Origin of the sequence: Flavobacterium sp. GSB-24 (assembly GCF_027924665.1) — a bacterium.
Taxonomy (GTDB): Bacteria; Bacteroidota; Bacteroidia; order Flavobacteriales; family Flavobacteriaceae; genus Flavobacterium.
This window is the reverse complement of sequence record NZ_AP027043.1, coordinates 4,959,123-5,189,808: the sequence shown is the minus strand read 5'-3', so window position 1 is coordinate 5,189,808 and position 230,686 is coordinate 4,959,123. Positions and strand designations below refer to the sequence as shown.

Here is a 230,686-nt window from a genome sequence, read left to right as displayed (position 1 = left end):
CGCTTGGAGCTAATTCTTTAATGAATTTTCCATATCTGTCAAAAATTTTAATTCCTGTATTTGGTGCTAAATAATCTGGATCAATTGTCCAAAGGTCATTAAAGCCATCACCATTTGGAGTGAAAAATTTCGGAAAAGGAAGTTGCTCAACTAAATTGATACAATCACCAGTTGTTGCTTCTAAAATATTTATTGTAATTGGAATTCTATTACTTTCGCAATTGCTTATGGTTTGAGAAGCATAATAGGTAATTCCATTTTCTAGGAATATTTCTTCAGATAAAGTATTATTTGAGGAAGTACTTTCATACCATTTTATATTTTGTCCAATAATTTCAATATCATTAATGGTAGCATTTTTTTGAATGCAAAATTGCTGTGGAGAATTAGCAATTGGATTTGGTGTATCTTGAATTTTTACAGTAATTGCTAATCTTTCGCTTTCGCAGTTGTTTAGAGTTTGCGAAACATAATAAGTTCTATCGTTTTCCAGTACAGTTGTACTTGGTAAAGAATATGCGGAAAAGCCGGTGTCGTACCATTTTATATTTTGTCCAATAATTTGAACATCACTTAAAGTTGCATTTTGTTGTGTGCAGAAAGATTGTGAGAGATCGGCAATTGGTTCTGCGGTATTGCAAACATTAAATTTAAGAATCCAAAAATCTTGCAGACCACTTTTGTTTTCAGTTTTGTCTCCAGAAATATCAGATTGTGACCAGCCGGCAATAACATAAGAACCATCATTAGATTGAACTATAGACTGGGTCTGATCAACACTAGAACCTCCAAAAGCCTTATCCCATTCCAATATATTATTTGAATCTAGTTTTATAATCCAATAATCGCGGTTACCTTGAGAAGCTTCTGTTTTCATTCCAGAAATTCCTGAGTAAGACATTATTCCTAGAACCAAACCATTATCAGATGTTAATCTCATATTAGAAAAAATTTCAGTATCATCGCCTCCAAAATTCTTCTGCCAAATTAATTGTCCATTGTTATTTAATTTTACAAGCCAGACATCATTAGAGTTATTTATAGTGTTTTCTGTTTTATCACCTGATATTCTAGAAGAAGAATCTCCACCAATAAAATAGTTTCCATCAGCTGTTGCTATTATTGATTTTGCATAATCTCCATTATTTCCGCCAATAGTATTTTGCCAAATGATGGATCCGTCAAGATCAAGTTTTAAAATCCAGTAATCAAAAATTCCTTTGGAATTTTGAGTTTTGTCACCAGATATATTAGAACTTGAAGATGAGACTACAACATACTTATGATCATTTGTTTTACTGATAGATGAAATTAAATCGGCAGCATTTCCTCCAATTGTTTTTTGCCAGACTATTGTCCCTAGATTATCTATCTTGATAACCCAGATGTCAATACTGCCTTTCGAGTTTTCATTTTTATCGCCAGAAATATTAGAATCAGATTCTCCACCAATTAAATAACCTCCGTCTTCAGTTTCAATTATACATGTTAATCTATCTGTACCAGTTCCTCCATATGTTTTGTCCCAAACGATATTTCTATTAGAATCAAGCTTTACAACCCAATAGTCGTCACCTCCTTTAGTATTTTGAGTTTTTTCGCCAGAAATTCCAGACGAGCTATATCCGCCTAATATGTAACCTCCATCTGTGGTTTCTTTCGCAGAAACTAAGTGGTCGTTGCTAGTACCGCCAATAGTTTTTTGCCATAACAAATTACCAGTTAAATCATCAAGTTTAAAAAACCAAAAATCATTTTGTCCTCTTGAGTTTTCATTTTTATCTCCAGAAATATTTGAGTATGAATATCCTCCAGAAATGTAATTTCCGTCACTTGTTTTTTCTATGAAGTCACACCAATCATAATCATTACCACCAATAGTATTTTGCCATTGAATATTTTGTGCTGTAATTGATGCTGTGAAGAATATGAAATATAAAAGTAAAGTTTGTTTCATTTGACTATTTTGGATGTCGACAAATGTAGTTAAATATCCTACAATACAAAATCAGAAACTTAAAACAGAGCGGCTAAAAATCTTTAACTTAAAAGTCTCCAAATATCTCGTATTTTTGCAAAAAAATAATTCCTCTTGAAAACGAAACTTTTTGTAATTACGCCTCCTTTTACCCAACTGAATACTCCGTATCCGGCAACGGCATATATAAAAGGTTTTCTGAATACCAAAAATATCGAATCGGCTCAGGCTGATTTGGGGATTGATGTGATTTTAGAATTGTTTTCGAAAAAAGGATTAATTGATTTGTTTCAAGTTTCAAGTTTCAGATTTGAAGTTGCAAACATTGAAGTTTCAGATAATTCCAAGAGAATTTTTGCTTTACAAGACGAATACATCAAGACGATTGATTCTGTAATTCAGTTTTTGCAGGGGAAAAATCCAACTTTGGCATTGCAGATTTGTCAGGAAGATTTTCTGCCGGAAGCTTCTCGTTTTGCACAGTTAGAAGAACTCGATTGGGCTTTTGGAACAATGGGAACACAGGATAAAGCCAAACACTTAGCAACTTTATACCTCGAAGACATTTCCGATTTTATTGTTGAATGTGTCGACGATAATTTTGGTTTCAGCAGATATGCCGAACGTTTAGGCCGAAGTGCAAATTCTTTTGATGAATTGTACGAAGCACTTCAACAGAAACCAACTTATATTGATTCGATTTTGATTTCGCTTTTGAAAGCAAAAATTGAAGCTATAAAACCAACTTTGTTTTTAATTTCAGTTCCTTTTCCTGGAAATTTATACAGTGCTTTTCGTTGCGCACAATGGGTAAAACAGAATCATCCCGAAATTAAAATTTCGATGGGAGGCGGTTTCCCAAATACAGAATTGCGTTCAATTTCTGACAAACGTGTTTTTGAATTTTTCGATTTTATCACTTTAGACGACGGAGAAGTTCCAATTGAAGAATTAATTTTTAACTTAGAAAATCCAGATTACAATTCTTATAAAAGAACTTTTTTATTGGAAAATGGAGAAGTAGTTTATAAAAATAATTCCTTAAAACACGACTACAAACAAGCTTATGTAGGAACTCCAGATTATTCAGATCTGCCGTTGGATAAATATATTTCAGTAATTGAAATTGTAAATCCGATGCATAGAATGTGGAGTGACGGACGTTGGAATAAGCTTACAATGGCGCACGGCTGTTATTGGGGAAAATGTACTTTCTGCGATATTTCATTAGATTATATAAAAGTCTACGAACCCGTTGCAGCAAGTCTGCTTTGTGATCGAATGGAAGAATTGATCGAACAAACTGGACAAAACGGATTCCATTTTGTTGATGAAGCTGCACCGCCGGCTTTAATGCGTGCTTTGGCGCTTGAAATTCTAAAAAGAAAACTGGCCGTAACCTGGTGGACGAATATTCGCTTTGAAAAAAGTTTTTCAAAAGATTTATGTTTACTGCTAAAAGCTTCTGGTTGTATTGCTGTTTCTGGTGGTTTGGAAGTAGCCTCAGATCGATTATTAAAATTAATTGATAAAGGTGTAACTGTAGAACAGGTCGCGAAAGTGACTCGAAATTTTACTGAAGCCGGAATTATGGTTCATGCGTATTTAATGTACGGATATCCAACGCAGACCATTCAGGAAACAGTTGACAGTCTCGAAATGGTGCGTCAATTGTTTGAAGCAGGAGTTTTACAATCTGGATTTTGGCATCAATTTGCTTTAACAGCACATAGTCCTGTCGGATTATATCCTGCAAAATTTGGCGTAACCAAAAAAACAGAAGCAATTGGAACTTTTGCCAATAATGATATTGATTACACAGATTCTACAGGAATTAATCATGATAAATTCAGTTTCGGATTAAAGAAATCACTTTTTAATTTCATGCACGGAATCTGTTTTGATTATGAATTGCAAGACTGGTTTGATTTTAAAATTCCGAAAACCAAAATTCATCCCGATTTTATTTTTGATGCACTTCAGGAACAAAATGATTTCAATACAAAACCAAATGCAAAAGTGGTTTGGCTTGGCGGAAAACCATCTGCTGAAATTTTTATAAAATCGAAAAAAGGAAGAAGCTGGGAAATGATGTCTTTAACCTTTCACGATAAAAAAGAAAGTTTCAATATTCAAACCAGCAAAGAAGAAGGGGAGTGGCTGATTTCAATCTTGTCTAAAATTTCAATTTCAAGTGCTAAAAATTATACCTTTCAAGAAGTGAAAAATGATTTCGAAACTTCATTAGAAGATTTCGAATTATTTTGGTATTCTAAACCTATAAATACGCTTCGTGAATTTGGATTATTAGTGCTTTAATACTCCAAACATTCACCATCTTTAGGAATAGACGTTTTTATTAAAAGCCCATGATCTGAAAGAGCAGATCGTAATTGCAATCTAGTTGTTGGGCAATGATTTAAAGCTTCTAAATGATTGGCAAGAACTTTTCCTGGAGCAAGGGTTGCAAATTTCAAAATGTCATCCATTCGCATTAATAATGGCTGTCCGATATCTAATCGCGCAGTACCGCAGGCGACAATCGAAATATCTGGTTTTAGCTGTGTTAGAACTTTTTCGACATGTTCGGTAAAAATAGTGTCAGAGCTTATATAAATTGATTTTTGATCTGCCAATTCGATAAGAAATCCCATGACATTTCCCATAAGTTTAGAGATAAAACCGTAACCATGAATGGCAGGAATTCCAGTTATTTTTCCGTCTAAAAATTTTTGAGGTTCCCAATATTCTAAAGTTTGAATAACAGTCAGTCCTCTTTGAAGAAGTGCTTTTTCGTCCTTTGAACTGCAGATTACAGGAACACTTTTTCTTCGTAAAAATACTTCGCCGGCTTTATCAATATGATCTGGATGCAAATGAGTAATTAAGCAATGTGTAACCCGGCTTAATATTTCTCGGCTGTTTTTTGGCAGTGCCACCAGCGGATTTCTTTTGGGCTTGTATCTAAAAATAGTAAAAGGCGGAATTGTTTTTCTTTTGCCTAACATTGGGTCCACTAAAATGACATGCTTTTCTGTTTCAATCACCAAAGTAGCATTTCGCAAATGATGTAATTTCATATCAAGGAAATTTAGATATTAAAAATACAAAGTTTTTCGAAAATTTATTTACAGATTTTTCTTTATTTTTAGCAGAATTGTGATTTTATCCAATAGAAAATCGAAACCCAATGCCATGAAGGTTTTCAATTGAGATGCCTTGTTCATTTGCTAATATTTTGCGAAGACGCGAAATAAAAACATCAAGACTTCTACCCATAAAATAATCGTCTGTTCCCCACAAAGAGGTTAAGATTTGTTCGCGCTTTAAAACCGAATTTTTATGATCTAGAAAGAGTTTCAATAATTCGGCTTCACGCTGGGTAAGACCTACTTTTTCTTCTTCATTAAAAAGAATAAAATTTTTAGTGTCAAACTGATATTTTCCTACTTCATAAATAGTTTTTACAGGCGCAATATTTTTTTGAGAACGTTTTAAGAAAATTTCAATTTTCAAAAGTAATTCCTCAATACTAAAAGGTTTTACCAAATAATCATCGGCTCCCAGACGTAATCCTTTAATTCTGTCTTCTTTTAAAGTTTTTGCCGAAAGAAAAATGATAGGAATATCAAGATCGATTTTTCTAATAGCTTCTGCCAAATCAAAACCATCCATTTTTGGCATCATAATATCAAAAATGCAGATATCAAAATCTTCTTCTTCAAAAGTTTGCAACGCCGCTTTTCCGTCAGAACAATGAATTACTTCATAATTATTCTGCTCCAAATTATCTTTGGTTAAAAATGCAAGAGTTTCGTCGTCTTCGGCATAAAGTATTTTGAAATTTCTCATTTTTTATAAGGAATTGATAAGGTTATTGTTACGCCTTTTTCAACATTGTTTTCAGCTTTTATTTTCCAGTTCTGTAGTGTACAGATTTCTTTCACATAATATAAACCGAGACCAAATCCGTTGACTTCATTACTTTTCTCGTTCTGAACACGGTAAAATTTATCAAAGATAAAAGATATTTTTTTAGGAGTAATCCCGATTCCATTATCAATAAACTCAAGTTTTAAACAATTTTTATCTTCGGTAATTTTGATTATTACTTCTGGCTTTACGCTGCAGTATTTTACAGCATTATCCAATAAATTATAAACTAAATTAGCAAAATGAAAAGTATCAGTTTCTATTGAATAATCATTCGATGAAGTTTCAATTGTAAAAACAGCATCTGGATATTTTAAATTGATATTTGAAATTGCTTCTTCAATTATAGGAACAATTAGGATATTCTCTTTTTTAAGTTCTAAAGGAGCATAATCTGCTTTTGCAACATTTAGAATTTTTTCAATATGGCTATTTAACTTATTTCCTTGACTAATAATAATATCGGTATAAGTATATAACTTTTTATCTTCTTTAATTGGCTTTTGCTCAATTAGATATTTAGAAGCGATAAGAATAGATGCCAGAGGCGTTTTAAACTCATGCGTCATGTTATTGATGAAATCACGCTGTAATTCAGAATATTTTTTTTGCTGTAAAAGTTTAAAAATAGAATAAACATAAATCAGTAAAATTAAAATTAACGCCGTTGAAAGGATAAACCAAAAACGCATAGAACTAAATAAATACGTAGTTTCATTAGGAAAACGTACAGCGAAATAATAAACCAGATTTTTATGCTTAGGGAAATAAACAGTTTTTTTGCATTCTGCTTTTTTCTTTGAAAGCGAAATATAATCACCATAAATCATTTCATCACTCTGGCAGTTGTACATCGCGTATTCAAAATCTGTAGTGATATTCATTTTTTTGAATTCCGTTTTTAGATAAAACTCTAAAATTTCAGGTTCAAATTCATTATCGACATTTACAATATAATAATCGTTGGATATTTTCTGTACGGGATTCTGTACCGGCAGTTCATGATTTGTTCCTTCATAGAGCTTTTTTGCCACTTCCAGTAAAGCAATATGTGCTTTCTGGCTTAGCTTTTTTTGTTCAATTGTAAAAGCCTCTTTTGTCCATAACAATTGTGCCACCAAAATACTAATGATGGCTACCAATCCTAAGAGAATGATGCTGTTGAGTTTATTAATTTTCAAGAATAAGGAATTTTAAAAGTGTAATATTAATCAATTTTACCCTGAAAATAAGCGATTAACAAGTCATTAACAAACATTTGAAAGCGGTTAACAGCGATTTGGTTTTGTCTGAAATACCTTTGTAATATCAAATTAGAACTATAAACCATTTTAAATATATCCGTTATGAAAATGATTAAAATTTCGATGTTAGCTTTGGCTTTAGGGCTAATGTCTTTTTCGGCGATTGCTCCAGTAAAATCTTTAGTTTCAGAGACTAAAATTTCAGAAACTTCGGCTTCTACAATTACTTGGAAAGCAGAAACAATAGATGTTGGACAAATTCCACAAGGAACTCCAAAGGCAATTGTTTACGAATTTAAAAATACTGGAAAAACAGCTGTTGTGATTACAAACGTTAAAGGATCTTGCGGTTGTACGGCTACAGATTACACCAAAGAACCAATTCAGGCTGGAAAATCTGGAAAAGTTACTGCAACTTACAATGCTGCAAACAAAGGTGCATTTACAAAAACAGTTACTGTAACAACGAGTGCAGAAACAGCACCAAAAATCCTTACTTTAAAAGGTACGGTTATCTAAGAATTTTAATAGGTTGGTTATATGGCAAGCTCCAGACAAGTAATTGTTTGGGGCTTTTTTTATGCAGTTTAATTACTTTTAAAATCAGAAAAAAAGATAAATAAGATTTATTTGCGAAGACTTTGATTTAATAGAATTTTTTCTACTTTTAATAAAAAATTCTGGTATGAAAATTTGGTATTCGCTTATTATTACGGTTGTACTTTTTACTGTTTTTTCGTGTAACTCTAAAGCAGATAAAAAAGAGGAAAATTCGATAAAAACAGTTGAGAAAATTCCAGAATTAAAACTTACAATTGACAGTACTCGCGTTGCTGCATTTTATGAAAGTTATCCGAAACTTTCAAAATTTAAAAGTGATGTGACTTCTTTATATCAAAAAAATAAATCAACTCAATTATGGCAGGACAATAAAGGCGTTGTAGAATTTGGTAATACTTTATTCAACCAATACAAAAATCTGGATCAAGAAGGATTAAAAGCAAATTTTCCATACAGCGAACAATTGAATTTGGTTTTTGATAATAATGCTGCCAAGAAATTATCAAAGGAAGATACTGATTTACTTCTTTCTAATCTCTATTACTATTATGCCGAAAAAGTATATGGAGGATTTGATGAAAAAACGGTTATTTCTTTAGAATGGCTTTTACCTCGTAAAAAGTTCAATTATCAAGTACTTTCAGATTCTATCTTTAAAAAATCGACCATTTTAGACGATAAGAAAAGAAAGATGTTCAGCCAATATTATAAACTTCGTGATGCTCTAAAAGAATACAGAGAAATTGAGAAAAAAGGAGGCTGGAAAACCATTGAAACGGGAGATGATTTTAAAAGTTTAAAATTAGGCGATTCTTCAAATGTTATAGCTCAAATTAGAGAAAGACTTTTTATTACCAAAGATCTTAAAGAAGATAATAAGAGCGCAGTTTGTGATACGGTTTTAATAAAAGCCATGAAAAACTACGAACTGCGTCATGGTTATGCGCCAAAAAATATCATTTTAGCAGAACATATAAACGATTTGAATATTCCAGTTTCTGACAGAATAAAAACCATAATCGCCAATATGGAACGCTGCAGATGGATTGATCCTGAATTGGAAAAAGGGAAAAAGTACATCGAAGTAAACATTCCTGAATTTAAATTGTATTTAATTGAGGATGGAAAAATTGCTTTTACTTCGCCTGTTGTTGTGGGAAAAGCAATGACAAAAACCGTAATTTTCAGCGGAATGATGAACAATATTGTTTTTAGTCCGTATTGGAATGTGCCGCCGAGTATTATTTCAAAAGAGATAAAACCAGGAATGGCGAAAGATAAAAACTATCTTCAAAAGAAAAATTTAGAGTGGAATAACGGGGCAGTTCGCCAGCTTCCAGGAAAAAATAATTCTTTAGGATTAGTGAAGTTTTTGTTTCCAAATTCAAGCAATATTTATCTGCATGATACGCCTTCTAAGAGTTTGTTCGAAAGAGAAAGCAGAGCTTTTAGCCACGGCTGTGTGCGTGTTGCAAAACCTCGTGAATTGGCAATTGAATTATTAAAGAAAGATCCATCGTGGAATCCTGCCAGAATCGATAAAGCCATGCACGCCGGAAAAGAAAGCTGGTATACACTTAAGAAAAAAGTTCCCGTTTATATCGGATATTTTACAGCGTGGGTAGACCGCGAAGGGCAGTTGAATTTCTATAAAGACATTTATCAAAGAGATGAAAGTCTGTTGAAACTATTGACGGAAGAATAAAATTTTAAATTCCAATTCCAATAATAAGCTGGATAAATTCCAAATTCCAAAAATGGTTTTTTAAATTTTGTTTTATTCAGAAGGGAAAAAACGAACCCAGAGATTAATGGATTAAAAAGAATTATATAAAATGGGTGCTAATCTTTTAATCTGTGGCAAAAACTATTTAGATAACACATCAATACATTTATAAAAACGTTTGGTGTAATGTTCTGTATCAAGAGCTGTAATCGTAACTTGCTGTGCTTTTCCAGATGAGGCGTGAATAAATTTAGAATGCATTCCGTTGGCTTCGCATATAATTCCAAGATGACCAACTATAGTTTTGTCTTTGTAACCGTAAAAAACTAAAATATCTCCAACCTTAAAATCTTCAGGTTTTAGAGCTTTTCCCAAATTCTTATAACCGCTAGAACTTCTAGGCAATGTCAATCCAAAATTGCTATACACATAACTTACAAAACCAGAGCAGTCAAAACCTTTTTTCGGATTACTGCCTGCGTACAAGTAAGGTGTTCCTAAATATTGTTTGGCATATGCAATAATAGAATCCCGATCAATTTCGGCTTCAATTTTAGGATATTGAGTTATTTTTTGTTTCTCTTCCCTTTTTACAGTGAAAGAAGAAAGCAAAAAAAGAGCAAGTAAAAAAATATAAAGGATTGATCTCATTTTTTTAGTCTAATATAAGTTGAAACGTTAAAGATAAACCGTTATTTTATTCTAAAAGAACAAAAACACCCTTTAATAGTACAAATAGCATTCGTTATCCTTCAAATGATGTGTTTATGTGGTGTTTTTTTATTGCATTTTGACATTTTAGTATCTTTCTGTCTAGTTCATTTCAAATATATTTGTGAATCGTATTTATATTTTAACAAATAAATTATGTTTCCCAAAAAAATAGCTCTTTTAATTTCGTTTTTGCTGATTTCGATCGTTTCGACTTCGCAAACTCAAAATTCAAGTAAAACTTTTTTATACCAAGGCCGAATTGATAAACTTCAAAACGATAATGTCATTTTGATAGGGACCGCTTCTTCGGTTTCGTTTAATTTTATTGGAAATGAATGTTCAATTGCACTTCAGAGTGTAGATTCTTACGAACATTATAATTATGTTCAGTTGGTTTTGGATGGAAAATATATTGGGAAAATCAGGATTGAAAAAGGTGATGTTCAAACATTTCCAATAAAAGTGACTTCAAACAAAAAAGAACATCGTTTAGAAATCTATAAAAATACAGAAGCACAAAGCGGTAATATTTTATTTGCTGGAACAACAGCAAAACTGACTACAATTTCTTTTAAAAAGAAAAAGAAAATCGAATTTATCGGAGATTCTATAACTTGTGGTGCGGCAAGTGATCCGTCTGATATTCCTTGTGATAAGGGAGAATATATGGATCATCATAACAGTTATTATGCATACGGACCAAGACTTTCGAGAACGATTGGTGCCGATTATTTAATGAGCTGTGTTTCTGGAATCGGAATGTATCGCAACTGGAATGACGAAAACAAAGACGAAGCGATAATGCCGGATATTTATCAGAATTTATATTTAACGAAGGATCCTTCGAAACCTAAATATGATTTTGCCTTTCAGCCTGATATTATCAGTATAGCTTTGGGAACGAATGATTTTTCTGGTGGAGACGGTAAAAAAGAACGTCTGCCTTTTAATCCAGAAAAGTATGTTTCGAACTACATAAACTTCATCAAAATGTTGTACAACCATAATCCGAATGTGCAGATTGTAATTACAAACAGTCCAATGGTTGGCGGAGAAAAAGCAGTTGTTTTTGAAGATTGTCTGAATAAAGTAAAAGCGACATTCGATTCTGATAAGACACACAAACCTATTCAGATTTTCAAATTTAAGCCGATGACGCCTAGAGGTTGTTCGGGACATCCAGATGTGGCAGATCATAAAGTTTTGGCTGATGAATATGCTCCATTTTTAAAAAGCTTATTACATGAAAAATAATATTTATAAGTTTGTTTTCTTTCTATTGATTTCCAGTACTATGATGGCAAACGTTTCGCTTCCGAATATTTTTAGTGATAATATGGTTTTACAGCGCAATTCTGAAGTGAAAATTTGGGGTTGGGCAAATCCAAAAGAAGAAATTAAACTGGTTTCTGGCTGGAATAATCAGGAATATAAAACTGTTGCCAGTAATCAGGCAAAATGGGAAATCACTATTAAAACTCCAGAGGCAGGCGGACCTTTTTCTATTTCGATAAAAGGATACAATGAAGTCATTTTAAAAAATATTTTGATTGGTGAAGTCTGGCTTTGTTCAGGACAATCGAATATGGAAATGTCGGCAAGCTGGGGAATTGACGATGGCGAAGAAGAAATGAAAAATGCCACAAATCCAAATATTCGATTTTTTACCGTTCCGAAATTGACTGCAGAAAGTCCGCAGAATAATTTGCTTGGAAACTGGACAGAATCTACTCCAGAAACCATGAAATATTTTAGTTCGATAGGTTACTTTTTTGCAAAACACCTTCGCGAAGAGTTAAAAAATGTTCCAATCGGATTAATTTCTTCGAATTGGGGAGGAACTCCAGCTGAAATATGGATGCCAGAAGATGTGGTTAATAATGATCCACTTTTACTGGAAAATGCCAAAAAACTAAACGAACAAGAATACGGACCAAGACAGCCTGGACGTGCGTATAATGCGATGATTTATCCAATAATCGGATTTAAAATTGCTGGAACGCTTTGGTATCAGGGAGAATCAAACGTGGGTTCTTTGGTTTATGATAAAACTTTGGGCGCCTTAATTACCTCATGGAGAAAAGAATGGAAAGATGATTTCTCGTTTTATTATGTTCAAATCGCGCCTTTTAAAACTGGAAGTAATAATTTCTCAAATGTTACGGTTAGAGATTCTCAAAGAAAATTATTGAAAGAAGTGTCAAAAACTGGAATGGTCGTTATCAGCGATATTTCAGACACAATTGATATTCATCCAAAAAATAAAAAAGATGTTGGAATTCGTCTGGCCAATTTAGCTCTGGCTGAAACCTACAAAGTCAATTCCAATTTGGTTAATGGGCCACTTTTTAAAGACATTAAAATTGAGAAAAATAAAGTGGTAGTTTCTTTTGATTATGCTGATGGATTATATTTTAAAGATAAAAAATCGAATCAATTTGAAGTCGCTGGAACAGATGGAGTTTTCTATCCAGCCGAAGCTTCGATTAAAAATAATGAAGTGATTTTGACAAGTAAAAAAGTTGTAAATCCTGCAAAAGTGAGGTTTGCATGGGGAAATACAATACAGTCAGATTTGTTTAATAAAGCGAATTTGCCGGCTTCTTGTTTTACGTCAGAATTTTAGATTTTAGTCCCGAAGCCTCGGGATAGATTTTAGATTTTTTGCGCAATTTTTGTCATGTTGAGTGATCGCGAGGCTTCGGCAGAAGCCAATAAAATTAAGACCCAAAGTTTGTCATTGCGAGGAACGAAGCAACCACATTTGCAAAATCCAGTTTGTGGCTAATTGTTATTGAGGTTGCTTCGTTCCTCACAATGACAAGATTGTGTCTTTTGAAAATGCTTGCGTGAGGGATAGTAGTGGAAAGCCCACAGCCTGACGAAGGAAGAGCGAGGACTTGAAACGGATAGCCCGACCCGCCTTTTTCGGCGGGACACGCCCAAAAAACTTAGTAGCTCAGAACCTAGAATCTCAGAATCTCAGTATCTTAAAAAAAAACTAACTAAACCACACATATGAAAAATAAAAAAATAATAACTATTGGGGTTTTTGCCCTTTTTACGATTGGAAATATGAATGCACAAAAAAAGCCGTATCTGGATAAAAACAAAACTGTTGAACAGCGAATAGATTTGCTTTTGCCGTTAATGACGCTGGAGGAAAAAGTAGGGCAGATGAACCAATACAATGGTTTTTGGGATGTTACAGGTCCAGCGCCAAAAGGTGGGACTGCCGAATTAAAATATGAGCATTTAAGAAAAGGATTAGTGGGTTCAATGCTGACGGTTCGCGGCGTGAAAGAAGTTCGTGCCGTACAGAAAATTGCAGTTGAAGAAACGCGATTAGGAATTCCGTTAATAATTGGTTTTGACGTTATACATGGTTATAAAACGTTAAGTCCGATTCCGTTGGCAGAAGCTGCGAGTTGGGATTTGGAAGCGATAAAAAAATCGGCAGCGATTGCGGCAGATGAAGCTTCGGCATCTGGAATTAACTGGACTTTTGGACCAAATGTAGATGTCGCAAATGATGCACGCTGGGGACGCGTGATGGAAGGTGCGGGAGAAGATCCGTATTTGGGAAGTAAAGTGGGTTATGCAAGAGTAAAAGGTTTTCAAGGAGAAACTATTGCAGATCTTCAAAAAGTAAATACAATTGCGGCCTGTGCAAAACACTTTGCAGCTTACGGTTATGTCGAAGCTGGTTTAGAATACAATATTGTGGATATCAGCAATTCTAAATTGTACAACTCCGTTTTGCCTCCTTTTGAAGCTACGGTTCAAGCGGGAGTTCGTACGTTTATGAACTCGTTTAATACCTTAAATGGCGTTCCGGCAACGGGAAATGCTTTTCTGCAAAGAGATATTTTAAAAGGAAAATGGAAGTTTGACGGATTTGTAATTTCTGATTATGCTTCGATTCGTGAAATGATCGCGCACGGATACGCAAAAGACGAAGCAGATGCAACAGCAAAAGCCGTAATCGCAGGTTCTGATATGGATATGGAATCGTATTTATATGTGGCAAAATTGGTTGACTTGGTAAAATCTGGAAAAGTAAAAGAAGCTTTGGTTGATGATGCCGTTCGCAGAATTTTGCGTGTGAAGTTTGAATTAGGATTATTTGATGATCCGTACAGATATTGTGATGAAAAACGCGAAAAAGAAGTTGTGGGAAGTAAAGCCAACAACGAAGGAGTTTTGGATATGGCGAAAAAATCTATCGTTTTGTTGAAGAATGATAAGAACCTGCTTCCGCTAAAAAAATCTGGACAGAAAATCGCTTTGATCGGAGCTTTAGCAAATGATAAAAACAGTCCGCTAGGAAGCTGGAGAATTGCAGCTTCTGATGATAGTGCGGTTTCAGTTTTAGAAGGTATGCAGCAATATAAAGACAATCAACTAGTTTTTGAAAAAGGAGTAGATTTATTAAAACAAAAAGCGACTTTCTTGACAGAAACGGTTTTCAACACCACAGATAAAAGCGGATTTGAAGCAGCAAAAAAAGCGGCAAAAAATGCCGATGTTGTCGTAATGGTTTTAGGCGAATATGGTTTCCAAAGCGGTGAGGGAAGAAGTAGAACCGATTTGAATCTTCCAGGTTTACAGCAGGAATTATTGGAGGAAATTTATAAAGTGAATCCGAATGTAGTTTTGGTTTTAAATAATGGTCGTCCGTTGAGTATTCCGTGGGCAGCGGAAAATGTTCCGGCAATTGTAGAAGCCTGGCATTTAGGAACACAGACAGGAAATGCAGTTGCGCAGGTTTTATACGGAGATTATAATCCGAGCGGGAAATTGCCAATGTCTTTCCCTAGAAATGTAGGGCAAGTGCCAATTTATTATAACAAATACAGTACAGGAAGACCAATCGACAGTGATAAAAATGTTTTCTGGTCGCATTATATGGATGTGGAGAAAACGCCTCAATTTCCGTTTGGTTTTGGATTAAGCTATACCAAATTTGATTATAAAGACTTGAAGATAAATAAAACTGCTTTTGCAAAAGGAGAAAAAGTTCAGGTGAGTGTAGCCGTCACCAACTCAGGAAATTATGATGGAAAAGAAGTAGTGCAATTGTATATTCATGATGAATTTGCAAGTATCGTTCGCCCAATAAAAGAATTAAAAGGCTTTGAATTGGTGAATCTTAAAAAGGGTGAAACTAAAACGGTAAATTTTACTTTAACGGATAAAGAACTTGGTTTTTATGATAACGAAGGAAATTATTTAGTTGAGCCAGGAACTTTTAAAATTATGGTTGGAGGAAGCTCTGATAAAGGTTTACTTGGTGGTTTTCAGATAAAAGAATAGAAGTTTGCCGCATAATGCTCTAGGATGCTAAGTTTTAATCTCGCAAAGGCGCAGAGTCGCAAAGTTTTTTGAATAGCCTCCAGTTTTAACTGGAGGTTTAATATTAAAGTTTAAAGGGCTTTAGCCAAACCTGTTAAGTTTGGCTAAAGCCCTTTCGTTTACGTTTATATATCCATCCAGCTAAAGCTGGAAGCTATTCAAAGCTGCAAGAATATGTTCTTTATTTAATTCAGGATAGTCTTCAATAATTTCTTCAACAGACATTCCTGTTAATAGCCATGAAAGGATATCTGAAACACAAATTCTGGTTCCAGTAATTACAGGTTTACCAAACCTAATATCAGGATTTATCGAAATTAAATTTTGCCAATTATTATTCATAATATTATAATTTAAACAAATTTGCAAAATTAAAAATGAATTAGTTTTTTTAATTATTGAGGTTTGTTTTCTACCTTTAAAACCTATAAAAACTCCAACCCTTAAATTAAAATAATGAAATATAACAGATGCGGAAAAAGCGGGTTATTATTACCTGAAATTTCTTTAGGATTATGGCATAACTTCGGTTCAGTAGATAATTTTGATAATGCTGAAAGTATTGCTGTAGAAGCTTTTGACAAAGGTATTACTCATTATGATTTAGCCAATAACTACGGACCAGTTCCTGGTTCTGCAGAAACTAATTTTGGTAAAATTCTATGGCATAATTTTCAAGGAAACCTGCGTGATGAAATCATTATTTCGACAAAAGCCGGTTACACCATGTGGGATGGACCGTATGGCGATTGGGGCTCTCGAAAATATTTATTGTCAAGCTTAGATCAGAGTTTGAAAAGAATGAAAGTTGATTATGTTGATATTTTTTATTCGCATCGCCCAGATCCGGAAACGCCGATTGAAGAAACCATGATGGCACTTGATTATGCCGTTAGAAGCGGAAAAGCTTTGTATGTCGGAATCAGTAATTATTCGGCAGAGCAAACTCGAGTTGCGGTTGATGTTTTAAAACAATTGGGAACGCCATGTTTGATTCATCAGGCAAAATATTCAATGCTGGAACGCTGGGTTGAAAATGGTTTATTAGATGTTTTAGAAGAAAAAGGAGTAGGATGTATTGCATTTTCGCCTTTGGCACAAGGACTTTTAACAGACAAATATTTAAAAGGAATTCCTGAGAATTCTAGAGCGCATAATCCGAACGGACATCTCAAAGAAGATGAGGTTACACAAGAAAGAATTCAGAAATTAATTCAGCTGAATGAAATTGCTCAGAATAGAAACCAGTCTTTGGCTCAAATGGCTTTGGCTTGGCTGCAAAAAGACAAACGAATTACATCTGTTTTAATTGGAGCTAGTTCTGTAAAGCAATTGTGTAATAATATTGATTGTCTGCAAAATACGGAGTTTTCGAATGATGAGTTAAATGCGATTGAGAAGATTTTATCTTGACTGTATCAAACCTAACAGGTTTTTAAAACCTGTTAGGTTTCTATATTTTTTTATTGAATAATCATCGCCAATCCACCACCGCTTGCTAATCGATACGTTAATTTCGTTGTCGAATCAATTGTAATGATTTCTCTTTTATAATCAGTTGCAGCTTTATCTGCATTTAAACCATCAGAGAAAATTTCAGCTTGGAATTTTTTGCCTTTTTCAAGGAAAGAAAAATCGATTGTAATATCTCTGGAATTCCAGTTTGTAATGGCGCCTAAATACCAATTATTGCCTTTTCTTCTGGCAATTGTTACAAACTTTCCAACTTCACCATTTAAAGAAACCGTTTCATCAAAAGTTGTTGGAACTTTAGCAATAAAATCGGTACTTTCCTGCTCTTTCATAAAAGCTGTTGGACTGTCTGCCATCATTTGCAAAGGCGCTTCAAAAATGGTGTAAAGTGCCAGTTGATGACATCTTGTTCCCTGACTCATTGGGTTGGAATTACTTGGCTTGAATTCGCTTTTTGTGGCATTTCTCATTGCGCCAGGCGTATAATCCATTGGGCCGGCCATCATTCTGATAAACGGAATCGTTGTGTCGTAAAGCGGAACATCGTCATTTGGTGTCCATTTATTATTTTCTAAACCTTTTACACCTTCAAAATTTAGAATGTTTGGATAAGTTCGCTGAATCCCGGTTGGTTTGTACATTCCATGAAAATCAATAATTAATTTATGATTCGATGCTCTTTGAGCAATATCGTAAACGGAACTGACCATTTTAGCATCGTCGCGGTCTATAAAATCAACTTTAAAACCTTTTACGCCCAGCTTTGCATAATTGTCGAAAACGGCTTGTGTTTTATCATGTATAGCCATCCACGAAGCCCACAAAATAATTCCGACGTTTCGTTCTTTCGCGTAAGCAATCAAATCTTCCAAATCTACATTTGGATTATGTTTCATAATATCGGTTTCTACACTCCAGCCTTCGTCTAAAACCACATATTCCACTTTATTTTTAGAAGCGAAATCAATATAATATTTATAAGTCTGTGTGTTAATTCCGGCTTTAAAATCAACATTATAAATGTTCCAGTCGTTCCACCAGTCCCACGCTACTTTTCCGGGTTTTATCCACGAAACATCTTTTATTTTGGATGGTTCAGCCAATTTCTGAACCATATCATTATTCGCTAAATCCGCATCATTTTCGGAAATGACAATCGCTCTCCACGGAAAACTTCTTGTTCCTTTGGTTTTTACCAAATAATCGGCTCTTTCTGTAATTAATTTGTTGAGGTAATTAAATCCGCCGTTGGTTTCTTTTAACGGATATTTAGAAAATCGAGATTCAAAACCAGAATTGTTTTTGTTATTGGTTACAAACAGTCCCGCGTAATCTTCCAGATTTGCTTCTAGAAAAACGGCTTTTTTATGGTTTTTATAATCAATTAAAAAAGGTAAAAAAGCTAAAGTATCTTTTTTGAACTCGCTGATTTTTTTGTTTTCATAATGCGATTCAAACGATGAAATAAATGGATCTTTCGGATTTCGTAAATCGCGGACGTAAGGCATTAAAGTATTGTAATCCTGATCAAAGTTTAAAACCACTTCTTCACATTTAACGGTAATATCTTTTTTCTTTTTAGTTATAAAACGATACGCAGCGCCGTCATCAAAAACGCGATACTCAATGCTGAAATCATTTTTGAAGCTTAAAGTCAATTGATTGTAATTATTCTGAACTGATTTCTTTTTGTACAAAGGTGTTTCAAAAGATGTATTTACAGTTTCCTTTTTTGAATTTAAAACAACAGCATTTTTTCCTAAAACAATATTTTCGTCCAAAGTCATAGACATTTCTGATGGAGCTAGAATCACATCTTTTTCATGCAAAATTGTCCAGCTGATTTTATCATCAACATTAATTTTAACTTCAATTTTTCCGTTTGGAGATTTTACAGTAAAATCCTGTTTCTTCTGCGAAAAAGATAGGTTTAAGAAAAATAAAAGCAGCAATATTGTTATAGCGTTTTTCATCAATTTTTGATTTGTTTTTTCTGTAGAGAAGCACCGCAGTGGGTCTACGCCCAGTTTACATTCCATATATTCGTTTCACATAAGACGCACTGCGGTGCGTCTCTACAGAAAATAGGGTTGAATAATTTTTTAATTCTTCAATTCTAGGTTGTATTTCTTAACGATTTCAAGAGTAGATTTGTCGCCGTTAAAAACAGAATTCAAACCTTGTGGTTCTTGCGGAGGATCTGTTGTAAGTGGTTCGCCCGGATTCCATTTTCCCGTTTCATTAACGGCTTTTCCTTCACCGCCGTATCCCCAGAAATTCGCAGCCTGCAACGGACCTCCATTTTTATGACTTTCTAGAACTCTTCCAAAAATATAACTGTAAAATTTATCTCTGTAGATCGACGAAGCTCCAGCATTTAAGTTTTCATTTTCCCTCGAAAGACCGAATTCTTCTATAATAATTGGTCTCTTTAAATTATTTGCCACTTTAATATGATCGTCAATATATTTCCCAGCGTTTTCGATTGTTTTTGGCATTGTAGCTTCGGCATTATCGGCTTTAAACCAGTTCCAGTTTTTTGGCCAGATGTGCATGGTCAAATAATCAATATTTGGGTTTTGATGTGTTCTTTCGAAAATCTCCATGCTGTCGTTCGAACTGTTTTTTCCTTCAGAACCTGTAGAAACCAAGTGATTTTTATCTAAACTATCAATTAAATCCACAATGTTGTTCAGCCATTTTGTAAATTTAGCTTCATTTTCTACTGTAAAAAGTCTTGGTTCATTTCCAACCTGCCATGCCATAATGGTGTTGTCTTCGTTGTATTTCTTTTTAGAATAAGCATTTGTTCTTCCAATAATAAACTTTACATGATTATTTAAAGCTTCCATGCAAGGTTCGCAGCTGTGAAACTGTTCTGTATACGACATAAATTGAGGCCAAGTGTTTGGCGGAATATTCGGAACCGGAATTGCTCCTTTGCCATTCCATTCTAAATATTGTGACATTCCGCCCGACCATTCCCAGTTGTTTGTCAAGTACAAAACGGCATACATATTACGTTTGCTCATTTCATTGATCAAAAAATCTAAACCGTCCAAAAGATCTTCATCATATTTTCCCTGCTCATATTGCAAAGCCGGACGAACCGTAAAATCGTATTTGCCACCATCCGCGCCAACCAAAACACGAAGATTATCAATTCCGTTTTTCTTCATTAAATCCAGTTCGCGTAAAAGTCTTTTTCTGTCCCCAATTTTTTTAGAAGCAAGCATACTGCCGTACCAATAATTGGTTCCGATGTAGGCATAAGGTTTATCACCTTTATAAAATTGCTTGCCTTTTACGGTTATTTTTTCCTGCGCCTGACAAGCAATTGTCGACAAAAGCAGTGTTAGAGAAAGTGTTTTGAGAAATCTGTTTTTCATGATTTATATTTTAAGGAGCTGTTTCCCGCTATCCGCTGTATCTTTTATGGTGAACCCCACCATAAAAGGATGCCGCTTCTATCAGGGCTAGGACTTTACGTTACTTTAGACTTTTTTATTTATCTCGTTTAAGGATTTCGTTTTAAAAATTCTTCTTCAGAAAGCGTTGTTATTTTAATATCATCAAAAAATACAGTACCGTTAGTTTGGGCAAGAGCGAGCATTATCCTAATCTTTTTAGCATCTGCAGGAACCTTTATGGCTTTTTTGTAATTGATCCAGCTTGTGGTACCTTTTGCATTGCCAATTAATTCAGAACTGATTTTCTTTTCAGCATCAGTTGTAAATTCAATAATTACAGCGGCAGCTTTGTAATCTTCTTTTTGGATTTCTACACCGTCGGTTTTCATCCATGCACTGCATTCGATTGCAAAAGTATTTCGCGGAATTGAAACAATTTGATCAAAAGCCCTCCATTCTGCACCAGTATATTGATTAATAAGCGCACCATTTTTTCCAGATTTTTTATCATACGTAGAAAGCGCACCATTTTCTTCGCCTCTCCAATTTACAAACTCGTATTCGAAACCTGCATTTTTTATAAGATTTGTTTGCGCAACTATTATCGTGGTCATGAATAATAAAATAAAAAGAAAAAAATGTTTCATAAGCGACTGTAAATTAGAGTTAAATCAATAAAGTTATTCTTTAATACGCTGTATAAGTTCCAGACAGGCTCGGCCATTATGATAAGGACATTTCCAGAATCCGGCTTTGTCTTTTTGCATTAAAGAATAATCATCAAAAATTCCCCAAACCCATTCTCCGTTTTTCTGATCGAGAATATGTTTTTTTATGAATTTCCAATTTTTGTAAACAATGTCCAGATATTCTTCTTTTCCAGTTAATTGGTAAGCGTTGTAAAAACCAATTAAAGCCTCCGCTTGCGGCCACCAATGTTTTTCGGCAATTAATTTATTTTTCTCTGGATCAAATTCGTACCAGAGACCGCCGTCAGAATCAAGTCCTTCTTTTGTAACTTCAGCAATTTGAACGGCGTATTTTTTATAATTTTCGATCAGTTTTTCATTGCCCGAAATTTCTGCACACTGCTGTAAAAGCCAAGCCGCTTCAATGTCATGGCCGTAAGAAACAACATCTGGTTTTTCAATCCAATTTTCGTTGAAAAATAAACGTAAATGACCAGTTTCAGTGTTAATGAAATATTTCTCGATTGTTTCTAATAATTCAATAATATCTTCAAGCAGTTTTTCATCTTTCCAGACTTTGTATAAATTTACATAACCTTCAATAATATGAAGATGCGTATTCATAGTTTTCTTTTCATTCGCATCTTTTGCACTCAAACGTAAATCTTCAATTGGCTGCCAATCTCTTGTAAAAGCTTCAAAATAACCTTTGTTTACAGGATCGTAACTGTGTTCTTGAATTTTTAGATATAAATTTTTAGCAATTTCTAGAACTTTTTCGTTTTTTGAAATCACATAATATTCTGACAATCCGTAGATTGCAAATGCTAAAGCATAAATTTGATTTTTGGTGTCTTTTGGAGTTTTATCCTCATTAATGCTCCAAAAAAGACCGCCAAATTTTGTGTCATAAAAATAAGCACTGAGAAATTCAAATGCTCTTTCTGCCAATTTTTTGTGGTTTTCGTTTTTTGTGGTTTGATAACTGGCAGAGAAAGTCCAAAGAATTCGGGCGTTTAAAACCGAACCTTTTTCTGCATTTTCAATTCTTTGATCATTAAAATCGATCTGACCTGCAAAACCGCCATTTTGCTCATCAACAGTATGTTCTGACCAATATTTTAAAATGGAATCAAGTTCTGAGGTGAGTTCAGATTTTAAAAGCTTTCTTTGTAATGACACGATATATTAAATTGCGTTGTTTCTTTCGATTTGATCAATAATAGTCTGTACAGAACCTGCGGAAATAAAGGTGTCTGCTGGTGCATTGGTAACATAATCAACTAATTTATCTACAGTTGAAACCGCTACGTGCATTCTGGTATCTGAAGAGGCATAATATACGTAAACAGTTCCGTCATTATCTTCAATCCATCCGTTAGAAAATAAAACATTCGAAACGTCGCCGACTCTTTCAATTCCTTCTGGTCCCATAAAATGTCCGGCAGGAACGTGTGTAACTTTTGTGATATCATTCAAATCTGTCATGAACATATACAAAGTGTAGCGTAAACCTGCAGCAGTATTACGAACGCCGTGTGCCAAATGCAGCCAGCCTTTTGAGGTTTTGATAGGAGCAGGGCCAAGACCATTTTTCAATTCATAAATAGTATGATATTGTTTTCCAAAGATGATTTTTTCTTCTTTAACAACAGGGTTTGTCATGTCTTCCACATAACCTAAACCAATTCCACCGCCACTTCCAACATCAATGAAACCATCTTGAGGGCGTGTGTATAAAGCGTATTTTCCGTTTACAAATTCTGGATGTAAAACAACATTTCGCTGTTGTCCTGTATTAGAAATTAAATCCGGAAGCCTTTCCCAGTTTACTAAATCTTTTGTACGGACTATTCCAGCATTGGCTACAGCCGAACTTGTATCGCCTTTTGGTGCTTTTGGATCTTTTCTTTCAGTACAAAAAATACCGTACACATAACCATCTTCATGATGAATCAAACGCATATCGTATATATTTGTGTCTGGTTCTTCTGTTTGCGGAATTACGCAGGGTTTGTCCCAAAACTTGAAATTATCAATTCCGTTTGGACTTTCGGCAATCGCAAAAAAAGATTTTCTGTCAATTCCTTCTACACGAACTGCTAATAAATATTTGCCGTTCCATTTCATTGCACCAGCATTAAAAGCAGCATTTATTCCGATTCTTTCTTGCAGGAAAGGATTTGTTTTTTCGTTAAAATCAAAACGCCAGTTCAACGGAATGTGCGCAGCAGTTACTACAGGGTTTTTGTAACGGTCATAAATTCCGTTTCCAGCAGCTTCCTGAGGTGCATTTTTTTGTTCAAGAAGTGTTTTATGTTCTTTTTCTAATGCCGATTTTCTTTCTTGAAAAATGGCTGAAGATGTTATCGTTGTCATATTAATTGATTTCGGTATCTGTACTAATTTATTTTTGGTCTCGTTTTTGGTTTAAATCTTGTTCAATTGTTTGAAGTTTTTCTTCAGATAATGGGTAAAATGCTATAAAAGCTACTGATATTCCCGCGGCAATTGCCGGAAGTATACTCAGCATTAATTGAATTCCGTTTTGAGCGGTTGCAGTTTGTTCTACATTTGCTTGAAAACCATAATATCCTAAAAGCCATCCAGCTCCTGCGCCTCCAATTGTCCATCCAAATTTTTGCGACATTGAAGATGCAGAAAATACCAGTCCTGTAGCTCTTCGTCCTTGTTTCCATTCAGAATAATCGGCACTGTCTGCGTACATTGACCAGATTAATGGAAAAATACAGCCTGCACAAATACTTATTAAAACTTGGAAAATCATGATTAAGAAAATGTCTTCTTTTCCGAATAAATAGAAAATCAAACTAAGAATTGCTGCCAGTGCCATTGCACCAAAAAAGGTTTTCTTTTTACCAATTCTATTTGCAATTGGCGTCGCTGCGATCACTCCGATGATGTTCGCTGCTTGTCCTAAAACCAAATATATTGAGGTTGGAGTCATATGAAAATCGGTTCCGAAAAGCGAAAAATCGAAGTTTATACTGCTGCTTACATAATATTTGAAATAATAAACCGCAGCACCATCTCGAATTGAATTGAAAACTAATGCGCCAATTCCAGCTCCCAGTAAAATCCACCAAGGTCTATTTTTTAGGAGGTCTTTTAAATCCTCTTTTAGATTGTTTTGTTCGTCTCCAATTGGTTGTACTCTTTCTTTTGTAAATGCAAAACAGGCCCAGAAGAATATAGTTGTAATTAATCCGAAAACGGCAATTGTTGTCAGCCAGCCTGTTTTTGAATTTAAGTTTCCGCCGAAGTAATTTACCAAAGGTTCAATCAGCCAAAGTGCCAAAAGACTTCCTCCAAAAGCAAAAACCATTCGATAAGATGAAAGCGTGTTTCTTTCTTTTCGATCAGAAGACATTACGCCTAGAAGGGATGCATAAGGAACATTGATTAAAGAATAAATCATCATCATTAAAGAATAAGTCACATAAGCGTAAATGATTTTTCCTTTTTCGTCAAAATCTGGGGTATAAAAAGTCAAAACTCCAATCACGGCAAATGGTATGGCGACCCAAAGTAAATAGGGTCTGAATTTTCCCCACTTACTTTTGGTTCTATCAGCTAAAATTCCAACGATTGGATCAAAGCAAGAATCCCAGATTCGGGTAATTAAAAACATGGTTCCGACTATAGCAGGCGCTAATCCGAAAACATCGGTGTAGAAAAACAACAGATACATGCTGAAAATTTTCCAGAACATAGATGAAGCAGCGTCTCCAAGACCGTAACCTATTTTTTCTTTTAAACTAATTTTGTCGTGCATTAGATTTTTTTTAAAGGTTGTAATTTAAATTTGGGCAGTTATTTTAATTTTTTTTGAATATCTTTTTCAAATATAGTTTGATCTAGATTATAAAAATCGACAAAATCTTTTTCACTTACTTGTCCTGAGAAAGGTGCGTAATAATGCATTTTTTGCTCTTTTTCCTGCCAGCCGTGATTTCTCCAAAGTAACACATAAGAAATTTTATAATCTCCAATTGCTTTTAGTAAAGTTCCTGTCCACCATTTTGGGTCTGGAACAGCTTCATAACCAGCTTCGGCCAAAGCTATTATTTTATGTTTTTTAATGTTGATTTCATTTAAGATTTTAAACTGATTTTGAACTTCGGCAATAAATTTTTCTCCATTTGGATCGTTGCTATTTTGGTAAGAGTCAAAACTTAAAATATCGGCGTAATTATCTCCAGGATAGTTAGCTAAAAAATCTGCTTCACTTCCAAAACCACCTGTGTTGTAAACGTAAATTAAATTGTGAACACCTTTCTTTTGTAGATAATCAAAGGTAAATTTCCAAGCCGTTTTAAATTCTTCTGGAGTACAGTTTCCTTTTCCCCACCAAAACCATCCGCCGGTAAGTTCATGAAAAGGTCTGAAAAGTATTGCAATATTTTTGCCGTTTTTATCTTTTAAAGACAAGAAAAATGTGGCTGCTTTATCTAACCAAGAAGTATATTTTTTATGGTTTTCGGCTCCTGGCAAAATGGTTTTTAAAGAGTTTGGAGTATGATCCCAAGCATCTTTTCCTGTTGCGGGATTATCAAAATGCCAGCTTATGGTTGAAATTCCGCCTCTTGCATTGGCTTCAATAATGTATTGTTTCATTTTGGCAAAAGGAACGCCGTCAATATTGTTTGGTTTGTCATTTTCCAAACCTGCAATATCCCAGCCATATACAGCTGGATAATCGCCCGCTACATCTTTTACATCACTTCGACCGTCTTCATATTTCCATTTTACGCCGTAAGCCAAATCATCTTGATGACCAAAAAGAAAACCTTTTTGAGATAATGTATTTAGGTTTTTATAAAGTGTCTTAGTTTCTGTAGTTGCTTTTTTATCTGAAAGTGACAAATTAGTATTATCTATACTTTTTTGCGCTATGCATGAACTGGTAAGTACTGTTACTGTCAAAAGTGTCAAAAAGTGTTTTTTCATTGCAGATTAGTTAGTTTGTTTTTTCGGCTAAAAGCAAAATAAACAAGTGGTTATGGTTTGGAAATAGTATTGATTTTTCTATCAAAAAATCATTATGTTTTTATTGTTAAAATTATTAAAACTATAAAAACATATTCAATTAAAAATGATTAATGTTTATTATTAATGTTCTTTTTAAAGAAATGATAATTTATTTTTTCAAAGATAATTGGATGATTATAGTAGAATTAATATTATTTTATCAATTATATATCATATTATTGCAGTCAAAAAACAAAATATTACGTTACTAATAATAATTCTGAGATGGGGACTACGAAAAATTTTTATAGAGAAATTGCGCCGCTTGCTGCTAGCGACAGCTTTTTAGTTTTTGACCGAGTTAAAGACAGCTTTGATTTTCCTGTTCATTATCATCCGGAATTTGAAATTAATTTTATTTTAAACGGAAAAGGTGTCAAGAGAGTTGTGGGAGATAATATTGAAGAAATTGATAATATCGAACTCGTTTTAATTGGTCCAAATTTATATCACGGCTGGGAGTTGAGTAAATGTACCAGTAAAAAAATCCATGAAATAACGATTCAGTTTCATAATGATTTATTTCATGAATCTTTATTGTCTAGAAGAATTATGAATCCGATTCGTGATATGTTTAACAGATCTATTCATGGAATTCTTTTTTCGAAAAAAACTGCAGAAGAATTAACGCCAAGACTTGTAAGGCTTTCGAAACTAGACGGAATGGATTATTTTTTAGAAATTACCTCTTTATTATATGATCTGGCAAATTCTAGAAATCAGCGTCTGCTTTCGACTTATACAGTTGACTATGATACTTTTGATGACTACGATAAAATGAAATTGGTCTACGAATATGTGCAGAAACATTTTGCTGAAAAAATTACTTTAGAAGACGTGGCAAATGTGGCGAGTATGTCTATTATTTCTTTTAATAGATTCATTAAAAAACGTACAGGTAAAACTTTTGTCAATTATATAAATGATATTAGAATTGGTTACGCTGCTCGCTGGCTGGTAGAAAAAGATATGAGCGTTTCTGAAGTTGCGTTTAAATCTGGGTTTAATAATATTGCCAATTTTAACCGCAGTTTTAAAGCGACGAAAAATTGTACTCCGAGTCAATACAGAGAAGATTTTTCTGGATTGAAACGTATTTTATAGTGATACTTTTTTGTCACTAGTAAATATTATTTTTAACGAAATCGTTTGATTTTACGCTTTTTGTTGATTTTTATATAGGTATTAGGTTCTTTTTGAGGATTGTTGTTGCGAATAATTTAATTTTTATATGGTTTTATTTTCATATGTGTTTTTTTAATCGCTTAAAGTAAAAATATTATCATTAAATGATATAATATTATCGATTTGATAATTCTCTCTGTTATAGATTTGTTAAATAATTTAAGAGTTTGATATACCAGGCTTTTTGATCTCTTAGATTGGCAATAAAACAAATTTAAACTAACCAAACACTTATTATGAAAAAACTAATGACTAGCTTCATTCATTGGAAGGCTGACCACAGAGCTGTTCCTTTGATATTATTTTTGTTACTGACCAGTAATTTTATTACTGCGCAGGTAAAGGTTTCGGGGACGGTATCTGATGAAAAGGGATTATCTATCCCAGGGGCAAACGTATCAGTTGCAGGTTCTAAAGCAACGGTTTCTACTGATTTTGACGGTAAATATTCTATCGATGTTCCTGCAAATTCAACTTTATTGTTTTCTTTTATCGGATTTGCTACGCAGAAGGTTGCTGTAGATGGTAAATCGACTATAAATGTAATTTTAAAATCAAATGCTGAAGATTTAAAAGATGTAGTTGTAATTGGTTACGGTACTCAAAGGAGAAAAGATGTAAATAGTGCTATTTCTAGTGTTGCGGCAAAAGATATTGAGAACCTAAAAGTAGCCTCATTTGACCAAATGCTTCAGGGTAAAGCTGCCGGGGTAGTTGTAAATAGTAACTCTGGAGAGCCGGGAAGTAATGTTTCTGTAAGGATTCGTGGGGTTTCTTCTTTAACTGGTACTAATGAACCTTTGTATGTAATTGATGGTGTGCCTATTTCTGGTGATGCGAGAAACTCTTCTACTTCTGGAAGAAATGCAGCCGGAGATTCTAACTTTTCAAACAACGGAAATATTACTGTAAGTCCATTAGCGCTTATTAACCCAAGCGATATTGAGTCTATTGATATCTTGAAAGATGCTTCTGCTACTGCAATTTATGGTTCACGCGGAGCAAATGGAGTTATCATTGTAACTACTAAATCAGGGAAAAAAGGTACTGGGAAATTGTCTTTTGAAAATTCATATTCAATCAGTAATCTTCCTAAGAAACTGCATTCTATGAATTTGCAGCAATATGCTACTCATCAAAATGCTTTGGCAGATGTCTACGATCCGTCATCAAAACGTCCAGAATTTGCTCATCCTGAACTATTAGGAAAAGGTACAGACTGGCAGGATGCTATTTATGAAACAGGATTAATGAGTTCTAATCAGTTGTCTTTTTCAGGCGGAAAAGAAGGGATTAACTATTATATCTCTGGAGGTGTTTTAAATCAAGAAGGTATCGTAATCGAATCTGGATTTAAAAGATACAATGTTAGAGCTAATATCGATGCTAAGGTAAACAGCTTTATTAAAGTTGGTATCAATGTAAGTGGTGCAATTACAGATGAAAAACTTACACTGAACGGACAGTTTAATGGAGTTGTAGCTACTTCTCTTTTGGCGACTCCAGATGTGGCAGTAAGAGAATTGGATGGTGCATTTGCTGGACCAACAAGTGGTATTTCATTTGTTAATCCTGTTGCAACCTCTTTATTAGGTTCAAATACATTAGTAAGAAAAAATTATTCTGGAAATTTTTATACTCAAGTTGATATTCTTAAAGGTTTAGAATATCGTTTTGAAGCGGGAGGGTATATCTACGATAATTTAGGACAACGATTTGATCCTATGTATTCTTTGGGTAATGCGGTGAAAAATTACGCTAATCTATATTATAATCCATCTTCTGGTAATTCATGGAACTTAAAAAACATGCTTACTTACAGAAAGACAATTGATAAACACAATTTTACAATTTTAGCTGTTCAAGAGTCAAACAGAGCACATTGGGAAGGATATTCTATGGAAGGAAATGGTTATAAAGACAATAGTAACCAGACACTTGCTGGAGGTGATTTAGCGAAAGCAGTCCTTAAAAGTACTTATTCTGGAACTCAAACTTTATCATCTTATTTAGGAAGGGTGGTTTATGATTACGCAGATAAATATGGTATTTCTGCTGCGATTAGAACAGATGGATCTTCTAAGTTTTTCGTAGGAAATAAATGGGGTGTTTTTAGTTCTGCCAGCGGTTCTTGGAAAATTTCGAATGAATCTTTCATGGAAAGCACTAGAAAATATGTTGATAATATCAAGTTAAGATTTGGATGGGGACAAACTGGAAACAATCAAATCGGAAATAACTTGTACGATTCTAACCTTCACGTAGTGGTAAGTTCTATGGGTACTTCTTATCTTCCTTCAAATACTCCAAATAAAGATTTGAAATGGGAGACTCAGGATCAAACGAACTTAGGTTTAGATTTTACTTTGTTTCAATCCAAATTTACAGCATCGGTTGATGTTTATAAAAAAGTGTCTAAAAACTTCTTGTATCAGGTTCCGTTGCCAAATTATCTTTCTGGAGGCGGTGATTATGAAGGTGGTGTAAATCCTCCATATTTTAACCTTGGAAGTATGCAGAATAAAGGTATCGAGGTAACTCTTGGCTATCATAATAAATTCTCAGAAAACTTCTCTTGGGATTCTAGTTTGAACTTTACCAAGTATGAAAATAAAGTTACAGACATGGCAGGTTTAAATATTATAAAAACAACTAATACACTTGCTTATAGTACTGTAAGTGTTTCAAGAACGCAGGAAGGTCTGCCGATTGGTTCGTTTTTAGGATACGAAGCTGTAGGGATTTACAGAACTGATGAAGATTTATTAAAATACGGACATGTTGACGGTTCAGGAAATAGAGTAGTCTTAAAAAACGGAACAAACTCTTTATTGCCGGACTTTGTAAAAGGTGATGTTATTTATAAAGATTTAAATAATGATGGTAAAATCGATCAAAACGATTTAACGAATATTGGAAATCCAAATCCAAAATTTACTTACGGTTTTACAAATAACTTTAAATATAAAAATGTCGATTTATCGATTTTCCTTCAAGGAACTGCAGGAAATAAATTGCTGAATTTAACTCGTGCATCGGGAACGATGAATAGTAACTTGGGAACTAATTATTTAACAGAAGCTGCCGATTTCTATTCTGCGAATAACTTAGATGCTTCGCTTCCGAAACCTTCTAGTTACGATCATATCAATAATGCCGTTTCTACCCGTATGATAGAAAATGGTTCTTATTTAAGAATTCAGAACGTAACTTTAGGATATTCGTTGCCATCGGATATAATTTCAAAAATCAAACTAACAAGATTGAGAATTTATGCTTCTGGACAAAACTTATTCACTTTTACAAAATACAAAGGTTATGATCCTGAGGTTGGTGCTTATAACCAGGATGCATTAATGTCTGGAATTGATAACGGACGTTATCCTGTGCCGAGACTAATTTCTTTTGGTTTTAATGTTGAATTTTAATAAAAAATAATATGAAAAATATATATAAAAGAGGCAGCGTAGGTTTTATGGCGTTATTGATGTTGTTCTCATCCTCTTGCTCTCAAGATTTTATAGATGTTCCTGCAGAAGGAAATCCTACAATAGGAAGTTACTATGATTCTGACGAAAAACTAGACAATGCGACCAACGGACTTTATGGTTTAGTTTGGTTTAATATGAATAAAGAGGGTTTTTACGGTATTACAGATGTAATCTCTGGTAATATGTATGCCGATATTTATAATGACTTTGGAAAATTTACAGATTTGAGTTTTACCAATACATCAAGATATATTTCAGATTCTTGGAGATCTTGTTTTGGAGCTATTGCAAATTCTAATGCTTATATCAGTAATTTACCGCAGAGTGTTGGTCCGAATGTTAGTAAGGAAGCTTTGAATAATACATTAGGAGAATGCCATTTTATTAGAGCATTTTCTTATTTCTTCTTGGTAAGATTATGGGGAAATGTGCCTATTATCGAAAATAATGCAGACTATTCTAAAAACTACGTTATTCCGAGTAATCCAACTGAAGATGTTTACAAATTCATCGAAAATGATTTAAAATTTGCGATTGCTAATTTGAGAACAAAAAACAGAGGTTCAGATTATGCTGCGAATGCGCATGTATCAAGCGGTTCTGCAAAAGCAATGCTTGCAAAAGTTTATTTATATCAAAAGAAATATGACTTGGCAAGACAAATGGCTCAGGAAGTAATTAACAGCGGTGAGTTTAAATTGTTAGGAGGTGATGAATTACCGACTAAGTCTTTTGCCGACTTGTTTTTGCAAAAAAACAATAATAACGAAGAATCTATTTTTGCTTGGCAATGGACAGGAACTGGAGGGTATTTTGATGGTAATTTCACCAATACATTATTTGCTCCAGAAAACAGATTGGTAGAAACAACGTATTCTGGACAAATTGCACCATCTCAAGATTTAATTAAAAATGTTTTTGAAAATGGAGACAGAAGAAGAATTGAGACTTTTATGCTTCCTGGGGATTTCTATCCAAATTTAACTTACGCCAAAACACTTGATCTAGGTGCTCCAAAAATTCTGGGTTATACTTTTGAACTTCAGTACGAAGCTCAAAAATCTGGTGCAGGATTGAAAAAATATGTTATCGGGAAAGAAAATCTCCCAATAACAGGAGCGTTTAATCCTGTAAATAATGGAGAAAGTAGCATGAACAGCTACATGATGCGTTATGCAGAATTACTATTAATTCATGCTGAAGCAATTTTGGGCGGACAAACAGGCAGTACATCAGATGCACAAGCGCTTCAATCTTATAATGCAGTTCGTAAAAGAGCAGGGCTTGCACCAAAATCAGTTATAACATTCGATGATATTTTTAAAGAAAGACGTGCTGAGCTGGCGTGCGAAGGAGATTATTATTTTGATTTAGGTCGTTTACCTTTTGAAAAAGCAAAAGCGATTCTAGAAGCACAAAATAGAGGAAACAGAGAAGCTGAAAAACATATTACAATCTCGGCAACAAATCTTTTATTACCTTATCCAGCTGACGACTTGACTAAAAATCCAAAATTGACAGAAGTAGTACCATATACTTTTAAATAATTTTAAAAATATAAAACATGAAAAATTTAAAAATTGTTTCATTAGCAGCATGCCTTGCATTAATAGTATCATTATTGCTTTTTACTTCATGCTCTAACGATGATAATGCAGATGCTTCCAGCGGAGGACCTGTAATAGAATCAGTAATGCCTTCGGGATATAATCTTGACGGAACTCTTAAGCCGCTAGAGCCAGTAACATTAGTAGATCCGAAAAACTATTATGTTATTCACGGAAAAGGACTTTTGGGTACTACAAAAGTGTATTTTAATGATTTTGATACTTATTTTAGACCAACTTTTGTAACCGATACTGATATAATTGTTTTGGTAGATGAAGCGACTCCTTTTGCGAATGCTTCGAATAAACTAAAAGTTGTTACAAAAAATGGAACAGCAGAGTTTGATTTAATGGTTGCGCCTCCAGTGCCAACATTTAGCGGTTTTAATTATATAAATTGTGCAGAAGGTGACGAAGTAATTATAAAAGGTAAGTATTTTCTAGATCCTATTGTTACGCTTTCAGCAACTCCAACACAGCCTGCTGTTCCAGTTGAAGTAATATCATCAACTTTAGAGCAGGTAGTGGTTAAAATTCCTGCCAATGCAGATCATAGATATTTGGCTGTAACCAATATTTCAGGAACAGCAGTTTCAAAAGAAGCAATTGGCACAGCGCTGTATGATGATAAACTATATGGAATGCAATGGGGTGGACCTTGGGCAGGCAAAGGAGTTAATTTTGATTTTGGAGGAGATTCCTATCAAGGAGAAAAATCTTGGCAGTGGGAATTTGCTGGCTGGGACGGTGGAAACTGGGGCTTTAATTTTGATATGACGCCATATAAAGCCTTTAGAATTGCTGTAAAAGGAGCTAAAAATGGACAAGTGAACTTTAATTTAAATGGAGGGCCAAACTATGTAATTCCAGTTACAACAAGTTGGGTTTATATGGAAATTCCGCTGGATAAATTAGGAAATCCATCAAGTATTACAATGATTACATTCCAAGAGTCTAATAATGACGGCGGTAATACTGTTTTGTTTGACGATTTAGGATTTGTATTAAAATAAACATTTCTGTTTTTTGAGTTAGTTTTGTGATATTCCCTAATTTTCAATTAGGGAATATCTTTTTTGTATATCTTTTAAATTCATTGAGAATGAAGAAAATAATTTTAATGCTGACTTTGAGTGTTTCCAGTTTTGCTTTAGCTCAAGGCAATACACATAAACAACAAGCCGGAAAATTTGAAGGCCTTGCAATGACTCCGCCAATGGGCTGGAATTCGTGGAATACGTTTGCAACGAATATTGACGAAAAATTAGTAAAAGAAACTGCTGATATAATGGTTTCTTCTGGTTTAGCGGCTGCCGGTTACAATTACATTGTCTTAGACGATGGCTGGATGACACACGAACGTGATGTAAATGGTGATTTAGTTCCTGATCCACAAAAATTTCCAAACGGAATGAAATCACTAATTGATTATGTACATGGTAAAGGATTAAAATTCGGATTGTATAATTGTGCAGGAACAAAAACCTGTGCAGGATATCCAGGAACAAGAGGTTATGAATATCAAGATGCTCGATTTTATGCCAAGCTTGGAATCGATTTCTTAAAATACGATTGGTGTAATACCGAAGGAATTACCGCTAAAGAAGCCTATACAACAATGAGCAATGCGTTAAAAACAGCTGGAAGACCAATTGTTTTTAGTCTTTGCGAATGGGGCGATAATCAGCCTTGGGAATGGGGAAAACCAGTTGGAAACCTGTGGAGAATTTCGGGAGATATCTATCCTTGTTTCGACTGCGAATTCAAGCATCCAGAAAATTGGTCGTCTTGGGGATTTATGAAAATTGCCGATATGCGAAAAAACATTCGTAAATATTCTGGCCCAGATCATTGGAATGATTTTGATATGATGGAAGTTGGAAACGAAATGAATGATACAGAAGATAAATCGCATTTTGCAATGTGGTGTATGTTGTCGTCTCCATTATTTACAGGAAATGATTATCGAAAAATGTCTAAAGAAACACTGGCAATTTTGACCAATAGGGAGTTACTGTCTGTTAATCAAGATAAGCTTGGAATTCAAGGATTCAAATACACTGTTTTAGATGGAGTAGAAGTGTGGGTAAAACCGCTTTCTGATGGAGCTTGGGCAGTTAGTTTTATCAATAGAACTGAAACTTCAAAGAAAGTTAATTTTGATTGGGATAAAAACAATTTCAAAGATGCCGATTTCGGATATGAAGCGGATTTTAATAAGACGACATTCAAAATAAAAGATCTTTGGAAAAATAAAGAAGCAGGAAATACTAAAAAAGCATTTAGTGCAGCAATTGCTTCGCATGATGTTATAACTTTAAAACTAATTCCTTAAAACTTAATATTATGAAGTTGAAGCTTTGGTATGTCACTTTTTTTCTTGTAATGTTTGGCAGTATTTCGAATGCACAATTTGTAAAAAAGCATGGTCAGTTAAGTGTTCAGGGAACCCAGCTTGTAGATAAGAACAACAATCCTGTTGTTCTTCGCGGACTAAGTTTTGGCTGGCATAGTTTATGGCCTCGATTTTATAATGAAAAAGCAGTAGCCTGGTTAAAAAAAGATTTTAATTGTAATGTGGTTCGCGCTGCAATGGGTGTAGAACTCGGAGATCATTCTTATATTAATAATCCGCAGTTTTCTAAAGAAAAAGTAGAAGCAGTTGTAAATGGCGCCATAAAATCGGATATCTATGTAATAATAGATTGGCACAGTCACAATATCAACTTAAAAGAGGCGAAAGTATTTTTTGAAGAGATGTCAAAAAAATATGCTAAGTATCCTAATATTATATATGAAGTATTTAATGAGCCAGATCATGAAACTTGGTGGGAAGTAAAAAATTATGCAGAAGAGGTAATTAAAGTCATCAGAGAGAACGATCCTAATAATATTATACTCGTTGGCTGTCCGCATTGGGATCAAGATATTGATCTTCCTGCCGAAGACCCAATTACAGGTTATACTAATATAATGTATACCATGCATTTTTATGCTGCCACACACGGAAAAGAATTAAGAGACAGAACAGACGCGGCAATCAAAAGCGGACTCCCCGTTTTTGTTTCAGAATCAGCAGGAATGGAAGCATCAGGAGATGGACCTTTAAACTATCAAGCTTGGCAGGAATATATAGATTGGATGGAATCTAGAAAGATAAGCTGGATTACTTGGTCGGTATCTGATAAAGATGAAACTTGTTCAATCCTAAAGAAATCAGCTAAATCTGAAGGGAAATGGCAAGACGAAGATTTAAAAGAATCTGGACTTAAAGTTCGAGAATATTTAAGAAAGTATAATAAGGTAGACTAGAAAATAATTGTCTGTTTAAAAAGAGCCTGTTCAAACTTGAGCAGGCTTTTTTGTTTTTATGAACTTTTTATTTAAGCATTTGAGCTTGTAAAAGTGATGATAAAGGTGGTTTTCCTGATTTTATTTTTTGTAAGAATTAGTTTCGCTGGTTTTCAACTGTTTTTTAATTGATACGAGAATATGACTTTTGTTCTTTTTTGTGTTGTTTTTGATTAACACCCCCTTTTATTTTGGGGTTGTTTTTTTTTTAAGGTTACTTTATAATCGTTTTATGTCAGTTTTTAGCTTTGTTTTTTAATCAAACCCTGTTTTTTTAATTGTTTTACTTGAAATTCTGTTGTTGAATTTTCAAAAAAAAATATCGATAAATGTCAAATAACGATTATTGTTAATTTAATTTTTGTAATCCGTAATTCTTCGTCTAAAACGTCAAAAAAGTACTTTTGAATTATTCTACTCATACAAAAGTTAATAAATTCGCTAATGAAAATGATGATGTTTTAGAGGGCGGAAATAGGTTTTAGAAATGACTTATACTATTAAATAGATATATAAAAGATTAACTAACCAGAATCAATTAATAACTAAAAACCAATTTAAAACATGAAAAAAGTATTTCACATTTTAGCCGCGATGTTAACAAGTTCTTTTGCTTTTGCCCAAGAAGATGAAGCAGCCGCTCCACCAGCAACCACCTGGGGAGGCTCTGCAGATGCGTACTATAAATATGATTTTTCAAAACAGATGAATGGATTAACGAGCTTCACCAACTCACAAAATTCATTCGAACTAGGAATGGCGTCGATCGAGGCAGGTCATACTTTTGGAAAAGCTTCTGTTTTTGTAGACTTAGGTTTCGGAAAAAGAGCAGCAGAGTTTTCATATAATGAAACACCAGATAAAGATGTAAGTGCAAAATTTTTAATTAAACAATTATTCTTTACATACAATTTGACTGATGAATTTAAAGTAGTGGCAGGTAGTTTTGGAACTCATATTGGATATGAAGTTTTGGATGCCGTAGATAACAAAAACTACAGTATGTCTTATGCTTTTTCTTATGGTCCATTTTTTAACACGGGTGTTAAAGCACAATATACTGCTGGTAAATTTACAGCTATGTTAGGAGTAACAAATCCAACAGATTTTAAATCAGCGATGGATGCGGGTTCTTATCAAAAAACGTTCATAGGGCAGGTAGGATATATAGGAGATACAGGAAGTGCTTATTTGAATTTTACAACAGGAAGTACTAATCCAATACCAGGAAGTGTAATTCCAGTATCAGACGAAAATAAAACTCAGTTTGACTTGACTGCTTCTAAAACAATTAGTGATAGTTTTGGTCTTGGGTTAAATGCAACTTACGCTAAAACTACAAACGATTTTGATAGTGCTTTAGATGGTGAGTGGTTTTCAATAGTTGGATATGCTAATTATTCATTCAGCCCATCATTGCTTTTAGCTTACAGAATGGAATATTTTGATGCTAAAGATGCAGCGCCAAGTATGGGGACATTAACAGGATCTAGTGTTTTTGCAAACACGGTTTCATTAAATTACAAAGTTGGAAAGCTTACAATTATTCCTGAGCTTAGATACGATGCAGCGTCTGAAGATATATTCTTAGATAAAGATGCATTGCCAACAGGAGGAAGCTTCTACGCTTTAATTGCTACAACATACTCTTTCTAGAGATAAAGATTGATATTTTTTTTTTTTTTTGGAGCTGTCGAAACATACTAATGTTTTGGCAGCTTTTTTATTGGAAGAGGTTTGTGAATTGTGAATTGTGAATTGTGAATGGTGAATGGTGAATTGTGAATGGTAAACTTTGAATTTTGAGTTGTTAGTTGTTAGTTGTTAGTTGTTAGTTGTTAGTTGTTAGTTGTTAGTTGTTAGTTGTGTCACTTAAAGCTCTTAGTGGGTCTATTCTAACAATATTTTGTAGAGACGCGCTGCAGTGTGTCTTCTTTTTATAAATCAATTTCTTGTATATTCTTTCGCTATTTAAATAAAAAAACGCATTTCTAAAACTTAGAAATGCGTTGCTTATTTTAAAATTGAATCTTATTTATTGAACTTGTTTTTTGTAAATCGAATAAATAGTATCAATTGTCTTTCTGTCTAAGGTTGAGGTTGCGTCGGTTTGAATATAATGTAATTTAAATGCCTGAATTGCTGCAGTTAAATTTTTAGTATTATATCCAATTATTCGTAGCGCAGGTTCGATTTTAAAATCGAATGGTGCAGGTTCTAGAATTTCATCCGGCCAGATTCCGAAACCTTTTTCGGCAAGTGTTTTCCAAGGAAATAAAGCACTTGGGTCTTGTTTTCTCCCTGGAGCAATATCGGCGTGACCTAAAAAGTTTTGAGTCGGAATGTTATAGTCTTTTTTCAGCTTAGTCAGCAAAGCAACAAGACTGTTGATTTGTGCCTCTGTAAAAGGTTTGAAACCATTATTGTCTAATTCAATTCCGATAGAACAGGAATTTAAATCTGTTGTTTTTCCCCAAGTAGAATTTCCGGCATGCCAAGCTCTTAGGTAATCGTTAAGCATTTGTACTACTTTTCCATTTTCAGAAATCACATAATGTGCGCTAACCTGAGTTTTTGTTTTTGTAAAAGTATTAATAGTCTGCTGAAGCGAATCTTGAGCAGTATGATGAATAATAACGAAACTTGGTTTTCTTAAATTAAAGTTTACGGTACCAATCCACTCTGTATTAATTCCATTTACTAAATAGGTAGAACCAGTTTTAGATAAAGTATCTTTTATAATTCCTAATTGTTGTGCATAAGAAGTATCAATTACAACAGGAGTTGCAGGAATTGGTTTTGCTTCTTTGTTGGTAATCTGGTTTTCTAAAGTTTTTAACTGCTGGTCATATGCTTTTTCCGTATTCTTATACGGATTTGTAGAGCAAGAACTGATTATAACAGCTAAAATAAGATAACAAAAATGTTTTTTTGTCATAATTCGTTGTTTATGGTTTTAAACGATTATTCTTCGATTTTCGTATCTGTGTTTTCTTTTACTTCTGTATTTTCTTTAGATTTTTTTGAGTCTTTGTCTTTTTTCTTTTTAGATTTTCCTGTTTTGCCTTCTTTTAGTTTCTCCATGAAAGTCTTGTACTTCTCTATTTGATCTGGATTTAAAAAAGAGCCAATTTTTTTATCAGTACTTTCTCTTAAAGCTTTTATCTGCTCAATTTTTTGCTCTTGACTACTGCTTTCATTTTTCAATAAAATACCTTGTTCTCTTAAACTGTCTGTCAAAACATTTGTAATAGCAATCGCTTGTAAGTCATCAAGATTTACATCAGGTTTCATTTGTTCGACAATTTTACCAGCCGTTTCTTCAACAGGAATTTCTTTAGGCTTACTTTGTGAACCTTGCTGCTGTCCTGCCATCATACTTCTGTCCATTCCGCCGCCTCTTCCGTAACCGTTGCCATAGCCATTACCATAACCATTGTTGTATCCGTTTCCATATTGTGCAGAGGCACTATCGAAAAAGAATAGGCTTAAAACTAAAATTAATAAAGTTTGAATTGGTTTCATAAAAGTATCTTTTATCTAATGTTAACTATTGTTCAGCGTAAATTTAAGCAGGTTCTCCGTATAAATCAAATTCTGTAGCTTCAATTATTTTTATATTAACAAATTCACCTGTTTTTACGTAATGTTTAGAAGCATCAATTAATACTTCATTGTCAACATCAGGGCTGTCAAACTCTGTACGTCCAACAAAATGTGCTCCTTCTTTTCTGTCGATAATACATTTGAAAGTCTTGCCTACTTTTTCTTGGTTTAAATCCCAAGAAATTTGAGACTGTAATTCCATAATCTCATTTGCTCTAGCCTGTTTGATATCATCTGGAACATTGTCTTCCAATAAATAAGCATGAGTATTTTCTTCGTGAGAATAAGCAAAACACCCCATTCTGTCAAATTTCATTTCTTGAACAAAATCTTTCAAAATTTCAAAATCCTCTTGAGTTTCACCTGGATAACCAACAATTAAAGTAGTTCTAATTGCCATTCCTGGAACTGCAGCACGGAAATCTTTTAATAACTGAGTTGTTTTAGCTTGAGTAGTACCACGACGCATCGATTTCAAAATCGAATCTGAAATATGCTGTAACGGAATATCAATATAATTACAGATTTTTGGCTCTCGTTTCATTAATTCCAAAACATCCATTGGGAAACCAGTTGGATAAGCATAATGAAGACGAATCCATTCTATGCCTTCAACTTTTGCTAATTCTTCTAAAAGTTCCGCAAGATTTCTTTTTTTATAAAGATCAAGTCCGTAATAAGTTAAATCTTGAGCAATCAAGATTAACTCTTTAACGCCATTTTTAGCTAAACCTTGAGCTTCTTTAACTAATTTTTCAATTGGCTGAGAAACGTGCGAACCTCTCATTAACGGAATTGCACAAAAACTACACGGTCTGTCGCAGCCCTCTGCAATTTTTAGGTAAGCATAATTTTTTGGAGTCGTAGTTAAACGTTCTCCAAGTAATTCATGTTTATAATCGGCTCCTAGAGCTTTTAATAATTGAGGTAATTCTGTAGTTCCAAAATATTGATCCACATTTGGAATTTCTTTTTCTAAATCTGGTCTGTAACGTTCAGATAAACATCCTGTAACGAAAACTTTATCTACAAGTCCTCTGTCTTTTTTATCGGCATATTCCAAAATCATGTTTACCGATTCTGCTTTTGCATTATCAATAAAACCACAAGTGTTGATTACAATAATGTTTCCTTCTTTTTCTGCTGGAGCTTCATGTTCAACTTCTTTTCCATTGGCACGCAGCTGACCCATAAGGACTTCACTGTCATAAACATTTTTTGAACACCCAAGAGTGATTACGTTAATTTTGTTCTTTTTTAAAGACTTGGTTCTCATACTTTTATAAATTGGAGTGCAAAATTACACTTTTTTTATTCAAACACACTAGTTTCAACATGTTTTAGGTGTTTTTTATGAAGCGGATTTTGCTTTTAGGATGTTATTTTGAGATTAAAAATAAAAATGATCTTAAATTAGGAGTAAAAAAAAATCCGTTCAGTAAATACCAAACGGAAATTTTCATTCATCTATTTATTCTTAATTACAATTCAAATAATAAAGTAAGTGTTACATTGTTTAGTTTTGAAGACAGGTTAGCCCCATCTGTAAAACCTGTAGCAAAAAATCTTTGATTCGATTTTCTTTCTAAATAAGAGTAAGCTAAATCTAATTTAGTGCCTCCAAAATTGTAACCCAAACCACCAGAATAGCTGGTTAAATCTCCCACAGTAGTTCCATTTTTGTACGGACTTCCTTCAAAACGATATCCAGCTCGTAAACTTAGTTGATTAATTTTATATTCACCACCAATACGAAGCTCTCCTGTGCTAGTTAGATTATTATTGATATCGCTGTTGATTCCTCTGAAACCAGCATCATTTGTAGGTTTGAATTTTGCATTTCCGTAATTTTTTACAGCATAATCAACACTTAATAAACCTGATTTTCCAAAAACATACGCAGCGCTAAAAGTCCATTTGTCTGGAGTTTGTAAAGTGTATGATTCGTATACATTTACAATATTAGGATTCACATTCGCATTTAAAGGTTGTCCGCCATCTGCTTGTCTTGTCGTGTAAATGCTTTGTGAAGTTTCATCATATAGCTCGTACCAAGTATTCGATTCGTAAGCAACACCTAGTCTAAAAGCATCAGTTACTTTTCCTATAGCTCCAAGCTGGAAAGAAAAACCATTTCCGTAAGTATACAATTCATTATTGAAACGTAAATTTGAAATAGTTTCATAAGGCTGTAATGGATTGCTGTTGTCTTCGTAAAAACTTGTCGATCTTCTATAGTCAGTTACGTGAACATTTAAGTTGGCTCCTAAATAAAGTCTATCTCTGTATGAAGTTGCAATATTAAAACCTACTTTACTGTTGTATCCTCTAGTGTGTATTTCATTTTCTTGATAATAATTTCCTCCGGCAGGAACATTACTAATATATTGAGTATTTCCTGGTGTATTAGATGCAGGGTCTATAACATGTCCCCAGTATCCCATATAAGCCTGTTGTTCTTTGTAGTTTAAATCTCTATAATCTAATCCATCAATATCTTGTAAAGGAATTCCATTCGCAAAGGATAAGAAATAGTCATCAACAGAATTGATTGGATTTGTTCCAGCAGAGAAAATATCATTATTAAAATTATTTGTATTCTCGTATGTCGCGCCAATAGCAATTTTATTCCAACCGTTGTTAGGATTACGATCTTTAAAAACAAAAACACCTCCCGCTTGATTCAAAATAAAAGAGTTTTCTTTATCTGAAGTTTGAGTTCCAAAGTACTCAGAATTATTTTTAATGTTTTGATTACTAAAAGATATTCCAACTTGATTGGTATTAAAAACTGCAGAACCAGCTGGGTTGACGCTTAAAGATGATAAATCCCCTCCAACAGCACCGAAAGCACCGCTCATAGCTCTAAATCTTGCAGTTCCTGTTAGATTGTCTTGAGAATAACGCAAAGCATCTGAAACTTCTTGAGAATATGACGCGCTGGCAGTTAGTCCTGTTATAAGTAGGAAAAGTATTTTTTTCATTTGGATAAGTTTTAGTTTGAATTTAGTTTAGTGAGAAAAAATTATCTTCTTCCTCCGCCACCGCCAGATCTCATACCGCCGCCACCGCCGCCGCCAGAAGATCTCATGCTTCCACCGCCACCGCTGTTCATTGAACGTGATGGACTGCTAGGAGTGTAGCTTCTTGATGAACTGCTGTTGTTGCTATTATTGTAATTATAGCTTCTGTTTGTCGTAGTGTTACTATTGTTGTAAGATCTTCTAGAGTTACTGTAATCTACACTATTGGTATTAGCTCTTCTATTTGTAAATGACGGACTAGTTCCTCCATTCATATTAGATCTTCTAAAGTCAGTATAACCATTAGATCTGTTTGTTGTGTAGTTTCTATTGGTTGTGTAACTTCCTCTGTTAGTAGTGTAATTTCTATTTGTTGTAAAACCTCTGTTAGAAGTGTAGCTTCGGTTGTATGCATAATTTCTGTTTCCATAATATGCGGCAGAACCTCTTCTTCCGTAAGTGTAGTTATAGTTGTTGTAGCCGTAGTAACCGCCTCCCCAATATCCTGGATAGCCCCAGCCTGGTCCCCAGTATCCTGGATAACCCCAGCCTCCCCAGTAACCTGGGTATCCCCAGCCCCAGTATCCGCCATAGCCCCATCCGTAATAAGGATAGCCCATTCCAAAGCCAAATGACCATGATGGGTTTGAGTATACGTTTACAGAAACGTCAGAGCTACTGCTTCCCCATGCAGGATAAGCTACAGAAGCTGTTTGAGTACTGTCATTTTCTGAATAATTGGTATAATTGTCAACGTCAGTAAAAATTTCTGTCGGTTGGTTATCATCTTGCAGTGATCTGAAATAATCTTTGTATTGATTGTTTGTGCCATTAGACTGCTGCACATATCTGTTTGATGAAGAATTACCGTATACACCATCATTGTCATGATAAGATGAATTTTGGTAAGAACCACACGACGCAAGTAATAAACTCAATAATCCAATTAAGTAAAAATGATTAGAGTTTTGGCGAAGAGAAATGTTAGTTTTCATATCTGTGGTGTTTTTTATTGTTGCACATTACAAAAATAGTTAGTTTTGTCAAACTATTTAGTTAAAATTATTAAAACAAAATTTGTGCCAAACTATATAATATGAGTAAGAACCTCACTACAAGATCAGAAGATTATTCGAAATGGTATAACGAGCTGGTTGTAAAAGCAGATCTAGCTGAAAATTCAGGAGTTAGAGGCTGTATGGTAATTAAACCATACGGATATGCTATTTGGGAAAAAATGCAGGCTGAATTAGATCGTATGTTCAAAGAAACTGGACATCAAAATGCGTATTTTCCTTTGTTCGTGCCGAAAAGCATGTTTGAGGCTGAGGAGAAGAATGCTGAAGGATTTGCAAAAGAATGTGCTGTTGTAACACATTATAGATTGAAAAACGATCCAGAAAAACCTGGAAAATTAATGGTTGATCCAAATGCAAAGTTAGAAGAGGAGCTTATTGTTCGTCCAACTAGTGAGGCAATTATTTGGTCTACATATAAAGGATGGGTACAATCATATAGAGATTTGCCTTTATTGATTAACCAATGGGCTAATGTGGTTCGATGGGAAATGCGTACGCGTTTGTTTTTGAGAACAGCTGAGTTTTTATGGCAGGAAGGGCATACTGCTCATGCTACTAAAGCAGAAGCTATTGAGGAGTCTGAAAAAATGATGAATGTTTATGCTGATTTTGCAGAAAGTTTTATGGCAATTCCGGTAGTAAAAGGTTTTAAAACTGAAACAGAACGTTTTGCAGGTGCAGATGAAACTTATTGTATTGAAGCTTTAATGCAGGATGGAAAAGCATTACAGGCTGGTACATCTCACTTTTTAGGACAAAACTTTGCAAAAGCTTTTGATGTTAAGTTTGCTAATGCAGAAGGAAAACAAGAACATGTTTGGGGAACGTCATGGGGAGTTTCTACTCGTTTGATGGGAGCTTTGATTATGACGCATTCTGACGATCAAGGATTAGTGCTGCCTCCAAATTTAGCGCCAATACAAGTGGTTATTGTTCCAATTCATAAAACAGACGAACAATTAGCGCAGATTACTGCAGCGGTTAATGAATTGACTGCAAAATTGAAAAAGCTTAAGATTTCGGTTAAATACGATGACAGAACAACTCAAAAACCAGGATTTAAATTTGCTGAATGGGAATTGAAAGGTGTTCCTGTTAGAATTGCTGTTGGTCCAAAAGATCTAGAAAACGGAACTTTTGAGGTTGCAAGACGTGATAATTTGACTAAAGAAGTTGTTGAAGGTGAAAAAATTGTTGAATACATTAATGACTTGTTAGAACAAATTCAAAAAGATTTATTTGACAGAGCATTAAACTACCGCAATACCCATATTACAGAAGTAAATAATTTTGAGGAGTTTAAAGAAGTTCTTGAAGGTAAAGGAGGCTTTTTATCTGCTCACTGGGACGGAACTGCTGCAACAGAAGAGAAGATAAAAGAATTGACAAAAGCAACAATTAGATGTATCCCTTTAGATGCTGTTGAAGAGGCGGGAACCTGTGTGTTTACTGGGAATCCTTCTTCTAAAAGAGTGCTTTTTGCTAAGGCATATTAAAAAAATATATTTTTTTTTGTGTTAACTATTGTGCAACTAAAAAATAGATGTATCTTTGCATCCGCAATACAGAAGCACGGTCCGTTCGTCTATCGGTTAGGACGCCAGGTTTTCATCCTGGTAAGGGGGGTTCGATTCCCCCACGGACTACAAGTTATATTACATATTGAAAAGTTTCCAAACTTAGGAGAATTATGGTCCGTTCGTCTAGGGGTTAGGACGCCAGGTTTTCATCCTGGTAACAGGGGTTCGATTCCCCTACGGACTACAAATTAGTTGTAAATAAGTTTTGTAAAATAAAAATTGGTGTCTCGGTTTTTATTTTATTAGTTAAAACCAAAGTGATTGTTTTACAATTGTGGGAGGTTTTTCTTTTTTAACTAGTATTTATAATAAATTATTACATCTAAAATTAAAGAAAATGGCAAATCATAAGTCAGCATTAAAAAGAATCAGAAGTAACGAAAAAAGAAGAGTTCTTAACAGATATCAACATAAAACTACTCGTAATGCAATTAAAGCATTAAGATTAGCTACTGATAAGTCTGATGCTGCTGCAAAATTATCAACTGTAATCTCTATGATTGATAAATTAGCTAAAAAGAACATCATTCATGATAATAAAGCTTCTAACTTGAAGTCTAAATTAACTAAACATGTTGCTAAATTGTAATTAAATACAATTTGAAAGATATATAAAAGTCCTCATTCGAGGACTTTTTTGTTTCTGCTAAAAATGAAAGTTTAAGTAAACGCTTTGTTTATTAGATCAAAATCAAAAAATCCAAATTCTAACTTTAAAAGATTGAAATTTGGATTTTTTGATTTGAAATTTTTTAAGTTTAAAGATCTATTTTCTTTTTAAGATATTCCAGCATTGGCTGTGTAATGGGTTTAGAAAGAAAATCGATTATAATAGGATATTGTTTTGCTTTAGCTAAATCTTCTGGGTCAATTGTAGAGGACAATACAATTACAGGAGCAGAGTTGAATTCGTCATAATCTGAAGAAGTAAAATGATCTAAAAACTCCCATCCGCCCATTATTGGCATGTTTAAATCTAAGAAAATCAATTCTGGTTTTCTTTTGTTTTTGTCGTTTGTGTATTTTAAGGTGTTGAAATGATGGAGGGCTTCTTCACCGTTTTGAGCTGTAATAACTTCATGTGAAAATGAAGATTTCGAAATTACCTTTTTGCATAGCATCAATGTGATTGGATCATCGTCAACGCATAAGATCTGCTCAAGCATAATATTAATTTTTAAATGTTATTGTAAATGTGGTTCCTTTGTTAACTTCGCTGTCTATAGAAATAGTTCCTCCCATTGTTTCTACCTGCGATTTCACGAGATAAAGACCTAATCCTTTGCTATCTGGATAATTGTGAAATCTTTGATAAAGACCAAATACTTTGTCTCGGTTTCTTTCTAAATCAATTCCAATTCCGTTGTCCTTGAAAGTTAGTATCGTTTTGTTATCAATTTTTTCTGCAGTTATAGATATCTTTAGTTTTCTATTTTCCGATTTATATTTTATGGAATTGGTTAGTAAGTTTAATAAAATGCTTTCAATATATGCTTTATTGGTAATGAGCTCTGGTACTTTGTCGAACTTAAGTTTGATTATAGGTTTGTGTAATTCTATTTGGAATGACAGCTGACTAAATACATTTTCAAATACTTCTTCTAAAGATGCTTCTTCTTTTTGCATCGAAGGATTGTCTTTAATAATTATAACTTTTACTAAATCATTAATTGTTTCGTTTAATAAATGTGTTGATTTTGTAAAACCAGTAAGAATTTCCTGGAGTTCTTCATTTTCTACAGGAATGTCTTCAATTAAATTTAAAAGTCCGATTAAATTAGATAATGGGGCTCTAAGGTTATGAGATGTAATGTAAGAGAATTGTTTTAAATCTTTATTGTTTTGGGTTAATTCTCGAATAAGATGTTCTTTTTCTGTTTCCAGTTTTTTCTCGTCGGTAATATCTCTTTGTATGGAAATCCAGTGTGAAATAGCTCCTTCGTTGCTGAAAATTGGAATCATGGAAAAACGTACCCAAAATTCTTCTTTATTTTTGGTATAGCTGATAGTTTCAATTAGACATTCTTCTTCGTTTTTTATAGCACGTAAAAGTTTCTTTAATTCTTCAGAATCAGAATTCGGCCCCTTAAAGATGTTAGGTGACTTTCCAATTATTTCATTGGATTGGTATCCGGACATTTGCGAAAATGCTGGATTAACATAAACAATTTTAGGGATTTTTCCGTCAGGCGAATTGGCTTCTGTGATCAAAATAGAATCTCTAGATTGAGTAATTACAGTTTCTAAAAGCTTTAAACGTTGTTCTTCTTCTTTTTGTTTAGTAATATCTTGAATAGCACCAATCATTCTAATGGCTCTTCCGCTTTCATCTTTCAATAAAAAACCTCTGTCCAAAACATATTTATAAGTCCCGTCCGCGCATCTAAAACGGTATTGATCCTGCCATTTTTCTGTTTTTTGTTCAATAAAAGAATATAATTTTATTGACATTCGGATACTGTCTTCTGGGTGAATTTTGTCAAACCACCATTTAGAAGTTTTTCCAACTTCTTCAGGGTTGTAACCAAAAACACTTTCAATTCCTTTGTTCCAATTAATACTATCCTCTTGAATTTTCCAATCCCAGATAGTATCGCTTGTTGCTTTTGCTACGATGTCATATTTCTCATTAGATTCCTTTATTTCTTCATTGGTTTTGTTTAGCTTTTCAAAAATGGTAATACTCCTTTTTTCATTTTTTGCCAGTATAAACTTGAAAACCAATCCTGTAATTAGAATAAAGATAATGTCTTTTATAAGTGATAAATATTGATATTCAGATGAAGAAAAGTAACTTATGAGTAATATATGACACAAAACTGCCATAATTATCGAGATGATTGAATAAATAAGAGTAATTTGGAGAGTTTTACTTTTCATTACCTCAAATATAGTTAAATTAACTATAACTAAACATATGTTAATATTATTTTGAAGGCGATATTTTGGTGTTTTATATTAACTAATTGATTGTATATACGCAAACTATGTCAGAAACGTTTTTTATTAAAAAATAAAGTGTACCTTTGCGCCCATTAAAAATCACAGATGGAATCTATTAGAAACATTGCAATTATTGCCCACGTCGATCACGGTAAAACCACTTTGGTTGATAAAATTATGTATCACTGTCAATTATTTCGTGAAAACGAAAACACAGGTGATTTAATCCTAGATAATAACGATTTAGAGCGTGAGAGAGGTATTACAATTACTTCTAAGAACGTATCGGTTCAATATAAAGGAACAAAAATCAATATTATTGACACCCCAGGCCACGCCGATTTTGGTGGTGAAGTAGAACGTGTATTGAACATGGCCGATGGTGTATGTTTGCTAGTTGATGCTTTTGAAGGACCAATGCCTCAAACTCGTTTTGTTTTGCAAAAAGCGATCGATTTAGGATTGAAACCTTGCGTAGTTATCAATAAAGTTGATAAAGAAAACTGTACTCCAGAAGAAGTTCACGAGAAAGTTTTTGATCTAATGTTTGAATTAGGTGCAACTGAAGAGCAATTAGATTTCCCAGCGGTTTATGGTTCTGCTAAGAACAACTGGATGTCTGATGATTGGAGAAATCAAACAGAAAACATTGAACCATTATTAGACATGGTTATCGCTAATGTTCCTGCTCCAAAAGTATCTGAAGGTACTCCTCAAATGTTGATTACATCTTTAGATTTCTCTTCTTTTACAGGTCGTATAGCAATTGGTCGTCTTGAAAGAGGTGTATTGAAAGAAGGAATGCCAATCTCTTTAGTAAAAAGAGACGGTAAAGTAATCAAATCTAGAATTAAAGAATTACACACTTTTGAAGGTTTAGGCCGTAGAAAAGTAGATCAAGTTATTGCTGGAGATATTTGTGCTGTTGTAGGTATTGAAGGATTTGAAATTGGTGATACTATCGCTGACTTCGAAAACCCAGAAGCTTTACAAACTATCGCTATCGATGAGCCAACAATGAGTATGTTGTTTACAATTAACGATTCTCCTTTCTTTGGTAAAGAAGGTAAATTTGTTACTTCTAGACATATTCGTGAAAGATTGACAAAAGAGCTTGAGAAAAACTTAGCAATGAAAGTTGGAGAAACTGATTCTGCTGATAAATTCATGGTTTTTGGTCGTGGTGTATTACACTTATCTGTTCTTATTGAAACAATGAGAAGAGAAGGGTATGAGCTTCAAATTGGTCAGCCGCAAGTTATCATCAAAGAAGTTGATGGTGTTAAATGTGAGCCAATTGAGGAATTAACTATTGACTTGCCAGAAAACCTTTCAGGTAGAGCTGTTGAATTCGTTACTATCCGTAAAGGTGAAATGCTTTCTATGGAAGGTAAAGGAGAGCGTATGATTATTAAATTTAATATTCCATCTCGTGGAATCATTGGTTTAAGAAATCAATTGCTTACTGCTACTGCGGGTGAAGCTATCATGGCACACCGTTTCATTGGATATGAGCCTTACAAAGGAGAAATTCCTGGACGTAACAACGGTTCATTAATCTCTATGGAAAACGGAAAAGCTATTCCTTACTCTATCGATAAATTACAAGATCGTGGTAAATTCTTTGTTGATCCTAACGAAGATATTTATGAAGGTCAGGTTATTGGAGAAAACACTCGTAGCGACGATATGACTGTTAACGTTACTAAAACGAAAAAACTTTCTAACGTACGTTCTTCTGGAGCTGATGATAAAGCTAGAATTATTCCAGCTGTCAAATTCTCATTAGAAGAAGCTTTAGAGTATATTCAAAAAGATGAGTATGTTGAAGTTACTCCAAAATCTCTTCGTTTAAGAAAGATTTATTTAAGTGAAACTGATAGAAAAAGATATAAAATCTAATTAGTTTTCAATTTCAATATAAAAATCCCAAATTCCGTATGGAGTTTGGGATTCTTTTTTTATTATAAAATTGAGTTACTTAGGATTACCTTTTCAGCGAAAAATGACCTTTACTTTCTCGCTGGTCGCTTAATTTTAAAGTATACCAATAATCATCTGATGGTAATGGAATTCCTTGAAAAGTTCCATCCCAGCCGTTGTCAAATGTGGTTAATTGTTTTAGTAATTTTCCATATCTGTCATAAATATAAATTTTGGAATTTTTATATTCATTGCCATTCAATCCAATGATATTCCAATAATCATTAAAACCATCATTATTGGGTGTGAAAAATTGTGGAACACCAATTACGGCTACTGTTTTACTGACCAGTCCACAATTCTTTTTATCATTAATATAGACTTCATAAATTCCAGATTTTATATTTTCAAATACATTTGAATCTTGAAAAGGACCGTTTGGAGTATTTAAACTAAATTCATAATCTCCGCTTCCAGAAACATTTATCTTAATTTTATTAGAATTATCAATTTGTAAATCGACAACTTCAACGCTTTCTATAGTTGCAATGTTTGAAGATACAACCTGAATTGTTCTCGTTTTAGAACAATTATTTTTGTTGAAAACTGTTACAGTGTAAATTCCGCTGGTATTGACTTCGATATTTGATATTGTTTTGTCCAATATTTCTACACCGTCTTTTTTCCAGACGTATACAAAGTCACTTAATGTATTAATGTCTTTTATTCCAGCATCTAATTGGGCAAAATAAGAAGAATCATTATCGCAGACATTTGTTGTTGCACCATTAATTTCTATATCGGGTAATCGGATGACTTCTAATTTAATTTTACTGATTCCAAAGCATTCATTTCCTTCTTCGATTCTTGCATAGGCAAAATCATTATAAGGGACTTTGTTATTGTATTGTAAAGGTGTCTCAATCTGATTTTGTTCTAATAAAGCATCATTTTCTGTAGCGTAATATTTTAATTCTTGAGTGTTTGTGAAAGGAATATTTGCGTTGGTTAAATTAAAGGTATTAATACCATCTTCATTTTCATCATCATCACAAGCAATATCTAATAGATAAGTTTGTACCGAAATTACATTGGTTTTTAAATTTACGGTAGAGATGCTGCTACATTTAGTTTGTAAATTAGTGATCCTGGCAAACACAGTTTGAGGATTGCTACTATTGGTATACTCTGTAGACAATTGATTTATATTGCTTTCAGCATCGGTCTTACTTATAAAAAAAGAAGTTTCAAGATCAGGATTATTATTGGTCAGAGCTGCATTTGCCTCTTTTAAATTGAACAACACAAAGCCATTAGCATTTTCACCAGAATCACATTGTACAAGAGTGACATTGTTTACTGGCGGTAAAGGATTTATAGTAATTTTTACTTCTGCTACAGATGCGCTGAGCTGGCTATTAAAGGCTTTTATAAATACCGATTGCTCAAATGGTGTAATGCTGTTAAAAATATTTGGCAATTGATCGCTGTTATTATCAGCATCGCTTTGAGTTAAATAATAATTGATAGTTAAACCAGAAACATCAGCATTATCAAAAACTACTTTTGTTACTTGCTCAAAATCAATTTTCGTTTTTCCATCGAATGGATTTGCATCATTTTCATCACAAACTTCAACCTTGTTATTCGGAAAAACAACTTTGTCATTTATTTTAATTGTAAAAGAAGCAGTATTATAACATTGCGTAATCGTGTTTGTTGCTCTCACAAAAATAGTTTCGGGACTTGTACTATTTCTATAAGCAGTTGGATCTGTTATTGGATTGCTATTAATAATAGCATCATTTTCAGAAGTATGATAAGTAATTTTTACTCCTGTTTGAGATCCTGTTATTTTTGGAGAATTTGCTGTCAAATCAAAAATTAATGAAGAATTTGCCTGCCCAGAAAAGTCAGATTTTGTAATATTCAAATCACTTAATACAGGAACACTGATACTTGGTGCATCATCAAATGTTGCTGTGCCCAGCCATTCTAAAGAAAAATTACTAATTCCGACAGGCCTGTCAATTACAATAAAATAAGATTCTCCAGCATGTGCGTTAATCCATTTGATATACCCGTCTCCAAGTTCAGCAGGACCTTCAGAGGTGTCAAAATAATCACCTGTCATTCCCGTATGGTTGTAGGTGAGTTTTGCCATATTAGGATTTGTGGTAGAACAGCGAATGGGAGATGTTAATGAAGTACATTTTGCATCTGGACCAAATACAAAAAAATCAAAATCTTCGTTAAGATCAGAACTTTCAGGTTTTATAATAAAACCAAACGTTCCAGAAGTTTTAATTGAAATTTTTAACCATACGCTATTATTTTCTCTAGAACCACAGCTGTTTTCTCCTGTAATTTCTTGAACGTTTCCGGCGCCTTGTATACTTAAACCTTTAAAACCAGAATTGCCGCAAACTACAATTGCATCGATGCAATCATTTTGCGAATAAATATTTGTAGAAAGTAAAAAAAGAAAGAGTAAAGTTTTACATAAATTCATCTTATAAGAATTTAAAGTAAATATAAGATAAATTTGATGTTTTGTATTTTTTTATGCTTTACTTTTTAAATTGTTTTAAGCTTTTAGTAAAGAATTAGTTAAAATTCTACTTTACCTTTTCAAGCTGAAATGACCTTTAACATTTTTTCCATTAATGAATTGAAGTGTAAACCAATAATCATCTGACGGCAATTGTTGTCCATTGAAGATTCCGTTCCAGCCCAAACTGTTTTGAGTCATTTGTTTTAACAATTTACCATAACGGTCAAAAATTGAAATGCTATAATCAGGCATTTCTTCAATATTTTTGATTGCCCATAAGTCGTTATATCCGTCGCCATTGGGAGTAAAAAATCTAGGATAATCTAACACATAGACTACAAACGAATTAGATATTCCGCAGCCATTTTTGTCTCGGGCAATTGCATTATAAATACCTGGATTTACTTGTGTAAATGTTGGATCATCTTGAAAAACAGAGCCTTCTAGAGAGAATTCATAATTTCCAACTCCAGTATATTGAATTCGTACCGCATTTTCTATACCTGAAAAATCTTTTACTTCGGCTCCAGTAATTACTGCCGGTTCAGATAGAATGACTTTGAATTTTTTAGTTTTTTGACAATTATTAATATCAGTTACTGTAACAGAATAATCTCCAGCAGTGTCAATTAGTATTGAATTTGTAGTGTTACCATTTGACCAAGTATAACTTTGAAAACCCGCCTCAACCGTTAATGTTATCTGATAACCTTTGCATAAATACAGTGTTTCATCTTCAAAATTAGGAGGATCAAAAGTGTGGACAATTAATTCTATTGGAGCTATATCATAACAATCAGGACCATTTGCTGCTCGAGCATAAATAGTCTGACTATTTGGCGTTGTATTTTTAAAAATATTAGGAAGTATGTTTGTTTCTGTTATCGCCTCATTTGCTGTCAAATAATAATTGATAATCAATCCTGCTGGTAATCCTGTCAAAACTTGGGGTGTTACTTCAGAATTTAAATCAAATTGGTACAAACCGTCTTGAGTATCGTCACCATCACAAGTTGCAATTGGAGATTGATCGGGAATAATTGAATTTGAAATGTTTAAAGCAATTTGTGGAGTAGTATAACAACCAAAGGAATTCTCTATTCTTGCATAAACAATTTGATTTGGAGCTTTATTGGTGTAACTCTCTGGATTTACAATTGGATTTGTTTTGGTTTGTGCATCTGCTAAATTCTCGTAGTATCCTTGATTGATAATTTGCGTATTATTGTTTTTCACAATATTAGCGGCCTTCGTCAAATTAAAAATTGAAATTCCATCTGTATTATCATCACATTGCAATAAAGAAGTATTTGTTGAGGCAATTTCTGGCGTAAATTCGATTGTTATCTCTCCAACTGAAACGCAAGTTGTGCCGTTTAAGGTAGCTTCTACTTTATAAGTTCCCGATGTAATTACAGCGTATGTAGAGGTTATTGCACCAGAAAGTTGTATGTAATTATTAGAATCGTCTTTTTTAAACCATTTAAAATTGTAATCAGAAGTGTTTAATTTGGTGTCTAAAACGAAATTTTCTCCAAAACATACAGGGTTATTATTGGCTGCCGTTCTATCTTGTCCAAAATTTATTCTGGTTATAAAACTTCCGGCTTGTATAAAAACAGCCGAGTTATATTGTCTGGTTTCATCATCTGCAATAACCAATTTTAGATGATATTTTTTATTAGGAACTACATCTGTATAAGCATTCATTACAACGGTTTGCCCCGCATAATTTATTGGACTTACTGCAGAATTATAACCATTAAAATAAGTTTCATTTTCAGCATCACATCCTTTTACTATTCCATCTGGAGTAGTAATAGGATTTATTTTAGGATGTACAGTTGTCGCAGAAACTGCAGTAGTTAAATTTGGCAGAACTGCTAAATTTTTATAATCTTCGGAACTTCCAACTTCTTTAATTAAAAAGGCAAAACCATCTGAATAAATGCATGGATAATTGAACTGATACTCGTTTGAAGCAAACAAATAATTAAAGCTGATAGAATTCGTCAAAGCAGTAAAGTCAAATTCTAATACTGTTGCTTGTCTGCTGTTGTTAATGCCCAATGCTCTATTTAAGTCATTATCACCGTTCCACGATTGTACTTGTACACCTTTAGAATCTGCTTGGTTGTAAGGACCTTCTGCATTTTGACTTGGCGAAGTACTTAGAACAAGTCCGCCCGAAAAAGGAAAATTAGTTCCTGCGGTGAAGGAAGCATAACTTTGACCATTTGCAGACGGATTTCCTGAAGCGCTTACATTTTCAATAGCAATACAAGAACTATTGATTAAAATATTTTGAACTAAATCTGCAGGCGTGATATTTGGATTAACAGTAATATTTTGAGCACTGGTCCTATGCGTGACACAGGACAGCAGAAATAAAACAATTAAGATTTTAAAATGCTTCATAGTATAACAAATATACTATAAATCTCTATTTTTTAATAGTTTGTAAGAAAAATATACAAATAGGAAAGTCCATGTTAAAACGATTAAAACTGTAAAGTAATTTACGCTGTAATCCATATCTGTATCGATTCCCATTTGTGAACCGATATTCTTAATAACAGATAATCTAGGTCCTGGATTAACAATTAAATTTGACATAGATTCTAACGGAAAAAACAGCATAACTTTTTCGCCAGTATTACTGTCTGGGAAAATTTTAAAAGCCAATACACCTTTTGCAATTCCTTCAATTATACTCCAGACCAAAAGAAATCCTAATGCAAATGCGGAGCGTTTTACCAGAATTCCAAGAAATAAACAGAAAGAAAAGAATCCTGTTAATTTTACAAAAAAGGCTAAAAGGTAATCTAAATCACTAAAAATTATATCAAATTCAGTATAAGAAGAAAAAAACAATCCCAGAATTAAACTCATGATAAAAACGAAAACTGTCGAGCCGAAAGCAAATAAAACCACGGTTAAAAATTTAGAAAGAATAAATTCTTTTTTGCTTAAACCGTCAATCAAATTTTGTTTTAAAGTTCCGTAACTGTATTCATTAGCCATCATAGAAACAATTACAATAGCCAGAAAAAATTTAAGAATAGCTGCAACATAGGTATTAAAATGCCAGATAAAAGGGAAGTTGAAAATTCCCATTTCTGCTAAATGAAATTTAAAAACGCCAATGTCAAATTTTATGGCTGCAATTAGTGCTATAAAAGAAAGTAAGATAAAATAAGTTAGTGTTAATATACGGCTGGCTTTATTCATCCAGATTTTTTGTAATTCTATAGAGATAAGTCTTTTCATGGCTTGGTTAGTTTTTTGGATGAGTGTTTTTGGTTAATTCTAAAAATTGCGCTTCCAAACTATTTTTACGTTTGACCAAGTGACTTAAAATTATATTTTTGGAAAATAAAAATTGATTCAATTCTGAAGCTGACAAATCTGATTTTAAATACACTAAAACTTTTCCATCTTCATCCTTAATTTGACTTACGGCATTGTGATCTTTTAAAGCGGATTTTAATAGCTCATTATCATTCGAAGAAATTTCAAAGAAACCTTCATTAGATGACATTCCATCGACGGAACCTGAGTATAAAACTTCGCCTTTTCTTAAAACAATTACCTGCGAACAAACTTTTTCGACTTCATCTAATAAATGTGATGCCAGTAAAATAGTAGTTCCCTGAGAAGCAATTTTTTTAATAATATCTCGAATCTGATGAATTCCCTGCGGATCTAATCCGTTAGTTGGTTCATCTAAAATTAAAATTTCTGGATCATTTAAAAGTGCAGATGCAATGGCCAGACGCTGCTTCATTCCCAACGAAAAAGTACTGAATTTGCTATCCTTTCTTTCATCCAAACCAACCAATTCCAGCTTTTCATTAACTTTAGAATAATTGATATTTTTGATTTTGCAGACCAATTTCAGGTTTTGCTCAGCAGTCATATAAGGATAAAAATTTGGTCGTTCTATAATTGCGCCAACTTTTTTTAAAGCTTCATGCGTTTCTACATTGCCGTCAAACCAGCGGTAATTACCAGAAGATTTATTAACAACATTCAATACAATTCCTAATGTAGTTGATTTTCCGCTTCCGTTTGGGCCAAGAATGCCATAAACACGGCCTTTTTGTATAGTAAAAGATACATTTTTTAAAGCCTGAATTCGGCCGTATCTTTTGTTCAGATTCTCAATGGTTAATATGGTTTCCAAATTTTTCTGGTTTTAGTTTTTAGTATGACGAGCCAAATTGATTTTTGTTACTTTAAATTCGAACTTTAATCGTATTGACGTAAATTTGTAATAAAGATATTCAAAATGAGCGAGCCATTAATGGTTTTAAAAAAACCGTCCTATCCTTTAACACTGCAACTTTTAAACTATTTAGAGCGATACGAACGTATTTCTAAAGTTTCTGTGTTTTATGATGACTTGCTTCGTTTTTCGGGCTCGATAAATGTTTACGATAAAAATGATAATGATACTCTTTGGATTCGTGTATATTACAGCGAATTTGAGCGCAATGAAATTGATTTAAACCTAAAAAGAATTTATTCTCTTCTTCATTCTGATGGTAACAGCGAAATTATCCAGTTCCTGAATATTGATGCGATTGATTATTGTACATTCGGAAATTCGAAACCTTTTAGAATTAAAGTTCGAAATATCCTCAACGATAATTACGTTCATTTCTACATTAAAAAAGCCGATGCTTCTCGAATTTATGGTTTAGAATTGGAAGATATTCTTTCGCCGGATAAAATCAATTTTTTGGTTTATAAAGATACTTTGATAGAAGAACATATTATCGGAATTCCAGGTGATGTTTTTATGGATACTTTGTTGGATAGTTGTTCTGAAACTGAAAAAGCGCAGATTGCAAAAGAATTTGTGAAGTTTAACGAACGTTGTATGATTCGTCTTTTGGGTGATATGCGTGCGTACAATTATGTAATTGTCCCAATTCACGATTTTGATCAAGTAGTATATAAAATTCGTCCAATTGATTTTGACCAGCAATGTTATGAGGGAAATTTCAAAGTATATCGCCCTCAGTTTTTCAAAGAAAATTATCCAATGATTCAGCTCATCAAAGAAAAATTGGAAGAACGTTCGATAATTCAGTATAAAGATGAAGAAAGAGCGATTTTGGCCAAACGTATTCATTCGGCAGAAAATCGAATTAAAAAACTCCTGAATATAATGTGTCACGATACCATTTCGACAGAAGAACATCTGAATCAATTAAAAATGGAATTGTACCGATATACTAACGATATGAAATTTAAAAATGCCAAATCGATGGGCCATATCATGCACGCGGCATTTGAGTTTATTATCCGTAATTTTAAAAACACAAACTTAGTTTAGAATTTAACATCCAATTATGTAAGTTCATTAATCAACTCTTAAATTGCCTGATATAACTTATATGGTTTAAGAAGAAAATATAATCTTATGAAAAAATCTTTTTTAGTATTCGCGTCTTTAGTTTTATTGGCTTGTCAGCAACAGTCAGGGAATGATTTGAAGACACTTTATTCGCTTCCGAAAAAATTAAAAGAAGTTTCAGGAATAACTTATTTCCCCGAAACAAGTACAATTTATACCTTAGAAGACAGCGGTAATAAAAATGCAATTTATGCGATTGATTCTAAAGGAAAATTAGAAAAAACAATTACAATCTCTAATGCAGAAAATATCGATTGGGAAGATATCACAAGAGATAAAACTGGAAATATTTACATTGGTGATTTTGGAAATAATGATAATGAACGTAAAGATTTATGTATTTATAAAGTTGCTAAAAGCGAATTAAACAAAGATTTGGCTAAAGCCGAATATAAAATCTCATTTTCGTATCCAGAACAAACCGAATTTCCTCCAAAGAAAAAGGAAATGTTTTTTGATGTTGAAGGCTTTTTTGAACAGGGCGGTTACTTTTATCTTTTTACAAAAAACAGAAGCAAAGGTTTCGATGGAACTGCTTTTATTTACAAAATCAAAAATGCATCTGGAACTCAAAAAGCAGTAAAAATTGGCGAATTTAAAACTTGCAATAATTACAATCATTGTGTTTTAACGAGTGCCACAATTAGCCCTGACGGAAAAAAAGTAGCGTTGTTGAGCCATGATAAAGTTCTTTTATTTAAAGGTTTCAAAGGAGATTTATTCCACAAAGGAACTCATACAGAAATAAACCTAAACCATTTTTCTCAAAAAGAAGCCATCGTTTTTAAAGACAACAACACCTTACTTATTGCCGACGAAAAAACGAATAAAGTAGGAGGGAATGTTTATGAGTTTAAATTAAAATGAAAGGTTCTGAGAGGCTAAGATTCTAAGGTTCTGAGTTTTTCTTAGAAATCAAAAATGATAATAAAAAGTTAGCCACGAATTACACCAATTTCCACGAATAATATTAAAAAAAATCAGTGAAAATGAATGTAATTCGTGGCTAAAAAAATCTTAGAACCTCAGTATCTCAGAAACTTAGAACCTATCTTAAAAGCTATATGCCGCGCCAAAAATAACTCTTCCTATTTCATCTGGAGATTTAAAATAAGAGATTCTGGCAGTTAAAACATTAATGGCATTTAACCAAAGTCCGCCGCCGTAATCGTGATGCCATTTTTTAGAATCTTCTCCGTCCAGCCAAACTCTTCCGTAGTCGAAACCGCCTAAAATTCCGTAGGTAAATGGAGCAATTGTTTTTCTAATTCTGCCCAAACTTAAACGTAAATCAGAACTTTGCGAGAAATAAGAACTTCCTAAAAAGCGTTCATTTCTAAAACCACGTAAATCAGTGTCACCGCCTAAAGCAGCACCTTGATAAAATTCGAAATTATTATTCAAAATTGCTTTTCCTTTGAAATAAGTTGCTAAAACCAATTTTCCGTTGTGATCAATTTTATGCGTGAATCCTAAGAAACTTTCAAGAGTTGGAAAATTTTGTTTTGTTTCAGATAAATTTGTGGTCCAAGTCGCAGCGACCATAAAAGCCATCCCTAAAGTTGGTTTCGCTGCAAAATCAGAATTTTTGAAAAGATATTTTACCTTCAGTCCACCATAATTCTGAGTGTCAAAAACATTTGGATTCACAATATTGGGAATGTCAATGTATCTATCTTCAGTTTGCTCAACCGTCATTCTTTGAAACATTGGCTGTATGCTAAATTCGCTTCCATATCTTCCAACATGTCTTATGGCTCCCGAAGCATTAAATTTTCTGATTCTAACACGGTTATAATCTAAGCTAACGTCATCATCATATTGCGATTCATTTCCGTATCCAAAATAATTCATCGCAAAATTTGGAGTTGTATACAACGATTCAACATCAATCACCCATTTTCCTAATAAACCTGGAAAATGTGCAGCATAATTAAATTCTAAACCGCCTGTCGCAAAGTAGTAAAAAGCATTTAAAACATGTCTTTGTGTATAAGGATTCTGTTTGAAATTGTTAACAGTATAATTTAAATTGATACCCACTTTTACACCGTCATCTGGATTAAAACCAATGTTAGGAAGACCAGAAACGACATTATATTTCGGTTTTTCATAATTATATAAGTTAACATCATAATCGTCAGTTAACTGCGTTTGAGTTTTTGAATCTAAATTATAAGTATTTTCTTTTGATTTAAAATCGTAAACAATAACCTTTCTTCCGTTTTCGATATTATAAGTATCATTGTTTTGGCCGCCTATTAAGCGAACTTTAATTTTCGATTTCTGATCTCCTTTTACTTCAAAAATATCATTATCATCTAAACCATAAATCCATAAATTTTTGGTTTTAGCATCAGTTACTGTTTTTGAATATTGTAATTCGTCACCTTCTTTTTTAACCCTGAAAACCTGAATTTCAATACTTTTTTTAGCATTGTGGTTCAATACAAATTTGTCTTTCTTATCAGTTCCAGCAATCATAACCGTTTTGCTTAGAACATCAGAATAACGTGATGCATATTTTTGAAGTTCTCTTTTTCTGTTTTTCAGTTTGGCTATAATTTCATTAACAGTTCCATCCTGAACTTCTTTTGGCATTTTTTTGAAAGCATTTTCAATTTCGGTGTCAGATAAATTTTCCTGAATAAATTTTGCCTGCTCAATCCATTCTTTTTCTCCAGAAGTTCTTAAAAAAGCCAGATCCATTGGATAAGGTTCCCTGCTTAACCATTTTACATTGTCAATTTTATACTTAAAAGTTCGCATATGACGAAGCGCAGGAATGTTCATTAATAAGGAAAGCAAAGTTCCATCATATTTCGCAAAAGCTTGATCACGATCTCTAGGAATCGGTTTGTAGATTACTTTACCATCTTTTTTATATTCTGCCCAGCGCCATTGATCGCTATGTCTGTCCCAATCGCCAATAAGCATATCAAACAAACGGGCTTTTATATATTCTTTTTCATCAACCGAATATTTTTCATCCTTATGAAGATTGGTCATCAGATCATCTGTACCAATTATATTACTTGGATTTCCGAAATTTTTTCCATCCAGATGATTATCAGCAGGTCTTTCTTCAACCATATACAATTGATCTCCAAAACCAGAATTAAATTCACCTAAACCTTTCTGTCTCGGAATATAATATAAAACTGGATTAGTGTGCAAAAGACCAATTTGATCAGACATGCTTCCAATTACAAACGGAGCGTAAGGATGAGAAGTGGTGTAAAAATCAAACAAGAAATTTTCTGCGTATGTGTCTTCAAAATCATTTACTACATATTGATCTTTAAAAGCAACAGATTGTAAAAATACAGTTGCACTTTTTTTCATGCCTCGCATGACATATTCACGGCCTTTAGGATCAGACATTCTTAAAGAAACAGATTGATGTCCGCCGCCTTCGCGAATAGGTTTCAGGCCGCCCATTAAAGTGTCTACAGTTGCAACTTTTGCCTCAATTGGCATGCTGTAATATTTTCTGTAATGCTGCCCAAATAAAAATTTATGAAACAAACTTTTATTGGTCATCTTCTCTGAGTAAATAGAAGTTGTAATTTTTGCAGGGTAACTATTTGGAATATCTGAAGCCCAATTAATTTCTTTTGCCTTTATAATTTCACGTTCAAACAGCAGTTTTTCTTTATTGTTGTCATTTCCGTAGAAAGAGACTTTGGCATCGCCGCTTTTAAATAAAGTTAAGGTTGCATAACCATTTCCTCCATAAGAAAAATCATTTTCGTTTATCGCTCGTGCTGCTTCAGATTTTGAGCCAGCACCACTAATAATCTGCTGAATATTTTCTTTGCTGATGAATTGAAGGTTATGATCATGCCCAGAAACTACAATTACATTTTTCTGCTTTTGCAAGAGCGTCTTTATTCTTTTGGCATAAATTGTATATTGTTTATTTTGAATATCCTGCGGACTTACACCAGATGTCTTTCGGAGTAAATTAATAAAAGATCCAATTATAGGAAGCGGAATTTTTTTCTCCAGCGGAAATAATTGTTTTTCTAGTGAAAATTGTCCGCCATGAGTTCCATTGCTTAACAATGGGTGGTGAATTGCCAGAACAACTGTTTTTTCTTGATTTTTATTTAAAATATTTTCCAGTTCATCAAAAAATGCTTCTCTGGTTTTAATATCACAATTATCATTTATTGTCGGGTGATTATCCCAATCTTCTAGAAACCATTCGCTGTCAATAGTTACTAACGTTGTAGTACTGTCAATTTTTACATCTTCGATTGGACATGACTTTCTGGGCATAAATGCTTTTTTGTCATTGAGATGCTTCGTTACAAAATCAGCCTGAAGTTCCAGCCCTTTTATACCGCTGTACCAATCATGATTTCCAGGAATAAAAATAGTTTTTCCCTTAAAACCATCTGCTAATTTTAACTGATTTGTAAGTTTTGTTTCTGCTAAAGCTTTGTCTCCCGATTTATTATCGCTGGGAAAACCTTTCGGATAAATGTTATCGCCTAAAAAGAGTAAGGTCGATTTCTTGTTAGCTTTCTTCAGTCTTTTGTGTAAAAGTTCAAGCGTTTGCTGCGCTTGTGCTTCATCGGCATTTCCAGCATCGCCGACAAGATAAAATGTTTGCGCAATTTTTATGGTATCTGTTGCGTTTTCATTTTCGTTTGCGCTTACATTTTTGCCATATTGCGGCTTATGTGTAGCACAAGAATTGATCAATGATATAGTAATAATTGCTAATGAATAGTTTTTAATCTTAGCAATAAAATGATTATCCAAAAACAATTTCATAATTTAGTGGTATAAAAATATTCTTTATGAATCTAATAGAACAATCCGAAGATTTCGTCAGTAATTTACTCAAAGATAAACTTTCTAATTTATATTCTTATCATAATTTTAACCATACTTTCACCGTAGTTTCTGCGGTAAAAGAACTGTGTAAAAAAGAAGATGTGGAAGGTGATGATAAAGAAGCACTTCTGGTTGCAGCATGGTTTCACGATGCTGGATATGTTGAAGGATATGACAATCATGAAAAAACGAGTGCTAAAATAGCGGCCGACTTTTTACGCGAAAAAGGAAAATCAGAGGATTTTATTGCGCTTGTTTCGAGTTTGATTTTGGCAACAGTTAAAGAGTACGTACCCAAAACTCATTTAGAAAAGATCATTAGAGACGCAGATTATGCTCATTTAATGGGAGAAGAATACGCTACAACTTGTGAATTATTGCGTTTGGAGCTAAAAAATACTGGAATAGTAAATTTTTCTAATGCCGAATGGACCAGAGAAAATTTGAATTTTTTATTGAATAAGCACCGCTTTTATACTGATTATGCATTGAAAAAATGGCAGCCTTTAAAAGAAAAAAACCTGCTTCTTATTCAGAAAAAAATAAATAAACAGGAGTTGAAGGCGGCAGCGGCGATTGAAGAAGAAAATAAAAAGAAAGAAAAATTAGAAAAACCAGATCGTGGTATTGATACTTTATTTCGTGTTACACTTGGGAATCATACCCGTTTGAGCGGAATCGCCGATAGTAAAGCTAATATTTTATTGTCTGTAAATGCGATTATAATTTCAATTGCATTATCCTCTATAATTCCAAAATTAGATAGTCCGAAAAATGCCCATTTGGTTATTCCGACATTTATAATGCTGATGTCTAGTGTTATTACAATTATTTTTGCGATTCTATCCACACGTCCAAAAGTAACTTCTGGATTTTTTACACGTAATGACGTAGAAGCAAAAAAAGTGAATTTAATGTTCTTTGGAAATTTCTATAAAATGCCTCTTGAAGATTACGATTGGGCAATGAACGAAATGATGAAGGATAGAGATTACTTATATTCTACAATGATCAAAGATTTGTATTACCTCGGATTGGTTTTACAGCGAAAATATAATTTACTTCGAATTGCCTACAATTTTTTCATGTTCGGATTAATTATCACGGTAATCGCGTTTGTGATCGCTTTTAAATCTATTTAAAATTCAAAAATATTTAGACACTGATTTTACGGATTTGCTATCGCGAAAACGCTGATAAAACGGATTTTTAATTTAACCTAAAAAATCAATCTGCGTCCATAAGCGTTTTCGCCATAGCGAATCAGTTTCATCTGTATTGCAAAAAAAAAAGCTCAACTTTTAGTTGAGCTCATCTAATAAATCTTGATAAGTAATCTTTTTTACTCCTGGATTTGAATTGTTATTGATCACTTTGACACGAATAGCTCTCAAACCAGAAACACCTTGAAGATCTTCAACTTCAAATTGTTCTATCGAAGGTTCAAGAATTTTCTTGTGCTGTAAGTATTTAATATATTTTAAATATTCTGCTTCTTCGCTGTTTTGAGAATAAACAATTGTGATTTTTTCTTTTTCAGTAATTCTTTCGTTTGTTCCTTTAATGTTCGATTTGTCAATTCGTTTTTTAACGACTTCATATCTTGCATTATAAGTTCCGTCCACATCAAAGCGTTTTTCATCCATTCTAAAACGAATTGAAAGCGGAGAACTGAAAACCAGAATCAATGACGTCACATCTAATTCATAAGGAAGTGATTCCTTAAGTTCATGATGCTCCAATTCCATTTCGCATAAAGTCTGCAACTGCCACAAACGAAGATTATGCAGGTACATAATATCAAATGGTTTGGTTGGTGAAATTGAAGCTCCGATATACAAATTGTGTTCCACACCATCCGTTTTAAAACGCTCGTAATAATGCGGATAAATTTGCTGCGCTTCAACTTGTTTTTTATCTAAAACCGTTGCCAGTCTTTTATTAATGATTGACATTGCATTGTCAAATTTCTTTCTTTCCTGATAAAACATTCCTGTTTTTTCGTCCAGACTTTCAAAGTAAAGTTTTTCTAATTTTTCGTTTTTAGCGTTGCTTTTTGTGTTTTTAAGGATCGGGTGAATTTCTTCTTCGATATAACGTTGGATATGCTGTTCCGTATCAGCTTTTAGAGGGAAATCTAATTCACTTCGAAGGGATTCTAATTCAAATTTTCTTTGTTCCAAAAGAACCAAATTAGAATTCGGATCCTGATTTTCGAAAATTTCTAAAAGAGCTGTAAGCTGGCTTTTTAAATCAGTTTTTACCGTTTCATTTCGGTGTTCTGAAGAACTTTTAATATCAATTTGTCCATAAAGCGGAAACACATTTTTAAATACAATCTCTTTAAAAATATAATCTTTTGTATGATTTAAATTTTGAAAATAGTTCTGCGATTCTTTTTTGAATTTCCAGTAAACACTTGGGTGAATTGTCGTGTACTCACGTTGAATAATTGCTTCAACCTGATGCTGCATGTCTGTATTGTAGCGATCAATTGTATCAGTTAAATACGGAAGTACTAATTCTAGTTTTGTAGCATTCACACTATTTAAATCTCTTGGATTTTCAGAAACCAATTCGACAACACCCAGTAAATGTCCGTTTCTAATAACGGGAGCAAAAATACAGCTGTTAATGTTTTGCGATAAAAGATGCTCTCCCAGTCTTTTATTGGTCGATTCTTCTGTAAATTTAGTAACATTAGAAATCACAAAAGGTTCTTTATTATCTAATAAATTTTCAAATGAACATCCAAAAAAAGCATTTTTACAATCGACTTCCTGATCGGCAGAAAGTAAAAAACTTTTAAGCTGGTTTTCGTATTTTGCCGGTCTAATAAATTTTTCTTCTTCAGGATTGTAAATAATAAACCCAACTTTTAATTTTGGAAGATTAAAAATAGACTGGAAAATATTAGAAACTTCCTGATCTGTAGTAACTGTTTTAGCTCCAGGTTTCAACAAATTACTTTTCAATGTAGAAATGGCACTTTCTGTTGTAGCATCAAATAAAGAAACAATTCCGAAACCTCTTAAGATCCAGCTTCCTTTTGGGAATTTAGATTTCCACAGATTAATATCGCCGTAATTATCAATCAGCTGATCGATATCTTCCTGAGTTAACGCAATAGCATTTTCAGTCGGAATAATTTCCATGAAATCTGCATTGTACAAAATACGATAATGTTTTTCGACACCGCTTTCGTCTGGAATATCATAGAAAAATGGTTTGTTGAAATCGATATGTTGTTTATAGTAACTGCTCAAAATCAAACAGCAGTTATTAATGTAAAATTGATGCTCGTCGAAATCACGAATTTCCATATAAAATTCGTCTCCAGCGTTTTTTAGAATTTTTTTGAAACGTTCTGTATAATTGAAGGAGATGTTTTGAAATGGAATTGTAACCGCTTTTATTTCGTTTTGCGTTAAAGCTGTTGGGAATAAATCGGCTAAAATATTTTTAATTAAAGCTTCATTATCTTTAATAACCGAATAATCTTGAATCCCAGTTCTTAATTCCGGGATAGATTCAATTTGTTTTAAAATAGCTTTTGCGTAATTCGATCTGTAATCAACGTCTGATAAAGCAATTTCTTCAAAAGATTCAATCAGCTTATGAAATGATATAATGGTGGTGAAGGGACTTTCTTTAAAAAATTGAATATCCATCTTAGTTTATTTTTAATGCAAAATTAATGATAAATTAAGAATGATCGACATTTTATGATTTCTTTCGTCTATGAAAGTATAAAATTTATCTTTAAGCAAAAAACCTCAAAGCCAAAGCTTTGAGGTTTTTTATCAGTAAGTAATAGAAAATGAAAACTTCTTAGCTTTTTTCTTCTTTGTTGAAGTAAACTAAGTAGTAATACATTTGTTTTTCTTCATCCCATCCTTTTTCAACAAATTTTTCTGCGCTTTCAGGATTAATAAAATCCATTTTAATCTGAATATGTGTATCCAAATTAATAACGTTTTTAATCGATTTTCTTGCGTCAGAAACTGCTGCGTTGGCAATTGGGAATGAGGTTACATCTTCGATGCTGTATTTTTCTCCTTTATCAACTTTATAATTTTTGAATTCAGGAATTAAGTCTGGATTATCTAATACTTCATTCAAGAAATTCTGCTCTTCAAACTGATCATTTTTAGCGAAATAATTCACAGATCGGTTCATAAACATTACTTCCTCTTTCTTATCTTCTGCTGGCAAAACCACATCTTTTGCGAAGTTTTGACAGAATTTTAAATATTTTTTAGTGATGAAATTTTCATCTTCAAAAGCATCAACCGATAAAAAGTGCTCTAACCAGTAACGAGCATCATAACGGTTACTGTCGACAGTTAGAATTTTATAACCTTCTTCTTTTTTATAATTGAAAATCAAACAGCCTTTATCCAATTTATTTAAGTTGATACCCTGCTGTAAAATCATTTCAAGATTGCTGTTTTTTTCTTCAAACTGTAAAAAGTCTGCCTGCAATTCGCTTTTAAAAATCCCGATTGCATCTACAACATTATTATCGATACTAAGATTCGTCAAATACGTCACATAAACCTCTCCGTTTTTAATATGCGGATGATTTGACTGCTCGTATAAATGCTTCGTAATGTTTTTAGAAACCTCATGCACATTTGCCGGATTAGCAAAAATCTCAGTTGCATATTTAAACATGTCGTTGTAGTCCAAGTCCACTTCGTGTGCAAACTGATAATAGTTTTCTTCTTTTTCTCTAAAAGGCTTAAAAAAGAATTCTTTTATAAGAGGCACAATTTCATCATTTAAATTAAATGGCTGCTCTGATAAAAAAATCGCTTCGTTACGGCTTTTGTTTCCTACACGGTGTATAGAAAGCGTCTCGATGTGGGTGTTGAATAGGTTGATCATTTTTTTTGAGTTGCTGAGGTTCTAAGATGCTAAGTTACTAAGGTTTAGTTTCTGTCTTTTATTTTTTTAATAAAAGAAACTAACATTCTTTCTACTTCGCGGCTGTCCTCATATAAGTTGTTAAAATCTTGTTCTTTTAGATAAGATATATTTTTTGCAATTTCTAACTGCGTCTGCATTTCGAATAATGATCCGACTGAAATGTTTAAAAAACGTAAAAGATCTTTATCGCTTTCTCTTCCAAATCCTTCTGCAATATTGCTTGGGATAGAAATTGAACAGCGTCTAATTTGTGAAGTTAATCCGAAAATTTCTTCTTTTGGAAAATTGTTTGTTGAAAAATAAATTTTGGTTGTCAAGGCCATTGATTTCTGCCATATAAGCAGACTTCTAAAATTACTCATATTAAATGTTTTTAATTTGAAGAATTAAAAATAAGAAAAAACTTTCAAAATAAAAACTTAGAACCTTAGCCTCTCAGAACCTTAGAACCTCAAAAATTAATTCCAATTCTCCTCAAATCCGTAATCTTCGAAGCTATCGTCGCCTTCGAACATATTAAGATCGTCTTCGTCTAGGTCGTCTTCAAATTCTCCGTAGATATCGTCGTGCATATCAGCTTCAAAGTTTTTTTCGACAGCCTCGTCTGGCATTTCACCATGAGAGAACAAAGTTTCAGGATAAACAGCTCCAACGGCTTCCTCTTCGATAGCTGCTAATTCAACTAAGAAAGTCCACATACTGATGAAATCATAAACGTAGATAATTTTAGTGTTTTCACGATCTAAGATACTAGACAAAGGATAATCATTCATGGTTCTTATTTCGCCAGGAACATCTCCAGTATCAAAAAGCGGAATTTCATCTTCTTGATTCCAAGTTTCATCACAAGTATAAAATGAAGCGACTTCTGATCCGTCAAAGCCAAAAGCGTTGAAAATTGCATTATGTAAATCCTCAAGAGTATCATCTTCAAGAATTGCAATGTCTCTAAAAATATCTTCTTCGGCGTCTAGAATTACTCTAAATTTATAAACCATAACATTTGTTTTTATTGAGAGGTCAAAGGTAAAATATAAAAAACGAAATACGAATTGTGAATTGAGATTTGTTGAAAAGATTTTAATGTTTTGATTTACGGTAGTTTATTTAGTTGGCGCTCCTGCAAGGTTTTCAAAACCTTATAGGTTTGTAATCGTATTAAAGCTATACCTACAAGGTTTTGAAAACCTTGCAGGAATAGGAATGAGAATTACCTTCCAGTCAATCTTTTTCTAATTTTATGATAATGTTTATGATAAGTACTATGACTAGGGTAACTTCTGCTAGAAGTCAGATTATTAAAAACTAAAGCCGTTAAAAGTAAAATAAGCACACCAACTAAAACTGGAGAAATCACATACATATATCCTAAAGCTTTTATTTGTGTTGAACCTGTAACTGCAATCAAAGCAGTAGCACCTCCCGGCGGATGAAGGGTTTTTGTAATCTGCATGAAAATAATAGAGAGTGAAACTGCCAGAGGAGCAGAGATCCAAACAATATCGGGTACAAGCTTATTTATAGTGACACCTATAAAAGCCGAAATAACATGACCGCCAACTAAATTTCTCGGCTGCGAAAATGGACTTTGAATAATTCCGTAAATCAAAACACTCGAGGCACCAAAAGAACCAATTAAATACACAACATCACTCCCCGAAAAATGAGAAGATTCAAGATAAGCTAGAATTCCGATACCAACAAATGAACCTAAAAAGGACCAAAAATGTTCTTTATAATCAATTAAAGTTTCTTTATAAAGAATGTAACGTGTTTTTCTGTAGCTTCTTCTAATTTTTTGAGTGGGCATTTATGTGGTATTTATTGTAAAACTTTGATATTTTTTGCAATAGATTTCAACGATACATAAAGATTTTTTAATCGTTTTAATCTGTGAAATCTGTGGCTAAATTATTTATTTAGTCAAGCTTGGCGCGTAACTATATACAGTGTATGGATATATTGTTTTCGCAGTGTATTTTGAAATTAAGCAGACTACAAGAATTGGTAAAAAGAGAGTATAATCGTTTGTTAATCCGCAGACTAAAAATATTGCTGTAAACGGAGCATGAATACTGGCGCTTAAAACAGCTGCCATTCCGATGATCATGAAATTTACTGGAATTACATTTACATGAAAAAGACTGTTTAATATTGATGCTAATAACAATCCTAAAAATGCACCAATAAATAAACTTGGGGCAAATACACCGCCGTCACCTCCAGAGGCAAGAGTCACAGAAGTTACAATTGGTTTTAAAATCAAGATTCCTATAAATGTCAGCGCTAAAGTTATGGTTAGCGGAAGCTGGCTGGTGCTAAAAATCCCTTTTATAGCATGATATCCTTCTCCGTATAATTGAGGGAAAATAAAAAGTGAGATACTCAAAACAGCAGATCCGATAATAATTTTATAATAATGAGTATTTATTTTTCCGAATTGAGATTTGAAGAATAAAACGCATTTGGTCAAATAAACCGAATTCATTCCAGCTAAAATTCCTAAAAGAATAAAATACGGAATCGCTTTTAAATGCCAAGTTGTAATAGATACAGCAAATAGAGGTTCTTCTTTTAAAATACTGAGTAAACCGAAAGCAATCGAAACAGCAATTACATTTGAAATTATAAAAGCACTTGTTACTTTTCTGGAAATAACTTCAAAGGCAAACAATATTCCCGCAATCGGACTGCTGAAAAGTGCTGTAACTCCCGCCGCGACTCCTGCGCAGATTAACTCCGTTTTGTATTGGCGGAAAACATTTTCTTTTTCGTGTGCAACAGAACCAATTGTTGCTGTTGCTACAACTGTAGAAACTTCGATTCCTGTTGAACCTCCAAAAATTACAGTTAATAATCCGTTTATAAAATGAGATGGAATTTTATATGAAGGAAGATTTTTTTCGGTTTTTGTGCTTTCAAAAACCTCTTTGATTCCTTTGTTTTCTTTTTTCTTAAAAAGATATTGTCTCAGGAAATAAATTACAGATAATCCGAAAACTGGAAATAAAATGTAAAACAGTGGATGAACCGATACTTGGTGAAAGAAGATTTCTTCGTAATATTCGGTTATTTTTTTTAGAGAAATTCCAAGAAAGGCAGAAAGGAAGCCAATTAAAATAGAAACAATAACTAATTTTCGGAATTTTATAAATTGATGATTTTTTTTGATTTGCGCCGTTTTGTTCATCAGAAGTAAATTTGAAATCGCATTTTTTTTATGCGGATCACAAAATTAAGCATCAAAATTGGGTTTTTATAAGAAATAATCAATTTAGTGTGTTAAAACCGATATAAACAAGAAAATTCGTTCGGTTAAACATGTTGCCACAAAGTCGACAAGGCGCAAAGTTTTTGTTTGCTTTATTTGCAAAGTTCTCGCATTTATGTCATTTCGAAGCCTCGGGATCGAAATGACAAATTGAAGGTGTATTCGTTAAAAGAAAAACCTCTGAAGCTTTGCAACTTTGAGCCTTTGCACCCTCTCATTATCTATCTCTCATAAAACTCGATCGGCAATAAATCAGGATCTGCAATAAAAGTAAAACGTTTATCGGTGGTTTCATCGATTCTGATTGGTTCTGATTCTATATTTTTTGAAGTTAAAAAGGCAATAGTTTCTTCTAAATTAATTACTTCAAAAGCCAAATGTCTTAAACCAACAGCTTCAGGCCTTGAAGGTCTTTGCGGCGGATTCGGGAATGAAAACAATTCAACAACATAGGAACCATTTAAAGCCAAATCTAATTTATAAGATTGACGCTCGTCGCGATAAATTTCTCTAATAATTGTTAACCCTAAAATCTGGGTGTAGAAGTATTTAGATTTTTCGTAATCTGAGCACAAAATGGCAATATGATGAACTTTATTAAGGGTAAGCATTATTTTTTTGATTCAGGTTCTTGATTTAATTTTCTAATTACTTTTGCTGGGTTTCCAACCGCTAATGAATTGTCTGGAATATCTTTTGTCACAACCGATCCGGCGCCAATAACACAGCCTTTTCCAATTGTAACACCTGGACAAATAACTGAATTTCCGCCAATCCAGCAATCGTCTCCAATGGTAACTGGGTAAGCATTTTCAAGCGTTTTTCTTAATTCAGCGTCAAGCGGATGTGAAGCTGTGTAGATTTGAACATTTGGTGCAATAAATACATTTGATCCGATATTTACTGGAGCACAATCCAGAACCACGCAATTTACGTTAAAATAAACATTGTCACCACAAAAAATATTATAACCGTAATCACAGTGAAAGGGAGGCTCTATGTAAAAACCATCTCCAGTATTTGGAATAAGTTCTTTTAGAATTTCTTTTGCTTTTTTGGTTACTCTATATTCTTTTACATTAAGAGTATGCAAAAGATTTTTGGCTGTTCTACGTCCTTTGACAAGTTCTTGATCAAACGCATTATAGTATTCGCCAGAGATCATTTTTTCTTTTTCTGTTTTCATTTATTACATTTTCGTCTTGGCGATTTTTTCATGTATTTTTAAAGTTTCCAATAAGGCGGCAGTGGCATACCAAGGTGTTAATTCAGCTTCGAGTAAATTGGCTTTTATGGCAGGATCTGTTGCAACAAGTGCCTTTGCTTCTTCTATAGTTTCTACATTAAAAATATAAATGCCCCTATAATTTCTGTCGTTTTTCATAAAAGGGCCAGCAACAACCAGTTTTCCTTCTTTTGCTAATTTATTGATGTTGGCCATATGTCCCTCAAAAAGTTTTTTGGTTTCTTCTTTTGAAGCTGTTGTATTGGTTCCAGATTTTAAAAGACAAAAAACATATTTCTTCATTCCGTATTCGTCGGCATGAAGAGATTTTGCAAGATTTTCATCGTATTTGGCTTCAGTTTCCTGCGAAAAACCGATTACATTCATAAATAAAAAAAATAATAATAGTGTTGATTTTTTCATATGAACATATTTTAGATTTCGTTTTTTATTTTTCGTTAATTCTTTATGAATTAAATTAAACCAATTTCTTCAAAATAACGATCTGACCTAAATGATACACATCATGCTGAATAATTCCGTGAATGTGTTCGTAATAGGTATGGCCATTATTTACGTAAATTTTAGCCAAATCTTCGTCATTAAAATCTTCGAAAAAAGTATTCCATGATTCTTGAGATTTTGCCAATGTTTGAAGCGATTGTTCCCAAGCAGCTTCTGAAGGGTCTAGAACAGGTACAAAATAATTATGGTCAGGAGTTATAATTACTTCTCCCTGCATGCGTTCTAAAATGTTTCTTCTCCATTGTATCAAATGATTTACAATTTCCCAAATCGTGTTAAGATTTGGATTTGCTTTTTTGTAAGCCTGCTCTGCTGTTACATTTTGTAAAGTATCGGCAAGATTTACTTCCAGCCAAGGATTACCATTATAAATGGATTGATATAGATTTGAAATTCGTTTACTTTCTGACATAAAATGATGATTTTGGATTTCATAGCTAAGATACAAATTAGTAATTTACAACTCATCCTCGAAATTCTACAATTGGGTTATTATATATTTTTTAACAGAAAATGTTAAAATACATTTGCTTCATCAAAACCAAAGATGATATGAAAACCAAATTATTTTTTACCATTAGCTTTTTATTTTTTACAGCTTTAATTTTTGCGCAAAATACTATTTCTGGAAGAGTTGTAGATCAAAAAGGAAAACCAGTTGCCGGTGCTAATATTTATATTGACGGCACTTATGATGGAGCAACAAGTTCTGAAACGGGAGATTTTTCTTTTGAAACAACTGCTGAAGGAAATCAATTTATAGTAGTTAGTTTTTTACTTTTCGAAACTTTTAAAACCGAAATTGATGTTACCAATTATAAAAATCAAACGGTAAAATTAAGAGAAAACGTTAATGCTCTTGATGCCGTTGTAATCACAGCTGGAACCTTAGAGTCTGGAGACAAAGCACGGGTTTCTGTTTTAAAACCATTAGATATTGTAACAACTGCGGGTTCTGCAGGAAATATTGTAGCAGCTTTACAAACTTTGCCGGGTACACAAACTGTTGGTGAAGACGGACGTTTGTTTGTGCGTGGAGGTGAGGCCAATGAAACACAGACTTTTATTGACGGAATTAGAGTTGCGCAGCCTTACGGAGCGACAACCAATAACTTACCAACTCGAAGCAGATTTTCTCCTTTCTTGTTTAGCGGAATTGCATTTTCTACTGGAGGTTATTCTGCTGAATATGGCGAAGCTCTATCTAGTGTTTTGCTTTTAAATACACAAGACGAAGAAGATCACGAAAAAACAGATATCGGATTAATGACAGTGGGTTTGAGTTTAGGAAATACTCAAAAATGGGAAAAAAGTTCTTTAAGTGTCAATATGGCTTATATAAATTTGGCGCCTTATCAAGCAGTAATTCCACAAAATGTAGATTGGAATAATCCCTATCAATCTCTTGGAGGTGAAACGGTTTACCGATATAAATTCACAAATGGAATCTTTAAATTATACGCTTCTTTCGACTCGGAGAAATTCGATTTGAATCAGAAAAATATCAATTTCGAAAATCCGATCAGAACCGATATGAACAATAATAACTTTTATTTGAATTCTTCATACAAAGGAAGTTTTGGAACAGGATGGCAGTTAACTTCAGGAATTAGTTACGGTTACAGTAAAAATAAATTGAAATATAATATCACAGATGTTGACAGCAACGAAAATGCAGCACAGTTGAAATTGAAACTTGCCAAAAAGGTTTCCAACCATTTTAGATTGTCTTTCGGTACAGATTATTTCATTACCAAATACAACGAAAATTTCGATGATAATGTTTCTATTAACGGTTCAAATGGCTACGATTCTAATATTTTTGCAGCTTACACAGAAGCAGATCTTTCGATCTCTAAAAATCTAGCTTTAAAAGTTGGTTTGAGATATTCAAATAACAGTTTGTTAAACGAAAATAATTTTGCTCCAAGAGCTTCATTAGGTTATAAAGTTTCAAAAAGTAGCCAGTTCTCGTTTGCTTACGGAGATTTTTCTCAAACGCCTGTTGTAGATTATATTAAATATTCAAAATACCATCAGTTTGAGAGTGAAAAAGCCAGACATTATATCTTAAATTATACGTTTACAAAACCTGGACAACTGCTTAGAACAGAATTATATTATAAAGATTACAGCAATTTAGTTCAATACGATACAAGAGATATTCAGTACAATTCGGTTTTCAATAATAACGGATCGGGTTATGCAAAAGGATTGGATGTACTTTGGAGAGACAGCAATTTGTACAAAAACTTAGAATATTGGATTTCATATTCATACATCGATTCAGAAAGACAATATAAAAACTTTCCAAACATGGCTACTCCAAGTTTTATTGCTAATCATAGTTTGTCTGTTGTAACCAAATATTTTATTACAGACTGGAAATCGCAAGTAGGTTTTACAAATAGCTACAGCTCAGGACGTCCTTACAATGATCCGAACCAAACGCAATTTATGAGCGGAAAAACAAAATCTTACAATAGTTTAAGTTTCAACTGGGCCTATTTATTAACCACACAAAAAATTCTTTACTTCTCTGTTTCGAATATTTTAGGAACACAAAATGTTTTTGGATATGATTATGCCAAAACAGCAGATCCAAGCGGAGTTTATCAAAGACAAGCTGTAACACCAACCGCAGATAGATTTTTCTTCGTTGGTTTCTTCTGGACAATCAGCCAGAATAAAAATGAGAATCAGTTGAAGAATCTTTAAAAGATGCTAAGGTTCTGAGATTCTAAGTTGCTAAGAAAAACTTAGAATCTTAGTCACTTAGAACCTCAGAATCTCCAAAAAAACAATTCATCATCAAAAATCAACAACTCAGTATCATTTAATTTTTAAAGAGTAAAATCCGTAATACTTTTGAAGTATAAATTAGAAAGGAACAAAGAAGCAAAGTGACAAAGGTTCAAAGTTTTAAAAATAGTAACAATATAAAAAAACAAACCTTTGTCCCTTTGCAGCTCAAAACCTTTGAACCTTAAAAAAAAGAGTTTTAATCATCAATAAAAAAACTTAGAATACCAGAATCTTAATAACTTATAAACTTTAAAAAAAAGAAATCATGACCAAAATTATCACCGTTATTGCATTATTTATCTGCAGTTTATTATCTGCACAAACACAATTTGAACAAGGAATGACTAAAGCTTTCGGGCTTTGGAAAGAAGGCAAAAATGCAGATGCTTCTGCAATGTTTGAAAGAATCGCAGCGGCTGAAAAAACAAGCTGGCTTCCTAATTACTATGTAGGTTTGGTAAACACATTATCTGTTTTTACAGAAAAAGATAAAACAAAAATCGATTTGTTATTAACCAAAGCTCAGGATGCATTAGATATTGAATTGATAAAAGATCAAAGTAACTCAGAATTATATGTATTGCAAGCGCTAATTTATACAGGATATGTTGTAGCAGACCCAATGACAAACGGAATGAAATATTCTGGAAAAGTTATGGAAGCTTACGCGAAAGCTAAAGCACTTAACCCAAACAATCCAAGAGCAGTTTTTGGAGAAGCTGACTATCAATTAGGAGGCGCAAAATGGACAGGAGTTGACACAAAACCTTTATGTGTACAAGTTGATAAAGCTATTGAACTTTTTGGTACTTTTAAACCAGAAACTCCTTTTTCTCCAAAATGGGGGTTAGAAAGAGCTCTTGAAGTTCAAAAAACTTGTAAATAATAAAAATATTAAACTAAGCTGATTATATGAAAGATGATGGAACTGTTTTTTCTGATTTAAAAGGTGGAACTATAGCATGTTTCAAGATTGCAATGGTATTTGCGATAATATTTTCAGCTTGTTTAGGAGATGATCTAAATATTAGAAACGTTCTTTTAACCTTTTTTATAAGCTGTCTTTATTCTTTTGGATTGGGTTTCGGTAACGGATTTATCAATGTTTTTCTAGATAAAAAATGGGATTGGCTGGAACAAACCAATCTGAGAGTTTATTACGGAATCTTAATAACCGTTTTATATACGGTTCCAGTTGTTTTAGGAATAAACTATTTTATTTTCGTTGTCGTGCAACATGTAACTTTAGATGTGTTTTTTGGTGCAAGAATGTTATGGGTGCATCTTTTCTACATCATTTTATCATTAGGAGTTTCGACTTTTATGCAGGCCAGAAGTTTTATGGTAAAATGGAAAAGGGCTTCAAAATTTGAAATAACACAACAGAAAATCATTGCAGGAACAGCAAATGCTAAATTCGAAAGCTTAAAAAATCAAATTGATCCGCATTTTCTTTTTAACAGCTTGAATGTTTTAAGTTCATTGATCGAAGAAAATCCAGATAATGCGCAGCGTTTTACCACTTCTTTATCTAAAATTTACAGATATGTTTTAGAACAAAAAGATAAAGAATTGGTTTCGGTTGAAGACGAATTATCATTTGCGAAAACCTATATGAATTTGTTGAAAATGCGTTTCGAAAACAGCTTGTTTTACGAATTGCCAACAGAAGACATAAATCCAGATGCTAAAGTGGTGCCGCTTTCCTTACAGCTTTTGCTTGAAAATACAGTTAAGCATAATGTGGTAAGCGAACAGAAACCGCTTCATATTAGAATATTTATTGATAAAGATTATTTGGCTATTCAAAATGATCTTCAGAAGAAAGAAGTGCTGCAGGACAGACAAGGTGTTGGACTGCAGAATATTGTAAACCGTTACGGGATTATAACCGATAGGAAAGTGAAGGTGGAGCAGGACGAGAAAAATTTTACGGTTAAGATTCCAATTTTAACAAAACAAGTTAGTGTTATGGAAACAAATGCAGATTATAATGATGAAGCGAAAGCTTATTATAGAGCCAAAAAAAGAGTTGAGGAATTAAAGGGATTTTATGCAAATATAATTTCATACTGTTGTGTGATTCCGCTTTTAGTTTTTATCAATCTTAGATTTTCACCTGGATTTCAATGGTTTTGGTTTTCTGCTTTAGGCTGGGGATTTGGAATTACGATGCACGCTTTTAAGGTATTCGGTTATAGTTCAGATTGGGAGGAAAGAAAAATTAGAGAGATTCTAGAAAGAGAAAACAAACAAAAAACCTGGAAATAATCATGGAAAAAGATTTTACAGAAGCAGAACGTTATTATGATGCTCAGAAAAGAGTAAAAGAAATAAAAGAGTTTTACGAGCATTTGACAGTTTATCTTCTAACTAATCCAATTGTGATTGTGGTAAATCTGATGACTTCTCCAGGATATTTGTGGTTTTTATGGTGCTTGATGGGATGGGGAATGGCTCTTATTATGCACGGATTAAAAGTTTTCAGCCTGCCGCCTTTTTTCAATAAAAAATGGGAAGAAAGAAAAATTAGAGAAATTCTAGAGAAAGAAAAAATTAGAAAAACTTGGGAGTAATATGGAAACAAAATTTGATTTTGATAAAGAACAATCTGAATTACAGAAATTAGCAAGTCGGAAAGTTATTAAACTTAAATCCTTTTACAAACAGTTATTTATTTACACCATCATTCTAATACTTTACCTTTTAAAAGAATACACCAAACTGCCGCTAAATGTATTCCCGATTAATTTGTTAAATGGTGTAATTATGATTTTGTGGGCTGCGGTCGTCATTGGTTCAGCAATAGATGTATTTGCTTCTTTTAAGATTTTTGATGAAGATTGGGAAGCACGTAAAGTAAAAAGTATTTTAGAGAGAAGAAATAAAAAACAAAAATGGGAGTAGTCATGGAAATGAATTATAACGAAGAAGAAAGATACATTCAAGCAAGAAAAAAAGTTGAAAATATCAAAGGATTTTATGGAAATCTTGTTGCCTATGTATTGGTAAATGCGATTCTGATTTTCATCAATTTATATACATCACCCCAGTATTTATGGTTTTTCTGGCCTTTATTATGGTGGGGAGTAGGGGTTGTTTTTCACGGATTGAAAGTTTTTGAAGTTTTCCCAACTTTAGGAAAAGAATGGGAAGAAAGAAAAATCAAAGAATTTATGGAGAAGGAAAAACAGAACAAAAATAAGTGGAAATAATATTAAAAGATAAAAAAATGGGACGATTAAGAAGACATATGTACGAAGAATACGGGCAGGATTTTAACACTGATGAACGTTATAATAAGGCGTATAGGAAAGTAAAGAAAATTAAAGGCTTTTACTCACATTTAAAAGTTTACATTATTGTTAATGTAATTATTATATTTTTAAGTTTGAATAAAAATTTTATAGGCAGCGAATTTAGACAAAGTGGTCTATTTGAGTGGCATACTTACTCAACAGCATTTTCATGGGGAATAGCACTTTTAATTCACGCTTTCCTTGTTTTTAGCGGCGATTATTTTTTTAGTGATAACTGGGAGGAAAAGAAAATTCGAAAATACATGGAAGAAGACGCTGCGAATAAAAAAAAATGGGAGTAACTTTGAATTAATTTTTTTTCAAATTTTACATTATAGTAAATGATCACATTAATTATAGAAGACGAAAAACCAGCGGCAAGATTACTGCAAAGAAAACTTGAAAAGTTAGATGTAAAAGTAGAAACGATGCTTCATTCGGTTGAAGAATCAGTTGAATGGTTTGAAAATAACCCTCATCCAGATTTAATTTTTCTGGATATCCAATTATCAGATGGTTTGTCTTTTGAAATTTTTGAAAAAATTGACATCAAAAGTGCTATTATTTTTACTACTGCATATGATGAATATGCTTTAAAGGCTTTTAAATTAAACAGCATTGATTATCTTTTAAAACCAATTGATGAAGATGATCTTGAAGTGGCCGTTTCGAAGTTTAAAACCCGTATGCCAAAAGCAGCAGAAAGTTCAAATCTGCAATTAGATTTTGAGCAGATTCGCCAAATGCTTTCCAATCCTTTTGAGAAAACGTACAAAAAGAGGTTTACAGTTAAAATTGGACAGCATTTAAAAGTCATTACTACAGAAGAAATAGAATGCTTTTTTAGTGAAAATAAAGGAACATACATTCATACTTACGAAAATCGTGATTATTTAATCGATTCGACTTTAGAAATCCTGGAGCAGGAATTAGACAAGAAAGATTTCTTTCGCGTAAGCAGAAAATTTATTGTGCCGTTAAAAGCTATTAAAGAAATTCAGGTGTATACCAATTCTCGTCTAAAAGTTATTTTACCAACTTACAGAGAAGATGAGGTTATTGTAAGCCGAGAAAAAGTGCAGGATTTTAAATCTTGGCTGGCATAAAACTTTTACTTTAAAATAGATTTCAACAGATTATAATTCATTCGAATTAAATCTATTCCATAAAAATGCCCCCAAATAGTGTCTAACTTTTTGGGGGCAGTTCAATTCGGCTCTTTTTAGTTTACATAAAATGAGTTATTTGCTCAGTCGGTGCAGCGTAAAAGTCATAGCGCTTAAAAGGAAAAATGCCATAATCTGGTGAATTAATCCTAAAGCCAATGGAACGCTGTATAATAATGTGAAAACTCCAAGTAAAAATTGGATGAAAACAAAAACTACAAGAGTTTTGATTCCATTAGATTGTGTGTTTGTCAGCGAAATTTTTGTACTTCTGTAATATAAGAACAAAATAAAAGCTACAACAACATAAGCAAAAGTTCTATGCACAAACTGAACACCGCTTTTTCCTTCAATAAGATTTTTAATTAATGTTGGCTGTTCGATGTAAACTGAATCATGAATAAATTGCCCGTCGCTCATTAAGGGCCAGTGATTGTGAATTAATCCGGCATTTAATCCTGCAACAAATCCGCCATAAATAATTTGGATTAGTAAAGCCACTAAAGCAAATCGTCCAATGTTTCTTAGCGGAATATTGATTCTGCTGTTTTTTTCAGGATAGATTAAATCTAAAGCGACCCAAAGTGTATAAGCAAAAGTGATGAAAGCAAAAGTTAAGTGTAATGAAAGTCTAAAGTGACTTACATCTGGATTATCAATCAAGCCGCTTCTCACCATAAACCATCCTAAAAATCCTTGGAAACCTCCCATCGCCAAAAGAATGACACATTTTTTGATGGTTGCGCGATCCAGTTTTTTTCTAATTAAGAAATAAACAAATGGGACAAAGAAAACCAATCCAATAATACGACCGATGAAACGGTGAAACCACTCCCAGAAATAAATGAATTTATAATCTGCTAATTGAAAATCGTTATGAATATTGATTTTTTGATACTCAGGAAACTTTTTATATTCATCAAATGCGGCCTGCCATTTGGCTTCAGTTAAAGGTGGAAATGTATCGGTTACCAAATGCCAGTCAGTCATTGATAAACCTGAATTGGTCAAACGTGTGATTCCGCCCACGACAACCATTAAAAACAATAAAACACAGCCTGATAGTAACCAAATGATTACTGATTTATTCTCTTTTTTCATTTTATAAATAGTACTTATTTCTCTACTTTTTTTAAGCCCAATTTAGCTGCCCTTTTAATTACAAAATCATAAGCTGCCTGATATTCATTCGGAATATCTCCTTCTAAAATGGCTTCTTTCACTGCTTCTTTTAAAATTCCGATTTCTCTTGAAGGTTTTAAATCAAATATTTCCATAATTTCTTCACCAGAAATTGGCGGTTGAAAATTACGAACATGATCGCGTTCTTCAACTTCAACAATTTTCTTACGGACGATTTCAAAGTTCTTGTGATATTTTTTGAATTTCGATGGATTTTTGGTTGTAATATCTGCCTCACACAAAGTCATTAAATTTTCGACATCTTCACCAGCATCAAACACCAAACGACGAACTGCGCTATCGGTCACAATATCCTGCGCCAAAACAATCGGACGCGAACTCATAATAACCATTTTCTGCACAAATTTCATTTTGTGGTTCAAAGGCATGTGTAAACGTTCAAAAATTTTCTTAGCCATCTTTCCGCCTAGAAATTCATGTCCATGAAAAGTCCATCCTTGTTTTTTAGTGAAACGTTTTGTTGGCGCTTTTCCAATATCATGCAGTAAAGCCGACCATCTTAACCAAACATCATCTGTATTTGGGCAAATATTATCGACAACTTCAAGCGTGTGGTAAAAGTTATTTTTATGTGTATGGCCTTCAATTTCCTCTACCTGATTCAACGCTGTTAATTCAGGTAAAATAATATCCAAAAGTCCAGTTTTATATAAAAGTAAAAATCCGACTGAAGGTTTATCTGTAGAAAGAATTTTATTTAATTCGTCTACGATTCTTTCGCCAGAAATAATTTTAATGCGTTCAGCATTTTTGGTGATGGCATTTAATGAATTTTCTTCAATCTCAAAATTCAATTGTGTGGCAAAACGAATCGCGCGCAGCATTCGCAAAGGATCATCAGAATAGGTAATATCTGGATCCAAAGGCGTTTTAATTGTTTTATTTTCTAAATCGGACAAACCATTAAACGGATCTAAAAGATCACCAAAATTATTTTCGTTTAAAGATAAAGCCAAAGCATTAATGGTAAAATCACGACGGTTTTGATCGTCTTGAAGTGTTCCGTTTTCTACAATCGGATTTCGGCTGTCAAAATTATAAGATTCTTTTCGGGCTCCAACAAATTCGATATCCGTATCTTCAAAACGCAGCATTGCTGTTCCGTAAGTTTTAAAAACCTGAACCTTTGGGTTTTTCGGAAGTAGTTCAGACACTTTCAAAGCCAGTTCAATACCGCTTCCAACTGCTACAACATCGATATCCTTTTTAGAACCTCGGTCTAAAAGTAAATCGCGAACAAATCCGCCAATAACGTAACTATCAACATTAAGTTCTTTTGATGCTTTCGAAATGATATCGAAAATTTTGTTTTGTAAAGCAGTTTTATAATTTGTTTGTGTAGCCACGAATTCAGTGATTTTTGAGTAAAATGCATTTTCTATTTTAATAGAAATAGTTTCTATTAAAATAGAATAAAAATGCATGCAAATTTACAACATAGAAAATGCCTATTATAATCTACAGCTCACTTTTTTGAAGAAATTAATAGTTTTTGATATCAATTTTTATGAATTGAGAAAAAGGTTTGCCACGAATTATACAAATTACCACGAATTTATTTTTTTCTGCCACAGATTACAGGATTAAAAGGATTAAAAAATCTGTGTAAATCTTTTTAATCTGTGGCAAAAAATCTTAATAACCTGCATGAAAGAAAAATTCGTGCTAATTTGTGTAATTTGTGGCGGAAGAAAAAACTATAGAGCAATAAAACAAATCAATTAGGATAATCTGTTTTTAGAAATGCAATTTGTATTTTTGAGTCATAGAAAAAAGCACAAATGAAAATAGTTATATCGCCAGCAAAGTCTTTAAATTTCGAAAAAGAATTACCAACTACAAAACATACAGAGCCTTCATTTTTAAAAGAAGCAAGAGTAGTTCATAAAGTGGTGAAACAAAAAAAGCCATCTGAATTATCTGAATTAATGTCAATCTCAGATAAATTGGCAGATTTAAACTGGAAAAGAAATCAAGATTGGAAAACGCCTTTTACGCCTGAAAACGCGCGTCCTGCGGTTTATACTTTTGATGGAGATGTTTATACAGGCTTGGATGCTTATACTATTCCGTTAGAGAAATTAGAAGCGCTTCAAGATAAATTAAGAATTTTATCTGGTCTTTATGGTCTTTTAAAACCGCTTGATTTAATGCAGGCATATCGTTTAGAAATGGGTACCAAAATGCCAGTTGGTGAATACAAAAACCTCCACGAATTTTGGAAACCAACAGTTACAAAAGCGTTGAACAAAGAATTGAAAAAGGGTGAGTTATTCGTGAATTTAGCGAGTAACGAATATTTTTCTGCTGTTGATGTAAAAGCTTTAAAAGTTCCTGTCATTACTCCAGACTTTAAAGATTATAAAGACGGAAAATTAAAAATGATCAGTTTCTTTGCCAAAAAGGCGAGAGGTATGATGGTTCGTTATATCATCGATACCAATGCTGAAACAATTGACGATTTAAAAGGATTTAATTACGATGGATATCAGTTTGATGCCAATCTTTCGAAAGGAAATCATTTGGTTTTTACAAGATAATTTTTAAGGTGCTAAGGTTCTAAGTAGCTGAGGTTCTAGGTTTTTAAAAGAATTATTTAAAAAATTTAATAAAATTATCCTCTTAGAAAAGAAATAATAGTAAAATAAAAAGCCGAGTTACAGGAAAGTGAACTCGGCTTTTTCGTATTATAAATAATTATTAACATTAATGCATCGCATCTGCGGGATTAATTTTATTCTTCCCTTTTTTGATAAAGAGAATAATCGGTATACAACATAAAAACATAATTCCTAAGTACATGAAAATATCCATGTAAGCCATTACTGTACTTTGTTTCATGACTGAACCTTCTATTGCCTGATATGCTTTTTTCAAAGCAACATCTGCACTATATCCTTTTGACATAAAGGCGTGCTGCATTCCTGCAATTCGTTGCTGCACTTCAAATTTGGCAGGATCAAGATTGTTTATTAAATCTACTCGGTGTGACTGGCTGAAACGTGTGATGAAAGTGGTAATAATTGCAATACCAAATGATCCTCCTAACTGACGCATCATTCCTGTAAAAGCTGCACCTTCACCAATTTGTTTTCCTTTTAGTGTAGAAAGCGAAAGGGTGGTAATAGGTACGAAAAGTAATCCAAGACCAATTCCTCTTAAAATTAAAGGCCAGTACATATGTTCAACTCCAGTATCTGGCGTCATACGGCTGTACATCATGAATGTGAAGAAGAAGAAAACTAAAAATCCTACTCCAACCATATATCCTTGAGGCACGCCTTTCTGAATCATATTTCCAACAAATGGCATCATAATCGCCGTTGTAATAGATCCTGGAATTAATAATAATCCGGCATCAGTTGCGGTCCACCCTAAAATGGATTGCGTATAAATTGGTATAATTAACGTCGAGCCATATAAACCGAAACCAAGTATGAAACACATAATAGTTCCGATTCGTAAATTTCCATCTTTTAAAACACTCAAGTTTACAATTGGATATTTGTAGGTCAGCTCTCTCCAAATAAAAAGAACTAATCCTAAAACAGTTATGACACTTAGAGTTACAATAAGTGAGTCGTTAAACCAATCGTCTTGCTGACCGTGTTCTAGTACGAATTGTAAAGAACCAATAAAGGTGCTCAACAAAACAATTCCCCACCAGTCAACCTGATTTGCTTTTAATTTTTCTCCATATTTTGGACTTCTAACAAAAGTTAAAGCCAAGATAGTTGCAATAATCCCTAATGGAATATTGATGTAGAAAATGTACGGCCAAGAATAATTATCTACTAAATATCCTCCTAAAGGCGGACCTAAAGTTGGACCAACAATTACACCCATTCCGTAAATTGCCTGCGCCATTCCACGTTTTGCAACTGGGTAACTTTCTGTAATAATCGTTTGGGCTGTTACCAGCAGCGCTCCACCACCCATACCTTGTACGAATCGAAAGGCTACAAGTTCCCAAATATTTGTGGCATTACCACACAAAAAAGAACAGACCGTAAATATTATGATGGAAGCCACAAAATAATTACGTCTTCCAAATTGCTGTGATAGCCAGCTCGTCATCGGAATTACAATAACATTCGCAATTGCGTATGCTGTAATTACCCACGCCACATCGGTCAAGGTAGCACCAAGACTTCCGCGCATGTCTGTTAGAGCTACGTTTACGATCGTGGTATCAACAATTTCCAGCAATGCACAAAGTACAGCTGTAATTGTAATTACAACACGTCTGAAGCCGTATTCTACTAAATCGTCGTCTGCTTGTATTGCTGTTGCCATTTATTTATTTTAAATGTACGTCTACATCAACATTCATTCCTGGTCTTAAAAGTTTTACTTTCTCAGGATCGTTTGATTGGTCTAAACTAATTTTTACTGGTAATCTTTGAATTGTTTTTACGAAGTTTCCTGTTGCATTATCAGGAGGTAACAATGAAAAACGAGATCCTGTAGCAGGAGAGAATGAAGTTACAGTTCCTTTAAACTCATAATTTGGATACGCATCAACTTTTAAGCTTACTTTTTGTCCCACAACCATTTTGTTTAATTGTGTTTCTTTAAAATTAGCTACAACCCAAGCTTCATTATTATTGATAATGTAGAATAAAGATTGTCCTGGCTGAACCAATTGTCCTGGCTGGATATCAACTTTAGAAACCTGACCATCAATAGCTGCAGTTACAACTGTATAAGAAAGATTTAAGTGAGCAACATCTAACATTGTTTTAGCTTTTTTGATGTTTGCTGCCGCAACTTCTGTTTGTTTGTCAGAAACTTTAGATTTTGACTGAATAACAGATTTTTGGTAAGAACTTGCTCTTTGTTGTTGTTCTAAAACACGTACTTGGTTTTCAGCCTCTTCTTTTGCAGTTAAAGCCTGCTCATATTGTTGTTTTGTAATAGTATGAGTTTTGTACAAGTTATTGTAGCGGTTGTAATCGTTTGTAAGTTGTCTCAATCTAATTTTTGCACTTTCGATAGAACCACCTGCAGATCTCATTTGAGCATCAGAAACTGAAATACTTGCGTATGCACTTCCGATATCAGCTTTTGCAGCTTCGTATTGACCTTCAGCACCTAATAAAGCAGCATTAGCTTCATCAATTTTTAACTGATAATCTCTCTTGTCGATAGTAAATAAAGTATCTCCTTTTTTTACATAATCATTATCTTTCACATATACTTTGCTGATATACCCAGAAACTCTTGGGATAATCGGGTTCATTTTTTTCTCAATTTGAGCATCATCTGTTTCTTCGTGAGCCAATGAGTGCATGTATTTTGATATTCCGTAAGTTCCTCCCACTAAAACCAAAACGGTTAGTATGATGATGAATTTTTTATTTGTCTTTTTCTTTTCCATGAGAGATATCGATTATATTTTAGAAAGATTGAATGATTGTGATAATTGTCCTGATACTGAAAGTAGTTCGTAATATTTTTGAATAATTGTCGCTTTTGATACAGCTGTATTTATTTTTGCGCTTAATTGCTCAACATCAGCTTCTACCAAGTCATTGGTATCTGCCAACCCATTATCGAATTTATCTTTTACAAGTCTGTAATTTTCAGCTGCTTGTTGAAGTGCTTCGTCATAAACTACACTTTGATTGATTGCCAAGTCATAGTCTTCAAGAGATTTTTGAACTTCAACTTTAATGCGATCCGTCATAATAGCTTCGGTATTTTTAACTTCTAAAGCTCTGCTTTCTGCTTCTTTAACATGTGCGCTGTTTTTTAGAATTCCAGATAAATCATAAGATAAACCTAAACCAAAATTCATAGCATATTTTACAGTGATAATATCTTTAAGATCTAAAGCGGTATAACCTCCCAACAATGAAAGAGTCGGGTAATAAGCTGCTTTTGCAATCTTGATATTAGCTTCTGAAGCTTTTTGCTGTAAACGAATTGCTTCAAGATCTTTTCTGTTTTCAAGAGCCATAGCATCAGATGTAGGTGCGTTGGTTGTTTTCAAGTTGAAGAAATCTTCTTCATTTACCTCAATCTTTACAGATGGATCTAATTTAAGTATTGTCGTTAAATAATAATTAATGTTAGTGATATTATTATTAGCTTCATCGATTGATAATTGTGTCTTTGAAACTAATAATTGCGCTTTCAATAAATCATTTCTCGGAATAATTCCGTTTTTTTCCAATTCAATGAAATCAGTAACACGTTGTTTAGCGCTTTTTTGATTCTCATTTAGAGCATCTAAAGTTTTTTGTGCTTTGTATAGAGCAGTATAATAGGTAATAACCCTTAAAGCAACATCTTCTTTTGTTTTCTCAGCGTTAGCACTTTCAGCTTCGTACAATTTATCGTAAGCTTCAATGCTGTTTTGAATTTTAAATCCAGCAAAAAGAGGTAAGCTTAAATTCGCCATTCCTATCATTGCGCGGTCTGGAGAAGCCAAAGAAGCACCTTCACCTTGATTTGGCAAATCAATCGAAGCTTTTGTAAGACGTTGATATTGCCCAGAAATTTTTAAATCTGGATATTGGTTATTCTTAACCGTTTGTAATTCATACTTTTTTGTGTTTACCTTAGTATTGGCAAGCGTAACTTCGTTACTCTTTTCCCAGGCCATTTTCACGGCTTCGTCTAAGGTTAAACTTGTTTTTTCTTGTGCTTCAATTGAAGATATTCCTATAAAGAAAACTCCAAAGAGCATTAATTGACTAATTTTCATAAACAAGTAGCGCTTTTATAGTTTGTTGAATGTGCTTTGTGAGATCGTTTTTAATGTAATTGTTAAACATTTCTTCTGTTTTTAAATCCAATAATTCTTCGAAGAAAGATCGGTTCATATGGAAGTGAAAGAAGGTTCCAATAATAGTTGGTGTAATTAGTTGAATATTAATATCTTTTCTAAAAACACCCTGAGTCTGACCCTGTTTGATAATACTTTCAACAGATTTTAAATTTCCTTTTTTAAGTTCTGTAAATGCATTTAGGCTCTTCTCTCTTTTTTTATTGTTAAGTTCAAAATGTAAAACTCTGTAAATCCCTTTGTTAAGGCAAATTCTGTTAATGTAAATTTCGATTAATTTATTGACTTTTTCAAGAGGTTCAAGGTTTTCCTGTAATAAATTTTCGAGTTGTAATTTTAAATCAACAGTTTTGTAAAAAATCAAAGCTTCTAGAAGTCTTTCTTTTGAACCAAAATAATACGAAACCATGGCAATATTAATTTTTGCCTCTTTGGAAATATCCCGTATTGATGTCCCCTCAAATCCTTTCTCAGAAAATAGCTTTTCAGCAACATTAAGAATCTGAATTTTTTTATCGTTTAATTCGATCTGTGACATGATATTGTTTCTAATCGGATGCAAAATTAAACAGTTGTTTAATTTAAACGCTTGTTTAATTTTATTTTAACAAAATATTAACATAAAACGGTTTCGATAATTTTGAGCAAAAAAAAGCTGAAACACTTAGTATTTCAGCTGTATTAGTTTTATTTTTCATTCTGACGATGGAGGAATCTTACTCATAATGTGACAAAAATTGGCGACTTTAGAACTGGAATTTCTAATGAAATTACTCCTTCATCGAAATGACAAACAGAATTTTTAGTTTAGATAATTATCGAATCGCTCCAACAAAATCTTCAATTTTCCCACTACCTTTTTCACTCAGATGTTTAATAAAAGCACTTCCAATAATAGCGCCTTTTGCATATTTTGTGGCCTGATTAAAAGTTTCTTTATTTGAAATTCCGAAACCTACAATTTGAGGGTTTTTCAAATTTAGATTTGCGATTCTTTCGAAATAATCTTCCTGAACATTTCCAAAACCAGATTGTGATCCTGTAACGCTTGCAGAACTTACCATATAAATAAATCCGTTTGAGACGCTGTCAATAAAACGAATACGTTCGTCTGAAGTTTGCGGCGTAATTAAAAACACATTAATTAATCCGTATTTTTCAAAAATAGCTTTGTATTCATCTGCATAAACATCTACTGGAAGATCTGGAATAATTAAACCATCTATTCCAATTTCAGCACATTTTTTACAAAAAGCTTCAACACCATATTGTAACATAGGATTAAAATATCCCATAATAATCAATGGAATTTTTACGCTTTCGCGGATGTTTTTCAGCTGATCGAATAGAATTTGAGTCGTCATTCCGTTATGAAGCGCCTGTGTAGAACTTGCCTGAATAGTTGGTCCATCTGCCAAAGGATCACTGAAGGGAAGCCCAATTTCGATTAAGTCAACTCCATTTTTTTCTAAATCTTCAATAATCTGCACGGTATCATTTAAGTTCGGATATCCTGCAGAAAAATAGATCGAGAGTATTTTTTTATCTTCTTGTATTTTCTGAGTTATTCTGTTCATTAGTGTGTGTTTTTGTCCTAACAGGTTTGCAAAAAACCGGTTACGTATTTTTTATCGTAATATTTATCGATTATTTATTTTCTGTATAAACCCATGCCATTCTTCCTGACTTTAGTTTGACTTGGACTCTTTTATATGAATTAGATTCGAATTGATCAACTTTTAATAATTCTGTATTAGTAACCTCAAAGACAGCACCATGGATAATGTCTTCCAGATTTTCACTTGGCACTGCAACGACATAATCTGCCATTCCAAATTCTTCTTCTATCTGCAAACTTTTTAATTTGAAACCCAGTATTTGATCTTGAGTTCCGTTTAAAACTTTATTGAAAATCTGCATTTGAATTTGTTTCGATCTTAATGTTCCGTATGAGAATAATAGTTCCATAATTATGATTTTTCTCTTTATTTGTTTGAGTTTGGATATCGGATTGGAACGTCCAAATTACAATTTTTATTACAATTTAAAGTAATCTATATAATTATCTAAATCTTTGTCACCACGTCCAGAAAGGCTGATAACCACAATATCAGTAGGTTTAAATTTCTTCTGATCTAAAACTGCAAATGCATGTGCGCTTTCGATTGCTGGAATAATTCCTTCTAATTTTGTCAGTTGTAAACCTGCATTCATAGCATCATCATCCGTTACAGAGAAAAATTCTCCGCGTCCACTTTGTGCTAAATGTGCGTGTAAAGGTCCAACTCCAGGATAATCTAATCCTGCTGAAATAGAATAAGGTTCAGTAATTTGTCCGTCTGCAGTCTGCATTAGCAAAGTTTTGCAGCCGTGAATAACGCCTACTTTTCCTAGTTTACTGGTTGCTGCGCTATGTCCGCTGTCAACACCTTTTCCTGCTGCTTCAACAGCTATAATTCCGACTTCTGGTTCGTGTAAAAAATGGTAATATGTTCCCGCAGCGTTACTTCCGCCGCCAATACAAGCCACTACATAATCAGGATTTTCACGTCCTTCTTTTTCTTTCAACTGCCATTTAATTTCTTCTGAAATAATACTCTGAAAACGCGTTACCATATCTGGATAAGGATGAGGTCCAATCGCAGATCCGATAATATAATGTGTATCTACAGGATTATTGATCCAGTCGCGAATCGCCTCGTTTGTGGCATCTTTAAGTGTTCTTGAACCCGAAAGTGCTGGACGAACTTCAGCGCCTAACATTTTCATACGTGCAACGTTTGGTGCCTGGCGCGCAATGTCAATTTCACCCATATAAACGATACATTCAATTCCCATTAAGGCACAAACAGTTGCTGTTGCTACACCGTGCTGGCCAGCACCAGTTTCGGCAATAATTCTTTTTTTGCCCAAACGTTTTGCCAGTAAAATCTGCCCGATTGTATTGTTTACTTTGTGTGCTCCGGTATGATTTAAGTCTTCTCTTTTTAAGTAGACTTTGGTGTTGTATTTTTCAGATAAACGTTTTGCAAAATACAACGGACTTGGTCGCCCAACATAATCTTTTAGCAGTTGGTTGAATTCGGCTTTAAAATCCGGTTCGTCCATTATACTAAGGTATTTTTGACGTAATTCTTCTACATTTGGATATAACATTTCTGGAATATAAGCTCCTCCAAATTCTCCGTAATATCCTTTTTCGTTGACGTTAAAACTCATTTTATTTAAAGTTTAAAAGTTGGCAACATCAAATTTTCGTTTGAAGTTGCTAAATAGATTTCTGTTTTTCAGCCCTGGTTCGATTTCAAATTTACTATTTACATCGACAGCATAAATAGGTAATTTACTTTTTGAAATTTCTTCAATGGCTTTTAATTCGTTAATTCCAATTCCGCCGCTCAAAAAGAAAGGTTTATCAGAATTGTATTTTTTTAATATAGTCCAGTCGAAAGTGGTTCCGTTGCCGCCTGGTAATTTGCCTTTGGTATCAAAAAGAAAATAATCGCAGACACTTTCAAAAGGTTTAATAATTTCAAAATCAAAGTTTTCATCAGCCGAAAACACTTTTATAATTTCAGTTTTTTTCGGCAGTTGTTTTTTTAATTCCGATAAAAATTCGACGGATTCATTTCCATGTAACTGAACGGCTTGTAAATTGTATTTTGTTACTTTTTCCAGAATTTCTTCTTGGCTTTGATTGACAAAAACACCTACTTTTTTAATTGTTTTTATCAGTTCCGGAATTTCTCCGTTAAAGTATCTTGCGGATTTTTCCCAGAAAATAAATCCCATATAGTCGGGTAGGAGTGCGCCTACTTCGAGGATGTTTTCGGGGTATTTCATGCCGCATATTTTGAGTTTCATTACAGTTGTGTGTTTTTTACCGCAAAGTGCGCTAAGGTTTTTTAATTTTGATTATGCTTAAAGCGATAAGTCCGCAAAGGCTTTTTATTATTTTTTGCCACGAATTACACGAATTTTCACTAATAAAATTCGTGCTAATTAGTGTAATTTGTGGCAAACCTTCATATATTTAATTGTTTAATAAATTCTGTTGCAGCCACTCCAGCGTTGTCTGTTTTCATGAAGTTTTCTCCAATTAAGAAACCTTTATATCCATAAGGTTTTAGTTCCTGAATAGCTTCGACTGATGAAATACCGCTTTCTGAAACTTTTACAAAATCGTCTGGAATTTGCGACGCCAATTCTTTACTGAAATCTAAACTTACTTCGAATGTTTTTAAGTTTCGGTTATTTACACCAATCATGTCTAAAGTTGGCATAATCGATTTTTCCAGCTCTTCTTGATTGTGAACTTCTAGTAAAACCTCTAAACCTAATTTTTTGGCAAATTCAGATAATGATTTGATTTCTTCACGGGTTAAAACAGCAGCGATCAAAAGAATTAAATCTGCCCCGTGAGCTTTTGCTTCTAAAATCTGATATTCGTCTACAATAAATTCTTTTCGCAAAAGCGGAATATTTACCGATGCTCTAGCCAAAAGCAAATCGTCTAGAGAACCGCCAAAGTATTTTCCATCTGTTAAAACTGAAATTCCGCAAGCGCCTGCGTCTTCGTAGCCTTTTACTACTTCTTCAACAGTAAAATTATTGTTAATGATTGATTTTGAAGGAGAACGGCGTTTGTGTTCGGCAATAATTCCAGAATTGCTTTCTCTTAAATTTTGACTCAGAGAAATAGTTTGTTTTCCAAAAAATACAGAAGCTTCCAATTGAGAAACTGGTATGATTGATTTTTTTAGAATGACTTCTCTTTTTTTGTCTACTATTATTTTATCTAAAATGTTCATTTTTAAAGATGCTAAGTTTTTTAAAGAGATAGTTGTTGTAATTTTTTAAGAGCTTGATGTCCTTTTCCGGATAACAAACTTTCTTTTGCCAGTTCAAAACCTTCTTTTGGAGAGCATTTTGTAACCGTTGCGATTGCCATTGCAGCATTCGCTAAAACTACATTGTTTTGTGCTTCAGTTCCTTTTCCTGAAATGATATTGATAAAGATATCAGCTGATTCCTCGATGGTTTTTCCGCCTTCAATTTCACTTTGTGATAAAAGGTGAACACCAAAATCTTCTGGTTTCAGCATTCCTTCCATGTGGTTAGAAATGGTTTTGGTAGGGCCAGTTAAGGAGATTTCATCATATCCGTCAAGGGAATGCAGAATCGTAAAATTCACATCGGTGTTTTGATATAAATATGCATACATTCTTGCCAGCTCTAAATTGAAAACCCCAACCAATTGATTTTTTGGAAATGAAGGATTTACCATTGGCCCCAGCATATTAAAAAATGTTTTTACGGCCAGTTCTTTTCTAATTGGTCCAACATTTTTCATCGCTGGGTGAAATAGGGGAGCGTGCAAAACACAAATTCCGGCTTGATCGATACATTTCTCTAAAAACGAAGGATCGTTGCTGAATTTAATTCCCATTTTTTCCATCACATTGCTTGATCCTGAGATCGATGAAACTCCGTAATTTCCGTGTTTGGCAATTTTAATTCCCGCTCCAGCTGCTACAAAAGAGGCTAGAGTTGAAATGTTGAAAGTGTCTTTTCCGTCACCGCCCGTTCCGCATAAATCTATTGTATTATAGGCTGATAAATCGACACGAATACATAATTCTAATAAAGCTTCGCGAAAGCCTGAAAGCTCATCGATTGTTATGCTTCGCATCATAAAAACTGTCAAAAATGCCGAAATCTGGCTTGGATTGTATTGACCGCTTGAAATATTAATCAATACATTTTTTGCTTCTTCTTTAGAAAGCACTTCATGATTGATTAATTTGTTTAATATAGTTTTCATTTTTTTTAAGATTCTAAGTTGCTAAGGGATTAAGGTTCTAAGTTTGAACTGAGACTGAATACTGAGGCTGAAAAACTAACTCTTAATCCAATTCTCTAAAATCCTTTTTCCGTTTGGTGTTAAAACACTCTCTGGATGAAACTGAACACCTCTTACATCATAGTTTTTGTGTCTAAGAGACATAATTTGTCCATTTTCGTCTACGGAAGTTGCTTCTAGATCATCTGGTAAATTGCTGTCTACAACCCAAGAATGGTACCTTCCTACTTCAAATTCGTTACCTAAACCTTCAAATAAAATTTCGTCTGAAACGACTGTTTTTACATTTGTTGCAACGCCGTGATATACTTTATCAAGATTTGAAAGTGTTCCGCCAAATACTTCTCCAATTGCCTGTTGTCCTAAACAAACGCCAAGAATACTTTTCGTTGGACTATATTTTTCAATTACAGCTTTTAATAAACCCGCTTCATCTGGAATTCCAGGTCCTGGAGAAAGTAAAATTTTATCAAAAGATGCGATTTCATCAATATCAAATTCGTCGTTTCTATAAACGGTTACTTCGCAGTTTAAATCTTCTAAATAGTGCACTAAATTGTAAGTGAAACTATCGTAATTGTCTATAACTAGTATTTTTTTCATTTTTTTTAAGGTTCTAAGTTGCTGAGGATCTGAGCTGCTAAGTTTTTAAACTGTGACTGAAAACTGAGACTGGCAGCTTAATTTTATTTATTTTTCTCGAACGTATTTTTCTGTAATAATTCGATTGATTCCTAATTTTTCTACTTTCTCAACACCTTTTTGTATTAAAGTGTCGTTTTGAATTTTTACTACAAATTCAAATTTGCCATTTTCCCAATCACGGTTATTAAAATATTCTAGGTTTTCGGTATAAATACTGTCTTTCAAAGTATATTTTCCTCCTCCTGCAAAATATACTGCTGTTGTAGAATCTTTTCCGTTTTTCAAATCATGATTCAAAAAAGCAAAATGGCTGTCATTTATAATTTTAATCATTTTTGTGTTTGCATTGAAAGTCGAAAAAGTAGAATCTTTCTCTGTCGTTTCAGCAGAAATAAGACGCCAGGTTCCTTCAATAGAATTTTGCTTTTTTTCGGAATTACAAGCTGTGATCGTAATGATTAAAACTAAAATTGAAATTACTTTTTTCATGGATTATTGATAGTTTATGGTTTGTGGTTTGTTGTTAATTGTTTAAAGTTTCAGGTTTCAAGTTTTGAGATTGAAAACTGAACACTGATGACTAAATTTTCTCTGCCATTTCCAGCGCCGTATTTAAAGCTCTTAATTTATTATAAACTTCCTGCATTTCACTTTCTTCGTCTGAACTTGCCACAATTCCAGCACCAGCTTGACAATGCAGTTGGTGATTTTTAGAAAGGAAAGTTCGAATCATAATGGCGTGGTTAAAATTTCCGTCAAAATCCATAACACCTATTGCGCCTCCGTAAAAATTACGATTGGTTTTTTCGCAGTCTTCAATTAACTGCATAGCTCTGTGTTTTGGAGCACCGCTTAATGTTCCTGCTGGAAACGTGTCTGCAACTACCTGCATTGTTGTAGCTTTCTCGTGTAAATGTCCAGTAACTTTTGATACTAAGTGAATTACATGCGAAAAGAACTGAACTTCTCTATATTTTTCAACATTTACGTCATGTCCGTTTCGGCTTAAATCATTTCTAGCCAAATCGACTAACATTACGTGTTCGCTGTTTTCTTTTTTATCTTCAGAAAGTTCTTTGGCCAAAAGAGCATCACGTTCGTCATCTCCCGTTCTTTTGAAAGTTCCAGCGATTGGATGAATCTCAGCTTTTCTGTCTTTTACGATAATCTGTGCTTCTGGCGAAGAACCGAATATTTTGAAATCTCCATAGTCAAAGAAAAATAAATATGGAGAAGGGTTAATGCTTCTTAAAGCTCTGTAAACATTAAATTCATCTCCTTTGAAACCTTGAGTAAATCGGCGGGATAAAACCAATTGAAATACATCTCCACGATAACAATGTTTTTTAGCTAAAGCCACATTTTCTTTAAATTCTTCATCGGTTAAATTTGAAAATCCTTCGCCTTCTTTTGCAAATTTGTATGAAGCAATATTTCTAGATTGTAATAATTGTTCGATCTCAGCAATGTTATTTTTCCCGTCTAAACTGTGGCAGAAAATATATGCTTCATTTTTAAAGTGGTTGATCGCAATGATGTTTTGGTAAACGGCATAAAAAACATCTGGAATTGCAGTTGCATTGTCTTTTTTCGCAATAGAAACCTTTTCAAAATAACGAACAGCATCATAAGAAATGTATCCGAATAAACCATTGTTGATGAATTTAAAATCGTTTTTTTCAGATTTAAACTGACTTGAAAATTCCTGAATGACCTGTGGAATATTTGTAGAAGCATCAATATTGATTTTTTCTGAAGTTCCGTCAGGAAAAGTTTTAGAGATAACTTCGTTTTCAATTTTTATAGTAGCAATCGGATTACAGCAGATGTAAGAGAAACTGTTGTCATTTCCGTGATAATCACTACTTTCCAATAATAAACTGTTCGGGAATTTATCTCTAATTTTAAAATAAATACTTACTGGAGTAACCGTATCTGCCAGAATTTGTTTGTAATGTGTATTAAGAATAAAAGGTTTCAAAATGTATAGTTTTATTTAGTTCGTTGTTTTTTTATTTTAAATTTTGACCAAAAAAAAAGGCTTGTCGTGATGACAAGCCTTTTATATTTTATAGTTTTACAATACCATAGGAAGCTTTGTTCACGACGTCTGACGTAAATTGTTCCACCACCAAGTATTGTTTAATATTGTTCTCATTTCTGTTTTTGTTGTGACAAAGATATAAATGTAATTTGAATTGAAGTACATAAAATTTGAAAAAAATCTTTTCGAAAATGCAAATTTTGTTAAATTTTGATCAAATATACTATGGTAACTCTTTAATTCCCAATTGCTATTGTGTTGTTTACATTTAACCTGAAATCTGGATTTCCTTTGATATTAGGAAGCGCAAATAAGTCATTAAGCTTAATTTTAGTAAATTCAATTCCGTTTGCAGGATTGCTGTAATAGCTTTTTATGCCAGAATTGTTACTTGTAGATTCGCTTTCAATTTCACCAGTACAATTATTAGCAACAACATTTTTAAAAGTAATTTTAGCTAAATTAGCTTCCCCATTTCCGATATTTCCTTCCAATAAAACAAAAGGGGAAAATCCAGAAATGACACTGTTGGTTAAATTGAAAAATGTATTTTCTTTAATGTACGCAGATTCTCTTACCAAGCCTTGATTGTTTTCTTCTAAATTAACCAATGTAATGTTGGTTGCATTAATTTTGGTCATTTTTTTGGTCATATCAGTATTAGCGACCTTCTCATAAGAATCTACCTCAAAACATCTTGAACCTGAAATATCCGAAGAAAACGGATGACGAATTGCAATACTATTGCTGATATTTATTTGAGCACCTTGTGTAAAATCAAAATCATCATCAGTCGTTCTGTACGAAATTAAATTACTCATATTCAAATCACCGCCATAACATTCGAATGAATCATCATTAGAATAACTAATTTGTACATTACTGATAGTTGTTTTTCGTCCGACACCTGCAAGAGAAAGTCCGTTTAATTCTTTTGAAGCACTCAGTTTTCTTCCCGCATATTCGATTCTCACATATTTTAAAATTCCAGAATTATCTTCAGCATCGTTACCTCCATAATGATTCAAATTTGCTTCTAGATCAAAAGGCAGAGTATGCATGCCTCCTAAAGAATTTATTGGAGCTTTTCCTAATACAATGATTCCGCCCCAATCTCCTGGTTTTCTATTGTTTATTTCTTTTTCTGATGTAAAAATAATGGGATCTGTTTCCAGACCTTCTGCGATAATTTTTGAACCAGTTGTAATAACAAGAGTCCCGCAGGTTTTGTCGTCGCCTCGAATTACCGTTCCTGGTTCAATTGTCAAAGTTGCATTATTTGTAACGTAAACCACACCTACTAAATGATAAGTATTACGCTTTAATAATTTGGTGTCTTTATCAATGTTTCCAGCGATTATATTAGTAGCTTCATTGTAGTCGTTAGCAGCAGGTTTAAAGTTCGTCCAATTGTTCATCCAGTTTGTATTTCCGATAATTCCTTTTGGCTGTTGCTGCGGTTGTGCGAAAAAGCTGATAGTGAATAGAATACAGGCAATACGTAATTTTGTTTTCATAACTATGATTTAAATTTCTAGTTGTTGATTTTTTTAATTTCCCCAAAATTAGAAGCCAAATGTTAATCAAAGTCCTGATACTTATTACGAAAGCGTTATTATACCATTAAGAACGTTAAGATTTTGAAAAGAAAAAATAAACCCCAGCAGTATCAAACTGCTGGGGTTTATTACAATTTTTGAATTAGTAAGTTTTAAAATATTAGAATTTTAAAGCTACAGTCAATTCAAATTCGTCATTTATAGTTTTGTCTCCTAAACCTTCGAAGAAGCTACCTGATCCGTATTTAATATCGTATTTAGTTCTGTCAACTTTGAAAGCAGTTGTAGCAGTGTTTCCTTTTACAGTAATATCAAAAGTTACTGGTTTAGTAATTCCTTTGATAGTTAAATCTGCAGTTACAGTGTAAACGTCAGTAGATTTAGCACCAATAGTTTTGAAAACTAATTTTGAAGTTGGGAATTTTTCAGTTCCGAAGAAATCATCAGCTTTTAAGTGGCCGTTTAATTTTCCTTGGTATTCTCCAGTTAAATCTGTTGAAGTTAATGAAGTCATGTCAACAGTAAAACTACCACCAACTAATTTTTTTCCTTTGAAAACTACAGCTCCATCTTTGAAGTTTACAGTTCCAGAGTGCTCTCCAGTTACTTTTTTACCTACCCATTTAATAGTAGACGCTTTTACGTCGATTTTTTTAGTTTGAGCGTTTACTGAAATACCAGCTGCTGCTACGAATAATGCTATTGCAATAGTTTTTAAATTTTTCATGTTTTTTAAAATTAAAATTTGAATTTGATTAATAAATAATTATAGTGTGATAAATAATTCTTCGTGAGATTTTCTAACTTTTTTAAAGTGCTGTGTATTGTCTTCTTCATGTCTGTAACCTACAGTTGCAATTACAGAAGCGTTTAAACCTAATTTATCGAAACCTAAAATTTCGTTGAATTTAGCAGCATTGAAACCTTCCATTGGAGTAGCATCAATTTTTAATTCAGCAGCAGCATTTAATAAGTTTCCTAAAGCTAAATACGTTTGTTTTGCCGTCCAAATATGTTTTGCTTCTACAGGTAAATTTGAGATTACACCTTTCATCATATCGCTGAATCCTCCTAATGCATCTGCAGGAACACCTCTTGTTTCGCTGATAGTGTTGATGTATTTGTCAACAGAAGCTGCATCAAGGTTTAAATCGTTAGCAAAAATAAATAGGTGAGAAGCATCAGTAATTTGTGCCTGCCCGTAAGCTGCGCCTTTTAATTGCTCTCTTAATTCTGGATTTTCAACGATAATTACTTTGTAAGGTTGTAATCCGTAAGAAGAAGCGCTTAATCTAACTGCTTCTTTCAGGGTGTTTAAATCATCAGATGATATTTTTTTTGAAGCATCAAATTGTTTTGTTGCATAACGCCAATTTTGATTTTCTAAGAAATTGCTCATAGTATTAATTTATTTATTGGTTCTGTATTTTTCTAATAATTGATTTAAGAAAGTTAATTCTTCTGGCTTTAAATTGTCAGCAAACGTTTTCTCATGTTCGTCTACCTTCGGATCTAATTCTTTTAAAACATCTAATCCTTTTTGAGTAATCAAAACTTCAATTTTTCTTCGATTATCTGGACAAACATTTCTAGTTACAAACTCTTTCAATAATAATTTGTCTACCAGCCGTGTTGTGTTGCTTGTTTTAGCAAGCATTCGCTCTTGTATTACGCACATATTGGCAGGTTTTCCTTTTTGCCCTCTTAATATACGTAACACATTATATTGTTCTCCAGATAAATCATACGGTTTAATTAACTCGTTGAAATGATCCTGAATCACATTCTGCGTGTACATGATATTCAGAATAACTTTTTTCGCATTATCCATCTTAACCGTACTCTTAATAACCTCTTCAATTGTCATAGTCGTAAGTGTATAATTTGTATATACAAATGTAGAAATTTTAATAGTTGTATATACAAATGTTGTGTTAATTTTTTGTTAATGTGTTTAAATGCGGTTTTCGAAGAACGTATTGTATAATTTTCAGAGAATAAAAGTATTATAATTTTTTAGTGTAAACTATTGATATGATGTTGTTTAATGATTTTTTAAAATCAAAAAGTAATTATGGCTCGAAAAAACATCAAATAATCTTTTGTAAGATAGTTTTTAAGCAAGCAGATTTTCAAATTCATCAGAGTTTACGATTTATTGGAATTCAGACAAAAGAAAACCTTTTGCAATTTGTTTGAAATTGACAATTTCTGTACTTATCCAAGCTTCATCATGACCAAGTTCTTTGGCAATTATTCTTGCCGTTTTTTCTGCAACTTCAATTGCAGCTCTGGCATCTAAGAATAATAATCGTACTCGTCTTGCCAATATATCATCAGTAGTTCTTGCCATTTCATAGCGAATCGCCCAAACGACTTCTGCCATTGTAAATTCGTAATCAGGATGCAGTTTTTCTTTTAACTCCAGCTCGTTTTCTTGTAATTCGAGTATTTTTGGAATATCAGAACCATATATATAAAGGTGATTTTCTCTATCGAGAGACGTTGTAGGTTTATTTCCGTGAATAGAAAGATGCTCAGTAACGCATTCCTTTTTTGTTAATTTTCCCGTTTTAATAGCTTTGTCTATTAGGTCTTCGGCAATTTTTCTGTAAGTTGTCCATTTTCCTCCAGTAATGGTAATAAGCCCAGTTTCAGAAACAATTATTTTATGGCTTCTAGAAACTTCTTTGGTACTTTTTCCTTCTTCTTTTGGGGCGGCCAACGGGCGCAAACCTGCAAAAACCGATAATACATCTGTTCGTGTTGGTTTTTTGGCTAAGAATCGTTGTGCTGTTTCTAAAACAAATTGAATTTCAGTTTCTAAAGCAATTGGTTCTAAACTTTGTTTTTTTATTAAAGTATCCGTCGTTCCCACCACAACATGATTGTGCCACGGAACAGCAAACAAAACTCGTCCATCTTTTGTTTTCGGAATCATTAAGGCATTTTCACCTGGCAAGAAAGATTTATCAAATACTAAATGGATTCCCTGACTTGGAACAATATATTTTTTGTAAACTGTATCATTGAGTTTCATGATAGCGTTTGTAAAAACTCCAGTTGCGTTTATAATGGCAGCACCTTTTAGACTATATTTAATTCCGGTTTCTAGATCTTGAGCCTGAACACCAATTATTTGATTTTTATCGTCCTTTAGTAAATTGAAAACTTTTACATAATTTAAAACGCAGGCTCCATTCTCCACAGCAGTCTGAGCCATGTTAACTGCTAGACGAGAATCATCAAATTGACCATCGTGATAAATAACACCATTTTTCAATCCGATTTCTTCGACGTTTGGAAGCAATTCAATTGTTTTCTTTTTCGAAAGATATTTAGAACCTCCTAAACTCAGGCGCCCCGATAATAAATCGTAAATTTTTAATCCGAAAGTGTAAAAATATCCGCCAAACCAATGGTAATTTGGAATAACAAAAGATTGATTTTTAACCAAATGATTGGCATTTTGAAGCATTAAACCTCTTTCCTTTAAAGCTTCTCTTACCAAATGAATATTTCCCTGTTCCAAATAACGCACGCCGCCATGAACCAGTTTTGTACTTCTGCTTGAAGTTCCTTTTGCAAAATCTACAGCTTCTAATAAAATTGTTTTATAACCTCGGCTGGCAGCATCAATAGCAGTTCCTAAACCGCTAGCTCCACCGCCAATTATGATTACGTCCCATTTTTGTGTATTTTGTAATTGAGATAACTGTTCGGAACGATTCATGTTTTTATTTTCTAGGAAATGTTGTTCGAAAGCAAACTTAACGAAATGAAATTAATAATCGATGAAGAAAAGTTTTTTGGTTTTTATTTGTTTCGGGTTTCAAGTTTCAAGTTTTAAATTTCAGGTTTCAGGTTTTCAAGTTTCAAGTTTCAAGTTTCGTGTGATAGTGAAAGCTATAACGAAATGTGAAGTTCTATGAAGAAACGAATCTTTTTATTCCGTAGGAATATTTCGTCGGTAACAAATGATAATATGGTTTGCATTGTGTCCTGTAGGGACACATGATTTATGAAAATAATGCATTTGAAATAATGTATCAAACGTTCCTATGGAACGTGTAATGGCAATCACATTTAATTTTCTGCCAACGAGACATTCCTACGGAATGAATCTTTTCTTAAAGAATAAACCCGACAGGTTTTTAAAACCTGTCGGGTTTGTGTTATGTTAAGTTAACTTGAAATTTGAAATCTGAAACAAGAAAAAACAAAATCTTAATGTGGAAGTTTATCTTTAATCAAACCATAAAACCAAGTTCCTGCAATAGCACTTAATAAAGTAACGATGATTACAGTTGCGCCAGTTCCAATCTGCGCGAAAAGCGGACCTGGGCAAGCGCCAGTAATCGCCCATCCAAAACCGAACATAAGTCCGCCGTAGATTTGTCCTTTGTTGAAAGTTTTAGGCTGAATCTCGATTTTTTCGCCTTGAAGCGTTTTGATATTGAATTTTTTAATGATGAAAACAGAAACAACGCCTACTGCAACCGCGCTTCCAATTACGCCATACATAAAGAAAGACTGCAGATGAAACATTTCCTGAATACGAAACCAGCTGATAATCTCTGCTTTTACAAATACAATCCCGAAAAAGATTCCGACGATTAAATATTTAAGGTTTGATAGACTGCTTTCTTTTTTCTGACTTGCGTTGATTCCTTCGCTATCCATATTTTTATTTTCTAAATTATTCATTTTTGAAATTTTAAAGTGAAAGAATATAAGGTAAAATCAAAAGGGACATTACAAAACCGCCAATCATAAAACAGATTGTGGCTACCAGTGAAGGCCATTGTAAGTTTGATAATCCCATAATTGCGTGTCCACTCGTACATCCGCCAGCATAACGAGTTCCGAAACCAACTAAAAATCCGCCCACGACAATCATAATAAATCCGCGAAGCGTTAATAAACTCTCCCAAGAAAATAATTGTGAAGGAACTAGACCAGTGTGATCTGTAATTCCGTAACCTGCTAATTGTTCAGAAAGTTCTGGAGTAATCTGCACCGGATTCGGATTCGATAAAAAGTAAGCTGCAATTACACCGCCAAGAAATATTCCGAAAACAAAAAATAAATTCCAGCTTTCTTTTTTCCAGTCATACTTAAAAAATGAAATATTTGACGGAATACAAGCCGCGCAAATATGACGAAGAGAAGAACTAATCCCGAAAGATTTATTTCCGATAATTAATAAAATTGGAACAGTCAATCCAATCAACGGACCTGCAACATACCAAGGCCATGGTTCTTTGATGATTTCTAGCATATTTTTTAGGTTCTAAGTTGCTAAGATTCTAAGGTACTAAGTTAAAGGTTGAAAATCTTAGAACCTTAGAATCTTAGTAGCTCAGCATCTTTAAATTATTTTAATACTTTACTCTGACAAACAAAATCTGATTTTGGAAGATTTGTTTTTGAAATGGCTCCAAAACCGCCTTCAACTTCAGAAAAATTTCTAAATCCGCGTGCCTGTAAAATAGAAGCAGCAATCATACTGCGGTAACCGCCGGCGCAATGCAGATAAAAATGCTCATTGGGATTAATGTCTTTTACCCAGTCATTAATATAAGCCAAAGGTTTGCTGTAAGCATCTTCAATATGTTCGGCTGCGTATTCTGTTTCTTTACGAATATCGATTATTTTATCTGTCTCGATATTTACTTCGTTTGCAAACTGTTCAGCTGTAATTCGGTTTACGGTATCTGTTTCAAAACCTGCATTTTGCCAAGCTTCAAATCCACCTTCTAAATGTCCAATAATCGTGTCAAAACCTACACGGCTTAAACGTGTTACGGTTTCTTCTTCCATTCCATCAGCTGTAACTAATATAATAGGTTGCTTTACATTTGCAATTAAAGTTCCAACCCACGGCGCAAAATCACCATTAATTCCGATATTAATAGACTGCGGAATAAATCCTTTGCTAAAATCGGCTGCACTTCTGGTATCCAAAATTAAAGCGCCCGTTTCTTCTGCAACAGCTTCAAATTCTTCAACTTTTATAGCTTTCATTCCGTTATTTAAAACAGATTCAAAACTTTCGTAACCTTGCTTATTCATGGCAACGTTCATGCTGAAATAGGCAGGAGGAGGTAATAATCCATCCGTTACTTCTTCAATAAATTCAGCTTCGGTCATATTGGCGCGCAAAGCATAATTTGTTGCTTTTTGGTTCCCGATTGTCGAAACAGTTTCTTTACTCATGTTTTTTCCGCAGGCACTTCCAGCGCCATGCGCAGGATAAACAATTACATCATCAGCCAGAGTCATAATTTTATCTCTTAAAGAATGAAATAAAATTCCAGCCAATTGATCTTGTGTCATTCCAGCAGCTTTCTGTGCTAAATCTGGACGGCCGACATCTCCAATAAATAAAGTATCTCCAGAGAAAATAGCGTGATCTTTTCCGTTTTCATCAATCAATAAAAAAGTAGTGCTTTCCATAGTATGCCCAGGAGTGTGCAATACCTTAATAGTCACTTTTCCGATTTTAAATTCTTGTCCGTCTTTTGCAGAAATGCAGTCAAATTCGCAAGCCGCGTTTGGTCCGTAAACGATTGGAGCTCCAGTTTCTTTACTTAAATCGACGTGGCCCGAAACGAAATCGGCGTGAAAATGTGTTTCAAAAATGTATTTCAATTTTACGGCATCACGTTCTAAACGATCTAAGTAAGGCTGTATTTCTCTAAGCGGATCGATAATGGCCGCTTCGCCATCTGAAGTAATATAATAAGCACCTTGTGCTAGACATCCGGTGTAAATTTGTTCTATTTTCATGATATGAAATCTAAAATATGTGGGATACAAATGTACTGCTGTTTTCTCAGAAAATAGGTGACTAATGTTACAGAAATTTGATTTCTGTTAAAAAATAATATTGATTTTATCATACAGGTTATATAAAGTGATTTAAAGTTGAGCAATTAAGCTTTTACTTCTAATTTTGCATATGACGAATGTCATTTTAAGAAAAAAAATATTCAGTTACTATGAACACAAAAGACTTATTAGATCAAATTGCTTTTATAAAAGAAATTGATAAAGTAAAATACATTCAGCGTAAAACAAAGTTATTTAACAGCGACCGATGCGAAAATGATGCTGAACACAGCTGGCATTTGGCATTGATGGCAATTGTTTTGGCAGAACATTCAGATGAGCCGATTGATATTATGAAGGTCGTTAAAATGGTTCTCATTCATGACATTGTCGAAATTGATGCTGGAGACGTTTTTATGTACGACACCGTAAAAAATCATTTAAATACAGATGAAGAACGATTAGCTGCTAATCGAATCTTTGGTTTACTGCCTAAAAACCAAGCTGAAGAATTTATTGCTATTTGGGAAGAATTTGAAGCTGGTGAAACCAATGAAGCTAAATTTGCAAAATCGATGGATCGTCTAGAACCTTTATTGCAAAACACCTCTAACAATGGTGGAACTTGGAAAGAATTTGACGTGAAGTATGACAAGGTTTATGAGAAGAAAAGCGTAATTAAAAATGGTTCAAAATCATTGTGGAATTATGCTGAAGGTTTGATTAACGATAGTGTAGAAAAAGGGATTTTGAAGAAATGATTTTTTTAAAACCATATAAGTGATATAAGTAAATATAAATTGGAGGTAACTTTGACAAAGATGCAGCGTTTACTTATGAATTTAAAAAAATTACCGCAAAAACTAAATCAAACTTATATCACTTATATGGTTCAAAAATTTAGAAATAAACTCTTGTTTTAGGGGGTAATTCGGGTTTTAATGGGTAAATTTGTGGAACTTCATAAACAAATTACCTATTATGGAAGAAATGCTCTTTTATGATCGAATGCAATTTGCCTTCACCATTACTTTTCATTATCTTTTTCCTCAGCTTACAATGGGCCTTTCGCTCATCATTGTTTACTTCAAATGGAAATACTTAAAAACCAATAACGAACAATACAATCATGCCACCCATTTCTGGATGAAAATCTTTGCCCTGAATTTTGCAATGGGCGTTGTTACCGGAATTCCGATGGAGTTTCAATTTGGAACCAACTGGGCAAAATTCTCTGAGTTAACAGGTGGAATTATTGGGCAGACGCTCGCGATGGAAGGAATGTTTTCTTTCTTTCTCGAATCTTCGTTTCTCGGAATATTTTTATTTGGAGAAAAACTCCTCGGGCATAAATGGCATTTTGTAACTGGAGTATTAATCATGATTGGTTCTTGGGCAAGTGGTTATCTTATTATTGCCACACATTCTTGGATGCAGAATCCTGTGGGTTATGAAATTCTAGAAAACGGAAAGTTTGTATTAACCAATTTCAAAGCTTTATTTTTAAATCCTTGGCTTTGGCCTTCTTATCTTCATAATCAAGCCGCTTCTTTGGTTACAAGTTCTTTTGTTGTGGCTGGAATCGGGGCTTTTTATATTTTGAGTAAAAAGAATGTTTCTTTTGGGAAATTGTTCTTGAAAACAGGAGTAATTTTCGGATTGATTTCGAGTATTATTGTGGCTGTGCCAACTGGAGATTTACTGGCAAAAAATGTGGTAAAATACCAGCCGGTGACTTTTGCAGGAATGGAAGGAATTTTTCATACCGAGAAAAGAGGTTCTGAAATTGTCTTAATTGGTCAGCCCGATGTAAAAGATAAAAAACTAGATAATAAAATTGCGGTTCCTAATATTTTGAGTTTCCTGACTTACGGAAATTGGGATCAGGAAATTAAAGGTTTAGATCAATTTGAAGAAGATCTGCATCCGACCAATATTTCTGGATTGTATTATGCTTATCATATTATGGTTGGACTTGGAACGGTTTTTATCGGTTTAATGGTAATTTCTCTTTTTCAATTGGTTAGAGGAAAATTATTTCAAACAAAATGGATTTTATGGTCGCTAATGTTCATGATGCCATTTCCCTATATCGCAAACACAACAGGCTGGTACACGGCCGAATTAGGAAGACAGCCTTGGCTGGTTTATAATTTACTGAGAACATCTGCAGGGGCTTCGCCAACGGTTTCTTCTGGAAATACTTTGTTTACATTGCTTGGATTCATAGGATTGTATTTGCTGCTCGGAATGTTGTTTTTACTTTTAATTGGAAAAATTATCAATAAAGGACCGCATCATGTGGAACTTTCAACAGAAAAAATATAAGTATGGAATTTTTTTGGTACGTAGTTTTAATGGGAATCCTGGCAGTTTATCTGGTTTTAGACGGCTACGATTTTGGTGCAGGAATTATTCATTTGTTTTTTGCAGATACAGAGCGAGATAAAAAAGTAATTACAAACTCAATTGGACCTTTTTGGGATGCTAATGAGGTTTGGCTGATTGCAGCCGGAGGTGTTTTGTTCTTTGCATTTCCGACTTTATATGCTTCTTCTTTCAGCGGATTTTATCTGCCGTTGATTATGATTTTATGGCTTTTGATTTTTCGTGCAATTGGGTTAGAAATGCGCGGACAGGTGCATCATCCCATGTGGGAAAGTATTTGGGATAAAGCGTTCGGAATTGCCAGTTTGCTTTTGGCTTTGTTTTTTGGAATTGCATTAGGAAATATTGTTCGCGGCGTCAATCTGGGAATGGTGCAGAATGGTGTTTCTACGCAGGAAGCACATTACTTCTTTCTGCCTTTGTGGAATCCAACTTTTAGTCCGCAGGCCAATGAGCTGGGAATTATCGATTGGTTTACGCTTTTCTTAGGAATTGTAAGCACTGTAGCTTTAACGATTCACGGGGCAAACTGGATTATTTATAAAACAAATTCATCTCTGAATCCGAAATTGAAAAAAGTTGTTTTTGCCTTGAATATTGTTTTGCTGGTTTTAGTTTGTATTTCATTGCAGATTTGGCATTTTATCGAACCTAAACCATTTCATAATTTTGTTGAAAATCCGATTTTATGGTTTTTTCCTTTAATGACTTTTGTTGGAATTTTAGGATTATTCAAAGTTCGTTCGTTTAAAAAAGATGGTCACGGATTTCTGTTTTCGACTTTGTTTTTAGTCGGGGGATTTGCTTCAACAGCGGTTTCTATTTTCCCAAATGTGCTGCCTTCAACCAACAAAGTAAATCCGTCCTTAACGATTTATAACACTGCCGCTCACGAATACGGATTAAATGCTGGTTTGAGCTGGTTTTTTATCGCTCTATTTTTAGTGATTGTTTATTTTGTTATTCAATATCGTGTTTTCAGCGGAAAAATGGATGATATTGGGTATGGGGAGCATTGATTTTTATAAATGCTGATTCACGAATTTTAATGATTTGATTATATGAATTGCCTCCAGTTTTAACTGGAGGTTTTTTTATTGAAAGGTGAGAATGCTTTAGCCAAATAAAAAGTTTGGCTAAAGCCTAGACTCAAATTTCTTTATCTCCAGATGGAGACAATTGTTAAAAATCTTCAAAAACTAAAAACATCATTTTACCTGAGTCTGCGTTAGGGATAGGAGCGGTATCCTTTTTCTTGTTTCTTTAACAAGGAAAAGATACAAGCGGATAGCCCGGCCGGAGGAAACGCCCAAAATATAAATCTCCTAAATCAGGACATTTTATAAGTAATAAAAGGGGTAAATTATTATTAAAGATTTAATTACAACTTATAGTTATATTCTATAATTTTCTATTGTAGGAAAAAAAAGAAGTTAATGCTTAATATTGCGTATCTAAGAATTATTCCCCTAATATTCTTTAAAAATGATTTCTACTATAACTTTTAAATCTATTTTTACCTACTAATTAATTATGTCTTTAACAATTTTTCGCGACAAGATTAGATTTCATTACAAATCTAAAAATTGGCAGTATCAATTTGATGAAATAAAAGAGATTGGACTGCTGAAAAAAAAGAAAAAATACTTTTTAGAAAATAGTGTTTTTATTGCCGTTACAGCTGTTACTTATTATTGCATGATTTTCTCTGATATAATAGATGTGTATTACATTATTCCCGCAGTTTTGTGTTACAGTCTTGTTATAATCGCTTGGTTTAGAGAAAAAACGGAGTTTAACTATTTTGTGTTTGTAAAGGATGTTTACAAAAATAAAATAAGAACCAAAATCAAGGCAGAGGATCGGGTTTTGATAAGTAGACAAATAGATCATTTTTTAGATCTTCAGTTTGAGCGAAGTATTGGAAGAACCGCTTAAATTTAAAATTCAAGGATGTTTGTAATTGATATTTTCCATTATGATTTTGTTTTCATAATGGGAGCTTTGATGTGTAGTTATTTATTGCAAAAAAGAAAATTAACGAAAAAACAATGCTTCATAAATTAGTAGTATGAAGCAATACTAGAATACCCAAAAATAAGTATAGTTACGCTGTTTAACCAACGGCTGGCTGTTTTAACTATACATGACCCCAAATCAGAAAAATTATGGCCGCAACAATTAAAAACAAAATTAAAAACATTAGAGAGTTAAAGAATTATACTCAGGAATATATGGCAGAAAGATTAGGTGTAACACAAGCAGGTTACAGTAAAATTGAAAAAGGGAAGACTTCTTTGAGTTACGAGAAATTGGTTGAAATTGGAAGAATTTTAGATGTCAGTGTAGAGGATATAATTAGTTTTGATTACGATAAATACTTTAACAATTTTAATAAAATAACAGGAAACAACAACGGAAGCATTTTGATAAATGCTGATAATTCTTCGGTTTTAAAAGAGCTTTACGAAGACAAAATCAAACTTCTGGAAAAACTTCTCAACCGAACAGAACATGAGCTTGAGCGCTATAAAGAGAGGTTTGGAGAGATTTAAGAAATACACTTTTTAGTTTCATCTTTGTCAAAGTGTATAACTTTGACAAAGATTACTCTACAAGTAAAACTAAATTCAAAATATTTAAATAAAAATCTAAACAGATTGGCAATCCGTTTTAAATTTTAAAAGTTAAAACAAACTTCTTTTGCAATAATGTAAATTCCCATTACAAGTACAAACCATCCAAAAAGAGGTTTGAGTTTTGCACCATCGATTTTTTTAGAAAGCTGGCTTCCAATAATCATTCCGATTAAAGCCATTGCCGAAACGCTTAATAGAAAAGTATAATTGATTGGTGTTCCGATATATAAATCGCCTGCGAAACCTATTGACGAATTAATTGTGATAATTAATAATGAAGTGCCGACTGCCTGCTTCATTGGTAAGTTGGCAAAGAAAAGAAGCGCAGGAATAATTAAAAATCCACCGCCAGCGCCAAGAAATCCCGTGACGATTCCCACTAAAAAGCCAATTAAACTAAGCTGCAAATAATTGGTTTCTGTTGTTTTTATTTCAGGCTGATTTTTTTTAATCATCGAAATTGCTGCCGTAATCATTAATATGGAAAAGATTATCATGATCAGAAAATCTTTTGAAACCGTATAAGAGGCAACTGAAAATAAAGTCGCGGCAATTTGAGGAAAAATTACTTCGCGGATAATTAAAATGGAAATTACAGAGGGAATTGCAAAATACAACGCCGATTTCAGTTTGAGATTTCCCATTTTGTAATGGCTGTAACTTCCTGATAAAGCCGTTAATCCCACAATAAATAGGGAATATGAAGTTGCCTGATCTGGATTTACTTGAAATAAATAAACGAGAATAGGAATAGTCAAAATAGAACCGCCGCCGCCAATTAAGCCAAGCGAAATTCCGATTATGATTGAAGCAAAATAGCCTAAATATTCCATTGCATTTCTTTTAATGCAAAGTTGCTTCGGAAATTAGAATCCTACAGTAACATTTATCACAGAAGGAATTTTAAAGACGAATTTCACAAATTTTCACGGATTATTCTGTCTGCATAAATTTTAAATCCTATGTGCAGTAATGAAAGTGAAAAACCTTTTTTAAAATTACTAAAGCTATGTTTCTATGTGTTTAATACTAATAAAATATTTGGTCACATTGAGTGAAGTCGAAATGCTATGTGCATTCTCTCCCGAAGCCTCGGGACGCTCGAACTGACAATCGTTTTAAGAAATAAATTATTGGAATTAGTGTTAATTCGTGAAATTAGGGTTTAATAACTCAATCTGGTTTCGGTTTAGTTTCACCAGACCGCGTTGTTCCATTTTTTTTAATAATCGAGAAATCACTTCGCGCGACGTATTTAATTCGGTTGCGATTTCTTGGTGTGAAAGATTGACTTCAGAACAGCCGCAGGCATCAGAATGTCTTTTTAGGTAAAATTCCAAACGTTCGTCCATAGAACGGAAAGCGATATTATCAACCACTTCCAGCACTTCTTCAAAACGGCTTCTATAGGTTTCAATTACAAATTCGTACCAGCTTCTGTGTTCCATCATCCATTTGTCCATTAACTGCAGCGGAATCATCATTACAGAAACGTCTTCTACAACTTTCGCCATAATCTGGCTTTTCTCACTTTTTGCGGTGCAGATCATAGAAATGGCGCAGGCTTGGCCAGGTTGTAAATAATACATTAGGAATTCGCCGCCATCTTCGCCTTGACGATAAATCTTTATTTTTCCTTTGGTTATTAAAGCGGTATTTTTGATATACTGCCCCATACGCATTAGTATTGTTCCAGCTTCAAAATCCTGCAGGCTTCCGTTTTCTTCTATAGTAGCGATAAGTTCGTTGGAGAAACTGGGAAATATGGTTTTTAAGGAATTTTGCATTGCTATAATAATTTTAGCACCTCGATCGGAGTCGAGATGTTTGCGGTTTTCGACTCTGCTCAAACTGACAGATGATACTTTTGGTTTCTAAATTTTTATCAAAAAGAGATTAAAAATTGTAATTGTTTGCAAAGATAATAGTTTGATTTGGGATTCATTGTCATAAAATTAGATTTAAGATGTATTTAGCGGAAATGAAAAAATCCTATTTTCTACCGATTTTGTAGACTGAATTTTTAAAAATAGTAAGTAAATTTGTAAATCACTGATTATAATACTTTCTCTAAAACGTTTTCTGAGAATAATAATCGAAATCGCATTTGGTACGTTTTTTATAAATAGAAACGTCGTAATTTTACAAAAACACATTTTATTATGAATTTATCACAAGAAGATTGGGTTGCTCAGTTAGAAGCTGACGAAAATGCAGTTATACTTGACGTAAGAACTGAAGACGAATTTAATGACGGCTATATTGAAAATGCTTTAAACATTGACATCAATAAGGGTCAGGGGTTCATTTACGAAATCGAAGAATTAGACAAAAATAAAAATTACTATGTATACTGCCGTTCTGGAGCTAGAAGTGCAAAAGCATGTCAGATCATGAACGAACTAGGTATCGAAAATGCCTACAATCTGCTTGGCGGAATCCTGGATTGGGAAGGCGAAACAGTACAACCATAAAAGAAGAAGAGGCATATAAAGGCCTCTTTTTTCTTTTGAAAATAGAATTACCAGACCATTAAACAAACCAAATTATGAGTTTTATACCAGAAGAATATCAGATTAATACGCTGATAAATCAAGATACTTATCTTGTAAACGGAGAATTGAAACAATGGACAGGGCAAACCACACCTGTGTTTTCTACTATTTCTTCAACAGAAAAATATTCGCCGACTTTATTAGGATCTATTCCTTTTATGGGAGAAAAAGAAGCGGCGGAAGTTGTCGAAGCTGCAACCAATGCATACGATATGGGTCAGGGCTTATGGCCGACTATGAAAGTAGCAGATCGCATTAAGTGCATGGAAAATTTTGTGAAACAAATGAAGGAAACCCGCGAAGAAGTGGTTAAACTTTTGATGTGGGAAATTGGAAAAAATCTTGGAGATTCACAAAAAGAATTCGACAGAACGGTAGAATATATTTACGATACTATTGCCAGTTATAAAGAATTAAATGGACGCAGTTCGCACTTCGAAAAAGTACAGGGTGTAAACGCGATGATTCGCCGCGGACCTCTTGGAGTTGTATTGTGTCTTGGACCTTACAATTATCCACTGAATGAAACTTTTTCATTGTTGATCCCAGCTTTAATTATGGGTAATACAGTGATTTTTAAACCTGCTAAACATGGTGTTTTATGTATTACACCATTATTAGAAGCGTTTAGAAGCAGTTTCCCAAAAGGGGTAATTAATATTGTTTATGGCAGAGGACGTGAAGTGGCTTCTCCAATTATGAAATCTGGAAAAATTGATGTTTTGGCATTAATTGGAAATAGTAAATCGGCGATTGCATTACAAGATCAGCATCCAAACAAAAATAGACTGCGTTTGATTTTAGGTTTAGAAGCTAAAAATCCAGCGATTATTTTACCAGATGCCGACTTAGATTTGGCAATTCAAGAATGTATTGCGGGAACTTTATCTTTTAACGGACAACGCTGTACGGCTTTAAAAGTATTATATGTTCACGAATCTGTTAGAGAAGAATTCAATAAACGCTTTTCTGAAAAAGTAGATAGTTTAATTTTTGGAAATCCTTGGGAAAAAGGAGTTTCTTTAACACCGCTTCCAGAAACCGAAAAACCAAGTTACATTCAGGGATTAATAGATGATGCAACTAGTAAAGGAGCGAAAATCATTAATGAAAAAGGAGGAAAGCATACTGATAATTATATTTTTCCAGCGGTTTTATATCCAGTTAACAAGGAAATGCGCGTTTATCACGAAGAACAATTTGGACCAGTTGTTCCTGTACTTTCATTCAAAGATATTAAAGAACCTTTAAATGATATGGCAGAATCTAACTACGGACAACAGGTGAGTTTGTTTGGTAAAGATATAAAAACGCTTGCCCCGCTTATTGATTCCTTGGTAAACTTAGTTTGTAGAGTAAACCTCAACAGTTCTTGCCAAAGAGGACCAGATGCGTTTCCGTTTACAGGCCGCAAAGATTCGGCTGTAGGAACATTAAGTATTCCAGATGCTTTGCGTTCTTTCTCAATTCGTACGTTTGTAGCTTCAAAAGATATCGATTATAATAATGAAATTCTGCAGGAATTGCTAAACAGCAAAGAATCAAATTTTATTAACACCGACTATATTTTGTAGTAATAAAGGTTATATATTAATTGTAGATACCGTCTGTTTCTTTTAGGGATAGACGGTTTTTTTTTAAATGTAAAATGTAAAATGTAAAATGTAAAATGTAAAATGTAAAATGTGAGATGTGAGATTTGAGATGTTAGAGCAGTCTTTTCACATCTAACATCTAACATCTCACATCTCACATCTCACATCTCACATCTCACATTTCACCATTAACAATTAATAGTTAAATTTGTAACATTCGCAGAAAAGACACCACTAATCTGTTATCAAAAATTAATTTAAAAGACCTAAGAATAACTTATGGAAAAGAAAATATTGCAATTTGCAGTAATAGCATTTATCTTTTTTGCCCAAAACAGCTTTGCCCAAGAGCTTTATATGCCAAGAAACATAAAAAAAGCTTATGCAGAAGGAACACGTTCTAAAGACGGAAAACCAGGAAAAAACTATTGGCAGAATCACGGAAAATACAATATGGAGATTTCGGTTGATCCGAAAACTAAAATTGTAAGCGGAACAGAAACAATTATTTACGAGAACAATAGTAAAGACACTTTAAAAAACTTGGCTATTCGTTTTGTAAACAACCTTCATAAGCCATCTGCACCTCGCGGAAGCTCTGTAAGCGACGATTTTTTAAGCGACGGCTTGACTATCACTTCATTAAAAATAGAAAATGAAGTTTACAAAGAAGATGCAAGAAACTGGGGAACAGTTGGAAATGTAAAATTGAAAAAGGCAATTTTGCCACATTCAAAAACCATCCTAAATATTCAATGGAATTATCCTTTGTCTAAAGAAAGCGGAAGAGAAGGACAGATTGACGAAACTACATTTTTTGTAGCCTACAGCTATCCACGTGTTTCGGTTTATGACGATTATAATGGCTGGGATAGGTTACCACATACAGACCGCCAAGAATTTTACAACGATTTTAATGATTACGTTTTCTCTGTAAAAGCTCCAAAAAACTATGTAGTCTACGCAACTGGAGATTTACTAAATCCAGATGAGGTTTTACAGCCAGAATTTGCCGCTCGATTAAAAAAATCCTACACGACAGATCAAATTCTGCATATTGCCAATGAACAAGAAATGAAAAGCGGTATTGTAACCAAGCAGTACGATTGGAATGTTTGGAAGTTTGAAGCCAAAAATATTTCAGATGTAACTTTTGGATTAAGCGATCATTACTTATGGGATGCCAGCAGTGTTGTAGTGGATAAAAAAACCAATCGCCGCGCAAGTGTTCAGGCAGCTTATGATATTAAAGGAACAGATTTTGTAAATTCAGTAAAAAACAATCAATATGCTTTAGATTGGTTTTCAAATAACTGGCCTGGAGTTCCATATCCGTTTTCTAAAATGACAGCCTTTCAAGGTTTCGCAGATATGGAATACCCAATGATGTGTAACGATTCGCAAATGGGAGATCCTGTTTTTGCACAATTGGTACAGGACCATGAAGTTGCACATACTTATTTTCCATTTTATATGGGAATCAACGAAACACGCTATGCTTTTATGGACGAAGGCTGGGCAACAACTTTTGAATATTTAATTGGAATTGCAGAACATGGTAAAGAAGCAGCAGACAAATTTTATCAGGACTTTAGAGTAAAAGGATACATAAATGATCGATCTACGGAAGAAGATCAGCCGATAATTTCAATGTCTACACAAGTTTCTGGAGCAGGTTACGGAAATAACTCTTATGGAAAAGCATCACTTTCATATTTAGCTTTAAAAGATATGCTGGGCGATGAATTGTTCAAAAAGGCGTTGCACGCTTATATGGATACTTGGAATGGAAAACACCCTATTCCGTGGGATTATTTTAATTCATTTAATACTGCAACAGGGAAAAATCTAAACTGGTTCTTCAACAATTGGTTCTTCACTAATAATTATCTTGATATTGCAGTAAAGAATATTTCTTCGGATAATAAAATAATTACAGTAGAAAACATTGGAGGTTTTGCTATTCCTTTTGATGCAATTATTACTTATGCGGATAATTCAAAAGCAGTATTGCATCAGACTCCTTCAGTTTGGGAAAAGAATCAAAAAACAGCTAAAATTATTTTAAAAAGCACAAAAAAAATTAAGCAGGTACAACTTGACGGAGGTATTTTTATGGATGCCACTCCAGAAAATAACATTTTGCAGATCAAATAATTAAACGTTTTTTAAATATACCACAACGCCTCTCTTCAATAGAAAAGAGGCGTTTTTTATTATTGAATTATTTAAGACAATGAAAAAAAAATAGAAAGTGTAAGAAAGTTTCTTTAAAATAAATTAGGTTTGCAAAAAAATAAACCTACTAATTTAATGAAAAAGACCTTTATTCTAATTGTTTTGTTGAAGACTTGTCAGTTTTTCGGGCAGAATGATCAAAAAACCACATTTCAAAAGAATAAATACGAATTAGCCCTTTCGTATTATAAAAAAGCTGATTTTGCAAAAGCTATTGATTTATTTTCTTTAGCCGCAAAAATTAAACCTGACAATGAAATAGCGGAAGAAGCTATTAAAAAAGTGGACACCTTACGTGATGTTTTAAGAAAAAATATCTTAGACCATGCAATAGGAACTTGGAAGAAAACTGGAAGTCATCCAGTTTGGGCAACTACATCTGCTGGTGCCGATAATCAGACTGATTTTGATGAATTTCTTGAAATTAATGAAAATGAAATTTTGTTTTTCGAAATTGATAGAAAAACCAAACAAAAGAAAATTCTAAAAACTGAGAATTTAGTTTATAATGATCAGAAGAATACCGTATCATTATATTCAGAAATCATACTTTCAGACGGAACGATTTGGAATTGCAGTATTAACGAAAAATCAAATGTATTGCATGTAATCAACGTAGCTGTTAAAACAGAAGAAGGTATCGAAAAAATAGATGAGGATAACTTGGAAAGTTACTACGTTAAGATATAATAGAAAGGGAATCAATTGATTCCCTTTTATTTTTTACAAGAATTTAAAGCCAAGCGAAAAATTTGTAATTCCTGTTTTAATTTCACCATCAGAAGAATCGATATCGGTTAAACCAGCAAGATATCTTACGTCAAAAGTCAATTTCCATACATCAACTCCAACTCCGCCAATTATACTATGATTGTTCTTTTCTAATGCTATAGAATTGAGGTTATTATTTTTACTAATATCCGAATAATTTTTCCAGTTATACCCAACAAAAAGCCTCACATTTCCAACTTTACCCAGTGGTACAAGCTTGTACCCGGCAATTAACGAAGCGTCTGTCCCAGCTAGTTTAAATTCGGTTTCACCAATGCCATCTTGATAAACACTGAAATTTGATTTCGAATAACCAAATTCGCCCTGACCATAAAAAAGTAAAAGATTTACTCGGGCAAATGCCGCAAAACCAATTCCTGTGTTGGTGTGATCTGAACTAAAATTTTTTGCATTTACAGAAGTTATATTAGTTGAAATCTGAGGTCCGATTTGTATTAATTGCGCAAATCCGTTGACACAGATACATAAAAAAGCTGCTAAAAAGAAATTTTTCATAACGGAAGATATTTGATGTTGGTACTATAAAAATAATGATAATTGGTTTAAATTGAACGATTTGTCTGATTTATTTTCGTTTAATTTTTGAAAGAATACTAGCATTCAGCTCTTTTTTGATTTTTCAAATTCATGATAAAATGCATTACTTTTGGTCAACTTCTAATGGATTAAAATGGAAATTAAAACAATAAATGCATCCGATACGTGGCAGATCAGACATGAGGTGATGTGGCCAGACCAGCCTTTTGAATTTGTGCAGCTCGAAGAAGATAATTTAGGATTGCATTATGGTGCTTATGAGAATGATAAATTACTTTCAATAGTGTCTTGTTTTATTACGGGAGAAGAGATGCAGTTTCGAAAATTAGCCACTTTAGCCGAATATCAAGGCAGAGGAATTGCATCGGCATTATTGAACCACATTTTTACGGCAGCGAGAGAAAAGGAAATAAAAAAAGTTTGGTGCAATGCAAGGGCAGAAAAAAAACAATTTTATGAAAAATTCGGTATGGTTGATACTGGAGAGCTTTTCACAAAGGCAGGACAGGAATTTGTAATTATGCAGATCGTCTTTTAAGTGATTGGTTTGTAGTGTTTTGACTGTGTTTTTGTTGTCTAAATATATTCATTTTGATTTTATTTTAAAGTGAAAACGTTTTCGTTTACGATTACATGTTAAGACTTTCTTATTTTATTTTTTTTATTCCAATCTTTTATTACTTTCGCACCCAAATGAGAAAGTTAATAGTATTTTTAGTATTCATGAATATGCTTCTGTTCGGCGGAGGCCAATATCTTAATGCTAATACTTTTGGCTTACCTCAGCACCATAATCTTGAAAAGAAACACCGAGTTAAATTCACTAATCAAGATCGTGGATCTTCAACTATTGAAGATGCCGCAGATATTGATATTGAAGAGGAATTTCTAGGAAATGATGATGTTGATGGACTTACGAATAAATTTTTTGCATCGTCTTACAGTTTAGTAGACGACTTGTATCTGGCTTTGTCAGATCAATCTGCTGCAAATGATTCCAATCGTTTAAAAATTTCTACGCCTAACTTAGGGCATTCAAATCCTATATATATTACTCAGAGAGTATTAAGAATTTGATTTTAAAATATACATTGGTTGCCTAAGTTGCGATCCTGCATATCTTGCTGCTGTATATTTTTCTCTTACTTCCGCTTATATGACAATTAAGGTCAGACCAAGGCTTACTGATGTTTTATCCATCTTTAAGGAATCTTTGTATTCCAAGCATTCAATCGCTTAATTTCCATTTAAAAATCATGAAAAGAATCATCTTGTTCGCGGGCTTTATGGCCGCGGTGTGCTTAACCAGTTGTACAGCAAAAAAAGAAGAAAAAGAAGAAGCGGAAAAGTTTACAGTAACTAATCCCGTAAAACTTGACACTTCATTTACAAAAGAATATGTTTCGCAGATTAAATCTGTACGAAACATTGAAATCCGCGCCCAGGAAAAAGGGTTTTTACAAAACATTTATGTTGATGAAGGACAGTTTGTAAAAAAAGGACAGCTGTTGTTTAAAATTATGCCAAACATGTATCAGTCTGAATTGCTTAAAGCTCAGGCAGAACAAAAATCAGTAGAAATTGAATTACAAAATTCAAAACTATTGGCAGATAAAAATATCGTTTCTAAAAACGAATTAAGTGTAGCTCAGGCAAAATTGCAGTCTGCAAAAGCTGAAGTTGCTCTTGCAAAACTTCACTTATCATTTACAGAAATCAGAGCTCCATTTGATGGAACAATCGATAGAATTCCATTAAAATTAGGAAGTTTAATTGATGAAGGCGAATTACTGACAAGTCTTTCAGACAACAGTCAGATGTTTGCCTATTTCAATGTTTCGGAGCCAGAATATATCAGCTATGAAACAAATGTAAAAGATCGTGCAGATAATAAAGTGAATTTAGTTTTGGCTAACGGAGACATTTTTAAAGAAAAAGGAAATGTTGAAGTTATCGAAAGTGAGTTTAACAACGAAACAGGAAATATTGCTTTTAGAGCAAGATTCCCAAATTCTGGTAAATTACTTAGAAACGGTGAAACAGGACAAGTACAAATGCTGGTTCCTCTTAAGAATGCAATTGTAATTCCGCAAAAAGCGACTTACGAAATTCAGGATAAAAAATATGTTTTTGTTGTGGATAAAAATGATAAGGTAAGCTCTAGAGAAATCACTATTACAGGTGAAATCCCTGATTTATATGTGATCAAAAGCGGACTTAATGAAAATGATAAAATTTTACTTGAAGGTGTTCAGAAAGTAAAAGAGAATGATAAAATTAAATACGAATTTGAATCTCCTAAAAAGGTTATCAATAACCTGCGCTTAAAAGCAGAGTAAATTAGTGTTCAGTCGCAGTTTTAAGTATTCAGTTTATTTTGAAAGTACTAATATTTGCAAGTAACTTATTGATTTCCTTTTAGTTTAATCATTAAAAAAAATAAAAATGTTTAATAAATTTATTCAAAGACCAGTATTGTCGATAGTGATATCGTTGATAATTGTCTTTTTAGGGATTTTGTCTGTATTGAATTTACCAATTACACAATTCCCTACCATTTCACCGCCAATGGTGAACGTTACCGCAGATTACCCGGGATCTAACGGTGAATTGATGGTAAAAGCTGTTGTTATCCCTTTAGAAAGAGCCTTAAATGGAGTTCCAGGAATGAAATATATGGCTTCTGACGCAGGAAATGATGGTGAAGCTACAATTAAAGTGGTGTTTAACTTAGGAACAGATCCGAATCAGGCAGCTATTAACGTTCAGAACCGTGTGGCTTCGGTTACTAATAAATTACCTCCATTAGTAATTAGAGAAGGTATCAAAATTACACGAGAAGTACCAAGTATGTTGATGTACGTGAACCTTTACAGTACAGACAAAAATACCGACATGAAGTTCTTGTATAACTATGCCGATATCAACGTTCTTTCAGAATTGAAAAGGGTAAATGGTATTGGTTCTGGAGATATCTTAGGAACTCGTGAATATGCAATGCGTATCTGGCTGAAACCAGACCGTATGCTGGCTTATAAAATTTCTGCTGATGAGGTAATGGAAGCATTATCCAGTCAGAGTTTGGAGGCTTCCCCAGGTAAAACAGGAGAAAGCTCTGGTAAACGTTCTCAGGCATTTGAATATGTATTGAAATATTCTGGACGTTTTACAACAAAAGAGCAATACGAGAATATTGTAGTAAAAGCAAATCCAAACGGAGAGCTTTTGAGATTAAAAGATGTTGCTAAAGTAGAATTTGGAAGCTCGATGTACGATATCTATTCTAATTTGAATGGAAGACCATCTGCAGCTATTGTATTGAAACAATCTTTTGGAAGTAATGCGAATCAGGTTATTGAAGAAGTTAAAGCTAAACTTGAAAAAATCAAGCAAAGATTTCCTAAAGGAATGGATTATGAAATTTCGTATGACGTTTCTAAATTCCTTGATGCTTCTATCGAAAAAGTAATCCATACTTTGGTTGAAGCATTTATTCTGGTAGGTTTGGTAGTTTTCCTTTTCTTAGGAGACTGGCGTTCGACAGTTATTCCTGCAATTGCGGTACCAGTATCGTTGGTAGGAACTTTTGTGTTCATGACATTCTTCGATATTTCGTTGAACTTGATTACATTATTTGCTTTGGTATTGGCAATTGGAGTCGTCGTCGATGATGCGATTGTAGTTATCGAGGCCGTTCACGCCAAAATGGAAGAAGAACATCTTTCTCCATTTAAAGCAACCAAAAAAGCCATGCACGAGATTGCAGGAGCAATTATAGCAATTACATTCTTAATGGCCGCGGTATTCATTCCTGTTGCTTTTATGTCTGGTCCTGTTGGAGTATTTTACAGACAGTTCTCTGTAACTATGGCAACTGCGATTATCCTTTCTGGTATTGTGGCTTTGACATTGACACCGGCACTTTGTGCGATGATGTTAAAAAACAATCATGGTCAGCCTAAAAAGAAAACCCCTGCAAATAGATTTATAGATGCATTTAACGATAAATTCAATTTAGCGCAAGGTAAATATCAAAATCTATTAGGTAAAATTGTTGACAGAAGAGTGGTTACTATTGTGGCACTTTTAGGTTTCTGTGCTGGAACATGGTTGATAAGCAGTTCTGTTCCTTCAGGATTTATTCCGAATGAGGACCAGGGAATGTTTTATGCCGTAATTCAGACTCCTCCAGGTTCGTCTTTAGAAAGAACTAATAATATTGCAGAGAGAGTTCAAAAAATTGCCGAAGATATTGATGGAGTAAAATCTGTTTCTTCTTTAGCAGGTTATGAGATTTTGTCTGAAGGTACAGGAGCCAACTCTGGTACTTGTTTGGTGAACTTGAAAGATTGGAGTGACAGAAAAGAATCTGTTGTGGAGATTATGCATGAAATGGAGGAAAAATGTAAAGATATTACAGGAGCGAATATCGAATTTTTCCAACCGCCTGCTGTACCAGGATATGGTGCTGCCGGAGGATTTGAGCTTCGTTTGTTAGATAAAACAGGTTCTGTTGATTATAAGAGAATGGAACAAGTAAATAACGATTTTGTTGCTGAATTGAATAAACAACCGGAATTATCAAACGTATTTAGTTTTTACAGTTCTAGTTTCCCTCAATACATGATGAAAGTCGACAATGATTTGGCACAGCAAAAAGGTGTTTCTATCGAAAATGCCATGAATACTTTGTCAACTCTTGTGGGAAGTAACTACGAAATCAGTTTTATCAAATTTGGTATCAACTATAAAGTAATCGTTCAGGCTTCGCCAGAATATCGTGCACAGCCAGATGATATCTTAAAATTGTATGTAAAAAATGATCGTGATGAAATGGTACCTTTTTCTGCTTTTATGAAACTAGAAAAAGTGTATGGTCTTTCTGAAATTACACGTCATAATATGTATACCTCAACACAAATCAGTGGTTCACCAGCTGCGGGTTATAGTTCTGGTACAGCGATTAAAGTTATTCAGAAAATTGCGGCCGAAAAATTACCAAGAGGATATGACATTGACTGGGCAGGTATTTCTGCCGATGAGGTAGCTCAGGGAAATCAGGCAATTTGGGTATTCTTGATCTGTTTAGGATTCGTTTACTTAGTATTAGCTGCTCAATACGAAAGTTTTATCCTTCCATTATCGGTAATTCTTTCTTTGCCAGCGGGTATTTTTGGAGCTTTCCTTCTGTTAAAATTAACAGGATTAGAAAACAACATTTATGCTCAGGTTGCAATGGTAATGCTTATTGGTTTATTGGGTAAAAATGCGGTATTAATTGTAGAGTTTGCGATTCAGCGACACGCAGCAGGATTATCAGTTTTACAAGCATCAATGGAAGGAGCTAAAGCAAGGTTCCGTCCAATCTTGATGACTTCGTTTGCCTTTATTGCAGGTTTATTACCGCTTGCTTTTGCAACTGGTCCAGGTAAAATTGGTAACAGAACTATTGGTACAGCAGCTGCAGGAGGTATGCTTATAGGAACTATTTGTGGTGTATTCGTGATTCCTGGATTGTATTTCATATTCGCTAAGATTGCTGAGAAACACAAACTAGTAAAACATGAAGAAGAAAATCCATTAACAGAAGAAATTGATAACAATCATGTATAAATTCAAATCATATCAATATGGTATTGCATTAGGAATATGTCTTACGGTTGCAGGGTGTAAAGCCCCTGCACCTGAGGCAGCAATTACCACAAGCACACCAGTTCCTGAGTCATTTGGTACAACGGCTCAAGCTCAGGATGCAAACAATAATACGGCAGCTTTAAATTGGAAAGATTACTTTAAAGATCAAAATCTTATTGATTTAATTGATATTGCCCTGAAAAATAATCAGGAGCTGAATATCACTTTACAAGAAATTGAAATCGCTAAGAATGACATTCGAGTAAGAAAAGGACTTTTATTACCAACAGTTGGTGTTCGCGCCGGCGCTGGAATAGAAAAAGTAGGTAGATATACCAGCCAGGGTGCCGGTGATGCTACAACAGAAATTAAACCAGGTGTAGAAACACCAGATCCGCTGGGAGATTTTACGATTTCTGCTTATGCAAATTGGGAAGTAGATATCTGGAAAAAACTTCGTAATTCTAAAAAAGCAGCTTTAAACAGATATTTAGCTACTGTTGAAGGTAGAAACTTTGTTATTACAAACCTTATTGCAGAAGTTGCAGATTCTTATTATGAATTAATAGCTTTAGACAATCAGTTGGATATTGTAAAACAAACGATCAAATTGCAGACTAACGCTTTAGAAATTGTAAAAGTTCAGAAGCAGGCTGCAAGAGCAACAGAACTAGGAGTTAAGAAGTTTGAAGCAGAGGTTTTAACTTCACAGAGTATGGAGTTTGATATTTTGCAGCAGATAAAAGAAGCTGAAAACAAAATCAACTTTTTATTGGGAAGATATCCACAGGAGATTAAAAGAACAAGCAATACTAATTTCTTAAGTTTGCTTCCAGCTGCTGTAAGTTCTGGAATTCCATCTCAATTATTAGCTAATCGCCCAGATGTGAAACAAGCAGAATTGGAGTTAGTAGCTGCAAAATTAGATGTAAAAGTAGCGCGTGCTGAGTTTTATCCATCTTTGGATATTTCTGCTGCAATAGGTGTACAAGCTTTTAAACCATCTTATTTGCTTACAATGCCCGAATCTCTTTTATATTCTTTAGCGGGAGATCTTGTTGCACCATTGATTAATAGAAATGCAATTAAAGCGGAGTTTGCAAGTGCAAATGCAAGACAACTTCAAGCATTATATAATTACGATCGTACTGTTTTAAACGCTTATTTAGAAGTTTCAAATCAATTGTCTAAAATTGATAATCTTCAAAAAGGATATGATCTTAAATCGAAACAAGTAGAAGCTTTAAATACTTCTATTGACGTTTCTAACGATTTATTTAAATCTGCAAGAGTTGATTATTTCGAAGTTTTGATGACACAAAGAGATGCATTAGAAGCAAAACTAGAATTGGTTGATACTAAAAAAGAACAATTGAATGCTGCTGTCCATGTTTATAGAGACTTAGGCGGCGGTTGGAAATAATATTGCCAATTAATTTGTAGAAAAAAGGCCTTTTGGAAGTAAAATTCTGAAAGGCCTTTTTCTTTAAAGTAAATTTGAATCTATTTACATTTCTAATTTTAATTTATTTTGGCATTGAAATCTTTGCTTTAAAACCTTTACCCGGTTCTGTATCAAAATCTATAGTTCCTTTAACAGCCTGAATGCGGCTTTCCATGTTTTGGAGACCATTTTTTATCATCTTAGTTTTTTCACAGCCTTTACCATTATCGGTATAGTTTATTAAGACTGATTTTGGGTCACTGTCAAATTTTATTACCACAAGGTTTGCCTCACTGTGTTTTTTCATATTGACCATCAATTCCTGTAAAATTCGGCTGATAGCGATCTTTTTTACATCATCTATAGTTTCCCAGTTTACACTTTCTAAATTAGTAACCATGATATTCCTTTCTCTGGTATTATAAGTAGAAAGCATTTCTTTTATACTTCTGGTAAAATCTACCCCGGTATCAATTTTATTGTTTTCTTTTGAAATTCCTCTCACGCGCCCGTAGATATCATCTAGTTTTTGTAATAGATTTTCTTTAGTATTTTCTTGAGATAAGGGTTGAGATTCGGCAAAAGCAATTACATGAAATACATCATTTGCCAATTCGTCGTGGATTTTTTTAGCAATTCTAGTTTCGGTATTGTACGAAGTTTTAAATTCTATAGCCTTGTTTTTATTTTTATAATAACGAATTAAAATTGCTATTAGAATCACTAAAAAAACAAAAACAATAACAAATACAATTCGCATGTATTTAGCTCTTTGAAGAAATAATAAGTTTTCTGCTTTTTCTAGACGAAGTTTTTCGTTTTCATCTTTTTCTTTTTTAGAATCGTATTTAATTTTAGCAAACTTATTTTTGAAGTTATTTCTAATCTTAATAATACTGTCGTTTAGTGTAAAATATTTTTGCACATATTTGGTGTCTTGAGCACTGTGATTATTAGAAATTAGAATTTGAAGCGCTTCGAGTCTTTCGTCAACGCTGTTTAGTTTTGTGGCAATATTGTAAGCAGCAAGAGCATTTTCATCTGATTTTTGAAGGTTTTTTTTAGAATAGTAATCCGCAAGATGTAGATAACTTTCGATGCTTCCGTAAGTTTCTTTAATTTGTATTCTTAAATCTAGTGCTTCATTCATTAGATGGAATCCTTTAATATCAAGTCCATTTTTAAAATAAGCATAACCTAAGTTATCTAAAATTAAAGATTTTTTATAAGCTTGAGCACTTTCATGTAATAATTTTTTGCTTAAAAGAGATTCTAAAAGGGTAATCGCGTCATGATATCTTTTTTGTTGGATGTAGACTGCTGCAATATTGTTTAGTGGAGTTTGTTTTTCAATAATATCTGTATAGTCATCTGCTGATTTTTTATAATAAAGTATAGCATCATTATAAAGAGAAAGTTCTTTATCAGCAATGCCTAGTATGTTATTGATAGCAGCTATATATGGTTTGTTTTTTTCAACATATGGTAATGCTTCGGTTACAGTCTCTTTACTTCCGTAGTAATCCCCGTTTACTTGCTGGATAGATGCCATTTGAATAAGTACGTATCCGATATTTATACTATCTTTTAATGTCTCAAAAATCACTTTTGATTTATTAAACTCGTAAAAAGCAGTATTGAAGTTTTGTTTTTCGTAATTTTTATCCGCTTTATCTCGTAAGTTTAGAGCCTCTTTTTCAATAAATTCAATGTTAGAATGAATGCTTTTTTTTTCTTGACAGGAAAAAATAAAAAGAAAGAGAATAAAATAAAAAAACGGGGACCGTAACATATAAATTTACTTTCCCCGAAAATAGTAATTAATTAGATACTAAAAATATATTTTTAGTTATGGTTTGATTGGTGGATTATTTTTTCCATCACCAGGACCATCAGGATCTGCATCACCAGCTTGTAAAGGTTTAGTAACCTTTTCAATTTTCTTTTCTGTTTGAGTCTCGTATTCATCAGGAGTACAAGAAAATATCGTGAATATTAACGCAAAAGCGATAAACAGTATTAGTTTTTTCATTTTAATTTAATTTAGAAATTAGACATAGGTATTGCTGTCCAGAATTATCCAGAGTCTATTTATGACAATACCAAATTGATTTTGGGAAGTAGAGCGTGTAGGACTGTAAGATGTTATTTATACTTCCCGAATAGACTCGATCTTACGGTTTTTCCACACTGCTAATTAGAACTAGTTTATACATTTGTTTTAGTCTGCAGACAAAACTTGAACTAATTTCTATGGCAAAGTAAAGGCGTTTGTAGGCCACTGTAGATAAGGTATTCCCAGAATTCCCGCATTTCCCAGAGATTCCCGAGAATTCCTTAAATCAAAATACAAGGCATAGTAATTTAGGTCCGTTAGAACATGTTATTTCAATATAAAACCAATCTGACCTATATTATAATAGATGCAAAAAGTCCTGAAAAAGTTGCCTTGAATGATTAAAAAAAGATAGAAAATAGAGTATTGAAGAAATCAATAAATTGAGATTGATAGTTGAACAAGTAAAATCGTTGCAAAACAAGAAATAAATCATAGAATTACGTTTGGTTTTTGGGAAATGAAAATGAGGAGTCGAAAGAATATCCTAAAGAGGAAATCTTTTAAATTGTCAATTCTAAAATAATTAAGAAAGAAAGTGAAGCGGTCGCTTCGGTATATTCTGCACTTTTATGCTTGGTGCAGAAAAAAGATTAGAAAACAAAATTTCTAAATGAAGTTGGAAAGCATTTTTAAAAATAAAATGCGAAAAGAGATAAAAAAAATAATTTTTAAGGGAATAATTAAGGCGTTGAAAGAGTTTGTTTTTTGGCATATATTATCTGTTATTTATACCTTAAAGATAAGAAAAAAATACCGATAAACCTAATGATTATCAATAAAATACCGATTTTTTTTACTCAAAATCATGTTTTTTTCTTGACTTTTTTCGTCGTCAATTATGAATTTTTGAGACACTTAAACTTGCCTTTTTCTTATAACTGAATTGTGATAAAATTATTTATATTTATAAAACATTACAATAGATTTAATTCTAGTAATTATCATTTAAAAAATATCTTTTATGAAAAAGCTTCTTATACTATTAATTGTTTTTTGCACATTCGGTTGTAAAAAATATGTTGTCTCGTTTGAACAGCCCACAAATATGAAACTTGATAACTTAAAGCTGGAAGTGCTTCTTGATAAGCAGAAAGTTAAAGACATCAATTTAAAAGCATCAGATGCAATGCCTACTTATGAGACAGCGTCATTAGCAGTATCTGATGATGGAAAACACCTGCTTCAAATAAAAGTAAAAGACACAACCTTTAGCTATGATATAAATTACCCTGAGGAAAAATATATTCTTGTAACGGCTCACTTAAAACAGAATGGTAAGATTCATATCGGAATTTTAAAACAAAATTATAAATATAGATTGCGTTGATCAATTCGATCATATTTAAATCAAAAAAAGCCTTTCACAGTTTAATTGCGAAAGGCTTTTGTGTTTTTTAAGATAGGGGTTAAGATAAAAAATCTTTAAACCATAAACCTGAGTTTTTAATAGTTCGTTTTTGTGTTTCGAAATCAACGTGAATTAATCCGAATCTGGCATTGTAACCTTCAGCCCATTCAAAGTTATCCGTTAAACTCCACACAAAGTAACCTTCAACATTCAAACCTTCACTTTTAGCTTTTAAAATCTGTTCTAAATGATCTTGAATGTAATGTGTTCGTTTGATATCAAATACTTTTCCGTTTGTAACTGTATCTGGAAAAGCGGCGCCGTTTTCAGTAATAATAATTTTTCTAATTCCTTCGTACTCGTTGAATTTCTTCAAGATATGATACAAAGCGGGTGGATAAACTTCCCAGCCCATTTCGGTCGAAATCACATTTCTTTTCTCGGCGCTGACCAATTCGGCACCAATATACGGAATCAACATGGCTGATTTTACGACTTCTCGAGTATAACATTGTAGCCCGATGAAATCAAAATCGAAATCGAGATTGTTTAAATCGTCTTCAAGAATATAATTGTTGAGTTTTTTTAGCACAGGAAGATCTTTCTGCGGATATCCTAATCCTAAGATAGGTTCTATAAAAGTTCTGTTTAGTAAAGTATCGACACGTTTTGCGGCTTCGATATCTTTAGAACTTTCCGTTGCAGGTTCAATATGGGTGCATGAAAATGTAGTTCCGATGTTCGCATCAGGAACTCTATTTCGTAAGGTCTTCGCTCCTGCAGCCGTTGCCAAAGTAACGTGATGCATCGCTTTTAGGTAATTGGTAATTCCTTTTTTTCCTGGTGCGTGAATTCCTAAAAAATAACCCGCTCCGGTAAAAACCGAAGGCTCGTTAATTACCATCCAGTTTTTAACGCGATCGCCAAAATACTGCGCGCACACTTCAACATATTCTGAAAACCAAGAAACCGATTCGCGGTTTGTCCAGCCTCCTTTTACTTCGAGAGCGTGCGGTAAATCCCAGTGGTAAAGTGTAATCCACGGTTCGATTCCAGATGCAAGTAACGAATCGATAATTTTATTGTAGTAATCTATTCCAGCTTGATTTACAGGATGAATTCCAGTTGGCATAATTCGCGGCCAGCTGATCGAAAACCTAAAATTCGGAATATTTAATTCCTTAATCAGATTAATATCATCTTGATAAGAGTTATAAAAATCGCAGGCGGTTAGGGCATGATGTCCGTTTTTTATTTTCCCTTTTTGAGAAGTAAAAACGTCCCAGATAGAAGAACCTTTTCCGTCAGAATCATGTGCTCCTTCAATTTGGAAAGCGGCGGTAGAAACACCCCACAAGAAATCTTCACCAAATTGGTTTTTGTTCAAAAATGAGTTTTCAACTTTATTCATTCAATGGTACTTTCCTTTATTTTTAAATGATTTATTAATGAAGGAAAGAAGATTGCATAGCTCTTAAAAAAAGCCATTCTTTGAATGATACCAGGAATTTTAGGTTAAAGAATTTCATAACGATTAGTTTTATATCAAATTAATAAAACTAATGTGAATTTATTGTAAAGTGATTATTATCAAATAATTAAATAAAAAAATGGAAAGATAATTAATCTTCCCATCCACAAAGTGTCAATCCAAGACCTTGTGCCTGTTTAAGCGTTTTTTTGACCACTCCATGACTGCAGGAACTTAAACCTCGACAATTTTCATTGAAATGATATTTTTTTGCACCAGTCGGCCCGCAGATAAAGACATTAGTTTCTGGCGGATGAAAAGAGGTTAAAAAAATAAAAAGTAAGAGTAAGGTATATTTCATTTGTTTGTTTTTATTTGACAATTAAATCGTACTGATTTCCTTTTTTATCAATAGCTTTTAATTTTCCGTATGATATCCATTCGGTATTAATTTCAGTTTCTGTAACAGTGTCGCTTATTAAAATTCCAGCGCCGTATTTTCCCTGAACATTTATATTTCCAAAAACGGAATCACCGTTGACATTAATTCCTTTTACATCATAATTGTATTTATAATTTCCAGGATTACCCGTTCGGTATTCGTATTTATAAATTGTATTGACATGATACGTTTTGGCTTCGTCTGGCGTAATTGTTTTACGATCATCTGCTGTAATTACCGTTTTATAAAATGAATTTATTTGCGGTGGAGGGGGAGCAGAGGCTTTTTTGCAGGAATAAAATGTAAATAATAAAAGTAAGATGAGGTAGTTTTTCAGCATAGGCTTTGTGGTATTTGGTTAGGGTTTAAATCTAACTAGAATTACCTTCTAGTAAATAAGTACTTTCACCTGATTTATTCAGTTTCATAAATATTTACAGTTTCAAGAAGTTCTTTTTCAAATTGATAAATATCATCAATGGTTGTAATAGAAACTTTAGATTCTGTTTTATTATCGTTGAATAAGCTTAAATACTTTTTCCCTCCATTTAGGTGTAACCTGCACAAAGGTTTACGATTATTATCGTCTAATAAAATTCCAAAATACGATTGAGTGTCACGATAAACAATTCTTCTAATTGGTAATTTTCTGCGTAAAATTGCAACTACTATGCGATAGCCATCCAGTTCTTCTTCGGTGGTGACAATTTTACTATCATCTTCAACAATAATAATTTCTTCATCTTGCTGTTTTATAGTTTCTTTAGTTAAAGCTGCATTAAGGCGGTCATTAATTTTATCATTAATAAATTGACTAACCGATTTTTGAACTAAATCTTTAAATTCATCAACAACTTTCTCAGTTAATCTTCCTGTATATATTTTACTGGCAAAAACTTTTGTAAAATCGTTGGACGGACTTTCTAATTCTGCATTTATCAGTTTCTTAATTTCTTTAATGTATTTTAATGAACTGGCATTGCTTACAATATTATTGACATCAAAATTGGCTTTATGAAATTTAGCAATTTCGTTTATTGTGTTTTCTTTTAAATTGCAGATGTCAAATTCTAAAAATGGTTTTTCATCCATTTTGTTTTGATCATCTAAATCAGTAAAAAACTGATAATTGATTCCGTTTGTTAAAAGCGCAAATCGGGTTTTTGTAACATGGAAGTATCGAAATAACTGCGAATTATGAACCGTAAGTTTTTCTTTCCAGCTTTTACACTCGACGATTATAATAGGTTCTCCATTTTGGAAAATAGCATAATCGACTTTCTCTCCTTTTTTTAAGCCAAGATCTGCTGTAAATTCAGGAACCACTTCAAGCGGATTAAAAGCATCATAACCCAAAATATGGATAAATGGCAGTACAAAAGCATGTTTGGTTGATTCTTCAGTTTCGATTTTACTTTTCAGCTGATTTATTTTATCGGCTAAAGATTTTAGTTGAATATTCATTTCCATCGGTTTGTAGTTTAAATTATTATTCAAATGTAAAACCAATAAAAACCAGTATTTTATGGAAATCCGTAATGGTGTAGATTTTTAAAAAGAAGTTTTTTTTCTGAAAAGTATTTAAATGGAAAAAAGAGGACAGTAAAGTTCCTCTTTATTTAATAATTTTTTTAGACTTTAGTTTCTACAATCAATCATAATAGTACCTGCCTGGCAAATGTACACGCTATTAACCCTTGAATCATCTTGGTAATGATCCTCAAGATCTTTCTTTAAATCTTCATATTCTTCAGAACTTGCAATCTTTTGTATTTTTACATTTATTAAGCGACCGATTGGTGAAATAGTATATAATCCATCACTAGTAGTTTTAGAATATTTTTCACCACCAAAAATTCCATAGCTATCATATTGAGTTTGTAAAGACTCTACAAATGAATCTGTTTGCTTAAATAATTCACTATTATTTGCACAACCAAATATTATAATTGTAATAAAAAAAAGGATGATTTTTTTCATGAGTGATTCGTTTATAATTTATTATTTATAAAAATTACCATTTTAAATCCATTGTATTAAATTCAAGTATTTGATTTCCTTCATGATACAAAGGCAATGAAATAAGTGTTTTCTTAGATTTTTTTAATTTTGACAGAAATTTTACTTCATTATCAATAAAAATAAAATTACTGCTGCCATCTTGAGGTTCACTATAGCTAAATTTTATAGGTTTTTCTTCGTCAAAACGAACAGTAATAAAATTGTTCTCATATCCTCCACTTATTTGTCCTTTATCAATACCTAAGTATATATTTAAACCATCTTTATTTCTTAATGTTAGTTGGCCATAATTTGCTCCTTCATATGGAAAATTTAAATCTAAGCTCTCATTGGATTTTATCTGTGCGAATTTGGTTGGCCTTGAAGTCATTTTATCAATTGATTGTCTATATTCCCAATTGTTACTTACTGTTTGTGTAATTGTGTCAATTTTCACTGCTGCCGTATCTATTGTTACTAGTGTATTTGTATCTGTATTTTTTTTACAAGAAAATAGCACTAGAATAATAAATAATGTAATAATGTGTAAAATAGTTTTTTTCATAATTTTAATTTTTATTGATTTAACAATTCAAAAGTATACCCAATCAAAACCAGTATATTACGGAAAACCATAATCCATAATTTTTAAATTACGGCAATAAAAAAAGCTCCCGAAGGAGCTTTAGAATTATAATGAAACAGGATTTAAATAATCCCCATATCTTTTGTAATAGAAACCAAATGAATTGTGTTATTTGCGTTGAAAATATTTTTTAGATTATTTATTCTTTTTTCAATTTGTGATAAGGATAGGTGCTTAATTGCTAGAATCTTATTCATTTCAAATATTCCATATCCTTGAGATAAATAATTTATAATTTTTAAATCAATATCGTCGATATTTTCAATATGTGATTCAGATAACGAAATACGATCTAAATCATTTTTACTAGGAATTGATGTAATCAATTCTTTATTGTTGAAATCTCTTAATGCTTCGGATAGTTTATTAAAAACTTTTATGTTGATATTAGGGTTTAAACGAATAAGATCATTTTTTAAAACAGGGTTTAAGTATAATACATCCTTATTTTCAGTGTAGTAATCCTGATCTTTAGAAATAATCCATAAATTAGTAATTTTTGGTATAATGTCTAAAAGCATTTCCCATGATAATTGGTCGCCAAGAGGATCATTCCTTTTTCCAGGAGGATTGCCAATTTCTTTTCGATATCTTGCTTTAATTAAATTATCTTCTGAAGGCTTTACACTTCTCTCATATAATGAGAATAATAATTTAGACACATTATCTTGTGATGATGAAATATTTAATAGTGTTTCATTAAGAATTTTCATGAGTTCATTATTAGAATGTTTGAGTTGTTTTTCTAATTTTTTTCTTGAAATATTCCAAAATTTTAATGGAGATGAGTCATCTTCATCTAGATGTTCTGGTAAAGATATATCTGTAATTGATATTTGTCTTATATAATTGTCTATTGAGTGCTTAAAAATATTTAGTTTATTTCTATCAATTTCATTTTTAAATTGCTCAGTAAAAAATATCTTCTGTTTAACTTCTATTACAGAGTTTAGTAGTTTTTTAAATTCTGGTTTATTTGAATTGTAGAATCCTAGAAAAATATTTGCATCAATATATAAAATGTTCATTTACTAATTATTTTAAATTTTCATTAAAAGTAATGAAAACAACAAGATACATTCATTATCATAATGAAAATCTAAATTGCCTTCCAAATAGATTCAAAGCTTTTTGCTTCTCCTTCTAATAATGGTAGATATGTATAGTCTCCTTTTATATTTTCGTATAGTTTTGAGTTTTTTACATCTAAAACTGCAAAAATTACTTCATCTCCAGCTTCTTTTCGCAATTGACTTTCCATCAAAGATAAAATCTGAGATAATTTGTCTTTCGAAATTTTATCTGCTTTTAGGAATAGTTTAATTATATAAGATTTATTATCAAAAGATAGACCAAGTTCAGGATTTATCTTTATATCAAGATCTCCAGTCAGCCAATGATAAAATGGGGGATCAAACCATGCAATTTTTTTCTTCCCCCAGAATTTTTTGTATCCATCTATTGATGTAGGATAATTAACTTTCTTTTTTAAATCGGTTAATTTGTGAAGTAAATTATCTAATGATTTTTTATCACCATTATTTCTATGTGTTTCAATAACTTCTTCTCGAAATGCTTTGTAAAAATCTGATGCCGGATGATAGGTATTTCGATATTTTACTTGCTTAACTTTTGTCATTTTTGAGTTTCCTGATTTATTTACAAAATCTATAAAGTCGGTTAGAGATACGCTGATTGCATTTTTCTTTTTAATATGCTTTCCCATTCTTGAATTATTTAAAGTTATTAATAATCCAAAAGTATAACCAATCAAAACCAGTATATTACGGAAAACCATAATCCATAATTTTTAAATTACGGCAATAAAAAAAGCTCCCGAAGGAGCTTTAGAATTATAATGAAGCAGGATTTAAATAATCCCCATATCTTTTGTAATTGAAACCAAATGAACGGTGTTATTTGCTTTGAAAAAGTCTTTTAGTTTTGCTAATCTTTTTTCCATTGCACTTTTGCTATTCGGTTTTATATCACTGTTTTTAAAAATCTCGATGATTTCATCTTGAGAAGTTCCGTCGGATAAATATTTTAGAATTTTAATGTCGACATCGTCTATTTCGTAGTTCCCTTTTTCCTGAAGCGCAGAAGCAACTTCGGGTGAAATGAATTTTTGATCGGAGGCCGAAATTATGGTAAGCGCTTTTTTGAGCTCCTCGATACTATTTCTGCCTTTTAGCACAAAAGCATTAATTTCAGAATCTTCAAAAAGTGATTTTATGCGAGCATTTTTATCTTCAATCGAATACGCAATGATTTTAATATCAGGCTGTAATTCGCGAACTTTTTGAATTAGCTCGTCGCCATTCCCGATTTTTACTTCGCGATGATCTTTTTTAAACGAAAGATCACTAATTAATAAATCGTATGGTTCATTATCCTGAATGGCTCTTCTTATCTTTAGAAAAGCGTCATCACAATATTTTGCGTGTTGAAAATTGACAATGTTGAAATCACTCAAAGTTTGTTTTACAGCTAAATTGAATTCTTCAAAATCCTCAGCTATTATTACTTTTTTAAACATAGGCTTTTATTTAGGCAGTGTTATTTTTACTTTAAAACCTTTATCCGGCTCAGTTTCAAAAGTAATAGTTCCTTTTATGGCTAAAATACGGTTTTCCATATTTTGCAAACCATTTTTTATAATTTGCGATTTTTCACAGCCTTTTCCGTTATCAGTGTATTGGATTAATAATTTATTTTCGGTGTTGTCAAATTTCAAAACTACTAATGTAGCTTCACTGTGCTTTTTCATATTGACCATGAGCTCATGTAATACACGTTGAATGGCAATCTTTTTTAAATCTTCTAGCGAATCCCAATTTACTTTTTCGATATTATTAATAATAACATTTGTATTACTGCTATTATAGGTAGAAAGCATTTCTTTTAAATTATTCGGGTAATTGGGTCCCGTATCAATATCATTGTTTTCTCTGGAAATACCTCGTACACGTGTATAAATATGATCAAGTTTTTGCAGTAGGTTTTCTTTGCTGTTTTCGCTGGCTAAAGGCTGAGTTTGTGTGTAAGTAATAGCGTGAAAAACATCATTGGCTAGTCCGTCGTGAATATCTTTTGCAATTCTGGTTTCGGTATCATAAGCCGTTTTAATGTTTTTTATTCGATTTTGGGTGTCATACTGTTTTTTGAAATAAGCAAGTAAGAATATAAAAACGACAAAACAAGCAATAAATATGTTTCTCTCGTTTTCAGCATCTTTAAGAGCTACTAAATTCTCTGCTTTTTCTAAACGAAGCTTTTGGTTTTCTTCTTTTTCTTTTTTAGAATCGTATTTAATTTTGGCAAATTTGTTCTTAAAATTATTTCGAATTTTGATGATGCTGTCATTTAAAAAAATGAATTTTTTGGCATAATCGTTTTGATTATCGGAGTCATTCGAAATCAAAAAGGATAATGCTTTTAAACGTTCGTCAATACTATGAAGTTTTGTCGCTATTTCATAAGCTTTTGCAGCATATTCGTTTGATTTGGAAATGTTGGTTTTGGAATAAAAATCTGCCAGATGAAGATTACTTCCAATAATTGCATATAAATCTTGAGATTGATTTCTAATTTTCAGTCCCTCATTCATTAAAGCAAGACCTTTGTCGGGATTGCCAATTTTAAAATAGGCAAAACCAAGATTGTCTAAAACCCGAGCTTTACTTTCTTTTGAAATTTGTTTTTCTTCTAAAATCGATTCTAAAATTTCGATTGCATTTTGATATTTTTTCTGCTCAATATAAACAACGGCTATATTATTTAAAGGAGAAAATTTCGAAATGTTATTGTCAGCATCTTTAATAGCTTCCTTGTAATAGTAAACGGCATCATTGTAAATAGCAAGTTCTTTATCTGCAATTCCAAAAAAGTTATTAATAGAAACGGTGTAAATGTCTTTCTTTTTAACGTAGGGTAGTGCTTCTGTTAATGTCTCTTTACTTCCATAATAGTCCCCATTTATTTGTTGGATAGAAGCCATTTGAATTAAATTGTAAACAATATTGGCACTATCCTTTAAAACTTCAAATTCTATTTTTGATTTATTAAAGTTGTAAAAAGCACTATTATAGTTTTTGTTTTTAAAATTTTCAATACCTAGATCTCGTAGTTTGTAAGCATTGTCCCGATTAGGATCAATTTTATCGGGCACTATTGTTTTTTCCTTACAAGAAAGGAAGCAGAGAAGAATTATTAAATAAAAAAACGGGGATCGTAACATAAATATTACTTTCCCCGAAAATAGTAATTTATTATAAATTACCAGTTTTTAAATTATGGTTTTTTTGGCGGTGGCGGCACAACAACCGGATCGTCGTCTGGCCCAGTTGCCTGCGCACCTTTTACTGGAATTGAATCATTTTTTATCTCAGTTTTATTTGCAGCTGTTTCAAATTCATCAGCAGTGCAAGAAAATAATGTAGTTGACAATAGCGCGCACGCTCCCAATAAATATAAAGTTTTCATCTTTTTTATGATTTAAAAATTAAACATGGGTATTGCTGTCTGGATTTTTTCCAGGTTGGTTTTTAAATGGCAATACCAAATTTGTTTGGGAAGTGAAGTGCGTAGAACTATAAAATTTTATTTATACTTCCCGGATAAACTCCGTTTTACGGTTTTCCGCACTTGTAGACTTAACTAGTTTTGTACATTTGTTTTTGACCTGCAGATCAAAACGTTAACTAATTTTGTTGAGGCAAAGTTATGTGGGGTTTAGAGCTGTATTGATGCGGAATTCCGGGAATTCCGATTTAATTTTTTATAATCCGTAGTATTCCGCAGTATTCCTTGAAGTTCCAAAAAAACATGATGCTTATGAATAAAAATACTTTAGAAAATTATTATAAAACTGCCGTTAAAAATAAATATGAAGAAATAAAGGACGGTGAAGATTTTATCTATTTAAATCCTCCTACAAGAGCGAGACTTAATAAATTTTGTTGGGAAATATTCGAAAGAAACAAAATGCATTCAGACGATTTAGTCGCTTTAAACTCTTTACTGGGGCTTCCTTTTGATCTAAATACAAAAAACAAGTTTAGACAACAAACCAATCAGTTTAGACCAATTGAAACTTTTTTTAAAGGAGAAACTGATCCTGAAAAAATGGATGTTGTAGATCTTGCCGCTATTTTGGTAGATTTTCAACCCAGACCTTTTGCTAAGTTTAGAAAACAAATTGACGAAGAAGATTTGAAATTAATAAACGAACTAAGAAATACTAATAATACTAAAGAAGTATCAGAGGAAACAAAAACTGAAGATGTAAAACCAAAAGTACAAGAAGTAAGGGTAGAAGAGGAAGTAAATGTAGATGCTCCAAAAGAAGAAAACATAATAAGTGAAACAATCGAAGTTTTTCAACCTGAATCGAAACCAATAAAAATTAATCTATTTGTAAATGTAAAAGAGAAGCTTATACATAACTTTAAGAATAGGCTAAAGAAAATAGCTGTTGCAACAATACTTATTTTCTGTTTGATAGGAGCGGTAATTTATTTCGCTTTTTTCAAGAAACATTGTATGCAGTGGTCGGAAGATCATTATGAAGTTGTTGATTGTTCTTCAAAAGATAAGGTAGTTTTAAATGAAATAATTCCACTTGATGAAAATCTTTTAGATTTTAGAAAATTAAAAGCCTGTGACACCACTAGATGTTTTATGGAAAACGGAGATGCATTTGTATGGTATTCAAAAACACCAAATGGAATTGATTTTTTTAATGATAACGGAAATGGTAAACATCCTGTAACTAATAGAGCATTAAGACCTGTTACACAATATATTGTTGGAAAATACTTAAAAGGGAAGCCTTGCGAATAATTATTTTTTAAGCCTAATTTTTAATTAAAAATGCGATTTATGTAAATTTTTCGTAAAATCATGGAATTTTCTGTAGGATTATACATTTAATTTAGCAGTATAATTTTAAACAAAAAATCTACCATGAAAATTAGATCAATATTATTAGGGATGCTATGCATCGGTTTTTTCGCAACGTCTTGTAGCAGCGATGATAACGAAGGAGAAACAATTGTTCCATTACAAGGAAAATACAACCTTAGTCAAACAGGAACAATTATTAACGGACAGGAGGTCTTAGTTGACGCTCCACAAAACGCAAGTGGATGTAATAGAGATTATTTAGATCTTAGATTGAGTAATGCAGCAGTTTACGGTGACTATGATGGAAGTAACTGTGCCCTAGTAGAAACTACAGGAACTTATGTAAGATCTCATAATGATTTAACTCTTACTATTGGTGGTGTTACTACGACTAGTGATATTATGAACCTTACAAACAAAGAATTGAAAATTAAAGACAAAACAACTGGTATTATTACAGTTTACACTAGATAATTGATTTTCTTTTAAAACTAAAAAACGGAAATAACTTTTAAAGTTATTTCCGTTTTTTTTATGAATTGAAATTAAAAGTTTTAGCTTACCGGAATATAAATATCGAAAGAAGCTCCTTCGTTTTGTACGCCCGAAGCACTTATAAATCCGTTATGGTTTTCTACGATTTTCTTCACAATTGCTAAGCCAATTCCAGTTCCGTTATAATGGTCTCGGCCATGTAGTCGCTGGAAAACTTCAAATATTTTTTTATTGTATTGAGAGTCAAAACCAATTCCGTTGTCTGACACTTTAATATGGCAATAGTTTTTAGCTGGAATGAGTTTCTCATTTTTAAATTCTTTTCCAGTTTTAATTTCGCTGTTAATTTTAATGACAGTTGGAATTTCTGGATTTGAAAACTTTAATGAATTACTTATCAAATTGTACAACAATTGTTTGAATTGAAACGGAATAATATCAACTTCTGATGTTTGTCCCATTTCGATAATGGCACTTTTTTGTTCCAATTCTTCTTTTAAATCCTCTTTTACTTCGTTGATTATCTTAGAAAGTTCTGTTTTTTCAAATACACGTTCTTGAACATTAGTTCTAGAATAAGCTAGTAAATCATTAATTAGAGTCTGCATTCGCTGCGCGGCATTTTGCATTCTTCTAAATTTATCTTTTCCGCTTTCAGATAAATTTTCAGATTCTTTTTCCATAATCTGAGAAGCAAAAGTCTGGATTTTACGAAGCGGTTCCTGCAAATCATGACTTGAAATATATGCAAATGACTGAAGTTCTTTATTCATTTCTTCCAGTTCATTGTTTTTTTGCTCCAATTCCAAAGCATTCATTTTTAATGTATCATCAGCTCTTTTTTTCTCTGTTAAATCATGCGTCACTTTCGAAAAACCAATAACCTCACCTTGTTTATTATGAACCGCTGTGATCACAACGCTTGCCCAAAATAAATTTCCATTTTTTCGTGCACGCCAGCCTTCATGAATTGCTTTTCCTTTTTCTCTCGCGATTTGTAAAAGTTTTTCTGGAAGGTGATTTTCTTGATCTTCTTTGGTATAAAAAATGGCAAAATATTTACCAACAATTTCTTCTGCTTTGTAACCTTTTATCTTTTCAGCCCCAACATTCCAATTTTCAACAATTCCTTCTGGATTTAAATATAAAATAGAATATTCCTGAACTTCTTCAACCATTAAATGATAACGTTCTTCACTTTTTTGAAGCGATTCGTTGATCTGAATTAATTCTCTTGTTCTCGCTGTAACTTGCTGCTCAAGTTCATGTGTAAATGCTTTTTCAGTATGAATATCTGTAAAGGCTCCCACCCATTTTATAATTTTATTATTTAAATCGTAAATTGGTTCTCCAATAGCTGTATGCCATCTATAACTTCCATCTTTTCTTCGCATTCTAACATCGCATCGATATAATTCTCCTGTTGCAAGCGAATGTTTCCAGATTTTGATATTTTCTTCAAAATCATCTGGATGTACCATAGACTGCCACGAGTCGTCGAGATCTGGGTGAATACCAGTATATTCCTGCCATCTTCCAGAAGTAAACAAAGAATTACCTTCTGCATCTGTTTCCCATATTAGCTGCGGAATACTTTCGGTTAGAGAACGGAATCTTTTCTCGCTTTCTTCGATTTTTTTTCGGGCTTCTACTTTTTCTGTAACATCAATAAGTGTCATTCTAATTCCAGAAATAGAATTATCGCTTTCGCGGAGCGGTGCAAATTCAAAATCAACATAAAATTGATTAACAGAATTTAGATCATTAATAAAAAGCAGCGATTCGTATTCAGAATAAGTTTCTCCAGATTCGTAAACTTTCTTTAGTAATTCGGCGTATTTCTGTTCTTTAAGTTCTGGAAATAATTCTAAAATATTTTTTCCTTGAACATCAGCTTCTCCTTTTTTCCAAATATTATTCAGAAGAGCAAAATTGGCCATTTCGATTACAAAATTATTTCCTCTTAAAATGGCCTTAGGAACTGGAGACTGCATAATAAGATTGCGTAATTTTTTTTCGCTATCTTCAATTTTCTGCTGGTATTTTTTCTCTTCTGTTATATCCCTGACCGTTCCAATTAGTTTTTCGGGTTCATTATTTTCATCATAAAAAAGTTTGCCTTTTCCTTCTACCCAATGTATAGATTGATCGATCCAGATTACGCGAGCTTCATAATGCAGCAAACCATTAGTTAAAGCATCTTTAAATGCTTTGTTTCGAATATGCATATCATCTGGATGAAGATGTGCCAATAATTCTTCATGTGTTAAAGAAACATCTTCTTTGTAACCGCCAATAACTTCAAGATAACGTTGAGAATAAGCAGGAACTCTAGTTTTGACATTTAATTCCCAAGTTCCAAGTTCACTGGCTTCAACAACAATTTTAAGCCGATCTTCGTTATGTTCAATTTTTTTACGGGTTTCTACTTTTTCACTAACTTCAGTTACGGTTACGATAATACCCGTAATTTCTCCATTTTCTTCTCTTAGCGGATGATAAAGAAAATCAAAATAGCAAATTTCTTGTTTTCCATATCGGTTTAATGGAATAGGCATTTCGTTTCCATAATAAGGAATTCCAGTAGTAAAAACATTATCTAAAAGAGAGCCAACAGTATCTTTTACTTCAGGTAACGAATCAAACAGAGGTCTGCCCACAAAAGTACTTTCTTCGCGTGCAACCAATTTTAGATAAGACTCATTCGCCATTTCTACCACATGCTGAGGTCCGCGTAAAATTGTAATTCCTACAGGAGCTTGTTTAACGGTGTTTCTAAAGCGTTTATCTGCTTCTTCAATTTCTTGTCTGGCAGTGACTTGCGCTGTGTTGTCTAGAACCCAAATTGCGATTTTAGTTACTTTGCCTTCTATGTTTTTTAGTGGAGAGTAAACAAAAGTTACGTATATTTTTTCTTTTTTGCCATGCCTGATTAATACCATTTCCACTTCATTGGCATGAAAAGGAATTCCTTCTATAATTACTTTCTGCAGTTCTTTTTCATAAAAAGGTTTAACTTCTGCAAAAGCATCCCAGTAATATTTTCCAGCAATTTCATCGTAAGTTTTTCCAGCGACTTCTACAAAACTGTCATTTACAATTTCGCTTATCAAAGTATCAGTATCAAGTAAACAAATGCCAATTGGTGCTTGATGCACCATGCTGCTTAAATTTTGTTCGTTTTCTTCAATTATTTGTTTGGCCAAATACAAATCTGTCAATTCTGCAGCAGTATTCATTACCGCATAAATTTTACCATTTGTATCGTACAGTGGTGTAAAACTATAATTGAAGTAGAATGGCTGCAATACATTATCTATTACAATATCGATTCGTGTATTTTTAGAATGGAAAGATTGTCCGGTTTCATAAACCATTGCCACTTGTTCAAATACAGATTGATTATGCAGCTCCGGAAGAATTTCTTTGTACGTTTTACCGATTACGTCGTTACCTTTTCCCCAAATTTTTATAATTGATTCATTGGCAAGTTCAATGCGCATTTCTTTACCAACATATACTGCGATAGGAAAAGGAGCATTTTCGACCAATTGTCTTATCTTTTGTTCACTTTCTTCGACTTTTGAACGAGCCAAAACCTGAGCCGTTACTTCGGTAGCAATTGCCACAACACCAGAAATAGTGCCGTCACTTTCCCTAAGCGCTTCATATACAAAATTGATATAAGTGTTTTCGGTTTGACCATTTCTATTTAATTGAACAGAACGTTCATTAGTCGTGATTTTTTTTCCGTTTTGATAAACGTTTTGAAGAATTTCATCGAGACCTTGTTCTTTAAATTCGGGAAAAGTTTCAAAAATAGGTCGATTGATTATTTTTTCTGCATTTGCTCCCCAGAGTTCGATCATTTGCTCATTGGCAATTTCAACCACATAATTATCGCCTCTAAAAATGCACATTGCAATTGGAGCCTGCATAATATTGTTTACAAATCGAGCATTGCTTTGCTGTAAAGCATCTGCAACAATTTTCTTGTCTGTAGTTTCGACTACGGTAACTAAAATACCGCCAATAGATCCGTCTTCTATTTTTATTGGACTGTATGAAAAATCAAAGAAGCATTCTTCTGTATACCCATTTCTAGATAGAAATACTTTAAAATCGGGATAGCTTACTGCTTTTCCTTTCATTACATCGGCGAGCATCGGACCGGTTGTATCCCAGATTTCGGCAAAAGTAATTTCAGGACTTCCACCTAATGCTTCTGGATGTTTGGTTGCGCCCAAAATTGGCAGAAAAGCATCATTGTATAATTGAGTATAATTTTTTCCCCAAGCAATGTACATCCCAAAAGGATTATTAAGCATCATTGCCGTCATAGTTTTTAAACTTTGCGGCCATTTTTCAGGATCGCCCAAAGGCGTTTTGCTCCAATCCTTAGAACGTATCAAACTGCCCATTTCTCCTCCTTCGGACAGAAAATAATGTTCCTTTTTTTTTCGGTTCATTTCCAAAGAAGATTTAGGGTTGCAATATAAAATTTGCTCTTTCGGGCTGTTTAAAATTGTTCTCTGATGCGTTCGTCAGTGCGTTTTCGATAACTTTTTTTAATTTAGAAAAATCACCTGGTTTCCTAATATAAAATGATGCTCCTTTTTTATACAAGTTGTTTACAATTTCAGTATCCAAGGAGGTTGAGAAAATTATTATGGGCAGATCTTTCAGTTTTTCGTCTCCTTTTATTTCTGCTAAACATTCCAAACCGTTTTTTCGAGGCATATTCAAATCAAGAAAAAGAACATCTGGAAGGTTTAAAGCGTTAGTTTTTAAATAATCCATCAGCTGCACACCGTCATTAACTGTGGAAAGAGCGGTCTCAATGGGAATCTCATCGAGGGCTTCCTTAAAAAAATCGCAGTCATCTTCATCATCATCAGCTAATAAAAGATTGTAATGCTTTATATTCATTGCTTTTAGTCTCCTAAAATTTATTATTAATTTTTTATTTGGCTAAATTTAACTTTTTTAAGTAAGAATTCCTGTTTTTTTGTGAAGAATGTTTTTTGAAAAGAGAAAAAAAATAGCTCCTGCAATTTTATTTTAAATTTTACGTTATTAATTATTGTTAGATGTTTTTCACTCTACATTATTTTGAGTTTTGATTTCTTAATTAATCCTAAAAAGAAATCCTGTTAAAAGGGAGCAATAATACTCTTCAAGACCCTTTTTAAATCTGACTTTAAACTCTGAAATTTTCCGTTTTTCTGTATACTATATGCACAAAGTGTAAAATAATTATACACTCTTTTTTGGCCTGATTTCGCTAAAAGCCTCTACATCAGTTTTAAACCTTATTGGCACGACGCTTGCAAATTGTGTTTATGTCAAAATCTTTGATGCGTTTGTTTTTTATTATTTCTCCCCATACGAGAAACAAATAAAAGGAGAAGAAAAGATTTTACTAAAAGCCATATTAAAGAAATCAAACAGGAGTATAAGCATGGAAAGCGAAACAATTATCTCAGAACAATTTTACTCGAACAGCAGTTCGGTTATCAGCGAAAAAGCATTAAACAGTTCTTTTTTTGGAACTAAAGAAAAATCACAAAAAATACACGTAGAAAGACCAACAAGTCCTTTTGGATTAGCAGTTCTTATTGCAACATTTTTATTAATGATTGCAGGTGTGTATTTGGTAGTTCAATTACAAGACGATTTTGAACAATTCCACTTTGAAAGAATTGCTTCAACTTGGGGACTGCCATTTTTAATCATAACTACAATTTTATTCTTATACCAAACAGGAGTTTTCTTGTACAGTTCTTATTTATATTTAAGATATAAAGCAATTCCATCTGTATCAGACGATTTACTGCCTACTTGTACGATTATCGTTCCAGCTTATAATGAAGGAAAATTAGTTTGGGATACTTTAATGAGTCTTGCAGAAAGCGATTATCCAGCAGAAAAATTACAGCTTTTAGCAATTGACGATGGAAGTAAAGATGATACTTGGTATTGGATGCAGGAAGCAAAAGCAAAATTAGGAGATCGTGTAACTATTTTTCAACAACCTAAAAATGCAGGTAAACGCCATGCTTTATACAGAGGATTTAAATTAGGAACAGGTGAAATTTTTGTAACAGTAGATAGTGATTCTATCGTTAAAAAAGATACTTTAAGAAATTTAGTAAGTCCGTTTGTAGTAAACAAAAAATGCGGTGCTGTTGCAGGAAACGTTCAGGTTTTGAATAATAAAAAAGCTATTTTACCAAAAATGCTGAATGTAAGCTTCGTAATGAGTTTTGAATTTCAACGTTCTGCAGAAAGTGAAGCAGGTGCAGTATTATGTACTCCTGGAGCTTTAGCAGCCTATAGAAGAGATGCAGTATTTAATTGTCTGCCAGAATGGATCAACCAAACTTTTATGGGACAGCCTTCAGATATTGGAGAAGATCGTGCTATGACAAATATGATCTTGAAACAAGGTTTTCATGTATTGTTTCAAAGAAATGCAGTTGTGTTGACTAATGTTCCAGAAGACTATAAAGGATTATACAAAATGTTTATCAGATGGAGCAGAAGCAATGTTCGTGAAAATCTTATGATGGCTAAATATGCTTTTAAAGATTTTAGAAAAGAATCAAAATTTGGAGCAAGACTTTTCTTTTTAAATCAGTCTTTCAAAATTTTAATGACATATCCGTTCCTATTATTTATGTTCTTCTTTATTGCGGTACACCCAGTATTATTTTTAAGCTCGACCTTAATGGCAATTTTGATTTTCTCTAGTTTCACAATGCTATTTTATGCAAAAAGATATACGCTTGCAGAATCTTTCTGGGCATATTCATACAGCCTTTTTTACACTTTCAGTTTGTTCTGGATTGCGCCTTATGCGATAGCAACTGCCAGCAAAAGAGGATGGTTAACAAGAGGATTGTAACATTTCGTACACTATTTATATCACTATAAAAACTCCACCCAAGTGAAAGAGCCCGCTGTATTTTACAGCGGGTTTTTTAGTTATACGCCAATTCATTCTGAATGTCTGTATATAAAGTAAAATTTGTTATGGTAGCATACGTTCCTTGGGAACGTTTCATTGGTAAAAAAATAGCAGCCAGTACAAATACGTTCCGTAGGAACGTTTGATATGTCAGGTGATTAAAAAATGAAAATCAAACGTTCCCAGGGAACAAATAAATTTTAAAATATTTATTTGTTATTATTTGAATCTAAAGCAGCAATAATCTGCTTTTTCATCGCAGTATTAATGTAATCTAAAGCTTCAGCATAGGAAATAGCATAACGTCTTTCTATATTCTGAAAATGCTCTGGAAAAGTGTCTAAAATTTTATCGTAATAAATATTTAGCTGGTTTTCAGATGGCATTTCATATTTCAAACGAAGCTGAAATCTTCTTAATAAAGCGCTGTCGATTATTTCGTAATGATTCGTGGCACAAATCAGTAAACTATCAGAAGGGAAATAATCAAAAAGCTGAATTATAGTATTCACCAATCGTCTCATTTCGCCGACATCTTTATCATCGCTGTCGCGACTTTTACCAATTTGGTCAAATTCATCTAAAAATAAAACGGCTCTTTCGCGAATGGCTTTATCAAAAATTGCTTTTAAGTTTTTAGAAGTTTCACCAATTCTAGAGTCGATTATAGTGCTGAGGTTGACAATTATAATCTTTTTGTTTAAAGTATTTGCAATTGCTTTTGCCGTCGTAGTTTTACCGCAGCCAGAACTTCCATGCAATAAAATCTTATTATCAACTTTAAGATTGTATTTCTTTAATTCCTCAAAATATTGATGTTCTTTAATAATCTGAAGCAGGGCAGATTTGTTTTCATTACTAAAGAATAAATCATCTAAAGCAATTTTTTCGGTATCGATTACGGTAAGATCATTCAGGTTCATCTGCTGTTTATTTTGCTGCAAAATTAAGGTTTATTCTGTTTTGTTCTAACGAATGAAGATGTTAAAGAAAATCCTTTGAAATAATTAAAATCATTACGTTTTAATTCTTTTCTAAAATTTGAACAGATAAAAAAATCTGCTGTGGATTCTTCTGCAGCAGATTTTTTTTATTTCTAAAGCTTAAGCAGAGTTCAATTGAAAAAATAAGATAAAAAATTTCAATTTTAGATTTAAAGAAATTGGCTACGGCATTTTTTTGAAATTTAATAAAAATACAAATTTAACTTAATAATTGTTTGAATTTGATATTTTGTAAAATCCATTTTATTTTAATTGAAGAATTCATTTAAGTTGAAAAAAAGAATGTATTTTGTGTTTTAGATTAAACATTTTTTAACGTTTAGTTGTTTTTAAAATTAAGAATTATAGCAAATATAAAATTGTGTTGTCGAGAACAAATTAGGATTATTGGCTAAATTTATTATGTTTGTTGCGAATTATTCAATTTCAAAAACCATCATTCATTTGTCGACTCTTACCTTAAATCAAGATCAAATTTTAATTGATCGTCTTCGTGACGGCGATGAATCGGCTTTGACAGAATTGTATAATAAATTTTGGCAGGCGCTTTTTATGTCTGCTTATAATGTCATCAAAGACAAAGAATTGTGCGAAGATATTATTCAGGATATTTTCATGAATATCTGGCACAATCGAGAAAAAATTGAAATTCATATTTCTTTAAAAGGCTACATGTACGCGTGCGCCAGATATCGGGTTTTTAATCATTTAAGAAAAAATAAAGACAAAATACATGTCGAACTTTTTGATGATCTTGAAAAACGATTTCTAACAACTACTCCCGAAACGCAGTTAATGCACGACGAATTGGTTCAGCAGCTCAATTTAATTATCGAATCGCTTCCCGAAAAATGTCAAGCGGTTTATAAATTAAGCCGTGAAGAACAACTGAGTCATAAAGAAATTGCCGAACGACTTAATATTTCTACAAAAACAGTCGAAAACCATATTACAAAAGCCCTGCATACTATAAGATCTTGTATGGGCGAGAGTATGAGTATGGCGATGATTTTATGGCTTTCAAAAAATATCTTTTAGGAAAAATAATGCAGTGATTGGATTGGTGATGTGTGGTTTTTCTTCTTTTTTAGTTGTCTTTCAAAAAAAATCAAAAAAAATACGATTTGGACTAGGGGGTATGTGTCTTTTTGGATACTTACTTAATAACTCCCCGAATTAATATAAAAAAAAATGAAAAAAGAGGATTTTTTAGTGCTGCTAAATAGATATCTTTCCGGTGATACCACTCTCGAGGAGAATAATAAATTATTGAATTATTACGAGAGTTTTCAAACCGGACAAGATTGGGACGATGTATTGGGTTCTAAAGAAGAAATGGAACTCAAAATGAGAACGCGTCTTCAAAATGCACTTCAATCGGAAGAAAATAAAATTATTCACCTTCAGCCTTTTTATACTAAAACGACTTTTAAACTAATGGCGATGGCAGCATCACTATTATTGTTGATTTCGATTTCATTATTCATTAGTAAAACAAATCCGCTTAAAATAGAAACGCCGGCAGTTGCCCACAAAGAAATTCTAATTGGCAGCGACAAAGCTACTCTGACATTAGAAGACGGTTCTGTAATTGCTTTAGAAAAAGGAAAATCGTATACGCAGGGGAATGCTTCTAGTAACGGAGAAAAATTGATTTACAATTCAAAAGATGCTAAACCTGCCGCAATTGCAAACAATTACTTAACGATTCCGAGAGGCGGACAATTTTTTGTTCAGTTGGCCGACAGCACTAAAGTCTGGCTGAACTCTGAATCTCAGCTAAAATATCCAGTTGCATTTATCGATGGCGAAACCAGACAAGTAGAGTTGGTTTATGGAGAAGCCTATTTTGAAGTTTCGCCAAGCACCAAACACAAAGGTTCAAGATTTAAAGTAAAAACTCAAAGTCAAAATGTAGAGGTAATTGGAACAGAATTTAATATTAAAGCCTACAAAGACGAAACTACTATTTATACCACATTGGTAAAAGGGATAGTTGCGGTAAGTAATGCTAGTAAAAAACAAATTTTAGCGCCAAACGAACAATCTAGAATAACTGATTATAACGGAAATATTGCCGTTTCGGATGTGGATGTTTACAACGAAATTTCGTGGAGAAAAGGATTATTTGTGTTTAAAGGAATGCCTCTAAAAGATATTGCAAGAGTACTTTCTAGATGGTACGATGCTGATATTGTGTTTGCTGATCCAGCTCTTGGAAACGTAAAATTTAATGGAGTTTTAAATAAAAATCAAAAATTAGAAGACATATTAACGACCATCAAAAACATCAATTTTATTAATGCCTATGAGAAAAAAGACAATAAGATTATTATAAAATAAAAAGAAAAGGGATTAAAGTTTAGACCTCTCACCGTACTGCACTTCATCCCTTTCTGTGTATTAATCAATTAATCAGTTTTAACAACCAACCAACCAATTAACATGTAAATTTATGAAATTTAAATTAACCAGTGCCTATTTCTATTTGAGAAAGAGGCTAATTATTAACATTATGAGAACTTTTATCTTCTTGTTTTGTACTACAATTTTTGGTTTTTCTCCCGTAAATCTATTTTCACAAAACACAAAAGTTGTAATTGCCGCTGATAAAATGGTGTCTGTTGACGAAGTTTTTGACATTATCAAGCAGCAAACAAATTATACTTTTATTTATCAGGAAGATTTATTTAAAAAATTACCGAGAGTACAATTAAAAAAGGGAAAAATTAGGGTAAATGATCTTTTAAAAGCGACTTTTACAAGTAAAGATTTTGACTTTAGTTTTGCAAATGGAAATACGATTGTTGTAAAAGAGGTTCGTCCAGAAAGAGTTGTAGTACAGCAGTCTAAAAATATAGAAATTTCTGGTGTTGTAACCAATCAGAAAAAAGAACCGCTGCCAGGGGTTAACGTAAAAGTTAAAGGTACAAATGCAGCTGCCCAAACAGATTTTGACGGGAAATTTAAAATTACAGCGCCAAATGATGGAATCTTATTATTTACTTATATTGGACACAGAGCCGAGATTATTGCCGTAAATAACAGAAAGGTAATCAATGTTTCTCTTACCGAAGAGACCAAACAATTAGAAGGTGTTGTCGTAAATACAGGGGTTACAGTTCGTAAAAAAGAATTAATTACAGGAGCAGTCTCTACTTATAAAGGTGAGGAATTACGACAAGTTTCGACTCAAAACGTTGTTCAGGCCTTAAAAACGTTAGATCCTTCGTTTATGGTTTTAAACAATAACATTGCAGGTTCAAACCCAAATGTTTTGCCAGTAATCGAAGTGAGAGGACAGACCAGTTTATCTGTAAATCAAGTAAATGATCGTTTTAAAGAAGATCCAAATCAACCTTTGTTTATCTTAGACGGATTCCCGACTACATTACAGCAAGTTGTTGATTTAGATATTAATAGAATTGCCAATATTACGCTTCTTAAAGATGCTGCTTCTACGGCATTATATGGTTCACGGTCTGCAAACGGAGTTGTTGTTATTGAGACCAATAAACCAATTCCTGGAAAATTACAAATTTCTTATGTCTATAATTCATCTTATGAATTGGCAGATTTAAGTGTTTATAATTTAATGAATGCGGAGCAGAAATTAGAATTCGAAAGACTTTCTGGCGCTTATGTAATAAAGCGTCTTGGCGACTATGCTACACAATTTAAGTGGGATGAAATTTATAACCAGCGTCTGGCAAATGTGCGTCGTGGTGTTGATACTTACTGGCTGAATGAGCCTATTCAAATGGGAATTACTTCGGGACACAGTTTGTCAATTGGCGGAGGATCAGACGAATTTAGATTCAATCTTGCCGGAAATTACAAATCTTTATCCGGAACAATGAAAGGCTCTGAGCATAATACTTGGGGATACAATGCCAACTTGATTTATAAAAAGAAAAAAGTAAGTTTCAATAATAACTTCTTTATTTCAGGAGGTAATAATCAGGAATCTCCCTATGGCTCATTTGCTACGTGGGCAAAAGCAAGTCCGTATTATGAAAAATATAATGAAAATGGAGTTCCAACACGTTATTTAGATGGAACTAATATTCCTGTGGGAAATCCAATTGTAAACGATTATGTAAATCAGGCAGAGAATCCTTTATATAATGTTCGTTTAAACAGCTTTGACAAGAGTGTAGATTTTAATTTCACAAACAACTTTGCTATTAATTATGACATTAATCCTCATATAAAAACAACTGCAGCACTATCGGTTTCTAGATTGCAGACTACATCTACAAAATTCGTTTCGCCAGATAACACGCAATTCATTTCAGATATTCCAACAGAAAAAGGAAGTTATGAGAGAAAAGATTATCTGACTAATAAATGGAATGGAAATATTGGAGGGACATATTCAAATGTTTTTAATAATGTTCACTCTGTTACGTACACGTTGCGAGCTTCGGCTTTAGAAACAAGATATGGATCTTATAGTTCTATTTTAAGAGGATTCCCATTAGGAGTTGAAGGCAATCCTAGCTTTGCTTTTGGATTTGAGAAAGATTCAAAACCTGGAAATTACAATGAAATGGTGCGAAGCGTTGATTTAACCAATCAGCTGAATTATGCTTATAACAGAAAATATTTGCTTGATTTAACTCAGACAATTTCTGGAGCAACCAATTTTGGAACAAATAAAAAATATTCACCTTACTATGGTATCGGTATTGGATGGAATATGAACTACGAATTTAACATGAATGTAGATGTCGTGAATATCTTAAAACTTCGTGCAAATTTTGGTCAGACAGGAAATCAAAATCTTGTTGGTTTTGCTTCACATGATATTTATACTTATGATCCTAATACTAATATTTTTGGCGCCGGATTAAACGTTTCGCAATTGGCAAACATCAATTTAGAGCCTCAAAAAACAAAAGATTTGTCTTTAGGGCTAGACTTGGCAATGTTTAAAAACAGATTGACGGCAACTTTGGGAGCTTACAGACGTAGAACTTCTCCACAAATTGTTGAAATCGATCTTGCGGCTTCAACTGGAGTTACCGCTTATCCTTTAAATATTGGTTATATAACTACTCAAGGTTTAGAGCTTAAAGCCAATTATACTATTATTAATAATGCTAAATCTGATTTTTATTGGGGAGTTGGATTAACAGCGACTACAAATGAAAATGAATTAGGAGGCTTTAATAATGCTTTGGCTTCATTAAATGATGCGGCCAAAAAAACAACCAGTCTGACAAGATTTTATGATGGAGCCAGCACAAATGATCTTTGGGCAGTGCCTTCATTAGGAATTGATCCTGCTACAGGAAGAGAAGTTTTCTTGAAGAAAAATGGAGAAACTACATTTATTTTAGATAAAAATGATGAAAGAATCATGGGTAATTCAAGAGAAATTGCAACAGGTGTTTTTTCTACAAGTGTTAATTACCAAAGCTTCAGTTTAGGAGTATTCATCCGTTACAGTTTTGGAGCAGATCAATTCAACACTGCTTTATATGACAAAGTCGAAAATATCAGCTCAAGTAATATTTTTGATAATCAAGATGCCAGAGCGTTTACAGACCGATGGACAACTCCAGGACAAATCGCACAATTTAAGGCTATCAGCTTAACAAACGAAACACCGATTTCGTCTCGATTTATTCAAAAAGCAGATTATATATCAGGAGAATCACTTCGTTTAGGATATCGCGTAACCAACAAAGCTTGGCTTAATAAATCAGGATTAGCTGGTTTAGCATTCAATGCTTATGCAAATGAGTTTTTTAGAGTTTCGACTATAAAAGCCGAGCGAGGAATTGAATATCCTTTTTCAAGAATTTATTCTTTAAGCATAAACGTATCATTTTAATACAGAAATTATGAAACAGTATTTAAATAAAATAGCATTAATCATCTTGATTGCATTGTTAGCGACAGGCTGCAGTGATTTCTTGGATGTAACGCCTCAGGATAAAATTTTAGAAAATCAAATATTTGAAAATGAAGCCGGAATGCAGAATGTGCATAACGGACTTTATTTAAGTCTGGTTTCTGATGACCTTTACGGAAGACAGCTGACAATGGATGCCGTAGAAATTTTAGGGCAACAATATAATATGACAAACAATACCTCTAAAAGTAAAATAGCATCGTATTCTTATACAGAAAGTCATCCTAAAGGAGTGTTCTCTGATATTTGGGAAACAGGATATAAAACTATTTTGTATGCCAATAAATTTTTAGAAAGCATGGAGGAACATGCAGAAATTGTTTCAAAGGAAAAATCCGATCTTTTAAAAGGAGAAACAATCGGGATTAGAGCAATGCTTCATTTTGATATGCTTCGTTTATATGGACCAATCTATAAAGTTGATCCTTCTCTTCCTGCAATACCTTATTATGACACTGCCGTTACTGCAAATCAGCCTTTGATTTCTGCAAAAGATGTTGTGGCTAAGATTCTGGCTGATTTGGATAAAGCCTTAGAATTATTAAAAAAAGATCCAATTTTGACTTCAGGAAAATATAATGCTACTACTGATTTTGATGCTAATCCGTATTATTCTGCAAATAGAGGTTTACGAATGAATTATTTGGCTGTAAAATGCCTTAAAGCACGTGTGTTATTATATTCTGGAGATAAAACAGGGGCTTCTGCAGTAGCAAATGAAGTAATTAACTTTACTAAATCGACGACATTTTTTCCATGGACTCCATTTTTAGAAGCCACAAATGCTTCAAATCCAGATCGAATTTTTTCTTCTGAAAACTTTTTCGCTTTAAGTGATTACAGATTGTATACAAAACAAAAAGCTTTATTTGATTATAATCTATCCAATGAAGCTATTTATTCGCCTTTATTGAGCAGATTAACAGCTGTTTTTGAATCAAATGATAATGATTACAGAAGCCTGCCAAGCTGGAAAGTTCCTGCTGTTGGTGGAAAAACGCAAAAAACTTTTTACAAATATGAAGATGTAGAGACAAAAACAAAGCTATTTCGTCTGCAGATTCCTATGATAAGACTTTCAGAAATGTACTTGATAGCTGCAGAAACCGCACCAGTACCAGCCGACGGAATTGCTTTTTTAAATACACTTCGTTTTAATCGCGGTTTGACAAATTTGGCTGCAACGGCAAATGTTACTACAGAAGTTACAAAAGAGTATAAAAAAGAATTTATTGGCGAGGGACAGCTATTCTTTTACTATAAAAGAATAAATAGTGCTACAGTTCCTAATGGCTCAGCAGCTTCTGGAAACATAACTATGGGAGCACTTCAATATGTTGTGCCATTGCCAGAGATTGAAGTTAATTTCCAATAATTTTAAACAAAGTATCATGAAAAAAATATTGATTTTAAGCATATTGTTTTTATCATTTTTAGGACTTGCTTCATGCGATCAGGAAGGAATAGAAACATATAGTGGAAGTGACAGCATTTATTTTGCACCTTCTGTTTATGGAATTTCTGACGGTGCAACTATAACAGTAACAGATAGCACAGGGATTACTTTCGCTTTAGACAAGGCTGAAATTGCTGGTAGAATTTATAATATTCCAGTTCGAGTGCAAGGAAAAAGCAGTGATGTGGACCGAAAAGTAAAAATTACCATAGATCCCAAAAGTACTGCCGTATCAGGAACTCATTTTAAAATTCCTGAAAATTTTATAATTCCTGCAGGAACGGTAGTGAATGATCTGCCAGTAACTGTTTTCAGAACTGCAGACATGAAGAAAAATGGTTTTTTGCTGATTTTAAATTTAGAGGAAAACGAATCGTTTAATACGAATATGAAAAGTAAAGTAATAAATAATCTGACGAATAAAAAAATCAGCTTTATTACTTTCAAACTTTCTTTTGATGATAAATTAACGCAGCCTATCGGATGGTATGCACCATATTTAGGTGTTTTTTCGGCAAAGAAATTCTTCTTGATGTGCGACTTGATTCATTTAGAGCCAGCAATGTTCAATCAGAAATTAGGTTCAGTAGGACTTGCTATTTCTGATATTATGTATTATCAAGCTTTTATGAAACGTTATTTGGCTGACCAAAAAGCATCTGGCAATATTGTTTATGAAGAGGATGGGAAAGAAATGGTCTTTCCTTAAAAATCATTTAGTAAATTTTAAAAATAGAACATTATGTTAAAAAATATAAAGATTCAATTTCTTCTGTCGCTGTTGCTGGTTTTAACTTATAGCTGTGCTGAGGATGAAGGAAATTACAATTATAGTGCAATAAATGAAATACACGCGACTGGTATTGAAGAAGCGTATACGGTTTATACGGGTGATAATTTTAAAATTACGCCTGATTTGAATGAAACTTTAATTGACGTCAACAGTACAGATCGTTACAGCTACGAATGGGTAGCGCTAAATCCTGCTAAACTTTTATTAGAATCACGAACATTGCTTGCAACTACCAAAAATTTGGATGGAGTCATAAAGTTAGCACCAGGAAGTTATAATATCTACTATTTTGTAAAAGATAAAGTTACAGGCGTTACTTGGCAGCAAGAACCTTTTAAGCTAAATGTAGTTTCGGCCATTTATGAAGGCTGGATGGTGATAGGAAATGTAAACGATAAAGCACGTCTCGATATGGTTTCAATTGTGCCAGGTGTTGCACAACCAAGAATTATTACAGATGTTTTAGATGCTTCAGGTTCTGCTTTAAAATTAACTGGCAAAGCTGTAGAGGTTTCTTGTTTTGGAAGCGCCGTTTCTACTACTTCGGCTTATGGGATTTATGTAACTACTACAGAAAATGGTACCGCAAGACTTGATCCAGATTCTTTTGCGTGGACTCAATCACAAAATTTGGCTTATGAAACTTTGGGAGGTTCATTTCCTACCAATTTTGGGGTTGATTTTATGGAAACTCCTGGTGCCGGAGGCGAAAATTTTATTTACAGCAAAGGCGATATATATTATTATTACCGCGCTTTTAATATAAAATACGGTTTGCCTCAAAACATATTAGAGACAGCTACAAAAACTTTTTATGCAGCGCCTTTTATAGCTTCTAATAATGGCTCAAGTGCAGCGCCGGTTTTCTTTAATAATGAGACTAGCAGTTTTGTTCGTTTTAATTATTCAAAAGGAAATTGTTCGGCGATGCCACCTGTCACTGGAACTGCATCAACTTTAGATTGGAATAATACGAACTCCGATTTAATCTACATGACTACTTCTGGATTTAATGGTTATGAAAATTTTGCTGTTCTAAAAAATCGATCAACAGGAAAATACTATTTACTGCGTTTTTCTCGAGGTTTGATTCAAAGTTATTACAAAGAAATTTTGAATGCGCCAGAATTTGACAAAGCAACAAAATTTGCTGTAAGCCCAGATTCAGGGTATTTATTTTATGCAGTTGGTGGTAAAGTGTATGAATATGACAACGGAACACAATCGGCTAAATTGATGATTAATAAAGGTGCTGAAGAAATAACTTATATCGCTTTTAATTCTCTAGCAAAAAATGCTGACAAAAAATTAATTGTGGGCAGTTATGGAACTTCAGGCACATTAGAGCTTTATACAGTTCCTCCGGTAAACGGCGATTTAGTATTAACTGACAAATATGAAGGCTTATGCAAAATCGTCGATGTTGCATACCGCCGAAGATAATTTTAAACTAAAAAAAACCGGATGAAGCATGAAATTCATTCTTCATTCGGTTCTTAACAATCACACTTTATGAAACGATTTATTAGAATCGCAAGCGCAGTTTTGCTGCTTGCCTGTCCATCTATTGCCTTAAAAGCACAGGCTCAATCTACCGAAGAAAGCTGGGCGCAGGCCAAAAAACAAGCGCAAACGGAGAAGAAATTAATCTTTGTCGATTTGTATTTTACGGGCTGTGCGCCGTGTGCACAAATGGACAAAGAAGTATTTCCAGATCCAAAAGTAGCTACTGTTTTAAATGCCGATTTCGTCACATTCAAGTCTGATATTTTAAAAGAAGAAATTGGTAAAAAATTATGCATGAAATACGGCGTAACTGGTTTTCCAACATTTTTATTTATGAATGCAGATGGAAAAGTAATTGATATTGCCGGCGGATTTCAAAACGTAGAGCAGTTTACAGCTTTGCTTCAAAACGCAAAAGAAGCTTCTAAAAAAGGAATCTTTAAAAAGTACAGTCCAGAAATCCAAGAAAAAGATTATCCTGATTTTTACAAACAAGCCTATTTAGAAGGAAAAAGAAATGTGCCTTTTGAAGTTGTCGATACTTATTTAAAATCTAAAGATATTGCTGAAGAAATTCCTTTTGTAATTGTTACGGGATTACGAGTGGGTAAACAATATGACGATCAATTTCTTATGAAGAGTAAAAAATTAGCGAATGATTACGGAAAATGGAGTGTTAACAGTCATGTATTTACAATTTTACAGCGCAAGAAAAGAGAGTACGAAAAAAAGAATGATCTAAAAGGATTTACAGAACTAGTAAACGGTTCAAAAGAACTTTATACGCCTGAAGAATTTACAAAATATTCAAGCATTTTATTGAAAGATTTCGGAGTAGAAAAAGTGGTAGTGAAACCGAATACGGCACAAAAGTAACCCGAAATGAAAAAGATATTCCTGTTTTCAATATTAATTTTTGGCTGTAGCATGTATGCTCAAAACAGCATTCAGAAATCTATTGAAACTTTCGAAAAAGCCTTTCAAAATAAAAGTTATAACGAGATAAAAAATCTTCTGGCACCACAGTTTACTGTTGGTGTAGGAGATTCGTCTTCAAACGAATATTATTTGAATGGTATTTTTAATGCTTTTCCCGCTTTAGATTCTATTCAGATTGGAAAAACGGTTGAGATGAAAAATGAAACCTATGTTTTGGTAGATTTCTATTTTAAAGGAAAAGAAAAGAAACCGTCTCAAATCGTTTTCAATTCAGAAAACAAAATTTTGTATGTGACTTTTTTTGATGGTTTATATAAAGTTGACCGACATGCAACAGTAAAACAAGTGGCAAGTATTCCGTTTCAAATTATCGAAAACGGAATCGCCATTAAAATCAAATTAAACAAAGCCGACCGAGAATTTTTAATGCTTTTTGATACTGGTGCTGACGGAATGGCTTTAAATCCAGACAGTGCTTACAAAGCTGGAGTTGTGGTTACGAAAAGTAAATCGGCATCTGTTGTTGGCGGCAGTCAGCAGGTTCAGTATTCCGCAGATAATACTATTTATTTAGGAGATCAGGTCTTAAAGAATCAAGGATTGGTAATTTTTCCAAAGCACGGCGTTTATGACGGCTTATTTGGTGCCAATCTGCTTCGAAATTATATCACTTCTGTCAATTTTGATACCATGACTATTGATTTGTACAACTTCGGAAATTTTAATTATTGGGGAAAAGCAAAGCCGTTGGTTTTTGATTATAAATCGGGACTTCCGGTAGTAAAAATGAATCTGACTTTTGAAGATAAAAAAACAGTCGAAGGCAGTTTCACTTTTGATACTGGAGCAGGTTATGATCTCATTGCTTACGGACCTTTTAATCATAAAAATAATCTCGAAGCAAGTTTAAAAACCGAGTACACATCTGTCAATTACAGTTTAGGAAAACAAACTAAAATTGTTGGCGGCGCCATTCCGAATATTTCTATTAACGGAAACAATTTTTCAAATGTAACCGTGGCACTTCAAGAGTATGACGAAGCCAATAAAAGCTGGGCTTTCGCCGATGGATCTTTGGGAATTGATTTAATAAAACGTTTCAATTTTACAATCGATTTATTACACAAAACCGTGTATTTAGAACCCAATAAAAATTTCAATAAAACACCTTCTTTTTATTTGAGCGGACTCGATTTAGATTTTGATGAAAAGCAGAATCTTTTGGTAAAAAGAGTTTTAGATCAGCAAAACGAAGATTTAAAGAAAGTAAAAGTTGGAGCAAAAGTTACTCAGATAAACGATTTCGAAGCCAAAGATTTAGTAAAACCAGAAAATCTAAAAAAGCTGAAAGAAACTAAAGAAAGCAAAGATATTATTATAGAACAAGACGAGCAATCGATGCGAATTTCAATTTAATCTATCAATCAAAAAACAAATATACTATTATGAAAAAACACATTTTTTATTTCATTTTAACCTTCATTACGGTTCAAATGAGTTTTGCTGCAAACCTATCTGAATATGCAGTAATTAAAGGAACGATTTCGATTCCAGATAGTAAAGTAAAAGAAGTTACACTTTACAATGTCGAAGAAGGAAAGCCAGTCGTTGCAGCTACCGCAAAAGTTAATTCGCTGGGGGAGTTTGGCTTTATGACACCAGTTTCAGCTGCTGGCTTTTATTATGTCGATTACGGACAATTTAAAAGCAGAAACCAATTAATTCGTTTGTATTTAGAACCTAAATTGGATATCAATCTTGTTATCAATAAAGAAAATTACGTTTTAAGCGGGAAAAATATCGGACAAAATGCCTTGGTTCAAAAAGCCAATGAAATTTACAACGAATTTGCGCCTTTCGCTAGACTTGGAGGAAATGTAACTTATGTGGAGTTTTATCCTTTTATAGATAAAGGTATGGCTAAAGCAGAAGAATTTTCGAATTCAATAAAAACGAAAGATGCTAGCTTTAATAAGTTATTAAAATTAGCCGTTGCAACAGATGTTGAAGAATTGACGTATACTTTTTTCAGAATGCCTAGAACTGCATTTCCAGATAAAGATGATCGTCCTGCGGTAATCAAAACTTGGCAGACCGATAAAAAGTTTACAGATCCAGATTTATTAAAATTGCAAAATGGCGTTTCATTAATGTCACATTATTTCTTTTATGTAACAATGAATTCTGGTTCAGGGCCAAAACGTCTGGATTTAGCAGAAGCAATTACTCACATTACAGATCCAGCTTTAAAAGATGCTTATCTTCGTGATGCAGTTGCAACTTCAAGAATGAAAATTGAAGAATACGAAAAAATTGCACCAAGCATAAAGCCCTTTATGATTTCTGATGCAAGTAAAACATTTTTAGTAGAATATGAAAAAGTATTGCATAAAAACGTTGGTCAAAAAGGATTAGATTTTACGTATAAAGACATTAACGATAAACCAGTTTCGTTTTCAGATTTTAAAGGTAAATTTGTTTACATCGATTTATGGGCAACTTGGTGCGGACCATGTAAGGCCGAGATTCCTCACATGAAAAAAATCGAAGAAGATTATCACGGAAAAAATATTGTTTTTGTAAGCCTTTCATTAGATAAACCAAAAGATGCACAAAAATGGAAAGATTACGTTATTAAAGAACAATTAAAAGGAATTCAGTTAATGGCAGATAAAGATTTTGGTTCAGATGTGGCTAAAAATTACGAGGTAAATGCCATTCCGAGATTCTTATTGTTTGATCCAAAAGGAAACATTATCAATGCAGATGCGTTTCGTCCTTCAAATCCTGAACTAAGAGAACAGCTTGACAAATTATTGAAAAGTTAATAAACCAGCTTTATGAAATACAGCAAAAAAATAGCGATCTTACTGCTCTTCGTTGGATGTTTGTCATTCGCGCAAGCGCAGCATTATAAAGCAAACGATCCAATTGCGGTCAACCAAAAAATAAAAAAAGGAGTGCTGCCAAATGGAATGACGTACTATATTTATCCTACTGAGGTCAATAAAAATACAGCAAGTTATTACATCATTCAAAATGTAGGTTCGATTTTAGAAAACGACCAGCAGAAAGGTTTGGCGCATTTTCTGGAACATATGGCTTTTAACGGAACCAAAAATTTTGAAGGAAAAGGAATCCTGAATACGCTTCAAAAACAAGGTGCTGTTTTCGGCAAAAATATCAATGCGTATACCAGCACAGACGAAACAGTTTACAATTTAGACAATATTCCGTCAAAAGATGGAGGAGTAGTCGATACTTGTTTATTGGTTTTACACGATTGGTCTAATTTTTTATCGCTGACGAATGAAGAAATCGATGCCGAGCGCGGTGTAATTACCGAAGAATGGCGCACGAGACAAAACGCGCGTGCTAGAATTTACAATCAGTTAGCGCCGTATTACTACAACAATTCGCTTTACGCAGACCGCATGCCGATTGGCGATATGGAAATCGTTAAAAACTTTAAATACCAGGTTTTAAAAGATTTTTATAAAGATTGGTACCGTCCGGATTTACAGGCAATCGCAATTGTTGGAGATATTAATGCAGATGAAATTGAGGCAAAAATCAAAAAACTTTTTGCAGATATTCCAACACCCGTAAATCCGAAAAAAAGATTTGAAGTTGCTATTCCAGAAAAAGCAGAACCTACTTTTAAACTGGCTCTAGACAAAGAAATTGCAGCATCGAATATCAATTTTATGATTCGTCATAAAGCTGAGAAAGCAAGTGGAACTTATGCCGATTTAGAAAAATCTACACAGCGAAGCATTGCGTTTGGAATTATAAACAATCGTTTGAGCGAAATGGCTCAAAAACAAGAATGTCCTTTTAAAGGAGCGCAAATTGGATATCAAAAATATTCACGTTTGAACGATGTTTTTGTAGTAAGCATAACGCCAAAACCAGATAAACAAGCCGAAGCTTTAACAGCAGTAATGAACGAATGGGTTCGAGCTTATAAATTTGGTTTTTCAAAAGGAGAAATCGAAAGAGCAGTTACAGAAACGATTTCTAGATATGAGAATTATTTAGACAAACTAAACGAGATTTCGCACAAACAAGTAATCGGAATGGTAAAAGATGATTATTTGAACCATGAAGTTATCGCAGATCCTAAAGCAGAATTTGAAATGACGAAAAGCATTTTGAAGAATATTGATACTAAAACGCTTCAGGACGAAATCACTAAATTATACACAAAAGAAAATCGTGTTGTAACAGTAACCGGTGTAGAAGGGGAGAGAAATTTAGCACAAGAAAAAGCTTTTGATATTATTGAGAAAGCTGAAAATGACACTTCGCTACAGGCGTATGTAGATACTTTTGAAGGAAAAACACTTTTAGGAAATCTCAAAATTAATCCAGGAAAAATTGTTTCTGAGAAAAAAGAAACTGCAATCGATGCCACAACTTTTGTACTAAGCAACGGCGTAAAAGTGCATTATAAGTTTGCAGATAAAAACAAAAAACAGATAAACCTGCAAGCAGAAAGTTTGGGCGGTATATCCATGTATAAATCTGAAGACATGCCTTCAGCATATCGTTCTACAAGTCTGGCAATGATGTCTGGCGTTGGTGAACTTTCTAATGTTGATTTAGAAAAGGTTTTAAAAGGAAAAATTGCAAATTCATCTGTAAGTTTAAATTCTGTAAAGGAAACAGTTTCGGGTTCTGCAAATGTTAAAGATATCGAAACGATGATGCAGCTAGTGCATCTGCGTTTTGTACAGCCAAGATTTGATACTAAAATGTACGAACTTTTAAAGCAGAGACTTCAAAACTCTTTAAAAAATAGAGAAAACGACATTAATGCTAAGATGCAGGATAGTCTGTCTAACATTGTTTACGGAAAAAATAACCCTAAAATTCGTCCATTAGATCAAAAATATATCGATGATTTATCTTTTGATAAAATGAAAGCGATTTATACGGATCGCTTTGCAGATGTTTCAAATTTTGATTTTTTTATTGTTGGGGATGTTACAGCAGAAGTTTTAAAACCATTACTAGAAAAATACATCGCAAGTATAAATGGGATTAAACGAAAGGAAAAATTTAATACCGAGATTCCAAAATGGACGTCGAATAAAATTGATAGAGATGTTTTCATAAAAATGGAAACTGCAAAAAGTTCTGTTCGAATCACATTTGTAAAGGACTATGCTTATAATCAGCGAAACAAAATTTTAGCTTCTTTCTTAGGAGATATATTGACTTTGCGTTATACAGAAAGTCTTCGTGAAAAAGAAGGTGGAACTTATGGCGCAGGTGTGGATTCAGGAATTGACAAATTACCAATTTCAAAAGCTAGTCTAGAAATTAACTTTGACTGCGATGCTAATAAAGTAGAGCATTTACTTCCAATTGTTTATCAAGAAATTGATAAAATTAAAAAAGGAGATATTGTAGCTGAGGATTTAGAAAAAACAAAAACAAACTATTTAAAGGAGAAAGAAGACAGCAAAAATTTTAATATGTATAGCAGTTATTTGCTTTACAGTTATTTTATAGATGGCAAGAATATGAATGATCCTAATAATTACGAAAATATTATAAAAGGTATTACAGCAAAAGATATTCAGGACTTTGCGAATTCGTTTTTATACAAAGCCGATTCATATGAAATCGTTTTCAAACCACTACAATAATCTGAAGAGTTTTTATTACTAGAGTTTAATTTGTATTTCCCTATCAATCAATTATTTTGAATTAGTAAGCAATTTAGTTTGAATAGCGGATTTAATAGAGGGTTGTTTTGCTATTCAACCCTCTTTCTAAAGTTTTTACCCATGAAAAAGAATATTTTTTTACTGGGCTTTTTCCTGCTGTTTTCCATATTAGTAAAAGCTCAGATATATAACCCAATAAAATGGAAAACCAGTATTGCGAAAATTTCTGATACTGAATATGAATTGCAGGCAAAAGCCATTATAGAATCGGGCTGGCATTTATACAGTCAGGAAGTTGCAGACGGAGGTCCGCTGCCTACAACTTTTAGTTTTAGCAAAACTTCAGATTTTCAATTAGTTGATAATGTAAAAGAAGAAAAAGGAAAAAATATTAATGATCCTGTTTTTAAAATGCAGATCAAGTTTTTTGAAAAAGAAGCCGCTTTTACACAACGCATTAAAATACTTTCGTCCAAACCTTTCAAAATCAAAGCTCAAGTGGAGTTTATGGTTTGTAATGATGAAAATTGTCTGCCGCCAAGTTCTGATGAATTAGAATTTAATATTAGTCCTTCCGCGAAAGCGAAAACTTTAATAGAAACAACCGTAAAAGAAAATAATAAACCAATTGTTGTTGATTCTTCGGTTTTAGAATTAAAAGAAAAAGCATCAATAGTTTCAAAAGAAATAGTTGAAACGCCAAAAGCAGCAGTAAAAAAAATCCAGCCCAAAACAGCATCAAGAAGCTTGTGGACTATTTTTCTTTTATCATTTTTCTCTGGATTTGCTGCATTGCTGACGCCTTGCGTTTTCCCGATGATCCCAATGACGGTCAGTTTTTTTACCAAACAAAGCAAAACCAAATCGCAGGGAATTAGAAAAGCCATTTTTTACGGAATTTCGATTATTGCCATTTATATTTTTCTAGGTGCCGTTGTAACTTGGGTTTTCGGAGCAGATTCATTAAATGCGCTTTCCACAAATGTCTGGTTCAATCTGATCTTTTTTGTGCTGTTAATGGTATTTGCCTTTTCATTTTTGGGTGCATTCGAAATTATGCTGCCGAATTCATGGGCAAATAAAGTTGATACGCAAGCAGACAAAGGCGGAATCGTGGGGATATTATTTATGGCTTTGGCCTTGGCAATTGTTTCCTTTTCGTGTACTGGACCAATTGTTGGAACGTTATTGGTGGAAGCCGCTTCACGCGGAGGAATTGCACCTTTTGTGGGAATGTTTGGTTTTTCTTTGGCTTTGGCTTTACCCTTTACACTATTTGCTGCTTTTCCCGGCTGGCTGAATTCACTTCCAAAATCTGGTGGATGGTTAAATTCGGTAAAAGTGTTTTTGGGATTTTTAGAAATGGCTCTAGCGTTCAAATTTTTATCAAACGCCGATTTGGTTCTGCAGTTGCATTGGCTGGAAAGAGAAGCTTTTTTAGCCATTTGGATTGCCATTTTTGGAACGCTGGCTTTTTATTTATTCGGAAAAATTCAGTTACCGCATGATACGCCGAGTTCAAATATCAGCGTTGGAAGACTTGGACTTGGTGTTGTAGTCCTGGCTTTTACCATTTATTTAATTCCCGGAATTTGGGGTGCTCCGCTAAAAATGATCAGCGGTTTTCCGCCGCCAATGCATTACAGCGAAATTCCAAATGGATTGAATAATTCAAGTTCGTCGCAAATAGTACAGAATCTTCCAGAAGGAGCAGAGCTTGGCCCCCATAACATTATGGCCTTTACCGATTACGATTTAGGAATGCAGTACGCCAAAAAAATAGGAAAACCAGTTATGATCGACTTTACCGGCCACGCCTGCGTAAACTGCCGAAAAATGGAAGACAATGTCTGGTCTGACGAAAAAGTACAGAAAATTCTAAAAGGCGATGTGGTCTTGATTTCGCTATATGTTGACGACAAGAGAGAATTGACGCAAAACGAGCAGATTACCTCTAAGCTGACAGGGAAAAAGTTAAAATATATTGGTCAAAAATGGAGTGAATTTCAAACAATAACTTACAAAACCAATGCACAGCCTTTTTATGTTTTGGTAAATCATAACGGAGAAAAGCTCAATGAAACTTCAGCCTACAATCCAAATATTGAAGAATATTTAAACTGGCTGCAAAAAGGCGTTTCTAATTTTGAGAAAAGTTCATAAAGAGATTTTTATCTTTAATTTGTAATTATATTGTTGATGAAAGAGACTATCTAAAAGTGATAGTCTTTTTTTTATATTTTTTGTTCCGTAGGAACATTTCATCGGTAGAAAATTATTGTTAGCATATTCATCGTTCCATAAGAACGTTTCATTTTGACATTGTTTTTTAACAATTTACCAATTTCAAACGTCCTACGGACGTGAATATGACGGGTCATTATTTTGTCTACCAATGAAACATTCCTACGGAATGATGTTAGCTATATAAACGTAAAAAAGCGGTTATCTCAATTTTGAGATAACCGCTTTTTTTAGAATCCTAAGAGAGTATTAAAAAAGAACAGCTTCTGGCTGTTTAACGGCTTTTTTAGTAAAGTTTAAAGTCATTTGATCTAAATGTCCGTAGAAAAAAGTATCCAGAACTTCTTGAAAAACAGGATCTGCATTTTCTACCTGAACAAATAAACTCATTGACGAATGTAGTTTTCTTGCACCAAGTTCTCCCAAAATACCTTCTGCTGACTTTTTCTTTAAAGTCAAAAGCAATTTTGAGATTTCAATTAAATGTTTTGCTAAAATCGGATGATTTAAAAATTCAGTTGCTTCTTTAAGATCTGCAACCGCATAATAATCAGAGAGCGCGCTTTTTCCCAATCCTTTTATCTGCGGAAAAATAAACCACATCCAGTGTGTTTCTTTTTTTCCTTTTTTAATCTCAGAAAGAGCAGTCAGATAAAGTTTATTTTGTGCATCTAAAAATCGGGTCAAATCATTTTTTGCGTAGATCATCTCTTGATTATATATTAAATGGTTTATAAATCGGGTTTGTTTAATCGGTAACACTTGTTTAATCTTTTATTATATTTTATCGAAATTTTCGATTATCAAAAGTAGAATTCCTATCTATTTGGGAGTTATAGAATTATAGCGTGGTGTTATATAATTTCGATAATCTTTAAGTGTAGGAATGTCCTGTTAATTTATTTTTAAAGTTTTAAAAAGAGCTAAATTCTAATGTTATTTTAATGTTCTGCAAAAAAAATGGCGCTAAATTGCGCGCTCCTAAAAATTAGGATGACTGCTCTAAATCACTGAGGTTTTGAACAAAATCGAATGTGGTTTTTAGACTGAAAAGTAAATTTAGAGGCAAAAAAGACTTAGGAAATATTAAACTGTTTTGTGGTTAAAGTCTTTCAGGGATTTTATTGGTGATGTAACTTTTATTTTTTAGAAAATGTTGAATAAAATTAAAAATAGCTTTTTTTGCAAATGCCTTCAGGTGTTACTAGTCGGTTATTTTTTAATCAGCAGTTTAAATATCTCCAATAGTTTTGGCAGAATTATAAGCGACAATGCCGAAACTTATACTGTAAAAGGTATTGCATGTAACTTTTTAAAGAAAGTTTTTAAGTGTGACGGAATTCCAGAAGAGTTGGATGATTACGAAACAAAAGACACGAAAACAGCGAAATTAGCCAAAGGAATTCCAGCAATGGAATATTTGATTTCGATAGAATCATCAATGCCTAATTTTTATTTTCACATAGAAACCAAAGGAAAAAACTACATCAATAATCCAATGTTTTCGTTTGGATTTCATGGTAAGATACATTTACCGCCTCCTCGAGTGAACTCATAAATACTTGTTTTTTAGGGATTGGAAGAAAAATCTTGATCTCGAATACGGTTTTTGCCGTATATTTATTCTATGTAATAATCTCGTATTTATACTTACATTCATGACACCATTAAAACGTTTTTATACCTTATTGCAGCTCGATAAGCGCGATGTATATCAAATTATCTTCTATGCTGCTTTTGGAGGGTTAGTAAACCTTTCACTGCCTTTGGGAATCCAGGCTATTATTAATTTTATTCAAAGCGGACAACTCAGCGTTTCTTGGATTGTTCTCGTAGTTTTAGTTACAATTGGAGTTGGTTTTGGTGGTGTTTTAACAATCTTACAGCTTCGTATAGTCGAAAACCTGCAACAGCGAATTTTCGTTCGTTCTTCATTTGAATTTGCATACAGAATGCCTTTAATTAAATTTAAAGAAATGTATTCTGAATATGCGCCCGAAAAAGCCAATCGTTTTTTTGATACCTTAACGGTGCAGAAAGGAACGGCAAAATTACTGCTTGATTTCTGTACAGCATTTCTTCAAGTGGGTCTGGGTATTATTTTACTGGTTCTTTACCATTCTTTCTTTATGGTTATCGGACTTCTTTTCATTGTTATTTTATACGTCATTTTTAAATTTTCATACAAAGATGGTCTGGAAACCAGTTTGAACGAGTCGAAGTTTAAATATAAAGTAGCAGCATGGCTTCAGGAAATTGCCCGCAATCGAGAAAGTTTCCGCAGAAAAGGTGCTTTTGAATACGCTTTAGACAGAAATGACGGCTATGTGAGTCAATATGTTAACTACCGTGAAAAACACTTTCAGGTAATGAAAAAACAATATATACAGCTGACTATTTTTAAAGTAATTGTTACCGCTGCCTTATTGTCGATCGGTGGTTTTCTGGTAATTCACCACCAAATGAACATAGGGCAGTTCGTAGCAGCTGAAATTGTAATTGTATTGTTGATTAACTCAGTTGAGAAAATTATTTTCGGATTAGAATCTTTCTATGATGTTTTGACTTCCCTTGAAAAAATTGGACAGATTACGGATATGGAAATTTCATGCATTCCGCAGACTTCTGATAAAACAGAAAAAGGAATTAATATAGAAACCGAAAGCATCAGTTATAATTATCCAGAACATACCAAAAAATCGCTTAAGAATATTAATTTAAAAATCTCTCAGGGCGAAAAAATTATTCTAACCGGAACAAACGGAGCTGGAAAAAGTACCTTGTTAAGACTTCTCTCCGGAGTTTTGGAGCCAGAAAGCGGTGCCATGTATGTTACCGATAATTATATGAACCGTCTTAACGAAGACACTTACAGAGCTCAGGCAGGAACTTTTTTGCAGGGTGATACACTTTTTGCAGGTACAATACGCGAGAATATTGTTTTCGGAAACGAAACATTAAACAGTGATGATTTAAAATGGGCTTTAGATAATGTTGGTTTGACACCGTATATTAAAACTTTTGAGAACGGACTCGAGAATCAAATTCATCCAGGCGGGCGCGAACTTTCTGCTTCAGATGTTCAAAAGATTCTTTTGGCCAGAAGTATTGTCGGGAAACCGAATATTTTATTCTTAGAAGATCCAGTTGATAAAATGGACGAATTAACTTCGAACAAAATTGTTGATTTTTTACTTTCTGATGAAAACGACTGGACTGTAATTGTAACTTCTAAAAGTGACATTTGGAAAAGCAAGTGCAGCCGTATGATCACGATTGATGACGGAAAAATTATTAACGACATAAAGCTTTAATCATGCTCAATATATCTAAAGATAATAACGTACTTATAACGCCGGGCAAATACAAATCGATTACAAGCGTTGCCCGCAGGCCACATTATAAAATTTTAAATAAAGTCATAATCGGATTCTTGATTTTTCTTATCTGCTGTCTTTTTCTGCCTTGGACACAGAATATATCTGGAAGCGGTTCTGTAACGACTTTAAAACCAGATCAAAGACCGCAGACCGTGCATAATGCTATTGCTGGACGTATTGAAAAATGGTTTGTGAAAGAAGGAGATTATGTAAAAAAAGGAGATACTATTCTTTTTATTTCAGAGATTAAAGAAGATTACCTAGATCCAAATTTGGTTGCAAATACCAAAGAACAAGTTGATGCCAAAAAAATGGCTGCAGAATCGTATAGTGATAAAGTAGGTTCTCTTGATGTTCAGGCACAGTCGCTTACAACAGAAAGACAATTGAAATTGCAGCAGGCGCAGAATAAAATTCGTCAGGCACAGTTGAAAATAAAAAGTGACAGTATGGATCTTGTTGCGGTAAGAACACAATTGCGAATTGCAAAAACACAATTTGATCGTTCTACAGCATTAAACAAAGAAGGTTTAAAACCAATGACAGATGTTGAGCAGAAAAGATTAAAACTGCAAGAGTCTGAAACTTATATTATTACACAGGAAAATAAACTTTTGAGCAGCAGAAACGAACTGATAAACGCCAAAGTTGAAATCAATAGAATTACGGCCGAATATGCTGAAAAAATATCAAAATCAAGAAGTGATAAATTTACAGCATTAAGTACACAGTACGACACAGAAGCTCAGGTAAATAAGCTGGAAAATCAATACACCAATTATAAATTGAGAAACGGTTTATATTACATTACAGCTCCTCAGAGCGGTTATGTCAATCGTGCTTTGCTGGCTGGTCTTGGAGAAACTATTAAAGAAGGAACTCCAGTTGTAAGCATTATGCCGTCTAAATATGATATTGCTGTAGAAACTTACGTAGATCCTATCGATTTACCGCTTGTTCACCGCGGTGCAAAAGTTCGTGTCTGGTTTGACGGATGGCCTAGAATCGTATTTTCTGGATGGCCAGGATTATCATACGGAACTTATGGAGGTAAAGTCGTTGCGATAGAAAACTTTATTAGTCCAAATGGGAAATATAGAATTTTGGTTTCGCCAGATGGAGAAGATCGTCACTGGCCAAAAGAATTAAGTATTGGTGCCGGAGCACAAAGTATTGCTTTGCTCGAAACGGTTTCTGTAGGGTATGAAATTTGGCGAAACTTGAATGGTTTCCCGCCAAACTATTATAATTCTGGTGATAAAGAAGAAAAAGGAAAGGAGAAAAAATAAAATGAGAAATCTTGTAAAATTGCTTTCTTTCTTATTTCTGCTGAGTTTTTCTTCGCTTCAAAGTCAAAGCTTTAATGAAGAAGAATTGAGTTTCAGCGAGTTTTTGGGATATGTCAAAAAATACCATCCGCTCGTCAAACAAGCCAATCTTGAAGTAACCAATGCGCAGGCTAGATTAATGGCGGCGCGTGGGGGCTTTGATCCAAAAATTGAAGTAGATTACAATAAGAAAGAATTTAAAGGAACCGAATATTATTCCATATTAAACAGCAGTTTCAAAATTCCGACTTGGTACGGAATTGAAGTAAAAGCTGGTTTTGATGATACAGACGGACAATATTACAATCCGCAGAATCGTACACCAGAAGCGGGTTTAACATCGCTCGGAATCAGCGTGGCTTTAGGGCAGGGAATGTTTATCAATCAGCGAATGGCTGATGTGAGAGAAGGAAAACTTCAGGTAAAATTAAGTGATGCCGAAAGAAAACTAAAAGCTATCGCCGTTTTGTACAAAGCGAGTGAAGCTTATTTCGATTGGAGAAGAAGTTACAATGAAGCCGAATTGTATAAAAATTACTTAGGCTTTGCAAGTACGCGTTTTTCTGGTGTTAAAAAATTAATTGAATCTGGAGATTCGCCTGCAATTGACAGCGTTGAAGCTCGAATTACTGTGCGAAACAGAGAATTGAATGTTGAAAATGCAAATCTGAAACTAGCTAAAGCAAGACTTAATCTGGCTAATTATTTGTGGATTGAAAATGTCCCGGTTGAATTAGGAGATTTTGTAAAACCAGAGCAGAATTTAGGTCAGACGATTGAAGAAACTTTAAGAACAGATGCCATGATGGTCGATGTTGAATCGCTGGATTCGCATCCGAAAATACAATCTTTAGAAACTAAAATGTCTATTTTGGAAGTGAACAGGCAGTTAAAGGCAAATTCACTGCTTCCTAAAGTAAATGTTGGTTACAATTATATTTCAGAACCTCAATACTGGAATACTTTTAATGCCGATGATTATAAATTTAATATCGATTTTAGTTTTCCTATTTTCTTAAGAAAAGAAAGAGGGAATTTAAAAATGGCTAAAATTAAAATTCAGGATCTGCAGTTCGACATTGGGCAGCAGCGATTGGAACTTAAAAATAAAATAAAAGCACAGCAGACAGAAATCGCTTCTTTAAGAAGACAGAAAACTGTAATTGATAATCTTGTTAACGATTATATGACAATGCTGAATTCAGAAGAGAAACTGTTTTCATTTGGAGAAAGTTCCATTTTCTTAATTAATTCTAGAGAAAATAATCTAGTAAGTGCCAAATTATCTCAAATTAGTTTAGAAAATCAGTTTTATCTTTCTAATGCCGAGTTGTACAAAATATTGGCAAATCCAGATTAAAACAAATCAAATATGCAGTTTGCAATGACTGTAGTATATTAATTTTCAGAATTTAAATTCAAAAAAGCTTCAGATTTTTTCTGAAGCTTTTTTATTTAGAGAAATAATACGACCTTTCTCTTTTCATTTCTGAATTAAAATTAAAAGAAATAAATTAAACATGAAACAAGCAATTGTAAACGCTGTTGTGCATACTGGTGAAGAAATAATTGAAAATGGTGTCGTTATTATAGAAAACGGAATTATTATTTCGGTGCAAAGTGAAATTCCAAGTGATATTGAAAAAATTGATTTAGGCGGCAATCATCTCGCAGCTGGTTTTATAGATATTCAAATCAATGGCGGTGAAAAGTATTATTTCAGCCAGACTCCCAACGAAGAAACCATTCAGGATATTTACGATTCGAGCTTGAAATACGGCACAACACATGTTTTACCGTGTTTGATTTCTTCTTCAAACGAAACAATCTTAAAAGGAATTGAAGCAGTTCGCGATTACATAAAAAAGCATCATAATGGTGTTATCGGAATGCATTTAGAAGGGCCATTTTTAAATCCCTTAAGACGCGGCGCCCACAGTATCGATCATGTGCGAAAACCAACAAATGAAGAACTTAGGGAAATTATCGAAAAAGGAAAAGATGTAATAAAAGTAATTACAATTGCTCCAGAATGTTTTACAGAAGAACAGTTAAATATGCTGATCGAAAGCGGTATCACAATCTCAATAGGACATTCGACCATAACCCATAAAGAAGCGCAACCTTATTTTGCTAAAGGAATAAATCTTGTAACGCATTTATTTAATGCCATGACACAATTTGGGCATCGCGAACCAGGTTTAGTTGGAGCTGTTTTTGAAAATGAAGAAGTTTATGCTCCCGTTATTCTGGACGGCGTACATTGTGATTATGCGGCGGCCAAAGTGGCTTATAAACTAAAAAAAGATAAATTCTTTCTAATCAGCGACGCAACGTTTTTAGGCCGAAAAGTATCCAATTTTAAATGGGACAATTTTGATGCTCATTTAGAAAATGGTTTTTACAGAAATGAAGATGGCAATCTGGCAGGAGCTTCAATATCAGTGGCAGAAGCAGTACAAAATGCCTATAATCATCTTGAAGTTTCTGCAGATGAAGCAGTAAAAATGGCGGCTTCAAGAGTTGCAGCAGCAATTGGTCTGCAAGATAAAATCGGAAAAATTAAAGCTGGATTTCCTGCATCTTTTGTAAAATTCAATGCTGATTTATCTACAATCGAAACTTTAGATTTAACGTAAAATACATTTTTTTAAATCTTAAAATATAACTTTTAAGTACTGTAGTGACTGGATAATTTTACTTTTAGTACAATTTAATTTCATACTTTTCTTTCAATCTGTTTGTTTTTAAAAAGCATATTGATAGTTTTGTGTGCATATTTAACCCCCAAACCTACTTACTTAAAATGAGAAAAAAAACTCACTACATTGTACTTGCGTTACTTTCAAGTATAATTTTTGGCTGCAGTGACGATGGAGATTCGTACAAACCAAATTACCTTCCGAGCATTGATGCTACAGCTTTACCCGCAGAAAATCATCCGATGACCATGTTTGCTGATGACGAAGATCCAGCAAGAATGTACGATAAAACAGATCGATGGTTTAGAGTAAATGAGCCGCTGCAGGTGATTCAAAAAGGAAAAGATTCTGTACAGATTTCGCTTTATTCGCCTGTTGGACTTAACGATGTGAAAATTTATGCAAAACTGCCGAATTACGATAAGCGATTTTTGATTTACAGCTTTTCAAAAATTCCTGCTTTTCACCGCTCGTTTCATAAAATACCTTTAACAGATCAGAAAAATGATTATTTGTTAGAAACAGGAAATACGGTAACAATTGACAAAATCGAAGGATTCTCTTCTGGTGCAATTGAATTCTCTGTTGAATCTGAGGATCCATTATTTCAAAAAATCAAAAAGATCAAATCCAATCATTTAGTGCAGTTTAATGATTCGTATCATATTAACGATTTAGGTAAATACCTTCCAATGAATCCGGCTTTGGCAAAAGAAGCAATAACAATGATTATCAATTATTCTTACGCCTTAAGCCATCCGTTATATTACAGCACTTTTACCAATTTTGATAAATACAAGCAAGAGCAGGCTACTTTGGCGGGAACTGCTGTAAATGGGGCATTGAATTGGCACGGAAATGCTGAAGATGTAGACGGAGTTTACGATTATATTTCAAAAGAAGAAATTGAAAAAATATATTGGAATTATCTAGATAAAAGGACGCTTTGGATGGCAATGGTTGGAGGTGATTCTGCCTGGGGTGGAGGAAATCTGGCATCACAGTGGGAATCTGGATACGTTACCGGACATTGGTTAGGAGAAATGTCAGTTTGGTCGCATGAGTATTCGCATCATATTGGTTTCAGCCACAGCAGTAATTTAGCTAATAGCGGCGAAGGCGGAGGACAGCAGGAAATGCTGACTCATTTTTATAAATATTTGATTTATTTAAATGATCTTCCTTTTACAGATCCAGAGGTTTTACAAACTTATACAAAGACAAAATACCTTAACGGAACGTACAAAAAACCAGTATTTACCATTAATCCAAAGAATCCATTTTTGCTGAAATATAAAGGTGAAGGAAAATGGAATTAAAATATAAAATAGACATGAAACATATTTTGCCCTTAATTCTTGTACTTTGCTTTTTTACCAATTGCAGCAAAGACGATATTGAATCTAAAAATTACGATTACTATTATCCAACAGAACAAGCGACTCTAACCGCAGAAAATATTCCTGGAAGCACAGAAGCATTTGATCCTAAAGGAATAGCCGTTTCAAAAGATAAATTATACGTTGTTAATGGAAACGTTTTGGAAGTTTTTGATGCTCTTACTTTTACTCATATCAAAACCATTAAGGAATATGTAAAAGGAACAACTACAATTCCGCTAACGAGTTTGACTTCTGTTGCAGTTGACAATGGCCGTATTTATGTTGGAAGCACCGAATCCAGATTATTTGTTTTTGATGAGACCACAAATGCGGGAATCAGTACTGTTGGAAACGGACAATGGTGGAAGACTTTTGTACACGTTTTTGGCGTAGTTGTAAAAGACGGATTGGTATTCGTAAAAGAAAAAGAAAAGTCTATAAAAGTATTTGAAACCTCTCAGATTACAGAAACAAGCGATTGGGATTTACAGCCTCTCGCAAAATTAAACACATTAAATGGTTATACAGAAGTATATTCAATGGATGTATATGGCGGTAATCTTGTGGTAGCAGGAAGAGATGCAAGAAGCTATTTGTATTATAATATTGCCAATATTAAAGCAAATGCTGCGGCATCTTTAACAACTCCAATCGAGCCTCAGAAAACACAATTTGTAGATATAAAACCAATTGCTGTTTCTTTCAGCAAAGATTGGGCAGTGACTTCAGAAAATGTTGGAAGTGCTTCTTATTTAAGATTGTACCCAAAAGAAGATTTTATCAAACAAAATTATAAAGCAGTTGTAAACGCTTCAGATATTTTGGGACAGAATTCATTTGGAACTATTGTTGGAACGGCACAGCTTAATGATTTTATTTTTTTATCGGACAATACCAATAAGAAAATCAGAATTATAAAATTGAATAAATCTACTATTGCAGAACAGAATAATTAGGATTTAAATTCCAAAATAAAAAAAAAACAAATTCCAAATTCCATAATCAATTGGAGTTTGGAATTTTTTATTTGAAATCAAAAAGTCTATTAGATTGATAGGTTAATAAAAGTTTTAAGGATTTATAGCTAAAAATTAGAAATAACTATTTAAATTTGCACTCGCTATGAAGAAATATAACCAGAAAATGAATAATTATTATCATTGCAGCATGATGTGCTGTGCTGTTGTAATGGTATTTATTGATCTGGCTTAATATATAAAATGATAAAATTTATTTCCAAAAGCCTTTCATAACTATTTGAAAGGCTTTTTGATTTTAAAATGTAATTAAAGAATGATTGAATTAAAAAATGTAACCAAAACATTTCATCAGAAAGACAGAATTGTGGCTGCTTTATCTGATGTCTCGCTTAGAGTTCCTCCAGGGAAGATTTTTGGTGTAATTGGAACTTCTGGTGCTGGAAAAAGTACTTTAATTCGCTGTGTGAATTTATTGGAGAGACCAACTTCAGGAGAAATTATTGTGGACGGCAAAGCGCTTATGCAGTTATCAAATTCGGAATTGGCGATTGAAAGAAGACAAATCGGAATGATTTTTCAGCATTTTAATCTGCTTTCGTCACGAACTGTTTTTGAAAATGTTGCTTTTCCACTGGAATTAGCAGGAACTTCAAAAACAGAAATTAAAACGCGTGTTTTAGAACTGCTTCAATTAGTTGGTTTAGCAGAAAAAGCAAATGATTATCCTGCAAGTCTTTCGGGAGGCCAGAAACAAAGAGTTGCAATTGCAAGAACTTTAGCCAATAATCCAAAAGTGCTTTTGTGTGATGAAGCTACAAGCGCGCTGGATCCTGCTACTACAAGATCTATTTTAAATTTATTGAAAGACATTAACAAACGTCTGAATATTACTGTTTTATTGATAACGCACCAAATGGAAGTTGTAAAATCTATTTGTGATGAAGTGGCGGTAATCAGTCACGGAAAACTAATAGAGCAGGGAAGTGTAGGCGAAATCTTTGCCGATCCAAAACATGAATTGACTAGAGAGTTTATTTCATCTTCTTTACATATTGATATTCCATCCGTTTATCAGGAAAAATTAAAACAAGAAGATGACGGAACTTTGAATCCGTTATTGAAATTAGAAATGACTGGAAAATCGGTAAACGAGCCTGTAATTTCTGAAGTTTCAAGACTTTTTGATACTGACTTTAAAATTGTCAGTGCACAAATGGATCAGGCAGGCGATGTAAATTTTGGTGTAATGCTGATTGAATTATCAGGAAAGCGTGAAAATTATAGTGCCGCGATTCAATATTTTAATTCAAAACATATTAAAACAGAAATTATAGGTTATGTCTGATTCCATTATAGAATTATTGTTAAAAGGAACATGGGAAACCATTGTTATGACTTTTGTATCGGGATTTTTCGGTTTTTTACTGGGACTTCCAACGGGAATTTTATTATTCCTTACGCGTAAAAATCAAATTTTAGAACAGCCGGCTTTAAATAGAACATTATCTGTTTTAGTAAATATTTTTCGTTCGATTCCATTTATTATTTTAATCGTTTGGATGATTCCGTTTACACGCGCCCTTGTAGGAACTTCAATTGGTGTCAGTGCGGCATTAGTACCGTTAAGTATAGGAGCGGCTCCATTTATCGCCAGATTAGTCGAAAACAGTTTGTTAAGTCTTCCTTCAGGATTAATTGAAGCGGCAAGAGCTTTAGGAGCAACTCCACTTCAAATCGTTTACAAAGTATTACTTCCAGAGGCTTTACCTTCATTAATAAACGCTGCATCGATTACGTTAATCACGCTTGTAGGTTATTCTGCAATGGGCGGCGCTGTTGGTGCGGGCGGACTTGGACAAGTGGGCTATCAGTACGGATATATTGGTTATGATGCTGTTACGATGAATTCAGTTCTGGCATTATTGGTAATTTTAGTATTCCTGATTCAGTTTGCGGGAGACAGATTATCAAAGCGATTTGATCACAGATAATTATCAATTAAAAAATTAGAATTAAAAATTTAAAAATAGAATTGTCATGAAAATAAATTTCTTGAAAACAGCCGGAATTTTAGCTTTAGCACTTGTTGTAGCAAATTGCGGAAAAAGTAAAAATAACGATCCGCATTTCATAAAAGTTGGAGTAGCTTCTGGACCAGAATTAAAAGTAGCCGAAGCAGCTAAAAAAGTAGCAAAAGAAAAATACGGTTTAGAAGTGGAATTGGTTTCTTTTAACGATTATGTTATTCCAAACGAAGCTTTGAGCCAAGGAGATATTGATGCGAATGCTTTTCAGCACAAACCATATTTAGACGAACAATCGAAACAACGCGGTTACAAATTGGCGATCATCGGCAAAACATTTGTTTACCCAATTGCAGCTTATTCTAAAAAAATAAAAAGTCTTTCGGAATTGAAAAACGAAAGCACAATCATTATCCCGAATGATCCAACAAACGGCGGGCGTTCTTTATTGCTTTTGCAGAAAAACGGATTGTTGAAATTGAAAGACGGCGTTGGTTTACTTCCTAAAGTTACAGACATTGTTAGTAATCCTAAAAATTTGAAAATTTTAGAATTAGAAGCACCGCAATTGCCTCGTGCCTTAGACGACGAAAATGTTTCTATCGCTATTATCAATAATACTTTTGCTTCTGCAGCAGGATTAGTTCCTTCCCGCGATGCTTTATTTGTTGAAGATAAAGATTCTCCGTATGTAAATTTAGTGGTAAGCCGTGAAGACAATAAAAACGAAGAAAAAGTAAAACAGTTTTTACAAGCGTTTCAATCTGCTGAAGTAGAAAAAGCTGCTGAGCAAGAATTTAAAGGTGGAGCTGTTAAAGGCTGGTAATTAATTGTTAATTATGAATTATGAATTATTAATTATTAATTATGATTTCGCCCATAACTCATAATTTATAATTCATAACTCATAACTTTATAAAATAACGGGTTGATTTTGTAACGTTTATAGATTATTCCTTATTTAATTTAGGAAGATATTTCTAAAACAATAATCATGAGATCAATTTGGACAGGTTCGGTAAGTTTTGGTTTAATTAATATTCCAATTAAAATGTTTTCGGCGGTTGAGGAAAGCAGCCTTGATATGGATATGCTGGATAAAAAAGACCATGCAAATATCAAGTTTAAGCGTGTGAATGAAAGCACGGGTAAAGAAGTCGATTTTGCTAATATTGTCAAAGGATATAAAATTGACGATAAATATGTCATTTTAGACGATTTAGATTTTGAAGCCGCAGATGCCATCAAAACAAAAACTATCGATATTGAAAGTTTTGTTCTCGAAAAAGAAATTCAAAGTATTTACTATGAACAGCCGTATTATCTTGAACCAGACAAAGGTGCGATGAATGCTTACGGACTGCTTCGCGACGCGCTTCAGGCTTCAGGAAAAGTCGGAGTAACACGTTTTGTTTTAAGAAATAAAGAAAGCCTTGCGATTTTAAAACCTTATAAAGATGTAATTGTTTTAAATCGAATTCGGTTTGAGCAGGAAATTAGAAGTACAAGTGAATTAAAATTACCGCCAATGTCGAAAAAATCCACAAAAGAAATGGATATGGCCGAAAAACTAATCGATCAGCTTACTGAGAAATTTGATATTACAGGATTTAAAGACGAATATACTGCCAAACTTTTGGACATTATTAAAAAGAAAGCCAAAGGAAAACCACAAAAAGCTTCTCCAAAACTTAAAGTCGTGCACAAACAAAGTGACGACTTAATGGAAATGCTAAAAGCAAGTCTCGAAACTAAAAAGAAAAAATCATCTTAGCTGTTTTGTTTTTCTTCCAGCTTTAAAATAATCTTTTTAATATTGGCTCCTTTTGATAAAATAGGTTTCCACAAATCACCTTTTTTCTCAAAACGACTCAATACATTTTTAATAGTAAATTGTGAAGGATGCAGTTTTTCTGTGACTTCACTCCATTCTAAAGGTGTCGAAACTGTAGCGCCTGGTTTTGGACGAACAGAATAAGGCGCAGCCAAAGTTTGCCCGCGGCGGTTTTGCAGAAAATCTATATATAATTTGTTTTTTCTTTTTTTGATGCTTCGTTCAATCGACGTAATTTTTGGAAGTCTTGCATGAACTTCTTTCGCAATTAATTCGGCTAAAATTTTAATCGAATCATAATCGTACTGTGCTCCAAGCGGAATATAAATATGAAGTCCAGTAGCGCCAGAAGTTTTACAGAGACATTCCGTTTCCAATTCATCCATCACTTCTTTTACCACTAATGCTGTTTGTACAACTATAGGAAAATCATTTTCTGTAGCAGGATCTAAATCAATTACCAGCCAGTCTGGATTTTGAATATGCTTTATAGTTGAGTTCCACGGATTCATTTCTATACAGCCTAGATTTGCCATATACAAAAGCGTTTCTTTATCGTTACAAATCAAATAATTTACATCGGCATCATTCGATTCAGAGAATATTTTTTTGGTTTTCAGCCATTTTGGCGTTTTGTCCAAATCAATATCTTTTTGATAAAAACTAGGAGAATCAATTCCGTTTGGAAAACGATTCATAGATTCTGGTCGGTCTTTTAAGTACGGCAGCATAAGCGGCGCCACTTCATTATAATATTGAACGACATCGCCTTTTGTGATTCCGTCTTTAGGAAAATAGATTTTATTTTGGTTGGTTAAATGCAAAGTTGTTTTACCAATTTTCAAATCATAATCATTTTCAGTTTTATGTTCTTTTAAATCTTCCATTGCAGTTGTATTATCATTGGTTATTTTATTCTCTTTGATATTGCCAATGAAATTTACTTCGCTGGCTTTTTTGTCTATTCTCAATCCTAAATAAACGGGATGTCTCAAGTTTTTGTCCTGCGTCCATTCAGAATATTTTACCTGACAAACCACTTTGGGTTTAACCCATTGAATTTTGTCGCGTAAAGGCAATTTTTCCTTAAGTGGTGACTTATCAATAAAAAGAGGCTGTAATTTGGTATAAAGTTCTTTTAAAACCGATTCAGTAAAACCGGTGCCGCATTTTCCAATATATTGCAGTTCTTTTCCGTTGTACTGCCCAAGCAGAATTGCACCAAAATATTTTCTGGAATTTTTAGGTTCTGTAACTCCAATAATGATAGCTTCTTCTTCGTTAGAAATTTTAATTTTCAGCCAATTATTACTTCTGTTTCCTACGGAATATGAGCTGTCTGCCTTTTTAGCAATAATGCCTTCGCTGTTACTTTTTCGGGCATTTTCAAATTGTTTGATTCCGTCGCCGATTGTATGTTCAGAATAAAAAATATTCGAAAAATCATATTTATTAAATAAGATTTTAAGCAGTTCTTTTCGGTCAAGAAGAGATAAGTCGGTTATTGAATTTCCGTCTAGATTCAATAAATCAAAAACATAATATTTTAAGTTGCCAATTCCTGTTTTAAGATAATTTTGAAGCATTTGAAAGTCGGCTCGGCCCGATTCGTTTTCAACTACAACCTCACCATCGAGAATAACAGTATGATCTATTTTTTTTAATTCTTCTGCAATTGGTTTAAAATTAGTATCAAACGAAATTTTATTTCTACTAAATAATTCTACACTTGGTGGATTAACTACAGCAATTGTACGATAACCGTCATATTTGTTTTCAAAAATCCACTCTTCATCATCAAAAGGTTTTTCAGTAATATTGGCAAGCATGGGTTTTAAGAATCCTGCTTCAGCGATTTTTGTTTTAGGCTTTTTTTTTACGGCACTTTTAGTTTCGCTTTTTTCTTCGGATTTAGAAATTAACTTTTCAGATCTCTTTTTTAATTCATCCAAAGTTCTTTTAGAAATCACGGATTTATCGTTTTCTAAAACATCAGAATCAGAAGCGTATTTATCGTGTTTTTTAATCAACAGCCAGGCATTTTCCTGCTTTCCGTGAAGTTTTACCAGAGAAAATTCTCCTTTTAGTTTTTTTCCTTTTAGAATAAAACTTAAACGTCCTTTTTTAAGATCGGCCAGTAATTGTTTTTCATCAGATGCTGTTTTTTCATCAGAGGTATAAGTTCCATTATCCCATACAATCACATTTCCTGCCCCATAATTTCCTTCCGGAATAGTGCCTTCAAAATCTTTATAACTATAAGGATGATCTTCAACCATCATAGCAAGACGTTTTATTTCAGGATCCATTGACGGTCCTTTTGGAACTGCCCAGCTTTTTAAAACACCATTCATTTCTAACCTAAAATCATAATGCAAATGTGATGCGGCGTGTTTCTGAACCACAAAAATTAACTTGTCAGCCGATTTTTCGATTTCTCCTTTGGGCTCACGTGTTTGTTTAAAATCCCTTTTTTGGTTGTATTTAGACAGTGACATAAGTTTTCTTAGATTATCAGGGTTAACATAATAGCATAAAGTGCAGTCGCAACAATAGCAAAAATTATATGGGCAAAGAGCAGCTGAATATAATAACCTCTAAAATCAATTGGGGGTTGATGATGGGTCATTTTAAAAATGATTATCCAGCTGATTATGCCAATTATACCGCTGATAGCGCCTAAGATAAGAGTCGTTAACGGTGTAATTGGTGCAATATTCTTTACCCAAATAATGTGATATCCAACTACAAACAAAAAACCAATTGCATAATGCAATATCCATCCCCAATTTATTTTTGCTTGTGTTGAAAGTTCAATTTTCATTTTGTCAATAGCGTAACTCAAGAGTACCGGCTCTTTATACAATTCCCTGAAATTTTTAGACATTGCATAACTAAACCATGTCATGGCAGATGTTGCCGCAATAGATACTAACAATAGTTGTAAAATAGTATAAAGCATGATATAGGTGATTTAGAGACTAATTGATACCAAAGTTAGTTTCCAAATACCTTTTCTGCTTATAGGATTAGAATTACAAATTACATAATTGTCAGTATATGAGATACTTGTTCAAATTAGTTGTTGGAAGAAACTGTAGCTTCCAGACTTGTGCTTAATATTGTTACGGCTTTTTCCATTTCTTCTGGCTCCAAATTTCCAAATCCTAAACGGGTTGCAGTAAGATCTTTGGTTTGGTACAAAATGGTTTTCGGAAGGAATAATCCGTTTGTAGAGCATTCTTTCTGAAATTTTATAAGGTTAAAATCAGGAAGCCATTCTACCCAAATGGCTAAACCTCTCGGCGGTACTTTAAATTTAATTTTGCCTTTTAGTTTTTCACTAAGTAATGAAACAAAATAGTCTCTGCGTTCTTTGTAGATTTTTTTATTTTTTTTAGAAAGTCTATGCACTTCTCCTTCAGTAATCCAATCGGTTAAAACCTGTTCTTTAATAACATCAATTCCGGGTTCGAGAATGTTTTGATGTTTTTCAAGTTCTTTAATAAATTCAGAAGGAGCAGCAACAAAACCATAGCTGAATCCCGAAGGAAGTGATTTTCCAAAAGATCCTATATAAACCACACGCTGGTTAGAATCAAATGCTGCCAACGGTAAAACAGGATTGTTATCATAATGAAAATCAAAGTCATAATCATCTTCGAGAATCACAAATCCATACTGATTCGCCAATTCCAAAACTTCAATTCTCTTTTTAGCACTCAGTAAAATTGTCGTCGGATAATGATAATTGGAAGTAAGATACAAAACTCTGATGGTAGAAGTTTCACAGATTTCTTTTAATCGTTTGGTGTCAATTCCGTCTTCATTTACTGGAATAGAAATAATCTGTGCTCCAGTATTGGTCAAAGTCATATTGGACATGTAATAGCTGGGAGAAGCCACCACAACTTTATCTCCAGGACTTATGAGCACTTTTGTAACCAGATACAAGCTTATTTCGTGACTGCTGGTTGTAAGCAGGTTTGAAGTCGAAATTCGAATTCCCCTAGTAAGATTTAAATAATTGGAAAAATGGGTTTTAAAATTTAAATGCGATCGTAGCTCGATTTGTTCGTATGTTTTAGAAGTTTTTCGTCTCTTTAATTTAGAAACATAAAGTCTTGCCAGAACATCTGTTTGCACCAATCGCAAATCTGGCATTCCGTCATTAAATTGATAAGGCAGATTACTAATTTCTATTGGATTTTCGAGAATCGTAGAACGCTGAAATGTAAAACCAGTATTTAATTCAGATTGATTTTGGTCTTTTACAACAGTATATTCAATTTGTTTTTTTTGTTTTTGCTGTGATAAAATAAATGTTCCTTTATTCGGAAGCGTTTCAATCCATCCCTGCGATTCCAGATCCTGAAAAGCTTTAATTAATGTATTGCGATTGACTGCCAATACTTTGCAGAGTATTCTTGTGCCGGGAAGTTTTGTTCCTTCGGGAAGAAAACCAGTTTGTATGGCTTTGATAAATTCAAAAACAATCTGAAGATAAAGCGCTGTATTTTCTTCTGGTTTGAGCTGAATAAAGCTTTTAAAAGGAATTTCAACCGGACTATCCATAATTACAAAACTGGTATACTTGATTAGTACGGCAAGATACTACTTTTGCCAAAAAAACATTAACCAAATGAAAAAAATCTATTTTGCTGTTTTTACAGTAATTTGTACCAATTTTTACGCGCAGACCAAAAAAGATTCCATCAATAATATGGAGGAAGTTATAATTAATGAAAACCGTTTTACTACCCCAATTTCTAAACAAAATAGAAATGTGTATGTTATAACAAGTGAAACCATTAAAAAACTTCCAGGAAGAACGCTTCAGGAAGTATTACAATATGCTAACGGAGTTGACATTAGACAAAGAGGTCCATTTGGAACTCAAGCCGATATTAGTGTAGATGGCGGAAGTTTTGAACAGACGGTTGTTTTGTTAAACGGAGCAAAAGTAATCGATTCGCAAACCGCTCATAATATGCTAAACCTCCCTCTTCCGGTGGAAGCAATCGAAAGAATAGAAGTAGTGCGCGGACCAGCTGCGAGAGTTTTTGGAATTAACAGTTTAACGGGAGCAATTAATATTGTAACTAAAAAACCAACAGATTCTGGATTTTTGGTAAGTACTTATGCGGGGTCTAATTTTGAAAAAGATACTCAAGATACAGGAGATACTTTTTACGGAACAGGTGTTCAGGCAGGAGCTGTTTTAGGTAAAGAAAAACAACAGCATTTGATTTTTGCTTCTCACGATAAAAGTAACGGTTACCGTTATAATACCGCATTTGAAAACAATAAAATTTTCTACCAAGGAAATGTACAGATCAATGATTCTAATGAAATTTTAGGTTCGGCAGGTTACATCAAAAACGGCTTTGGAGCAAACGGATTTTATGCAGCGCCTGGAGATCGAAATTCTACCGAAATTGTGCAGACCACATTTGCCAATATTCAGTCGAAACATGCTATTACCGAAAATTGGAAAATTATGCCGAGAGTAACTTACCGCTATAATTATGATGATTACCGTTACTTAGGAAACTCAAATTTGAATGTTGGAAGAAGTCAGCATTATACTAATTCTATTGCTGGAGAATTGAATTCGACAGTTAAATTGTCTAAAGGCGAAATTGGTTTTGGCGCAGAATTTAGAAACGAAAATATTCATTCTACTAATATTGGCGATCACGACCGTGAGAATGTTGGAATCTATGCCGAATACAGAACAAGTTTTACAGAAAAACTAGACGTAAATTTAGGAACTTATTTAAATTATAATTCCGATTATAAATGGCAGGTTTATCCTGGAATTGATGCTAGTTATGCCATTACAGATGCATTTAAAATCATTGGAAATGTTGGAACAAGCCAGAGAATTCCATCTTTTACAGACTTATACTTAAAGCAGACAGGAAATATTGGTAACGCCGATTTAGATTCAGAGAATGCTTTTCAAAGTGAAATTGGTTTTAAATACAGCGAGCGATCTTTAAGTTTCAATGCGAATTATTTTTACAGAAAAATAAACAATTACATCGATTGGATGCGTAACTTAACCACTCAGCCTTGGCAGAGTCAAAATACGGGTGATTTAAAAACAAACGGAATTAATTTGCGAGGTAATTACAGATTTGATTTTTCTAAAGATTCAAGATTGAATATTCTTTTAGCATATACTTATTTAGATTCTCAATTTGAAAGTTCTCGTACCGAAGTATATTCTAAGTATCTTATTTCTTCGTTGAAACATCAAATAACAAATACAATCGATTATCAATACAGAGATTTTTCAGTATTGTTTGCAACACGCTTTGACGAAAGAATTACTGGACCTTCTTATTGGGTAAATGATTTTAGAATAAGTCAGACTATTCAAAAATTTACAATCTTTTTAGATGCTCAAAATATATTTAATGCCACTTATTATGAAGTAGGAGCGGTGCCTCTCCCTTCAAGATGGTTTACTTTGGGAGTAAAATTGGTTACTTTTTAGTTTTAAAAGCCTGTAAATCGAAATTTACAGGCTTTTTTATTGCTAATCAAACCAATTGCGGTTATATAAAATTCAATAGAAATATTGTAAAATAAACTGCTTTATAAGTAGTTACTTAGCTTTTGTAAATATTAAAACGTTTATTATGAAAGCTTTATTAAAATTAAAAGTCATACTTTTTGTAGTTGTAATTGGATTGCTGTTTTCTTGTAAAAAGAATGACGGCTACAGCGATCAAATAGAAACTTCCAGTGTTCCACTTGATACAACAAATACAGAACAAGTTTCTGATACTGCAACTACATCAACCAATATTGTAACTACTCAAACGCCAACATCTGCAAATGGTAATACAGATTCTTTAAGTACAGCCGGCAGAGGAAGCGGGCCAGGAGAAAGTGCACAAGATGGGTCTACCTACACGCCTTCAAAAGGAGTGCAAAAAGACAGTGTTAAACTGCAGACGGAAAGTGCTAAAAAAAGAAAGAATAAATAATTTATTCGGTCAGAAAAGTTAAAAACTCATTTCAAAACGAAATGAGTTTTTTTATGGAGTAAAGAATTTAAAGCTATTGTATTAGGAATTACTGTTCTAAAAATAAAAATTAATTGAAATTTATTTTAGAATTAAATAATTGTTTTTCAGAGTGTTTTAAAGGGTTTTGAGCAACTCTTAAAATAAAATTTTAAAAAATATTATTAAATACTACTAATTTGATAGAATTAGTATGTATATTTGTATCACAGAAAATTTCTGAATGATACTTATCCAGAAAGACCGAGGGAATAGGCCCATTGACGTCTTAGCAACCTGTTACCGAATAAGGTGCTAAATCCTTCCACTGTGGTGGACAGATAAGAAAGATTTCCTCCAAATCTGAATAAGATCATATTTTTAAACTTTTATTTTATTAAAATGAAAACCGAATCAATCTTATACTCAGGTTACGAACTTTTGAATTTAATTTTCGAAGAAAATAGTCTTGCTTTTTTCCGAATGTGAAGACATTAAATTCTCCCAATATTTTTATTAAACAGCATTTTCTAGAAGCCTTTGTGACTTTGGCCTAGAATTCTTTTGTCCAATCTTAAACTAAAAATCAAAATAAAATGAAAAAAATACTATTAGGCTTTGCGCTACTTTTTGGCTTTACGCAAACTCAGGCACAGGAAAATAATTTACAACTAAAAGGAACTGTTGTAGATACAGTTGTCAATTATGTTTATCTGCAAAAGTTTCATAATAAAATGTTTACCACAATTGATTCGGTAAAAGTAAAAGACGGAAATTTTAGTTTCAAAACTAAAGTGAAAACGCCAGAACTATATGGTTTAAGTGTGAATACAGAAAGCAGTCCTTTGTATATTTTTCTTGAAAAAAGCCCGATTACAGTAAAATTAAGTCCGAAGAAATATTACAGTAATTCTGTAGTCGAAGGTTCTGCTTCTCAAGATTTATTTGAAACTTACAAAAAATCAAAAGATGTAGAAATCAGTAAATTCATTACAGAAAATCCTAATTCTATTGTCTCGGCTTATGTATTGTACAGAAATTGGTCTTACAGATTATCGCCAGAACAAATAAGACAAAATATTGCCTTGCTCGATAAAACCCAGCAAAGTACTACTTACGTAAAAGAACTAAGAGATCTTGCCCTTGTTTTGGACGGATTAGCAGTGGGGAAAAAAGCTCCAGATTTTACTGCCAATGATCCTGAGGGAAAACCAATCCGTTTTTATGAAAATTTAAAAGGTTACACTTTAGTCGATTTTTGGGCTTCGTGGTGCGGCCCATGCCGAAGAGAAAATCCAAATATCGTAGCCGCTTATAAAGAATTTCACGATAAGGGATTCAATATTGTTGGAATCTCTTTGGATAAAAAGAAAGAAAACTGGATCAAAGGAATTCAGGATGATAATTTAACCTGGCTGCACGTTTCTGATTTACTTTTTTGGAACAGCGCCGTTGCGAAATTATACGGAATAAGAGCGATTCCTGGAAATTATTTAGTGGATTCGAACGGAATAATCGTAGCCAAAAATCTTCAAGGCGAAGAATTACAGTCTACACTTAAATCGCTTTTAGAGAAAAAAATATGAACGTTTTAAAAACGTAGAGTCAAGTCAAAATGCTTTACTCACCAAAAAATTAAAGTTCATCAATAAAAAATTTAGTTAATTTAAAATGATCAGGAAATGAATGCTATTGAGACAGAAACACAGCCAATTGAATTAGAATGTTACTTCTCTAAATTTAGAGAAAATACAGTAGGTATAAATCATATTTATAAATCGGTATATGGAAAGCAGAATCTGCTTTACGCCGACTGGGTTGCCAGCGGAAGATTATACAATCCGATCGAAGATATTATGCTTAATAAAATGGGCCCGATGATTGCCAATACGCATTCGCTTTCAAGTCAGACCGGAAAAACGTCTACTTACGCGTATCAATATGCCAGAGATATTATTAAAAAATCAGTTAATGCAAATGAATCTGATGTTTTAATCACAACAGGAACCGGAATGACTGCTGCTTTATCGAAGCTGCAAAGAATTATGGGACTGCGAACCAATAATGAAGCAGATAAACCAGTAGTTTTCATCACACATATGGAACATCATTCGAATCAGGTTTCTTGGTACGAAACAAATGCCGAAGTTGTGATTCTTCCCGCAGATGAAAATAATTTGGTCGACCCTAAAATTCTTTCGGAAGAAATTAAAAAATATGCCGGCAGAAGTTTAAAAATTGGTTCGTTCACAGCTTGCTCGAACGTTACTGGAATTATTACGCCTTATCATGAATTGGCTAAAATCATGCATCAAAACGGCGGACTTTGCTTTGTAGATTTTGCAGCTTCGGCACCTTATGTTAAAATCAACATGCATCCAAAAGATCCAGAGCAACAGTTAGATGCTGTTTTCTTTTCGCCTCATAAATTTCTTGGCGGACCAGGAACATGCGGTATTTTGGTTTTTAATGAAAAATTATACAAATCTGAATTCCCAGATAATCCGGGCGGAGGAAATGTAAAATGGACCAATCCGCTGGGTAAATATTGTTATAGCGAGGTCATAGAAGTTAGAGAAGATGGCGGAACGCCAGGCTTTCTACAAGTAATAAGAACTGCCTTAGCTTTAGAATTAAAAGATAAAATGGGAGTTTCAAACATTAAAAACAGAGAAAAAGAACTGCTTGATCTTTGTTTTTCAAGACTTCAAAAAATAAAAGGTTTGTCCATTCTAGGAGACCTTACAACAGAACGAATTGGCTGTGTTTCTTTTGTCATCGAAGATATTCACTATAACTTAATCGTAAGACTTTTAAATGACCGTTTCGGCATTCAGGTTCGCGGCGGGTGGTCTTGTGCGAGTACATATGCGCATTATCTTTTCAATATAAATGAAAAAAAATCGGCAGAACTTACTAATGAATTATTAGAAAGAAACCAGACTAATAAACCAGGCTGGGTTCGTTTGTCAATGCACCCGATTATGACAAACGATGAGGTTACATTTATATGCGATGCAATTGAGCAGATCGCTTTGCATTATAAAAAATGGAAGAAAGATTATGTCTATAATTCGGTTTCAAATGAGTTTGAAAATCCAGAAATAAAAGAAACAATTGCAGAAGAAGTAAATCAATGGTTTAGACTTGATTAAGATATTCTATTACTATCACAGATTAAAGCTAACAAGTTTTTTTTAAACCTGTTAGCTTTAGTGTTAGATATTATAAAAGTAATTAGAAGTATAGTATTCTAAGAAAATCAATAGAGGAAAATATGTTTTCGTTTGTTGCAGCGTGTAAGTAAAATATCTCAAAAAGTGTTTATATTTGAATGATTCTATTCTTTAAAGAACATTTAAAATTTCAATTTAATTCAACTCTGTATGAAGCTATTTTTTCTCAAGACAATGCTGTTTTTAATGTTCGTAACTTTTTTTTCCTGTAATACTAAAAACGAAAAACCCGAGCCAAAGCCTTATAAGGCTGGTGTAATTTTGTCTTTTGATGATGCGTACGTAGATGAGTGGGCTGAAGCCGATGCCGCTTTGAAAAAATATTCTTGGAAAGCGACTTTTAATGTCTGCAGAATAGATTCTATTGGAGAGCCTCAAATTAAAAAGCTTCTTCAAATGCAGAAAGAAGGGCATGAAATTGCGGGCCACGGTTATCATCATTATAATGCTGTGAAATTTGTACAAAAAAATGGAATAGACGAGTATATGAAGCAGGAAATAGAACCAATGATTGCTTCGATGAAAAGGAAATCTTTTAATGTTACTTCTTTTGCCTATCCTTACGGCGAAAGGTCTCAAGAACTTGATAAGGCTTTGTCGAGCAAATTTAAAATTATTAGAGGCAGGGCATTTGGAGGTGAAGTTCCTGAAAAGCAGGACAGTTATTTTAATAATTCAAAAATTGTATTTGCCTTTGATATCGATAACAGCCATATTCATTTTAGTATTCCATATCTTTTGGAGTTATTAGATTACGCCAAGAAAAATGATAAGATCTTGATTTTATGCAGTCACAAACCAGTTAAAAATGTAACCGAAAATTATCAAACCAAAATCGAAACCTTAGAATTTGTCTGCAAATACATGAAACTTAACGGACTTAAATTTTACACTTTATCAGATTTAGATAATTTACTTCCTGACGAATAATAGATTTTAAAGTTAAGCTTGATCAGTTTTTATTTATTATTACTTTGAGTTTATATTGTTGCAAAAAACAATCTTCAAATTTAATATTGTTGCAAATTATAACTTGCAACATCTTTGTAAAACAAACGGCGTTTTAAATTTATAATTTAGTATAGAAATAATTTACTGCTTAGTTCCTAAAAGAAATTTTATGGAATTATTTTCTTCTCTTAGAGACTGTTAATCATAGATTAAAAGTGTAAAAATTTATATTTTAAATTCTAAATTATGACTGTGCCTGAAGAATTATATAATATCAAATTTGCGGAATATTTTGAATCTATGAAAGTTCTCTACTTAACAAATGATAAGTTTAGAACCATCTGTGATGATTATTGCAGTAATGTTGTCAATGCACAGGTTTATAAGAAACGGTTTGAAAAAAATTTTCGACGTAAGCTGGAATGTGAAAATTTATCAAAAGAACTAGAAGAAGAAATATTGTTTTTTATGATAAGAAGCACAGATGAATCTTAAAAATGGAGACTCTATTTCAATCAATTTTTTACATATACTTTTTAAAAATTTTATAAAAAACATTTTCTAGATATTTAAGTTTTCGGCAGCAGAATGCTTTTTAAGAGTTTTATTTAGGATTTAGCTTTCTATATTGTTTAAATTTGGAATTCCCAATAGAATTTTTAAAAATGATACCACGATTATTTTTTTTATGGCTTTTTTTGCTTCCCCTTACTATTTATTCACAGTCAACACAAGAACTGATAGATAGTGTAAATACTACTAACAATCATCAGAAAAAAGTAGAACTGTGTCGCAAAATTGCATTAAGATTACAAAAAACAGATTGGGAAAGAGCTATAAAATACATAGAACTGGCTGAGACTGAAGCTAAAAAAACAAAAGAATCTGAACTTACCTTGGCTGGTGTTTATATTACATCAGGCAAAATGTATTCTGCGAGAGAGGTATTAGATGTTGCCCTTCAGTATTATTTAAAAGCCTATGATATCTACAAAAAAAATGGAAACCTTGAAGAAGCATCCAAATTAGAAAACAATCTTGCGATTATCTATGCACAAGGGAAAAATAAAGAAAAAGCACTGCAATGTTTCTTAAACGTATATCGTTTTCAAAAGTCAAAAAATGATGCTGTAAAGCTGGTCAAAATTTTAAATAATATAGGGACTTTATATCTCAGTCGAAATTTAGATTCTTCATTGCATTATTTTCATAAAGCCGAAGGACTAAATAAAAGTTTAAAAAATGATGATCTAAAGGTTTACGTATACACTAATCTTGCAAGAGCATATGTTTTGAAAAAAAATAAGACACAAGCTGATGAGTATTTTGACAAAGCTTTTTCTTTATTGAGCAATCGTGTTGATGATTTACTGCAGGCTTTTGTATATCAGTCTTTTTCTGAATATAATTTAAAAGAAAAAAACTATGATACCGTAATTGTAAACGCAAAGAAAGGTTTAGAATTATGCAGCGAAAATGTATATAGTTCTTCTGGTTTAGACCTCAATAAAATGCTTTATGAAGTTTATGTAATTAAGAAAGATTATAAAAATGCTGTTTATTATTTTCAGAAATATAATGCCATTAAGGATAGTATAAATATTGAAGAAAAGACAGTAAACATTGAAAGAATAAAGCTGGAACAGGATTACAAAGCCAGAACCCAGATAAAGATGCTTATTGAGCAAAAAAAGCGATTTAAATATTATGTAGTTGGTTTAATATTGGTTATCGGGATATTGATTTTAATTATTTTACTGATAAAATACCGCAACAAGAATATTAAAAATCAGCTTGAAAAAGAGAAATTAAAGACAAAAATGCAAGCCTTAAACGAAAGTTTGGAAGCCAAAAAAAAGGTTCTCATAGGAAAGGCAATGGCAGAAATACATCGTACAGACAGCATTAATGAAATCCTAACGGATCTTAAACAGATTAAACTCAAAACTGTTAATAAAGAAATGCAGCAGGCTATTGATATAGTTTTAAAGCGTCTTGAGAAGAATTTGAATACAGACATCTGGAAAGAATTTGAAATAAGTTTTGAGCAGGTTCATAAATCTTTTTTCGACAAATTAACGGAGGATTATCCTTCTCTTACTCCAAAAGATCGAAGATTATGTGCACTTTTATATCTGGATTTAACCACAAAAGAAATCTCTCAAATTACAGGACAATCCTTTAAATCTATCGAAAATGCCCGAACGAGACTGCGTAAAAAGTTTGATTTAACCAACGAAAAGGTAAATCTCTCCACTTATCTCAATACAATTTAACGTATTTAACATCATAAAATAAACCAAGCTAATGATCTGATTTAGTTTGGTTTATTTTTTTTTGAGTGCTTTCTGGGTGGAACTTTTCTGCCTCAGAGTGTTTTTGCAATAGTCCTTTTTTGCATAAACACATAATCTCCATTCTACATTTACCAAATCGATTAGCGCGCAGATCGAAGTAAATAAATTAGAATGAATAGGAAGAAAAAAGATATCCCTCCTAAAAGTTTAGAACAACTCTTAGAAGAAACAGAAACAAAAAAGAAAACCCTTTTAAAAATTCTAGAAAAAATAACAAAAGAAAATCCTAAAGATCAAACTCCGAATTGATTTTTAAAAACTGCTTTTATGGTTTTGCTATGAGCCATCGAAGTGGAATATTTATTAACCAAGCATACTATATTATTAATTTTTAAATTTAAAACGAATGAACCAAATTTACTTTAAAACCAAGTATTTGTTTGTTTTGTTAGGTCTCTTTGTCTGTTCCGTAGGAATGGCTCAGTCACCTGTTCCCAACAAACTAAAGGGCAATGCAGTAATGGCATTAGGATCACCAACTTTGAGCAGGACAAAAGATAAGGTTTCTAAAAATGCCAGTGATTCATATTCAAGTCAGAATAATGATGCTGCAAATCTTCTCACTCAAAAAGAAGAAAAAATAAACGGAATAGAACTTTCTGATGCTGAAACTGAAGCAGTAAAGAAGAAGGAACAGGAAAGCCAAAAATTATACGGACAAAATCTAAGTAGTACGGTACAAAAAACAAATCCGCAGGATTCAGTTAGTACAAAGGTTAAGTCTTTTGCAAAAACTGCAAACGTAACGGCTAAAAATATATTTGAGGTTAAAAAAGGAGATTTTGATTTAGCTGCGTCAGATAAAATGCAGGTAAAATCAGTTTCTGATACTCATGGCAGAACAGTAGTTACGTATCAGCAAATGCATAACTCGGTTCCTGTTGAAGGAGCAATTTATAAGGTTAGAGAAAATAAAACTAAAATTGATGCATTTGGGGCTACGGCTAAGAAATTAACCGTAAGCAGCAATTATAAAATAAATGCAGCGACAGCTTTAGACAATGCGCTTAAAGCTGTAAATGCACAGCAATATATTTGGGAGAGTAAAAAATTAGGTTCTTTAGTTAATAAAAACATTAGCACAAAACCACAGGGGGAGCTGGTTTATGTTGGACCTAATTTTTCTTCTGAATTAAAAGAATATTACCTGGCTTGGAAATTTAATATTTATGCGACAAATCCGCAATCAAGTCATACCATTTATGTAGATGCAAATACAGGAAAAATAGTTTTAAACCTTGATTTAAGCCGTGATGCTGCTTTTGGCGATCAGAGTCTAGGAAAAGGTAAATCAAGATATGCTGGAGAAGTAGTTTTTAATACCAAGCAATACGCTGACGGATACAGACTAGAAGGTCTGCAAGGTAAATATAAAGTACCAATGGTTACTTGGAATATGAACCATGCCGAGCATGCTGCAGATGAGGTAATCACAGAATTTGTTGATGAAGATAATATTTGGAATGAACTGCATAACAAAGATCACGATGAGGTTGCTATGGATATTCATTGGGGTATGCAGAAAACCATAGAATATTATGGTGAAAGGTTTAATCGAAATAGTATCGATGATAAAGGAATGACCATTATTGGTCTTGCGCATTTAGGCACTAATGTCGAAAATGCTTCATGGACTGGCGGATGGGCACAATTTGGAGATGGTTATGGTACACCGTATGTTGGTTTAGGAATTACAGCCCACGAATTAACTCACGGTGTAACAGGTTTAACTGCCGACTTAATCTATCAGGGAGAATCAGGAGCGATGAATGAATCTTTCAGTGATATCTTTGGTACGTGTGTTGAATTTTATGTTGGAAAAGACAAAAAAGAAGATATTTGGATGCTTGGAAGTGAACTGTACACTCATGGCAGTATGAGAAATATGGGTAACCCAAAAGCGCAGGGTCAGCCTGATACTTATGGAGGAATAAATTGGGTAAGTCCAACAAATGTTAGTTACGATAATGGCGGCGTGCACATTAACAGCGGTATCACGAATTATTGGTTTTACCTTTTAAGCGAAGGCGGTCAGGGTGTAAATGACCTTAATAATAGTTATGATGTTAAAGCTATTGGTCTGACTAAAGCAGAGAAAATTGCCTATATAACACTTACAGAGTATTTGTCGCCTTCTTCAAACTTTAGCGATATGCGTCAGGCAACTTTAATGGTTACAGAAGATTTATACGGAATAGGTTCTGAAGAATACAAACAAGTTAGTAATGCCTGGTACGCAATTGGTATTGGAACTGCTTATGCAGATAAACAAATAGCACTTGTTTCTGTTGAAAATCCTGTGGCATCCTGTGGTTCTTTAAAAGGAGATGAGCCTTTTTATATTAAATTTAAAAATACAGGCTCAACTGTAATTAAAGCAAATGAGGTTTTAAATTATAAGTTGAGATTAATGGTGCCAGGTTTTGGCGGCAGATTGAATGAAATTTACGGCAGTAATGGCGTTATTAATTTTGATAAAGATTTGGCATCAGGCGAAGAAACGATTGTAAAAATTCAGGAAAAACTTCCTTACCTAATAAGCACAACGAAGTTAAACTATGTAGAAGTTAAATTTGATTTTGCTCCAGTTACAGAATTTGGCGCAAAAGATGGAATTTCTTTTACTACAAGTTTTATGGTTGTTCCAGAGCAAAAAGATTTTGATCTTAAAGTAGTAGGATTAAATCTTCCGGAATATACCGGCACTTCGCTGTCAGCAAATCATGCACTAACAGCAACGATCTATAATGTGGGCTGTAAAGATATACCAGCAGGATCTCAATTAAAAGTGGGTTATGCAGATACAGCTCCAGGAAGCGAAACCATCTGGAAAGATATAACGTTAAGCACTGCATTTAAAGGAAATACAGAAATGACAATTCCTTTTGATGGCACAATTGATTTATCAGCAGCAGGTCTGCATACTTATGAAGCTTTTGTATCATACAGCCAAGATCCTGTAGCGGCTAATAATAGTGCTATAAGTGCTTCGTACAGCGGTATTATTACTCAGTTTCCTTACAATCAAAATTTTGAAAGAACACCGGGAGGCTGGTATTCAAAATCACTGGCTACCAATCAAAAATTTATATGGCAGGCATCTTCTTATTCATTTAGAGATACAAAATCGAAATATTTGTGGGCTACTGAAAACCTTGCAAATGCTTCTGAAAGAATGGCTTTGAATGCTGATTTTACATTACAATCGCCAGTATTCGATTTTAGTAATGTTGCCTCTCCGTATGTTGAGTTTGATATTATTTCATTGTTTCACAATGGATATGATGGATTAGTGGTAGAATATTCTGAAGATAATCAAAACTGGAAAAAAGTTACCGGTATCGATTATCCTTCAACTTTACATATTTATGACGATGGTGTATTGTCAGGCCCATGGTTTACTGGAATTAATAATGATTTTAGTAAAAAGCCAATTGGTATTCGCTTAAGTGAACTTGCAGGTAAAAAAGGAGCGATTCGTTTTCGTGTTGCTACAGATGATTATAATGACGGATTCTTAGGAGCCTTTATAGATAATATTCATGTAGATAATGCACCTTATGACTTAGTGCTTTTAGATGCAAAAATAGATGCTGGAAGTTGTAAAATTGACAATACTAATACAACAATAACTACTAAAATCATCAATAATTTTGCGACAAAAGCAGAGCAGGTAAATGTTGCCGTAAAAATTCTTGATAATTTACAAAATGAAGTTTATTCAAAAACAGAAAAAGTGGCATTGGCATTTACTAAGTTTAGAGATACCATAACGTACGCTATTCCGAATATTGATTTAAAAAGCATTGGTACTAATACCATTAAAGTTTCTGTATTTCCTGATGATATGACTCAGGATATCAAGCCAGAAAATAATACTTACACTTTTGATTACGATAATTGGAACAATGAAGATGAGAAAATAGCTGTGCTGCCTTATACAATGGATTTTGAAGATGCAGCTGGATATAAAGGATGGAGAACTTTTGAAAACAAAGGAGCTGCAGGCTGGAAACTCGGAACAGATTTAGATCTAAGGTCTCCAAGTTTTTACCTAACAGAGCATACAAAATTTATGGCCAGTAACGATGATATTTGTAACTGCGACGCTGCAAATGATATGTTGACTTCTCCTGTGCTGGATTTGACCAATTACAAAGAAGCACACTTGACATTTGATGCCTTTGGAGATGGCGCTGGAATTTCTGACGGATATGTAAAAGTAAGTACAGATGGTGGTAAAACGTGGGAACAGGCATTTAAAATGTATTACATTAATAACTGGATAGAATATCACGTAGATTTAACTCCGTATGCAGGAAAACCTTGTGTTATTGTAGCATTCCAGCACGATGATAATGGGTTATTTGCTAATGGTTTTGCAGTAGATAATATTAAGATTACAGAGAAATCAGAATATGTACAGTTATCTGATTTAAGTGTACCTGAAATTGTTTACGAAGATGCACCTTCTCACCAATTTTTTATAGGGGCAAGAAATGTATTTTATAAAAAAGTAGAAAAAGCTTCGATAGAATATCAAATTACCCAAAATGGTAAAGCTGTGGGAGAGCCAATTGTTTTAGAACGAAATGATCAGATCCTACAGTATCAAACAATTGTTTACACATTAGATGGTCTTCCAAAGTTGGAACCAGGAAATTACGAAATCAATGTAAAAGTAATTACAAACGGCCAGCCAAAAGCTGAAGCGGCAACTCTTACAAAATCTTTTCAGGTCGTGGCTAAGGCACCAAATCTAGATATTGAAACTTTTTCAAGTGTAGCTCAGGGTTCAATATTTGGAACAAATGGTTACACTTCAAATCAAAGTGATGATAATTATCCTTGGAGAGCTGTTCCAAAGCCAGATAATACAAATCTGACATTGCCGAAAAAAGATCATACAGGAGATGCTTTAGGAACAATGCTTTACAATCAGCTTGAATATTATGCAATTAATGGAGAAATGGTTTCGCCAATGTATAAGTTATCTGAAAATGCAACTTCTTTAGAATTTTACTATGCAATGCAATGTAATTATAGGAACTCATTCAGCATAGATATTAAAACTCAAGGTGGTGAATGGACTGAAATATGGAAAGACGCTAAACAAGGAACTTATTCAGATACTGAATGGCAAAGAGGAGCAGTAAACGTAAGTAAATATGCAGGAAAATCTGTAATGCTTCGACTTAGACATGCTAAAGAAGGCGGATATTCTTATATGGTTTTAGATGATTTAAAAATAATCAGCGAACCTGTTTTAGATGTATCTGTGCAAATAATGTCACCAAAAGATATATGCGGCGGTTCTGAATTTAAAGTAAAGCTGACAAATGAAGGACAAATTGCAATTCCTGCAAATAGTATTCAATTAGATGTAGAATATATCAACACAAATGAAACTATTTCAGAAGCTATTGAAGCTGGAATTCTAGTTGGCGAAAGCGTAGAATATATTTTAAAGAAACAGCCTAAACTTGATAACAGCGGAGATTCTCATGTGTTTAATATTACCGCCAAATTGGAAAATGACGGTATTGCACAAAACAATAAAGTCGAAAATTATCTTTATCAAGGAACAACATCAGATTTTAAAATATTTGATAGTCCAGTAATTCATGGATATGCAGGCAAAAGCTTATATATTGATGCCCAAACTAATTTTAATTCAGATAAATTAAAAGTTGCTTCATACAAATGGAGTACAGGTGAAGTTACTAATGGTATCGAAATAAATAAAGCTGGAGATTACTCTGTAACAATAACAACCAAAAACGGATGTACACTTACAGAAAAGATTACGGCAACATTTGATACTTTCGAATCTGACTTAGTTAGTGGAGCTGTCTGCGGCCCTGAAGTTGTTTTGAATCCTGGAAACTATAAATCATACGAATGGTTTGATGGTTCAACAGAGCCAACTTACAAGACAACAGAAAGCGGCGATTATTTTGTAACGGTTTATAATGAAAATGGAATTGGTAAAACTTTTAGTACTACGATTTCAATTTTGGAGAACAACATTGTACCAGAAATTCAGGTTGTGGGAGAGAAGAAATTAACAACTTCGGTTGAAGGAACATCTTACCAATGGTTTTTAAATGAAAGACCAATACCAAACGCAACTGAAAAATCTATAATTACAATTTGGGAAGGAAATTACAGCCTTCAAGTAACAAATAATAATGGATGTAATAGTATGTCAGCACCATTTGACTCAAAAGGTATGCTTGTTGGAAAAATAACAAATCCTTTTAGAGTATTCCCTAATCCAGCTGTTGATAATGTAAACCTATTTTTAGCTGAAAAGATTGATGGGCAGGCAGAAATCAAAATGTATGCAATGGATGGTAAAGCTGTATGGAGTAAAACGTATTCAAGTATTCCATCAAACGTAAATCTAAGCGGATTAACTTCTGGAGTTTATGTTTTAGAGTGCGCTGTACAAGGCAAGAAATACACAGCTAAGGTTATTAAAAAATAACAAATTAAGATAGAAATACGGCAGCTTTCGTTTTTTGAGAGCTGCCATTCTCAAACAAATATTATCTATGAAAAAATATATGCTTATATGCACACTCTTTTTAGGTGTGACTGTTATGGCTCAAACTGAAAAAGTCAAGCTCGGTGTAAAAGCGGGTTTAAATTTAGCAAATCTTACTTTTGATGAAAGTGAATTGAATTCATCAAGCAAAACGGGATTTACTGCAGGATTAATGGTCGAAATTCCAGTGGCGAAAAACTTTTCAATTCAACCAGAATTATTGTACAGCCAGCAGGGAACAAAAATCTCCTTTTCTGATCAGGATGTAACCAATTCCAATTATAAAAGCACAATAGACTTAAACTATTTGAATATTCCTGTAATGCTAAAATATTATGTGCTAAAAGGATTAAGTGTGCAGGCAGGACCTCAAATAGGAATACTTCTAAAAGCTAATAATGAATATCACGATAATTTTTTAGGTTACGACAATCATGAAAATTTAGATTTGAAAAAATACTCAACAGGTATTGATACTTCTGTAAACTTTGGATTGGGTTATCAATATAAAGATAAGTTTTACACAGACCTACGATATAATCTATCATATTCTAATGTTTTTAAAGAAAGTGATGTCAGTTATGTTATCAATAATGACATGAAGAATAGAGTTTTCCAAATAACGATTGGTTATTTTTTTAAATAACGTGAATTAGTAAAAAGCGGTTTAATTAAGTGCATAAAAAAAGCCTGTAAACAAATAGTTTACAGGCTTTTTTGTGGAGTCGCCGGGAATCGAACCCGGGTCCAAACAAGCAACTAAAGAGCTTTCTACACGTTTATTTCCTGATTAGATTTTCGATGTTAAGCTAGGCCAGAAACAGCCACCGAACACTTATCTTCTTAATTTTCGAAACCCACCCGAAGCTCATGGGTATCTAGGTTTATTTTTACGGTTCTCCTTGACGGAACGCCACAAACCAAGGCTTTCCAGGAGAATCCAGCTTCTCTACCTTGTAGAGACGTGGCGCAATCTTACTATGATTCGGATTATGCAGCTAAAGCGTAATTATTTTCGCCGTGTAAAAGTTCGAGATCTTATATTTACGAGCAAGGTCTCAATGCTCGACGTGCTTACTGTTCAATTCGACTTGCTGTCAAAACCAGTCGACCCCAAAAATAGGATTGCAAATTTATGCTATTTGAAATTACTTTATGCTAAAATTTTCAGAAAAATTTTCTTATTCTTCGTCTTTAAAATTAAAAGGATAATCTCCAAAAATCGGCGCTAATTTGCGAACTGCATAAGTGTTTCTTGTCATCTTATTGGAAAGCGCAATTATGGTAACTCCTTCTTTCATTAAAGTAATATACGACGAAGTATTGCCATGCCACCAGCCATTATGAAAGTAAAAATTCTGACCAGTTTCCCAATTAATCATTCTAATTCCAAGACCGTAATTTTTAGTCCCTTTACGTTCGTTGCTATAGCCTGTATAAACTTGTTTCAATAATTCAGGTTTTAAAAAGTCAGGTGATTGTCTCGCGCGGTCAAATTTTAAAAGATCTCGTGCCGTTGAAAATACATTTTTGTCTCCGTACACATTATCCAAATAATCGAAACCAATTTCTACACCGTTTCCTTTGTAAGAAGGAACAATTTTCTTTCTGTCCTTATCATCGTCAAAAACATAAGTATGCGTCATTCCTAATGGTTTAAAAATCATCTGAGACATCGCCTCTTTATAACTTAAACCAGTAATTTTCTCAATAATAAGAGCCAGCATTGCATAATTGGTATTGCAATAACTAAAACGTGTTCCAGTTTTAGATTCCAAACCAATGTCTTTTGTTGCTAAAATATTCAGAATGTCTTTGTTTGTTAATTGATTATGTCTATCCCAAACAGATTTATCTCTATCTGTAAAATAAGCATAATTACGCATTCCAGTACGATGGCTTAAAAGCATTCTGATTGTGCAGTCTTCGTATGGAAATGTCTTTAAAATAGTATTTACCTTCTGGTCCAAATCAATTTTACCTGCATTTACGAGTTTTAAAACCGCTGTAGCTGTCAAAACTTTACTGACAGAAGCAATTTGGACAGGCGTTTCAGGTGTTATTTTAGTACCTTCATTTTTATTAGCAAACCCATTATATCTTTCAAAAATAATCTGGCCGTTTCTTGCCACTAAAAAACTGCCATTCATAGAATTATTAGGCCAGTTTTTATTGTAAAAATGATTAATTCTACCAACAACCGAATTTTTATAGGTCTGTGAAATTTTCTTTTCAGCACCTAACGGCTTCATTTTAGGTAATGTATCTTCGACTGTACGAGTAGTATCTGTTTGTGTATTTTTGTTTTTACCACATGAACTCAAAACTAGAATTGAGAAAAGTATTTGTGGTATCTTTGTTTTTTTAAGGAAAATCATTTGCATCGTTCTTTAAAAACAAATATATCGAATTCAATTTTGTTGTTTTCTCAATTTATACAGTTTAATTTACTCTTTTTAACATAATTTTAAGAGTTGTAAATTTTATTTGTTTGTTTTTCAGCTTGTAACGTTTTTGAAGCATTCTAAATAGTATTTTGGAAAGAAAAATTTAACTAAATTTGTTATATTTGAAACAAATACAATATAAAAAGTTATATTATTGAATATTAAAATCATTTATAAATGAAGTTTGGAATCATAAAAGAAAGAAAAAATCCACCAGATAGAAGAGTTGTATTTGCTCCAAATGAACTCACAAGATTAAAACAGCTTTATCATGATGCTTCTGTAAAAGTAGAAAGTTCGGATATTAGAATATTTTCTGATGAGGATTATAAAAATATGGGAATCACCGTTACTGAAGATGTTTCAGATTGTGACGTTTTATTTGGTGTGAAAGAAGTTCCTGTCGAAGATTTGATTCCAAACAAAGCCTATTTCTTTTTTTCTCATACGATTAAAAAACAGCCTCACAATAGAAAATTATTGCAGGCAATCTTAGAAAAAAATATTGATTTGTATGACCACGAAACCATTGTTGACGAACATGACCGCCGTTTAATTGGTTTTGGACGTTATGCTGGAATGGTTGGTGTTTATAACGGAATTCGTGCTTTCGGAATTAAATTCGAGTTATTTAAGTTACCAAAAGCTGAAACACTTTCAGGAAAAGAAGCTCTGATAATGCACTTAAAACGCATTACAATGCCGGCCTTAAAATTTGTAATTACTGGAACTGGAAAGGTTGGGAGCGGAGCTAAAGAAATTTTGGATGCTATAAAAGTAAAAGAAATTACGGTTGATAATTATTTGACGAAAAAATATGCGCAGGCAGTTTATGTGCAGCTTGATGTTTTGGAGTATAACAAAAGAAAAGACGGACAGGTTTTAGATTTTAATGATTTTGTAAATCATCCAGAAGAATATGAATCTGATTTTGAAAGATTCACCAAAGTGTCTGATATTTACTTTGCAGGACATTTTTATGCCAGTAATGCACCAATGATTTTAACTAAAGAAATGCTGAATGCCAGCGATTGTAAGTTAAAAGTCGTGGCAGATATTTCCTGCGATGTAAATGGACCGATTGCGAGTACAGTTCGTTCTTCGACAATTGCAGAGCCTTTGTACGGATATTTTCCTTTAGAAGACAAAGAAGTTGATTTCTTCCATCCCGCAGCAGTTGCTGTTATGGCAGTAGATAATCTTCCATGCGAAATTCCAAAAGATGCCAGCGAAGGTTTTGGGGAACAATTTATGGAACACGTAATTCCAGCTTTCTTCAACGGTGATAAAGACGGAATTCTAAAAAGAGCCAAAATCACAGAAAACGGTAAATTAACAGAGAGATTCAGTTACTTACAAGATTATGTCGACGGAAAATGATTTTTTAATTGTGAATTGTGAATTGTGAATGATTAATGGTTAATTGTGAATTATAAAAGGTTATAAAAAAAAGGATTTCTCAATCTGAGAAATCCTTTTTTTTATAATAGTTACCATCAACCATCAACCATCAACCATCAACCATCAACCATCAACCATCAACCATCAACCATCAACCATCAACCATCAACCATCAACCATCAACCATCAACCATCAACCATCAAAAATTTAAACCATCTCCTCAGGTTTCACCCAAGCATCAAAATCTTCTGGAGTTACGTAGCCTAAACGAACTGCTTCATCTTTTAGAGTAGTTCCGTTTTTGTGTGCGGTTTGTGCGATTTCGGCAGCTTTGTAGTAACCAATTTTAGTATTTAAAGCTGTAACCAGCATCAATGAATTGTCTACTAATTCTTTAATGCGTTTGTGATTCGGTTCGATACCTTGCGCACAATGTTCATCAAAAGAAACACAAGCGTCTCCTAATAATTGTGCCGATTGTAAAAAGTTAGCTGCCATAACAGGTTTGAAAACGTTCAATTCATAATGCCCCTGCATTCCTCCAACGGCAATTGCCATATCGTTTCCGATAACTTGTGCGCAAACCATTGTAAGAGCTTCACATTGCGTAGGATTTACTTTTCCAGGCATAATAGAAGATCCTGGTTCGTTTTCAGGAATGTGAATTTCGCCAATTCCAGATCTTGGCCCTGAAGCTAACATTCTAATATCATTCGCAATTTTATTTAAAGAAACGGCTAATTGTTTTAAAGCGCCGTGAGTTTCAACAATTGCATCGTGTGCAGCAAGAGCTTCAAATTTATTTTCCGCTGTTACAAACGGATGATTCGTAAATTTTGCAATATATTCAGCTACTTTTACATCGTAGCCTTTTGGTGTGTTTAGTCCTGTTCCAACCGCAGTTCCGCCCAATGCGATTTCAGATAAGTGCGATAAAGTATTTTTAAGAGCCTTTAAACCAAAAGCTAATTGCGCGGCGTAACCAGAAATTTCCTGGCCTAATGTTAAAGGTGTTGCATCCATTAAGTGTGTACGGCCAATTTTTACAACATCTGCAAATTCTGCTGCTTTTTTAGCTAAAGTAGCATGCAGTTTTTCTACTCCAGGAATGGTTGTTTCTACAACCATTTTATAGGCTGCGATATGCATTCCGGTTGGGAAAGTATCGTTTGATGATTGTGATTTATTTACATCGTCGTTAGCTTTTATGAATTGTTCGCCTTCGCCAATTTCAAAACCTTTAAGAACCTGTGCGCGATTTGCAATTACTTCATTAACGTTCATGTTGCTTTGTGTACCAGAACCAGTCTGCCAGATTACAAGCGGAAACTGGTCATCAAGTTGCCCAGCTAAGATTTCGTCGCAGACAGCAGCAATAGCATCTCTTTTTTCTATTGGTAGAACACCTAAATCATAATTTGCATATGCTGCAGCTTTTTTTAGATAAGCAAAACCTTCTATGATTTCCTTTGGCATTGAAGCCGATGGTCCGATTTTAAAATTATTTCTAGAACGTTCTGTTTGTGCACCCCAATATTTATCGGCTGGGACTTGAACTTCGCCCATGGTGTCTTTTTCTATTCTGTATTTCATTTTTTTGTTTGTAAAATGTTATTTGAAAATGTGAAATGTTATTTGTAAAATTGAAACTTCTTTTGAAAACGAGTGCCTTAGCCCTGATGGAAGCGGCATCCTTTTTGTTTTTTCTTTAAAAACAAAAAGATACAGCGGACAGCAGGAAAGAGCTCCTGAAAATTATTATTATTTGAAATGAACTCTTTATTTAAAAGGTTTCACGTTCAAAAAAAAGCTTATTTAAAATGAGTATAAATATACGGATAAATGTTATTTAACGAAAATTGATTTAGATTTTATTGCTGAGAAAAAATATATACCCTACATTTGTCGTAACATTCAAAAATTCCGGAAAACATGTTTGAATTTTCACAGTACTTAGGCTTTTTACTTTTCTTAACCATACTAACTATAGGGTTTTGGTTAATGTTTTTCTTAGTTGGTTTCGTATCTTATTGGGTTACGGGAGCAAGCTGGGAAATGTTCAAAGAAAAGAGAGCTAAAAAAAGACAAGAAGAACAATCTATTAAATACTAGATTGATGTCATAAGAAAAGAACCCTTTTGGGTTCTTTTTTTTTGCTGCACAAAAAAATAAATTCCAATACTAAAAAATCCAAATTCCAATTTCATTTGGAAAATTCCAATTCTTGAAATTCTAAATTCCAAAATATAAAAGGTTAAATACAAAAAATCCCAAATCCCAATCTTATAAATTGGAATTTGGGATTTTTTGTATTATAATTTATCTCAAAGAGATTGGAATTTGGAATTTCAGGAATTGAAATTTAACTGATGTTATCCTGGGAATTCTCCACCGCCTTCTCCGCCGCCTTCATTGTTTTTTGGTATATTTTTATCTCTTTCACCTTTTGCTTTGTTGAAACGGTAAGTGAATGACAAATTAAATTGACGTTTACGAAATTGGAATTCGCTGTATGAATTTACATTGTCCAAATACGTATAAGATCTCATTTTTCTAGAATTAAAGATGTCGCTGATATTGAATGCAATTGTAGCTTTGTCTTTTAATACATCTTTGCTTAGAGCAGTATTCATTCCGAACATTCCCAAATTTTTACCTTGAGCTGTTTTTTGTTCGCCATTGTACATAGCTGTCAATTGCCAGTCAATTTTGTATGGAAGCGTTACTTTAGAGTTGATTCTTGCAAACCAAGAATTAGCCTGATTGTCTAAATTTTGAACAATTTCGTTTCCTTGTGTATCGGTATAACTGTTTTCTCCAGTTGTTTTTACGTTGAAAAAGTTGAAATTACTGTTTAATTTCCACCATTTGAATGGAGTATAATTAAATGTAAATTCGAAACCAAATTTTTGTTCTCTTCCTAAGTTGATAGGAGAACTTTTAATTACTGGAGTACCAATAACCGTTTCACCTGGCGCAGGGGTTACCACTTCACCGTCAGGAGTTACAACGTCACCAGTAGGAGATCTTACAAAACTAAAAACGTCTTTTGTGCTTTCAAAATACGCTGAGGTGTTAAATGTTACTTTATCCCATCTTTTGATATAACCTATGTCATATTTATCTGTTAAAGAAGGATCTAAATCTGGATTTCCTTGAAATATGTTAATGTTACTTGCGTAATTTACAGCTGGATTCATAAAACGTCCTCTTGGTCTGGATAAACGTTTGCTGTAACTTGCAGAGAAATTACTTTGGTCTGAAATTTCGTAACTAACAAAAGCACTTGGAAATAAATTGTTGTATTTTTTAGTGTTAAAATCGCTGTTATCTAATAAGTTAACCTCGATATTAGTGTCTTCCCATCTTAGACCAAATAAATAAGAGAATTTATTTACTTTGAAACCATATTGCGTATAAAGGGCATTAATGTTTTCTTTATACTCTAATGTGTTTGATAAATTAGGATTTGGAACTGTACCATTTGTAACATCATAAACGTTGTTCAAATCGCCAAAACTTCCTTTATAACCTGCTTCAAATTGACTGCCTTCGCCTAATGGCAATACATAATCTGCCTGAAATAAAACTTGTTTTTGTACTTGGTTGTTTAATGTCGTGTCAAAATTTGGTGAATCAGTAATAGTACTATTACTGTCATCTGTATTTCTTGAAACAGAAAGATCTGCAGTAAGTTTGTGTCCTTTATCGTTAAAATTTTTAATTAAGTTTGAAGTAAATTCAATATTTTCGCTCCCAGTATCTGCGTTGTTTAAACGGTAAGTTGTTCCTGTAAAATTACGGCCGGCATCATAATTATAATAATTAATCAAATCTCGATCGTCACCAGTGTTCTTTTGATAATTAATGGCGTTTGTCCAGAAAGTCGTTGGAGTAACTGTCCATTCAAATCCAGCTCTTCCGTTAAATCCGTTTCGGGTACGTTTAGTATCACGATCTTCATCCAAGAAACTTTTTGTTGTTCCGTCTGGATTAAGGTATTCTGAATTTGTTTTACCAGCTCCTTCGTTTGTTCTGTAGTTGTACCCCGCAGTTGTGAAGTAGTTTAGTTTTTCAGTTTTATAATTCACATTGGCACTTAAACCATAAGTTTCTGGTAAACCTGTAGAAGCAATTAAAGTTCCGTTAAAACCTTGATTTTTCCCTTTTTTAAGAATAATATTGATAATTCCAGATCCGCCTTCGGCATCATAACGCGCTGATGGATTAGTGATTACTTCAACTTTATCAATTGCATCAGCAGGAAGCTGTCTTAGGGCTTCTGCCATATTTATAGCTTGAGAAGGTCTTCCGTCAATTAAAATACGAATGTTGTCGCTTCCTCTTAAACTTACATTTCCTTCTGTATCAACAGAAACAGATGGAACATTGTCTAAAACATCACTTACACTTCCACCTTTTACAATCATATCTTGACCAACGTTGTAGACTTTTTTATCTAATTTTATTTCTACAGATGATTTTTCTGCACGAACTACAACTTCATTTAATTGTGCAGCATCTTCAGATAAATTTACTACGCCCAAATTTGTGTCGTCTTGAATACTCTTTTGCTTGATCTCTGTTGATTTAAAAGAAATAAATTCAACTTTTATGTCGTAAGTTCCAGGCGCAACAGCAACCTCAAATTCTCCTTTTGGATTTGTAATACCACCAGCAATAACTTTAGTGTCATTTGGGGCAGTAATAGAAATTGTAGCATACTCCAAAGGTTGTTTGCTTACTTTTTCATAAACTTTTCCTGTGACTTTAACTTTGTTTTTGCCACCCGGACCTTGCTGAGAGTAATTGTAAAAACTTGTAAGTAAGAATACAAGTAATACGGCAAATTTGATTTTTTTCATTTTTTTTGGTTTCTTTTTCTCTTTAGACGGCAAATGTAGTTTTTGGTTTAAAGCAAGAACTCACAAAAAAATGTTAATAAGGTATTTTAGAATCAATCTAAAAAAGAAGCTACTAGTTCTGGATCCCTGCCAATAATAGCTTTTCCATCTTTCACAACAATTGGTCTTTCTATCAAAATTGGATTTTCTACCATCGCGTTAATAATTTGATCATCGCTTAAAGTTTTGCCTTTAAAATTTTCGATCCAGATTTTTTCCTTAGTTCTAATTAATTGAATAGGCTCAAGATTAAGCTGTTTCAGCAAAGTTTTAAGTTCATCAAAAGATGGAGTTTGTGTTAAATAAGGTATAATTTCGAATTCTTGATTGGATTGTTCTAGAAAAGCAAGGCAGTTTCGTGATTTTCCACATCTCGGATTGTGGTAGATTTGTATCATTTTGTTATATTTAAACGTTTCAATATTCGTAAAATAAAAAAGAGGTATTTTAGCTATACCAAAAGTAAGATTAACTTATCGAATTTGAATTCTCATTTTTTAAAATTTAAAATTTATGTTTTTAGAGCAAGGAATTAAACCTGAAAATAAGTTTTGGAAATATCTTGTAGGATCTGTTTTTATTATTGCAGCTTCTTTCGTCGGACAAATTCCAATTACGGCCGCGGTGTTTTATAAAACTTTTTCAGAGAAAAAAGCTTTTCCAACGACCAATGAAGGAGTTATGAAAATGTTTGAGTCCAATACAACGCTTTTTTTGGTAATGATCTCGTTTATTTTTGCTTTTGCTGGAATTTATTTTGTTGTAAAATATATTCACCACCAAACATTATTGTCAGTAACAACTTCAAGGCCAAAAGTAGATTGGAGCCGAATTTATTTTTCTTTTTTCTTGTGGACATTCTTTTCTTTATTGAGTTTTTTATTTGTTTATCTAAGAGCACCAGAACAGTTTGTATTGAATTTTAAATTAATTCCATTTCTGATTTTAGTCGTTTTGGGTTCTATTTTAATTCCTATTCAGACTAGTACAGAAGAATATGTTTTTCGTGGATATTTGATGCAGGGATTTGCTAATCTGGCTCGAAATAGATGGTTTCCGCTGCTTATGACCTCAGTTATTTTTGGATCAATGCATTGGGCAAATCCAGAAGTGGCTAAAATGGGAAATGTTATAATGATCTATTACATAGGAACAGGACTTTTCTTAGGAATTATCACCTTAATGGATGAAGGCATGGAGCTGGCTCTTGGGTTTCATGCTGCTAATAATCTCGTAGGAGCATTATTGGTTACTTCAGATTGGTCGGTTTTTCAGACACATTCTATATTTAAAGATCTTTCGGAGCCATCAGCAGGAATTGATGTTATTTTGCCTGTTGTAGTTATTTATCCTATTCTGCTTTTTATTTTCAGTAAAAAGTACGGCTGGACAAATTGGAAAGAAAGATTAACAGGGGATATTAATAAAATTGAAGTAATAAATTAAAATCATGTCAAATTTAACCCATAAAAATGTTCACAATTATTTCAAGTTAAATGGTTATCATTTAAACGCAAAAGATTTGTGTCGTGTCGCTTATAGTTTTATCAAAGAAGGAGATGCTTACGAACAATCAATAGGAGAGTTCTTTTTGGATTGGTTTGATAAAAAAGAATATATCGAAATGACTACTTCAGGAACTACTGGTCTTCCTAAATTAGTTCGACTGCAAAAACAGGCAATGATTCATTCTGCCTTAGCAACTGGTGATTTCTTCGATTTAAAACCGGGAGATAAAGCTTTATTGTGTCTTCCAACTCAATTTATTGCGGGAAAGATGATGTTGGTGCGCAGCCTAATTTTAGGATTAGAACTTGACGTAGTTTCGCCAAGTCTTCATCCGCTGGCTTTAAATTCTAAAACTTATGATTTTGTTGCGATGGTTCCGCTTCAGGTTCAAAATTCGATAAAAGAACTCTCAAAAGTTCGTAAGCTGATAATCGGTGGTGCAAAAATGGATTCTTCTCTTGAGGAACAACTTTTACCGCTTAAAACCGAAATCTATGAAACTTATGGAATGACGGAGACAATTACTCATATTGCAGCAAAACGTCTGGGAGATTCTGTTTTTTCAATTCTGCCAAACGTAAAAATATCTCAAGACGAACGTCAATGTCTAGTAATTAATGTTTCTACAATTTCTGATGAACCAATTGTGACTAATGATCTGGTAGAATTGGTAAATGAACAGCAATTTATTTTTCTAGGAAGAATTGATAATGTAATTAATAGTGGAGGAGTGAAGCTGATTCCAGAACAGATTGAAGCCAAATTGATAGGCAAGATAAGTAACCGATTTTTTGTAACTGGACTTCCTGATACTGTTTTAGGAGAAAAATTAGTTTTGGTTATTGAAGGTGAAAAGCAAGACTTTCCAGCCGATTTCTTTGATGTTTTGGGAAAATATGAAAAACCGAAAGAAATTGTGTTTGTTTCAAAATTTAAAGAAAACGAAAACGGAAAGTTACTGCGAAAGCCGACCTTGCAATCTTGAAGAAATTCCAAATTAAAAATTCCAAATTCCAATACTTTGAGTTTAGAATTTTGTCAAGTTTTAAACTTTGTCAAAATTAGATAACGAAGTACCAATATCAGAAATTAAAAAATTCCAAATTCCAAGTTTAAGATTGGAATTTGGAATTTTAAATATTGAGTTATTCCGTAAATAATTGGAATTTGGAATTTAAAAATATTGGAATTTAAATTAAGCTTTACGTTCCAAAAGTGCCATGTAGAATCCGTCAAAACCAGATTCTGAAGCCAGCATTTTACGGTCTTCAACAAAAGTAAATTGTTGTCCGATTTCTGTTTTTAAGAATTTCTCTACCTGCTCCTGATTTTCTGATGGTAATATAGAACAAGTTGCGTAAACTAATTTACCGCCTGGTTTTACAATTTTAGAATAGTTTTCTAAAACTTCACTCTGTACTTTACGAATATTGTCAATAAATTCAGGCTGTAATTTCCATTTAGAATCTGGATTTCTCTTTAAAACTCCTAAACCGCTACAAGGTGCATCAATTAAAACACGGTCTGCTTTCTCGTGTAGTTTTTTAATCACTTTTGTGCTGTCGATAATACGGTACTCAATATTAAAAGCGCCGTTTCTTTTAGCTCGCAGCTTTAGTTGTTTTAATTTGCTTTCGTATAAATCCATTGCAATCAACTGACCTTTATTTTCCATTAAAGAAGCCATATGCAATGTTTTTCCTCCAGCTCCAGCACAAGTATCAACAACACGCATTCCAGGTTTTACATCCAAAAATCCTGCAACTAATTGTGAATTGGCATCTTGAACTTCAAAAAGACCTTGTTTAAAAGCATCTGTTAAAAATACGTTTGCTCTTTCTTTCAACACTAAAGCTTCTGGCTGATCTTTTAAATATTCTGTTTCAATATTTAAATCCATCAAAGTATTTCTAAGGTTTTCTTTAGTACCTTTTAAAGTATTGGTTCTAAGGATAACTTTTGCCGGCTGATTTTGTGCGGCAATTTCTTTTGCCCACACTTTTTCACCCAATTCTTTAACTCCTAATTCGTCCATCCAATCTGGAATAGATTCTTTTAGAGCTCTGTTTTTAGATAATTCGTCAAAACGACCTTTTATTTTTCTTTCAGGAGTTCCTTCCAATTGTCTCCAATCAGGAATTGGATAACCGCGAAGAACAGCCCAAACGGCAAACATCCTCCATAAGTTATCTCTGTCATAAGGTTCCTTAACATCTGCAATTTCTGCGTACAATCTTTTCCAACGAACAATTTCGTATATCGTTTCAGCAACAAACTTCCTGTCAGAACTTCCCCAACGTTTGTCTTTTTTTAATGCTCTTGCTACCACTTTGTCTGCATATTCTCCTTCATTGAAAATTGCATTTAAAGAGTCGATGGTAGTATAAACTAAATTTCTGTGTAATCTCATTTTTAATATTTGAGTTGCAAAGGTACTATTAATTGATTGAAAGTTAAATTTTTAATACTGAATCTTAATTCAGATTCTCATTAAAAGAAAAAACACTCTAAAAGATAGAGTGTTTTTTTGAATTATTTAAAAGCGTTTATTTAATTATACGCGTTAATCCAATATTTTCTGGCGCATGAAGCACCATTGGGAATTTCTCTATTTTTACAGAACTGCTGTCTAGTCCAAAAGCTCTTTCTTCAGACAAACTCAGTTTTTTAATAAAGAAGTAAGAATTCATGATAATGTTTTCATGCCATCTTAAATCGTTGTCGTTTGATAAGAATTTCTCAGATAAAACAAATTTAAAGTCTCCAATAATATTGTTTTTGTTTAAAGATTCGTAACGGCTTGTAATATCTACTTCGCCGCGTTTCACCATGTCTTTGATAACTTCTCTAAACATCAAATTGATTTTAGTAGGTTCTCTAAAACCTAAATTAAAGTCAATTCTATAAATATCGTCTTTAGCGATTTCTGTTACCTTGTATTGTGTTTTATAAGGTTCTGTCAAGATATTAACGTGAACAAACCAATAAATATCAGCTCTTTTTGGGCGTTTTTGCAGAATAGAATAAATTACTTTTTCCTCCAATTCATCAACTCGATTTGCATTGGTCATGTAAACTAAGTGTGTCGCATATTTCGGAATAGATAAATCTTGGCTTAGTTCTACTAATACACGTTTGTAGTCATCAATTTTAACCACTTTCGTGTAGTTTTTATTAATTTTCTTAGCTAAGTACCAAATAGTCATTACAGAGATCAGCATACTTGCAATAATCAATGTTACATAACCACCTTCAGCGAATTTCGTGATATTAGCAAAAAGGAAACTAAATTCAATCAAAAGATAAATTGTGATCAACGGAACCATGAAATATAATTTCACACGTTTCATGATTAAGTAATAATTCAACAAAATCGTGGTCATGATCATACATAAAATAATGGCAAGACCATACGCATGCTCCATGTTTCCAGATTTTTCAAAATGTAAAACGATTCCAACACAACCAAAAAACAATAACCAGTTGATTGACGGAATGTATAATTGACCTTTTACTTCTGTTGGATATTTGATTTTTACTTTAGGCCAGAAATTCAAACGCATAGCTTCATTTATCAAAGTAAATGATCCGCTGATAAGCGCTTGAGAAGCAATTACAGCTGCTAATGTTGCCACTACAATTCCGAATGGTAAAAACCAATGCGGCATAATTAAGTAAAACGGATTCCCGTTTTCTCCACCTAGTTGCTGCAACGTACTTCCTTCATGGTGAATTAAGTAAGCTGCTTGTCCGAAGTAGTTTAGAACCAATGTTGTTTTTACAAAAATCCAGCTGATTCTGATGTTTTTTCTTCCACAGTGTCCCATGTCAGAGTATAAAGCTTCAGCTCCAGTTGTACATAAAAATACAAAACCAAGAACAAAGAAACCATCAGGATGAATCGATAATAAATGGTAAGCATAATATGGATTAATGGCTTTAATTACTTCTGGAAAATTAATAACTTGTATAGCTCCTAAAGTTCCCAGCATCGCAAACCATATTAACATCATTGGTGCAAAGAATTTACCAACGAGTTTAGTTCCGAATTGCTGAATCGTAAATAAAACAAATAAGATCGAAATAACAATATAGACAATGGTTTGTGTTTCCATTGTTGGATAAAATGCCCTAATTCCTTCTACAGCAGATGAGATTGAGATCGGCGGTGTTATAATTCCGTCTGCAAGAAGGGCACTTCCTCCAATGATGGCGGGCACAATGAGCCATTGAATTTTTGTTTTCTTGACTAATGCGTATAACGCAAAGATTCCACCTTCACCATGATTGTCTGCACTTAAGGTAATAAGTACATATTTAATTGTAGTTTGTAATGTCAAGGTCCAAAACACACAAGAAATACCTCCTAAAACAATATCGGCATTAATCGTGTGATCGCCCAGAATAGCCTTCATTACGTACAATGGAGATGTTCCAATATCTCCATAAATAATTCCTAAAGTAATCAATAAACCCCCAATAGACAACTTACTATGTAAGTTTTTATGCGATGCGCTCATGTATATTTTTATAAAAGACGGTTGCAAATTTACTGTTTTAAAACAAATTAGAAGCAATTAAAATTAAAAAGATAAAAAAAAGCACAATCGTAAAATTGTGCCTCTATTTTAATGATAAATTGAAATATTGTTAACCTCTTCTTCCGCCGCCTCTTGAATTTGAGCCGCTTTCTCTCTGTGCCTGTCCTCCTCTTGATTCTTGACTAACTCTTGGAGACTCAGAACGCTGAGTGTTTTGAGGTCTTGCAGTGTTTGATCTGCTTTCAGAATAGTTTCTTGAAGGCTCGGTTCTTTGAACTGGAGCAGACTGAGTATTCACTCTATTTGAACTTGCCCTGTTTTCAGAATAATTTCTAGGAGCTTCACTTGTTTGTGAAGATTGTCTGTTACTATAACCTCTATTTTCTGAATTTCCTCTTGCAGCAGGAGTAGTAGCTGAATTATTTCTGCCATAATCTGATCTTTGAGTATTTTCATTTCTTACAGGTGCGTTTACTGTTGAAGTATTGTCCCTGTTAGTATTTGCTGTACGATTTGTGTTGTAGCTTCTATCAGAATTTGTTCTGTTAGTGTTATAATTTGTATTCGTACTTCTGTTTTCTGAATAAACTCTTCCAGTATTCGATCTGTTAGTGTTGTAAGTGTTTGAATTTCTATTAGATTCTCTGCTTGCAATTCTTCTTTGATCTAAATCGTATCTGTTGCTAACATTAGAATGTCTTTGAGCAAAGCTGTAATTTGGTTTCATTCTTTCGTAACCATATGTACGTCTTGTTTCATAAATAGCTGGAGCTCTGTAACTTCTTCTAGTGTTTACGTAGTTGTAGCTGTTGTGAACATTGATACATACATTTATGTTATTTCTGTATCTATACACAGGATAAGGTCTCCATGCAGAATAGTATGTTGGATAGTAACCCCAATACCATGTTGAATAGTATGGTCTGTAGTTAGTAACCCAGAAAGAAGTATAAATTACTGGAACAACACTGTAAACAGGCTCATAAATATAGTTGTCGCCATATAAATAAGAGTTTCCAACAACCTGAACACTTACTTTATTATAATTATCTCTTTCAACATCGATAGTAGCAACGTCTTGGTAAACATCACGATCCAAAACAGCTTGAATAATTACAACGTGGGTTCTGTCTTCTACAGATTCAATTACACGCAGGTAATCAACTTGGTCGTCGCCATTTAAATCAAGGTTAGAAATTTGATATTTAGGATCGTTTAATCTTCTTTCAAAATCTTGAAGATTTGCAGATTCTCCAAACATAGAAGCTACTGCTCTTAAATCTAAATTATCGCTTATATCTGAATTTTTGGCGTATACAGTAGCTCCAGCTTGTGCTTGACATGAACTGATTGCTAATGCAAATAGGGCTATTATAAGTAATTTCGCTTTCATGACTAAATCATATTAAATTATTTGTATTACTAGATATCCAATTACTGTGCCACAAAATAATTTTATTGCTTTTAGATTTTATGTTGTTGATAATGAGTGTGATTTTATTGGGTGCTTTATCTTCTAATAGTTAAATAGATATTTAGTGCTGTGTACATAAACGGAAGTATGATGTCTTTAGCACGTAAACCTGAGTCATTATAATATGAACTTCGTTCTCTATCTGCATTCCTTTTTGGATTTATATTTTGACGATCTGTGCGGATAGCCGAATTTGCACTTCTATTTTGATTTTTTAATATAATATTGATAGATGCTACATCTTGATATATATTGGGACTTATTTCAGATTGAATTTTTATTATTTGAATGTTGTTCTCGATTTTATCTGAAACTTTTAAGTAATCAACTTTTCCATCATCATTTAAATCAAGATTTGAAATTCGATCTTGAGGATAATTTATTTTTTTCTCAAAGTCTGCGAGATCTGCAGATTCTTCAAATAGTAAGCCTACAGCATTTAAATCTAAATTTTCTTGTACGTAAGAACTGTTTGGATATACGTTAACTTTTTGTGAATGAGCTGAATTCATAGATAATAGTAAGATTCCAGTCAAAACTATAATTCTCATATTTTATTTTTTACAATTGTAAGAAATATACTTCAATTATTATGCCAGAAAAAATCATTTGAATTGTTAGAAATAATCGTATTTTAGCATTAACCAAATTTTGAATTCTTATGAAAAAACTCGCTTTATTTTGTGGTATTTTTATTTTATTGATGTCTTTTAAAACATTTAATTATAAAACTAAAGTTTGCTACAGCGGCGGTTTTACATCAATGACTGTAGATACCTTATTTAAAGATAGAATTAGTATAAGAGCAATTCTAATTGATAAAAATAAAGTTTGGTATGGTGCTGATAATTCGCGTTTTGGATATTATGACCTAGATAAGAAAGAGAAATTTGAAGAGCATATTTACCGAGATACGCTTAAATTAGAATTTAGAAGTATTGCTCAAACTTCTAAAGATATATTTCTACTGAGCGTCGCAAATCCAGCTTTACTTTATTCTGTATCAAAAAAAGATCGTAAAGTTAAATTGGTTTATAAAGAAGTTAATCCCAAAGTTTTTTATGATAGCATGCAGTTTTGGAACGATAAAGAAGGAATTGCAATTGGTGACCCAACAGAAGATACTTTTTCTGTTATTGTTACTCGCGATGGAGGAGAAACTTGGACTAAATTATTATCTGATAAATTACCAACAAATGCTACCGGAGAAGCTGCTTTTGCTGCCAGTAATACGAATATTGTAATAAAAGGAAATGATACTTGGCTGGTTTCTGGAGGAAAAAAATCACGTGTTTTCTATTCGCCAGATAAAGCAAAAACATGGAAAGTAATTGAAACTCCAATTGTGCAGGGAAAGGAAATGACAGGAATTTTTACGGCCGATTTTTACGATTCTAAACAAGGATTTATTGCTGGTGGAGATTATGAATTTCCGAATAAAAAACTAGATAATAAAGCTTTTACAAAAGACGGAGGAAAAACTTGGGAATTAATTGGCCAGAATCTAGGATTTGGCTATGCATCATGTGTGCAATATGTTCCAGGAGGAAGCGGCAGAGAAATTATTTGTGTAGGTTCTGAAGGAATACAATATTCTCAAAATGGAGGTGAAAACTGGACACAGCTTTCTACAGATTCAAAACTTTTTACCATCCGATTTGTCAATCGTAATACTGCAATTGCTGCAGGACACAATAAAGTAGTTCGACTTAACTTTAAATAAAAAAATAAGAACCCTAAATAATAAAGTAAGTATTATTATATAGGGTTCCTATCACTGTTGTTGCGTATTTGAATTTAATCTTTACCAGCTTTATCTCTATATTGCTGTAGTAATTTTCGATTAAAGTCGTCTTCAGATTTTTTAAGCTTTAGTATTTTTTTTGCTGAAAGCACTTTCTTTAAGCTTGTCATATATTTTTCTCGAAGTACATACAATTCCTTATCTGTACTTTCTATTTGAGATAATAATGTTACTGCATCTTTGTCCGAAAGATTATTGATGTTGTCATCATTTAATTTTCGCAGATAAGTTTTCATTTTCAAATGCTTTAAGTCGAATTGCTTGTCGTCGTAAGCATTGTAAATTGGCCAGAATTTTTCGGCTTCTGTAGAAGTCAGTTCTAATTCTGTTGTTAAAAAAGAAACTTTAAAAGCTTTAATTTTTTCACGCTTTTCGTCAATTTTTCCATTTTGTGCAAAAAATGAAAAACTGGTCAGAAAGAGCAGAAGCGGTAAAATATTTTTTATTTTCATTGTTAAGTTGAGTTAAGTTTAATTTAGTTTTGTTCTGAAATTAAATGTTCTATGTTCGGACTGTTCGATAAAATATCTTCTATCGTTTCATCTTCCAAAGTAATGTCATTGTTTATTTTTTCGATATCGCTGTCATCTAATTTTTGAATTAAATCGTATTGATTCAAATTAGATTGATACGATAAATAGGTTTCTAAAGTAGCTTCGTCAAGATCATTTGATGTTGCTCTATAATTGTTCACAATTGGAATCATTAAGGCAAAACCTACTACCGCTGCCGCTACTAGAGAGAATGTTTTTTTACGTTTGTAAAAAGGAATTACTTTTACTTCTTTTTCGTTTAATTGCTGTAAAACTTTCTCTGAAAAATCATCAAAATAATGCTCGGGAGTTTTAAATCCAGATTTTATTTTTGGTTCGTTTTCTAATTTAAATGTTTTCATAATACCTATAAGATAGTTTTAGTTACAAAAGGTTTAATTTGATGTAACATATAATTCGATTTTTTTTACTGCATGATGATAGGAAGCCTTTAAAGCTCCCACAGAAGTTCCTAAAATTTCTGCGATTTCTTCATATTTTAATTCTTCAAAATATTTCATTTTGAAAACAAGTTGTTGTTTTTCTGGAAGTGTTACAATTGCTTTTTGAAGTTTAATTTGAATTTCATCCCCATCAAAATAAAGATCAGCTTTTAAATTATCAATTGTTTTATTCTGTAGATCTTCAGATGAAATACCGCTTAATTTTGCTTTTTGAGATAAAAAAGTCAATGCTTCGTTTGTGGCAATACGATACATCCAGGAAAAAAGTTTACTTTCACCTTTAAAGTTTTTTAGATATTGAAAAACTTTTACAAAAGTATTCTGCAAAACATCATCTGCATCATCATGATTCAAAACGATATTTCGAATATGAGAATACAAAGGTCTCTGATAATCAGACAGGAGTTTTTGAAACGCAGCATTTTGCGTTTCAGGGTTTAATAATTGTTTTATAAATTCCTTCTCGTCTATCAAACTTTTTGTTTTGTAAACCTTCTTAATATAACTTAGACTGAATTTAAAACAAAAGGTTTAATGAGTGAACCTAAAGTTTAGAATTCTGACTGTTCTTCTTCTTTAGCAGGAGTTGTTGCAGCTGGGGCTGGAGTAGCAGCAGGTTTTTTCTGTGCTGGTTCCGCTTGGGTTTCTGGTGAATAAACTGGTGTAGTTACTACAGGTTCTTCTACTTTAGGTTTAACTGGGAAATAAATTTCAGTAACTAATTTAGACGAGCCTTTAACATCCAATTTACTTAGTGTCCAAATTTCAAGATGCGACCAGCTTAATTCTGGAGTAATCTTTTCTTTGTTTATAAAAGCTGTTGTTTTGGCAATAGCTTCATTTCTATGAGAATAATCTCCGGTAAGCGTAGTTTTTACAGCATCGAATCCGTTAAGTTTTCCAGAAAGAATGTCACTTCCAGAACTAATAGAAATTTCTTTATTGATTGGTAAACAGATAGAGATTTTAGCTAAACCTGTTTTAGTGTCATACGTATGATAAATAATAAAAGGCTTTCCGCTTGCAGATAATCCGTTTGTTTCGCTAAAGTGAATTAGCTTCGGAATTACAATTCGGGCATTTTTGTTTACTTTTTCTATCTCACTTGTAAAAGTTTGTTTTATATAGGGAGTTTCAGTTTTTTTAACCAATCCATCAACTTTAACAGCATAAGTTTTTGTTTCGTAATCAAGGTTTTTATCAATATTGGCTAAACTTTTTTCATAAATAGTACCAATAACTCTGTCAGAACCTCCATGTAATGCAGTGTAGATTTTGAAAAGAAAACTCATAGTTCCTTTTCCTTTCCAGGTAACTTTAGTTTTTCCGTTCAAGGTATCTTTTAAAGTCCAGCTCACATCTGCCTCTGTACCCTCGTATTTCATTTTTTGCTCAATGCTTTCACCATCTTTTGTTTTAAGTATGATTGCATTTCCTTTTCCTTCAACTCCGTCCCAATAAAAAGAAGCCCCGCTTCCGCTTGTTTTGTTCGGAAAAGTCATTTGTATTGAAGGATCTTCAACCGACCAAGATTCAAAATCTTCGTAATTTCTAAAATCATTAAGATAATTGTAAACCGTTGCACGAGGCGAATTGATTACTTTGCTTCTTTCTACATCAAAAATTCCTTTTTGTGTAGCAACAAAAACGGTAAGGGCAACAAGACTTAATAACGCAAAAAGAAATAAATACTTAAGAATTTTCATTGGTAGATTGTTTGGTTTCGTAAAGTTATAAATTTTATTGTGAGTCTTACTAATAACCAATAATTATTAGGTTTTATTTTGCTGCGATGTACTTTTTTATCGAAAAAAGACCCTTTTAACTTTGAGGATAATTATCTTTTAAAGAAAATTTTAATCAAAAATAAAATTGCGATGAATAGTAAAAAAACAAGTAATACTTTATAATTTCCTTTGTAAAAGATTTTATGTAATGCTAAATCTTTTCGATAAGCAAATATCATTACGATTACAAAAGCAATAAAAAAACACACCCCAAATATTAATTGTCCTTGACTAAACATAGCTTTAAAATTATTTTTGGCAAATTTAGAGAATTGCAGACGATTTGCTGCTAAATTGCCTTTTGATTTAATTCAGTTTTATTGCTAGATTTATATCGAAGTAGTTTAAATTAGCAAAAAAAAAAGAAACAACTATATGAAAAAACAACTTGACGCCGTAACAGAATTTCACACCGCTTTTAAAATTGGCCACAGCGCAACACCAATTGCCGATGTTGGAGCTGAGAAAAAATTACTTCGTTACAATTTAATGAAAGAGGAAAATGAAGAATATTATGAGGCAGTTCAAAATAATGATTTAGTTGAAATTGCAGATGCGCTAGGAGATATGATGTATATTTTGTGCGGTACAATTATAGAACACGGGCTTCAGGATAAAATTGAAGCTGTTTTTGATGAAATTCAGCGTAGTAATATGAGTAAGCTTGGCGAAGATGGGAAACCAATTTATCGTGAAGACGGTAAGGTAATGAAAGGTCCAAATTATTTTAAACCTGATTTTTCGAAGCTTTTGTAAAAAAATCGCTGTGCTATTTGAGTGTCATTTCGACGAAGGAGAAATAACAATATTGCGTTTAAATAGTTATACGATAATAGAGTAAAATACAAAACCCGACAGATTTTTTAAAATTTGTCGGGTTTGTTTTTATAAATATCTTTTGATTATTGAACTTTAACTGTCCATCCGTAAGTGTCTTCAGAAAGTTTGTTTTGAAGACTTGTTAGTTTTTCTTTTAAGAAAGAAGCGTATGAATTCTCGATTGGAGCCATTTCATAATATTCATCTTGATAAGAGAAGCCTTTAATTACGCTGATAACTGCAGCAGTTCCAGCTCCAAAAATTTCTTTTAAAGATCCGTTTTTAGCAGCTTCAACTAATTCTGAAACAATTACTGGACGAACTTCTACTTTAAGACCTTCTTTTTCAGCCATTGCGATCAAACTTTTTCTAGTAACACCATCCAAAATTCTTTCGCTTGTTGGAGCAGTCAATAAAGTATCGTTGATTCTGAAGAAAACGTTCATTGTTCCAGCTTCTTCTAATTTTGTGTGCGTTGCATCATCAGTCCAGATAACTTGTTGAAAACCATCTTTGTTTGCCAAGTTAGTTGGGTAAAATTGCGCAGCGTAATTTCCAGCAGCTTTCGCGGCACCAATTCCGCCATTTGCAGCTCTACTGTAATGTTCAGCAATAATTACTTTTACTTCACCTCCGTAATAAGCTTTTGCAGGAGAAAGTAAAATCATGAATTTATATTCGTCAGAAGGATTGGCGATAACTCCAGGTCCTGTAGCAATCATAAACGGACGGATATACATACTTGCTCCGTTTCCTCTCTGAATCCAGTCTTTGTCTAATTTCAATAATTCATTTAAACCATCCATAAAAATAGATTCTGGAATTTCTGGCATCGCCATTCTTACTGCAGAACTATTAAAACGTTTGTAGTTTTCATCCGGTCTAAACAACCAAACATCATTATTGTCATCTTTATAAGCTTTCATTCCTTCAAAAATAGCTTGACCATAATGGAAGACTTTTGAAGATGGATCCATCAAAATAGGAGCATAAGGTTTAATGACAGGATTTTGCCATTGTCCGTTTTTAAAATCGCATTCGAATAAATGGTCTGTAAATACAGCACCAAAACTTAAGTTGTCAAAATCTACTTCGTTTATTTTTGTAGAAGTAGCTTTTATGATTTCAATTTTGCTTGTTTGAGTTGTACTCATAGTTATGTAAGTTTTTTGTGAGATATTTCACGGTCGAGAATCTAACGTGATGATATCATGTAAAATAGAATTTATTGAATGCAAAATTAAGTAAAATAATGTAAAAAGCTTAGTGAAAATTCATTATTTACTGCTTTTGATTGAGATTTATTTATCCTATAATAAACTCAAATATTTAATTCGTTTTTATAAAGATTTTATGAAAAAACTATCGATTTTTAAGGCTTTACGCATTAGTTTTGACTAATTTTGAATATTAAAATGGCTTGAAAATCAATAAAAAGCTATTACAAATTTCGAAAAAATGAAAAGGGAAATAATTAAAACGCTAGACGGCTCAACTACAATTCGTTTGCTAGAATGGGATGAATGTTATCATTCGAAACATGGTGCAATTCAAGAAGCTAAACATGTATTTATTAAAAACGGACTTGATTTATTTGAGCAGCCAATAAGTATATTAGAAATAGGTTTTGGAACAGGTTTAAATGCCTTTATTACTTTTTTAGAAGCTGTCCGTAAAAAACAGAATATTGATTACGTTGGAGTAGAAGCTTATCCCGTTGATGCAAATGAAATTCTGGAGATGAATTATGCCGAAGAGCTGGAAGCATTGGAATTTGAGAACATTTTTGAAAAAATGCATAAAACTGAATGGGATAAAAAGGTAGAAATTTGCGATCTGTTCTCGTTAACCAAAAGGAAACAATTTTTTCACGAAATAAACGATTTTGAAATTTTTGATTTGATTTACTTTGATGCCTTCGGATATAGAGTACAACCGGAGCTTTGGAGTACAGAAATTTTTCAGAAAATGTACAATAGTTTAAAGCCAAACGGTGTTCTTGTAACTTATGCAGCGCGCGGAGTTGTTAAAAGGAGTATGATCGAAGTTGGGTTTACAGTAGAAAAATTGGCAGGCCCTCCAGGGAAAAGAGAGATGTTTCGAGCTTTTAAAAAGGTTTAAATGAACTATTTAGAATTATTCTAGATTGATTTATATGTTTTAAGAAAACGTATTCGTTGCTAAATTTTTTTAAAAAATAAGTTAAAAGTAGTATTTATGTTGGATATTTGATTAAATTTGCTCGAGTTTAAAAAAATAGATAACCCCCGAAAATCTTATTTTATTATGTCAAAAATGATGTTTGATTACACGAAATCAATACTTGAAAGAGTAAGTTTCGACCCGGTACTTTTCTGCAAGGAGTTAGAAAAAGCTATCAAAACACTGTTACCTTACGAAATGGAACAATTGCAAGAATGGTTATTAAATTTCATTATTGAAAAACCAGAATTAAAACAGAGTCTACAGCTAATTAAAGTATAAGAGAAAAGGAGCCAAAATTGGCTCCTTTTTTTATGCTTTCTTTTGTAAAGGACTAATGATTTGAACATTCTGAAAAACAATTGCTCCTTTTACAACGCCGGCAATTGTAGATCTGATCGCGTCAATGATTTGCATTTTTAATTCGCTCTTTGGGTAAATTAAACTTACCTCACGAGCAGGTTTTGGTTCCTTAAAATTACGTAGTTTCAGTTTGTCGGAATCTTTTAAGTCTAACGTGTGCAAGTACGGAAGTAACGTTGTGCCAAGGCCTTCGTCTGCTAATTTAATCAGGGTTTCAAAACTGCCGCTTTGAATCTGAAAATTAGTCTGATCGATGTCGGAACCATTTTTGCATAAATTAAGAATTCCATCTCTAAAGCAGTGTCCGTCTTGTAAAAGAAGGATTTCATTTAAATTTAAATCAGAAACTTCTATTTCCTGCTTTTGAAAACTAGCATGATGCTCAGGAATATAAGCCACAAATGGTTCGAAGTATAAAACTATTTCTTTAATTTTTTCATCTTCCAACGGTGTTGCAGCTATCGCAGCATCTAAATGTCCGTTTTTTAACTTTACAATAATTTCGTCTGTGTTAAGCTCTTCAATTAAGAGTTTTACCTTTGGATATTTTTTGATGAAATTATTTAAAAACATCGGTAAAAGCGTCGGCATAATGGTTGGAATTATTCCTAAGCGGAATTCTCCTCCTATAAACCCTTTTTGCTGCTCTACAATATCTTTTATTCGATCGGCTTCGTTTACAATGTTTTTCGCCTGGTTCACTATTTTTTGACCAATGTCAGTAAGTTGAATAGGTTTTTTGCTTCTGTCGAAAATTAATATATTAAGTTCTTCTTCAATCTTTTGTATCTGCATACTCAAGGTTGGCTGAGTTACAAAGCATTTTTCAGCAGCAAGAGTGAAATTTTTATGCTCAGCAACTGCTAACACATATTGTAATTGAGTTATAGTCATATTGATAGTAAATTTTGATGCAAAAATAAGAAAATATAATTTTTATTTATATAAAATTCATGAAACTTACTTTAAATTTGTAGTAAATTAGTGTAAAAATTAAATTATGAAAACAAATATTTTAGGATTACCTGTAAAAGAATCAGAAGAATTAGTAAAAGAGTTGAATGTATTATTATCAAACTTTCAGGTATATTATCAAAACTTGAGAGGGATTCACTGGAACATTCGAGGAAAACGTTTTTTTGATTTACACGTAAAATTCGAAGAATTATATACAGATGCACAATTAAAAATTGATATGATAGCCGAAAGAGTTTTGACAATTGGGGGAACTCCGCTGCATACTTTTGATGACTATATTAAAAATAACAAATTAACTGTTGGAAAAAATATTTCTAATGATGAAAAAGCTGTTCAGTTAATTGTTCATTCGTTATCAGATTTGTTAAAAATTGAAAGAGACATACTAAACAAATCTGACGAAATTAACGATGAAGGTACTAATTCTATGATGAGTGACTTTATTGCTGAGCAGGAAAAAACAATTTGGATGATGAATGCTTGGTTAGAAGAAACTCTTTAAAATATTGTTTGTTAACGATTTAAAAGCAGAACAGCATAAAAATTGCGTTCTGCTTTTTTGTTTATGTTAAATTTCTATAAAAATCTCTTTGATTTTATTTGTTTAACGCTATTTTTGCTTCAATGAAATTAGTTGCTCGCATATTATTATTCATTTTTATTGCCTTCTTATCGACCCCGACAATTGTTCAGGCGATAAAGAAAGGGAATAATACAGTTGTATCTTTTAGTATAGCTGAAGAAGAAGTACATAAAGAGCTGAAAAATGTTATGCATCATCCATCAATTTTGGAGCATGAAGTTATAATTCCGGTTTACATCGAGAAAAAAACAATCATATCTGAAAATATTGTAAAACTTGACAATATTTCTCCGAGCATATTTGCTCCACCTCCCAATTTAGTATAATACTTCCGATTATTTGATCTTTAGCCGCATTTGAATTTAAGCAAATGGGGTAAATCTTTAATGAATAATTTTTTTAGTATTGTATTATGACAAAAAAAATCAATCTTTTTGCCAACCTTAAGTCTGATTTTGCGTCAGGTTTAGTGGTTTTCTTGGTGGCTCTTCCATTGTGTTTAGGTATTGCAATGGCTTCTGGGGCGCCGTTATTTTCTGGAATTATTGCTGGTGTTGTGGGCGGTATTGTGGTAGGTTATTTAAGCCAGTCACATATTAGTGTATCGGGTCCAGCAGCTGGGTTGACAGCTATTGTTTTAACCGCAATTACCGATTTTGGAGCTTTCGATGTATTTTTAATGTCTGTTTTTATTGCAGGATTAATTCAATTAGCATTAGGATTTTTAAAAGCCGGAAGTATATCCAACTATTTCCCAACAAATGTAATTGAAGGAATGTTAGCTGGTATTGGAATCATCATCATCTTAAAACAAATCCCTCATGCTTTTGGCTACGATGCTGATTTTGAAGGGGATCAAGCCTTTATACAAAATGATGGAAGTAATTCTTTTTCGTTTTTGTTTGATCTTTTAAATCACATTCAATTAGGAGCTGTAGTAGTTTCTTTAGTCTCACTGATAATATTGCTTTCGTGGGAGAAAGTACCATTTCTAAAAAGGATAAAATTAGTTCCAGGAGCACTAGTTGCAGTTATTGCTGGGGTTGTTTTAAACGAAATATTTGTATCAACAGGAAGCGCTTTGGCAATTGGAAAAGAACATTTGGTTTCGTTGCCAGTTCCAAAATCTTTTGATGAATTTAAATCAATTATAATTACGCCAAACTTTGCTGCTGTTTCAAATCCGCAGGTTTGGGTAGTTGCTGTTACAATTGCCATTGTTGCTTCTATTGAAACACTTTTATGTATTGAAGCCTCTGATAGAATGGATGCTCAAAAACGATACACAAACACAAATGTTGAATTAAAAGCGCAAGGTCTGGGTAATATAATAAGTTCTCTTTTAGGAGGACTTCCTATGACATCTGTTGTAGTGCGTTCATCAGCTAATAATAATGCTGGTGCAAAATCTAAAATGTCTACTATTATTCATGGTGTACTTTTATTAATAAGTGTATTATCGATTCCAGCAATTTTAAACAAAATTCCGTTGGCAACATTGGCAACAGTTTTAATTTTAGTGGGTTATAAATTAGCAAAACCAGCAACTTTTATGCATTTCTGGGAAAAGGGGAAATACCAGTTTGTCCCTTTTATTGCAACTTTGGTCTTTGTCGTTGCGACAGATTTGCTAAAAGGTGTTGCGTTGGGAATTATTATTAGTATCATTTTTGTTTTAAGAGGAAACTTGAAAAGAGCTTATATCTTCAAAAAAGAAGAATATGAAGACGGTGATATCATTCACATCGATTTAGCGCAGGAAGTTTCATTTTTAAATAAAGCTGCGATCAAACAAACGCTAAATGAAATTCCTGAAAATTCAAAAGTAATTATCAATGCTCATGATACAGAGTATATTGCACATGATGTTTTAGATTTGATTCGTGAATTTAAAGAAACAAGGGCAATTGATGATAACATTAAAGTCAAACTTAAAGGCTTTAAAGAAGCATACGAATTAGAAAATACACCAGATAATAACAATCACGTTACTATTGAACATTATTATGATGTAGCAAAAAGGGAAGTGGTTAAAAAAGAAGTTGTTAAAGGAGAATAATTAAAATAAGGTGTTTTTAAGGAGGAAGAAATCTTAAAATTTAGGTAACTTTACCTCAAGTTCTTTTTTGAGAAGATTATAACTTAAAAATTACCACAAAAAAAATAAAAAAAATGAGAAAGTTTTATGAGCAGTTATTAGAAAACAATAAAAAGTGGGTAGAGAATTCACTGGCATTAGATCCAAATTATTTTGCTGATTTAGCAAAAGGTCAGTCGCCGCCATTATTATGGATTGGATGTTCTGACAGCCGTGTTCCTGCAAACGAAATTGTTGGTGCAAAACCAGGTGAAGTTTTTGTTCACCGTAATATCGCAAATATGGTTGTGCATTCTGATATGAATATGCTTAGTGTTTTAGATTATGCTGTAAATGTATTAAAAGTAAAACACGTTATCGTATGCGGACATTATGGATGCGGAGGTGTAAAAGCTGCAATGGGACACCAATCTGTTGGAATTATCGATAACTGGCTGCGTCACATAAAAGATGAATACCGTCTGCACGATAAATACTTAAACTCAATTGAGGACGAAACAGAACGTTTTAATGCTTTTGTTGAAATCAATGCAAAAGAGCAGGTTTACAATTTAGCTAAGACTTCTATTGTACAAAATGCATGGAAAAATGGTCAGGATTTAATGCTTCACGGATGGGTTTACGGATTAAATTCAGGTTTTGTAACCGATTTAAATGTAAATATCGCGTCGAATGATGAACTAGACGAAGTTTATCAATTAGATCTTTAATAGATAAAAAAATCGCCCTTTTGAGGGCGATTTTTTTTATTCATTTTCATCTAAGTTTTCGTTAAATGCAGATGGAAGCATTGTTGGGATAAACTTGATTAATATTGGTAATAACAAACTTCCTCCTGGAAGTAAAAATATCGTAAGCGATGGAATTGTTTTACAAATGTCCAAAAGCTGTTTTTTGACTTTCTTTTTTTCCTTTGCATCCAAATCTCTTGTTGTAGAGTATGCTAATAAAACAACGAGTTCTTTACTCTGCATAATTTCCCTTACCAATCGGTTTTTGTTTCTTGTGATCAATTTTATAACGCTGTGCGTCATTTGATCGTAAAAATGCTTAACAGGGTTTGAGTAATTAAAATACGGAATTTTACTTTTATGAGTTGTGATAAAAGCGTTCGTTGTTGCAATACTTTGGGCTGTAAATTCATCTGTAACACCCATCATTGATCCTAAAGAATATAAAAAATAAGCTTCTTCATTTTCAACAACACCATCACTCCAAAGTGCCATTCCAGCCATATCAATTAAATAATATTGCTCTAATTTGTTGCTGAAATAGTCTAACTGCAAGGTTTCTAAAGTATCTACAGTAACTTTAGAGAATTTAGAATAACGAATAGAAGCTTCGAATAATTTAATTAATAAATCATCGTGCTGTGATTTTACCGTTTTAGTTTTTAGCGCTAAACCCACAATACCAAGAACTGTTTCTTCAATACGTTTTAGATATTTTTCTGGAATTTCGCCATGAGCCAAATATTGTCTAAAAGCTAAAACATCAATAAACAATAAAGCATTCGTTACCAAATGCGAAAAGTTTTTGCTGATGATGCTGTCATTCGTCTGAACCCTTTGGTCAATAATGCTTTCCAGAGAGAGAGAAGGAGTATCTTTTGGAAGTAAAATTTTAAACAAGTTAAATCCTTCTGGATTCATTTGTTTGTAAAACTTTAAAACTTCTGAGATGAAATTTTTAGGTTCCGAGTTTCTTTTCTCTAAACAAAAAACATGATAGAGTGTATTAAGTAAAGCTACTTTAGAAATTTCAGTTTTAAACCAGCCTTTTATTGGAATCGGAATCTGAGAATCTATAGCAATAATATGACCATAAATAAATCCCGTTTCTCTTACTTTATAGTAAAACGATTCTACTGTTTCAAAAGGAATTGCTTCTGAAAACTTCTGTTCACTAAAAAACTTATCTATCCAGCCGTGTGCTGATGGGTTAATCATTGACTTAATTTTGCTAATGCAAAGCTATGTCTTTTTCTTGTTTTAGGATTCATTTTAAAATGAAATAACCACTAGATTTTGTTAAAAATAGTGGTTATTGTATTTTCTTATTTGATGATTCCTGCACAAGCAACTCTTCCGCCGGCATTTCCTGTAGGCTGGGTTGTAAAATCATCTGTTCCTGCGTGAACGATTAAACCTTTGCCAAGAACATCTTTGTTAGAATCTCCACATCCAACGCACCATTCGTCAGTAGTTAAAGTGATCGATCCATTACCTTTTGCATCTGCAGTAAAGTTTCCGATATCACCTTTATGATATTCTCCAACTCCCCATTTTCCGTGTTTTTTAAAAGTTGGATTCCAGTGTCCTCCAGCAGAGCTTCCGTCTGCAGCACTACAATCTGCTTTTTCATGGATATGTATAGCGTGAACTCCTGGTTCTAGTCCAGTCATTTTTGCAGTAAAAGTAACTTTTCCATTTTTCTCTATAAAAACAGCAGTTCCAGTAACCTTACTGTTGCTTTTTGGTTCTAATGCAACTGTTAATGTTTTTGCATCACTTGATTTTGTATTTGTCTTACAGCCAATAATTACGGCTGTAATTATAGCGAAAGAAACGATTAGTTTTTTCATATATATGGGCATTTTAGTTAAATATTAAGTAAATTTAACATAAAATAACGGAATGGCTTAACTCTAAAAGTTAAAAAAAAGTCAAACTATTCGTTATAATTTAATATCGATTGAGCACATAACACGGAAATATTGCGTAAATTCGTATGGTTTTAACGAATAGTTTCTGAAATCATCCTGCTCTAATTCGCTCATTTTTTAATTCTTAACTATTATGATTAAAAAGATTTTTACTCTCGTTTTTCTTAGTTCAATATTGCTTTCCTGCAATATTTTTAAATGTAAAAAAAGTGATGCAGTTTCAAAACTCGACGGAACTTGGGAACTGAATTATATCACTGGTCCAAAGATTACTTTTGATGGTCTATACCCAAATAAGAAACCTACAATAATTTTCAACACAAAAGAAAACCAAGTTTCGGGCAATAACAGCTGTAATTCTTATACGGGAAAATTGGTTGTAAATGGAAATAAAATTGATTTTACCCAGCCAATGGCAGTTACCAAAATGATGTGTCTGGACGGACAACAAGGTGAACAAACTTATATGTCTACACTTCAAAAAATTACTTCATACGATATTACGGATGATGGTAAAACTTTAAATTTTATTTCTGGAGATATTGCAATGATGCGTTTTACTAAAAAATAATGCTATGAAAGCTAAAATATCTGTTATGTTCCTGATTTTTTCACTCTTAAGCTTTTCAGTTTCAGCACAGGAAAAAACAAAAAAAGAATTAAAGGAAGAAAGAGAACTAAAAAAGCAAAAT

191 protein-coding genes, 2 tRNA genes, 1 other RNA gene and 1 riboswitch (2 of these 195 only partly in view) are annotated in these 230,686 nt (G+C 33.1%); of the genes, 95 read left to right on the top strand and 99 right to left on the bottom strand.

The genetic code is table 11. The annotated features are described in order from the left end of the window. A protein-coding gene (locus QMG60_RS21865; protein WP_281866411.1) for a T9SS type B sorting domain-containing protein crosses the window boundary here: on the bottom strand, nt 1-1,957 show its 5' portion. 113 nt of this gene lie to the left of the window's left edge; the window shows 1,957 of its 2,070 coding nt (coding positions 1-1,957); its start codon is at nt 1,955-1,957; its stop codon lies beyond the left edge, outside the window. 135 nt (nt 1,958-2,092) lie between these two features. Here QMG60_RS21865 and QMG60_RS21860 point away from each other — a divergent pair, with 135 nt between their 5' ends. Next, the gene (locus QMG60_RS21860) at nt 2,093-4,297 is read left to right on the top strand and encodes a radical SAM protein (RefSeq protein WP_281866410.1); all 2,205 of its coding nucleotides are present in this window, start codon (nt 2,093-2,095) and stop codon (nt 4,295-4,297) included. Here the strand turns inward: QMG60_RS21860 and QMG60_RS21855 are convergent. The 3 genes from QMG60_RS21855 to QMG60_RS21845 all read right to left on the bottom strand — a co-directional run bounded on the left by QMG60_RS21855 (nt 4,294) and on the right by QMG60_RS21845 (nt 7,092). Continuing rightward, nucleotides 4,294-5,058 carry an MBL fold metallo-hydrolase gene (locus tag QMG60_RS21855; RefSeq protein WP_281866409.1) on the bottom strand — a complete coding sequence of 255 codons (765 nt, stop codon included), beginning with the start codon at nt 5,056-5,058 and terminating at the stop codon, nt 4,294-4,296. The two genes, QMG60_RS21860 and QMG60_RS21855, sit on opposite strands and share 4 nt — an antisense overlap. 85 nt (nt 5,059-5,143) lie before the next feature. Continuing rightward, a complete protein-coding gene (locus QMG60_RS21850; protein WP_057116860.1) occupies nt 5,144-5,830 on the bottom strand; it encodes a response regulator transcription factor in 687 nt (228 codons plus the stop codon). Beyond that, nucleotides 5,827-7,092, bottom strand: coding sequence for a HAMP domain-containing sensor histidine kinase (locus QMG60_RS21845; protein WP_281866408.1), 1,266 nt, complete (start codon nt 7,090-7,092; stop codon nt 5,827-5,829). The genes QMG60_RS21850 and QMG60_RS21845 overlap by 4 nt, the downstream gene beginning before the upstream one ends. 165 nt (nt 7,093-7,257) lie before the next feature. Between QMG60_RS21845 and QMG60_RS21840 the strand changes: the two genes are divergently transcribed. Beyond that, nucleotides 7,258-7,674: a DUF1573 domain-containing protein gene (locus QMG60_RS21840; RefSeq protein ID WP_057116858.1), complete on the top strand. Its 417-nt coding sequence runs from the start codon at nt 7,258-7,260 to the stop codon at nt 7,672-7,674. 166 nt (nt 7,675-7,840) lie between these two features. Beyond that, nucleotides 7,841-9,421, top strand: coding sequence for a L,D-transpeptidase family protein (locus QMG60_RS21835; RefSeq protein WP_281866407.1), 1,581 nt, complete (start codon nt 7,841-7,843; stop codon nt 9,419-9,421). 162 nt (nt 9,422-9,583) lie between these two features. Here the strand turns inward: QMG60_RS21835 and QMG60_RS21830 are convergent, their stop codons facing one another. After that, nucleotides 9,584-10,093, bottom strand: a complete 510-nt coding sequence (locus QMG60_RS21830; protein WP_134139789.1) for a C40 family peptidase — start codon at nt 10,091-10,093, stop codon at nt 9,584-9,586. A 216-nt stretch (nt 10,094-10,309) separates the two neighbouring features. Between QMG60_RS21830 and QMG60_RS21825 the strand changes: the two genes are divergently transcribed. The 3 genes from QMG60_RS21825 to bglX all read left to right on the top strand — a co-directional run bounded on the left by QMG60_RS21825 (nt 10,310) and on the right by bglX (nt 15,472). Next, nucleotides 10,310-11,410, top strand: coding sequence for an SGNH/GDSL hydrolase family protein (locus QMG60_RS21825; RefSeq protein WP_281866406.1), 1,101 nt, complete (start codon nt 10,310-10,312; stop codon nt 11,408-11,410). Then, nucleotides 11,400-12,782, top strand: coding sequence for a sialate O-acetylesterase (locus tag QMG60_RS21820; protein WP_281866405.1), 1,383 nt, complete (start codon nt 11,400-11,402; stop codon nt 12,780-12,782). Before QMG60_RS21825 ends, QMG60_RS21820 begins: the two co-directional genes overlap by 11 nt. Nucleotides 12,783-13,174: 392 nt before the next feature. Next, on the top strand, nt 13,175-15,472 hold the full coding sequence (bglX, locus tag QMG60_RS21815) for a beta-glucosidase BglX (RefSeq protein WP_281866404.1): 2,298 nt from the start codon (nt 13,175-13,177) through the stop codon (nt 15,470-15,472). Nucleotides 15,473-15,652: 180 nt separating this feature from the next. On the opposite strand, the gene QMG60_RS21810 is transcribed toward bglX, so the two are convergent. Continuing rightward, on the bottom strand, nt 15,653-15,853 hold the full coding sequence (locus QMG60_RS21810; RefSeq protein ID WP_281866403.1) for a DUF433 domain-containing protein: 201 nt from the start codon (nt 15,851-15,853) through the stop codon (nt 15,653-15,655). Nucleotides 15,854-15,967: 114 nt separating this feature from the next. Between QMG60_RS21810 and QMG60_RS21805 the strand changes: the two genes are divergently transcribed. After that, nucleotides 15,968-16,924 carry an aldo/keto reductase gene (locus QMG60_RS21805; protein WP_281866402.1) on the top strand — a complete coding sequence of 319 codons (957 nt, stop codon included), beginning with the start codon at nt 15,968-15,970 and terminating at the stop codon, nt 16,922-16,924. Between the two features lie 50 nt (nt 16,925-16,974). Here the strand turns inward: QMG60_RS21805 and QMG60_RS21800 are convergent, their stop codons facing one another. The 7 genes from QMG60_RS21800 to QMG60_RS21770 all read right to left on the bottom strand — a co-directional run bounded on the left by QMG60_RS21800 (nt 16,975) and on the right by QMG60_RS21770 (nt 26,054). Beyond that, a complete protein-coding gene (locus tag QMG60_RS21800; RefSeq protein WP_281866401.1) occupies nt 16,975-18,957 on the bottom strand; it encodes a glycoside hydrolase family 97 protein in 1,983 nt (660 codons plus the stop codon). Between the two features lie 129 nt (nt 18,958-19,086). Then, the gene (locus QMG60_RS21795) at nt 19,087-20,373 is read right to left on the bottom strand and encodes a cellulase family glycosylhydrolase (RefSeq protein WP_281866400.1); all 1,287 of its coding nucleotides are present in this window, start codon (nt 20,371-20,373) and stop codon (nt 19,087-19,089) included. Between the two features lie 128 nt (nt 20,374-20,501). Then, a complete protein-coding gene (locus tag QMG60_RS21790; RefSeq protein WP_281866399.1) occupies nt 20,502-21,008 on the bottom strand; it encodes a hypothetical protein in 507 nt (168 codons plus the stop codon). A gap of 66 nt (nt 21,009-21,074) precedes the next feature. Continuing rightward, on the bottom strand, nt 21,075-22,265 hold the full coding sequence (locus QMG60_RS21785; RefSeq protein ID WP_281866398.1) for an AGE family epimerase/isomerase: 1,191 nt from the start codon (nt 22,263-22,265) through the stop codon (nt 21,075-21,077). A gap of 6 nt (nt 22,266-22,271) precedes the next feature. Beyond that, entirely contained in the window at nt 22,272-23,462 is a 1,191-nt protein-coding gene (locus tag QMG60_RS21780) for a glycosidase (protein ID WP_281866397.1), read from the bottom strand. A gap of 28 nt (nt 23,463-23,490) precedes the next feature. After that, the gene (locus tag QMG60_RS21775; protein WP_057116847.1) at nt 23,491-24,879 is read right to left on the bottom strand and encodes an MFS transporter; all 1,389 of its coding nucleotides are present in this window, start codon (nt 24,877-24,879) and stop codon (nt 23,491-23,493) included. A 38-nt stretch (nt 24,880-24,917) separates the two neighbouring features. Continuing rightward, entirely contained in the window at nt 24,918-26,054 is a 1,137-nt protein-coding gene (locus QMG60_RS21770; RefSeq protein WP_281866396.1) for a glycosyl hydrolase, read from the bottom strand. 306 nt (nt 26,055-26,360) lie between these two features. Between QMG60_RS21770 and QMG60_RS21765 the strand changes: the two genes are divergently transcribed. The 7 genes from QMG60_RS21765 to QMG60_RS21735 all read left to right on the top strand — a co-directional run bounded on the left by QMG60_RS21765 (nt 26,361) and on the right by QMG60_RS21735 (nt 37,425). Then, nucleotides 26,361-27,239 carry an AraC family transcriptional regulator gene (locus QMG60_RS21765; RefSeq protein WP_057117015.1) on the top strand — a complete coding sequence of 293 codons (879 nt, stop codon included), beginning with the start codon at nt 26,361-26,363 and terminating at the stop codon, nt 27,237-27,239. 317 nt (nt 27,240-27,556) lie between these two features. Beyond that, nucleotides 27,557-30,748, top strand: a complete 3,192-nt coding sequence (locus tag QMG60_RS21760; protein ID WP_281866395.1) for a TonB-dependent receptor — start codon at nt 27,557-27,559, stop codon at nt 30,746-30,748. Nucleotides 30,749-30,759: 11 nt separating this feature from the next. After that, nucleotides 30,760-32,358, top strand: coding sequence for a RagB/SusD family nutrient uptake outer membrane protein (locus QMG60_RS21755; protein ID WP_057116844.1), 1,599 nt, complete (start codon nt 30,760-30,762; stop codon nt 32,356-32,358). Between the two features lie 17 nt (nt 32,359-32,375). After that, a complete protein-coding gene (locus QMG60_RS21750) occupies nt 32,376-33,431 on the top strand; it encodes a hypothetical protein (RefSeq protein ID WP_281866394.1) in 1,056 nt (351 codons plus the stop codon). Nucleotides 33,432-33,520: 89 nt separating this feature from the next. Then, nucleotides 33,521-34,753: a glycoside hydrolase family 27 protein gene (locus tag QMG60_RS21745; protein ID WP_281866393.1), complete on the top strand. Its 1,233-nt coding sequence runs from the start codon at nt 33,521-33,523 to the stop codon at nt 34,751-34,753. Between the two features lie 11 nt (nt 34,754-34,764). Next, nucleotides 34,765-35,730 carry a glycoside hydrolase family 5 protein gene (locus QMG60_RS21740; protein WP_281866392.1) on the top strand — a complete coding sequence of 322 codons (966 nt, stop codon included), beginning with the start codon at nt 34,765-34,767 and terminating at the stop codon, nt 35,728-35,730. A 603-nt stretch (nt 35,731-36,333) separates the two neighbouring features. Continuing rightward, complete coding sequence (locus QMG60_RS21735; protein ID WP_281866391.1) at nt 36,334-37,425, top strand: outer membrane beta-barrel protein; 1,092 nt, start codon at nt 36,334-36,336, stop codon at nt 37,423-37,425. Nucleotides 37,426-37,804: 379 nt separating this feature from the next. Here the strand turns inward: QMG60_RS21735 and QMG60_RS21730 are convergent, their stop codons facing one another. The 5 genes from QMG60_RS21730 to QMG60_RS21710 all read right to left on the bottom strand — a co-directional run bounded on the left by QMG60_RS21730 (nt 37,805) and on the right by QMG60_RS21710 (nt 43,393). Continuing rightward, nucleotides 37,805-38,707, bottom strand: a complete 903-nt coding sequence (locus tag QMG60_RS21730) for an N-acetylmuramoyl-L-alanine amidase (RefSeq protein ID WP_134139816.1) — start codon at nt 38,705-38,707, stop codon at nt 37,805-37,807. Nucleotides 38,708-38,733: 26 nt separating this feature from the next. Further along, the gene (locus QMG60_RS21725) at nt 38,734-39,294 is read right to left on the bottom strand and encodes a hypothetical protein (protein ID WP_281866390.1); all 561 of its coding nucleotides are present in this window, start codon (nt 39,292-39,294) and stop codon (nt 38,734-38,736) included. A gap of 43 nt (nt 39,295-39,337) precedes the next feature. Next, complete coding sequence (gene rimO, locus QMG60_RS21720) at nt 39,338-40,651, bottom strand: 30S ribosomal protein S12 methylthiotransferase RimO (protein ID WP_281866389.1); 1,314 nt, start codon at nt 40,649-40,651, stop codon at nt 39,338-39,340. A 205-nt stretch (nt 40,652-40,856) separates the two neighbouring features. After that, a complete protein-coding gene (locus QMG60_RS21715) occupies nt 40,857-42,359 on the bottom strand; it encodes an outer membrane protein transport protein (protein WP_281866388.1) in 1,503 nt (500 codons plus the stop codon). A gap of 41 nt (nt 42,360-42,400) precedes the next feature. Further along, a complete protein-coding gene (locus QMG60_RS21710) occupies nt 42,401-43,393 on the bottom strand; it encodes a hypothetical protein (RefSeq protein ID WP_281866387.1) in 993 nt (330 codons plus the stop codon). Nucleotides 43,394-43,494: 101 nt separating this feature from the next. On the opposite strand from QMG60_RS21710, the gene proS reads away from it, so the two are divergent. From proS to rpsT, 4 genes are all read left to right on the top strand, one after another. Continuing rightward, the gene (gene proS / locus QMG60_RS21705; RefSeq protein WP_281866386.1) at nt 43,495-44,973 is read left to right on the top strand and encodes a proline--tRNA ligase; all 1,479 of its coding nucleotides are present in this window, start codon (nt 43,495-43,497) and stop codon (nt 44,971-44,973) included. A 78-nt stretch (nt 44,974-45,051) separates the two neighbouring features. Continuing rightward, a tRNA-Glu gene (locus QMG60_RS21700) sits at nt 45,052-45,123 on the top strand. A gap of 46 nt (nt 45,124-45,169) precedes the next feature. Further along, nucleotides 45,170-45,241: transfer RNA gene (locus QMG60_RS21695), tRNA-Glu, on the top strand. Between the two features lie 153 nt (nt 45,242-45,394). Then, the gene (rpsT, locus tag QMG60_RS21690; protein ID WP_012026903.1) at nt 45,395-45,646 is read left to right on the top strand and encodes a 30S ribosomal protein S20; all 252 of its coding nucleotides are present in this window, start codon (nt 45,395-45,397) and stop codon (nt 45,644-45,646) included. Between the two features lie 169 nt (nt 45,647-45,815). Here rpsT and QMG60_RS21685 read toward each other — a convergent pair whose 3' ends face one another. Together QMG60_RS21685 and QMG60_RS21680 are read right to left on the bottom strand one after the other, a co-directional pair. Then, on the bottom strand, nt 45,816-46,223 hold the full coding sequence (locus QMG60_RS21685) for a response regulator (protein ID WP_057116833.1): 408 nt from the start codon (nt 46,221-46,223) through the stop codon (nt 45,816-45,818). A gap of 4 nt (nt 46,224-46,227) precedes the next feature. Beyond that, complete coding sequence (locus QMG60_RS21680; protein ID WP_281866385.1) at nt 46,228-47,937, bottom strand: PAS domain-containing protein; 1,710 nt, start codon at nt 47,935-47,937, stop codon at nt 46,228-46,230. Nucleotides 47,938-48,105: 168 nt separating this feature from the next. Between QMG60_RS21680 and typA the strand changes: the two genes are divergently transcribed. Next, nucleotides 48,106-49,902: a translational GTPase TypA gene (typA, locus tag QMG60_RS21675; protein WP_057116831.1), complete on the top strand. Its 1,797-nt coding sequence runs from the start codon at nt 48,106-48,108 to the stop codon at nt 49,900-49,902. Nucleotides 49,903-49,987: 85 nt separating this feature from the next. Here typA and QMG60_RS21670 read toward each other — a convergent pair whose 3' ends face one another. The 4 genes from QMG60_RS21670 to QMG60_RS21655 form a co-directional block, all read right to left on the bottom strand. Then, nucleotides 49,988-52,435, bottom strand: coding sequence for a T9SS type B sorting domain-containing protein (locus QMG60_RS21670; protein ID WP_281866384.1), 2,448 nt, complete (start codon nt 52,433-52,435; stop codon nt 49,988-49,990). A gap of 111 nt (nt 52,436-52,546) precedes the next feature. Continuing rightward, nucleotides 52,547-54,895 (bottom strand): T9SS type B sorting domain-containing protein, encoded by a 2,349-nt coding sequence (locus tag QMG60_RS21665; RefSeq protein WP_281866383.1) that lies wholly within the window; start codon nt 54,893-54,895, stop codon nt 52,547-52,549. A 15-nt stretch (nt 54,896-54,910) separates the two neighbouring features. After that, nucleotides 54,911-55,747, bottom strand: coding sequence for an ABC transporter permease (locus QMG60_RS21660; RefSeq protein WP_281866382.1), 837 nt, complete (start codon nt 55,745-55,747; stop codon nt 54,911-54,913). Between the two features lie 7 nt (nt 55,748-55,754). Continuing rightward, a complete protein-coding gene (locus QMG60_RS21655) occupies nt 55,755-56,663 on the bottom strand; it encodes an ABC transporter ATP-binding protein (protein WP_134139824.1) in 909 nt (302 codons plus the stop codon). 105 nt (nt 56,664-56,768) lie between these two features. Here QMG60_RS21655 and QMG60_RS21650 point away from each other — a divergent pair, with 105 nt between their 5' ends. Beyond that, complete coding sequence (locus tag QMG60_RS21650) at nt 56,769-57,821, top strand: hypothetical protein (protein ID WP_057116826.1); 1,053 nt, start codon at nt 56,769-56,771, stop codon at nt 57,819-57,821. Between the two features lie 87 nt (nt 57,822-57,908). Next, complete coding sequence (locus QMG60_RS21645; RefSeq protein ID WP_281866381.1) at nt 57,909-58,769, top strand: hypothetical protein; 861 nt, start codon at nt 57,909-57,911, stop codon at nt 58,767-58,769. Between the two features lie 186 nt (nt 58,770-58,955). On the opposite strand, the gene QMG60_RS21640 is transcribed toward QMG60_RS21645, so the two are convergent. Next, nucleotides 58,956-62,687, bottom strand: a complete 3,732-nt coding sequence (locus tag QMG60_RS21640) for a metallophosphoesterase (protein ID WP_281866380.1) — start codon at nt 62,685-62,687, stop codon at nt 58,956-58,958. 26 nt (nt 62,688-62,713) lie between these two features. Here QMG60_RS21640 and QMG60_RS21635 point away from each other — a divergent pair, with 26 nt between their 5' ends. After that, nucleotides 62,714-63,892 (top strand): Pycsar system effector family protein, encoded by a 1,179-nt coding sequence (locus QMG60_RS21635; protein ID WP_134139829.1) that lies wholly within the window; start codon nt 62,714-62,716, stop codon nt 63,890-63,892. Nucleotides 63,893-64,051: 159 nt separating this feature from the next. Here the strand turns inward: QMG60_RS21635 and QMG60_RS21630 are convergent, their stop codons facing one another. From QMG60_RS21630 to QMG60_RS21585, 10 genes are all read right to left on the bottom strand, one after another. Further along, nucleotides 64,052-66,421 (bottom strand): GAF domain-containing protein, encoded by a 2,370-nt coding sequence (locus tag QMG60_RS21630; RefSeq protein WP_134139830.1) that lies wholly within the window; start codon nt 66,419-66,421, stop codon nt 64,052-64,054. Between the two features lie 160 nt (nt 66,422-66,581). Next, nucleotides 66,582-67,640, bottom strand: coding sequence for a nucleoid-associated protein (locus QMG60_RS21625; RefSeq protein WP_057116821.1), 1,059 nt, complete (start codon nt 67,638-67,640; stop codon nt 66,582-66,584). Nucleotides 67,641-67,684: 44 nt separating this feature from the next. Next, nucleotides 67,685-68,044 (bottom strand): four helix bundle protein, encoded by a 360-nt coding sequence (locus QMG60_RS21620; RefSeq protein ID WP_134139831.1) that lies wholly within the window; start codon nt 68,042-68,044, stop codon nt 67,685-67,687. A 96-nt stretch (nt 68,045-68,140) separates the two neighbouring features. Next, entirely contained in the window at nt 68,141-68,680 is a 540-nt protein-coding gene (locus QMG60_RS21615; protein WP_281866379.1) for a hypothetical protein, read from the bottom strand. Between the two features lie 212 nt (nt 68,681-68,892). After that, a complete protein-coding gene (locus QMG60_RS21610; RefSeq protein WP_057116818.1) occupies nt 68,893-69,492 on the bottom strand; it encodes an HPP family protein in 600 nt (199 codons plus the stop codon). Nucleotides 69,493-69,597: 105 nt separating this feature from the next. Then, nucleotides 69,598-70,872, bottom strand: a complete 1,275-nt coding sequence (locus QMG60_RS21605; protein ID WP_281866378.1) for a chloride channel protein — start codon at nt 70,870-70,872, stop codon at nt 69,598-69,600. A 302-nt stretch (nt 70,873-71,174) separates the two neighbouring features. Beyond that, nucleotides 71,175-71,564 carry a VOC family protein gene (locus QMG60_RS21600; RefSeq protein WP_281866377.1) on the bottom strand — a complete coding sequence of 130 codons (390 nt, stop codon included), beginning with the start codon at nt 71,562-71,564 and terminating at the stop codon, nt 71,175-71,177. Continuing rightward, complete coding sequence (locus QMG60_RS21595) at nt 71,564-72,139, bottom strand: sugar O-acetyltransferase (protein WP_057116815.1); 576 nt, start codon at nt 72,137-72,139, stop codon at nt 71,564-71,566. Before QMG60_RS21595 ends, QMG60_RS21600 begins: the two co-directional genes overlap by 1 nt. Nucleotides 72,140-72,142: 3 nt before the next feature. Beyond that, nucleotides 72,143-72,601: a YciI family protein gene (locus QMG60_RS21590; RefSeq protein WP_057116814.1), complete on the bottom strand. Its 459-nt coding sequence runs from the start codon at nt 72,599-72,601 to the stop codon at nt 72,143-72,145. Between the two features lie 55 nt (nt 72,602-72,656). Continuing rightward, entirely contained in the window at nt 72,657-73,115 is a 459-nt protein-coding gene (locus tag QMG60_RS21585) for a DinB family protein (protein WP_057116813.1), read from the bottom strand. 140 nt (nt 73,116-73,255) lie between these two features. On the opposite strand from QMG60_RS21585, the gene QMG60_RS21580 reads away from it, so the two are divergent. The 8 genes from QMG60_RS21580 to QMG60_RS21545 all read left to right on the top strand — a co-directional run bounded on the left by QMG60_RS21580 (nt 73,256) and on the right by QMG60_RS21545 (nt 79,913). Then, the gene (locus tag QMG60_RS21580; protein WP_281866376.1) at nt 73,256-75,421 is read left to right on the top strand and encodes a TonB-dependent receptor; all 2,166 of its coding nucleotides are present in this window, start codon (nt 73,256-73,258) and stop codon (nt 75,419-75,421) included. Between the two features lie 352 nt (nt 75,422-75,773). Further along, nucleotides 75,774-76,394, top strand: a complete 621-nt coding sequence (locus tag QMG60_RS21575; protein ID WP_281866375.1) for a hypothetical protein — start codon at nt 75,774-75,776, stop codon at nt 76,392-76,394. A gap of 26 nt (nt 76,395-76,420) precedes the next feature. Further along, entirely contained in the window at nt 76,421-77,779 is a 1,359-nt protein-coding gene (locus tag QMG60_RS21570; RefSeq protein ID WP_057116810.1) for a histidine kinase, read from the top strand. A 2-nt stretch (nt 77,780-77,781) separates the two neighbouring features. Beyond that, a complete protein-coding gene (locus tag QMG60_RS21565; protein WP_057116809.1) occupies nt 77,782-78,084 on the top strand; it encodes a 2TM domain-containing protein in 303 nt (100 codons plus the stop codon). Between the two features lies 1 nt (nt 78,085). Then, complete coding sequence (locus QMG60_RS21560; RefSeq protein WP_134139839.1) at nt 78,086-78,415, top strand: 2TM domain-containing protein; 330 nt, start codon at nt 78,086-78,088, stop codon at nt 78,413-78,415. Continuing rightward, entirely contained in the window at nt 78,406-78,723 is a 318-nt protein-coding gene (locus QMG60_RS21555) for a 2TM domain-containing protein (RefSeq protein WP_057116807.1), read from the top strand. The genes QMG60_RS21560 and QMG60_RS21555 overlap by 10 nt, the downstream gene beginning before the upstream one ends. After that, the gene (locus tag QMG60_RS21550) at nt 78,714-79,109 is read left to right on the top strand and encodes a 2TM domain-containing protein (protein WP_348773904.1); all 396 of its coding nucleotides are present in this window, start codon (nt 78,714-78,716) and stop codon (nt 79,107-79,109) included. Before QMG60_RS21555 ends, QMG60_RS21550 begins: the two co-directional genes overlap by 10 nt. Nucleotides 79,110-79,148: 39 nt before the next feature. Then, nucleotides 79,149-79,913, top strand: coding sequence for a LytTR family DNA-binding domain-containing protein (locus tag QMG60_RS21545; RefSeq protein WP_057116806.1), 765 nt, complete (start codon nt 79,149-79,151; stop codon nt 79,911-79,913). 135 nt (nt 79,914-80,048) lie between these two features. Here the strand turns inward: QMG60_RS21545 and QMG60_RS21540 are convergent, their stop codons facing one another. Both QMG60_RS21540 and QMG60_RS21535 read right to left on the bottom strand, forming a co-directional pair. Further along, entirely contained in the window at nt 80,049-81,074 is a 1,026-nt protein-coding gene (locus QMG60_RS21540) for a COX15/CtaA family protein (RefSeq protein WP_281866374.1), read from the bottom strand. 14 nt (nt 81,075-81,088) lie between these two features. Further along, nucleotides 81,089-82,522, bottom strand: a complete 1,434-nt coding sequence (locus QMG60_RS21535) for an HD domain-containing protein (RefSeq protein WP_281866373.1) — start codon at nt 82,520-82,522, stop codon at nt 81,089-81,091. 435 nt (nt 82,523-82,957) lie between these two features. On the opposite strand from QMG60_RS21535, the gene yaaA reads away from it, so the two are divergent. Next, nucleotides 82,958-83,716, top strand: a complete 759-nt coding sequence (gene yaaA, locus QMG60_RS21530; protein WP_281866372.1) for a peroxide stress protein YaaA — start codon at nt 82,958-82,960, stop codon at nt 83,714-83,716. A gap of 166 nt (nt 83,717-83,882) precedes the next feature. On the opposite strand, the gene QMG60_RS21525 is transcribed toward yaaA, so the two are convergent. The 21 genes from QMG60_RS21525 to QMG60_RS21425 form a co-directional block, all read right to left on the bottom strand. Then, nucleotides 83,883-85,472, bottom strand: a complete 1,590-nt coding sequence (locus QMG60_RS21525) for an MDR family MFS transporter (protein WP_057116802.1) — start codon at nt 85,470-85,472, stop codon at nt 83,883-83,885. A 4-nt stretch (nt 85,473-85,476) separates the two neighbouring features. Then, nucleotides 85,477-86,556 carry an HlyD family secretion protein gene (locus QMG60_RS21520; protein WP_057116801.1) on the bottom strand — a complete coding sequence of 360 codons (1,080 nt, stop codon included), beginning with the start codon at nt 86,554-86,556 and terminating at the stop codon, nt 85,477-85,479. A 12-nt stretch (nt 86,557-86,568) separates the two neighbouring features. Beyond that, nucleotides 86,569-87,888 carry a TolC family protein gene (locus tag QMG60_RS21515; protein WP_057116800.1) on the bottom strand — a complete coding sequence of 440 codons (1,320 nt, stop codon included), beginning with the start codon at nt 87,886-87,888 and terminating at the stop codon, nt 86,569-86,571. Next, complete coding sequence (locus QMG60_RS21510) at nt 87,878-88,507, bottom strand: TetR family transcriptional regulator (protein WP_057116799.1); 630 nt, start codon at nt 88,505-88,507, stop codon at nt 87,878-87,880. The genes QMG60_RS21515 and QMG60_RS21510 overlap by 11 nt, the downstream gene beginning before the upstream one ends. Nucleotides 88,508-88,784: 277 nt before the next feature. After that, nucleotides 88,785-89,546, bottom strand: coding sequence for a tryptophan synthase subunit alpha (trpA, locus tag QMG60_RS21505; RefSeq protein ID WP_281866371.1), 762 nt, complete (start codon nt 89,544-89,546; stop codon nt 88,785-88,787). Nucleotides 89,547-89,616: 70 nt separating this feature from the next. After that, the gene (locus tag QMG60_RS21500) at nt 89,617-89,937 is read right to left on the bottom strand and encodes a gamma-glutamylcyclotransferase family protein (protein WP_057116797.1); all 321 of its coding nucleotides are present in this window, start codon (nt 89,935-89,937) and stop codon (nt 89,617-89,619) included. A gap of 69 nt (nt 89,938-90,006) precedes the next feature. Continuing rightward, complete coding sequence (gene trpB, locus QMG60_RS21495; protein ID WP_281866370.1) at nt 90,007-91,188, bottom strand: tryptophan synthase subunit beta; 1,182 nt, start codon at nt 91,186-91,188, stop codon at nt 90,007-90,009. 12 nt (nt 91,189-91,200) lie between these two features. Then, nucleotides 91,201-91,812: a phosphoribosylanthranilate isomerase gene (locus QMG60_RS21490; RefSeq protein WP_241774352.1), complete on the bottom strand. Its 612-nt coding sequence runs from the start codon at nt 91,810-91,812 to the stop codon at nt 91,201-91,203. A gap of 182 nt (nt 91,813-91,994) precedes the next feature. Beyond that, entirely contained in the window at nt 91,995-92,780 is a 786-nt protein-coding gene (trpC, locus tag QMG60_RS21485) for an indole-3-glycerol phosphate synthase TrpC (protein WP_281866369.1), read from the bottom strand. 20 nt (nt 92,781-92,800) lie between these two features. Continuing rightward, nucleotides 92,801-93,793 carry an anthranilate phosphoribosyltransferase gene (gene trpD / locus QMG60_RS21480; protein ID WP_281866368.1) on the bottom strand — a complete coding sequence of 331 codons (993 nt, stop codon included), beginning with the start codon at nt 93,791-93,793 and terminating at the stop codon, nt 92,801-92,803. Nucleotides 93,794-93,868: 75 nt separating this feature from the next. Further along, nucleotides 93,869-94,435, bottom strand: a complete 567-nt coding sequence (locus QMG60_RS21475; RefSeq protein WP_281866367.1) for an aminodeoxychorismate/anthranilate synthase component II — start codon at nt 94,433-94,435, stop codon at nt 93,869-93,871. Between the two features lie 87 nt (nt 94,436-94,522). Then, nucleotides 94,523-94,966: a hypothetical protein gene (locus QMG60_RS21470; protein ID WP_281866366.1), complete on the bottom strand. Its 444-nt coding sequence runs from the start codon at nt 94,964-94,966 to the stop codon at nt 94,523-94,525. A 91-nt stretch (nt 94,967-95,057) separates the two neighbouring features. Next, nucleotides 95,058-96,458: an anthranilate synthase component I family protein gene (locus tag QMG60_RS21465; RefSeq protein WP_281866365.1), complete on the bottom strand. Its 1,401-nt coding sequence runs from the start codon at nt 96,456-96,458 to the stop codon at nt 95,058-95,060. A 299-nt stretch (nt 96,459-96,757) separates the two neighbouring features. Then, on the bottom strand, nt 96,758-98,038 hold the full coding sequence (locus QMG60_RS21460) for a hypothetical protein (protein ID WP_281866364.1): 1,281 nt from the start codon (nt 98,036-98,038) through the stop codon (nt 96,758-96,760). A gap of 202 nt (nt 98,039-98,240) precedes the next feature. Beyond that, on the bottom strand, nt 98,241-98,807 hold the full coding sequence (locus QMG60_RS21455; RefSeq protein ID WP_057116788.1) for a YceI family protein: 567 nt from the start codon (nt 98,805-98,807) through the stop codon (nt 98,241-98,243). 39 nt (nt 98,808-98,846) lie between these two features. Beyond that, nucleotides 98,847-99,479: an NAD(P)H-dependent oxidoreductase gene (locus QMG60_RS21450; protein WP_057116787.1), complete on the bottom strand. Its 633-nt coding sequence runs from the start codon at nt 99,477-99,479 to the stop codon at nt 98,847-98,849. 9 nt (nt 99,480-99,488) lie between these two features. Beyond that, nucleotides 99,489-99,947, bottom strand: a complete 459-nt coding sequence (locus QMG60_RS21445; protein ID WP_057116786.1) for a MarR family transcriptional regulator — start codon at nt 99,945-99,947, stop codon at nt 99,489-99,491. A 288-nt stretch (nt 99,948-100,235) separates the two neighbouring features. Beyond that, nucleotides 100,236-101,813 carry a glycerol-3-phosphate dehydrogenase/oxidase gene (locus QMG60_RS21440; protein WP_281866363.1) on the bottom strand — a complete coding sequence of 526 codons (1,578 nt, stop codon included), beginning with the start codon at nt 101,811-101,813 and terminating at the stop codon, nt 100,236-100,238. Between the two features lie 494 nt (nt 101,814-102,307). Then, nucleotides 102,308-102,763, bottom strand: a complete 456-nt coding sequence (locus QMG60_RS21435; RefSeq protein ID WP_281867945.1) for a DUF6691 family protein — start codon at nt 102,761-102,763, stop codon at nt 102,308-102,310. 34 nt (nt 102,764-102,797) lie between these two features. Next, nucleotides 102,798-103,361 carry a YeeE/YedE thiosulfate transporter family protein gene (locus QMG60_RS21430; RefSeq protein WP_281866362.1) on the bottom strand — a complete coding sequence of 188 codons (564 nt, stop codon included), beginning with the start codon at nt 103,359-103,361 and terminating at the stop codon, nt 102,798-102,800. Between the two features lie 95 nt (nt 103,362-103,456). Continuing rightward, nucleotides 103,457-104,872: an MBL fold metallo-hydrolase gene (locus tag QMG60_RS21425; protein WP_281866361.1), complete on the bottom strand. Its 1,416-nt coding sequence runs from the start codon at nt 104,870-104,872 to the stop codon at nt 103,457-103,459. 212 nt (nt 104,873-105,084) lie between these two features. On the opposite strand from QMG60_RS21425, the gene QMG60_RS21420 reads away from it, so the two are divergent. The 5 genes from QMG60_RS21420 (at nt 105,085) to QMG60_RS21400 (ending at nt 109,857) form a co-directional block, all read left to right on the top strand. Further along, nucleotides 105,085-105,675, top strand: a complete 591-nt coding sequence (locus QMG60_RS21420) for an HD domain-containing protein (protein WP_281866360.1) — start codon at nt 105,085-105,087, stop codon at nt 105,673-105,675. 220 nt (nt 105,676-105,895) lie between these two features. Continuing rightward, nucleotides 105,896-107,242: a cytochrome ubiquinol oxidase subunit I gene (locus QMG60_RS21415; RefSeq protein ID WP_281866359.1), complete on the top strand. Its 1,347-nt coding sequence runs from the start codon at nt 105,896-105,898 to the stop codon at nt 107,240-107,242. 2 nt (nt 107,243-107,244) lie between these two features. After that, nucleotides 107,245-108,321 (top strand): cytochrome d ubiquinol oxidase subunit II, encoded by a 1,077-nt coding sequence (cydB, locus tag QMG60_RS21410; protein WP_281866358.1) that lies wholly within the window; start codon nt 107,245-107,247, stop codon nt 108,319-108,321. A gap of 514 nt (nt 108,322-108,835) precedes the next feature. Next, nucleotides 108,836-109,240, top strand: a complete 405-nt coding sequence (locus QMG60_RS21405; protein WP_057116778.1) for a hypothetical protein — start codon at nt 108,836-108,838, stop codon at nt 109,238-109,240. Nucleotides 109,241-109,470: 230 nt separating this feature from the next. After that, nucleotides 109,471-109,857 (top strand): helix-turn-helix transcriptional regulator, encoded by a 387-nt coding sequence (locus tag QMG60_RS21400; RefSeq protein ID WP_134139862.1) that lies wholly within the window; start codon nt 109,471-109,473, stop codon nt 109,855-109,857. Nucleotides 109,858-109,982: 125 nt separating this feature from the next. Here QMG60_RS21400 and QMG60_RS21395 read toward each other — a convergent pair whose 3' ends face one another. Then, nucleotides 109,983-110,774, bottom strand: coding sequence for a sulfite exporter TauE/SafE family protein (locus QMG60_RS21395; protein ID WP_281866357.1), 792 nt, complete (start codon nt 110,772-110,774; stop codon nt 109,983-109,985). Nucleotides 110,775-111,086: 312 nt separating this feature from the next. Further along, complete coding sequence (locus QMG60_RS21390; RefSeq protein WP_281866356.1) at nt 111,087-111,728, bottom strand: Crp/Fnr family transcriptional regulator; 642 nt, start codon at nt 111,726-111,728, stop codon at nt 111,087-111,089. 375 nt (nt 111,729-112,103) lie between these two features. On the opposite strand from QMG60_RS21390, the gene QMG60_RS21385 reads away from it, so the two are divergent. The 4 genes from QMG60_RS21385 to QMG60_RS21370 all read left to right on the top strand — a co-directional run bounded on the left by QMG60_RS21385 (nt 112,104) and on the right by QMG60_RS21370 (nt 117,019). Continuing rightward, nucleotides 112,104-112,415, top strand: a complete 312-nt coding sequence (locus QMG60_RS21385) for a rhodanese-like domain-containing protein (RefSeq protein ID WP_057116775.1) — start codon at nt 112,104-112,106, stop codon at nt 112,413-112,415. A 74-nt stretch (nt 112,416-112,489) separates the two neighbouring features. Further along, nucleotides 112,490-114,070 (top strand): NADP-dependent glyceraldehyde-3-phosphate dehydrogenase, encoded by a 1,581-nt coding sequence (locus tag QMG60_RS21380; protein WP_281866355.1) that lies wholly within the window; start codon nt 112,490-112,492, stop codon nt 114,068-114,070. Between the two features lie 300 nt (nt 114,071-114,370). After that, on the top strand, nt 114,371-116,248 hold the full coding sequence (locus QMG60_RS21375; RefSeq protein ID WP_281866354.1) for a M1 family metallopeptidase: 1,878 nt from the start codon (nt 114,371-114,373) through the stop codon (nt 116,246-116,248). Nucleotides 116,249-116,404: 156 nt separating this feature from the next. Continuing rightward, nucleotides 116,405-117,019, top strand: a complete 615-nt coding sequence (locus QMG60_RS21370; protein ID WP_281866353.1) for a tetratricopeptide repeat protein — start codon at nt 116,405-116,407, stop codon at nt 117,017-117,019. Nucleotides 117,020-117,052: 33 nt separating this feature from the next. On the opposite strand, the gene QMG60_RS21365 is transcribed toward QMG60_RS21370, so the two are convergent. After that, on the bottom strand, nt 117,053-117,616 hold the full coding sequence (locus QMG60_RS21365) for an outer membrane beta-barrel protein (protein WP_057116771.1): 564 nt from the start codon (nt 117,614-117,616) through the stop codon (nt 117,053-117,055). Between the two features lie 175 nt (nt 117,617-117,791). Here QMG60_RS21365 and QMG60_RS21360 point away from each other — a divergent pair, with 175 nt between their 5' ends. The 5 genes from QMG60_RS21360 (at nt 117,792) to QMG60_RS21340 (ending at nt 124,715) form a co-directional block, all read left to right on the top strand. Next, the gene (locus tag QMG60_RS21360) at nt 117,792-118,196 is read left to right on the top strand and encodes a GNAT family N-acetyltransferase (protein ID WP_281866352.1); all 405 of its coding nucleotides are present in this window, start codon (nt 117,792-117,794) and stop codon (nt 118,194-118,196) included. A 155-nt stretch (nt 118,197-118,351) separates the two neighbouring features. Further along, on the top strand, nt 118,352-118,735 hold the full coding sequence (locus QMG60_RS21355; protein WP_134139873.1) for a hypothetical protein: 384 nt from the start codon (nt 118,352-118,354) through the stop codon (nt 118,733-118,735). A 179-nt stretch (nt 118,736-118,914) separates the two neighbouring features. Continuing rightward, nucleotides 118,915-119,997, top strand: a complete 1,083-nt coding sequence (locus QMG60_RS21350; RefSeq protein ID WP_057116769.1) for an efflux RND transporter periplasmic adaptor subunit — start codon at nt 118,915-118,917, stop codon at nt 119,995-119,997. 106 nt (nt 119,998-120,103) lie between these two features. After that, nucleotides 120,104-123,271, top strand: coding sequence for an efflux RND transporter permease subunit (locus QMG60_RS21345; RefSeq protein ID WP_057116768.1), 3,168 nt, complete (start codon nt 120,104-120,106; stop codon nt 123,269-123,271). Beyond that, on the top strand, nt 123,264-124,715 hold the full coding sequence (locus QMG60_RS21340) for a TolC family protein (RefSeq protein ID WP_057116767.1): 1,452 nt from the start codon (nt 123,264-123,266) through the stop codon (nt 124,713-124,715). The genes QMG60_RS21345 and QMG60_RS21340 overlap by 8 nt, the downstream gene beginning before the upstream one ends. Before the next feature lie 103 nt (nt 124,716-124,818). On the opposite strand, the gene QMG60_RS21335 is transcribed toward QMG60_RS21340, so the two are convergent. Both QMG60_RS21335 and QMG60_RS21330 read right to left on the bottom strand, forming a co-directional pair. Beyond that, nucleotides 124,819-126,342: an ATP-binding protein gene (locus tag QMG60_RS21335; protein ID WP_348773903.1), complete on the bottom strand. Its 1,524-nt coding sequence runs from the start codon at nt 126,340-126,342 to the stop codon at nt 124,819-124,821. A gap of 243 nt (nt 126,343-126,585) precedes the next feature. After that, entirely contained in the window at nt 126,586-126,768 is a 183-nt protein-coding gene (locus QMG60_RS21330) for a hypothetical protein (protein WP_281866350.1), read from the bottom strand. Between the two features lie 1,048 nt (nt 126,769-127,816). Between QMG60_RS21330 and QMG60_RS21325 the strand changes: the two genes are divergently transcribed. Next, on the top strand, nt 127,817-128,182 hold the full coding sequence (locus QMG60_RS21325; RefSeq protein WP_281866349.1) for a hypothetical protein: 366 nt from the start codon (nt 127,817-127,819) through the stop codon (nt 128,180-128,182). A 79-nt stretch (nt 128,183-128,261) separates the two neighbouring features. Here QMG60_RS21325 and QMG60_RS21320 read toward each other — a convergent pair whose 3' ends face one another. The 11 genes from QMG60_RS21320 to QMG60_RS21270 all read right to left on the bottom strand — a co-directional run bounded on the left by QMG60_RS21320 (nt 128,262) and on the right by QMG60_RS21270 (nt 137,248). Then, the gene (locus tag QMG60_RS21320; RefSeq protein WP_281866348.1) at nt 128,262-129,614 is read right to left on the bottom strand and encodes a GH1 family beta-glucosidase; all 1,353 of its coding nucleotides are present in this window, start codon (nt 129,612-129,614) and stop codon (nt 128,262-128,264) included. Nucleotides 129,615-129,825: 211 nt separating this feature from the next. Then, entirely contained in the window at nt 129,826-130,035 is a 210-nt protein-coding gene (locus QMG60_RS21315) for a hypothetical protein (RefSeq protein ID WP_281866347.1), read from the bottom strand. A gap of 10 nt (nt 130,036-130,045) precedes the next feature. After that, nucleotides 130,046-130,456, bottom strand: coding sequence for a hypothetical protein (locus tag QMG60_RS21310; protein ID WP_281866346.1), 411 nt, complete (start codon nt 130,454-130,456; stop codon nt 130,046-130,048). Between the two features lie 74 nt (nt 130,457-130,530). Then, on the bottom strand, nt 130,531-131,586 hold the full coding sequence (locus tag QMG60_RS21305; protein ID WP_281866345.1) for a type I restriction endonuclease: 1,056 nt from the start codon (nt 131,584-131,586) through the stop codon (nt 130,531-130,533). Nucleotides 131,587-131,754: 168 nt separating this feature from the next. After that, nucleotides 131,755-132,096 (bottom strand): hypothetical protein, encoded by a 342-nt coding sequence (locus QMG60_RS21300; RefSeq protein WP_281866344.1) that lies wholly within the window; start codon nt 132,094-132,096, stop codon nt 131,755-131,757. Between the two features lie 34 nt (nt 132,097-132,130). Next, nucleotides 132,131-132,682, bottom strand: coding sequence for a hypothetical protein (locus QMG60_RS21295; protein ID WP_281866343.1), 552 nt, complete (start codon nt 132,680-132,682; stop codon nt 132,131-132,133). 143 nt (nt 132,683-132,825) lie between these two features. After that, a complete protein-coding gene (locus tag QMG60_RS21290) occupies nt 132,826-133,791 on the bottom strand; it encodes a PIN-like domain-containing protein (protein WP_281866342.1) in 966 nt (321 codons plus the stop codon). A 71-nt stretch (nt 133,792-133,862) separates the two neighbouring features. Further along, nucleotides 133,863-134,561: a hypothetical protein gene (locus QMG60_RS21285; protein ID WP_281866341.1), complete on the bottom strand. Its 699-nt coding sequence runs from the start codon at nt 134,559-134,561 to the stop codon at nt 133,863-133,865. Nucleotides 134,562-134,633: 72 nt separating this feature from the next. Continuing rightward, complete coding sequence (locus QMG60_RS21280) at nt 134,634-135,302, bottom strand: response regulator (RefSeq protein ID WP_281866340.1); 669 nt, start codon at nt 135,300-135,302, stop codon at nt 134,634-134,636. Between the two features lie 6 nt (nt 135,303-135,308). Next, nucleotides 135,309-136,934, bottom strand: coding sequence for a tetratricopeptide repeat protein (locus QMG60_RS21275; RefSeq protein WP_348773902.1), 1,626 nt, complete (start codon nt 136,932-136,934; stop codon nt 135,309-135,311). Nucleotides 136,935-137,056: 122 nt separating this feature from the next. Continuing rightward, nucleotides 137,057-137,248 carry a hypothetical protein gene (locus QMG60_RS21270; protein WP_281866338.1) on the bottom strand — a complete coding sequence of 64 codons (192 nt, stop codon included), beginning with the start codon at nt 137,246-137,248 and terminating at the stop codon, nt 137,057-137,059. A gap of 351 nt (nt 137,249-137,599) precedes the next feature. Here QMG60_RS21270 and QMG60_RS21265 point away from each other — a divergent pair, with 351 nt between their 5' ends. Together QMG60_RS21265 and QMG60_RS21260 are read left to right on the top strand one after the other, a co-directional pair. Then, complete coding sequence (locus QMG60_RS21265; RefSeq protein ID WP_281866337.1) at nt 137,600-138,607, top strand: hypothetical protein; 1,008 nt, start codon at nt 137,600-137,602, stop codon at nt 138,605-138,607. Nucleotides 138,608-138,730: 123 nt separating this feature from the next. After that, nucleotides 138,731-139,144 carry a lipocalin family protein gene (locus QMG60_RS21260; RefSeq protein WP_281866336.1) on the top strand — a complete coding sequence of 138 codons (414 nt, stop codon included), beginning with the start codon at nt 138,731-138,733 and terminating at the stop codon, nt 139,142-139,144. Nucleotides 139,145-139,224: 80 nt separating this feature from the next. On the opposite strand, the gene QMG60_RS21255 is transcribed toward QMG60_RS21260, so the two are convergent. Further along, nucleotides 139,225-143,634, bottom strand: a complete 4,410-nt coding sequence (locus QMG60_RS21255) for a PAS domain S-box protein (RefSeq protein ID WP_281866335.1) — start codon at nt 143,632-143,634, stop codon at nt 139,225-139,227. A gap of 13 nt (nt 143,635-143,647) precedes the next feature. Next, nucleotides 143,648-144,094 (bottom strand): response regulator, encoded by a 447-nt coding sequence (locus tag QMG60_RS21250; protein WP_057116760.1) that lies wholly within the window; start codon nt 144,092-144,094, stop codon nt 143,648-143,650. A 532-nt stretch (nt 144,095-144,626) separates the two neighbouring features. Between QMG60_RS21250 and QMG60_RS21245 the strand changes: the two genes are divergently transcribed. Further along, nucleotides 144,627-146,072: a glycosyltransferase family 2 protein gene (locus QMG60_RS21245; protein ID WP_057116759.1), complete on the top strand. Its 1,446-nt coding sequence runs from the start codon at nt 144,627-144,629 to the stop codon at nt 146,070-146,072. A gap of 272 nt (nt 146,073-146,344) precedes the next feature. Here QMG60_RS21245 and QMG60_RS21240 read toward each other — a convergent pair whose 3' ends face one another. After that, a complete protein-coding gene (locus QMG60_RS21240; RefSeq protein WP_281866334.1) occupies nt 146,345-147,058 on the bottom strand; it encodes an ATP-binding protein in 714 nt (237 codons plus the stop codon). Between the two features lie 468 nt (nt 147,059-147,526). Here QMG60_RS21240 and QMG60_RS21235 point away from each other — a divergent pair, with 468 nt between their 5' ends. The 11 genes from QMG60_RS21235 (at nt 147,527) to QMG60_RS21185 (ending at nt 165,597) form a co-directional block, all read left to right on the top strand. Then, a complete protein-coding gene (locus QMG60_RS21235) occupies nt 147,527-148,177 on the top strand; it encodes an RNA polymerase sigma-70 factor (RefSeq protein ID WP_281866333.1) in 651 nt (216 codons plus the stop codon). 153 nt (nt 148,178-148,330) lie between these two features. Then, complete coding sequence (locus QMG60_RS21230) at nt 148,331-149,482, top strand: FecR domain-containing protein (protein ID WP_281866332.1); 1,152 nt, start codon at nt 148,331-148,333, stop codon at nt 149,480-149,482. A 172-nt stretch (nt 149,483-149,654) separates the two neighbouring features. Next, nucleotides 149,655-152,981: a SusC/RagA family TonB-linked outer membrane protein gene (locus QMG60_RS21225; protein WP_281866331.1), complete on the top strand. Its 3,327-nt coding sequence runs from the start codon at nt 149,655-149,657 to the stop codon at nt 152,979-152,981. Between the two features lie 10 nt (nt 152,982-152,991). Continuing rightward, on the top strand, nt 152,992-154,437 hold the full coding sequence (locus QMG60_RS21220) for a RagB/SusD family nutrient uptake outer membrane protein (RefSeq protein ID WP_281866330.1): 1,446 nt from the start codon (nt 152,992-152,994) through the stop codon (nt 154,435-154,437). A 16-nt stretch (nt 154,438-154,453) separates the two neighbouring features. Then, on the top strand, nt 154,454-155,227 hold the full coding sequence (locus QMG60_RS21215) for a DUF4843 domain-containing protein (RefSeq protein WP_281866329.1): 774 nt from the start codon (nt 154,454-154,456) through the stop codon (nt 155,225-155,227). A 33-nt stretch (nt 155,228-155,260) separates the two neighbouring features. Then, a complete protein-coding gene (locus tag QMG60_RS21210) occupies nt 155,261-156,754 on the top strand; it encodes a PKD-like family lipoprotein (RefSeq protein ID WP_057116752.1) in 1,494 nt (497 codons plus the stop codon). 69 nt (nt 156,755-156,823) lie between these two features. Further along, nucleotides 156,824-157,693, top strand: a complete 870-nt coding sequence (locus tag QMG60_RS21205; RefSeq protein ID WP_281866328.1) for a thioredoxin fold domain-containing protein — start codon at nt 156,824-156,826, stop codon at nt 157,691-157,693. Between the two features lie 6 nt (nt 157,694-157,699). Beyond that, a complete protein-coding gene (locus QMG60_RS21200; protein ID WP_281866327.1) occupies nt 157,700-159,172 on the top strand; it encodes an aspartyl protease family protein in 1,473 nt (490 codons plus the stop codon). 29 nt (nt 159,173-159,201) lie between these two features. Further along, nucleotides 159,202-160,584 carry a TlpA disulfide reductase family protein gene (locus QMG60_RS21195; protein WP_281866326.1) on the top strand — a complete coding sequence of 461 codons (1,383 nt, stop codon included), beginning with the start codon at nt 159,202-159,204 and terminating at the stop codon, nt 160,582-160,584. Between the two features lie 12 nt (nt 160,585-160,596). Continuing rightward, on the top strand, nt 160,597-163,413 hold the full coding sequence (locus QMG60_RS21190; RefSeq protein ID WP_281866325.1) for a M16 family metallopeptidase: 2,817 nt from the start codon (nt 160,597-160,599) through the stop codon (nt 163,411-163,413). A 141-nt stretch (nt 163,414-163,554) separates the two neighbouring features. Continuing rightward, nucleotides 163,555-165,597, top strand: coding sequence for a thioredoxin family protein (locus QMG60_RS21185; RefSeq protein ID WP_281866324.1), 2,043 nt, complete (start codon nt 163,555-163,557; stop codon nt 165,595-165,597). A gap of 330 nt (nt 165,598-165,927) precedes the next feature. Here the strand turns inward: QMG60_RS21185 and QMG60_RS21180 are convergent, their stop codons facing one another. Further along, nucleotides 165,928-166,386 carry a DUF1810 domain-containing protein gene (locus tag QMG60_RS21180; RefSeq protein ID WP_281866323.1) on the bottom strand — a complete coding sequence of 153 codons (459 nt, stop codon included), beginning with the start codon at nt 166,384-166,386 and terminating at the stop codon, nt 165,928-165,930. A 490-nt stretch (nt 166,387-166,876) separates the two neighbouring features. On the opposite strand from QMG60_RS21180, the gene QMG60_RS21175 reads away from it, so the two are divergent. From QMG60_RS21175 to QMG60_RS21125, 11 genes are all read left to right on the top strand, one after another. Continuing rightward, nucleotides 166,877-167,236, top strand: a complete 360-nt coding sequence (locus QMG60_RS21175; RefSeq protein WP_281866322.1) for a hypothetical protein — start codon at nt 166,877-166,879, stop codon at nt 167,234-167,236. A 100-nt stretch (nt 167,237-167,336) separates the two neighbouring features. Then, on the top strand, nt 167,337-168,992 hold the full coding sequence (locus QMG60_RS21170; protein WP_057116744.1) for an ATP-binding cassette domain-containing protein: 1,656 nt from the start codon (nt 167,337-167,339) through the stop codon (nt 168,990-168,992). 2 nt (nt 168,993-168,994) lie between these two features. Next, nucleotides 168,995-170,347 carry a biotin/lipoyl-binding protein gene (locus tag QMG60_RS21165; protein ID WP_281866321.1) on the top strand — a complete coding sequence of 451 codons (1,353 nt, stop codon included), beginning with the start codon at nt 168,995-168,997 and terminating at the stop codon, nt 170,345-170,347. A gap of 1 nt (nt 170,348) precedes the next feature. Next, nucleotides 170,349-171,746: a TolC family protein gene (locus tag QMG60_RS21160; RefSeq protein ID WP_281866320.1), complete on the top strand. Its 1,398-nt coding sequence runs from the start codon at nt 170,349-170,351 to the stop codon at nt 171,744-171,746. 160 nt (nt 171,747-171,906) lie between these two features. After that, nucleotides 171,907-173,025 carry an N-acetylglucosamine-6-phosphate deacetylase gene (gene nagA, locus QMG60_RS21155; protein ID WP_281866319.1) on the top strand — a complete coding sequence of 373 codons (1,119 nt, stop codon included), beginning with the start codon at nt 171,907-171,909 and terminating at the stop codon, nt 173,023-173,025. A 167-nt stretch (nt 173,026-173,192) separates the two neighbouring features. Continuing rightward, a complete protein-coding gene (locus QMG60_RS21150; RefSeq protein WP_281866318.1) occupies nt 173,193-174,407 on the top strand; it encodes a hypothetical protein in 1,215 nt (404 codons plus the stop codon). Then, on the top strand, nt 174,398-175,426 hold the full coding sequence (locus QMG60_RS21145) for a PQQ-binding-like beta-propeller repeat protein (RefSeq protein WP_281866317.1): 1,029 nt from the start codon (nt 174,398-174,400) through the stop codon (nt 175,424-175,426). The genes QMG60_RS21150 and QMG60_RS21145 overlap by 10 nt, the downstream gene beginning before the upstream one ends. Before the next feature lie 337 nt (nt 175,427-175,763). Beyond that, nucleotides 175,764-176,795: a methionine ABC transporter ATP-binding protein MetN gene (metN, locus tag QMG60_RS21140; protein WP_281866316.1), complete on the top strand. Its 1,032-nt coding sequence runs from the start codon at nt 175,764-175,766 to the stop codon at nt 176,793-176,795. Beyond that, nucleotides 176,788-177,441: a methionine ABC transporter permease MetI gene (locus QMG60_RS21135; RefSeq protein WP_057116737.1), complete on the top strand. Its 654-nt coding sequence runs from the start codon at nt 176,788-176,790 to the stop codon at nt 177,439-177,441. Before metN ends, QMG60_RS21135 begins: the two co-directional genes overlap by 8 nt. A gap of 46 nt (nt 177,442-177,487) precedes the next feature. Next, entirely contained in the window at nt 177,488-178,300 is an 813-nt protein-coding gene (metQ, locus tag QMG60_RS21130) for a methionine ABC transporter substrate-binding lipoprotein MetQ (RefSeq protein ID WP_057116736.1), read from the top strand. A gap of 168 nt (nt 178,301-178,468) precedes the next feature. Continuing rightward, nucleotides 178,469-179,248: a Ku protein gene (locus tag QMG60_RS21125; protein ID WP_281866315.1), complete on the top strand. Its 780-nt coding sequence runs from the start codon at nt 178,469-178,471 to the stop codon at nt 179,246-179,248. On the opposite strand, the gene ligD is transcribed toward QMG60_RS21125, so the two are convergent. The 3 genes from ligD to QMG60_RS21110 form a co-directional block, all read right to left on the bottom strand. After that, on the bottom strand, nt 179,245-181,806 hold the full coding sequence (gene ligD / locus QMG60_RS21120; protein ID WP_281866314.1) for a DNA ligase D: 2,562 nt from the start codon (nt 181,804-181,806) through the stop codon (nt 179,245-179,247). The genes QMG60_RS21125 and ligD overlap by 4 nt on opposite strands. A gap of 8 nt (nt 181,807-181,814) precedes the next feature. After that, nucleotides 181,815-182,270, bottom strand: a complete 456-nt coding sequence (locus tag QMG60_RS21115; protein WP_281866313.1) for a hypothetical protein — start codon at nt 182,268-182,270, stop codon at nt 181,815-181,817. A gap of 116 nt (nt 182,271-182,386) precedes the next feature. After that, the gene (locus QMG60_RS21110; RefSeq protein WP_281866312.1) at nt 182,387-183,883 is read right to left on the bottom strand and encodes a PLP-dependent aminotransferase family protein; all 1,497 of its coding nucleotides are present in this window, start codon (nt 183,881-183,883) and stop codon (nt 182,387-182,389) included. Nucleotides 183,884-183,950: 67 nt separating this feature from the next. Here QMG60_RS21110 and QMG60_RS21105 point away from each other — a divergent pair, with 67 nt between their 5' ends. From QMG60_RS21105 to QMG60_RS21060, 10 genes are all read left to right on the top strand, one after another. Next, on the top strand, nt 183,951-185,813 hold the full coding sequence (locus QMG60_RS21105; protein ID WP_281866311.1) for a TonB-dependent receptor: 1,863 nt from the start codon (nt 183,951-183,953) through the stop codon (nt 185,811-185,813). A gap of 145 nt (nt 185,814-185,958) precedes the next feature. Continuing rightward, nucleotides 185,959-186,309, top strand: coding sequence for a hypothetical protein (locus QMG60_RS21100; RefSeq protein WP_057116730.1), 351 nt, complete (start codon nt 185,959-185,961; stop codon nt 186,307-186,309). Nucleotides 186,310-186,575: 266 nt separating this feature from the next. Next, nucleotides 186,576-186,675: riboswitch (SAM riboswitch) on the top strand. 248 nt (nt 186,676-186,923) lie between these two features. After that, nucleotides 186,924-187,913: a TlpA disulfide reductase family protein gene (locus QMG60_RS21095; RefSeq protein ID WP_281866310.1), complete on the top strand. Its 990-nt coding sequence runs from the start codon at nt 186,924-186,926 to the stop codon at nt 187,911-187,913. 96 nt (nt 187,914-188,009) lie between these two features. Continuing rightward, complete coding sequence (locus QMG60_RS21090) at nt 188,010-189,482, top strand: aminotransferase class V-fold PLP-dependent enzyme (RefSeq protein ID WP_281866309.1); 1,473 nt, start codon at nt 188,010-188,012, stop codon at nt 189,480-189,482. A 231-nt stretch (nt 189,483-189,713) separates the two neighbouring features. Continuing rightward, the gene (locus tag QMG60_RS21085) at nt 189,714-190,493 is read left to right on the top strand and encodes a polysaccharide deacetylase family protein (RefSeq protein WP_281866308.1); all 780 of its coding nucleotides are present in this window, start codon (nt 189,714-189,716) and stop codon (nt 190,491-190,493) included. Between the two features lie 267 nt (nt 190,494-190,760). Next, a complete protein-coding gene (locus QMG60_RS21080) occupies nt 190,761-191,009 on the top strand; it encodes a hypothetical protein (RefSeq protein ID WP_057116726.1) in 249 nt (82 codons plus the stop codon). Between the two features lie 170 nt (nt 191,010-191,179). Further along, nucleotides 191,180-192,790 (top strand): hypothetical protein, encoded by a 1,611-nt coding sequence (locus QMG60_RS21075; protein ID WP_281866307.1) that lies wholly within the window; start codon nt 191,180-191,182, stop codon nt 192,788-192,790. Nucleotides 192,791-192,982: 192 nt separating this feature from the next. Further along, a complete protein-coding gene (locus QMG60_RS21070) occupies nt 192,983-193,120 on the top strand; it encodes a hypothetical protein (RefSeq protein ID WP_157848508.1) in 138 nt (45 codons plus the stop codon). Between the two features lie 97 nt (nt 193,121-193,217). Next, a complete protein-coding gene (locus tag QMG60_RS21065) occupies nt 193,218-199,361 on the top strand; it encodes a M4 family metallopeptidase (RefSeq protein WP_281866306.1) in 6,144 nt (2,047 codons plus the stop codon). Between the two features lie 67 nt (nt 199,362-199,428). After that, a complete protein-coding gene (locus QMG60_RS21060) occupies nt 199,429-200,067 on the top strand; it encodes a porin family protein (RefSeq protein WP_134139917.1) in 639 nt (212 codons plus the stop codon). Between the two features lie 71 nt (nt 200,068-200,138). On the opposite strand, the gene ssrA is transcribed toward QMG60_RS21060, so the two are convergent. Both ssrA and QMG60_RS21050 read right to left on the bottom strand, forming a co-directional pair. Further along, nucleotides 200,139-200,536: a transfer-messenger RNA gene (ssrA, locus tag QMG60_RS21055) on the bottom strand. A gap of 66 nt (nt 200,537-200,602) precedes the next feature. Continuing rightward, nucleotides 200,603-201,805, bottom strand: coding sequence for a serine hydrolase domain-containing protein (locus tag QMG60_RS21050; RefSeq protein WP_281866305.1), 1,203 nt, complete (start codon nt 201,803-201,805; stop codon nt 200,603-200,605). A 240-nt stretch (nt 201,806-202,045) separates the two neighbouring features. Between QMG60_RS21050 and QMG60_RS21045 the strand changes: the two genes are divergently transcribed. Continuing rightward, nucleotides 202,046-203,248 (top strand): NAD(P)-dependent oxidoreductase, encoded by a 1,203-nt coding sequence (locus QMG60_RS21045; protein WP_057116721.1) that lies wholly within the window; start codon nt 202,046-202,048, stop codon nt 203,246-203,248. A 229-nt stretch (nt 203,249-203,477) separates the two neighbouring features. On the opposite strand, the gene fumC is transcribed toward QMG60_RS21045, so the two are convergent. Next, nucleotides 203,478-204,863 carry a class II fumarate hydratase gene (fumC, locus tag QMG60_RS21040; RefSeq protein ID WP_281866304.1) on the bottom strand — a complete coding sequence of 462 codons (1,386 nt, stop codon included), beginning with the start codon at nt 204,861-204,863 and terminating at the stop codon, nt 203,478-203,480. 339 nt (nt 204,864-205,202) lie between these two features. On the opposite strand from fumC, the gene QMG60_RS21035 reads away from it, so the two are divergent. Continuing rightward, complete coding sequence (locus QMG60_RS21035) at nt 205,203-205,382, top strand: hypothetical protein (protein WP_057116719.1); 180 nt, start codon at nt 205,203-205,205, stop codon at nt 205,380-205,382. Nucleotides 205,383-205,642: 260 nt separating this feature from the next. On the opposite strand, the gene QMG60_RS21030 is transcribed toward QMG60_RS21035, so the two are convergent. Together QMG60_RS21030 and arsC are read right to left on the bottom strand one after the other, a co-directional pair. Continuing rightward, nucleotides 205,643-208,135, bottom strand: a complete 2,493-nt coding sequence (locus QMG60_RS21030; protein ID WP_057116718.1) for a TonB-dependent receptor — start codon at nt 208,133-208,135, stop codon at nt 205,643-205,645. Nucleotides 208,136-208,227: 92 nt separating this feature from the next. After that, nucleotides 208,228-208,572, bottom strand: a complete 345-nt coding sequence (arsC, locus tag QMG60_RS21025) for an arsenate reductase (glutaredoxin) (protein WP_281866303.1) — start codon at nt 208,570-208,572, stop codon at nt 208,228-208,230. A gap of 115 nt (nt 208,573-208,687) precedes the next feature. Here arsC and QMG60_RS21020 point away from each other — a divergent pair, with 115 nt between their 5' ends. Together QMG60_RS21020 and QMG60_RS21015 are read left to right on the top strand one after the other, a co-directional pair. Continuing rightward, nucleotides 208,688-209,620 carry a CPBP family intramembrane glutamic endopeptidase gene (locus tag QMG60_RS21020; RefSeq protein WP_134139923.1) on the top strand — a complete coding sequence of 311 codons (933 nt, stop codon included), beginning with the start codon at nt 208,688-208,690 and terminating at the stop codon, nt 209,618-209,620. A 4-nt stretch (nt 209,621-209,624) separates the two neighbouring features. After that, a complete protein-coding gene (locus QMG60_RS21015; RefSeq protein ID WP_281866302.1) occupies nt 209,625-210,668 on the top strand; it encodes an AMP-binding protein in 1,044 nt (347 codons plus the stop codon). Nucleotides 210,669-210,878: 210 nt separating this feature from the next. Here QMG60_RS21015 and QMG60_RS21010 read toward each other — a convergent pair whose 3' ends face one another. The 4 genes from QMG60_RS21010 to QMG60_RS20995 all read right to left on the bottom strand — a co-directional run bounded on the left by QMG60_RS21010 (nt 210,879) and on the right by QMG60_RS20995 (nt 216,210). Next, nucleotides 210,879-212,093 (bottom strand): methyltransferase domain-containing protein, encoded by a 1,215-nt coding sequence (locus QMG60_RS21010; protein WP_057116714.1) that lies wholly within the window; start codon nt 212,091-212,093, stop codon nt 210,879-210,881. Nucleotides 212,094-212,229: 136 nt separating this feature from the next. Next, entirely contained in the window at nt 212,230-214,203 is a 1,974-nt protein-coding gene (locus QMG60_RS21005; RefSeq protein ID WP_057116713.1) for a KUP/HAK/KT family potassium transporter, read from the bottom strand. Between the two features lie 130 nt (nt 214,204-214,333). Then, a complete protein-coding gene (locus tag QMG60_RS21000; RefSeq protein ID WP_281866301.1) occupies nt 214,334-215,617 on the bottom strand; it encodes a hypothetical protein in 1,284 nt (427 codons plus the stop codon). Between the two features lie 116 nt (nt 215,618-215,733). After that, nucleotides 215,734-216,210, bottom strand: a complete 477-nt coding sequence (locus QMG60_RS20995) for a hypothetical protein (RefSeq protein ID WP_281866300.1) — start codon at nt 216,208-216,210, stop codon at nt 215,734-215,736. 149 nt (nt 216,211-216,359) lie between these two features. On the opposite strand from QMG60_RS20995, the gene QMG60_RS20990 reads away from it, so the two are divergent. After that, a complete protein-coding gene (locus tag QMG60_RS20990; protein ID WP_057116710.1) occupies nt 216,360-217,421 on the top strand; it encodes a hypothetical protein in 1,062 nt (353 codons plus the stop codon). Nucleotides 217,422-217,495: 74 nt separating this feature from the next. Here QMG60_RS20990 and QMG60_RS20985 read toward each other — a convergent pair whose 3' ends face one another. The 5 genes from QMG60_RS20985 to QMG60_RS20965 all read right to left on the bottom strand — a co-directional run bounded on the left by QMG60_RS20985 (nt 217,496) and on the right by QMG60_RS20965 (nt 220,525). Continuing rightward, the gene (locus QMG60_RS20985) at nt 217,496-217,954 is read right to left on the bottom strand and encodes a hypothetical protein (protein WP_057116709.1); all 459 of its coding nucleotides are present in this window, start codon (nt 217,952-217,954) and stop codon (nt 217,496-217,498) included. 23 nt (nt 217,955-217,977) lie between these two features. Continuing rightward, nucleotides 217,978-218,397, bottom strand: a complete 420-nt coding sequence (locus tag QMG60_RS20980) for a hypothetical protein (RefSeq protein WP_281866299.1) — start codon at nt 218,395-218,397, stop codon at nt 217,978-217,980. Nucleotides 218,398-218,430: 33 nt separating this feature from the next. Beyond that, nucleotides 218,431-218,973, bottom strand: coding sequence for a sigma-70 family RNA polymerase sigma factor (locus tag QMG60_RS20975; RefSeq protein WP_057116707.1), 543 nt, complete (start codon nt 218,971-218,973; stop codon nt 218,431-218,433). 77 nt (nt 218,974-219,050) lie between these two features. After that, nucleotides 219,051-220,205, bottom strand: coding sequence for an SRPBCC family protein (locus tag QMG60_RS20970; protein ID WP_057116706.1), 1,155 nt, complete (start codon nt 220,203-220,205; stop codon nt 219,051-219,053). 131 nt (nt 220,206-220,336) lie between these two features. Continuing rightward, a complete protein-coding gene (locus QMG60_RS20965; RefSeq protein WP_057116705.1) occupies nt 220,337-220,525 on the bottom strand; it encodes a hypothetical protein in 189 nt (62 codons plus the stop codon). A gap of 136 nt (nt 220,526-220,661) precedes the next feature. Between QMG60_RS20965 and QMG60_RS20960 the strand changes: the two genes are divergently transcribed. Continuing rightward, nucleotides 220,662-221,042: a nucleoside triphosphate pyrophosphohydrolase family protein gene (locus QMG60_RS20960; RefSeq protein WP_057116704.1), complete on the top strand. Its 381-nt coding sequence runs from the start codon at nt 220,662-220,664 to the stop codon at nt 221,040-221,042. A gap of 146 nt (nt 221,043-221,188) precedes the next feature. Here QMG60_RS20960 and QMG60_RS20955 read toward each other — a convergent pair whose 3' ends face one another. Further along, nucleotides 221,189-222,259, bottom strand: a complete 1,071-nt coding sequence (locus QMG60_RS20955) for a branched-chain amino acid aminotransferase (RefSeq protein ID WP_057116703.1) — start codon at nt 222,257-222,259, stop codon at nt 221,189-221,191. Nucleotides 222,260-222,563: 304 nt separating this feature from the next. Between QMG60_RS20955 and mnmD the strand changes: the two genes are divergently transcribed. Beyond that, nucleotides 222,564-223,226, top strand: coding sequence for a tRNA (5-methylaminomethyl-2-thiouridine)(34)-methyltransferase MnmD (gene mnmD / locus QMG60_RS20950; protein WP_281866298.1), 663 nt, complete (start codon nt 222,564-222,566; stop codon nt 223,224-223,226). Nucleotides 223,227-223,391: 165 nt separating this feature from the next. Continuing rightward, a complete protein-coding gene (locus QMG60_RS20945; RefSeq protein ID WP_057116701.1) occupies nt 223,392-223,589 on the top strand; it encodes a hypothetical protein in 198 nt (65 codons plus the stop codon). A 30-nt stretch (nt 223,590-223,619) separates the two neighbouring features. Here the strand turns inward: QMG60_RS20945 and QMG60_RS20940 are convergent, their stop codons facing one another. After that, entirely contained in the window at nt 223,620-224,564 is a 945-nt protein-coding gene (locus QMG60_RS20940; protein ID WP_134139931.1) for a LysR substrate-binding domain-containing protein, read from the bottom strand. A 106-nt stretch (nt 224,565-224,670) separates the two neighbouring features. Here QMG60_RS20940 and QMG60_RS20935 point away from each other — a divergent pair, with 106 nt between their 5' ends. The 4 genes from QMG60_RS20935 (at nt 224,671) to can (ending at nt 228,039) form a co-directional block, all read left to right on the top strand. Continuing rightward, nucleotides 224,671-225,150 (top strand): Dps family protein, encoded by a 480-nt coding sequence (locus tag QMG60_RS20935; protein WP_057116699.1) that lies wholly within the window; start codon nt 224,671-224,673, stop codon nt 225,148-225,150. 122 nt (nt 225,151-225,272) lie between these two features. Then, complete coding sequence (locus QMG60_RS20930; protein ID WP_241774348.1) at nt 225,273-225,557, top strand: hypothetical protein; 285 nt, start codon at nt 225,273-225,275, stop codon at nt 225,555-225,557. 86 nt (nt 225,558-225,643) lie between these two features. Next, complete coding sequence (locus QMG60_RS20925; RefSeq protein WP_281866297.1) at nt 225,644-227,290, top strand: SulP family inorganic anion transporter; 1,647 nt, start codon at nt 225,644-225,646, stop codon at nt 227,288-227,290. 113 nt (nt 227,291-227,403) lie between these two features. Next, nucleotides 227,404-228,039 (top strand): carbonate dehydratase, encoded by a 636-nt coding sequence (can, locus tag QMG60_RS20920; protein ID WP_057116696.1) that lies wholly within the window; start codon nt 227,404-227,406, stop codon nt 228,037-228,039. Between the two features lie 36 nt (nt 228,040-228,075). Here can and QMG60_RS20915 read toward each other — a convergent pair whose 3' ends face one another. Beyond that, the gene (locus QMG60_RS20915) at nt 228,076-229,278 is read right to left on the bottom strand and encodes an LETM1-related biofilm-associated protein (RefSeq protein WP_057116695.1); all 1,203 of its coding nucleotides are present in this window, start codon (nt 229,276-229,278) and stop codon (nt 228,076-228,078) included. A 107-nt stretch (nt 229,279-229,385) separates the two neighbouring features. After that, entirely contained in the window at nt 229,386-229,913 is a 528-nt protein-coding gene (locus QMG60_RS20910; RefSeq protein WP_281866296.1) for a superoxide dismutase family protein, read from the bottom strand. Between the two features lie 214 nt (nt 229,914-230,127). Between QMG60_RS20910 and QMG60_RS20905 the strand changes: the two genes are divergently transcribed. Continuing rightward, on the top strand, nt 230,128-230,565 hold the full coding sequence (locus tag QMG60_RS20905; protein WP_134139934.1) for an META domain-containing protein: 438 nt from the start codon (nt 230,128-230,130) through the stop codon (nt 230,563-230,565). 4 nt (nt 230,566-230,569) lie between these two features. Continuing rightward, nucleotides 230,570-230,686: the start of a DUF4251 domain-containing protein gene (locus QMG60_RS20900; protein ID WP_134139935.1), read on the top strand. The gene runs 402 nt beyond the window's last position; the window shows 117 of its 519 coding nt (coding positions 1-117); its start codon is at nt 230,570-230,572; its stop codon lies off the right edge, out of view.

Bases quoted from the DNA above. Each gene is read 5' to 3' on its own strand.
- QMG60_RS21855 (WP_281866409.1), bottom strand. From the start codon at position 5,058: ATGAAATTACATCATTTGCGAAATGCTACTTTGGTGATTGAAACAGAA.
- QMG60_RS21850 (WP_057116860.1), bottom strand. From the start codon at position 5,830: ATGAGAAATTTCAAAATACTTTATGCCGAAGACGACGAAACTCTTGCA.
- QMG60_RS21840 (WP_057116858.1), top strand. From the start codon at position 7,258: ATGAAAATGATTAAAATTTCGATGTTAGCTTTGGCTTTAGGGCTAATG.
- QMG60_RS21835 (WP_281866407.1), top strand. From the start codon at position 7,841: ATGAAAATTTGGTATTCGCTTATTATTACGGTTGTACTTTTTACTGTT.
- QMG60_RS21830 (WP_134139789.1), bottom strand. From the start codon at position 10,093: ATGAGATCAATCCTTTATATTTTTTTACTTGCTCTTTTTTTGCTTTCT.
- QMG60_RS21825 (WP_281866406.1), top strand. From the start codon at position 10,310: ATGTTTCCCAAAAAAATAGCTCTTTTAATTTCGTTTTTGCTGATTTCG.
- QMG60_RS21820 (WP_281866405.1), top strand. From the start codon at position 11,400: ATGAAAAATAATATTTATAAGTTTGTTTTCTTTCTATTGATTTCCAGT.
- bglX (WP_281866404.1), top strand. From the start codon at position 13,175: ATGAAAAATAAAAAAATAATAACTATTGGGGTTTTTGCCCTTTTTACG.
- QMG60_RS21810 (WP_281866403.1), bottom strand. From the start codon at position 15,853: ATGAATAATAATTGGCAAAATTTAATTTCGATAAATCCTGATATTAGG.
- QMG60_RS21805 (WP_281866402.1), top strand. From the start codon at position 15,968: ATGAAATATAACAGATGCGGAAAAAGCGGGTTATTATTACCTGAAATT.
- QMG60_RS21800 (WP_281866401.1), bottom strand. From the start codon at position 18,957: ATGAAAAACGCTATAACAATATTGCTGCTTTTATTTTTCTTAAACCTA.
- QMG60_RS21795 (WP_281866400.1), bottom strand. From the start codon at position 20,373: ATGAAAAACAGATTTCTCAAAACACTTTCTCTAACACTGCTTTTGTCG.
- QMG60_RS21790 (WP_281866399.1), bottom strand. From the start codon at position 21,008: ATGACCACGATAATAGTTGCGCAAACAAATCTTATAAAAAATGCAGGT.
- QMG60_RS21780 (WP_281866397.1), bottom strand. From the start codon at position 23,462: ATGACAACGATAACATCTTCAGCCATTTTTCAAGAAAGAAAATCGGCA.
- QMG60_RS21775 (WP_057116847.1), bottom strand. From the start codon at position 24,879: ATGCACGACAAAATTAGTTTAAAAGAAAAAATAGGTTACGGTCTTGGA.
- QMG60_RS21770 (WP_281866396.1), bottom strand. From the start codon at position 26,054: ATGAAAAAACACTTTTTGACACTTTTGACAGTAACAGTACTTACCAGT.
- QMG60_RS21765 (WP_057117015.1), top strand. From the start codon at position 26,361: ATGGGGACTACGAAAAATTTTTATAGAGAAATTGCGCCGCTTGCTGCT.
- QMG60_RS21760 (WP_281866395.1), top strand. From the start codon at position 27,557: ATGAAAAAACTAATGACTAGCTTCATTCATTGGAAGGCTGACCACAGA.
- QMG60_RS21755 (WP_057116844.1), top strand. From the start codon at position 30,760: ATGAAAAATATATATAAAAGAGGCAGCGTAGGTTTTATGGCGTTATTG.
- QMG60_RS21750 (WP_281866394.1), top strand. From the start codon at position 32,376: ATGAAAAATTTAAAAATTGTTTCATTAGCAGCATGCCTTGCATTAATA.
- QMG60_RS21745 (WP_281866393.1), top strand. From the start codon at position 33,521: ATGAAGAAAATAATTTTAATGCTGACTTTGAGTGTTTCCAGTTTTGCT.
- QMG60_RS21740 (WP_281866392.1), top strand. From the start codon at position 34,765: ATGAAGTTGAAGCTTTGGTATGTCACTTTTTTTCTTGTAATGTTTGGC.
- QMG60_RS21735 (WP_281866391.1), top strand. From the start codon at position 36,334: ATGAAAAAAGTATTTCACATTTTAGCCGCGATGTTAACAAGTTCTTTT.
- QMG60_RS21730 (WP_134139816.1), bottom strand. From the start codon at position 38,707: ATGACAAAAAAACATTTTTGTTATCTTATTTTAGCTGTTATAATCAGT.
- QMG60_RS21725 (WP_281866390.1), bottom strand. From the start codon at position 39,294: ATGAAACCAATTCAAACTTTATTAATTTTAGTTTTAAGCCTATTCTTT.
- rimO (WP_281866389.1), bottom strand. From the start codon at position 40,651: ATGAGAACCAAGTCTTTAAAAAAGAACAAAATTAACGTAATCACTCTT.
- QMG60_RS21715 (WP_281866388.1), bottom strand. From the start codon at position 42,359: ATGAAAAAAATACTTTTCCTACTTATAACAGGACTAACTGCCAGCGCG.
- QMG60_RS21710 (WP_281866387.1), bottom strand. From the start codon at position 43,393: ATGAAAACTAACATTTCTCTTCGCCAAAACTCTAATCATTTTTACTTA.
- proS (WP_281866386.1), top strand. From the start codon at position 43,495: ATGAGTAAGAACCTCACTACAAGATCAGAAGATTATTCGAAATGGTAT.
- rpsT (WP_012026903.1), top strand. From the start codon at position 45,395: ATGGCAAATCATAAGTCAGCATTAAAAAGAATCAGAAGTAACGAAAAA.
- QMG60_RS21685 (WP_057116833.1), bottom strand. From the start codon at position 46,223: ATGCTTGAGCAGATCTTATGCGTTGACGATGATCCAATCACATTGATG.
- QMG60_RS21680 (WP_281866385.1), bottom strand. From the start codon at position 47,937: ATGAAAAGTAAAACTCTCCAAATTACTCTTATTTATTCAATCATCTCG.
- typA (WP_057116831.1), top strand. From the start codon at position 48,106: ATGGAATCTATTAGAAACATTGCAATTATTGCCCACGTCGATCACGGT.
- QMG60_RS21670 (WP_281866384.1), bottom strand. From the start codon at position 52,435: ATGAATTTATGTAAAACTTTACTCTTTCTTTTTTTACTTTCTACAAAT.
- QMG60_RS21665 (WP_281866383.1), bottom strand. From the start codon at position 54,895: ATGAAGCATTTTAAAATCTTAATTGTTTTATTTCTGCTGTCCTGTGTC.
- QMG60_RS21660 (WP_281866382.1), bottom strand. From the start codon at position 55,747: ATGAAAAGACTTATCTCTATAGAATTACAAAAAATCTGGATGAATAAA.
- QMG60_RS21650 (WP_057116826.1), top strand. From the start codon at position 56,769: ATGAGCGAGCCATTAATGGTTTTAAAAAAACCGTCCTATCCTTTAACA.
- QMG60_RS21645 (WP_281866381.1), top strand. From the start codon at position 57,909: ATGAAAAAATCTTTTTTAGTATTCGCGTCTTTAGTTTTATTGGCTTGT.
- QMG60_RS21640 (WP_281866380.1), bottom strand. From the start codon at position 62,687: ATGAAATTGTTTTTGGATAATCATTTTATTGCTAAGATTAAAAACTAT.
- QMG60_RS21635 (WP_134139829.1), top strand. From the start codon at position 62,714: ATGAATCTAATAGAACAATCCGAAGATTTCGTCAGTAATTTACTCAAA.
- QMG60_RS21630 (WP_134139830.1), bottom strand. From the start codon at position 66,421: ATGGATATTCAATTTTTTAAAGAAAGTCCCTTCACCACCATTATATCA.
- QMG60_RS21625 (WP_057116821.1), bottom strand. From the start codon at position 67,640: ATGATCAACCTATTCAACACCCACATCGAGACGCTTTCTATACACCGT.
- QMG60_RS21620 (WP_134139831.1), bottom strand. From the start codon at position 68,044: ATGAGTAATTTTAGAAGTCTGCTTATATGGCAGAAATCAATGGCCTTG.
- QMG60_RS21615 (WP_281866379.1), bottom strand. From the start codon at position 68,680: ATGGTTTATAAATTTAGAGTAATTCTAGACGCCGAAGAAGATATTTTT.
- QMG60_RS21610 (WP_057116818.1), bottom strand. From the start codon at position 69,492: ATGCCCACTCAAAAAATTAGAAGAAGCTACAGAAAAACACGTTACATT.
- QMG60_RS21605 (WP_281866378.1), bottom strand. From the start codon at position 70,872: ATGAACAAAACGGCGCAAATCAAAAAAAATCATCAATTTATAAAATTC.
- QMG60_RS21600 (WP_281866377.1), bottom strand. From the start codon at position 71,564: ATGCTTACCCTTAATAAAGTTCATCATATTGCCATTTTGTGCTCAGAT.
- QMG60_RS21595 (WP_057116815.1), bottom strand. From the start codon at position 72,139: ATGAAAACAGAAAAAGAAAAAATGATCTCTGGCGAATACTATAATGCG.
- QMG60_RS21590 (WP_057116814.1), bottom strand. From the start codon at position 72,601: ATGAAAAAATCAACACTATTATTATTTTTTTTATTTATGAATGTAATC.
- QMG60_RS21585 (WP_057116813.1), bottom strand. From the start codon at position 73,115: ATGTCAGAAAGTAAACGAATTTCAAATCTATATCAATCCATTTATAAT.
- QMG60_RS21580 (WP_281866376.1), top strand. From the start codon at position 73,256: ATGAAAACCAAATTATTTTTTACCATTAGCTTTTTATTTTTTACAGCT.
- QMG60_RS21575 (WP_281866375.1), top strand. From the start codon at position 75,774: ATGACCAAAATTATCACCGTTATTGCATTATTTATCTGCAGTTTATTA.
- QMG60_RS21570 (WP_057116810.1), top strand. From the start codon at position 76,421: ATGAAAGATGATGGAACTGTTTTTTCTGATTTAAAAGGTGGAACTATA.
- QMG60_RS21565 (WP_057116809.1), top strand. From the start codon at position 77,782: ATGGAAAAAGATTTTACAGAAGCAGAACGTTATTATGATGCTCAGAAA.
- QMG60_RS21560 (WP_134139839.1), top strand. From the start codon at position 78,086: ATGGAAACAAAATTTGATTTTGATAAAGAACAATCTGAATTACAGAAA.
- QMG60_RS21555 (WP_057116807.1), top strand. From the start codon at position 78,406: ATGGGAGTAGTCATGGAAATGAATTATAACGAAGAAGAAAGATACATT.
- QMG60_RS21545 (WP_057116806.1), top strand. From the start codon at position 79,149: ATGATCACATTAATTATAGAAGACGAAAAACCAGCGGCAAGATTACTG.
- QMG60_RS21540 (WP_281866374.1), bottom strand. From the start codon at position 81,074: ATGAAAAAAGAGAATAAATCAGTAATCATTTGGTTACTATCAGGCTGT.
- yaaA (WP_281866372.1), top strand. From the start codon at position 82,958: ATGAAAATAGTTATATCGCCAGCAAAGTCTTTAAATTTCGAAAAAGAA.
- QMG60_RS21525 (WP_057116802.1), bottom strand. From the start codon at position 85,472: ATGGCAACAGCAATACAAGCAGACGACGATTTAGTAGAATACGGCTTC.
- QMG60_RS21520 (WP_057116801.1), bottom strand. From the start codon at position 86,556: ATGGAAAAGAAAAAGACAAATAAAAAATTCATCATCATACTAACCGTT.
- QMG60_RS21515 (WP_057116800.1), bottom strand. From the start codon at position 87,888: ATGAAAATTAGTCAATTAATGCTCTTTGGAGTTTTCTTTATAGGAATA.
- QMG60_RS21510 (WP_057116799.1), bottom strand. From the start codon at position 88,507: ATGTCACAGATCGAATTAAACGATAAAAAAATTCAGATTCTTAATGTT.
- trpA (WP_281866371.1), bottom strand. From the start codon at position 89,546: ATGAACAGAATAACTCAGAAAATACAAGAAGATAAAAAAATACTCTCG.
- QMG60_RS21500 (WP_057116797.1), bottom strand. From the start codon at position 89,937: ATGGAACTATTATTCTCATACGGAACATTAAGATCGAAACAAATTCAA.
- trpB (WP_281866370.1), bottom strand. From the start codon at position 91,188: ATGAGTTTTAACGTCAACGAAAAAGGATATTACGGAGAATTTGGAGGA.
- QMG60_RS21490 (WP_241774352.1), bottom strand. From the start codon at position 91,812: ATGAAATACCCCGAAAACATCCTCGAAGTAGGCGCACTCCTACCCGAC.
- trpC (WP_281866369.1), bottom strand. From the start codon at position 92,780: ATGAACATTTTAGATAAAATAATAGTAGACAAAAAAAGAGAAGTCATT.
- trpD (WP_281866368.1), bottom strand. From the start codon at position 93,793: ATGAAAACTATATTAAACAAATTAATCAATCATGAAGTGCTTTCTAAA.
- QMG60_RS21475 (WP_281866367.1), bottom strand. From the start codon at position 94,435: ATGAAAAAAATACTAGTTATAGACAATTACGATAGTTTCACTTACAAT.
- QMG60_RS21470 (WP_281866366.1), bottom strand. From the start codon at position 94,966: ATGAAAAAAGTAATTTCAATTTTAGTTTTAATCATTACGATCACAGCT.
- QMG60_RS21460 (WP_281866364.1), bottom strand. From the start codon at position 98,038: ATGAAAACAAAATTACGTATTGCCTGTATTCTATTCACTATCAGCTTT.
- QMG60_RS21455 (WP_057116788.1), bottom strand. From the start codon at position 98,807: ATGAAAAATTTAAAAACTATTGCAATAGCATTATTCGTAGCAGCAGCT.
- QMG60_RS21450 (WP_057116787.1), bottom strand. From the start codon at position 99,479: ATGAGCAATTTCTTAGAAAATCAAAATTGGCGTTATGCAACAAAACAA.
- QMG60_RS21445 (WP_057116786.1), bottom strand. From the start codon at position 99,947: ATGACAATTGAAGAGGTTATTAAGAGTACGGTTAAGATGGATAATGCG.
- QMG60_RS21440 (WP_281866363.1), bottom strand. From the start codon at position 101,813: ATGAATCGTTCCGAACAGTTATCTCAATTACAAAATACACAAAAATGG.
- QMG60_RS21435 (WP_281867945.1), bottom strand. From the start codon at position 102,763: ATGGATAGCGAAGGAATCAACGCAAGTCAGAAAAAAGAAAGCAGTCTA.
- QMG60_RS21430 (WP_281866362.1), bottom strand. From the start codon at position 103,361: ATGCTAGAAATCATCAAAGAACCATGGCCTTGGTATGTTGCAGGTCCG.
- QMG60_RS21425 (WP_281866361.1), bottom strand. From the start codon at position 104,872: ATGAAAATAGAACAAATTTACACCGGATGTCTAGCACAAGGTGCTTAT.
- QMG60_RS21420 (WP_281866360.1), top strand. From the start codon at position 105,085: ATGAACACAAAAGACTTATTAGATCAAATTGCTTTTATAAAAGAAATT.
- QMG60_RS21415 (WP_281866359.1), top strand. From the start codon at position 105,896: ATGGAAGAAATGCTCTTTTATGATCGAATGCAATTTGCCTTCACCATT.
- cydB (WP_281866358.1), top strand. From the start codon at position 107,245: ATGGAATTTTTTTGGTACGTAGTTTTAATGGGAATCCTGGCAGTTTAT.
- QMG60_RS21405 (WP_057116778.1), top strand. From the start codon at position 108,836: ATGTCTTTAACAATTTTTCGCGACAAGATTAGATTTCATTACAAATCT.
- QMG60_RS21400 (WP_134139862.1), top strand. From the start codon at position 109,471: ATGGCCGCAACAATTAAAAACAAAATTAAAAACATTAGAGAGTTAAAG.
- QMG60_RS21395 (WP_281866357.1), bottom strand. From the start codon at position 110,774: ATGGAATATTTAGGCTATTTTGCTTCAATCATAATCGGAATTTCGCTT.
- QMG60_RS21390 (WP_281866356.1), bottom strand. From the start codon at position 111,728: ATGCAAAATTCCTTAAAAACCATATTTCCCAGTTTCTCCAACGAACTT.
- QMG60_RS21385 (WP_057116775.1), top strand. From the start codon at position 112,104: ATGAATTTATCACAAGAAGATTGGGTTGCTCAGTTAGAAGCTGACGAA.
- QMG60_RS21380 (WP_281866355.1), top strand. From the start codon at position 112,490: ATGAGTTTTATACCAGAAGAATATCAGATTAATACGCTGATAAATCAA.
- QMG60_RS21375 (WP_281866354.1), top strand. From the start codon at position 114,371: ATGGAAAAGAAAATATTGCAATTTGCAGTAATAGCATTTATCTTTTTT.
- QMG60_RS21370 (WP_281866353.1), top strand. From the start codon at position 116,405: ATGAAAAAGACCTTTATTCTAATTGTTTTGTTGAAGACTTGTCAGTTT.
- QMG60_RS21365 (WP_057116771.1), bottom strand. From the start codon at position 117,616: ATGAAAAATTTCTTTTTAGCAGCTTTTTTATGTATCTGTGTCAACGGA.
- QMG60_RS21360 (WP_281866352.1), top strand. From the start codon at position 117,792: ATGGAAATTAAAACAATAAATGCATCCGATACGTGGCAGATCAGACAT.
- QMG60_RS21355 (WP_134139873.1), top strand. From the start codon at position 118,352: ATGAGAAAGTTAATAGTATTTTTAGTATTCATGAATATGCTTCTGTTC.
- QMG60_RS21350 (WP_057116769.1), top strand. From the start codon at position 118,915: ATGAAAAGAATCATCTTGTTCGCGGGCTTTATGGCCGCGGTGTGCTTA.
- QMG60_RS21345 (WP_057116768.1), top strand. From the start codon at position 120,104: ATGTTTAATAAATTTATTCAAAGACCAGTATTGTCGATAGTGATATCG.
- QMG60_RS21340 (WP_057116767.1), top strand. From the start codon at position 123,264: ATGTATAAATTCAAATCATATCAATATGGTATTGCATTAGGAATATGT.
- QMG60_RS21330 (WP_281866350.1), bottom strand. From the start codon at position 126,768: ATGAAAAAACTAATACTGTTTATCGCTTTTGCGTTAATATTCACGATA.
- QMG60_RS21325 (WP_281866349.1), top strand. From the start codon at position 127,817: ATGAAAAAGCTTCTTATACTATTAATTGTTTTTTGCACATTCGGTTGT.
- QMG60_RS21320 (WP_281866348.1), bottom strand. From the start codon at position 129,614: ATGAATAAAGTTGAAAACTCATTTTTGAACAAAAACCAATTTGGTGAA.
- QMG60_RS21315 (WP_281866347.1), bottom strand. From the start codon at position 130,035: ATGAAATATACCTTACTCTTACTTTTTATTTTTTTAACCTCTTTTCAT.
- QMG60_RS21310 (WP_281866346.1), bottom strand. From the start codon at position 130,456: ATGCTGAAAAACTACCTCATCTTACTTTTATTATTTACATTTTATTCC.
- QMG60_RS21305 (WP_281866345.1), bottom strand. From the start codon at position 131,586: ATGGAAATGAATATTCAACTAAAATCTTTAGCCGATAAAATAAATCAG.
- QMG60_RS21300 (WP_281866344.1), bottom strand. From the start codon at position 132,096: ATGAAAAAAATCATCCTTTTTTTTATTACAATTATAATATTTGGTTGT.
- QMG60_RS21295 (WP_281866343.1), bottom strand. From the start codon at position 132,682: ATGAAAAAAACTATTTTACACATTATTACATTATTTATTATTCTAGTG.
- QMG60_RS21290 (WP_281866342.1), bottom strand. From the start codon at position 133,791: ATGAACATTTTATATATTGATGCAAATATTTTTCTAGGATTCTACAAT.
- QMG60_RS21285 (WP_281866341.1), bottom strand. From the start codon at position 134,561: ATGGTTTTCCGTAATATACTGGTTTTGATTGGTTATACTTTTGGATTA.
- QMG60_RS21280 (WP_281866340.1), bottom strand. From the start codon at position 135,302: ATGTTTAAAAAAGTAATAATAGCTGAGGATTTTGAAGAATTCAATTTA.
- QMG60_RS21270 (WP_281866338.1), bottom strand. From the start codon at position 137,248: ATGAAAACTTTATATTTATTGGGAGCGTGCGCGCTATTGTCAACTACA.
- QMG60_RS21265 (WP_281866337.1), top strand. From the start codon at position 137,600: ATGAATAAAAATACTTTAGAAAATTATTATAAAACTGCCGTTAAAAAT.
- QMG60_RS21260 (WP_281866336.1), top strand. From the start codon at position 138,731: ATGAAAATTAGATCAATATTATTAGGGATGCTATGCATCGGTTTTTTC.
- QMG60_RS21255 (WP_281866335.1), bottom strand. From the start codon at position 143,634: ATGAACCGAAAAAAAAAGGAACATTATTTTCTGTCCGAAGGAGGAGAA.
- QMG60_RS21250 (WP_057116760.1), bottom strand. From the start codon at position 144,094: ATGAATATAAAGCATTACAATCTTTTATTAGCTGATGATGATGAAGAT.
- QMG60_RS21245 (WP_057116759.1), top strand. From the start codon at position 144,627: ATGGAAAGCGAAACAATTATCTCAGAACAATTTTACTCGAACAGCAGT.
- QMG60_RS21240 (WP_281866334.1), bottom strand. From the start codon at position 147,058: ATGAACCTGAATGATCTTACCGTAATCGATACCGAAAAAATTGCTTTA.
- QMG60_RS21230 (WP_281866332.1), top strand. From the start codon at position 148,331: ATGAAAAAAGAGGATTTTTTAGTGCTGCTAAATAGATATCTTTCCGGT.
- QMG60_RS21225 (WP_281866331.1), top strand. From the start codon at position 149,655: ATGAGAACTTTTATCTTCTTGTTTTGTACTACAATTTTTGGTTTTTCT.
- QMG60_RS21220 (WP_281866330.1), top strand. From the start codon at position 152,992: ATGAAACAGTATTTAAATAAAATAGCATTAATCATCTTGATTGCATTG.
- QMG60_RS21215 (WP_281866329.1), top strand. From the start codon at position 154,454: ATGAAAAAAATATTGATTTTAAGCATATTGTTTTTATCATTTTTAGGA.
- QMG60_RS21210 (WP_057116752.1), top strand. From the start codon at position 155,261: ATGTTAAAAAATATAAAGATTCAATTTCTTCTGTCGCTGTTGCTGGTT.
- QMG60_RS21205 (WP_281866328.1), top strand. From the start codon at position 156,824: ATGAAACGATTTATTAGAATCGCAAGCGCAGTTTTGCTGCTTGCCTGT.
- QMG60_RS21200 (WP_281866327.1), top strand. From the start codon at position 157,700: ATGAAAAAGATATTCCTGTTTTCAATATTAATTTTTGGCTGTAGCATG.
- QMG60_RS21195 (WP_281866326.1), top strand. From the start codon at position 159,202: ATGAAAAAACACATTTTTTATTTCATTTTAACCTTCATTACGGTTCAA.
- QMG60_RS21190 (WP_281866325.1), top strand. From the start codon at position 160,597: ATGAAATACAGCAAAAAAATAGCGATCTTACTGCTCTTCGTTGGATGT.
- QMG60_RS21185 (WP_281866324.1), top strand. From the start codon at position 163,555: ATGAAAAAGAATATTTTTTTACTGGGCTTTTTCCTGCTGTTTTCCATA.
- QMG60_RS21180 (WP_281866323.1), bottom strand. From the start codon at position 166,386: ATGATCTACGCAAAAAATGATTTGACCCGATTTTTAGATGCACAAAAT.
- QMG60_RS21170 (WP_057116744.1), top strand. From the start codon at position 167,337: ATGACACCATTAAAACGTTTTTATACCTTATTGCAGCTCGATAAGCGC.
- QMG60_RS21165 (WP_281866321.1), top strand. From the start codon at position 168,995: ATGCTCAATATATCTAAAGATAATAACGTACTTATAACGCCGGGCAAA.
- QMG60_RS21160 (WP_281866320.1), top strand. From the start codon at position 170,349: ATGAGAAATCTTGTAAAATTGCTTTCTTTCTTATTTCTGCTGAGTTTT.
- nagA (WP_281866319.1), top strand. From the start codon at position 171,907: ATGAAACAAGCAATTGTAAACGCTGTTGTGCATACTGGTGAAGAAATA.
- QMG60_RS21150 (WP_281866318.1), top strand. From the start codon at position 173,193: ATGAGAAAAAAAACTCACTACATTGTACTTGCGTTACTTTCAAGTATA.
- QMG60_RS21145 (WP_281866317.1), top strand. From the start codon at position 174,398: ATGGAATTAAAATATAAAATAGACATGAAACATATTTTGCCCTTAATT.
- metN (WP_281866316.1), top strand. From the start codon at position 175,764: ATGATTGAATTAAAAAATGTAACCAAAACATTTCATCAGAAAGACAGA.
- QMG60_RS21135 (WP_057116737.1), top strand. From the start codon at position 176,788: ATGTCTGATTCCATTATAGAATTATTGTTAAAAGGAACATGGGAAACC.
- metQ (WP_057116736.1), top strand. From the start codon at position 177,488: ATGAAAATAAATTTCTTGAAAACAGCCGGAATTTTAGCTTTAGCACTT.
- QMG60_RS21125 (WP_281866315.1), top strand. From the start codon at position 178,469: ATGAGATCAATTTGGACAGGTTCGGTAAGTTTTGGTTTAATTAATATT.
- ligD (WP_281866314.1), bottom strand. From the start codon at position 181,806: ATGTCACTGTCTAAATACAACCAAAAAAGGGATTTTAAACAAACACGT.
- QMG60_RS21115 (WP_281866313.1), bottom strand. From the start codon at position 182,270: ATGCTTTATACTATTTTACAACTATTGTTAGTATCTATTGCGGCAACA.
- QMG60_RS21110 (WP_281866312.1), bottom strand. From the start codon at position 183,883: ATGGATAGTCCGGTTGAAATTCCTTTTAAAAGCTTTATTCAGCTCAAA.
- QMG60_RS21105 (WP_281866311.1), top strand. From the start codon at position 183,951: ATGAAAAAAATCTATTTTGCTGTTTTTACAGTAATTTGTACCAATTTT.
- QMG60_RS21100 (WP_057116730.1), top strand. From the start codon at position 185,959: ATGAAAGCTTTATTAAAATTAAAAGTCATACTTTTTGTAGTTGTAATT.
- QMG60_RS21095 (WP_281866310.1), top strand. From the start codon at position 186,924: ATGAAAAAAATACTATTAGGCTTTGCGCTACTTTTTGGCTTTACGCAA.
- QMG60_RS21090 (WP_281866309.1), top strand. From the start codon at position 188,010: ATGAATGCTATTGAGACAGAAACACAGCCAATTGAATTAGAATGTTAC.
- QMG60_RS21085 (WP_281866308.1), top strand. From the start codon at position 189,714: ATGAAGCTATTTTTTCTCAAGACAATGCTGTTTTTAATGTTCGTAACT.
- QMG60_RS21080 (WP_057116726.1), top strand. From the start codon at position 190,761: ATGACTGTGCCTGAAGAATTATATAATATCAAATTTGCGGAATATTTT.
- QMG60_RS21075 (WP_281866307.1), top strand. From the start codon at position 191,180: ATGATACCACGATTATTTTTTTTATGGCTTTTTTTGCTTCCCCTTACT.
- QMG60_RS21070 (WP_157848508.1), top strand. From the start codon at position 192,983: ATGAATAGGAAGAAAAAAGATATCCCTCCTAAAAGTTTAGAACAACTC.
- QMG60_RS21065 (WP_281866306.1), top strand. From the start codon at position 193,218: ATGAACCAAATTTACTTTAAAACCAAGTATTTGTTTGTTTTGTTAGGT.
- QMG60_RS21060 (WP_134139917.1), top strand. From the start codon at position 199,429: ATGAAAAAATATATGCTTATATGCACACTCTTTTTAGGTGTGACTGTT.
- QMG60_RS21050 (WP_281866305.1), bottom strand. From the start codon at position 201,805: ATGCAAATGATTTTCCTTAAAAAAACAAAGATACCACAAATACTTTTC.
- QMG60_RS21045 (WP_057116721.1), top strand. From the start codon at position 202,046: ATGAAGTTTGGAATCATAAAAGAAAGAAAAAATCCACCAGATAGAAGA.
- fumC (WP_281866304.1), bottom strand. From the start codon at position 204,863: ATGAAATACAGAATAGAAAAAGACACCATGGGCGAAGTTCAAGTCCCA.
- QMG60_RS21035 (WP_057116719.1), top strand. From the start codon at position 205,203: ATGTTTGAATTTTCACAGTACTTAGGCTTTTTACTTTTCTTAACCATA.
- QMG60_RS21030 (WP_057116718.1), bottom strand. From the start codon at position 208,135: ATGAAAAAAATCAAATTTGCCGTATTACTTGTATTCTTACTTACAAGT.
- arsC (WP_281866303.1), bottom strand. From the start codon at position 208,572: ATGATACAAATCTACCACAATCCGAGATGTGGAAAATCACGAAACTGC.
- QMG60_RS21020 (WP_134139923.1), top strand. From the start codon at position 208,688: ATGTTTTTAGAGCAAGGAATTAAACCTGAAAATAAGTTTTGGAAATAT.
- QMG60_RS21015 (WP_281866302.1), top strand. From the start codon at position 209,625: ATGTCAAATTTAACCCATAAAAATGTTCACAATTATTTCAAGTTAAAT.
- QMG60_RS21010 (WP_057116714.1), bottom strand. From the start codon at position 212,093: ATGAGATTACACAGAAATTTAGTTTATACTACCATCGACTCTTTAAAT.
- QMG60_RS21005 (WP_057116713.1), bottom strand. From the start codon at position 214,203: ATGAGCGCATCGCATAAAAACTTACATAGTAAGTTGTCTATTGGGGGT.
- QMG60_RS21000 (WP_281866301.1), bottom strand. From the start codon at position 215,617: ATGAAAGCGAAATTACTTATAATAGCCCTATTTGCATTAGCAATCAGT.
- QMG60_RS20995 (WP_281866300.1), bottom strand. From the start codon at position 216,210: ATGAATTCAGCTCATTCACAAAAAGTTAACGTATATCCAAACAGTTCT.
- QMG60_RS20990 (WP_057116710.1), top strand. From the start codon at position 216,360: ATGAAAAAACTCGCTTTATTTTGTGGTATTTTTATTTTATTGATGTCT.
- QMG60_RS20985 (WP_057116709.1), bottom strand. From the start codon at position 217,954: ATGAAAATAAAAAATATTTTACCGCTTCTGCTCTTTCTGACCAGTTTT.
- QMG60_RS20980 (WP_281866299.1), bottom strand. From the start codon at position 218,397: ATGAAAACATTTAAATTAGAAAACGAACCAAAAATAAAATCTGGATTT.
- QMG60_RS20970 (WP_057116706.1), bottom strand. From the start codon at position 220,205: ATGAAAATTCTTAAGTATTTATTTCTTTTTGCGTTATTAAGTCTTGTT.
- QMG60_RS20965 (WP_057116705.1), bottom strand. From the start codon at position 220,525: ATGTTTAGTCAAGGACAATTAATATTTGGGGTGTGTTTTTTTATTGCT.
- QMG60_RS20960 (WP_057116704.1), top strand. From the start codon at position 220,662: ATGAAAAAACAACTTGACGCCGTAACAGAATTTCACACCGCTTTTAAA.
- QMG60_RS20955 (WP_057116703.1), bottom strand. From the start codon at position 222,259: ATGAGTACAACTCAAACAAGCAAAATTGAAATCATAAAAGCTACTTCT.
- mnmD (WP_281866298.1), top strand. From the start codon at position 222,564: ATGAAAAGGGAAATAATTAAAACGCTAGACGGCTCAACTACAATTCGT.
- QMG60_RS20945 (WP_057116701.1), top strand. From the start codon at position 223,392: ATGTCAAAAATGATGTTTGATTACACGAAATCAATACTTGAAAGAGTA.
- QMG60_RS20940 (WP_134139931.1), bottom strand. From the start codon at position 224,564: ATGACTATAACTCAATTACAATATGTGTTAGCAGTTGCTGAGCATAAA.
- QMG60_RS20935 (WP_057116699.1), top strand. From the start codon at position 224,671: ATGAAAACAAATATTTTAGGATTACCTGTAAAAGAATCAGAAGAATTA.
- QMG60_RS20930 (WP_241774348.1), top strand. From the start codon at position 225,273: ATGAAATTAGTTGCTCGCATATTATTATTCATTTTTATTGCCTTCTTA.
- QMG60_RS20925 (WP_281866297.1), top strand. From the start codon at position 225,644: ATGACAAAAAAAATCAATCTTTTTGCCAACCTTAAGTCTGATTTTGCG.
- can (WP_057116696.1), top strand. From the start codon at position 227,404: ATGAGAAAGTTTTATGAGCAGTTATTAGAAAACAATAAAAAGTGGGTA.
- QMG60_RS20915 (WP_057116695.1), bottom strand. From the start codon at position 229,278: ATGATTAACCCATCAGCACACGGCTGGATAGATAAGTTTTTTAGTGAA.
- QMG60_RS20910 (WP_281866296.1), bottom strand. From the start codon at position 229,913: ATGAAAAAACTAATCGTTTCTTTCGCTATAATTACAGCCGTAATTATT.
- QMG60_RS20905 (WP_134139934.1), top strand. From the start codon at position 230,128: ATGATTAAAAAGATTTTTACTCTCGTTTTTCTTAGTTCAATATTGCTT.